The following is a 230,686-nucleotide window of genomic DNA, read 5'->3' as shown; positions in this document are numbered from 1 at the left end:
GAATCCCTGAAAAAATAATGGCAAAATCAATTCAGATATTATCTACTAAAATATTATCTCCTCTTCAGAAAGAAGAGTTGATAAAAGTTGGCATAGAAGTAATCCAAGCTGATTTTATCAAAACTGAAAACAAACCTTTCGAACTTAAAAACCTCAACGAAAGTTTAATTTTCACAAGTCAAAATGCCGTTCATAGCGTTTTATCGAATCCAAAATCGGAAGAACTTAAAAGCAAAAACGTGTATTGCGTTGGCTTAAAAACAAAAAATCTTTTATCGGATAACGGATTCAATGTTGTGGCTTATACGGGCTACGCTTCAGATCTTGCAGAAATTATTACTTTAATTTATGGAAGTGAAAGCTTCACTTTTTTCAGCGGAAATCTTAGACGAGATACTTTACCAAACGCTTTGAAAGAAGCCGAAATAAAATTCAATGAAATTCAGGTTTATGATACTTCTTTACAACCTCAAAAAATAAAAACTCCTGTTGATGCCATTTTATTTTTTAGTCCGTCTGGCGTTGAGAGTTATTTAAAAGAAAATACAATCAAAAAAGAAATCTGTTTCTGCATTGGAGAAACCACCGCCGAAGCTTTATCAAAAATCACAAAAAACATCATCATTGCAGATCAGCCAACAGTTGAAGACGTGATCGAAGATGTAATTCAAGAATACAAATAAATTAAAGCAATAAGCTTTAGGCAGTAAGCCGTAAGCAAAAAAATCATAGTTAAAAACAAGCTTAAAGCCTAAAGCTTAAAGCCTAAAGCAAGAAAAAATGTTAAAAAACGACCTATTTTTAAGAGCATTAAAAGGAGAAACAGTACAGCGTCCGCCAGTATGGATGATGCGTCAGGCAGGAAGATATTTACCTGAATTTAGAGAACTTCGTGATAAATATGATTTTTTCACACGTTGTGAAACTCCAGAATTAGCTGCTGAAATTACCGTACAGCCAATTCGCAGAATTGCTCCAGATGCGGCAATTTTATTCTCAGATATTTTGGTCGTTCCTCGCGCTATGGGAATTCACGTAGAATTGAAAGATAATTTGGGACCTATAATTCCAAATCCGATTCGTTCTTTGGCAGATGTTCACAAAGTATACGTTCCAGATGTAAATGAAACTTTAGGTTATGTTTTTGATGCTGTAAAATTGACTAAGGAAATGTTGAACGACGAAGTACCATTAATTGGTTTCGCGGGTTCGCCTTGGACAATTTTCTGTTATGCTGTTGAAGGAAAAGGTTCTAAAAGTTTTGATACTGCAAAAGGTTTCTGTTTTTCAAATCCTGCTGCAGCTCATACATTATTGCAAAAAATCACTGATACGACTATTTTATACTTAAAAGAAAAAGTGAAATCTGGTGTTAATGCCGTTCAGATTTTTGATTCTTGGGGAGGAATGCTTTCTCCTGTTGATTATCAAGAATTTTCATGGAAATACATTAACCAGATCGTAGATGCTTTAGCAGATATTACACCAGTTATTGTTTTCGGAAAAGGATGCTGGTTTGCTCTTGGCGAAATGGGTAAAAGTAAAGCTTCTGCATTAGGAGTTGACTGGACTTGTTCGGCTAGAAATGCTCGTTATTTGTCTGGCGGTAACATTACTTTACAAGGAAATTTTGATCCATCAAGATTACTTTCTCCAATTCCTACTATCAAGAAAATGGTTCACGAAATGATCGACGAGTTCGGAAAAGACAAATATATCGTAAATTTAGGTCACGGAATTTTACCAAATATTCCTGTAGATCACGCAAAAGCTTTTATTGACGCTGTGAAGGAATACGGGCAATAATAGTTGATAGTTTTTGGTTGATGGTTGTTGGAAATAGAACTATCAACCAAAAACCATCAACCATCAACTTAAAAAAAATGCTAAACAAAGGTTTAAGAGACGAAGAAAAAATTAGGATTGATAACGTTCTCAAAACGTTACGAACCCTTATTTTTGTGCCTTATCCTTTAAGTCATTTACAAAAATCAGATATCGAAAATCAATTAAAAGAATTTGGACTAAATATTCAAACATTAATCGATTACTCCAACGAAGAATTAATTACCTTATTAGCTCGTCTTCATTTTGACTGGGAACAATTAGAACAATTTGGTGATATTTTAATAGAATTCTCAAAAGAAGAAAATCATAATTTTACAGCTAAAGCTTTGGCAGTTTATCAATATATCCAGCAGGAAAGCAAGGTTTTTTCTTTTGGAATAAACAATAAAATCGCTTTGTTAAAATTTAAATGAGTTATTTAGAAAAAATTTTAAACGATATTGCTGATTTTAATTTTGAAAAATTGAATCCATTATACCAAGGTTTTTTTGTAATGGTGTTTTTTGCGGTATTTGTTAGTACTTGTTCTTATTTTTCAAATGAAGCCAAAATTAGTAAAGAAGCATATAAGGAAATGTTTCATGAAAATTTTTCTGGGATAATTGTGAAAAAATTTCTAGATAAACATAACCATATGTCTCAAAAATTTATTCTAAAAGATTCGACTCCAATATATGTTTATCCTGTTCTTTGGGAAAAAGCTGAAATAGGAGATTCGCTATTTAAAAAAGTAAATTCAAGATTTGTAAAAATCTTTAAAAAAGATACTACAATAGTAATTGATATGAATGTTGCATTCAAGTATCATGATACTATACCAGAAAATGAAAATTAAGACATGAAAGATAAATTTTACGCCTACATACAACAATTACAAGATCAAATCTGCACTGGATTAGAAACTGTTGACGGAACAGCAAAATTCCGTGAAGATTTATGGAAACGTCCAGAAGGCGGTGGCGGAAGAACTCGCGTTATTGAAAACGGAACTGTTTTCGAAAAAGGCGGTGTAAACATTTCTGCTGTTCACGGAAAACTTCCGGAAACGATGCAAAAAATGTTTGGTGTTGGCGAAGCCGATTTTTTTGCCTGCGGATTAAGTTTGGTCATTCATCCGAAAAACCCAATGGTTCCAACTGTTCATGCCAATTGGCGTTATTTTGAAATGTATGATGAAGCTGGAAATGTCATTCAGCAATGGTTCGGCGGCGGACAGGATTTAACGCCTTATTATTTGTTTGAAGAAGATGCAAAACACTTTCATCAAACTTGTAAAACAGCTTGCGATAAACACAATCCAGAGTTTTATCCGAAATATAAAAAACAATGTGATTCGTATTTTTGGAACGCACATCGTAATGAAGCCCGCGGACTTGGCGGTTTATTCTTTGATTATTGCAAAGCAAATGATGAAATGTCAATGGAAAATTGGTATGACTTTGTAACCGAAGTTGGCAATAGTTTTTTGCAAGCCTATGTTCCGATTGTGGAAAGAAGAAAAAATTTAGATTATACTCCAGAACAAAGAACATGGCAGGAAATTCGTCGTGGTCGCTATGTTGAATTTAATTTGGTTCATGATAAAGGAACTTTATTCGGCTTAAAAACCAATGGAAGAATCGAGAGTATTTTAATGAGTTTGCCTCCGCATGTGCAATGGGTTTATGATCATCACCCAGAAGCAGGAAGTGAAGAAGAGAAATTGGTAAAAGCATTGCAGAACCCGATTGATTGGGTTTAGTTTATTCTAAATTGTTTTCCATATAATATTATATGTTGCTCCGCTGGAGCTTTTGAACATATTATAAATATTCAGCTTCTTCGAAGCTGTTTTTTTTATCTTGAAATTTCCTAAAATAATCTCATTAGATAAGGAAACAAACAAAACCGAATTTTAATATCCTATTTCGCTCCGCTGGAGCTTCGAAACCTCAATATAATTTTTTGCTATAAATATTTGGCTTCTCCGAAGCCATTTTTTTTAATCTACATTGGCTTCGGAGAAGCCAAATATTTATAGCATGATTTAACACCAACCAAGATAGAGCCCCAGAGGGGCGGCATATTTATCTCACATAAAAAAGAAATATTTATCTTACAATTTAAATTTATTAACTAGATTTACTTTTTAATAATTTTAATTAAAAATATGGCTGATACTTATTCTCAATTGTACATTCAAATCGTTTTTGCTGTAAAAGGAAGACAAAACCTAATTTCTAAAATATGGAAAGATGAAATTTACAAATACATTACTGGAATTATTACCAATCAAAAACAAAAATTGATTGCAATTAACGGAATGCCAGATCATATTCATATCTTAGTTGGAATAAAACCTAATATTTCACTATCTGATTTAGTAAGAGATATTAAATCAAGTTCATCTAAATTCATAAATGAACAAAAATGGATAAATGGAAAATTTGAATGGCAGACAGGTTTTGGTGCTTTTTCCTATAGTCATTCACAATTAACCAACGTTATCAAATATATTGAAAATCAGGAACAACATCATAAAACAAAAACGTTCAAAGAAGAGTATATCACATTTTTAAAATTATTCAATATTGATTTCAAAAATGAATATCTTTTTGAAGAAGTTTAAATTTGTGCCGCTCCGCTGGAGCTTTAATCTTATTCGGTCATTTAATTGCTATAAATATTTTGCTTCTCCGAAGCATTTTTTAAATAAAACATGGCTTTAAAACTCATTTATATCACATTCTTCATCAGCATTTTTGGGTGTTTCGCCCAAAATGATTCCTTGCAAAATACTTATTTTAAATCCTACAGCGATAAAATTACGGCAAGCGTTTATTATTTAGACACTTCCAATAGTTTTCAGATTGCTTCGGATAATCCGGAAAACGAAATGTATTTTAACCTAATTCCGAATCGAAGAGAACAGATTGGTTTCAACTTAAATTATAAAATCATTGATGTGGGTATTGGTTTTGCTCCCAAATTTCTGAGTCAGAATAAAGGCGATTCGCATTCCAAACATTTTAATTTTAATACCCGTTTTTATTTCAAAAAATGGATGCAGTCGTTCACTTTCATCAATCAAAAGGGCTTTTATATAAGCGAAGATAATTTTACGGCACAGCTGCCAGATATGCGGACTATGAAAATCGGCGGATCTACAGCTTACGTTTTCAATGATAAATTTTCTTTTAAAACATTGGTAAGTCAAAACGAATGGCAGACCAAAAGTTCTGGAAGTTTTATTCCGACCTTCTCATTTTATTACACGAATTTGGATGTAAACACAAAAGATTCATCGCCTGGAGACATTTATGTATTCACACTCGCTCCCTCCTATTTTTATAATTTCGTTATCAGTGATCGGGTTTTGATTGGAGCAGGACTTGCTTTAGGCGCCGGATTAAATGTGATTGATAAAGAAACTTCAGCTTTGTATCAGGCAGATTTCAATTTAAAATTAGCTTATAATAAAGACCGATTCTTTGCTTTTGCAACGCTAAATACCATAAGTTTTGCGCAAGATGACAAAGTTGATCCCAGATTAAATGATCATATTGCAACCTTAAAACTTTCTGCTGGCTATAGATTTGATCCTCCCAAAAAAGTAAAAGAAGTCTACGATAAAGTAAATGAGAAAATTGGACTATAAGAAATCTACAGACTCATAATCAATAAGTTGTGAAAATTGCTTAAATTAGATGGATTTACAAAAACTAAAATTCATTATTATGGCAAATGTGAACAAAGAGCAATTAGATCGAATGCATTTTGGAAAAGGATTTATCGCAGCATTGGATCAAAGTGGCGGAAGTACACCAAAAGCATTATCACAATACGGCGTTGAAGAAAACAGCTATTCTAACGATGAAGAAATGTACACGCTTGTGCATGAAATGAGAACCAGAATTATTAAAAGTCCAGCTTTTGACCCCGAATATATTCTTGGCGCTATTTTGTTTGAAAACACAATGGACCGCAAAATTGACAATCAATGGACTGCTGATTATTTATGGGAAAAGAAAAATATTGTTCCTTTCTTAAAAGTAGACAAAGGATTAGCTGATGTCGCCAGCGGCGTTCAATTGATGAAACCTATTCCAAATTTAGACGAATTACTAAACAGAGCCGTAGAAAGAAATGTTTTTGGAACTAAAATGCGTTCTGTAATTAAAGAAGCCAATCCTGACGGAATTCGTGATATTGTAGAACAGCAATTTAGGGTCGGTCTGCAAATTTTCGAAAAAGGATTGATTCCGATTATTGAACCTGAAGTTGATATTTATAGTGCTGATAAAGAAAAATCAGAACAAATTCTCAAAGAAGAAATCATAAAACAACTCCATTCTCTAGACAAAGATGTCAGAGTAATGCTGAAATTGTCTATTCCGACTGTCAATAATTTTTACAGCCAATTAATCACAGATCCGCATGTGGTTCGGGTTGTGGCATTGTCTGGCGGATATTCTCGAGAAGAAGCAAACATCAAATTGGCTCAGAACAACGGCTTAATTGCTAGTTTTTCTAGAGCACTTTCAGAAGGTCTTAGCGCTGGTCAATCTGATAGCGATTTTAATGCTGTCCTTGGCGAAACTATTAAAGATATTTATAAAGCTTCGATTACTTAAAAAATGCTTTCTTACTGCATAAAAAAATCCCCAAAATGTAGATTTCGGGGATTTTGCCTTTTAAATTTCTTTATTTTGAATTCATCATTTCGTCTGCTAAATCTAATGTTTGTAAAATAATATTTTTATCAGACTTTAAAGAGTTTAACTTCAAGACAAATTTAAATTTATTGTCAATTAACTTTTTAGGCGCTTCCATTGCTATGTCTGAAAACTGAGTTGAAATTCTATTGAATCGTTTCAAATCTTCTTCTTTTGCATTCTGACCAAACGCTTTTACCGTTTGTGCAATACTGAGTTTTCCGTATAAGCTGTTTTTGCTCAAATCTTTTTTCGTTTCACTTACAAAAGAGCCATTTCCAGATTTAAAATAATCTTTTGTATTCGATACCACTACAACATCTTTTTCTTTTAGAATAAAAAGATCGCCATATTCTTTTGGTCCAATAATCTGATAATAGTTTCCATTTTGAACTAATACTTTTTTGCGAACGCCCAATTGCAAAAGTTTATCTCCGAATGTCGGATGAGTTGAAGTGAAAATTACAGAAAATAACGGAATTGATTTTTTTACTTTCTCCTCAGTTACTTTTTCTTCGTAATTTTCATCATAACCGTACTTTTTGGTCATAACCTCAACATCTTTCACATCATATAAAAAAGCGCTTAAATCACCATCAAAAAGTTTTGCAGTTGCTTCTTCATCAACTATAGTAGAAATTAAATCGGTAATTACTGTTACATCTTCTTTTCCGAAACTGGGATTCTGAAACATTTCGCTCATTAATGACGGAATGTTTTCAAGAGCTGCTTTTGTATTAATGTGATAAGACATATATCCCAATGGTTTTTCTGATGGAAAATAATTGAAAATGTTTTTGTTGATTTTTCTATTCCCAATTTTGCTTACTACGTCTGCAATCTCTTTAGAATATTCAACCACTTCTTCAATTCTGGCATTATCATTATCAAAATAAAAATCTAGATTTATTCCTTTTACAAAATTCCCGAAATTCTTCTGCATCGGAAGAAATTTATTATACCCGCCGAATATCGAAAAAGGATAATTATACATGGAATACAAACTTGAAATTGCACCGCCATAATCTACCCAAATCGAAATATCTGCCTGCTCATTTATTTTTGCAGAATTTGGTGCAGTAAAACCATTTTCAAATAAGCTTTTAATAATTTCACTTTGTTGCTGAGCTAATTTTCTATCAAATTCTATCTGCTCTGCTGTATGTTCCGCAAAAGGGTTTCCATCATACAAATAGTCCTCCTCACCAGCATCTATTGGCACTGCAGGCACATCAGCCATTATTGGTTCATTGTGCTTGGCAGATGGCTCTGTTATTTTTGGCGAATTTGGTACTTCTGGAACTCCATACACCTGTGGAGCTTCTACTACAACTGCTTCTTCATAAGTACTTTCAACTGGAAGTGTATCATTATCTACCGAATAATCTGCAAGATCATACGATTTGTGAGGAAGTCTTTTTGTTAATTCAAAGACCACTAAATAACCATCATTCCAGGCAAAAGTTTTTTTAACATCTTTTGGAGTAAAAACAGCATATTTTCCAAAATCCTTAATTAACCCCGTTTCAATCGAATCTGCCTTTTCTTTTGCGCCAAGTTTTTCAACCAAATATTGTCTAACGGCTTCTTTATTTTTTATCGGAATGGTAACTTGATAATAGGGAACACTGTCTAAGAAATTTCCACTAATGGTAATTTTCTGGTCTAATTTTATAATTGAATTGTATTTACGAAGATCAAAATCTGGTTTTTTACTAATGTATTTCGTAATAATTGGATGATTTAAAACGGCATCAATGCCGACTTTTTTTGAAAGCTGACTTCCGTTAAACTGCACAAAGTAATCGTATTTGTTTGGACTTGCCTGACCAAAACTCAAGAAGAAAGCAAGTAATAAAAAAAGAGTATAAAATTGTTTCATAATTAAGGCGTTAATTGGATGGTATTATTCATTAAAGCCGATTTTTTAAAAACACTATACATGCTTTGTTTTAAAAAAACGGTCTTCTTATTTTTTGAAATTTTACTGTTTACATTATCAACAGCCAAAATATCTTTATCGAAAGTGTAAATAGAAATAATATTGGCTTCTTCCAGATCTTTCTTTTTCTTTGGGTCATTTACAACTTTTTCTGGAATAGGATAAGAAGCGATTCGTTGAAAATTTTTATCGCTTCCGCTAAAGTGAATCTGATCGCGCTGATTGTTGATGGTGTTTACAACCGCGTTTAATGCTTTCAGGTTCGCATAATTAAGTTTGATAATGAAAACATAATTGCTAAAATCGGTTTTGGTTGTCACGTTTGAAATACCGTCAATTTTTAAAGCTTTACTTTTAAAATCTTCCAATTTTTGAGTAATTTCCTGTTCGTTCGGAATTTTAACGCCATCGACTTCTTCTAAAAAAATAGCTGATTTAGTCTTAAACCAAGACTTCGAAAAATCGACCATCAAAGTATATTCACCACTTTGGTCGTCGTGATGTTTGATTCTTTCTGTAATCTCAAAACAACTCGTTAAGATCAGAGAGCAAAATAAAGCGAGAATTTTCTTCATTTCACAAATTTAGATGGAAATATTTTAAAAACCATATTTTGATTAAACTCAATAAATAAAATAAATTTTTAGATAATATTAACGGATTCTCTGCTAAGCTAAACGCCTTATTCTGTTCGTTTTTCTTTAACTTTGCAGCACTTATCAAAAAAGTAGAAAAAACAAAATACAACTTCATTTTTAGATACAAAGATCAATCAATCTAAAATCTAAAATCTAAAATCTAAATCTATATGTTTCCATTACAAAGAAATCGCCGTTTAAGAACCAATGAATCTATCCGTTCTTTAGTTCGCGAAACCAGTTTAAGTCCACAAGATTTTATGCTTCCTATGTTTGTTGCAGAAGGAAAAGATGTAAAATCGGCTATTCCATCAATGCCTGGAATTTATCGCCATTCTTTAGACAACACGATTAAAGAAGTAAAAGAAGCTTGGGATTTAGGAATTAGAGCGGTAAATATTTACGTAAAAGTTTCTGATCATTTAAAAGATAATAAAGGAACAGAAGCTTGGAACAAAGACGGTTTGATGCAGCAGACAATTCGAGCGATTAAAGATGCAGTTCCGGAAATGATTGTGATGCCAGATGTAGCTTTAGATCCGTATTCGATTTATGGCCACGACGGAATCATCGAAAAAGGTCAATTATTAAACGACCCAACTGTTGATGCTCTTACAAGAATGAGTTTAAGCCATGCAGAAGCTGGAGCCGATTTTGTAGCACCAAGCGATATGATGGATGGACGTGTTTTGGCAATAAGAAAAGCATTAGAAGAAAACGGACACCATAATGTTGGAATTATGAGTTATAGTGCTAAATATGCTTCGGCATTTTACGGTCCTTTCCGAGATGCATTAGATTCTGCTCCAGTGGACTCTAAAGATATTCCGAAGGATAAAAAAACATATCAAATGGATTATGCTAACCGAATCGAAGGAATTCGTGAAGCATTATTAGATGTCGAAGAAGGTGCAGATATTGTAATGGTAAAACCAGGAATTGCGTATTTGGATATTGTTCGTGAAATAAAAGATAAAGTGAATGTTCCTGTATCTGTTTACCAAGTTTCTGGCGAATATGCAATGGTAAAAGCGGCTGCAGAACGCGGATGGTTAGATCACGACAAAATCATGATAGAGCAGTTATACTGCATCAAACGTGCTGGTGCTAGCATCATAACCACTTATTTTGCAAAAGAAGCCGCAATATTTTTAAATAAGTAATTAATTACAAAAAAAACATATATTTTAGCGCAACAAATCTAAACTATAATATATGAAAAATCTATTACTTTCTTTAATGATGGTTACTGGCTTAACCTCAGTGGCACAAGACATTAAATTTAAAAAAGACAAAATTAGCATTGATGGAACCGAGGTTGCCATTCTGGACAAAGTAAAAGTAAATTACAAAATCTTGTCTTTAGACAGCAGACCTATCTTTTCAATTGAAAGAAAAAGTGCTTTAATGCTTGACGGGTCTACTCTTTACTGGTCTGTACTTACTGATTTAAGCAACAGTAAAACAAATGAAGTAATTGACTATGGTAAAGATCAAGGTTTAAGTTTTCAAAAAACAATTGTTGCCAGTGTTTGTAACGACAAATATAAATTTATCAGTTCTGCAGGAATTGATGAAAAAGGCGTTTTAGAATTTATAAACGGAACACCAACTGATATTCAAAAAGTAATTGCAGATGCCAATCAAAAAACGGTTGATCAGTTAAAAATTGAAGCGGATGCTATGGCAGCTTTAAAAATAAAAGTAACAGACGGAGTTATTTACCAAAAACAGGAAGTTTTAAAAGAAAACGGAATGGCTGAAGATTATGTAAGAATTGGAAATGTAGTAAAACAAAATATTACATTTATGCCTAACTGGCCGCCAAGTTTAGTTTACATGGTAAATTCAGTATTTACAACTATAGATAATAACAATAGAGAACAAGTAAAAACAAGAGAAGTTGGCGGATGGTATGCTACTAAAACAGGTTATGCTAATCCTAAAACGGGTAAAAACATTAAAGACGAAATAATTACAGCAGATAATAAATATTTCCCTTTAAAAGGAACTCTTACTGACACTGAAAAAATTAATCTTTCATTTTCTAAAGGAGATAAAGATTTACTAGAAAAACAAATTGTAGCAAAATTACTATTCAATGGCTACAAATTTGAAGCCATGAAATAATAAATAAAATATGAATAAAGCAGTATTTTTAGCTGCTGTTTTAGCTTTTGCCTCTTGTAAAAAAGAGGGTTCTGAAAAAACAGATCAGACAAACGAAACATATTCTGAAGGAGAATCGGCGAAAGCCAAAACACCAGAAGAATTAGGAAAACAACTTTTTGAAGGAACAGGAAATTGCTTTGCATGCCATCAGCCAGATCAAAAAGTGATTGGGCCAAGCATTAAAGAAATTGCCAAAATCTATAAAGATAAAAATGGTAATATGGTTAATTTCTTAAAAGGAAATGCCGAACCAATTGTAGATCCGAGTCAATTTGCAGTAATGCAGACCAATTTTGCCATTACAAAAGAAATGTCTGATGAAGAATTGAAAGCTATTGAAACTTACATTTATAGTCACTTAAAATAATTGGCTTTTACAATATAAAAGGGCTGTCTCAGTTTGAGACAGCCCTTTTTGCTGTGTATTATTTATTGTTTCGCATTTGATTTTCAGTCCGTAGGAATGTTTCGTGGGTAGGTAAAAATAATATCCAGCAGATTTACGTTCCGTAGGAACGTTTGAGGCAAATTAGATTATAAAAAAAAATATCAAAATCAAACGTTACTACAGAACGTAAACGGGAAACAAATATGATTTTATGCTACCGACGAAATGTTCCTTCGGAACAAAAAATGTATTAAATAAAAAAGGCTGTCTCAACTTTGTGAAACAGCCTTTTTTTATAATTCATTAAAAATTACCAGATTTTAACCCTTTTTTCAGGTTCTAAATACATCGGATCTCCTTTTTTGATTCCGAAAGCTTGGTAAAAAGAATCTAAGTTTTTAATTGGCACAACCGCTCTGTACATTCCTGGAGAGTGCGGATCTGTTTTAACTTGACTTTTAATAGCTTCGTCACGAGATTTTGTTCTCCAAACCGTTGCCCAAGAAATAAAGAAACGCTGTTCTGGAGTAAATCCGTCAATTAGACCTGGATTTCCGTGTTTTTTCAAATACAATTGTAAACCATCGTAAGCAGCATTAGTACCACCTAAATCTCCGATGTTTTCACCTAATGTAAATTTACCGTCTACAAAGATCCCTGGAAGCGGTTCTAAAGCGCTGTATTGCGCAGCCAACTGTCCTCCAAGAGCTGTAAATTGTTTTAAGTCTTCTGGTGTCCACCAATCAACTAAATTTCCGTCAGCATTGTAACGCGCTCCAGAATCATCAAAACCGTGAGAGATTTCGTGTCCGATTACAGCTCCAATTCCACCATAATTTACCGCTTCGTCAGCTTGATAATTGTAGAAAGGCGGTTGCAAAATCGCTGCAGGGAATACAATTTCGTTGTAAGAAGGATTGAAATAAGCATTAACCGTTTGCGGTGACATTCCCCACTCTGTTTTATCAACTGGTTTACCTAATTTAGCCAAGTTTTCTGCATACGCCCATTTTGATAGATTTTTCATATTATCAAAATAAGTACCGCCTTCATTTACATTTTTAAGTTCTAATTTAGAATAATCTTTCCATTTATCCGGATAACCAATCTTAACGGTCAATTTGTTTAGTTTCTCAATAGCTTTCGTTTTTGTCTCTTTAGACATCCAAGGTAAAGCATTGATTCTGTTTTCATAAGCTAGCATTACATTCGCAATCATGTCTTTTGCCTTTGCTTTTGCTTCAGCAGGAAATAATTTTTCTACATATAATTTTCCTAAAGCTTCTCCTGTTGCTCCGTTGATTACTTGTAAAGCTACTTCTTCACGAGGACGCTGTTTTAAAGCTCCTGTTAATGTTTTTCCGTAAAAATCGAAGTTTGCATTTTCAATATCTGTCGTTAAAGTTGAAGCCGTTTTATTTAAAAGCGACCATTTCAAATATTCTTTCCAAGCTTCTACTTTCTTTTCTGTAAAAGTCTTTTCTAAAGCAATCATATAACGAGGCTGTGCAACGTTTACAGTATCTAATTTTGCCATTCCAATTCCTGTGAAATATTTTTCCCATTGAATAGAAGGTGTGTTTTTTTTCAAATCAGCAACAGCTGTTGGATTGTATTGTTTTCTTCTGTCTCTTCTCTCCACACGGTCTAATCTTGGTGCAGACATTTCAACTTCTAAAGCTAAGATCTGTTTCGCACTTTCTTTTGCTTTTGCAGGCGATTCTCCAATGTATTGTAACATTCTTGCAACGTGTTCTTCATATTTTTCACGTTTTTCTTTAGAATCTTTGTCGTCTGAGTTGTAATAATCTTTATCCGATAATCCTAAACCACCTGGACTTAATGTTACCGAATTTTTATTACTGTTTTTAGCATCAGCTCCTACATATACTCCAAAGAAACCAGAACCACCAGCAAGCTGCATTTCAGTAATATAATTCTGAAGATCTGCAACATTTTTAATAGCATCGATTTTCTTCAAATAAGGCTGAAGCGGTGCAACTCCTCTTTTATTTCTTCCAACAGTATCTAAAATAGTATTGAATAAAGCAATTGCTTTACCCTGATCTGTATTTGATTTATACTTCGGATCTTTTGAAGCGGCTTTTAAAATAGCAAGCGCATCATTATCGGTCTTTTGACGAAGTTCATTAAAACTTCCCCAAGAATTACGGTCACTTGGAATTTCTGTTTTATCTAACCAAGAACCGTTTACATAACGGAAAAAATCCTGATTTGCACTAACTTTAGGATCCATGTTAGAAACATTAATTCCCGGTTCCTTTGGCTTTGCATTTTGTGCTTGTACTGCTGTTAACGAAAACATTGCAGAAACCACACAAAACATAGGTTTAGAAAGCTTTTTAATCATTTTTATTTAGTGTTTTAGTATATTTACAAACATATTGTTATTATTTCTAACTCTATGTTAAAATTTTCGAATAATTAATCTAAAAAAATATTAGACATTTTTTATCGAATTGCCAGAAATCAAAAAACGACGCTAAATAAGCGCCGTTTTTATATTTTATATTTTGATTACCAGATTTTAACTCGTTTTTCTGGTTCAACATACATTTTATCACCTTTCTTAATATTGAAAGCATTGTAGAAAGCATCGACATTCTGAATTGGCACATAAGCTCTGTACATTCCAGGAGAGTGCGGATCTGTTTTTACTTGATTTTTGATAGCTTCATCTCTAGTTTTTGTTCTCCAAACCGTCGCCCACGAAATAAAGAAACGCTGTTCAGGTGTAAATCCATCAATTAAACCTGGATTTCCTTTTTCTTTTAAGTACAATTGCAGACCATCGTAAGCTGCATTAATTCCACCTAAATCTCCAATGTTTTCACCTAAAGTAAAATTACCGTCAACGTGTACTCCTGGCAATGGCTCAAGTGCACTGTATTGATTTGCTAAAGCAGTTCCTAAAGCTGTAAATTGTTTTAAGTCCTCTTCTGTCCACCAGTCAACTAAATTTCCATCAGCATTGTAACGAGCTCCAGAATCGTCAAAACCGTGAGAGATTTCGTGTCCGATTACGGCTCCGATTCCACCATAATTAACCGCTTCGTCAGCTTGATAATTGTAGAAAGGCGGTTGTAAGATTGCAGCTGGAAATACAATTTCGTTGTAAGACGGATTGTAATAAGCATTTACCGTTTGAGGAGACATATGCCATTCTGTTTTATCAACTGGTTTAGGCAATTTATCCACGCTTTTCTTAAAGTTCCATTTGGCTAAGTTTTTAGTGTTTTCAAAATAGCTTCCACCTTCTGCAACACTTTTAATCTCAAGAGCCGAGTAGTCTTTCCATTTATCAGGATATCCCACTTTAATCGTAATCTTGTTCAGCTTTTCAATTGCTTTTGCCTTAGTATCTTTAGACATCCAGCTTAAATTGTTAATACGGTTTTGGTACGCCGTAATCACATTATGAATCATGTCAACAGCCTTAGTTTTAGCTTCAGCAGGAAAAACTTTTTCAACATACAGTTTTCCAAGAGCCTCACCAACTGTTCCGTTAACCACATTTAATGCTCTTTCTTCAGCAGGAAGCTGTTTAATTGCGCCTCTTAATGTTTTGCTATAAAAATCGAAATTAGCTTGATCAAGATCTGTTGTTAATTGGCTAGCAGCACCATTAAGCAAATCCCACTTTAAATATTCTTTCCATTGTTCTACTTTGTTTTCTGAGAAAACAGTTTGTAGCGCTGTCATATATTTAGGTTCAGAAACAATCACTTCATTTACTTTAGCGATTCCTAAACCTGCAAAATATTCGTTCCATTTAATTGCCGGAGTCAATTTCTGAATTTCAGCAATTGTCATCGGATTGTATTGCAAACGGCTGTCTCTTCTTTCAACTCTGTTCAATCTTGGTTTAGATAATTCTGTTTCTAAAGCTAAAATTGAAGCCGCACTTTGTTTTGCTTTTTCTGGAGATTCTCCAATAAATTGAAGCATTCTTGCTACGTGCAATTCATATTTAGCACGTTTTTCTTTAGAATCCTTATCATCAGAAATGTAATAATCTTTATCTGAAAGTCCAAGACTGCTTGGAGCAAGGTTTATAGAATTTTTAGAACTGTTTTTGTCGTCAGCGCCAATGTAAATTCCGAAAAATCCACCACCACCTTCTTTTTCCATTTCTACTAAATATTTCTGAACATCAGCAATATTTTTAATAGCATCGATTTTTTTCAAGTACGGTTTTAAAGGCTCAATTCCTCTTTTATTTCTTCCAACAGAATCTAAATAAGTATTGAATAAATTAACCGCTTTTCCCTGATCTGTATTCGATTTGTATTTCGGGTTTTTAGAAGCTTCTTTTAAAACTGCCATTACATCTTTGTCCGTTCTTTTGATCAGTTCATTAAAACTTCCCCAAGTTGTTCTATCGCTAGGAATTTCAGTTTTATCCAACCAAGTTCCGTTTACATATTTAAAAAAGTCCTCACTTGGTTTTACTTTTGTATCCATGTAAGATACATTGATACCTGGTTCTTTAGGAGCGTTTTGTGCCTGAGCTACTGTCAACGAAAACATTGCAGATAAAACACCAAACACAGGTTTAGCAAATTGTTTTTTCATAAAAATTTAGTGTTTAAGGGAAAATACAAACATATTGTTATTATCTTGAAATTATGTTAAAATTCTAACTGTAAAGTCAAAAAGACGTACAAATTTCACAATTCGAAATTTAAAATTAAATCATTAGACAACTATTCGATGTAAATGTTACAAAAGGCTGTTAAAAAAATATTCCAGTAAAGTTTTTAAAATCTGCTTTTTGTATTTTTGCGCCAAATTATTTTTATGAAATCGCTTTTATACAAGTACCGTAAATTCTTTATTGTTTTAATAGTATTTTCGGTTGTTACGATATCTCTGTTTTATTCTGCATTAAAACCTAAAAAGACACTTCCTATTTACAATCCAGCCGATGTAAATCCTGAATTAGTGGATAGTACCGTTCAATATAAAAGCAAATACCACACAATTGCAGATTTTTCATTTGTTAACCAAAATGGCGATACCATTACACAGAAAAATTACGAAGGGAAGATCTATGTTGCAGATTTCTTCTTTACAACCTGCGGATCGATCTGCCCAAAAATGTCAACCAATTTAGTTGATGTTCAGAAGGCAGTTTTAAATAATCCTAAAGTAATGCTGCTTTCTCATACCGTTTTTCCTGAAGTAGACAGTGTTTCCGTTTTAAAAGCATATGCCATTAAATATGGCGTTGTAGATAGTAAATGGAATTTGGTTACGGGAGATAAAAAAGAAATCTATTCAATGGCTAGAAAATCGTATTTGGCTGTTAAATTAGGAAGACCAGATCAGCTTTATGATATGGTACATACGGAGAATTTTGTTTTAGTCGATCAAAAACGCCGTGTTCGAGGTTTTTACGACGGAACAAATAAAGAAGATATAAAACGTCTTTTAGAAGATATTGATTTCCTTTCTCAAGAGTAAAATCCCTTTCCTATCTCATTTAAAACATAGTAAGGATAAATTAAAAACAATTCTTAATGTTTTTTTGTATAATTGTGCGATTTTTTTTATAATTTTAAATTTTGATTTATAATGTAAAACGGCAACGTAGCATTACTAACTAAAACATTAAAATTATGAAATCGCTATTTCTAACCATTTTATTTTCCTGTTTATTTATTAGTTGTGATCGCGACGAAAATTCCATTAAAAATACTTCGATTATAGGCACTTGGAGATTAACTCAAGCCAAAATCAGTGATGGCGGACTTGATACAAAATGGAAATTAGTAAAAAACGGCGAACAATACACTTTTAATGCCGATAGTACTTTTACCTCAACGCAATTTTCAGAATGCTCTACAGGCCACTTTACAACAGATGGAAATATATTAGAGCTGGACTATGATTGCGACAATTTTAACACAGGCCTTGAAAATTCTGCAGGCAAACTGACAAGATATTTTCGAGTAGAAAACAATACTCTTTTTCTCAATCCGAGTAATTGTATTGAAGAATGCACTTATAAATTAAAAAAAATCAAATAGTTTTTAAAGCATTATTTATTAGAAATCTATTTTTGAAATCTTTAACACGGATAGCTTATTTTCTAAATTAAGATTTTAAAACTGCCTTTTCTTTGGTTAATCCCTTATTTTTAGAAACATTTAGCATTTGTGTAAGCATTAAATGCCCATAAATATATAATAATTACCTATTTTTGCAATCTAAATTCAATCTAAATAAGCTTGCAAAATACAATACACACTCTGAAAAAAGGCGAAAAAGCCATTATCAAAGATTTTGATATCGATCTTATTCCACTTAAATTATTAGAAATGGGTTGTCTGCCGGGTAGCTTAGTTGAATTGCTGCAGGTTGCTCCTTTTGGCGATCCTTTATATTTAGACATAAACGGTTCGCATGTTGCAATTCGTATTGAAACGGCTCGTGAAATTGAAGTTGAACTTATCCAAAACAATTTATAATGAGCGTTCAGAATATTAATGTTGCCCTTATCGGAAACCCAAATACCGGAAAAACTTCTGTTTTTAATCAATTAACGGGTCTTAATCAGCAAGTTGGAAATTATCCTGGAATTACGGTTGAAAAGAAAATGGGTTTCTGTAAATTACCCAATAACGTAAAAGCAAATATTCTTGATTTACCTGGAACGTATAGTTTGAATGCAAGTTCGATGGACGAAAGCGTTGTTATTGAACTTTTATTAAATAAAAACGATAAATTATATCCGGATGTAGCAGTTGTAGTAACAGATGTTGAAAATCTGAAAAGAAACTTACTGATTTACACCCAAATAAAAGATCTTGAAATTCCGACGATTTTAGTGATTAATATGTCGGATCGTATGGAAAGAAAAGGAATTACCCTTGACATTCCGTACTTAGAAGAAAAATTAAAAACTAAAATTGCTTTAGTAAGTTCAAGAAAAGGTTTAGGAATTGATCAATTAAAAGAACTTATTGTTTCTTATAAAACCATTCCGCACGAACCATGTCTAAATGCTTCTGTAATTGATCCTGAATATTTTCAGAAGTTACAGCACGCTTTTCCAAATCAATTAATGTACAAATTGTGGCTTGTTATTACGCAAGATGTCAATTTTTCTAATTTGGATCGAAATGAAGTTCGAAGCACATTTACCAAATCACATTCAGAATTAAAGCGCTTACAGCAAAAAGAAACCATCAAAAGATATCAATTTATAAATGATGTTTTAAAAGAAGGTTTAAAGATTGATGCCTCAATGGCAAAAGACATTCGTGCTAAACTAGATCGCGTTTTAACTCATAAAGTTTTTGGTTACCTTATTTTCTTTGCGATTTTATTTTTAATATTCCAATCGATTTTTAGCTGGTCAACGATTCCAATGGATTTCATCGACAGTACTTTTGCTTCATTAAGCAGCTGGGTTGCAGAAGAATTGCCGAGTGGAATTTTGACTGATTTACTTTCGCAGGGAATTATTCCAGGAATTGGCGGAGTTGTTATTTTCATTCCACAAATTGCCGTGTTGTTCTTGTTTATTTCGATTTTGGAAGAAAGTGGTTATATGAGTCGCGTGGTCTTTTTAATGGATAAAATCATGCGCCGATTTGGGCTTTCAGGAAAAAGCGTCGTGCCATTAATTTCAGGAACTGCATGTGCAATTCCTGCAATCATGGCAACAAGAAATATAGAAAACTGGAAAGAACGTCTGATTACTATTTTAGTAACGCCGTTCACCACTTGTTCTGCAAGATTACCCGTTTATGCTATTATAATTTCTCTTGTTGTTCCTAGCAAACGCATTTTTGGATTTCTGAATGTTCAAGGTTTGACCTTAATGGCTTTGTATGTTTTAGGCTTTTTTGCAGCAATTTTATCTGCTTATATTTTAAATAAAGTTCTAAAATTGGAATCTAAGACCTATTTTGTGGTTGAAATGCCAAGTTATAAAATGCCGCTTTTTAAAAATGTCGGAATCAATGTAGTAGAAAAAACGAAAGCATTTATTGCTGGAGCTGGAAAGATCATTCTTGCAATTTCCATTATTCTTTGGTTTTTAGCTTCTTACGGTCCTGGAAAAGAATTTAATGATGCCGAAAATATCGTAAAAGAGAGATTTGCAAATACAACTTTAGATGAAACTCAGTTTGAAAATGAAGTCAATTCTCAAAAACTAGAAAATTCATATATAGGATTAATGGGGCACGCCATAGAACCAGTTATTGAGCCTCTCGGTTACGATTGGAAAATTGGTATTGCGCTAATTAGTTCGTTTGCAGCACGTGAAGTTTTTGTTGGAACTTTGGCAACTATTTATAGTGTCGGAGATTCTGATAATGAATCAACCATAAAAAGTAAAATGCAGGCAGAAGTTCACCCAGAAACAGGAAAGAAAGTCTTTGATTTTCCAACAGGAATTTCTCTTTTGTTATTTTATGCTTTTGCGATGCAATGTGCAAGTACATTAGCAATTACTAAAAAAGAAACCAATTCATGGAAATGGCCAGCAATGCAGTTAGTTTTCATGAGCGGATTGGCTTATTTTGCTGCATTAATTGCGTATCAACTTTTAAAATAAAAAGTTATGTTTCAAGAAATTATAGCCTTTATAATATTAGGACTAGCCGTTGCTTTTTTGATTAAAAAGTTTTTCTTTAAATCGAAAAAGAAAAAAGACTGCGGTAATGGAACTGATTGTGGATGTTCTTAGTTGCAAGGTTCTAAGGTGCTGAGATTCTGAGGTATTAAGGTTTAAAAATACCAATAAAAAAGCTTCACATGAATTTTAAATTCGTGTGAAGCTTTTTTATTCTTCAAAAAATGTCTTTTTATGTTATTTTTTAAACCTAGATAGATTATTTGTATATTTTTTGAAAGCTACTTTTGATGCCTAAAATTAATTGAAATGGCCAATAGAAATAAAACAGAAATAATTCGAGACAATAGAGTTGCCCGATTATTATGGTTTACATTAGGTTTTACAAGTGCTTCCTTACTGGTTTACTTTATGATGAAATACCATTAAGATTATTCCACCCCTTCCCATTCTGCATAAAACTGAGCTAGAAAAGATTCCATAAAACGGTGTCTTTCGGCAGCGATTTCTTTTCCTTTTTCGGTATTCATTTTATCTTTTAAAAGTAAGAGCTTTTCATAGAAATGATTAATCGTTGGTGCATTGTTCTTTTTATACTCTTCTTTTGTCATATTGGTAACCGGCGCAATTTCTGGATTATATAAAGCCCTGTTTTTAAATCCGCCATAATTAAACGCTCTTGCGACTCCAATTGCTCCAATTGCATCCAAACGATCCGCATCTTGTACAATATCCAATTCGACAGAAGAGAACTTCTTTTCGAAATTTCCGCCTTTATAAGAGATATTTTCAATGATATTGACCACATGAGCTATTATATCCTCACAAACATTTTGAGCTTCTAAAAAAGCTCTTGCTGTTTTTGGCCCAATAGTTTCATCACCGTTATGAAATTTACTGTCTGCAATATCATGCAGTAAAGCGCCCAATTGCACAACTGTAGTGTCGCAGTCCGTATCTTTTGCAATCAAAAGTGCGTTTTTATAAACACGTTCGATATGAAACCAATCGTGTCCGCCTTCGGCATCGTTTAGTTTTTCTTTTACGAAAACAATTGTTTTAATAATTAATTCTGAAGCACTCATCCAATTATTTTTAATTACATTTTATAAAAAAATGTTGATTATCAAAGACTTAAAGCCTTCAACAATCAACAAATATATTTTAATTTATACTAAAGCAACATTGTTGCTTTTAATGAAAAATCTAAAATTTCAAATTCTCGTTTTTATGTCTTCCTGAGCGAAGTCGAAGGACATATAGTATTGATTTAGCATGAGATCCTTCGACTTCGCTCAGGAGGACAAGCTTCACAAATCACATACCTAAACTCTAAAATCAGAAATCTAAAATCTACAATCTAGCTGGTTCAACCCATTTAAAGATGTGCGATTCTTGCGGAATTACAATTCTTTCTGAGATTTTAGCCATACGAGCTGGTAATTTCATTAAGTAATCACGTGCTTTTTCTGCTTCATCAGTCAAATTGGTGATTTTATCAACTTCCCATTTAGTGATTAATTTCTGCATAATATCAACATAATCATTAGCTGTATAAACTCCGATACGTTGCGCTGAATCTGAGAATTGCTCAAAAGCAGTGCTTATTTTTTGTCCAGATTCTCTCAAGAAGTGCGCTGGCATCACGATTTTCTGCTTCATCATATATTGAAAAGCCAACATCATTTCGCTTGGATCAACTTGGAAAATTCTAGTAACAAATTCGCTGTATGCGTGGTGATGACGCATTTCATCACCTGCAATCATTTTACACATTTTAGACAACTTGTTATCGCCAAATTTCTTTGCGATCTGCGAAACTCTATTGTGAGAAACGTAAGTTGCTAATTCCTGAAAACTAGTGTATACAAAGTTTTTGTATGGGTCAGATCCAGTTCCAATATCAAAACCGTCGTTGATTAAGTGCTGTGTTGTCATTTCGATTTCACGCATATTCACACGACCAGACAAATACAAGTATTTATTCAAAAGATCTCCGTGGCGGTTTTCTTCTCCGGTCCATTGACGGATCCATTTAGACCAACCGTTTCCACCATTTTCTACTTGGTTTACGCCTTCGACATCCATTAACCAAGATTCATATGTAGGTAAAGCCTCTTCAGTGATTGTATCACCAACAAGTGTAACCCAGAAATCATATGGAAGTTCTTTAGCAATTTCGCGTAATTCTTTTACCTCTTCAAAGAAATTTTCTCCTTCAGAATTAGGTAGAAAATCCGACGGCTGCCAAATTTTTTCCACTGGAATTAAATACTGTTCAACGAAGCTATCCACGTTTTTCTCCAAAAACTGCATTACTTCTAATCTAATGTTTTTTATAGACATTACTTATTATAGATTTGGGTTGTACGTTTTAGCTCGCACCAAAACTTAAACCTGTTTATACTCATTTATTCCTTCTTTAACTGCTTTTTCAGTAATCTCCATCAGCTCATCAAATTTATAATCTTTGACAGCCAAGGCTTTATGCGCTGTAAATTTCAGGTGATTTCCTAAACCAACAGGAAAAAAACCAAATTTTACCATTTTCCAAGAATTATTAATACTTACCGGTACAACATATGCAGATGGCGCATATTTGCATAGAATTTTTAAGCCGCTTTGAGCGAATTCTTTTGGTTTTCCTGTCTTACTTCTTGTTCCTTCTGGAAAAATAACGGCAGATCTTGTGTTTTTTTCGATATATTCAGACAAGCCTTTGATAACTGGTATCGCTTGTTTAGGGTCTTTTCGGTCAATTAAGACAGATCCGCCGTATTTCAAATTAAAAGAAACACTCGGAATTCCGCTGCCTAATTCCTTCTTACTTACAAATTTACAATGAAAACGTCTAAAGTACCAAATCATTGCCACGATATCGTACATACTTTGATGATTTGCCACGAAAATGATTGGAACTCCTTGCGGAATAGTCTCTCGATTTTCAATTGTATACCTTGTTCCAACAAGATTTGTACATTTTAATAGGCAGAAGTTTAAATAATCAACACTTTTTTTGTGAGCCTGGTAACCAAAAACATTTAAACAAATCCATTGAATGGGATGAAAAACAGCCAAACACAAACCAAATAATAAATAGTAAATTACCGATATTGGATAAGATATAATTTTTTCCATGCTTCAAAAATTAATGCGCAAAAGTAATAAATATATTTTTAGACTTATTAAAATTAAAAACAATAACCGTTTTTCTGGTTTAATTGTACCTTTGTAGCAAAATTTGCAAATTTTTTCTGAATTAAATGAACTTCAATTACCCTAAAAACGAGCGTTTAAAAAGCAAAACCATTATTGGATTATTATTTTCTGATGGTAAATCGGTATCTAAATATCCGCTTCGTTTGGTTTACCGTCAAGCGGAAGAAAATTCAGAAGAAGGAACCAAGATTGGCGTTTCGGTTTCGAAGAAATATTTCAAGAAAGCAGTTGATCGAAATTACTTCAAAAGGGTTTTGAGAGAAACCTATCGTTTAAACAAACATTTACTTTTGGATAATCTCGATCAAAACTATTCGATAATGCTTTTTTATCAGACCAAAGACCGATTATCTTACGAAGAAATCAATACCAAAATGATTCAATTGTTTGAGAAATTTTCACTTCAAATCAATAAAACTCCCGATTCTGAACAGAAAATAGAATCGTAAAACTCAAAACGTAAGATTAATAATCAAATTAGACAAAAAAATCGTAGTTTTAGATTTAAATTGAAATTTTATGCGATCTATTTTCTTCTTGTCCATTTTCTTTTTATTTATTTCAGCTTGCACTAAAAGTGAAGCTTCCGCTGAAGCAAAAGCTGAAAATCTGGGTATCACGATGGCACAAATAACTCCTGCTAATAAAAGCGCAGGTTTAGATCTGCCAAACGTACCGAAGAAAATAATTAAAAATGCTTCTATTAAATTTGAAACGGATGATCTCGAAAAGACTTTTGAACAAATCCAAAACGCAATTAAAGCAAATCAAGGCAGTATCTTAAATGATTCTGAAGGAAAAGATTATAATACTTTATACAGAAATATTACGGTTAAAGTTCCAAGTCAAAATTTCGATCTATTTATAAATGCCATTTCGAAAGGAGTTTCGTTTTTTGAACGTAAAGACATTTCTGCTACCGATGTTACGGCGCAATATATTGATCTCACCTCCAGATTAAAAACAAAGAAAAAACTAGAAGATCGTTATATTGAAATTTTACAAAAAGCCAGTAAAGTCAGTGAGATTTTAGAGATTGAAAAACAGATTTCAGCGATTCGAGAAGAAATTGAAGCCAAAGAAGGGGAATTAAAATATTTAGAAAATCAAGTTTCTTTGAGCACCGTTACCATTGAATTTTATAAAACAATTGCCCAAAAAGAAGGCGTTAAAATATCATATGGTTCCAAACTTTGGACCGCCATTAAATCTGGATTTTTCAGTTTATCCGATTTATTTATTTCATTATTAAGCGTTTGGCCATTTGTCATCCTGTTTTTTGTATTCGCCTATTTTATTAGAAAAAGATTAAAAAGAAAAAAAGAATAATCATGTATCCGTATTTCAAAAAGAAATTTATTATACCTGTGGCTGCTGCGGGAATGTTGTTTGTTGGAACCAGTTTTAAAGAAGATTTTTTTGAAATTGCCAAACAGATCGAAATTTTTACGACTTTGTTTAAAGCTGTAAACACTAATTATGTAGATGAAACCAATCCGGGCGATTTGATGGATAAAGCCATCAAAAGCATGCTGGGAAGTTTAGATCCGTACACGGTTTACTTTAACGAGCAGGATGTTGTTAACTTCAAAATCAATAATACTGGAGAATATACCGGAATTGGCGCTTTAATTTCTAGAAAAAAAGACCGTTTAATTGTTCGTGAACCTTATAAAAATTATCCAGCCGATAAAGCGGGATTAAAAGCGGGTGATGAAATTATTCAAATTGGCGACATTTTAATTGCCGATTTTAAAGACGATGCTTCTCAATTACTAAAAGGAACAAAAAACACTAAAATCAATATCAAATATCTTCGTCAAGGAAAACCATTTACGACGGTTTTGGTTTTGGATGAAGTGGATATCAAGTCGGTTCCTTTCTACGGAAAAATCGATGAAAAAACGGGATATATTGTTTTGGCACATTTTAGCAGAAAAGCTTCATACGAAGTAAAAGAAGCACTTGAAAAACTAAAAGCTGACGGCGCAACGCAAATCGTTTTAGATTTACGAGGAAATCCTGGAGGTTTATTAAACGAAGCGATTGACATTTGTAATTTGTTTGTACCTAAAAACGAAGTTATTGTAACAACTAAATCTCGCATCGAAAAACACAATAATACTTATAAAACTCAGAAAGAACCAGTTGATACTCAAATTCCATTGGCTATTTTAGTAAACGGAAGAAGTGCTTCGGCATCTGAAATTGTTTCGGGCGCTTTACAAGATTTGGATCGTGCCGTTGTTCTTGGAAGCAGAAGTTTCGGAAAAGGTTTGGTGCAACGTTCTGTAGATTTGACTTATGGAACTCAATTAAAAGTAACAATTTCAAGATATTATACACCTTCTGGAAGATGTATCCAAGCTTTGGACTATGCGCATAAAGACAAAAATGGAATTGCTCAAAAGACCGATGCGAAGAATTTCAATGCTTTTAAAACTAGAAAAGGAAGAACGGTTTATGATGGCGGAGGTGTTTTACCAGATATTGAACTAGAAGAAACGAAAACTAGTCCGATTGCTACGGCTTTAATTAAAAACGATGGTGTTTTTGATTATGCAACGACTTATTATTACAAAAACCCGAATTTGGGAGATAAGATTCCCACTATTTCAGATGCAGATTATACTGCTTTCAAACAATTTTTGAAAACCAATAAAATCTCTTTTGATACCGAAACTGAAGTGGCGCTGAGAAATACTTTAGCGGCAGCAAAAAATGAAAAAATTGATGAAACTATTGCTCCAGAATATCAGCAATTATTGGCAGCTTTAGAAAAAAGTGAAACTACTTTATTGGATAAAAACCAAAAAGAAATCAAAAACATGATTCAGGAAGAATTGATTAAAAGATATCAATATCAAGAAGGTTTGTATCAGTTTTACATCAAAAACAATTCGGAAATCAAAAGAGCAGTTAGTGTATTAAATAACCAAACAGAATATAAAACGATTTTAAAAATGTAGTGAATGAAGTTAAATCTTGCCATACTTCTTTTCTCATTTTATACAGTATCGGCGCAACAAAAACCTGTTGAAACCATTTATTTTGAATTTGACAGGTATGATTTAACAGACAAACAGATAAATGTTGTTTCGGACTTTATAAAAAACATAGACACCTCTCAGGTACAGTCTATACAGATTTATGGCTATTGCGATGACCGAGGAACAGATCAGTACAATTTTAGATTATCGAATAAACGAGCCAATAAAATCCAGAATCTTTTAGTTGGTTATGGATTCAAAAAAAGTAAAATCCTAATTCTCGAGGGAAGAGGACGAATTGTTTTACAGCATGATACGGTAGCAAATCTTAACGAAACCCGTTTACTTAATCGGCGGGTCGATTTAATAGTTGTTAAGAAAGATCCATTAGGAAAAGGAGTTGTTGCGTCCTTTAAAGACCAATTAAAAGTTGGAGATCGAGTTTATCTGGAATCCATTCTTTTTAATATTGGAAGTGCCAAACTAACTCAAATTGCAAAGAAAGAACTGGACAAAGTTGCCGTAACACTTCAAAAATATCAAAATCTAAAGTTTGAAATTCGTGGACATGTCTGCTGTACCCCAGAAATTTACAGCGATGGCATCGACCGAGATACAAAAGAAAGAAGACTTTCTTGGAATCGAGCCAAAACGGTTTTTCATTATTTAATTTCCAAAAAAATCTCCAAAAGCCGTATGACCTATATTGGATGTGGGAATAAATATCCGCTGAAAAAAGGTAATAAGTATGATCGGCGGGTAGAATTTCTGATTACTGCTATCTAGAACTTTTTTAGCCTCGTATCATCTCAATGTGTTCAATATCATCCTCTAAATACATTTCGCTCGTCTGCACAAAACCGTGGCTTTCGTAGAATTTCTTTAAATACAATTGCGCTCCAATTGTTATTTTATCTTTTCCAAAATTGGATTTAATTTCAGCAATTGCGACTTGCATTAATTCATGTCCCCATTTTTTGTCTCTGTAATTCGCGTCGACAACCACCCTTCCGATTGAAGCGTTATCAAAACTAATTCCTGCATCGAATAAACGCGAATACGCAACAATTTTGCCTTCATATTCTCCCATTAGGTGTAAAGCTTTTTTGTCTTTGCCATCAAGATCCAAATAAACACAGTTTTGCTCCACTACAAAGATTTCACTTCTAAGTTTGAGCAAATCATATAGCTCATTTACATTTAATGCCTCAAACGGCTTTATTTTCCATTCTAATTCCATTCTTCCTTGTTTTTTGCCACAAAGGCACGAAGATACTAAGTTATATTATTTTTTAGCTGTGATAAAGTTTTTTACATAAATCGAAAAGACACAAATCTATATCTCTTAGAAATAAGCCTTTGTGCCTTTGCAACTTTGTTTCTTTGTTTCTTTGTTTCTTTGTTTCTAAATAGAAAACTATTTTTTTGTCATTACAATTTCCATGCTTTTATATTCTGAGCCATTTTTGACATCGTACATTTCCATTTTTCTTGTTTTTGGATCAACAATCGTATACACTTCTCGGTAAGGTGTTTTTTTACCATTAACGGGATTTACCATTTCTCCTTTGAATTCCATACTCTTTTTACTTTCATCGTATTTTCCCATGGCAACCATCATTCCAGTTCCCATATTGTCTATAAAAGTTGTGGTATATTCTTCGCTGGCATTGTTGTAGGCTAAAGTACTTTTTCCTTCAAAAGGCTGTCCCATCATGGTTCCTTTATAATCTGATTCTTGATAACGACCTCCTAAAATCATTCTGATAACGGCTACAGAATTTGCTTTTTCTGGTTTTCCATTTGGTTCATACCAGAAAGTCATATCGCAGTTCCAAGTCCCAACTTCGTCTGCCATCATTTTATGCGGATTTCCAGGCGTTGCGTATTCTTGCCAAGCTTTCATTTGTGCTGCAGAATCTACCGGTTCTTCAATAAGTGGTTCTTCCGTTTTAACGGCAACAGAATCTGCAACGGTTGTAACTTCGGTCTTTACTTCTTTTTTACAGGAAATAAAACACAACGTTATCATTGCTAATGCGGTGGTTACTTTTTTCATAACTAATTGTTTTTATGTTTGTTACGAATAAAGTTACGGATTTTTTTGTTTCAAGTTTCAGGTTTTATATACTTTGCTATTTAACCGCAAAGTTCACAAAGGATTACGAGAAGAACGCTATTATCTTATAGATCAACTTGAAACTTCAAACTCGAAACAAGATTTCTTATCGTTTATCGATTTTGACTGTTTTGATGATTGCTTCAAGCTGCAACATTAAGTCACGTTCTTGATGTGAAGGAGAATAGCAGAATCCTTCGATTACTAAAACTCGATTGAAGGTTTCGTCTAAGATGGCATAATTAATAAAAGGTCCTGTCATAAAATCATTTTTTAATTCCCAAGTTCCTTTTGTTTCATACGCTTCTTTGTTGTCTAATTCTACTTTTGAAAAATACGGTGCATACGCTTCACTGGTGATCATTTGTGTATTTTGTTCGCGCCCTTGAATGTATTTTCCAACCGAATCGCGCATTTTTACAATAGCATTTATGACATCTTTTTTCTTTTTAAAGTTGTTAAGAGGAATCTGATACAGCAATAAACTAGTGTTTCCACTAATGATTTCTTTTTTCAGCCAAATAAATTTCTTTTTGTGAAGCATATATTCGTAACCCGTCGGTATTTGAATATTAATATGAAATTTATTCTTTATGATGGCTTTATTCAGTAACGAAGTACTATTGTCTTCTTGAATTTTTTGGATTTCTGCGTCGTGAATTTCTTTTATAATTTGAGCAGAATTTAATTCGATACTACAGATAAGATCATCTACAGATTTTCCGTAAATGCGAAAAGTATTGTGCGGCAAAGCTTTGTTTCGAATGATTTCGAATTTATCGACTGGTGCTTTTTTTACCACAATAATGCTTCGGCTATCGGTAACAAAGCCTTCTAATAGCCTAGCAGGATATTGATTGATGGTAAAAAGTGGTTCTTCCTGTGTAAGTCCAAGAACTGGCGAAGCAAATTTATTTCGAATACTATCACCCACTTCACCATACCACAACTGATCATCAATTATGACCGAAATAGTATTTGTTTTTCCTGAAACCGTTTCGTTTTGTTTTTCGCCTTTAAAGCACGAAATCAGAAAAAATGGAAGCAATAGCAATAAAAAATGGGTTTTATTCATTTTCTTAATTTATGAAATAAAACCCAAATTTAAATAAGATTTTGTATTTATCCGTTTATTTTAAGTTTCATTCCCGGTTTAATATCTTCATCTTTAATACCATTCCATTTTTTAATATCTGAAATTGTTACTCCAGGATATTTTTTAGAAATACTGTATAAAGAGTCTCCTTTTTTAACGTAATAATCTTCTCCAACGTTTTTAGAAACTGCTTTTTTCTTAAATGAATCAACCGAGTTTGATGCAATTGCTGTTGTTACTGTAGCAGGTTCTTCAATAATTATCGCTGCTTTCGAAATAATAAGAGTTTTTCCTAAACCAATATTATTTGAAGTTAGATTATTAAGTTCTTTTAACTCCGCAATAGTCGTACCGAATTTCTTTGCGATGCTACCTAAATTATCTCCAGCTGTCACAACGTAATCCATATCAACAGCTCCTGGCTTTGATTTTTCATCTGCTGCTGCAATAGCTTCTTCTCTTTTATCAATGATTGAAGTAGATTTAACATGAGTTTCTTCGTCAGTTTTAATTTTCAGATTTCTTCCAATCGCAACAGAATTTGTTTTTAAATTATTCCATTTTTTTAGTTCTGCCGTGCTTACATTGTATTTAGAAGCAATTGCTCCTAAATTATCTCCTTTTCTAACTTTATAAAATTCGAAATCACTGTTCTCGATAGCTGCAGGTTTTGCTGTTGCAGGTTTTGCTTTTGGAGCATATTTTACTGCTAATCTTGATGAAGTAGATTTCATTTCAGAATCGTGCTTAACATAAGCATAAATCTGAGGTTCATTAGAAACAAATGTTGCTACTTTATCTTTTGGAAGACGAATGAAATGCTGTTCTCCTTGATAAAACGGAACAACTCCCATTTTATAAGAAGGATTTAAAAGCTGAATTTGAGATTGTGGCATATCTAATAAATCGGCAATCTGTTTGAAAGACATTTGATTTTTTACACAAACCGTATCCGTTTCGAAGTTTTTGACAACCGCTCTTTCCGGATTGATTCCGTGTTCTTTGTGGTATTCGAAAAGGTACATTGTTGCCAAGAAAGCCGGCACATAACCTTGAGTTTCTTTTGGAAGATAATTACGAATATCCCAGTATTTTGTTTTTCCGCCAGAGCGACGAATTGCTTTGGTAACATTTCCTGGTCCTGAATTGTAAGAAGCTAAAACCAGTTCCCAGTCGCCAAAAATATTGTACATTTTGGTCATGTATTCAGAACATGCAGCTGTAGCTTTAAGAGGATCGCTTCTTTCATCGATATATGAATCGATTTTTAAAGCGTATTGTTTTCCGGTTCCGTACATAAATTGCCAAAGTCCCGTGGCGCCCATTCTAGAAACTGCTTTAGGATTTAAAGCAGATTCTACAACAGCTAAATATTTTATTTCCAAAGGAACATTTTGTTTGGCAAAAGCTTCCTCAAAGATTGGGAAATAATATTCTGATAAAGCCATTAATCGAGAAAACGATTTTTTACGGTTCTTAAGAAATGACTTTATTATATTTTCTAAACCTTGATTGTATTCAATCTCAAAAGGTGATTTCTCATTCATTGCTGCCAAACGCTGTTTTAGTAATTCTGTTGGCAATTCTTCATCAACCGTAACGTCTTTGTTGATAGTTTGAATGTCTTTGGTCAGGTCTTCATATATATCTAGACTTACTAATTCGTTCATCCATAAACTATCTACTTTTGAAGCTAGTTCATTTTTTTTGAATGTACTTTTTATAGAGTCTAAATATGTTACCTTAACTTCGGGCTTACTTTCAAAATTCGATGCTGTTTCTTGTGAAAAGGCAGCCATCGTAAAGAAAGCAGAAACCACTAATGATAATTTCCTTACAATCATATAACATTTTTTTAAAATTCTGTAATTCAAATAATTACAAGAAGTGTACTTTTGCAAAAATAAGTTCTTTATCGAAGAAAACTAATTAAAAAAATGTTAATTGTGATATTTTAGTCTAAAATCGCTTGAATTCCAGGTAAAATTCTTCCCTCTAACATTTCTAGCATTGCCCCACCACCAGTAGAAACATAGCTCATTTTATCTTCAAATCCGAACTGTTTTACAGCCGCAACAGAATCTCCACCTCCAACTAATGAAAATGCTCCATTTTCTGTCGCTTCTGCAATATAATCTCCTAAAGCGATTGTTCCTTTAGAGAAAGTTTCCATTTCAAAGACACCTAATGGACCATTCCAAAGAATTGTTTTTGACTCTAAAATTACTTTTTTGAAGTTTTCTAAAGATTTTGGACCTGCATCTAAACCTTGCCATCCGTCAGGAATTGCAGTTACATCAACAACCTGAGTATTTGCAGTGTTTGAGAAATCGTCAGCAGCAATAACATCAACTGGAATATGAACTTGTACTCCTTTTTCTTTTGCTAATCTTAAGATTTCTAAAGCTAAATCTAATTTGTCATCTTCACAGATAGACTCACCGATTTTTCCACCTTGCGCTTTAATGAAAGTAAATGTCATTCCTCCACCAATAATCATGTGATCTACTTTATCTAAGATATTTTCGATAACCGTAATTTTTGAAGAAACTTTAGAACCACCAAGAACCGCAGTTACAGGTTTTTCGCTGTTTTTTAGTACTTTATTTAAACTTTCAATTTCTTTAGCTAATAATGTTCCAAAAGTTTTATCGTTTGGAAAAAATTGTGCGATAATTGTAGTCGAAGCGTGCGCTCTGTGAGCAGTACCAAATGCATCGTTTACATAAATATCTCCAAGAGAAGCTAATTCTTTAGCGAAAGCTACATCTCCAGCTTCTTCTTCAGCATGAAAACGTAAATTTTCTAATAATAAAACTTCACCTGGTTTTAAATCTTTTGCTGCTGCTTGAGCTGCTTCTCCAACGCAGTTTTCAGCAAATTTTACTGGAACTCCTAAAATATCAGAAGCTGTACTTAAAATATGTTTTAGAGAATATTTCTCTTCTGCTCCTTTTGGTCTTCCTAAATGCGACATTAAAATTACGCTTCCGCCTTGTGCTAAGATAGCATCAATTGTAGGTTTAGCTGCTTCAATACGTGTCGTATCAGTTACATTAAAATTCTCATCCAACGGCACATTAAAGTCTACACGGATAATTGCTTTTTTATTTTTAAAATCGAAATCGTTTAAAGTTTTCATCTTTGATATTTTTTAGTTTTTTTAGAAAGAAAAACAAATATAAGACTTTTAGACTTCTAATAAATTCGGATAAACTAAAAAAGAAGCCATAAAAAGAACGAAAACGTTATAAATTTACAAAAAAATTGATTTATTTAAGATTAAAAGCAATTTTTGGATAGAGATTCTATATTCTCTTACATAAAAAAACCTTTTCTGTCAACAGAAAAACAGAAAAGGTAAAAAATGAAATAGATTATTTTTTGTTTTTGGAGGTTCAATTACTATTCTGTCTGAATATAACAGATAGATAAATTATGCTGAACGGGAAACATAAGAGTTTCATATTCGTTTTTGTTTTCAATGTTTTTAGAAACCAAATAGTTTCCTTCGATAATTCCGAAATAATGTAATAAAGGCGAATAAAAAGTGATGCCGATTTTATGTTTTGACGAATCTGTTATGTCTGTGTTTATGATATCTAACTGATAGTTGACAAATGGGAAATAGTTGTTTCCCAACACGTCTGCAACGCGATGAAAGTTGCCTTTTAACTGCTCTACATAACCGCTTGCGGCAATTCCGGTTAAGAAATGCAGTTGATTGGCTTTTTCGTTTTCGCTCAGTAATTCTCTAAAAGTATTCTTCGAATTTGCAGCTGAATTGAACTGCTGACTCTGCATTTGATATTCTTTAAAAGTATCTTCAAAGACATATTTATCCCATAGAAATGAAGACGATTTATCGATTACAATGCGATATGCTAGCTTTATTTTAGTAATCTTCATGAATTAAGTGCTTTTAATGGAACTTCAATCATCATTAGAATTGCATTTTCTGAAAGAGCTTCCCATTCGATTTTTTCTGTTTCTTTTAAAGCTAATCCATCTTTGGCTTCTAAGAGTCTGTTTTCTATTTCAAAAGCTCCATTGAGCACAAATACGAAAAGTCCGTTTTTGGAATTTCTCAACGTAAATGTTCCTTCTTTTCTTCCATCATAAAATCCGATAAATCCTAAAGCTCTTTCGACTTCAAATAAAGAATGAAGTTTATTATGTGAGCTAAAATCGAATTTATATTGTTGAAAATAGTTTTTGAAATATTGTCTTCCCATATCAAATTCAATTTCCAAATAACTCACGTTTTCATTTTCGTACGGATTAAAAATTTCAACTGTGAGGTCATCATCCGCTGCGAGAACACGAATTTGATCTATACACAGAAACTCATCATTACCAATGCTATCTTTGTATTCTATTGCGCCAAACAAAGGCAGAATAATCACATTTGTATTCGATTTTATCCATCTAGTAATACGCTGCTGCGGAGCAAGTATGACTTCGTTCAAAATCTTTAATGATCCAAATGCATTTCTTGATAAATCTTGATATTGTTCAAAATTAAAAGTGGCAAAACAATTGTGCTTTTCTGAATTGAAAATGCCTCTTGAATCTGACTTATAAATTTGTGCTGGAATCTGCGCTATCATGGTAAAATAATTTTTAAGAGAACTAACTTGATACGTTGATGGTATGCGTTAAAACATAACCTTCACTCAAACTTCCGGTAACGGCTCCTAATTCGTTAGCCACTGAATCTGAAAACACATTATCTGAAGCATTATAAGTATAACCAGACAATCCTTTTGTGTAACCATTTGCAGTTGATGCGTTTACTGTTGCAACGGCACTATTTGTTCCTTCTGGGAACGCAATTTGTGTTACCAATAATGAAGTTCCGCTCGCGTTATAAATATGAACGTGAATATGAGTTGCGCGACCAGAATACCATCCTGGAAAAATAGACGTGAAAGTAACTAATCCGTTTTCGTCTGTAGTTTGTCTTCCTCTCAAAAAGTGATAAGACGTGTAATTTACAGATTGCATCGAGGTTCCACCGTATTCTGAATAATAACCATCTTTGTCGCAATGCCAGATATCTACAATAGCATCTTTTAGCGCAGCACAACTTGCTTTGGTGTTTTTAATTGTGATTTTAATAGTAAAAGCCACGCCTGTTCTATCCATCACTATATTTGATTTTACTAAAGATGATGGTGTAATAGTTGGAAACGGTCCTGCTGTTTCTGATGGTGTAACGGAACAGCTTCCTGAAGATGACCCTGAACCAGAACTTGAACCTGTGTCAGAACCAGAATTGGTTCCTACTGAAGAATCTGATGTATCATCATCTTTGCTGCATGAGTTTATGATTGGAATTGCCAAAGTACCAATGCCTACTAAACCCAAACCTCTTAAAAATTCTTTTCTTTCCATTTTTTTGCTTTTTTAAATGTTATTCAATTAAATGATTAACAGCTATTTTGAAGTAAAATTATTGGAAATTGAGGCGATGTAAAAAGTTTGAGGTAAACGATATTATTTATGCGGTAAACTGGTAAAATTTATTTTTTTGTAATAAAATTCAGTTAAAAAATATTTTCGTTTTTTCTTTGTATTGTTGGTAATATGCTTCGGAGAAGCGAAATATTTACAGCAATTAAATTGTTTTAATGTAAAAGAGCTCCAGAGGAGCGAAATCTACAATAATTGTAAAAAAAGATGTCGCTCCGCTGGAGCTTTAATATTGATAATCAAACGATTTCTATAAATATTTAGCTTCTCAGAAGCTTAACAAAAAGAAATAAAACAAAAAAGATTGTTTAATATTGAAAAGCTAGATTAAATATATAATCGATATTATATCACTTTCCATCCAAAAGAGCAAAGAAAGCTTCTTCGTAACTGGCACTTATTGGAATTTCTGTCTGATCTATAAAAATGATTTTGTTTCTAATTTTCGAAACTTTTGAAACCGGAATTATAAATGAACGATGCACACGCACAAATTCTGTTTCTGGCAGCTTTTGAAGAATTGCCTTCAATGTCATGCGGGCCACAACCGTTTTTTGGTTTTGGATGTGAATTTTTAGATAATCGTCTAATCCTTCTATAAACAGTATATCTGAAAATAGAATTTTAATAAGACTGTAATCGGCACGGATAAAAAGATACTGCTGTTCTATGTTTTGATTTTGTAGTTTCCATTGCGAATAGGCTTTTTCAGTCGCTTGTTGGAATCTTGAAAGTGAAATGGGTTTGAGCAAATAATCTGTTGCGCTTAATGTAAAACCTTCAACAGCAAATTCGGAATAAGCGGTTGTAAAAATCACCATTGTTTTGTGAGGCAGTTTTTTATAAAAATCCAATCCTGAAATTGATGGCATATTGATATCCAAAAACAATAAGTCTACTGGGTATTTTTTTAAATATTTGAATGCTTCATCAGACTTTGTAAACGTTTTCTCCAGTTGTATGTATTCAATCGTATCACATAAACTTTGAAGAATTTCTAATGCCAATGGCTCGTCATCTAATGCTATCGCTTTTATCATCGTATTTTAATACTCAAATTTACAATATATTTTTCTGCAGAATCTTCAATCATTAAAGCATGTTTATTAGGATAAACCAGCTTCAGTCTTTCAATTGTATTTTGAAGTCCAATTCCGGAATCTGACTGAACAGAAAATGTCTTTTTATTAGAAACGTATAAAGTTAGTATTTCTTCTTCAATATCAATTTTAATATAAATTTCTGAAGTCTGATCAGGATTGACTCCGTATTTAAATGCATTTTCGATAAAAGAAATCAGGATAAGAGGTGTTATGGCTTTACCAGAAGTATGTCCAATTACAGAATAAATAATGTTTACCGTATTTCCTAAACGTGTTTTCTGCAATGAAATATAATTATTAATGTAATTCATTTCTTTGCTTAATTCGATAACCTCATCATTGGAATTCGTCATAATGTAACGCATTAACTCAGACAACTGAACCACTGCATCTGGAGTTTTATCGTCTTTTTTTAACGCCAATGCGTAAATACTGTTTAGCGTATTAAACAAAAAATGCGGATTGATTTGTGCTTTAAGAAAAGCCAGTTCTGATTTTACTTTTTCTTTTTCTACACTTTGCAATCTTCCTGTAATAGCAAAGAGTAAACTAGATATTACGCCTATTAAATATACTAAAGTTGTATGTCCGTATTGTGTTGGTGGTCCGCCGTTAAATTCAAAAGCCATTGGATGATCTCCGTGCGGAGGCGGAGGAAATCTTGCATCAAATGGTTTTGGATGAACTGGAAACTTTCCAGAATGGTATTCAAAATCTAAAAAATTGCGGCTTGGGTGATCTAAAACAGTTGAAATCCAGAGAAAGAATAATAGAAAAACAATGATAATTAAGTAATATAAAAACTTTTTATCTGAGAAGTACAGTTTTGGAATTAAATAATAATAATTGAAATAAAAGAAAGAAAGCAGTGTGAAATAAATGAACAAGTAAATTCGATCATGTGCGTTTGTATACAAATCCGGTAATGAAAAAACGTTATTTGTTGACGTAAATGCATACGGCAAAAATAAAAAAGCGAGGCACAAAACTATGTGTTTCGCATAAAGTGAAAATTTTGCTTTCATGAATCAAATTTGATTTATACTCTTTTGAAAAACAAAAGGATATCTTTTCAAATTTAATATTATTAGAAGTTTATTTCAAATTATTGCGGTAAAAACACCTAATGTTGCGGCTCGCTTTAAAAATAGTGCTCTTTCGAGCGTTATATTAATCGTGAACTGGACTCTGCGTACAAGGACAGTTACTGATAGATTGTAAGAAATCGAATCCAATGGTGATGGAATGTGTTCCTGAATTGTAACTTCCAAGTCCGTTAAACATCATCTGGTAAGAATAAGCAAAATAGAATTTTGATTTCATGAAACCAGCCATCGGTCCTGCTGCTAATGGTTTTGGAAATTGATCGTTTAAGAAACGATATGAAACTCCAATCCAATAATAATCTTCGTAACGGTTGTAACGTCTGTATTTAAAGTTGAAATCGGTTGTAGAACGTGAGTCACTCGCAAAATACTGCAAGAAAACCGATGGTTCGTATTCTATACGTCTGTTTTCGCCGTCTTTGAAAGTAAATCCAGAATAAACCTGAAAGTTTGAAAGTAAATCTGGTTCGTTGGTTCTTTCCTTAGTCAAGTTTTTCTTTAAAACGTTGTTCGCATTAAAACTCAAATAAAAACCTTTATAACGGTACAATGCACTAATATCAAAGTTGTTGTTTGATGTTTGTCTGTTGTCTGTTACCGTTGGATCTATCGGTCCGCCGGGAGCATTTACATCTCCAATAAAATTACCCGTTTCTAAACGAAAGCTATTGAAGTTATACGAAATACCAAATGATAAATATTGCTCTGAATAATAATCTAAAATAAGGTGATGCGCAAACGAAACCTTTGCTCCAGTTTGTCTTGTATTTCCGTTGCTATCATTGTACAATGACAAACCAACACCTGAACGGTCTAAAACACGAAAATCGGCATACAATGATTGGTTATCTGGTGCATCTTTAATTCCGACCCACTGCGTAAGACCGTTGGCTCTAATACGAAGATTATCTCCAATACCGGCATAAGCAGGCGAAAGAATAAAAGGGTTATCAGCTAAATACTGAGTAAACACTGGTAGGTTTAACTCTTGGCTGTAACTTGTTGTTACAGCCATGAGTACTAGGGATAGAATAAACTTTTTCATTGTATTAATTTTTTTAGATAACATCATTGGGGCTATAATTTTGTTATCTGTATAAAGTAAAGTGTCCAACAAACTCTCTTGGATCTTTCGGGTCATTTAACTTAAGAACGTACCAGTAATCACCTGTTGGCAATTCATTACCATTGTATTTACCATCCCATTTCTGACCAACGCGGTATTTCGCTACTACTCTACCGTATCTGTCGAAAATATCGAATGTTAATTGTTTGTATGCTAATGCACCACAGTCAGGACCAATTGATGTATTTGAACCCGTTCCGTTTGGTGTGAAATAGTTCGGCATACAGAAGTCATAGAAAATACCATGAACAATTATTGTTGCCTCACAACCATTTTTATCTCTTACTGTTACTGGATAATCACCAGTTTTATAGATTCTATAAGTATTAGATGATGAGAATGGCTCTCCGTTGAAACTGTACTGATAAGGAGCAATTCCTCCAAAAGCTTTCACTTCTAGAACATTGATGTCTTTACTTGCACTTGTTACATCTACTAAACCAACTTCTGCAACAGCATCAATAGTAAACGGTACTGTTTGTTTTCTACAATCGTTAGTATGTCTTGCAACGATGAAGTGAGGTCCAGGAGACACATTTGTAAAGATGTTGCTAGGCTGGAATGTTCCGTTATCATCTAAAGAGTAATCAACATCTGCAGGGTTTGTATTAGAAGCATCAATCGTTACGACAACCATATTGGCTTGAGCGTTATTAACACAGTCATACGTTACCTCAGCAGTTGGATTAAGAATTACGGCTTTATCCATAATTACTCCAACACTAATAAGACATGTCGCATCTTTAATAAATACATTATGCTCACCTCCTTTTAGGTTAGTGAAAGTATACTGATTCGCAGCATCAACTGGTAAATATGTACCATTTTCGTTATCAAGGCTAACAGTGTATGGCGGTCTACCTCCTGATACTTGAATAGTGAATGATCCATCATTATCTCCATCACAAATTTCTTGCGTGATAGGACCAACCACTTTACCTTCTAAAACAGCCGGTTCATTAACTGTAAGAGTTAAATGCTCAAAACAAGAATTTTCATCTTGAACCAATACTTCGTATACACCTGGTGTTAAACGATCGAAAACAAATTTATCATCAAACAAAGCTAAGTTTGGTGAAATTGCATATTTAATAACACCTGTACCTCCAGTTGCAGTGATTTCTATTTTACCATCATTAGCACCAAAACAAGTTGCATCTGTTACTGTAGGTATTACAGATAATGACGTACTTGGTTCATCAATTGTGATGGTAGCAGAATCATATTGACAATCACCGCTATCAACACGAACTACATAAACTCCTTTAGGAAGCAGATCAAAATATCCTTCTGGTTGTGCTGGTCTAAAAATAATTCCAGCATCGTTCAATAATGTATATGAATAGTTTCCTAAACCTCCTGTTGCTGTCGCATCAATTATTGCTGTTGCACTTCCTTTACAATATACCTCAGCATTAGATAAATCAATTTTTAAATCTAATGGTGTAATTGGGTAAACTGTTATGTTATTAGAAACAATACCAACACATCCTTTAGAATCTCTAACATAATATTGGTGATCTCCTAAACCTACAGGGAATGTCACAGATGTTCCGAATGAACCAGCAATAGTTGTGAAATTTTGATCTACGCTATATTCATATGGTCCGCCGTCTCCGCCCTCTGCACTTAGTGTTAATGTTGCATCTGTTTTACAAGTTACTCTTGTTGCAAGAACTAATGCTGCTGTCACTTTTGATGGCTCAGATATTTCTATTTCCGCGCTAGGCTGAGAAACACAATTAATTCCATCAATTACTGTCACAGAGTATCTACCTGCTGGCAGACCAGAGAAAACAGGACTAGTTTGCGCATCAGTAGAAACAATTGGGTCACTAGTTAAGTAGTTCAAAATATATGAATAATTACTTTCCTGACCTCCGGTTGGAAGATCTACAGTAATTTCTCCCGTGGCCTCTCCATTACATTGTAAAACACCTACTGTTGCATTAGCCGTAAATACAATTGGATCTGGAACTTTAAGTGTTACAGTAGTTGTTTCTACGCAACCATTCACATCCATTACATTTATAGTATAAACACCCGCAGTTAGGTTTTCAAAGTATGATTGAGTCGAATATGGCATACTTATCGGTCCTACCAATTCATATTGATAGTCGCCGTTTGTCCATCCGCCATGAGCGCTTGCCGTAATTGTTCCATCGTTAGCAGGATCACAAGAAATTGGCGTATGTGCCTCAGCAATCTGTAATGCTGATAATGGCTGTTCTATTGTGAAACCTGTTTCAACTTGACAAGTTGGCGTTCCTACTAAAGTAGCAGTAACTTGATAAACTCCCTCAGGTAAATTTGGAATATTAATTGTCGTACCAGATGATCTTCCACTTAGGTTAACTGGTCCTGTAATTGTATAATCAAAAATTCCCGCGTCATCTGTTGGATCAACCTTATTATCAACAAAAGTCAAATCAACACTTCCTGTCGCTGTTCCATAACAAGAAACATTTTTAGTATTTTGTGCTACAATATCAAATGTGTTTGGTTCGTCTACGTAATGAATTGTTTTTAATATACATCCAGTAACAGTGTTTGTTACAGTAATTGTATAAGTTCCAACCGTTAAATCTGTAAACTGACCGTTAGCATTTGTTACTGAAGGATAAGCCACAGCATTACTAGTTGCAGCTACTATTGTATACTGAAGAGGTACAGCTGGACCACCAGTAAATGTAACATTAACCTGAATATCTTCTCTATTGATACAAGTAATTGGTCTTGTAATTGTTATAGCAGGATTAGCAAAATCAATAGCAATAAACGGATTGATTGTTGCTGTTGTAGTTCCTACGCATCCTTTGTCGTCATATACATTAATTACGTAGCTTCCTCCTAATAAATCTGATTCAGTGAAAACAGGGCTATCTCCTCTTTGAACTGCTACAGGGTTTCCATTTCTCAAGAATTCATACACGGTATAATTTCCAGAACCACCTGTTGGCATGTTTACTGTAATTGTCGCATTATTCTCTTTGTTACCAGCTGTACATCCGTAATCTGCTACAACTACATCTGATACTATTATAATTGGCGGCTCGGTTACTATTGTAGTTTGATCAACCGGACATCCTTTTCCAGAAGTTACTGTAACTGTATAAGTACCTTGAGGAAGGTTTGTAAATACGTTACCAACTAATACCATTCCCATTGGAGATGGATTAATCGAATAAGTATAAACTGGATTGTTATTTACTGTCGCTGTTGAAGGTGCCAATCTTACTGTAATTGATCCTGTACTTCCTCCATTACAAACTACTGGAGTTGGTTCTAGAGTTAAATCAATCGCAGTATTCGGTATATCAATAGTGACATCAACAGTTTTTGTACATCCTGTTCCTGTATCTCTAACTGTAAAGATATAGTTACCAGGAGTTAAATTGTTAAACACTGCAGATGGACCAAAATTAGTACCATCTTGGCTAAACTCATAACTAGGTGTTACTGTACCTCCCGAAGGCAATAATGTAACTACTCCTTGGTTTCCATTACAAATTGGAGATGTAGTTAATTCATATTGCAATTGTAACGGTGTTAAGATAGTAACCGGAGCTTCTACCACACATAGATTAGCATCTCTAACATATACTGTGTAATCGCCTGGTGAAGTAACTACTAAAACATTGTTATTAAGCTGCCAAGTATTTTTGTCTAAACTATATTCTAAGTCTGAAGTAAATCCAGAAGCTGTTACAGTAATTTCATAACCTGTTGCTGTAGCACAATGTGTTGGTGTCACCGCAGTTATAGCAGGTAAGGAATCTACAATGATATTGATTGGAGAAGAAGCCTCACAACCATGTGAATCTTTAGCCCATAATACCCATGTAAATGCTGGATCTAGAACTGCTGTATCAAATACATCGTAAACTACTGGATCACCCGCTTTAACGAAAGCATACATGTAATCAGGAGTTCCATCATGAGCAGTTGCTTTGATTTTGAATCCTTCTGTACAGTTTGCATTTTTAAGTGGTATGTAATCTACTGTTAATGTTTCAGGTTCAGGAACATTTACTGTAACTGTAGCCGTACAATTTGTTACGTTATCTGTTACATTAATAGTATAATCACCTGTCGCTAAATTAGTCAACACAAAAGTATCTGTTCCTACTGGCGTTACAACTCCTGGTGCGTTAACTCCAGTAATTGTATGGCTAAATCCTGTATTGAATCCAGAAACTTTAAATGTTACTTTTCCGTTTTCTTCGCCTTTACAAGCTACTCCATTATCTAGATTTCCATCAACAGCAATATTTACAAGTTCTTTTACTGTGTAAACATCTTGGAATGTACAACCGTTGGCATCTTTCACTTGGAAAGTATAATTACCTGGAATTAATCCTGGGAAACTTGCTGGAACTGCAGAACTTGGAGTTGTTATCGGTCCAAATAATGCTGGAGAAGTTGCTGTATTCGTTGCAATAATGCTAAATTCTAGCGCACCAACACCATTTCTTGCTGTAACCTCAACTGTACTAACATTTTCACCTGGATTACAAGTTATTAATGTAGCATTAAAATCTAATTTATTTGGCTTGTTTAATGGATTAACATCAATTGATTGAGGCGCCGTTGTACAACCATTTGCATCTTTAACAGAATACCAGATTGTTTGTACAGATCCATTATCATCAATTGAAATTGTATTTCCTGCATCATAAGACACACCATTATCAAAACTAAATAAGTAACCTAAAGCATTTCCTGTAATTGGTGTACCTCCGCCTCCTAAAACTGTAATTACTGTAGTATTGCTACATGTAGTATTTACAGGGAAATCAGCACTAGCTGTTAATATTGATGGCTCATTAATTTCAATTGGAGGTGTAACTCCAGATGTACAGCCGTAGCTATCTGTAACCACAATTGTGTAAGAACCCGCAGCTAAGCCAGTATATAATCCTGAAGCATCTCCAGTATTATTTGCAGGTGTAGCTCCGCTTAAAGCGAAAGTATAAGGACCAACACCTCCTGAAGGCGTTACTTTGATTGTTCCTGTGCTACCTCCATTACATTTTACGTCAGCTTTAAATGTTGTAAATGCAGGATTTACAGGAGGGTTTATAGTAATTACGTCGCTTTCAACCTGGCAATTATTACTATCAGTAACTCTGAATACATAAGTTCCAATCACGCTAGTTGTATAAGGAGAAGTAATATTGTTAAATACTCCGTTGTTGATATTCACTGCAAAAGTGTAACCTGGATTTCCATCTGCAGCAGTCAATGTAAATTGAGCAGCTGTAGTTGTAGTTGAAGTTGTAGGAAGAGGAACACAAGTAATATCTTTATCTTGAACTACACTGAAAGTTAACGGTTTATAAACTGTTGTTGAAGTTGTACTTGTCGAAGTACAACCATTTGCATCTTTAACAGTAACCGTATAAGCTTGTGAAGCTACTATAGGAGCTGGTACTGTAAATTCGTACGTTGTTCCTGTGCTTTCAAAATAATCTGTACCATCAATACTGAAACTCAATGGTCCAACACCAGTACCTGTAGCTGTGAAAGTATAATTTCCAACAGCTGTACATTGGTTACTTGCCAAAGTTGGAGCTGTAACTGTAGGTAAATCTTGTTTAGTAATTGTTACTGTTGTCATTGCAGTACAATTATTTGAATCGATGATGTGAACATCTACTGACCAAGTCATTCCTAAACCATTTGGAGTTGCTACACCATTTGTCAATGTAGTAGTATCAATAGAAGTTTTTGTAGAATAAGCTCCAACTCCTTGACCACTTTGTACAATAGAATATCTATATGTTGGCGTTCCTCCTACTGGACTCATTGTAAGTTGAGAAATAGGTTCATTACAATGTACATCACTTGCTGTAGCAGTTATTGATAAAGCCGTTGCTGGCTGAGAAATATCTACTGATTTAGTTACCGTACAAAGTGTTGTATTATCTGTAAATGTTACTTCATAGTGTCCACTTACCATATCAGTTAAAGTAACAACATCTCCTGTTTTACTATGATTGAAAGCTAATGATGCTGGAGTTGTTACTATATTATAAGTAAATGCTCCTCCAGAAGCCGTGAAATCACTTGCTGTAAATGTTGCGCTACCTGTTGCATTTCCGATACAATCTACATTTGCAGTAACTTGTTCTTGCATTTGTAAAGTTGGCAATGCTGGTACAGTAAATAAATCTTCATCTGTACAGTTATTAGCATCTGTAACTCTAAATACATAATCTCCAGCAGGTAATCCTGTATAAATACCTGTTGCATCTCCTGTATGGTTAGTCGTTACGGGACCTGAAACAATCATAAATGTTTTGGTACCAATACCATTTGAAGTAGTAATTGTTACATCACTTACTAATCCTGGACAAGTCATTTGAGAATTAGTAATAACAGTGATAACTGGTGGATCTAATGCATCGATAACTGCTGGTATTGCTACAGTACAACCATTAGCATCTTTAACTACAACATTGTAGGTATCCGCAGTTGTTGTTTCTAAAAAGTTATCAGCTCTGAATGTACTTCCATTATCGAAACTATACTCAAATCCTCCTGCACCACCAGTAGCATTTACGGTAATTCTAGCCGTTGTTGGAAGATTTCCGCCACCGCAAAGCATTTGTATTCTATCAATACTTGTAACTACTAAAGGTGTTGGATCTGTAACTATAACATCGATTGTTTCAACACAGTCGTTGCTGTCTTTAACATAATACGTTACTGTTCCTTCTGCAGCTGTCTGCGTGAAAATATTATTCGTTTGTGTAGGCAATGTAGGAACAGCACCTTTTCCGTAAGTATAAGCGCCTTTTCCGCCTGTTGCGGTAATCTCCACGTTTGCAGCCTCGCCAACACATAAAGGTGTACCAACAATTCTACTTGGAATAATTGGAGTTAAAGCATCAATTGTAGCTGTTGTTGTTGCAGTACAAGTTCCGTCGCTAACTTGGAAAGTATAAGTACCGGCAGCTAAATCTGTAAATTTACCATCGCTTGCACCAGTAGTATTTACTGTTGGTCCTGCTGTGATTGTGTATGTGTAACTACCAGGAGTTGTAATTCCACCATCAGCTTGCACTGTTACACCTCCGTTTGGAGCTGGTGACTTACAATCCAATTCTTTTTTATCTGTTACAGAAAGGCTTAATACCTCTCTTACCACATAAGGCGCAGTTGATGTACATCCATTAGCATCTCTTACACCAATTGTATATGTTTTAGCCGCTGATATAGTGGCCGTTGAAGTAGTTAAATCTACTCCGTCTAATGTATAAATTGGAGTACCAACAGTTACATCAAAATATTGGCTTAAGTCTACTGTAAATGCAATTCCTGTAAAACATGGTACTGCTGGACCAACTTTTAAAGTTGGGGCCAAATCTTTGTCAATAGTCACATCAACTTTAGCAGTACATCCATTAGCATCTTTTACCCAAATATCCCAATCTGCACCAGCTTCGTAATTAATAACTAACGGATTTGTTGAAGAATAACCAGTAGTTGGTTCTGGATCTCCATCAGCAACGAATGTATATTGATAAGTTCCTGTTCCTCCAGTTCCTTTCACGGTTACACGAGCATCTGCGTTACAATTATCTTTGGTTTGACTTACAACACTTACACTTACTGGCTGTACTGGTTGTTTTATTTCAAATGTCGTTGAAGTAGAACATTCCGTACCTCCAATTTCTTTAACCACTAAAGTATAAGAACCTACTGGTAAACTAGCAAAACCATAGCTTACTGGGTTAGGATAGTTAGTAGGTACATTAAATGCAATTGGTGGTACAAAAGATGTATTTGAAAATTGATCTACAACTTCAAAACGTAAATGTGTCGCCCCAGAACTATAATTAGAAGCAGTAGCATTTACAGTACCGTTTGAAAGTGCTGGCGTACTGTTACAAGTAACATTCGTTGTAGAAATAGCCGTAATATCAATACTTGACAATTTAGGAATTGCAACCTCTAAAACAGATACACACGCATTATTATCTTGAACTTGGAAAAAGTAGGTTTGACCAAAATTCAATCCTGTAAACTGATATGTTGTATTTGAAGTTGGAAGAGAAACAGAACTCGGATCCCCAACTATTGAATAGATATAATTTGGAGCACTTGGGAAAGTTGGATCCAAGAATAAATCTACAGTAGCACCAGCAGAGCAAGTACCTGTTATAACAACTGGTAAAAACTTAAGACGCGGTTCTGTCGATATTCTTAATTTTGGACTTACTGTTTGACATCCATTAATATCTACAATCGATACGGTATAATCTCCAAATACTAAATTATTTGGAAACAAATATGTTCTATTATTAGTCGCTGTACTTGTGTGAATTGCTGCACCTGTTTTATCGTATAAAGAATAAATAAATGGAGCTACACCATTTGCTACAGCAGTAACTTCTATAGATCCTGGCACATTCGCATCACATTTAATATCAAGCGGAAGATATGTCCCTACAATTGCACTTGGCTCATTGATTGTTATTGTATTAACATCTTGGCAACCTCTAGCGTCTTCAATAGTATAACTGTAAGTTCCAGCCGCTAAACCTCCAAAAGAAGTATTATAATCCAATGGACTTCCATCAAAACTAATTCTATAAGGCGCTTTACCACCACTTGGATTAAATGTTACTGAACCATCACTGCTATTATTACAGTTTGCATCAATAATAGACGCATTTGCAAGAACAGTACCTGTTGCTGTTAACAATACTCCATTTGTTCTCACAGGACATCCATTAGCATCTGTAACTACAAAATTATAATTTCCTGGAGTTGTAAAAGTTTCCGTAAAAGTATTCGTTGCTATACCTGTAACTAATGAACCAACTGTTGTCGTTCCATCATAGGCTTGGTAACTAAATGGCGCTGTTCCATTTATGATAGTTACTGTAATTACAGAACCCATAGGTGTAGAACAAGTAAGATCTTTATCTGGAAGCGCACTAGCAAATATTTGTTTCTCTACAACATAATCTTTAAAATTAGTACAGCCGTTAGCATCTCTTACACCTAATTTGTAAGTTCCAGCAGCTCTAATTGTAAAAGGGCTAGTTGCAACTGCACCATTTACTGTATACGTTAAAGTTCCTGTCCCTGTTCCAGAAAGAACTATATCAAATGGTGTTCCTGTAAAACATTGCTGTGCAGGAAGATTTACAACTGCATCTGGATCTTTAGCAATCGTAATTTGCAATGATTGCTCACAACCATTTGCATCTTTTACCCAAGCATACCAAGTTGTAATTGCTGGATCTAAATCTGCTGTATTTGCATTTAAAACATAATCACCTGTTGCAGGATTTCCTGTTGTGCTTCTGAAAGCATAGCTGTAAGGTAATTTTCCTCCTCCAGCTGTAACTGAAACTTTCGATAAAGGTTGATCACAATTCGCATTTTTATTTGATCCTAATGTCAATGTTACAACCGTTGGTTGAGTAATCGTAAAGTTTACATCTTTGAAACAATCTGTAACATCATCTGTTACTGTTAAAGTATAAGATCCCGCTACTAAACCTGTTACATTTACAGTGCTTCCAGTTATATTTACTGTTCCTGTTCCTGCCGTTAATACCGCAGTATAAGTAGTTGAATATGCAGAAACTGTGATAGATGCAGAACCTGTAGCCCCAGCATTACAAGCAACATTATTTTGAGATGCCAATGTAGCTGCAATACTTACTAATGGTTTAACTTCATAATGTTCTACATCGCTACAACCATTTGTATCTGTCACTTTGAAAACATAATTTCCAGCAGGTAATCCTTTGAATTTTCCGTCTGTAGCTCCAGTTGTATTCGTTGTTGTTGGACCAGAAACAATTACATAAGCTAAAGATCCAACTCCGTTACTTACTGTTATGTCTACATTACTAGTAGATTCTCCTGTTTTACATGTAATAAGAGAACCATTTACATTTGTAATTGTTGGACCGTTTAAAGCATCAAAAGTTTGTGTCCCTAAAGACTGAGTACACTTATTGCTATCTCTCATTACTACAGTTACCGATAATGCCGTAGTACTGTAAGTATTTGTAGCAGCAAAAGCTCCTCCGTTAAAACTATATTCATAACCACCAGATCCTCCATCTGGATTCGTCACAGTAATCGTTGCTTGTTTTGTTGTATTATCTGTATTACATGCTAAAGGTGTAGATTGTACTGTAGCACTTAACGCAACTGGATCACTCAATGTAATTGAAGTTGAGAAAGTACAACCTTTTGCATCTGTTAAAAGAACAGTATAAACTCCAGCTTGCAAATTATTAGCAGTTGCTGTTGTCGAAACTGTTGTCGCTCCGTTTCTAATTAAATAAGTAAACGGTTGTAATCCTGTTGGATTCGTAATATTAATTTCACCATCAGCAGCGCCAATACAAGTTGGCTGTTTTTCATTATGTGAAAATGACGGTGTAGTTTTTGGCGTAATTGTAATTATGTTTGATAACCCTTGACAACCTGCATTATCCGTAACTCTAAATTGGTACGTACCAGAATTTGCCGTAGTAAATGGTGATGTTACCGGATTCCAAGCTCCAGCACCATTAAATTGTACTTCGTAAGTAGAATAAGTGTTTGAACCGCCATTAGCAGTAAAAGTAATTTCTGCATCATTATCACAAGTTAAATCTTTTACTCTCGTTGCTAAAATCGTCAATTCTGGATTAACGATATACGTTGCTGTTGCAGTACATCCATTAGCATCTCTTACAACAATAGTATAAGTACCGCTTGCTGTAATGTTATAAGCCGCTGGATTAGTAACTGCTACTGTATTTACAGTATAAGTATGTGTACCTGTTCCAAGATTAAAGAATGTTCTAAGATCTTTTGTTGTTGTCGAAGGTGCTTTGAAACAGAATGTTGCTGGAGCCGGAGATTTTACAGATGGAGAAGCCTCTCTCAGAATATCTAAATTAAATGGCCCTGCTGTACAATCATTTTGATCCATTACATACACATCCCACAATAAATTAGATTGTGTTGCACCTGTATTAATTGTTGTATTTGTATCTGAGAAAGCAGAAGCCGCTGGCATTCCTGCACCTCTCAATACGTAAGCATATTTATAGTTTGGTACACCGCCAGTAGCAGTAACCACAATGTTTGAAATAGAATTTCCACAATTTACATTAGAAGCCGTTGCAGCTGTAATTGTAATTGCTATTGCTTGATTTATCGTAACTGATGTTTCATTAGAAAGACAGTTTGTAGATCTATCTCTAACCTGTAATTTATATGTTCCTACGCCTAAGCCAGTAACTCTAACTTCATCATTTACTACAGTAACTGTACCAGAAGCTGGAGTTAGTACATACGTAAAATTACCAACTGAACTTGCTCCTGTAACAGTAAAAGTTGCTGTACCGTTTGTTTGTCCAACACACTTAATATCTGTCTTTTTACCTGATACTGCAATAGTCGGTGCACCGTCAATAGTAATACCTCCTGTTGTTTTACAACCATTTGCATCTGTAAGTTCGAAAGTGTAAGCTCCTGCAGTTAATCCAGAGAAAACTCCAGTAGTATTAGAAGCTCCCGATCCAGTTCCAGAAGTCATTAAATAAGTAAATGGCGCAACTCCTCCAACTGTTGGAGTTAAAGTTACGCTAGTTGTTGTTTTACCAGTTTCGCATGTAATTGCTGCTGGAGTACTGAATGTGATTCCTGCTGGTGGATTATATGCTGGTACTGTTATTGTTTTTGTAACGGTACAATCATTTGCATCTTTTACTGAATATGTAATAACTTGAGTTGAAGAGGTAAGATTTACCGTTAACGTATTTACTCCTGTATAAGTTGTACTTCCGTTAAAACTATATCCTAAAGTACCTGTTCCGCCACCGCCTGTAACGGTAACAACAACAGATGAACTACAATTAGTGTTTGCTGGGAAATTAGCTGTAGCTGTAACTGCTGGCGGATTTGTCAACGTTACATTGATACTTTGTACACACTTATTCTTGTCTTTTACATAAAAAGTATAAGCTCCTGCAGCCAATCCATTGATAACTGAATTACCATTAAATGTAATATTATCTCTACTATAAGTAAATTCTCCCGCACCTCCAGATGGCAATAATTCTACACTTCCTGTAGCTGCTCCCACACATTTTGGGTTTTTATTATCTGAATTTAAAACAATCGCAGTTAAAGGAGCGACTGTAGCTTTAACACTAGTCACAGAACAATTTCCTGAATCTGTAACTCTAAAAGTATAATCTCCTGCTACTGCAGTTGCATAAGTAAATGTATTTCCTGTTGCAGTAGGTTGTACTAAAGTACCAGTAGTATTTCCTGAAGCCAATGTAACAACAAAAGGTCCTTTTCCACCAGAAACAGTACCTGTAATTACTGCTCTGTTGTTTGGAGCAACATTACAGCTTAGACCTGTTGTAACAGGAACCTCAACAGTTAATTTCTCATTTATAACTTGAGTCTTAGGATCTGACTCACAACCATAACTATCTTTAACCTTAAAAATGTAAGAACCAGATGAATTAGCTACATAAGTAAAAGTTGGACCGTCAAAAGGTGCACTAGGAGCACTTTCAGTACCACCATTAAATTGTGTTGTATAAGTATATTTCCCAACTCCACCAGTAATTCTCACTATTATTTCAGCCGAACTATTAAAGCATAAGTTTGAAGTATCAAATGCAATCTGAGGAGGAACTGCAGCAACAACATCTACAGATGCCAGAACAGCTGTCTGACATGAATTTAAATCTCTCGCTATAACTTTGTAGTTGCCAACTTTTTTGATATCTAAAAATTCTCCTGACGACTGAAAAGGTTTTACAACTGTTACACCATCACTCTCTCTTAATTCGTATTCATAACCTGGGGTTCCATCACTTGCCTCTGCTTTTATAGTAGCTCCTATTTCGCATGTAGCAACTTGATCTACCCAAGCTCTAACCTTTAACTCTTTAGGCATTTTGATTTCCTGAGCTAATGGAAAAGTACAGCTATTAGCAGAATTATCGTAGCGAATCTGAATATTATAAGTACCCGCTTGTAGATTATTTAAAGTTATACTTCCACTAGAAGCTGCAGGAACTGGAATGTAAGTTCTCCAACCTGCTGGATCTCCGGCCACAAAATATTGAAATCCTTTTGCCGGATCAAAATTTTTGGCAGATAATGTAATTTCTCCATTTTGTTGTCCACTACATTGTATATTTTTAAATCCAGTTATACCAGCAGAGAAAGCTTTACTTCCATCAACATAAATAGGAAAATCAGCAACTGTATTACATGATTTTGGAATTTGACGTACCCAAATATCATCGATAAGTACATCATTACCATTGAACTGGTTACTATAAGAACGAATAACAAAACTCAGGTTTTTGTATGCTCCTGGATTTAACATCAACTCTTTATATTCCCACTTTTCTGATTTAGGAACAACCCAAGGATTTGCAGTATCAGTTGTTGCAACGATTGTTTCAGTACCGCCAACTCCATTTAAGTTATTAACTAACTGAATCGTTAATTTTGGATCATCATGTGTAGTTGATGTCTTAACAATTAAATTTTCAGCCCATAATGAAATTATTACATCTTGGTTTTCAATAACATCTTTAATCGGTTTGCTATATAAAATACCACCGATACCTGCAGTTCCACCTACGTTTACCACAAGAAACCTTCCAAGTGCATCTGTTGGAGTAGTATGGTCTTTTGCAACTATCCAAGAATTATTAAATCTTGTTCTAATCTTACTTGCAACTGCATATTCTCCATCATTAATCCATTCATCTCTATTACATGCATATCCTGGCAAAAGATGCGTAAATGCTTCATCTTCGTAGCAATATGCAGGATTAATTCCTGGAGTTGTAGTAAAACCACCTTTTCCAAAATCTTCCTGCAATAAGTTACTGTAAGTAGAAACTTTTAATACGTTATATTTTACTGTTACGGTATGATCACCTTGCGTTACGTTCCTGAAAACGTTTGTTGGAATAGATGTATTTAAAACACCATCCATATAATAATCATAAGCGTATTTTGGATCTCCAGAACCGCTATTTGTAACTGTTACTGTAGTTGTAGCCGATCCGTCGCAATTAAAAACAGGATCTAAGACTTTTATCGTTGGAGGATCTGGTTTTTTATCAATAGTAATTCCACCCATGGCATATTCACATCCGGCAGCATCTTTTATATAAACCGTGTAAGGTCCACCATAATTCATGTATTGAGAATTATTATTTGTCCATGATGCTTTACCATCGAAACTATATTGATAAGGAGATGCTCCTGGAAAAGGAGTTCCCCCTTGAGGATTTATAATTCTTACCAATCCATAAAGTTCTTTTCCAACAGGACCACAACCAGATAATTCACCAACACCAGCTGAAGCTGTCAAAGCCACAGATGGACCGACAGTTATTATGCTTGCAGGTTCAGTACAGAAAGAACCATTACCACCAACATTTTTTCTATATCGTACAACTACTCGGTAACTACCTTCATTTGGAATATCGAATACTGTTGTACTAGGTGAAAAATTAGCTCCATTATCAATACTATACTCTATAAGATTGTATGTGTTACTGTTAGTTACGTTAAGTGAAATTTTACCTACATTTCCTAAACAATCCCCATCTATCTTATTAATCTGATAAATTGGCTTGGTAACCGCAGGGACATTAACTGTAACATTATTAGCAGCGCTACAACCGTTAGCATCTTCTACACGAATCACATAACTTCCTGGTTGTGTTACTACAATAATATTTGTTGGGTTTTCTGCAAAACCAGCACCGTTAGTATTTACAAAATATTTATAAGGAGCTGTTCCTCCACTTCTAGTAATTGTGATTTGACCTGAACTACATGCTTGTAATGCTGTAGTTATACTTGCTCCTGACGTTATTGGATTAGGCGCCGTAGCAATAGTAATGGTATTTTTTTCAGGTGCACAAGAAGAACCTCTTACAGAAGTTAATATTGTATAAGTTCCAGAAGATAACCCATTAAAAGTTACAGTTGGATTTTCTGTCGGACCCACCTGATTCAAATATGCCCCGTTTGTATTTGTTCCACTATATATTGTATAAGTATACTCCTGATTAATATCATTTGTAATTACTTGTACACTACCTGTAGCTCCACTACATTTTGGAGAAGCAATAGAAGTGGTTACCGCAAAACTTACATTTTTTATTTCAAGGTTAATAACTTTAAACTCACATGAACCTACAACTCCTTTTATTCTTATATAAGCAGTATAATTGCCAGGAGTACTTGTTGTAAAAACATTACTGTCTTGCCATGAACCTGAAGAACCTGTTGTTGTAAAACTATATTCGTATCCAGGTGCAAAACCACCAACGGTAATTTTACCATTAAGTTGACAAGTTCCTGCGCTATTTCTTATAATATCGCTTTTTGTGGTGGCTGTGGGTATTAAAGTATTTTGATAAACATTAAAATAGAAAATATACGGAGTTCCAGTTGCGTCAATTATTCTAACACGGAATTGTCCTGCTGAATTTGCAAGATAATCTTTTCCAGTACCTACTTGATTCCAGCATGTAGATGCCGCAGTTTCATTTGCACAATCGCTATTTGAAACCGTTACACAACTTCCTCCAGAAACAAATCTTTCCCAAATGATAGATTGCGCATCTGTTATTTTTGTATCAATCAGTCGTGAATCATTTCCACCACACAAAAATAATTTTGGAAGTAATTTACCATCGTTCGGACATTGCGACACTTGTCCAGCGTAAGGCAATTGTGCATATGGAATCACTGGGTTCGTTAAAGGTGCAACTGTTTTTTTTGCTACATCATCACGAGTAGTTAAATTAAATTGATTCTCAAACTGACTATTTGTTTTTAAGAATAAATTCTCATTTGAACTCAGATTAGGCTTAGAATTAAATGCAATTCCATTTTGTGCATAAGTGACAAAATTGAATAGCAAAGCTAAAGCAAAAATCAGCGTTCTTAAAGTAGTAGGTTTTTTCATAATCATTTTTTTGTTACTTCTATCTTATAGCTAAGGGGCATTAGTCTATAAAAGCATTTGTTTTTGATAACATTTATTTCAACGTCTCTCTCCGAATTGAAGAGAGACTATTTATTCTTTCTTTCTAATTCTCCACTTTTACGATGGCCATTCTTCCGTTGTAAGGCTTATTACCTTTGGCTTCCAATGCTTTTGTAGCTTCCTGTAAACCATCATATTTCTCGTAGTAGATATAATACTTACTTGTTGTCACATTATAAAAGAAATTAATATCTGTACGTCCGGCAGCCACAGCTTTAGTTAAGAACTCATCACGTTTTTGAACACTATTGTGAACCGCAAGAATTAAATAATAACCACTATCAGAATTTTTAATATTCTTAATAATCTGCATGTTTGACTGCTCTTCACCAAAATCAAAATCATTTGCTGTCAATGGCGTATTACTAACTTTAGTTGTCTCTTTTATGCGTTTAAGAGCCGCAACGTCCTGTGCATATCTTCCTTGATCATTCTCATAAGCTGCACGTTTAATTCTACGTTTACGCTCAATTTCAGTTTCTGCTTTAATACGCTCCAAATCTGCTATTAAAGCCGCACCTTGTTGTTCCATTCTCAACTGAGCAGCTTTCAGCTCGTTTATCTTCTCTAAATAAGCCTTGTTTAAAGGATCATTTTTAGGGAATTTTTTAAGTCTGTCATTGTATAGATTAGTCAACTTAGCGATTTCATTTTTCATGCTGGTATTTGCATCAGCAATCTGCAATTTCAATGCTTCGATTTGGCTATTCTCTGCCGCTACACTTTTGAAAGGTTTTGGCTCTCTATAAATTCCTTTTTCACTTAAATCATTCTCCTCTTTCAAGTCATTTAAGTCTTTTTGTTTATTAGCAACTGTCGCTGTAAATTGTGCCAATAACTCATTTTGCATTTTACTTGTATTAGCAATCGAAGCTGTTAATTCTTCAATAGCTTTTGCTGTTGCGTCTTTGTTTGCTGCTTCTGCTGCCAATCTTGCTTTTTCTGCTTCGGCATCTGCTTTTGCTTTAGCTTCAGCTGCTAATCTTTCTTGACGAGCTTGCTCTTCCAATCTTGCTTTTTCCTCCGCAGCTTGTTGTAATTTCAACGCTTCAGCATCTGCTTTGGCTTTCGCTTCTGCTGCTAATCTTGTTTTTTCTGCTTCAGCATCTGCTTTTACTTTTGCGTCTGCAGCCAATTTAGCCTGACGAGCCTCTTCTGCCAATCTTACTTTTTCTTCAGCAGCTTGTTTTACTTTCAATGCGTCTGCATCTGCTTTTGCTTTAGCTTCCGCTGCCAATCTCGCTTTCTCTGCTTCGGCATCCGCTTTGGCTTTTGCATCTGCTGCTAATTTAGCCTGACGTGCTTCTTCTGCCAATCTTGCTTTCTCATCTGCAGCTTGTTTTACTTTCAATGCTTCAGCATCTGCTTTCGCTTTTGCATCTGCAGCCAATTTAGCCTGACGTGCATTTTCCTCTTCTTGTAATCTTTTCGTTTCTGCGTCAGCTTTTGCTTTTGCAGTCGCCTCAGCATCTGCTTTAACTTTCGCGTCTGCTAATAATTTTGCTTGTAAAGCCGCCATGTCTGCTTTTGCTTTTGCGTCAGCTACTAATTTTGCTTCTAAAGCTTCTGCATCTGCCTTAGCTTTAGCATCAGCAGCCAATTTAGCCTGACGAGCCTCTTCTGCTTGTTTCGCTTTCAACGCCTCAGCATCAGCTTTCGCTTTTGCATCAGCAGTCAATTTAGCCTGACGAGCCTCTTCTGCCAATCTAGCTTTTTCATCTGCAGCTTGTTTCACTTTCAAAGCTTCTGCATCTGCTTTCGCTTTTGCGTCTGCCGCTAATTTTGCTTGAAGTGCCTCTGCATCTACCTTAGCTTTTGCATCTGCTGCCAATTTAGCCTGACGAGCCTCTTCTGCCAATCTAGCTTTTTCATCTGCAGCTTGTTTCGCTCTCAAAGCTTCTGCATCTGCTTTTGCTTTTGCATCCGCCGCTAATTTTGCCTGAAGTGCTTCTGCATCTGCCTTAGCTTTTGCATCTGCTGCCAATTTAACCTGACGTGCTTCTTCTGCTTCTTGTAATTTTTTAGCTTCTGCATCCGCTTTTGCTTTTGCAGTAGCTTCAGCATCTGCTTTAACTCTTGCGTCTGCTATTAGTTTAGCTTGTAAAGCTTCCATATCTGCTTTCGCTTTTGCATCTGCTGCCAATCTTGCTTTCTCTGCTTCGGCATCTGCTTTTGCTTTTGTTTCAGCAGCCAATCTTGCTTTTTCGGCTTCCGCATCTGCTGCTAATTTTGCTTTTGCAGCAGTTTCAGCATCTGCTTTAGCTTTTGCATCTGCAACCAATTTCGCTTGAAGCGCTTCTGCATCTGCCTTCGCTTTTGCGTCTGCAGCTAATTTAGCCTGACGTGCTTCTTCTGCTTGTTTTATTTTTAACGCTTCTGCGTCCGCTTTTGCTTTTGCTTCAGCTGCGATTAGAGCTTGTCTAGCTTCTTCGTCTGCTTTTGCTTTCGCTTCGGCTGCTAATCTTTCTTTTTGCGCTGCTTCTTCAGCTGCTTTTGCTTTCGCATCCGCAGCAAGTTTTGCTTTATTTGCTGCATCAATAGATACTTTAGTTTTTGCTTCTGCCGCTGCTTTCGCTTTCGCTTCAGCTGCTAATCTTGCTTGTAAAGCATCAGAATCTGCTTTCGCTTTTGCATCTGCAGCCAAAATAGACTGCATATCCGCTTCTGCTGCTTTTGCTTTTGCATCGGCTTTACGTTTCGCTTCTGCAGCATCAGCTTTTGCTTTATTATCTGCGATAAGTTTAATTCTTGCAGCTTCAGCATCTGCTTTGGCTTTTTCTGCAGCTGCCAATCTCGCTTGTCTTGCGGCTTCGGCATCAGCTTTTGCTTTATCAGCTGCTAATTGTGCAGCTGTTTTTTGCGGCGCCGGAGCTGGAGCTGGTTTTGGAACTTCAGCTTTCGCTTTTGCAGCGGCTTCAGCATCGGCTTTTGCTTTAGCATCTGCAGCTAATTTCAATTTCATAGCTTCTGCATCTGCTTTCGCTTTGTCAGCTGCTAATTGTGCTTGTGTTTTTGGTGCAGTTGAAGCAACAACTGGTTTATTTGCTACTGGCTTATTCGCTGCTGCTTGTGCTCTTGCGGCTGCGGCTGCATCTACCCTTGCTTTATTGTCTGCAGCCAATTTAATTCTGCGTTCTTCTGCATCAGCTCTAGCTTTGTCTGCTGCCAATTGCGCTTGTGTTTTTTGAGTTGTAGCAACAGCTCTATTTGCGGTTGCAGTCTGTGCTCTTGCTGCAGCTGCTGCATCTGCTTTGGCTTTAGCATCGGCTGCTAGTTTTATTTTAACAGCTTCAGCATCTGCTTTAGCTTTATTATCTGCATCTAATTTTGCTTTTGCCGCAGCTTCTGCATCGGCCTTAACTTTTTCTGAAGCGGCAAGTCTTGCTTGTCTTGCTTCTGCATCGGCTTTCGCTTTCGCTTCAGCGGCCAATCTAGCTTTTTCAGCTCCATCTTCTCTGGTTACTTTTGCAGCTGTAGAAGGTTTGGCCATTACTGCTTTTGGTTTTGCTGGATCTATTAATGATCCTTCATCTTCATCTGCGTAATAGTAATTTCTGTTTTTGAATTTGTAGGCAATGGCAAATTCATGTGAACCGCCTAGATTAGAGAAATTGCCCATTCCTCTTTCGTAATTATATTCAATAGCAATACTGGGAGAAATATTTACCCCAAGTCCTGCTGAAACTCCGTATAAAGTATTGTAACCCGCTTGCGCCCAAATTCCTTGCTGTAATGTCAGCATACCAAGACCAGAAATAACTGTTTTATCTTTTTTAATTTCTGTTCTAACAATACCTGAAAATCTACTTCTGTCAAAGAATCCGTAACTGTCAATATATCCAGTATACATGGCGTGTAGTTGAATTGCTCTTTCAGGATCTTCTTTTACCATACCTGCACCAAAATTGTACAATACTAAATTATTGATCGACAATCCGAAATCTAAAAAAGCAGTACCATAATTAATTCCAGGATTAACGGTAAGCAAAGTGCTTGAAGGATATTCGCCAATTAAGATATCAGAATCATCAGAAATAATTTTTCCTTTGTTTAAACCACTTTGATAAGCACCTACGTTTAAACCAAAAGTCAAATTGCTGTCTTGATCCAAAACGATATTGTGAGCAAAATTGGCAATTCCACCAAAGACAGTCATCAACCCATAATTCTGTTGAAACAAGCCAATTGCAAAAGCATCATTTTCTCTAATACGTCCAGAATAATTGGCTAAATAAGTTTGTGGGGCATCATCAAATTGAACCCATTGTCTTTTGTTATAAAAACTTACATACGGATTTGCTTCTCGAACAAAACTGAATGTTGGGTTAATTAAGTATCTATTAAATTTTAAAGAATTTCTAATAGGTAATGAAAACGAAACAACTCCATCCTCAGAAGCATTTTGAGAATAGAGTACATTTGAAAAGCCGTAAAATAAAGTGATGAATAGTAGGATTTTCTTCATATTATTTTATAACAGTTATTGATCCTTTTTTTTCACCGGTGTCTGATTGAATGACATAGTAATAAACGGGATTTACATTTTTAAAATCTATATTGCTTTGGGGCCAATCGCCTTGATAGTTTACCACATCAAGGACTTTATCTCCGTTTGAACTAATGATTATAACCTTAGTCGTCGCGTTTTTATATTCGTCTGGAATATTCCAGTATGGATTCATTCCGCTCAATTTTATAATATTCGGAATAACACTTGCTGGACCAGAATCACCATTAATTTTAAATGAAAACTCTTTAGTCGCTACACAACCCGATGCCTGAGAAATTTTTACTTTATAATTACCTTTCACAGAAACAGTGTATGAACTTCCAGTTTCTCCAGAAATTAAATTATTATTTAAATACCACTCAAAAGTCGGAGCCGCAGCATCTGTTGTAACATTTACACTTAAGGTTTCACCTTCACTCAGCTTATATCCATCTTGAACATCAATACTGGCATCAAAGCCATTACTTTGAAGATTGATTGTTCCTGTAGCACTACATCCACCAAAATCAACTTCTACAGAATATAAGCCAGATTCATTGGTAGAATAAGTTCTATTTGTTGCGCCATTAATCACTGCGCCATCTTTTTTCCATTGGTATTTGTTTCCAGAAGTTGCTGTTAAAACAGTTCCTGTACCACTAGCACAAAATGGGTTTCCTAAACTTGAACTAATTGTAACAGCCCCGCTTGAAGATGAATTTCCAACCGTAACATGATTAGAACTAAAATTGGCATCTGTACATGATCCATAATCAATAGTTGCGAAATAATCTCCCGCTGCATTTACCGTTAACGTTTTACCACTTTGTCCTGCAATAACAACATTGTCTTTATACCAGATATATTTAAGATTTGGGTAGTTTACTGGCGAAGAAGCAGGAACACCTGTTGTGCCGCTGTCTACCGATAAAGTAATGTTTCCTCCCGCACAAATTGTAGCGTTAGTATCTTTGTTGTTGATTGAAAATGTAGTTTCGTAAACTTTAAAATAAGCTGGGAAAGAAGTGTTCCCAGCAGAATTTCTAAATCTAGTACTCGTAGTAGTTCCCGAACTTTTGACTCTTAAGCCATATGTTTCAGAGCCTACCAAGGTAGTCGGAACAGCAAATTTAATAGTCTTTTGTGTTGCTGATACGTCTATAGTTTGAAGCAAAGTCGTACCAATTGGATTGTTTGAACTATCTAAAAGTTCAATTGTAAAGGTTGTTCCTTCAGGAAAATTAACATAACTAAAGGTTGCAAAAAATTCATTAAAAGAGCTACCTGCACACAATTTATCTAAGCCATCTAATTGCGCTGGCACGATAGTTTGGGCATGCAGGTTTCCTTTAGCAAAAAACATAATGCTAATTAAAAAGAAAACTTTAAAGAAAGATAAAGTAGTTTTTTGAATCATATAGTGCGTGTTCTTGCTAGGTCGATACGCTCAAAAAACAAAATATCAATGAATGTTTCTGAGAAGTCATACTTATAGTTTTCGATGATGTCTTTAGCAAGAATCGAAGTTGCTGTAAGCGATGTATTCTCTTTACAATCGTTAGATACTGTATGGGTTTCAGCAACTATAGTAAGGCTGTCCTTGGGGTTGGACATCCCTACTATAAACTGATTAAATTTGTCTGAATTGCTGTTTTCTATCACAGCATTAGTACTTTTTTGGTTAGCATTACCCAAAGTTAAACTGCACGCAGAATCAGCAGCCTGTGTAGGTTTTCCTGCTGTATTCTGTGCATATAGAGTTAACGAAATAGGCGAAACCAAAAATATAATATATAAAAAATATTTTTTCGTAGATACCATTATGTCTTGATCTTTATTTGGGGTCCTTTAACGATACATAAATTGTGTCTGGGGACTTTATTAATAAAATTTACGCGAGGAATAAAAATCGAAACTATTTATCTATTTACCGCTTGAAGCTGTGATTTTTCCTAATTGTAATCTGAAATCTGGTTTCTTAGGATTGAAGATATCAATAAACGTTTCTTTGTTGTCACTTTGAGAGTAAACATTAAAGAAAATACTATTTCCATACCAGCTTTCTAAATCTTCATTATTCGAATTGTATTCAGTAAAGATGTTTCCATTACATAAATTGAAATACATTTCTTCAAACTTAATTTTTTTAAGGTTGGCGTCATTGATTTCTGTTTTGCTGTCTAATAATACCGCTGGGTTAAATCCAGAGATTACACTTCTTTTCATTTCAAGAGAAGCATTTTCTGCAACGTAAACAGCTTCTTTTACTAAACCTGCTTGAATATCAGCTTTAATATTTTCACTGTCATTAACCATTGTAATATTACTTGCAACAACTAAAGTTTGTTTTTTAGTAAAATCTGTTTCACTTTTCTTTTCAAAAGATCTAACCTCCATACAACGAGATCCGTCTTTAGTACTAGAGAAATAAGAAGATCTTACTGCTAAAGAATTAAAGAAACGACATTGTACACCTTGAGAAAATTTGAAATCGTCATTAACCGATTTATAAGAAACAAATTTTGTAGCGCTTAAGTCACCGCCTAAGATTCCGAAAGAATCTCCGCCAGCATAGCTAACCATGATGTTTTCTAGAACTGTTTTGTTTCCAACACCAGCAAGAGTTAAACCATTGAAAGTATCTACACCTTTAACTTTTTTACCAGCAAATTCAATTCTTACGAATCTTAAAATACCAGAATTTGAAGCTACATTATCTCCACCGTAGGTAGTAAGAGTTGGATCAAGATCAAGGTTATAAGAACCTACATTTCCAAATTTGTTAATTGGAGCATCTCCAAGAACTACGATTCCACCCCAATCTCCAGCTTTTTTCATGCTGCGGTTTGAAGTAAATACAATTGGATCTGTTTCTAAACCATCTGCAACTAATTGAGCACCTTTTGTAACTACCAACGTTCCTTTAGTTTCAAAGTCACCAATAATTACTGTACCTGGTTCAATAGTCAAAACAGCATTGTTTGTAACGTATACGTTTCCTTGTAAAACGTAGATGTTTCTTTTCAGCAATTTAGTATTAACAGAAATATTTCCTGCTAAAATTTGGTTTGCTTCTCCATAGTCTACTTTGTTAGGCTTAAATTCGGTCCAGTTGTTTAACCAATTAGTGTAGCCCATAATTCCTTTCTCTTGTTGAGCACTCATACTCGTAACTGTCAAAAGAACGCAGATTAATTGAGTAATTTTTTTCATGATAAGGGGGTATTACGGTTAATAATAAATTTGGGTATGCGTAAACGAAAAAACTCCTCTCGAATTTTCCGAAATTTCAGAACCTTCGAGAATGAGTTTTTTTTTATTTTGTTTTTCGAAAGCATTCCACTTAGATCTTTTCCATCTACGTAAACACTTCGAAAAAGGTTTTAAAAAAAATTAATCATTTATTACATTTCATTCAAATCGTTGAACTCGTGTAATGATTTCAATGTACTTTCGTAAAATAAAATTGCAGCGATAAGATTCCCTTTATCAGAATAAGGCATCATTTTTCTTTGAAACTCTACAGTAGTATCCAAAAAAGTTGAAGTACCAACTGCCTGAGCATCTAAGATTTTTTTGTGATCACCATCGTCTGGAATACCTAAGTCTGCCATTGTAACACCTGGTTTAGTAACCAAAGCAATGTAAGGGAGAGTTTTTACTAAAACTTTAATACGCTCAATGTATAATTCTAGAAGCTCACCTTTTTGCATACCACTCAATTCTTTTTGATCATGGTATTTACGGATAAGAGCCGTTGTACTGATAATACTTCTAGGAGCATTCTTTGCCTGTGCCGAAACAGCAGCAGTAGTTAAGATAAAAAAAGCACTTAATAGAGTAATTTTCCCTTTCATAGATTCTTATTTTATAATTGGTTGTTGATAAAAACAAAAATATAGAAATTAACTTAATTAACAACTCTAAAGGATTTTTTTTTCAAAATATTTTCTTAAAAAAAGCTTAAAAACCAGCGTTATGTCGAGAAAATGTGCGTTTTAACGCTCTTTTTGTTAAAAATGTTAAGACTCAAAAAGTAAGGTATTCGCCATAAAATATAAAAATTACAATCTTTAAATAATCAAAAAAACCTTACGTTTAGCGTTTTTTGAAAAAAAATATTAACAAAAACATCTTGATAAACGCTCAGTTTGAGATGTTTATTAACAAAATAGAATTAAAAACAAGATAAAAATTAGATGTTTTAAGCCTGCAATTTGAAAATCATGATTAAGTAAGAAAGTTTATCCCTAAAATTTTTGACTACATCATTTTCTGCTATCTTTGCTCCATGCAATTTTCTCAAATTTTAGGTCAAGATCACATCAAAAGCCACTTGACAAAAAGTGCTGCATCTGGTAGAATTCCACATGCACAATTATTTGTTGGTCCAGAAGGAAGCGGAACATTAATTACTGCAATTGCTTACGCCCAATACATTTTATGCGGTAATAGCGGCAACGAAAACTCGAACGGAAATGATTCCTGCAATCTTAAATTCGATAACATTTCTCACCCGGATTTGCATTTTATTTATCCGACTGTTACAACCGAAGACGTTAAAACAAAACCAAAAAGTTTAGATTTTATTCAAGACTGGCGAAGTTTCATTCAAGAAATGCCTTATGGCGGTTTATTCGATTGGTACAAAATTCTTGGCGTGCAGAATAAACAGGGAGAAATTCGAGTAGAAGATGCTCAGGAAGTTCTAAAATCGCTTGCGCTGAAATCTTACGAAGGTGGCTACAAGATTATGATTATCTGGATGGCCGATAAAATGAATATTGCGGCTTCAAATAAATTGCTGAAACTTCTGGAAGAACCCTCAGACAAAACCATGTTTATTCTGATTTCTGAAAATGAAGAAGATATTATTCAGACCATACGTTCTCGTTGTCAGGTAATTCACTTTAATGCACTTCCAGAAAAAGTTATTGCAGAAGCTTTGGTTTCACAAGAAAATGTAGATTCGAATTTAGCCAAAAAAATTGCACATCAGGCTCAGGGTAATTTTAGTAAAGCATTGCATTTGCTTAAAGAAGATGACGATGAATTTCCTTTTGAGCAATGGTTTGTCAATTGGGTTCGCGCTGCTTTTAGAGCAAAAGGAAATGCAGCAGCCATTCAAGATTTAATTACCTGGAGTGAGCAAATTGCTGCCCTAGGACGCGAAAGCCAGAAAAAATTTATTCAATATTGTATCGAAATGTTCCGACAAGCACTGATGCTAAATTATCAAACACCGAGTTTAGTTTATATCGAACCTAAGGTTGATAAATTTAAACTAGAAAATTTTGCTCCTTTCGTCAATGGAAATAATATTCATGAAATTTTCAAAGAGCTTTCAGATGCGATGTATCACATTGAAAGAAACGGAAATGCAAAAATAATTTTAACCGACTTATCCATCAAATTAACTCGTTTAATTCATAAAAAATAGATTTCAATGAATAACGTTGCTTCCATTCTGCTTTTAGCATTTTTAGCTTTAACCTTCTTACAATCAGGTTACGAAAAAATTTTTTATTGGAAAGATAATGTGGCTTGGCTAAAAGAGCATTTTGCCAAAACACCTCTAAAAAACCAAGTGCCGCTTGCACTTTTGCATTTATTAATTTTAGAATTAATTTCAGGAATTTTATGTGTTGTCGGAGGCATTCAGCTTTTAACAAATAACGGAAGAGAATTTGGCTTTTACGGAGCAATCTTTTCTTGCATTTGTTTGTTAATGATGCTTTTCGGACAAAGATTAGCCAAAGATTACGATGGTGCGAGAACCATAGTTATATATTTTATTCCAGCTGTAATGGCTGTTTATTGGTTGAATTAATTCAACCGCAATTTTAAATAAAGTTAGCCACAGATTTCAAAGATTTTCACAGATTTATTTAATCATTTTAATCTGTGGCAAAAAATAAAAACTGTTCGCTTTTGCGAAGCGCAAATAAAATTTATCATTAAAAAAATGAATCCAAAACATCCTTCAGAATCCCTAACTATTTTAACTGATTTAGTTTTACCGAGCGAGACAAATCCTTTAAACAATCTTTTTGGTGGCGAATTATTAGCCAGAATGGATCGCGCTGCCAGTATCGCTGCTCGCAGACATTCACGCCGAATTGTAGTAACAGCTTCTGTAAATCACGTTGCTTTTAACAGAGCCATTTCGCTTGGAAGCGTTGTAACGGTAGAAGCAAAAGTCTCAAGATCATTCAAAAGTTCAATGGAAGTTTTTATTGATGTTTGGGTAGAAGACCGCGAATCTGGAAATAGAACAAAAGCAAACGAAGCAATCTACACTTTTGTTGCCGTTGATGATACAGGACGACCTGTCGAAGTTCCAGCTATTGTACCAGAAACAGAACTTGAAATTCAGCGATTCGACGCGGCATTACGTCGTAAACAGCTGAGTTTACTGCTTGCAGGAAAAATAAAACCGTCTGACGCAACAGAATTAAAAGCTTTATTTTTATAGTGAAATTTGTGACAATTTGGAACAATTTGTCGCAATCAAACTCGAGAAAAAAGAACTAATTTTACAATCTCTAAAGTAGCTTTAAATTAATAAAGAAGTTTTTTCTTACATTTGTTTGAATGGCTAAAAAAATAACAATTAAGATAATTAATATAAAAGATGAGTTCAGAAAAAGAAGCCAAATTAAAAGCGTTACAATTAACGCTTGATAAACTTGACAAAACCTACGGAAAAGGAACCGTAATGAAAATGGGCGACAAAGCCATTGTAGAAGTAGAAACGATTTCTTCTGGCTCACTTGGCGTTGATTTAGCACTTGGTGTAAACGGATATCCAAAAGGAAGAATTATCGAAATATATGGTCCAGAATCTTCTGGAAAAACTACTTTGACACTTCACGCTATTGCTGAAGCTCAAAAAGCAGGTGGTATTGCTGCCTTTATCGATGCGGAACACGCATTTGATAGAAACTATGCAGAAAAATTAAATGTTGACATTGAGAATTTAATTATTTCTCAACCAGACAATGGAGAACAAGCTTTAGAAATTGCTGAAAACTTAATTCGTTCTGGGGCCATCGATATTGTAGTAATTGACTCGGTTGCTGCCTTAACTCCAAAAAGTGAAATTGAAGGTGAAATGGGAGATTCTAAAATGGGTCTTCATGCACGTTTAATGTCTCAAGCTTTAAGAAAACTTACTGGAACTATCAGTAAGACAAATTGTACTGTTTTCTTTATCAACCAGCTACGTGAAAAAATTGGTGTAATGTTCGGAAATCCAGAAACTACAACCGGAGGTAATGCACTTAAATTTTACGCTTCTGTACGTTTAGATATTCGTCGTTCTGCTCAAATTAAAGATGGTGAAAATGTAATCGGTAACAGAACTAAAGTTAAAATTGTTAAAAACAAAGTGGCGCCGCCTTTTAGAACTGCCGAATTCGACATTATGTACGGAGAAGGAGTTTCTAAAACTGGTGAAATTCTAGATTTAGCTGTAGAATTTGATATCGTGAAAAAAGCAGGATCTTGGTTCAGCTATGGCGATACTAAATTAGGGCAAGGTCGTGATGCAGTTAAAACTTTAATTAAAGACAATCCAGAACTTGCTGATGAACTGGAAGTTAAAATTAAAGAACACATCAAAGAATTAGCAAACGCTTAACTTAATAAAGTCAAAAAAGACTTATTCAAAGCCCTGACGATTGTCAGGGCTTTTTATTTTCAAAAAAAAATATTTTAGACGCAACCTTTTCAACAATTCATCATCTATACAAAAAAGCACTCTGCTATATTGATACTGCCATATATCAATTTGCAGGTTTTTTTAGAATTTACATTGGTTGGTTATTTGAGTTAAAATCCGTTAGTTGTTTGGTGCTAACGGATTTTTATTCCATCATTTATTTTTTTTTCGCTTTAGACGCAACCTTTTTTATTTTTCTTCATCTATAATAATGTGACGTTAACTTGAGTTATAACTTTAAACTCTTTATTATCAACCATTAATATTTTTAACCATGAAAGAAAAAATAGAATTGTTGTACAATAAAAACCGAAGAAAAACCAAATTGAAATTTAAAAAAGTATTGCGTTTTATCTCCGAAAAGATAATTCATAGATAAATTTTGAATAAAAATGGGGGTTTTTAATTCAAAATAAAAGCCGGTAGATTTAAGTAGATCTACCGGCTTTTCTGTTTTTTTTCATTCAAATTACTTTTTATCAAAAGCAATTAAGGCATTGTATATAATGTTTCTAACGCGATCCTTCAGTTCTTTTCTGTGATCAATTGTTAAGCCTTCAGTTTCTATAAATGGCAAAATTCGAGCGCGCATTTTACCTGGACTTCCACTTAAAAATGTATAGGAAAAACGTTCTTTATTATCTGGAAAAACAATAGGCACAATTGGAATCTGATGATCAATAGCCAATCTAAAAGCGCCGTCTTTAAACTCATCAAGCAAAACACTTTCGTCATCAGGAACACCGCCTTCGGGAAAAATACAAATACTTAATCCTTGGTTTAAACGGCTTTGGGCTCTTTTAAAAACTTCATTTTTACTTCTTGATGAATTTCTATCAACTAAAATGCAGGTTCTTTTGTAGAAGAATCCAAATAGCGGAATCTTGACTAATTCTTTCTTACCAACAAAAACAAACGGATTTTTAATTAAAGCCAGCATAAGCATGATATCAGTCATTGAGGTATGATTGGCTACAATCATATAACTTTTGCCTTTAATAAGCTTCTGTTCGCGTTTTACGATATAATAGAAACCCATTCCGAAAAGGATAAATTTAGCCCATACACGAGCCATTTTGAAAAAATAAGGATAACCTTTCTCTGAAATAATAGAAATCAGTAAAAATGGTAACATAATTATAATGGGGATTGCCATTACAACGTAAAACCAAACACGCCAAATAATCCAAAAAGCAATTTTTAATATTTTCATAGTTTCAAATGTAATAAAACAGATGGTAATTCTCGAAAAAAGAAATAATTGGCTTTAAAAGTTTTTTTATAACGCAGAGCCCAAAGAGTTTTTCGCAGAGATTGGGAAGTTTTTTTTTTGAGATAAATCCTAGGCAAGAAGTTCTCAAAGCTTACTTATAAAAAAATGCATTTTGTAAACTTAATTAAATAATTCTATATTTATACGAAAATATGTATTAAAAAATTACACAATGACTGAAAATGAAATTTCAACAATTATAATTGGCCTTGCAATTGATATTCATAGAAAACTTGGACCAGGATTACTAAAAAATGTTTATAAAGAATGTTTGTTTTATAAAATAAAACAGCGTGGTCTTATTGTAGAAAAAGAAAAACCAATGCCTTTAGTTTTTGAAGAAATAAAATTAGACTGTGGGTACCGTATTGATTTATTAGTCGAAAACAAATTCATAGTTGAAATAAAAGCAGTTGAGTGTCTAACAATAAATCATTTAGCACAAACTTTAACTTATTTGAAACTAGGAAAACATAAACTTGGTTTACTTATAAATTTTAATGAAAGTCTGTTAAAAAATGGAATTAGAAGAGTAATAAACGATTTCTAAAAAAACATAAAAACGATGCGAACTTAAAAAAGCTCAAAAAACTTCCCAATCTCTGCGAAAAACTCTGTGAACTCTGCGCTAAAAAAACGAACTTTGCATTTAAAGAATAAGAAAAATCTAGAATGGCAAAAATACTTACTGGTGTTCAAAGTACAGGAACACCGCATTTAGGAAATTTATTAGGGGCAATTATTCCAGCAATCGAATTATCAAACAATCCGGCAAACGAGTCCTATTTGTTTATTGCTGATTTGCATTCAATCACTCAAATTAAAGATGGAAAAACTTTAAGAGAAAACACCTATAGTACTGCAGCAGCTTGGCTTGCATGTGGTTTAAATCCTGAAAAAGTTACGTTTTACAGACAATCTGATGTAGTGCAAACTACAGAATTGACTTGGTACTTAAGCTGTTTTTTTCCGTTTCAAAGATTGACTTTGGCACATTCTTTCAAAGATAAAGCAGATCGTTTAGACGACGTTAATGCTGGACTTTTTACTTATCCGATGTTAATGGCGGCGGATATTTTATTGTATGATGCTGAATTTGTTCCTGTTGGAAAAGATCAGTTACAGCATTTAGAAATTACTCGCGATGTAGCAGCACGTTTCAATCATCAAATGGGTGAAACATTTGTTCTTCCAGAAGCAAAAATAGAAGAGAACATCATGCTGATTCCGGGAACAAACGGCGGAAAAATGAGTAAATCTGCAAACAACATCATCAATATTTTCTTAGATGACAAAACGTTACGCAAGCAGGTAATGAGCATTGAAACAGACAGTACTCCACTAGAAGATCCAAAAAATCCTGATACTTGTAATGCTTTTGCTATTTATTCTTTGTTAGCAAATGAGGAACAAACTGCGCAAATGAGAGCCAATTATTTAGGTGGAAATTACGGTTACGGTCATGCTAAACAAGCTTTGTTTGAATTGATTACAGAAAAATTTAAAACGGAAAGAGAAAAATATAATTATTACATCAACAATCTAGAAGAAGTTGATGCTTTATTAAAAAAAGGTGCAGCAAAAGCTTCAGTAATTGCTGACGGAGTCTTAGCAAAAGTTAGAGAAGTACTTGGATTCGGGAAATAGAATTCAAACTTTATAATTTAAAACGTTGTTCAGTTTCACAATTGAGCAACGTTTTTTTTATCATTTATATTTATTTTTTTTTTGTAACTTGATCTTTATTAATCTTTTAAAAATAGAAAGATGGATAAATATATAGAAGATTACGATGTACCGCCTTACTTATTTCAAATTCTGAACATCCTTTTTGGGTTATTGCTCATTTTTATTCTTTACAAAATATACAAACATTTTAGAAAAAAATAATAACAAGATTTTCTGCGTTAAATTACTTCAAAAAGTTTTCCCGGAAGTGGTCTTATAACACCTTTTAATTCCATATTTACCAGAATTCCAGACATTCTAAAAACAGGAAATTCGCATTGAACTGCAATAATGTCCAATAATTCCTTTCCATTCTTTTGCAGAAAATCATACACTTTCTGTTCATTCGGATCGAGTTCAATAAAAAGCTGTTTCTGAATATTTTTTGGTTTTTCCTTAATATCCCAATTCAGCATATAAATTAAATCAGCCGCATTAGTCAATACATTTGCTTTCTGTGTTTTAATCAAATTATTACAGCCTTGACTATATTTATCCGTAACTCTTCCAGGCACGGCAAACACATCACGATTGTATTCATTGGCCATATTTGCCGTAATCAACGAACCTCCTTTATCAGCAGATTCAATCACAATTGTGGCTTCAGTCATTCCAGCAACAATTCGGTTTCGGCGAACAAATTTTTCTTTATCTGGATTGGAGTCGCTCCAAAATTCAGTAATAAAGCCACCGTTCTCTTCCATTTTTGCCATATACTTTTTATGCGTTCTCGGATAAATCTGGCTCAATCCATGAGCCAAAACCCCAATTGTCTGAAGGTTATAATCCATTGCAGCTTGATGTGCAACGATATCAACTCCGTAGGCAAAACCGCTTACAATTAGGGGATCGAGCGGTGCAAGGTCTTCAATTAATTTTCGGCAGAAATCTGTACCATACGAAGTGATCTGACGTGTACCAACAATACTGATCATTTTCTTTTTTTCAAAATCTATATTTCCAACAGTAAAAATTAAAATAGGCGAATCAAAACAATGCTTAAGTCTTTCGGGATAATTTTGATCCTGAAAAAAAGAAACATTTACATTGTTTTTCTTAATGTAATCTAACTCTTTTTCAGCCTTTTGAAAGATGGTTTTATCTTTTAATTTTTTTAATAATACCGATCCAATTCCATCAACTAAAGCTAATTGAGTGTTTTTTGCTTTAAAAATAGCCGATGCATTTCCAAAAGAATGAAGTAATTTTTTACCCACTACATCTCCAACCCCATCAACTTTAAGCAGAGCTAATAAATTAAACAAATTTTGATCGTCCATATTTTTTTACATTATGTAAAATAGAAAGTCATGATTCTATTTTTAAAAGCGCAAATATCAGTAAAAAAGAAGTAATTTCTTAATAATTTTTTTAATGAAAAATAAGTCAATCATAAAAACATGGAGATCGTGAGAGATAAAATATTGATATTGAATTGTATAAAAATATATCTGAATTGTTAATAAAAATTGTGAATAAAATTTTGATAACTATAAGTGTTGCATAACTTTGTTACTATGAAAATCGAAGTATATATCTCACAGTTATTGTATCGTTATCAGTGTGTAACGGTTCCAGGATTTGGTGCATTTTTAACCGAAACTCATTCTGCTCAGCTTAATGAAAGCACTAATTCGTTTTTTCCTCCAAAAAAGACTATCTCTTTCAACAGTCGTATAAAAAATAATGACGGTTTGTTAGCCAATCATATTGCTCAAGCAGAAAAAACATCTTACGGATTTGCTGTTAGTGCGATTGCTTTTGAAATTACAAATTGGAAAAAATCTTTGGAAGAAGACGGAGTAATCTCTTTAAAAAACATTGGTGAATTGCGTTTGAATTCTGAAAGCAATATCATTTTTACTCCAAACGATCAAACAAATTATTTAGCTACTTCTTTTGGATTAAGTCCGTTTGTTTCTCCAATGGTGAAAAAAGAAATTTTCGAGAAAAAAATCGAGAAGATTGCAGCAAAAGAAAAAGAAGTTGTTTTATTGCATGATAATGAAGAACAAACCAAATCTTCAAATCCGTTCTTAAGATATGCTGCTATTTTGGTTTTAGGACTTGGAATTTCTGGAAGTATTGGATATCCTTTATATCAGAATCAAATTGAAAATCAAACCCTTTTAGTGGAACAAGCTGTTCAGAAAAAAGTACAGAATAAAATTCAGGAGGCAACATTTTTAATAAAAAATCCACTTCCGGCTGTAACACTTACTGTCGATTCTGCCAATGTAGAAATTGCTGAACCAACAATGCCTTACCACATTATGGCGGGCGCATTTAGAAGCGAACAAAATGCAAAGAAAGCTTACAATCAATTAATTAAAGATGGTTTTAAAGCTAGAATGCTAAAAGAAAACAAACACGGTTTATTTCCTGTTCTTTACGGAAGTTACGCTACAATGAGAGAAGCAGAACAAGCCCAAAAAGAAATACAAAAAGGCGAAAATCCGCAAGCTTGGATTCTGGTCGAAAACTTATAAATATTTGAAAATCCCGTTCTTTAGAATGGGATTTTTTTTGTCTTATTCTATTGTTTTAAAAAATTCGTCGGGTAATGTTTGAAAATTTCTTCGAATAAATTCGTTATAAAAATTTAAAACTATGATGAACAAAATCTTCACAACACTAGTATTCTTATTATTGCTGAACTCACAGTCATTTTTTGCACAACAAATTTCTAACACGTCAAAAGAATTAGAACGCCAAAAAATAGAAGCTGAAACACAAAAAACGCTAAAAGAAAATCATAAATTTCTTGATGATAAAATTGATCAGCTGAAGAAAGAGCAAAAGGTGCTGGAAAGTAAAAAGAAGAGTCTTTCAAAATCTGAAAACGATTTAAAATCAACTAAAGATAAAATTACTAAACTTGAACTTGCCAATCAGAAAATTGAAAACAAAATAACAACCTCTTCCATTTCTGATGAAGAAATTCAAAAGCAAAGAATTAAGACGAAAGAAAATGAAGTCAATATTCAGAAGCTCAAACTGACACAGATATCTCAGGAAAAAGAACTTGAAAAAGTGATGTCAAACATTTAAAGAACAGGTCGTAACAAAAAGAAATCTCTTTTTTTCTAGCTTCGGAGAAGCGAAATTTTTATAGCCAAAATAATCATTTCCAATATAAATCTCCAGCGGAGCGACATAAAGAATATGTCGCTCCGCTGGAGATTTTTTTCATTTATCTTATTAAAATTCTATAAATATTTTACCCGCTAGGGTTTTAAATGTTCATCGTGAAACAATTTTAGCGTCTTGCGAAAGAATTTTTTTGCTAGATTGATAGACAATCAACGCCGCAGGCGGCGAATTTTTTTCGCCCAAAACGATAAAATGGCATTCATATCTAAAATCACCCTTCTTAAATTCGTAATGATGATTTCCGCCTGTACCATCTGCAGAAAAAATTCCGTTTTCCATTATCAAATCTGGTTTATCAGTCATTTTGTTTTTGATAGACCAAGAAGCGTAACGGTATTTATTATTTCCTAAATCATCAATTCTGATTCTAAATTTTGAAGTTTCTAAAATGGCAACAGGCTCTTTAAAATTTGAAATAGAACTGTTTACATTTTTCTTTTGAGAAGCAATCAGAGAATTTTTTAGTTTTTCTTCTGCTTTAGATTGATAATTTACAGCGGTAATTTTTCCATCAGTATCGATCCACAAATCGCCTTGATTGAGCATAATACCTCTCCAACCCATTTCTGACCAATCTTTTGCCGGATTGGATTTTGTTATTTTTTCAATCAAAACATTATCAAAAATTTGATTGTATCTTTTCAAAAAATCGGCTTTATTTTTTACCGAAGGAATTGGATTCTCCCTTTTTAACGGAAATTTTATTCGTTTTGAAATGGCCTCTTTATCCCCATTTTTCACTTCTGAAATAAATTCCGAAATGAATTTTTGGTACTCAGGTTTCAGATCTTGAGCGTTCACAACGTGCGAACAAAAAATCAGACCAACTAAAAATGATTTAAATATTTTCATGTCAAAAATGCTTTAATACGTTATAAATTAATTTGTTGAAAAACGAAAAGCATTGTTTCACGTGGGACGTTCAAAGAATTAATTAATGCTCGCCTTAAACATCTTCAGTTCATCCCAAGTAAATTCGTCGCCATGTTTTTCTTTCAAACCACTCAAAGATTCTTCTTGATAAAACTGAAATGCATCGCGCAAAGCCAAAATCTTGTCATAAGGCAAAACGTCTGTTATTTCGATTTTTTTGGCTTGAATAAGTCTTATCAAATGTCCTTCGATAGTTTGAACATTCAATTTACGCATTCTTGCAATATCTTCGACAGAATTTTTTTCTAACCACAAATCGTACGTTTCTTCAACCGTAGTTTTTTTAGCCGTTTTAAGCTCGTTTTTCTCTGCTTTAGTTGACTTATATCGAACAACGGGTTCTTCTGTTCTAAAAATGTCTGTATTGGTTGTTTTAAGCTCTTCTCGAATTCGTTCCACTTTACTGATTTTATAATTTCTAATTACGGGCGAGGTTAACTTTTCTTTGGAAATGGCTTCACCAGAAACCATAACATCAATCAGTAATTTGGCTTTCATCAATCTCAAAACCGCTTTTGTCTGAAGATCTTCTAAAAAATTAAGTTCTTCATAAAACTCTTTTACTTTTTTAAATTTTTGAATTTCAGCTATTTTATAAATCAAATCATCCACCAATTTGTCCATTGGTTTAAAAAAATAATCGTAGGCTGCTTCTACCCTTTCTTTCACAAAAAACAAATCGACAGTTTCCTTAACGAAAATTTTGTTCAATTGTGTGATGAATTTCTGCGAAGGATCTAAAAGCTGTTCCATCGTGTCCATACGTTTATGCGCCCAAACCGAATGTTTTGATTTTTCGGAACCAGCCGCATTTTCGTTGTAACTAAAGCGATGGTTTCGCCATTCTTGCGCTAATTCTGTCCAATTAAAACTGTTTATCAAATAGTTATGAATAAAATTTTTGGTTTCAAAATGAAGTGATTTTTCTAAAACTTCTTCTGTTGCTTTATTCAAAGCATAATCCATTACATCTTGATCGTTAGAAATACCATTCATTTGCATCGGAGAAAGCAAAATAAGCCCGTTTAACGAACGCAAACGCGAAAGTGCAACATAGGCTTGTCCAGGCAGAAAAACTTGCGATACATCGAGCGCAGCTTTGTCAAACGTTAAACCTTGGCTTTTGTGAACGGTAATCGCCCAAGCCAGCTTTATCGGATAATGCGCAAAAGTTCCTAAAACTTCTTCCTCGATGTCTTTCGTTTGTTCGTTGACTTTGTATCGGATATTTTTCCATTCGTACTTTTCAACTTCCAGTGTCATGTTCTCTTCTGGAAAATGCACAAATATCTCTTCGTCAGAAAGTGATTTGATTACGCCCATTTTTCCGTTGAAATATCGCTTTTCAAAAGATAAATCGTTTTTAACAAACATAATCTGCGCGCCGACTTTTAATTTTAATTCTTCTTCGACGGGAAAAATCTTTTCAGGAAAGTCACCCACTACAAATGGCGTATAAACATACTCTTTTTCATCTAAATCATTGATTGCTTGTGAGTTAATAGAATCAGCCTTAGCATTATGCGTTGTCAGGGTGATATAACCTTTGTTTTCTTTAAAGTCAAAATCTGGCTTAACATATTGATTTAGAATGGAAATGTCTTCTGGAGTAATCTGATTATTTCTCAAATTATTTAAAACCGAGATAAAAGCATCGTCGGTTTGGCGGTAGATTTTTGATAATTCAATATAAATCGGCGGATACGTTTGTAAAACGTGAGAATGAAAAAAGAATTTTCCGCGATAATAATTTTTCAGCGTTCGCCATTCTTCATCACGAATAACAGGCGGCAATTGCAGTAAATCTCCAATAAACAAAACCTGAACTCCACCAAACGGTTGCGTATTTCTGCGAACAGTCTGCATCATAAAATCGACAGCGTCCAAAAGATCTCCGCGCAACATACTGACTTCGTCAATAACCAGAAGTTCCATGTTCTTAATCACATTTCGCTTCACATTATTCATTTTGAAATGACGGCGCAACGTTTCTTTATTTTCAAATTTCACTGTTTCTGTAAACTGTGCATTCGCATCGTAAGACGGTATAAAAGCAGAAAACGGCAATTGAAACATCGAGTGAATGGTTACACCGCCAGCATTCAAAGCAGCAATTCCGGTTGGCGCAACAACAACTGTATTTTTATGTGTCGTCGCAATAATTTCGCGTAAAAGCGTAGTCTTTCCCGTTCCCGCTTTTCCAGTTAGAAAAATAGATTTTTGAGTTTGATTAATGAATTGTAAAGTGTAAGCTGCCGCTTCTGAAACGTTTTGCATTAGGGTTGTATTAAAGAATAAAATTACCGCATTTTTATAAAAAGAAAAAACCTAAATCTTTGTGGATTTAGGTTTTCAGTAATTTAGTTAGTTTGGGTAGTTTTTATTTTTTTGCTTCACCTTCTTTAGTTTCAGCTGCTGGTTTTGCATCTGCTTTTGGAGAAGCTTTGTATTTATCATTTAATTCTTTAATGATATCTTTTGTGATATCGAATTTATCTTCAGCATACAAAATAGATGCTGCATCTCCAGTTCCGTAGATATAAGCGTAACCGTTTTTCTTTCCGTAATCTTTAATGAATTTTTTAACACCACTAACAAGAGAATCCATTTCTACTCCGCTTTCTTGTTGTAGTTGCTGTGCCAACGCTTGTTGTGCGTAGCCTAATTGCTGCTCTCTTTTTTGCAATTCAGCACCTCTTTGCTGTGCCCAAGCCTGACCATTTGCCTGTGCTTGACTTTGAAAATTAGCAGCGTCTTGTTTAAAACGTGAAATTTCAGCTTGTAATTGTCTTCCTTTTTCTTCCGCTTGAGCTTTGTACTTTGCCTCTAAATCTTTTGCCTCAGTGTATTCTTTCATCAAAACCGAAGTATCCACGTAAGCTGTTTTTACTTCCTTTACCTCTGCTGTTTTGTTACAAGAAACTGCGAAAACTGAAAGTGCGATAATAACTAATGCTTTTTTCATTTTTTTAAATTCTATTTTTTTAAGTATGAAAGACAAAAATATAAAAAAATCAATAGGATTAACATAAAGTTTATAAAATGCGTAAATTTTATGATATTGTTTTTATTTATAGAAAAAATAATAGCAATAACCTCTCTTTATTACTCTGAAATCTAGATCTTTCTAGTTTTTTCCAATAAAAAAAGCTACTTTATCATACTCTGACAAAGTAGCTTAATATGCTCTATTTAACCTTTTATTTATTTTTCAAAACATAAATATGCGAAGAATATTCTTTTGAGCTTTTTGCTTTCCAATTTGATTTCAAACCAACAAAAAAAGCTTTAATATAGTTCATTTTCCCCGTTTTGTATTTTTCAGACAAAAGACTCACGTAAAATGAATCGAACTTCATTGGAAGCACTTTTTCTAATTTCATATCGACTCTCTCAAAAAGCACTTGAATCGATTTTTTAGAAAAATGCCAAAAATGAATTGGTACATCAAATGCAGCCCAAAATGCCTGATAATGATTTGCATCAAATGATTTATAATTTGGAACCGCAACAATTAATGTTCCAGTTGGTTTTAGTAAACGCTTCAATTCTTGGATTTGATGCTCTAAATCTGGCACGTGTTCTAAAACGTGCCACATTGTAATCACGTCTAAAGAATGATTTTCTAAAGTACTAATTTCTTCTACAAAAGAAATTCCTTTTTGCTTTGCAATATTTTTTGCTTTGTCGCTTGGTTCTACTCCAATTGTTTCCCAGCCGTTATTTTTTGCTGTTAATAGAAAATCTCCAGTTCCAGCTCCAATATCCAAAAGTTTCCCTTTTTGAGGTTGTTCTGTATTTATTAAATTCAATTTATTTTGAAGCGCTATATTTTTTACAAAATGATACGCTTTTTCGAATAAGGAACGTTTGTTGTCTGTATGCGAAATATAATCTTCACTTTCGTAATATTTTCCCAGATTTTGAAGTTCTGGTTGTGGAGAAGTAATCAGCATATCTAATTCTTCATCATAGTACAAATCAAAAATTTCTTTTGAAACAGAATGGTCTTTTACAGTAAGAAAGTGTCTTTTATTTAAAACGTCCATTTTTTAATTCTAGATATTTGGTTTAATTTATAGCAAATCCTAAAAACGAAAATTTCATTCTTAGGATTTTTAATCTTTTTTATTTGTTATTTTTCCAGTTTATCTTCACTGCTGATATCTTTTCATTTTCTAATCTAATATCTTTCAAAACAGAAAAACCATTGGAAATATAAAATTTCAATGGCGATTTATATTTTTCTTTATTTGATTTGATATCATTTTCATGATCAATTACCCAACCGTTCAAGTTCTGATTATTCTTTTTTATTTCTTCTAATAAAATCTTTCCGTAGCCTTTTCCTTGAATTTGATAATTCAACATTATTGCAAACCAAATTTCGTTATCGCGAAAAAAGGTATAGGCCCAACCTTGAATCTCTTTTTTAGCATCAATCAAAAGATAATTTTTCATTTCTAAAATTGCATTCACATACGCTTCAAATTCATGAAATGTTTCATGACCAAATTGAATTGGATATTCATTATTTCGAAGTTGCATTAATGCCTTTTTCTCTTCTAATGAAAAATTTTCTTTTTTAACAACTTTCATCAAAATTTAATTCAATGTTTCACGTGGAACAATAATTTTAGATTTCAGACTTAAGATTTCATATTCTTTAAAAGTAGAAACAAACAATCTAAAATCTAAAATATTTTTATCTTCCCATATAAATCAAAAGCACGGAAATATCACTTGGTGATACCCCACTTATTCTTGAAGCCTGTGAAATAGTTACAGGACGAATCTTGCCTAATTTCTGTTTTGCTTCAATCGACATTGATTTAATTTTATTATAATCGAAATTCTCTGGAATCTTTACTTCTTCTAAACGATTCAGTTTATCAGCATTGTTTCTTTCTTTTTCGATATAACCAGAATATTTTACTTGAATTACTGCTTGTTCAACAATTTCTTCATCTAATTCATTTTCCTCAATATAAGCTGAAACTTTTTCAAATTTCACCATATCTTCTAATTCCACTTGCGGACGCGAAAAAATCTTAAACATTTTATCTCCTTGAGTAATCGGTGCAGATTCTTTTGCTTCCAAAATCGGATTCGTTTCTGCAACACTTACACTTGTTTCTTTGAAGAATGAAACCATCTTTTCAGATTCGTTTAGTTTTCTTTCCATTCTTCTCAAACGAGCTTCAGAAGCTAAACCAATTTCATATGACATTGGCGTCAATCTGAAATCGGCATTATCTTGACGCAACAAAGTTCTATATTCTGCTCTTGATGTAAACATACGATATGGCTCTTCTGTTCCTTTCGTAATCAAGTCATCAATTAAAACTCCGATATAGGCTTCATCACGTTTTAAAATCAATGGCTCTTTTTCATGTACTTTTAAATGCGCATTTATTCCTGCCATCAATCCTTGTGATGCTGCTTCTTCATATCCAGTTGTTCCGTTTATTTGTCCAGCAAAATATAAACCTTCAATTAACTTTGTCTCCAAAGTATGTTTTAATTGTGTCGGCGGGAAATAATCATATTCTATTGCATAGCCTGGACGAAAGAATTTCACTTTCTCAAAACCTGCAACAGAACTCAACGCTTTAAATTGAATATCTTCTGGAAGTGAAGTCGAAAATCCGTTTACATAAACTTCACAAGTATTCCAACCTTCCGGTTCAACAAAAAGCTGATGACGTTCTTTATCTGCAAAACGATTTATTTTATCTTCAATCGACGGACAATATCTTGGTCCCAAACTTTTGATTCTTCCGTTGAACATTGGAGAACGATCAAAACCTTCTCTCAAAATATCATGCACATCTAATGAAGTATATGTCATATGACAAGAACGCTGATGCGTTAACGGAGAAGTCACATCTGAATAAGAAAATTTATCTGGCTTCGCATCTCCTTTTTCTTCATTCATTTTAGAATAATCTAAAGAACGTCCATCTACTCGAGGTGGCGTTCCTGTTTTCATTCTTCCAGCTTCAAAACCAAATTTTATCAAATCTTCGGTAATTCCAGTCGCAGCACTTTCTCCTGCTCTACCTCCACCGAATTGTTTTTCTCCGATATGAATCAAACCATTCAAAAAAGTTCCGTTTGTCAAAACAACAGATTTGGAACGAATTTCCACACCAAGCGAAGTTCTAATTCCTTTTATCTTTCCATCTTCGATTATCAACCCTTTTACCATCTCTTGATAAAAATCAAGATTTGGAGTTCCCTCCAGCATCATTCTCCATTCTTCAGCAAAACGCATTCTATCACTTTGAACTCTCGGAGACCACATTGCAGGTCCTTTCGATTTATTCAACATCTTGAATTGAATCGCAGTTCTATCCGAAACGATTCCCGAATATCCACCAAGCGCATCAATCTCTCGAACGATCTGTCCTTTTGCAATTCCGCCCATCGCGGGATTACATGACATCTGTGCTATGTTTTGCAAACTCATTGTAACCAACAAAGTTTTTGATCCCAAATTTGCAGCCGCAGCCGCAGCTTCAGAACCAGCATGGCCTGCACCAACCACAATAACATCGTATTCTTCTAAAAACATTTTGTTTTATTATTCTCCAAAAACCGCTAACGCGGTTTTCAGAATTACATTTATTTTTTTCTTGTTCCACGTGGAACGCAATTCTAAAATTTCAATTTTACAAATTCCAAACTCCAAAAACTCAACGTTCCACGTGAAACACTTTTATATTCTTTAAATAGATCTTTCAAAATCTTGTTCCACGTGAAACATTTTTAATTTCTTTTCATATTCAAAAAAAAAGATAAATTGTTCCACGTGGAACAATTTATTGTGTTTGTTTTTTTTTTAATCTTTGTTTCACGTGGAACATATTTTGATAGTCTTTATAAAAACGTTTCACGTGGAACATATATTTTAAAAAGACTAAGAAATTTAATTACTGTTTCACGTGAAACATCTTCATCTTTTCCTCTTCCTTTGTTCTCATTAATTTAGCATCTTCATCTGTTTTATCCTTGTATCCACAATAATGAAGTATACCGTGAGAAAGTACTCTTTTCAATTCTTCCGCAAATAAAACATTGTAGTCTTTTGCATTATCTGCAACACGTTCTACAGAAACAAAAATATCGCCATTTAACTCGTTACCAACAGTATAATCAAAACTAATAATATCGGTTAGAGTATCATGATCTAGGTACTCAACATTAATCTTGTGAAGATATTCATCGTCACAAAATATATAATTGATTTCACCTTCATTTTTATTTTCAGAAACAATTACAGCACTAAGCCAGTCAGTAAAAGCCTGCTCGTCTCCTAAAGTAAAATCAGTTTCGTAATTAAAATTTATCATTTTGTATTAAAGTATTCTTGAACTTTTTGATTAAAATTCGAGCGCAAAGGTAGTGATTGTCTGTTTAATATCTCTACACTGTTTAAATATTCCAACAAGGAGCTTGGTAAAGCATTTGAACGATTTGTAAAATCAGCTTTATTTGTTTCAGATTGTCTTTTTGTATCTTGTCCTTGCTGCTGAACTGCATTATTTAGTTTCCATAATTCTTGCTGGATATTTAGTATACGTTGCAGGTTCTCATTCTTAAAACCCTTATTCAAAATCTGCTTTTCAGATTGTTTCATTTGGTCTATTACAGATTTACCTTGAGAGTCCAAACCTTTCTTTGCTAACTCTTTTTGAAGTGCTTCTCTCAGCTTAACTTGCTCTTTGTATATCTCCATAATAGCTTCTGCATCTCCTTCTCCACCTTCACCTTCATTGCCATTTTTTTCTCCTTTTCCGCTCTTACCATCTTTACCAGAAGAACCTTTATCACCACTGTTGTTACCTTGTCCATCCTTGCCTTGACCATCTTTACCTTGCCCGCTTTGTCCTTGTCCAGACTTTCCATCTTTTCCTTCTCCAGGTTTGTCTCCAGGCTTTTGTCCAGATTGCATTCCCTCCTTCATCTTATCAGCAAGACCTTTTTGTTTTTGAATAATATCTGGCAATTGCATTCCTTGTCCGTCACCTGGTTTAGGTTTTCCATCTCCTGGTTTAGAGATAGACATCTGCATGTTGTTCAATAAATCACTTAAGAAATCTGCTAACTTATTGGCAGAAGAAACGGCATATTGTTGGTGTGAAACTCCTCTTGGAATCTGTACATCAGTTAAGGTTTCTATAGCCTTGTCCATGCTGTATTGTACATTTCCAATTTCTTTAGTTACGTCTTCTGCTACCTTTGGGTTACGTAATGAAAGCGCAAACAAACTATCATCAACATGTCTAAACTGTTGTTTCAAATTCTGCTGAATCTTGATATTCTTCGTGAATGCAGAAGAACCCAATTTCATAGATTTAAACTGTTTCATTACATCTTCCTGAGATAAAGAATAAGCCAAAAGGTTGTCCAAAATCTGACGAAGCATTGCTACATCTTCTTCTAATTGTTCCTGTTCGCCACCTTCCATTTCACTCTGCATTTCCTGAGCCATAGACTTCATTTTCTTTGCAGCACTTTTCTGTTTCGGTTTAGCCGAAGAAGTATTCTTTTTACTTAATTCTTCCGATGCTTTTTTTAGATCATTATCAACATCTTTTTCTTTTGAAGCATCAGACGGAATGTCTAAAGGTTTCTTCAAAGTCTTATTTTCCTCTTTTAAATCTTTTAAATCTCCTTGAATCTTATCAAAAGATTTATTGATTTCGTCCTGCTTTTCTTTAGTGTTTTCTTTCTCTTTGTTTGATAACTGTTCCTCTTGTTCTGACAGTTTATTTAGTTTCTCAGCAACTTGTTCTGCTTTCTTTGAAACATAAAAACGCTTGGTCAACTCAACCAATTGCTCTAAATTACGAGATTGGTTTTTACTGATTTGTTTGAACTTTTCCATCTTATCAAACAGTTCTTCGCTGTTTAATTTATCGTTTAAGTTCTTCAATTCGTCTAATAATTTCTGATTCTTTTCTAAATCTTTCTGAGCATTATCTAAACGCTTTTGTAAATCATCGGCAGTTTGATCTTTCTTTTCAGACTTGAACTTGTCTAAGTTTTGATTCATTTTCTCAGAAAACTGTTTCATCATTTCGTCTTGCTGCTTCTGACGTTTGATAAAATCATTGATCTTCTGTTGATCTTTAAACTCTAAATTATCTTTTTCTTTTCCTGTATTTTGAAGCTTATCCATTTCTGAAATTTGCTTGGTTTGGTTCTTCAAAGACTTAGATAAACTATTAATATTTTGATTTTGCTGTTGCAATTCTTGATCCTGAATTTCATCTATTGTAGCAACACGATCTGAAAACGTAGAAGACTTTGTACTCTTAAATCCATGTGGTGCATCGTTATCAAAAACTTCAAAATAGTATTCGTATGAAACTCCTTCTTCTACTGGAAGGTTACTTGGAAAATTAAAAACAAACTGATCAAATACTCCAGACTTTACAGGAATGTTTCCACGCTTGGCAGACTGTGGTTTGTTTCGTTGGTAGTATACAATTTGTAATTTAGAAAGTCCGTAATCATCACCCAATCTTCCTAAAATATAGTTCTTATCCAGTTTCAAACTATCAGGTGCAGGACCCACATTGATCGTTGGAAACTGATCTCTGATTACAGACAGCTGATAATCTAGTTTTTCGTAGTTTTTAACCTTATCATTTGACGTAATAATTTGATATTCTGTGTTTTGACTAATATTTTTAGCCAATTTAAACTCATTTTCTGCCTTATTGAACTTAAATACTTCCTTATCTCTTTTCCAAACTACTTCTTGTGTAGACTTAGTATTCATTCTCCACGTTACCGTTGTTCCTTCTGGTACAATTGCATTTCCAGTTCCTTGAATTATCTCTGATTTTTTCTTTAGATAAGAAGGAAAATTCAAAACCATTTCGAAGTTTGCGATCGATGGAACCGTGATTACTTTTAATTCATAATCCTCTGAAACAACTGAATTTCCTTCGAAAGAAAATTGAATATCTTCAGAAGGTTTTTCAATTTTAAATTCAAACTTTCCAGGTTGTGAAGATTCCATAAAATAGCTTTCATCACCAATGTGAATCATCACATTTTCTGGAACCACGTTTCCAACAGATTCCATTTTAATCACAAAATCTTTGTTTTGTTCTGCTTGCAAATTAGAATTCAAAACCACAAATTTGAAAGGAGCTGGCGGTAAAAATGCCGAATTGAAATGTACTACTCTATTCAAACTTTGAGAAATAATATTGCTATTTCCAGAAATATAAAATACAGCAAAAAGCAAAATTGGAACTAATGCTAATGGCAGATATTTTTTATTCGCTTTAAAATTAACAGCATTTCCAAAAGGAATTGGTTGTAAAGAATCTGCTTTTTGTTCAATCGAAGCCAAAACCAATTCAGAACTTTCACTATTATTTTCAGAAGACAATTGCAAAAAGTTTGTCAGCTTGTCACTTACTTCTGTGAAATGATTTCCAATAATTTTAGAAGCTTGAGTATAATCAATTCCTTTTTTAAGTTTGAATAATTTAAACAATGGAAAAACAATTAAACGAACCAAAAGGAAAACTTCAACACCGACAAATAACCAAAATAGAAAAGTTCTTCCCGTTGGTTTCAACCAAAGAAAGTACTCTACAAAAAGCGTAAACAAAAAATACAACAAACCAAAACCAGTAAAAAGTAATATCCCTTTTATCAATTCATTGGTATAATATTTTTTAATAAAAGCCTCTAACTTTTGATATATTGCAGATGTTGTTTTCAAAATAAAATCTCTTATGATTATAACCTATAAAAGTAATAATTATTAATTAGATAATGATCAATTAGAAAATTAGTCAACTAAGCTTAACACGACGAATTTTCTAATTTTCTCATTATCTGATTTTCTAATTCAGAGTCGTATCTTTGCAACAAAATTTTAAACAAATGTCAAAGCAAGTTCGTGTGCGTTTTGCACCAAGTCCGACTGGACCATTACATATTGGCGGAGTTCGTACTGCCCTATTTAATTATTTATTTGCAAAGAAACATAACGGTGTTTTTTATCTGAGAATTGAAGATACAGATCAGACACGTTTTGTTCCTGGTGCAGAGGCTTACATTATGGAAGCGCTGGAATGGTTAGGAATTGCTCCTGAAGAAACAGTTGGAAAAAATGAAAAATTTGGTCCGTACAGACAAAGCGAACGTAAACATTTATACCAGCAATATGCTGATCAGCTGATCAATTCTGGTTGGGCATATTATGCTTTTGATACTCCAGAATCTTTGGATGCTTTGAGAAAAGAACAAGAAGCTGAAGGAAAAACATTTATTTACAATCATACTAATCGTGAAAAGTTAGATACATCATTGGTAACTTCTGCTGATGAAGTTTCGAAAAGAATTGAAAATGGAGAACATTATGTGATTCGTTTTAAAACTCCGGTTGATGAAACTTTGCATTTGAAAGATATCATTCGTGGAGATGTCAAGTTTGAAACTAATCTTTTGGATGATAAAGTTTTATTTAAAAGTGACGGAATGCCGACTTACCATTTAGCAAATATTGTCGATGATCATTTGATGGAAACTTCACATGTAATTCGTGGAGAAGAATGGTTGCCTTCTATGCCACTTCACGTTTTATTATACAAAGCATTTGGTTGGGAAGCTCCAGAATTTGCTCATTTACCTTTGATTTTAAAACCAGTTGGAAATGGAAAATTATCAAAAAGAGATGGAGACAAATTGGGATTTCCTGTATTTCCTTTAGAATGGAAAACTGCAGAAGGCGTTTCATCAGGATATAGAGAAAATGGATTTTTTCCAGAAGCCGTTGTAAACTTTTTAGCTTTACTTGGATGGAATGATGGAACTGAAAAAGAAATATTTTCTTTAGAAGAATTAGCAGCATCTTTTGACTTAAATCGAGTGCATAAAGCAGGAGCTAAATTTGATCCAGAAAAAAACAAATGGTTCAATCACCAATATTTAATCAAACAAAATGATGTGGATTTAGCGAAAAGCTTCTCTCCTATTTTAGAAGAAAAAGGCATTGATGTTTCTAAATATGATTTAACAAGAATTGTTTCTTTGATTAAAGAAAGAGCAAACTTTGTTTCTGAATTTTGGGATTTAACTGATTTCTTTTTCCAAGCTCCAACATCTTATGATGAAAAAGCAAGTAAAAACTGGAAGGAAGAAACTCCAGCTTTAATGCAAGAATTGATTTCGACTCTTGAATATATTGATGGTTTTGATTCTGCAAATATCGAAGCAATCGTAAAAGATTGGTTAACCAAAAACGAAATCGGAATGGGGAAAGTTATGCAACCTTTCCGCTTGAGTTTGGTTGGAGCTTTAAAAGGTCCTCACCTATTTGACATTGTTGAAATCATTGGAAAAGAAGAAACTATTGCTAGAATTCAAAAAGCAATTTCAACTTTATAAATAAAATTTAATTCTAAATACAAACGCTAAGCAACATCTTCAAAATGTTCTTAGCGTTTTTTTAATGTCTAATAATTTTATTTTAGAAGAATTTTCGTAATTTACCAGATCATAAATATAAATCATATAACCATGAACACAGCATTTATTATCTTTTTAGTATTGGCATTCTTCATTTTCATGTCGTCTTTCTTTACAGTAAAACAGCAATCCTCTGTAATTATCGAGAGATTTGGAAAATTTCAGAGTGTTAGAAATTCAGGATTACAACTTAAAATTCCGTTGGTTGATAGATTGGCCGGACGTGTAAATCTTAAAATCCAGCAGTTAGATGTTATCATCGAAACCAAAACCAGAGACAACGTTTTTATCAAAATGAAAGTTTCGGTTCAGTTTAAAGTAATTCAAGAAAAAGTATACGAAGCATTTTACAAACTAGAATATCCACACGATCAGATCACTTCTTACGTATTTGACGTTGTTCGTGCCGAAGTTCCTAAACTAAAATTGGATGATGTTTTTGAAAGAAAAGATGATATTGCTGTTGCAGTAAAACGAGAATTGAACGAAGCAATGTCTACTTACGGATACGATATTATCAATACTTTGGTTACCGATATTGATCCAGATATCCAGGTAAAAAATGCAATGAACAGAATTAATGCTGCTGACAGAGAAAAAACGGCTGCTGAATTTGAAGCAGAAAGTTCAAGAATTAGAATCGTTGCTAAAGCAAAAGCCGAAGCAGAAAGTAAACGTTTACAAGGTCAAGGTATTGCAGATCAACGTCGTGAAATTGCAAGAGGTTTGGTTGAAAGTGTTGAAGTTTTAAACAATGTTGGAATTAATTCTCAAGAAGCTTCTGCCTTAATCGTGGTTACTCAGCATTATGATACTTTACAAGCAATTGGTGCCGATGCCAATTCTAATTTGATACTATTACCAAACTCTCCACAAGCTGGAAGTGATATGTTGAATAATATGGTGGCATCATTTACAGCTTCAAACCAAGTTGGTGAAATGATGAAAAAACACAATAAAAAAGTGGAAAAACCAAAACAAGCTCCAAAACAATCGGGTTATGAAGATGACATTCAACCAGATGTTCAACAATAATTACAAAATAAAAAGAGGCTTAATTGCCTCTTTTTTTATTTATAAACCAATTGATAACAAATGGTGCAATAGATTGTAAAATCTGCGGAAACGATTCTTTTACATAACCGGTATAAGATGAAACAAATCCGTTTACAATATTTTGTGGTGTTATACTTTCTTTAGTTTTCTGAAAACTCAAAATCAATTTCTGATGATTGATCTCTTTTTCTAGTTTTAAGATTTCTAAATCTCTATCAATTTCTGCATAAGAAGAGTATTTTTTCTTTTCCATAATACTTAGTCGTTAAAAAATATTTCTGAAAATTTCTCCAAAATTGGACCTTCAACCATTTTATCTTTAATAAAGAAAAGCAAAATAGTAAAGAAAAGATAGATTGCTCCTACTGCTAAAAATCCAAGTGCGTTACTTTCAAATAATGCACCAAAAGCGTATGCTGCTGCAAAAGATCCAAATATTAAAACCATTGTAAAACAAACCAAAATCAAGGTAAACTTAAAAATTAAAGTAGTCGATTTCATTGCTACTTTAAAACCCCAAAGCTTATAATAAGCTAAATGACTGTCTATATAAATTTTAGTTTGCTCTTGAATTTTTTCGGTATTTTCTTTTAATTCTTCGAAGGCCATAATCGGAATTTTAAAAAATAAAAAAGCACAAACTTCCTTATAAAATAAGCAAGTATGTGCTCTTTAAAAATGTTTATTATTTTTGAAGTTTAGCGTTTTGCGCTTTTAATTCAGCTAATTTAGATTCTAAAAAAGTGATTACTTCTTCCGTTTTATGACTTACGTTTGAAAGCAAATCATTCAAAGTTCCATCAAGATTATGAGTAGCACTTGTAAATTTTTCACGAAGAACTTCAGAGCTGGCATCAAAAGAATCTTTTAGATTATGTTTAGCATCATCTATACCTTCTTTAAGTTTTGCTCGAGTTTTTGATCCTTTATCTGGAGCAAATAAAATTCCGATAGCTGCTCCCGCTGCTGCCGCTGCTAAAATGGCTGCAGCTGTATTTAAATTCTTAGACATGATGTTACAATTTTTAAATTATTAATAAAGATACTCATTTTTAAAATGATAAAACTTTGATTAATTGTTATTTATAAAAAATTAATACTATAATTAATACACATAAGTGACTGCTTCATATTTACCATCGCCTTTTTCAACAATGCTCACAAAAGGAGAACCATTTGAAGCTGACTTGGTTTTAATTCTCATAGCAGTTTGTTTCTGGTTTGCAATTGGCGGTTCACCTTTTGTCCTTGTCGAGACACCAGTAAAACTAGCTGCTTGCTTCAGTCCTATTGTCTTCTCTTGAGGCAGAACAGTTACCATTTTGTAATCGTCTTTTGAATCTACTACTATTTTATCAGAAACTTTTTGTGTTGTTTTTGTTTGTTTGTTTGTAATAGAAGAAACAGCATGTTTGCTAATTTTAACTTCTTCAGAACTTCCGTTTAAAGAATAGTAAATTAAACCATTTTCGTTTTTTATGAAATTAACATCAAGTTGTTCACCATTGTGTTTTGTAATTTGATGTGTTTGTGAAATTGCAACATTTGCAAGTAACATCGCTAATGTAAAATATAAAATTTTCATGATAATTAGATTTAAAATTAAAAATTGTCAGATTTTGAAATTTAAAAACTAAACTTTCACTCAAATTCAACATTATGGAATTTTGTATATTATGATACAATTTGAAAAATATCTTTTTACGGTAAATATTATCAAAAAATACATCACAATAAAAATGAGAACATAAAATTGTCTTTTTGGGAAATCAGTTTTGAAAATCTATTGTCATAAAAATTACGAGTTTCTAATAACAATAAATTTCAATTTAGATTCTTTATGGCAAATTTTAATTTTTTACAAAAATCATCTCTGACTTTTTGTACTGAGTTAAAAATAGCAGTTTTATAAACAATTGTGTGTTAAAAAGCCGTTAAACTGACTAAAATAACAGCTAAAACTAAAATAAAGACTTTAATTAAACAATAATTTAAAAAATCAGTTATGTGTCATGTTGTTTTAAAAATTGCTTTAAAATTCATTTATTACAGTCAATTTTAATATATAAAAACTATAAAATTTAAAATTTTAATCGATTAAATTAATTATCAATATAAATTATAATTTTAAAAATTCAATAAGATAAATTTATTTAAATAAAAAACAAAATTTGCAAGTGTAGATATGAAAACAGTGTCTAAAAAGATCAAAATCAGAATAAAAAAAGATAAAACTTAAAATTAGCGGAAATTTTAAATGATTTTAAGAAATAGGATTACTTAGATGGAAGATTTAAAAAAATGCTTTAAAAGTAATTTATGAAAGTCATTTTTAATTATTAAAATTTATAATTTTTTAAGTATTAATCAATTTTATAAATAATTAATACAAACTATATAATTATAAATTACAATAAACATTTGGTATAATAAATTTTTTAGAAGAGAAAAATGAAGGAAGATTTCGTTTTAAATCTTTCAAACGAAAAATCTAACTTAAAATGGAAGTAAAAAACTAAAAACTTAAAATAAAAGCAGCTAATAGAAGATATTTTAAAATAAGATTAATGAGTTAAAATAAATTTAAAAATGCTTTAAAATCAATTTATGAAAGCTGTTTTTAATCTATAAAAATTATAAAAAAATACATTTTAATAAATTTAATATATAATAAAAAAGCGCTTTTAAAAAGCGCTTTTCCATAGATTTTAATTATTTTATTTCTTTACCATTTCGGCAAGAATTTCATTTTCTCTCTCCGAAGCATTTTTTGGAGGATTTGAATATAATTTTAAAATTTCATCATCATATTGATTTTTGAAACTTTCACTTTCAATATCTCTTAAATTTAAAAGCGCTTTTGATCGAACATAAGTTGATTCACTTTTCAAAGACATTGAATATAATTTCTTCACATCATCTTCCTCAAAATCTGTAGATTTCCAAGTTGAATATTTCAAAATAAATTGAGAAAACAATAGCGAAGCCTTATTATTGTTGATATTTTTCTTTAATGAATTTTGTAATAAAGAAAAACTAGAAACATTTTTGATGTTCTCCCCTATTGCACTTTCAATTGCAATACGTTCTGGTTTTGTTTCAACTTTAAAATATTTGTTGATTTCTTTTAAAGAATTATTAATGCTGTTTTCCTCTTTTTTACCTTTTTCTTCCCAAGCATCTTTCAATCCAACCGTTTTGTTAAATACTAATTTTGAAGCAGTTGAATCTTTATCAACAGTAAAATAACCTAAACGTTGAAACTGAAATTTGTCTTCATTTTGAGCTGTTGATAAACTTGGTTCAACAAATCCGGTTACAATTTCTAACGAATTTGGATTCACAAAATCTAGGAAATTTTTGTCTTTATAACTGTCCGGAGCTTCATCTGTAAACAAACGATCGTACAAACGAACTTCTGCTTCTAATGCATGCTGAATAGAAACCCAATGCAATGTTCCAGATACTTTTCTTTGACTTGCTTCTGTCCCGCTTCCGCTTAAAGAATCCGTATCATAAGTTACGTGAATTTCAGTAATATTTCCTTCAGCATCTTTTACAACAGATTCACCTTTGATAATATAAGCATTTTTAAGACGAACTTCTTTACCTAAAGTCAAACGGAAAAATTTAGCTGGAGCTTCTTCTAAAAAATCTTCTCTTTCGATGTATAATTCACGAGAAAAAGGTACTTTTCTGAATCCTGCAGTTTCATCTTCCTGATTATTTTCAGCTTCTAACCATTCTTCTTTTCCTTCAGGATAATTTGTAATTACCAATTTTACAGGATCTAAAACAGCCATTACACGAGGTGCAATTTTGTTCAAATCTTCACGAATACAGAATTCTAAAACTGATACATTGATTAAATTATCACGTTTTGCAATACCAATTGTATTGGCGAAATTACGTAAAGATGCAGCGGTATAACCACGTCTTCTTAATCCAGAAATCGTTGACATTCTTGGATCATCCCAACCGTTAACATGCTTTTCTTTAACTAGTTGCTGTAATTTTCTTTTACTAACAACGGTATGTGATAAGTTACGTCTTGCAAATTCTCTTTGCTTTGGACGCAGTTTATTTTCGTCTAAAATTTGATCTAAAAACCAATCGTATAATTCACGGTGAGGCAAGAATTCAAGTGTACAAAATGAGTGCGAAATTTGCTCTAAATAATCACTTTGTCCGTGTGCCCAATCGTACATTGGATAGATTTTCCAGGCATCTCCAGTTCTATGATGATGTTTATGTAAAATTCTGTACATGATAGGATCACGCATTAACATGTTTGTTGATTTCATGTCAATTTTTGCACGAAGAATATGTGTACCAGCCTCAAATTCACCATTTTTCATTCTTTCGAATAAATCTAAATTTTCTTCAACAGAACGATTTCTATACGGAGAATCGGTTCCCGTTGTAGATGGAGTTCCTTTTTGAATCGCCATATCTTCAGAAGATTGACTATCAACATACGCTTTATCTTTTTTAATTAATAAAACTGCCCAATCATACAATTGCTGAAAATAATCTGATGCATAACGTTCTTCAGACCAAGTGTAACCCAGCCATTCTACATCTTTTTTAATAGCATCAACAAATTCCTGTTCTTCTTTTTCAGGGTTTGTATCATCAAAACGTAAATTCACAGGAGATTGATAATCAATTCCTAAACCAAAATTTAATGCAATAGAACTCGCATGTCCAATGTGTAAATATCCATTTGGTTCTGGTGGAAAACGAAAGCGAAGTTTAGTATTTGAAAGACCTGATTTTACATCTTCCTCTATGATTTGTTCAATAAAATTGAGTGATTTCTCTTCTGATGCCATTATTTTATAGTAATTTTAGCAAAGATAAAAAAAAGGTTTAAGGTTTAAGGTTTAAAGTTATTTAAGTGGCAGAAAACCTGAAACTTTAAACATGAAACAATATAAAAATGGGAGTTATTAAACTAAAAAACATTCGTACTTTTTCTTACCATGGATGTTTAATTGAAGAAGGAAAAATAGGATCTGATTATACTGTCGATCTAAAAATTAAAACAAATCTTCAGAAATCGGCAGAAACAGATCACCTTTTAGACACCGTTGACTATGTTCATTTGAACAAAATTGTTGCTGAAGAAATGGCAATTCGTTCGCATTTATTAGAACATGTGGCTAAAAGAATCAATATTCGTGTACTTGCAGAGATAGAAACGGTAGAAAAAACAACAGTTTGGGTTTCTAAAATAAATCCACCTATTGGCGGTGATGTTGAATCAGTTACCATTAAAATGACGGAAATTAGAAAGTAATTTTTCTATTTAAAAACTTAAAATTTTAAAATAGTTCATTCGAAACTTTTGAAATTTAAAGATTTTAGTTACTTTTGCCATCCGTTCAAGCAATGGCGTCGTGGCCGAGCGGCTAGGCTGGGCTCTGCAAAAGCTCCTACTCCGGTTCGAATCCGGACGATGCCTCTAAAAGAGATACAGAAATGTGTCTCTTTTTTTTTTTGCTTAAATTTTTAGAAAAAATTAGATAAAGATTTACGTTCGAATCTGGACGATGCCTCTAAAACCTTCAAAGCAATTTGGAGTTTTTTTTATGTTTGATTTTTCCACAATTTGTCATTTCGACCGAAGGGAGAAATCGCACAAGTAATTCCGTTACTATCATTACTAATCTTTGTCACATTCTAGTGTGATTTCTCCCTTCGGTCGAAATGACAAAACTTTGTTTGAATAACTTCGTAAGATTGCTTCGTTCCTCTCAATGACTTATAAACACAAAAAAACCTCTGAAATTCAGAGGTTTAATTTTATATTTTTGAGTTATTAACAACTACTTATTCTCAATTTTTTCGAAAGCATTTTTAACCATTTCTTTCTCTTTTGGAAACCAGCCTTGAACCATTAAAGCAACTCCAAAAACCATTAAAACAATACTGATACCTTTTTTTATTTTAAGAATATTAGTCGGTGTCATTTTAGACTTTAATTGTTTGGCTAATATTATTTTAAGGCAGTCAACCAGTAAATAAGTTATAATTACTGCCGCAAAAAAAGTGATCATTCTAGAGTTTTGCATTTCTAATTTTGGTCCAATTGAAATAATTACAGCTAACCAAAAACCAAGAACTCCGATGTTAATAACGTTGAGTAAAAAGCCTTTTATGAATAAACTTCCGTAATTTCTTTTAATAATATCGCGGTCGATTTCTTCATCATCGATTTTTTCTTCATTTTTTAATCTTACAAAAGAGATTATACCATAAGCCAACATTATAATCCCTCCGAAAATAAAGAGTGCTGGTTTATCTTTTAAACTAGAAATTAGTCTGTAACTTCCTAAATAAGCGATAGCTATAAAAAAAATATCACCTAATACTACACCAAAATCAAAAACAATTGCTGCTCTGAATCCTTTTGTAATACTGGTTTCAAGTAATATAAAAAATACTGGACCTACCATAAAGCTTAGAAAAAGTCCCCATGGCAGTCCAGCCAGAATATCATTTATCATCAAGTACCAATTATTATTTTACTTCTTCGATTTTACCACCAAAGACTGTTTTCTGGTTGATTTGTTTTGGTTTTCCATAAATGTAAATAGAGCCTCCTGCGCTTACTTTTGCATCGACAAGGGTCGAAGCATTAACATCGGCTTTTCCGCCCGCAGAAACGCTTACTTTGGTCTGAGAAGTGGCTAATTTACTTCCAAGGAAATATCCGCCGGCTCCTAAACTTGCATCTAGATTATCTGCTTTACCAGTTGCAGTGATTTCTCCACCAGAAACTGAGCTTACTTTTAGCTTATCAACATTTAAATCTACATTAATTTTTCCACCTTCTTGTGCACTAACTTTAAATGAAGTGGCTTTTAAGGTTTCTTTGCTTGTTACTTCTGCTCCTTCATTAACATCAATCAGTTCGATATGTTTATAATACAAAGTAACTTCAAGATCATTTCCAGACAGTAATTTAGGAAATGGCATTCTTAATTTTAAAACACCATTTTTATTAACAGCTTCTAATTCTTTTTCTCTTGCACCTTTTATAACAACCTTATTTTCTGAAGATTGAACTAGTTTTACACTTAATTTGTCGTAAACTTTTACGGTATCAAATTCACCTAATTCTTTGGTAACTTGACCAAAAGACATTTGTACAAATAAAATTGCTGCTCCAATAATTAGCTTTTTCATACTTTTATTTTTTTAATTAATACTTTACTCTGCTCTTCGCAAAAAATGAAAATCCAGTTGTTTTTTAACCAAATCTGCATTTTTTACCTTAACGTATATTTCATCTCCCAATTGCAATAAACTGTTTGAAGTAGCTCCAACCAAGGCATATTGTTTTTCATCGAAAGTATAATAATCATCTTTTATTTCTCTGATTCTTACCATTCCTTCGCATTTATTAGAAACGATTTCAACATAAATTCCCCATTCTGTAACACCGGAAATAACACCAAGGAATTCTTCATCCTGATGATCCTGCATGTATTTAACCTGCATGTATTTGATACTATCTCGTTCAGCGTTAGTTGCTAAACTTTCCATGTTTGAACAATGCAGACATTTTGTTTCGTATGTTTCTTCATCTACAGAAGCTCCACCATCCAAGTAAAACTGTAACAAACGATGTACCATAACGTCTGGATAACGACGAATTGGCGATGTAAAATGGCTGTAATAATCAAAAGCTAAACCATAATGTCCAATATTATCTGTCGAATATTTGGCTTTACTCATACTTCTAATCGCAAGAGTATCAATTAAATTTTGCTCTTTTTTACCATTTACTTCTTCCATCAATGCATTCAATGATTTCGAAATATCTCCTTTGTTACGGAAATCAATTTTATAACCAAATTTAGCAATTACGGTTTGCATCGCAATTAATTTGTCTTCGTTTGGTTCGTCGTGAATACGGTAAACAAAGGTTTTCTTCTGTTTTCCAATATATTCAGCTACTTTTCTATTCGCTAAAAGCATGAATTCTTCAATCAAATGATTGGCATCTTTTGATACTTTGAAGTAAACGCCTTCAGGTTCTCCTGCTTCATCTAGATTGAATTTTACTTCTACTTTATCAAAAGAAATAGCACCATTCTGCATTCTTTTCTTTCTTAAAATCTTAGCTAATTCATCTAATTTTAAAGTCGCTTCAACAATTTCATCTGAAACTACATAAGATTCTCCAGTAATAGAAATATCTACAGGAATGGTATTATCTTTTGTTTCAATGATATATTGCGCTTCTTCATAAGCAAAACGCTGATCTGAATAAATTACTGTTCTTCCAAACCATTGGTTGATAACTTGCGAAGTTGGCGAAACTTCAAATACAGCTGAGAATGTATATTTCTCTTCATTTGGACGAAGTGAACAAGCAAAATTTGACAACACTTCAGGAAGCATTGGCACTACTCTATCCACTAAATAAACTGAAGTTGCACGTTGATACGCTTCATCATCTAGAATTGTTCCTTCTTCCAGATAATACGAAACATCGGCAATATGAATTCCAATTTCGAAGTTCCCATTTTCTAACTTTTTGAAAGACAAAGCATCATCAAAATCTTTTGCATCTTTTGGATCTATCGTAAATGTAAGCGTATCACGCATATCACGACGTTTTGCAATTTCTGATTCCTGAATTGAAGTATCTAATTTTTGTGCAAAAACCTCTACTTCTACTGGGAAATCTGCTGGCAATCCATATTCTGCTAAAATAGCGTGAATCTCTGTATTGTGTTCTCCAGGTTTTCCTAAAACTTTAATTACAGATCCAAACGGACTATCAGCTCTTTTTGGCCAGTCTTCAATCTTAACTAAAACAACATCACCATTTTCTGCTTCACCAATTTTATCTTTTGGAATAAAAATATCGGTATACATTTTAGGATTTGCAGTAGAAACAAAAGCAAAGTTTGGCTGCATATCAATTACACCAACAAATTCTGTTTTATCTCTTTCTAAAACTTCAATTACTTCACCTTCAGGTCTTTTTCCTTTTCTACGGTTATAAACGTAAACTTTTACTTTGTCTTTGTCTAAGGCACGATTCAAATTATTGGTCGGAATAAAAACATCTTCTGCAAAATCTGGACAAATAAAATAAGCCGTTTTTCTGCTCGTCATATCTATCGTTCCTTCGTAATATTCCTGGCTTTCAGCTTTTACTAAATATTTTCCAGGTTCAGACTCTATAATTTTCTTTTGCGAAGCTAGAATTTTTAATTCTTTTATAATCTGATTTCTACTATTGGTATCATCAAGTTCAAGCTTTGCTCCTATCTGTTTATAATTGAATGGTTTATTAGCATTTTGCGATAAAATCTTTATTATTTTTCCAGAGAAATCTTTCTCTTTTTTTATCGGCTTTCTAATTTTCTTACTCATATATCTTTTCTTATAAGGTTTAAAATTACAAATAAGAAATCAGATAATACTTTTTAACAAATAGAATTATTAAAAATATAACTTTTCGTACATTTACAAAAACACCTCATATGGAAAGCTTTAAGACGATCGCCGTATTCAATTATCAGCACGAAACAGTGGTTCTCAAACACTTACTGGAACAAGAAGAAATACCTTATTTTTTCGAGAACGAAATAACACTTTCGGTCGCACCAATGTATTCTGCAGCACTTGGCGGAATCAAACTTAAAGTTCATCCAAACGATTTCGAAGAAGTACAGCAAATTTTAGACAATCTCAATAATCCTCTCAAAATCGTTTAAACAGATTCTTTTTTCAAAATAAATTCAATTTTTTTCTTTTAAAACTTTTTTAGTTTTCAACATATATTAAATACAACAAAAAAGATTTTTAAAAATTTAAAAAAATTTGTTGGTTATTATAGTGTGTTAATATGTCGAATAAATTTATTTTTAAAACTATTGAAATGAAGTTTCTCTTAGTTATTGCGAGTTATTAACATACTTATTTTTAGCTAAAAGATTAGTTTATAAGACTTTTTGTAATTTAATTAACAACGGTTGACAACCAAAATTGAATTCATTTTGTAGATAAGTTCATATGTTGATTTCTGTTGAAAATGATGTTTTTGATATTGATAACTTTTCCAAAAATTCATGAAACTTTATTAGGATTTTTAATTCCAGTTTTGGATTAGGTTTTTTTTCGACACAACCAAAAAAAACTTCTAATTTTCTATCCGAACTTATTAACATTTTCTGTTAATTTAAAGTTAACTGAATATCAACGAATTACGAAGTCCTATTAACACTTCAAAATTTTAACAAATATTCTGATTATTATTTATTGATTACTAGATACTTATGAAGTTATCAAAATTGTTAATAACTGATAAGGTTTTGACAGTAAGACAGTTGTAAAATAAAGTTTTTTCAGAATGCATTATGCAAATGTATAGTAATGTTTAGATTGTGTTTATAAAGAAAATAATTTGTGAAAATTGATGTAATTCGTGGCCAACATTTATTAATTGAGTAAATTTGTATTGCACAACTTAATAGTATAGAAAAAATGAAAATTTCGATAGGAAACGACCACGCAGGCCCTGAATATAAAAAAGCAATTGTTGAAATGCTGCAAGCAAGAGGATATGAAGTAACAAATTATGGAACAGATACAGATGCGTCTGTAGATTATCCTGATTTTGGGCATCCGGTTGCGAATGATGTATCTGAAGGAAAAGCTGATTTTGGAATCGTAATCTGCGGAAGCGGTAACGGAATTGCAATGACTGTTAATAAACATCCAAAAGTAAGAGCTGGCTTATGTTGGACTAAAGAAATTGCTTATTTAACTCGTTTACACAATGATGCAAATATTGTGAGTATTCCAGCGAGGTTTACGTCTATTCATCAAGCTGTTGAAATTGTTGAAACGTTTTTAGATACTGCTTTTGAAGGTGGAAGACACAAAAATAGAGTAAATAAGATTGCTTGCTCTTAATAGAAAAAAAATTCGGTGCAAAGCACCATTTATTTAATAAACACACCGGAGGGATTTTTATAATTCATCCGGTTTTTTATGTTTTTAAGTAGTTGATTTTAAAATAATTATATTTAAAATTTAGACTTATTAACATTATTAATATCTAAATATGATGATTTAGTTTTAGATAAATTACCACAATTTGAACTATAATAACATAAGAGAACTTCATAATAAATGTGATTTTGCTCGTTTTATGTCTAAAGAAAAGCATTGCCGTAAGTAAACCAATTGTTCCTCCAACAAAAGCGAGTACAAATAGTATAAATTCTGGAATTCGCCTTTTATGCCTTCTAGCTTGAAATTTATCATAGCCAGTAAGGAGAAACGTGAAGCAGTTTAAGAGTAAAAAATAGAGTAATAAAATTTTCATAGGGCAAAAATTACAAACAAAGATATTATTTTAGCAAAATTATTGATCTATATACTTCGTTTTTTAACAAGTAAAATATATCATTTTAAATTTAAGAATTTATTTCATTAAAAATATGACTAATATTCAATTCATTGCCAAGTCAGTTCAAGCGCCGGCAGTAAGCATTCAAAACACAGTAAAATTATTAGAAGAAGATTGTACGATTCCGTTTATTTCCCGTTACCGAAAAGATGCGACTGGTAATCTGGATGAAACTGTTATTGAACAGATTGCAAAACTTCAGAAAGATTATGATACACTGATAAAACGTAAAGAAGCAGTTTTAAAATCGATTGAAGAACAAAAAGCGCTTACGCCAGAATTGAAGAAAAAAATTGAAGAAAGTTTTGATCTGCAAGAAATTGAAGATTTTTACCTTCCATACAAAAAGAAGAAAAAAACAAAGGCCGATGTAGCGCGCGAATTTGGTTTAGAGCCTTTGGCAAAAATTATTATGTCTGAAAGTGATGTTGATGTAGATTTCCTTTCGACACAATATCTGAATGAAAATGTTGTGAATGAAGAGGCGGCAATGCAAGGCGCGCGAGATATTGTTGCAGAGTGGATAAACGAAAACATTTATGTTCGTAAACAGCTTCGAAGACTGTATCAGCGAAAAGCCACGATCGGAACGAAAGTAGTAAAAAAGAAAGCGGAAGAGGAAGGAGCACAAAAATTCAATCAGTATTTTGATTGGGAAGAACCTTTGACAAAAGCGCCAGCGCACCGTTTATTAGCAATGCTTCGTGCAGAAAATGAAGGTTTTATCAAATTGAAAATTGATGTTGATATCGATGAAGCTTACGATGTGATTGACGAAATCATCATTAAAAAACAAAATAATACAACGGCTCATCTTCAGTTAGCAATTGAGGATAGTTATAAACGTTTATTAAATCCTGCAATTGGAAATGAAACTTTGCAAGAAGCAAAGGCAAAAGCCGATGCCAATTCTATTCAGGTTTTTGCAAACAATCTAGGGCAGTTATTATTGGCTCCGCCTTTGGGAGAGAAACGAATTCTGGCAATCGATCCTGGATTTAGAAGTGGCTGTAAAGTAGTTTGCCTGGACGAAAAAGGCGATTTATTATATAATGAAACCATTTATCCGCACGCGCCTCAAAAAGAGGAAACAATGGCGATAAAAAAAATCCGTTCTATGGTTAATGCGTATCAAATTGATGCCATTTCTATCGGAAACGGAACAGCTTCAAGAGAAACAGAGTTTTTTATCAAAAAAATCGCGTTTGACAAACCAGTGCAGGTATTTATTGTTTCTGAGGCTGGAGCTTCAGTATATTCGGCTTCAAAAATTGCTAGAGAAGAATTTCCAAATTATGATGTCACGGTTCGTGGTTCGGTTTCTATCGGGAGACGACTTTCAGATCCGTTGGCCGAATTGGTAAAAATTGATCCGAAAGCAATTGGAGTTGGACAATATCAACACGATGTTGACCAGACGAAACTTAAAGAAGAATTGGACAGTACGGTAATTCGTTGCGTAAACTCGGTTGGAATTAATATCAACACGGCGAGTAAACATTTACTAAGCTATGTGAGTGGAATAGGAGAGAAGCTGGCTGAAAATATTGTACAATATCGTTCTGAAAACGGACCTTTTGAAGATAGAAAGCAGTTGAAAAAAGTACCGCGTTTGGGAGATAAAGCGTATCAGCAAGGTGCGGCCTTTATTAGAATCACAAATGCTAAGAATCCGCTTGATAATTCGGCGGTGCATCCAGAAGCTTATCCAGTTGTTGAAAAGATGGCGAAAGATTTGAAAATTTCGGTAAACGACTTAATTGCAAATAAAGAGAAAACAGCGCTTATTAAGCCTGAAAAGTATGTAACACCAGAAATTGGTTTACTAACCCTAAAAGACATCATAAAAGAGCTTGAAAAGCCTGGATTAGATCCAAGAAAGTTGGCGAAGGTTTTTGAGTTTGATGCCAATGTGAAATCAATCAAAGATTTGAAAACAGGAATGATTCTTCCAGGAATTGTGAATAACATTACCAACTTTGGCTGTTTTGTTGATATTGGAATCAAAGAAAGCGGATTGGTTCATATTTCGCAATTGAAAGCTGGTTTTGTGAGTGATGTAAACGAAGTGGTCAAATTGCATCAGCATGTTGATGTGAAAGTTACTGAGGTTGATGAAGATAGAAAGAGAATTCAGTTGACGATGGTTTTGTAGAAGAAATTCAAATATCCATAATCTTGTCATTTCGAGGAACGAGAAATCACACTAGAAACTATACAAAGATTTTGCGATTCTGTTTTCGGAGATACTAGTGCGATTTCTCCCTTTAGTCGAAATTGACAGAATTTTATAAAAACAAAAAAATCCCAGACTACAATTGTAATCTGGGATTTTTTTAAATAAGATTTTCGAATTATTATTTCGTTTCTTCTTCTTGTTTTTTAGAAGCAGCAGGTTGATCGTCTTTAGCAGCGTTTTTAAATTCCTTAATTCCGCTTCCTAAACCTTTCATTAATTCTGGAATTTTTTTACCTCCAAAAAGTAATATCACAATACCTACGATAACAAGGATTTCTGTAAGACCTAATCTTCCCATGACTATTATATTTAATGCCGAAGCAAATTGTTTTCTAAATTATCCCGCAAAGGTATATAGAAATATACGAAATAGAAGTATTTTTAGTTTAAAATATTTGTCTGCAACCGCGTTAAATATTTTATAAAATCGTAAATTATAGCATTTCATAGCATTTTTCAGATCATTATCATAACGATTAATTACTATATTTGCTAGCATAATGAAGTACAATGGCTAAAAAAAAGAAAAAGAATTTAAGAAAAAAATTATTCATTAAAAACAGATTGGTAATCTTAAATGAAGACACTTTTGAAGAAATCTTTTCCTTTAGGCTTACTTTAATGAATGTCTTTGTAACGTTTACTTTAGGAGGTATTTTTTTAATTTTGGTCACTACTTTCATTATTGCCTTTACGCCTCTTCGCGAATTTATTCCAGGATATTCTTCAACAGAATTGAAGAAAAATGCAACGCGATTGGCTATAAAATCAGATTCTTTAGAAACAGCTTTACGTCAAAATGAAGTGTATATAAAAGGAATTCAAAAAGTTTTAAAAGGAGAATTAGAATATTCAAAATTTAATAAAGATTCTATTTTATCAGAAACAGCCGAAAATCCTTCAGATTTAAATATGAAAGCTTCTGACGCTGAAATAAAATTAAGAGAAGAAGTCGCAAAAACTGAAAAAGAATTGCAGACAAAACCCCAGGACAAAAAGAAAAGGGACAAAAAATAATACCATAAAAAATGTCAATTAAAGCTTTAGCAGCAAAAATATTTGCCAGAAAAATATATAGTAAAACACAGGCTTGGGTTCAAAAACCAATCGAAACGCAAGAAAAGGTCTTTCAGAAATTAATTAAGAGCGCAACGCAAACCAGTTTTGGAAAAGACCATTATTTTGATCAAATAAAAACGGTCGAAGATTTTCAAAAAAACGTTCCTGTAAGAGATTACGAAGATTTGAAACCTTATATTGAAAAGGTGGTTAAAGGCGAAGAAAATATTCTTTGGAAAGGAAAACCACTTTATTTTGCAAAAACTTCTGGAACAACTTCTGGGGCAAAATTTATTCCATTGACCAAAGAATCAATGCCGTTTCATATTGAAGCTGCTAGAAATGCGATTTTGCATTATGTTCACGAAACAGGAAATGCGGAGTTTGTTGACGGAAAAATGATTTTTTTGCAAGGAAGTCCCATTCTAACCGAAAAATACGGAATCAAATTTGGACGACTTTCCGGAATCGTCGCCCATTTTGTTCCTAAATATCTCCAGAAAAACAGAATGCCGTCTTGGGAAACCAATTGTATTGAAGATTGGGAAACTAAAGTAGACGCAATTGTAGACGAAACCATAAAAGAAGATATGGCTGTTATATCTGGAATTCCATCTTGGGTTCAGATGTATTTTGAGCGTTTACAGCAAAAAAGTGGCGGAAAAAAGATTGGCGACATATTCAAAAACTTCAATTTGTTTATTTACGGTGGTGTTAATTACGAACCGTATCGCGCCAAGTTCGAAAAAATGATTGGCAGAAAAGTAGATAGTATCGAGTTATTTCCTGCCTCAGAAGGCTTTTTTGCATATCAGGATTCTCAGAAAGAAAAAGGAATGCTTTTATTGTTGAATTCGGGAATTTTCTATGAGTTTATAAAAGCAGATGAATTTTTTGAAGAAAACCCAAAAGCGTTAACAATTGCCGAAGTTGAAATTGGTGTAAACTACGTTTTAATCATTTCTACAAATGCGGGACTTTGGCGTTATAATATTGGCGATACGGTTCAGTTTACTTCTGTTTTTCCACATCGTCTGATAGTTTCCGGACGTATCAAACATTATATTTCGGCTTTTGGCGAACACGTAATTGCCAACGAAGTAGAAAATGCGATGAAAGAAGCTGTTGCGTCTACTAATATTGTAATTAACGAATTTACGGTCGCGCCACAAATTAATCCGTCAAGCGGATTGCCTTATCACGAATGGTTTGTAGAATTTGAAAATGAACCTGAAAATATGGATCTTTTTGCAGAAACAATCGACAATTCTATGCGAAAGCAAAATATTTATTACGACGATCTGATTACTGGAAATGTGCTGCAGAAAGTGGTGGTAACTAAAGTTTCTAAAAACGGATTTCAAGATTATATGAAATCGCAAGGCAAATTAGGCGGACAGAATAAGATTCCGAGATTGTCGAATGATAGAAATATTGCGGATAATCTTACAAAAGTTATATAATATTTCCAACATTAAGAAGTTATTTATCCAATGAATTTAGATGGATACGTAAATGAAAATTAATGAGTCAAGGAAAATTTAAAAATAAATAGCGTATTTCTTCAATAAGAGCGCAATGGTGGGATTATTGTTGGAATGGAGCCTATTTTATAACAATTTGTACACAAAACAGAAAACATTATTTTGGAGAAATTCAAAATAATAAAATGATTTTATCGCATGTCGGAATTATTGCCGATTTATTGTGGCATCAAATTCCAACGCACCACAAAAATGTTGAATTGGGCGATTTTGTGGTGATGCCAAATCATATTCACGGCATTTTGATTATTAATAAACCATTGAATAACGCAAATGACGTGGGAATGGATCACGTACAGACAGGGCATGCCCTGTCTCCACGATTTCAAAACATTGGAAAAAATACAATTTCGTCAATTGTTGGATCCTATAAATCTGCGGTAACAAAACACGCTAATAGATTGGAATATCCGCATCAATGGCAAAAATTATTTTATGATAATATCATTAAAGACAATAATCAATATCAAAGAATTTCTGATTACATTGTTTCAAATCCAGAAAATTGAGTAAAGGATAAATTTAAAACAGAAAATAAATCAAAATAAAAAGGATTTTTTTAAAAATAATGTTGTAGATACACGGTATGCCGTGTATTTAACTAAATTTGATTTTCAAAATAAAAAAAAGCATGAAAGAAACCAAACATATATCAAGATCTAGAGCGCAGGAATCGTCTGCGGCTATAGAAAAAATGTACATTACAATGCGCCATTTGTTTAACCGTGGTTTTTACAAACCGATGGGAGTTTCTGGCGACAGCTTACGCGAATCATTATTGGCTTTACGTCCTGAAATCTACGGAAATATTGCCGAAGAAAAAGTAGAACTTAACGGACTTTTATACGTTATAGAGCGTCTTCCAATCGGAATTGAACAATGTCGTTTTATCAATTTGACTTCGGACGAAGGATATTCTAAATCACATTTTCAAGCAATTGTTCCTCCAAAAAGAAGAAGAAATTGCTACCGAATTGACGAAGAACAAATGAACGTAGAAATCACGCGTGGACGTTCAGATATTTATGATATTCTAACGCATTTGACTTTCATTTTCATCGAATCTCATAAAATTAAAAATAGAGTTTTAATTGATGACGGAGGCGAAGTTTCTCGCGATTGGCAGAAATTGGAACAAGCAGTAATGCAAACCAAAAAGCTGACACAGATTGAAAAGGAAAAAGCAATCTCGCACGTTGCCAATATTTTAGCCAGAACTTTTGAAGAAGTTTTAGATATTTATGACGCTTTTGGTTCAGAAAATGCACCAGATCGTTTCTTGCACGTTATTTATTGGTTAGGAAAATTAGCGATCGAAGAAATTGTTGAAAACAATAAAAGAACCATTACTTTTAGTCCAGTTTTACGAGAACGTTTAGGGCATCACATTCATGGAGAAATCTGGGCGACAAATATAAAAGAAGTTCTAAAAGCAAACGATTTATTGAAAAGACCGATTCACGTTATTAGTGCAAACATGCATAGCGTAATGAATTCGATTTTTGCAACGCCATTGCTTAAAACTAAATTTAAAGGAAAAACAGATTTCTTTATTTATGAAGAATTAAGCAGTTCGGGTTCAAAAGAAATTAGAAGTCAGGTAGAAGAATTAGCATTTAAAAACGGAATGATTTCTTTACCAGATACTTCAGGAACAAACATTGATGTTCAGATTTTTGATACCGCACAAATTGACTGGTCAAAAACAGCATTTTCACATGCGAATGTGGGCGAAGAAAAACCAGTAATTATTGTAATGGATTATGCATTTGGTGAACAGGCTTACGAAACAATTGATGAGCTTTTGAAACCATTCAAAAAAGAAACTTTACTAAACGTAAAATCGGTTTCGATTATGGGTAAAGCCGGAATTTTGGAAGGCGGAAAAGGTGATATTATGATTCCATCGGCACATATCAATGAAGGAACAGCGGATAATTATTTTTTCGAAAATGAATTGACAGGCGCTATGTTTGAAGGAAATGATATTGATATTTACGAAGGTGCAATGGTTACGGTTCTTGGAACTTCATTACAAAACAGAGATTTGTTGAAATTTTTCCACGAATCGACTTGGGGTGTAATTGGTCTGGAAATGGAAGGATCTTATTATCAGAAAGCGATTCAATCGGCATCTAAAATTAGAAAAAGTGTACCGCACGATATTAAAGTTCGTTATGCTTATTATGCTTCAGATAATCCGTTGGAAACAGGAAGTACTTTGGCTTCAGGCGGATTAGGAACAACAGGTGTAAAACCAACTTATTTGATTACGATTAAAATTTTAGAACAGATTTTTAATATAAAAGCACCAGTATAAATGAGTACAAAAGTACCACAAAACCAAGAAGATCAGGAAATTGATTTGGTTCAGATTTCTAAAAAGATTAGTAATTTTTTTGAGAGATTGAATCGTTCTATTTTTGGCAGCATTCAATTCTTTCTGAGAAACTGGATTATAGTTTTAGTATTGATTGTGACTGGTTTTGCAATAGGCTGGTATTTAGACACTGTCAGAAAATCATACAGTAATCAGATTATTGTAGAGCCAAATTTTGAAAGTGTTGATTATTTGTATTCAAAAATTGATTTGCTGCAGTCAAAAGTAATTTCAAATGATACTATTTTTCTAAAAAATGTTGTGGGAATTAAAAAGCCAAAACTGATAAAAAGAATTCAAATCAGACCAATTGTTGAAGCTTATAAGTTTGTCGAAAACAAGGAGCGAAATTTTCAATTGTTGGAGCTTATGGCTGAAAACGGAGATATCAACAAAATTTTGGTAGATACTATAACAAGCAAAAATTACAGATATCATACGATTTCATTCACAACAAGTGAAGTAGGAATTGATAAAGAATTTGCTGCACCGATTTTAAGTTTTTTAAATGACTCGAAATATTTTAATACTGTTCAGAAAATTGAATTAAAAAATTTACAGTCAAAGATTGTTCAAAACGACTCCATCATAAAACAGATCAATACAGTTTTAAGTAATTTTTCTAGTGTAACAAAAGGGGCTCAAAAGAATGATAAACTGGTTTATTATAATGAAAATACGCAGTTAAATGACCTTATAAAAACCAAACAGTATTTGATTGAAGATCAAGGAAGAAACAGGCTTAAATTGATCAGTTTCGATAAAACAATCAAAGAAATTAGCAGTACAATCAATGTAGAAAGTAAAAAATCGATTAATAGTAAACTCAAATTCTATCTGCCGCTTTTCTTTATTTTGTTTTTTGTGTTATTAAATTCATTTAAAGCATTTTACAAAAAGCAGCTTTTACTAGAAGAAAAAGAAAAGAACAACTAATATAATTTTTTTAAAATGAAATTAAAAGTCATTTCAACATGCTTTCTAATTGCTTTATTGATCTCATCTTGCGGAAAAAAGGAAGAAAACCAAACCAAGAAAAAAGATCTTTTTACAGTTACTATAGAAGGCATCTTTGCTAAAAATGATAAACTGCAGGTTTTTTATTTAGTTGAAGGCGGAGAATGGAAAGATGAAAACTCTGTTTTTAGATCAGTTTATGCCTCAAGCGAAATGCAAAAAATTGTAATCAATTTTCCAGAAAAAGTTTTTCCTGAAAATATTAGAGTAGATTTAGGTTATAATACGACACAGCAAAATGTTACGATTAAAAATATCTCTATACAACATAATTCAAAAGTAATAAACGGCGATTTTGATGCTTACAAAAAGTACTTTTATACTAATGAATTTGTGACTTGGGATCCCAATTATTACGGTTATAAATTAAGTGTCATCAACAATCAGTACGATCCTTTTTTAATGGGTAGCAATGAACTAAAGGATGAACTTCAAAGACTTAAATATTAAATAATTACCAAGAAAAAAGAATATAAGAAAGATGCGTTTTAATTTTAAACTTATTTTGAATAACGAAAAAATTAGAGAGTATCTTTTTTTTATTGGACTGCTATTTTTGGTTTATCTGCCAAAAGGAGGATTCAAAATAGCAGGAATACCTTTTACTTGGGGCTATCTCTATTTAGGATTTCTTTTTCTGCTTTTAATTACCATAATACTCCAAAAAAAGACCTTTTTTGTACAGTCCAAACATCTTATTTGTTATTTAGCAACGCTGCCGTTTGTTTTGTATTTTTCTATAAATCTGATTTTTAGAGGATATTCGGGTTCACTTGGAAATCTTGTGGCTTTCTATGTCAGTTTTGCATTTTTACCGCTATTTTTTTACTTGTTTCTAAGTCCTTTTTTAAAGAAAATAGAATATGGATTTATCGAAAAAAAGATAGTTCAAGCAGTATTTCTGGTTTCTTTATACGGCGTTTTACTTTTTATTTTCAAACAAGTTACAGGGCATTATATTGAAATTCCTTATGTTACAGTAAACGCAGACGATTTGGGAACATTAGAAGGAAAATACAATATGAGAGGTTCGCTTTATAAGCTGATTTCTACCTATAATAACGGAAATATTTTTGGAGTCTGTATTTTAATGCTGTTTCCAATCTTTCATCAAAAAAACACTTCTAAGATAAAATTGATGATTGTAATTTTGGCATTAATACTCACATTGTCAAGAACTGTTTGGCTTGGTTTACTATTTTATTTTATACTGATTTACAAAGACAGCATTTTCAGACTGATTAGAATTTACGCTTTGCTGGGATTAATTTTGATTGTTATCGGGACATTTTTCATGAATCGCTATTTTCAATACGGATCATTATCTGGATTTATTTTAGATTCAAAACTAGGAGGAAGAATCGAGCAAATCAGACAATTGAGCGGTTTAAGTTTTTTCGGGAGCCAAACTTTTAAATTTATTGAAGAAATTGTGTATTTGTCTATCTTTAAACAACTTGGCTTTGTTGGGATACTATTGTTTTGTCTTTCTTTTTTTATGCCGGTTTATATTGCCATAACAACCAAAAACAACAATTACTTGTATTTAATTGGCTGTATGCTTTATTTGTTTGTTTGCTGCAGCGATGGCTGTATGTTGTATATACCAACATTAGTATTTTTCTACTTCGTTTCCACTATGATTTTTATTTCCAAGAATAGAGCCGAGAAACAAAACGTCACATAAAAAATAACTGTACATTCCGTATTGTCTTACCAGAATATTTTCTGTTATAAACGAAATTACAAATAAGATAGTTAGCGATAAATAGAGATAATTATGGTTTCTAAGGGCGTACTTTATTTTTATAAATAAGGTCGATACAAAAGCCAGAAGCATTAAAATTCCGCCTTTTAGCAAGAAATCAAGATATTGATTGTGGGAGTTAATTTTAAATTTTGTTAATTCCAAACTATGAAAAGGAACATAACATTCGTTTAATTTTTCCTGAATCAGATTAAAATCCATTCCTAAAAAATTAGAATCGTAAATTAATTGTGCGCTGCAAGACCAAGCGGCATAACGAGTCGAGTTTTTAAACGAATTTTCGAATAAAAAACCAATATCGTCTACATAACGTCTCGATAACAAAATAACGGCTATAACGGCAAATAAGATTAGGAAAAGTACCTTTTTTGAAATCTTTTTGTTCTGTTTTTTCAATAAGAAATATCTAATTCCAGAAATTATAATAAGTCCAACAATAATATTTCTAGAATTGTAAATAATTAAGCCTGAAAATAAAAGGGCGAACATTACACCAAACAAAGCCTTTTTAGACCAAGAAAAAAGTTTAAATTCTGAGGTAAGATCTGCAAGAAATAAAATAGCAATTGCAATCCATAAACAGATATACGTGCCATGTATTTTATTGTAAAATTCTAAATTATAGCGCGCAAAATACCAATCGAAATGATGATTTGGAATATCATAAATATAGAATCCCACAAAATACAAACACAACAAACTCAAAGAAATACTGTAAGCAAATTGTATTTGTTTTAAGTCTTTTGCAAACGTTTTATCTTGATATAAATAAACGCTTAGTAGCGGAATAACAAACAACAGCAAACTTTCGGCAATAAGCTTGATACTTTTAGAACTAAAAAACAGCGTGTAGTAAAAAGCTAAAATGACAAAAGAAAATAGAAAAGGAGCATTTTTATTTGAAATTTTGAAATCTCCCAATTTAGCAAAACTTAATAATAGCAAAGCCGTAGCAATCATCATAATAGATTGAAAAGCTTCAACAAAATAGATTAGAGTAGAAGCTACGAACAAATAAAATACGGGCTTAATAAGCTCTTTGTAAAAATTCATTTTAGACAATTTTATTCTTGAAAAAGTTTAACTCATCGCTTTTAACTATGGCAGAATTTAGATACGCGGTTATAAATATTTCCGTTAAAACTAAAGAAATTATAACACCATAGACTTTCAGAAAATAACACAATACAAAAGAAAGAACGATATTAATAATAAGTCCGTAAAGATGCGCATTAAAATAGATGCTTTTTTTATGATGAAGCAACAACGACATATACGCCGATTGGCTTAAAGCGCCAATAAGCGGAATTGGAGCAAGGTAAATCAAATAAAGAGACGAATTTGAGGTATACTCAGAACTTAATAAATTAATAATCAGATTTGGAAAAATGACTAATAAAAGACCTCCAAAACCATACATTAAAAAATAAACCCAAAATACAGATTTTAAAAAATGGTTGAGCTGTTTGATTTTTTCAGTGCCAATTTCGCAAGCCTTAAAGTAAACCCCTTGAAATAAAACGCTAATGGATTGTTTGCAAAGCATGATGATTTTTTCTGCCACATTGTAGATTCCTACAATAGTATTGTCAAAAAACACACTTAGAATTATGGTGCTCGAATTCATCAGCGCACATATCGTGAGGTTGGTTAAAAACAATTTATGACCAAAAACAAGTTCCTCCCAAATTTCTGAAAATGAAGTTATTTTATATTTAAAACCATTTTTTTGGATTAAATATAAAGTTGAAAAAATGAAAATTAAAATATCAGATATTCCCAGATAGTAAAAAACAAACTGATAATCACTTTTTTCAACTAAAGTTATAAAAATCAAGGCAATACATCCAATTTTTACAATTGAATTAATGATGAAATAAGGAAACACTTTATCTAATCCGATAAAAAAACAGAGGTTGTTCTGAGATCTGGAAAATAGAAAAACCAACAGAGATAAAGAAAAAATCAGATTGTATCTTATTTCAGAACATAAGACAAAAACGAGCAATAGAAGCAGAGAAGGCAAAAAGACCACAATCTTGCAGTTGATAATTTTCGAAATATACTGATTGATTAAACTCGAGTCGTTTTTTACTTTTTGAATCTCTATTGGCGCAAAAGCATACCAGGAATAATCATATAAAACAGAAACAATATTGATAAATGCCATTGATACCGCAATCAAACCGTAAGTATCAATTCCGTATGTTTTGATGAAAAATGGAATTAATAACAATGGAAATAATAAATTAATAAAATTTATTCCAAAGCTCAATGATATGTTTTTAAGCACTATATAGTTTGTTGTTAAATTTAAAACACAAAGTTGATTTTTTATTTCAAGCAAATACAAATTAAAATTATATTTTTGATAAAATCAGAAAATGTAAGGTTTTTTAATATAAAAATGACACAAGGATATAGTATCGCAATTCCCGCTTACGGCAGACCAAATGAGTTTGAAGATTTATTAAAATCTATTAATGAGATGGATATGCTTCCAAATGAAGTTATAATTTGCGAAGATTTCTCGAAAGAAAGAACTGAAATACGTGCTGTTACAGAAAAGTATCAGGTCATTTTTAATGCTAAAAACGTAGTTGTTTCTTATATAGAAAATGAAAAAAACTTAGGCTACGATGCCAATATCCGTAAATTGATTGATTTAGCCCTTTATAAATGGGTGATACTGATTGGTAACGACGATTTGTTTTTGAAAAACGGTTTAAATGAAATTGACGATTTTTGTAAAAGAAATGAATCTATTGCCATGATTTCAAGACCTTTTATTCGGTTTGAAAAAGACATAAATAAACCACTCGGCGTTTCTAGAATTTTGCCAAATGAAGCTATTATTGGGAAAAATGATTCGGCGAAACTCATTTTCAGAATGTGCGGTTTTGTTGGAGGATTAGTTATTAATAAAGAATGGGCAAAAAACCTAGCCAAAGATAAATACGACGGAACTTTGTTTTATCAAATTTACTTGGCAGCAAATGCTTTTTGTACAACAGGAATTGGTTATTTAGGAAATCCTTCGGTAGGAGGAAGAGCTGGAAACCCGCCTTTATTTGGAAATTCTGAAAAGGATGGAAACCTTCACATTCCTGGATCTTATTCAGCAAAAGGAAGAGCTTCAATGTGGAAAGGAGTTCTAGATATTGGGAAAGATGTTGGTAATGAATATAATATAGAAATTCGGGAAGAATTGCGACAAGAATTAATGATCAGACAATCTTTCCATGTTTTTGAAATGAATGTAGGAGTTTCTAAAGAAACTTTAAAAGAGCTCAAATCTGAATTAAAAAAATTAGATTTGTTCCATCATTGGATTCCTAAAACTTTATACTTTTTAAATATTACTTTTGGTAAAAACGCCTATTACGTTTATTATCTCACAAGAAAAATAATGCAATAAAAATGAAAAAAGCCCTAATCAGCGATTGGTATTATGTAAATGGAGGAGCCGAAAAAGTGATTCATTCTATAAATTCTATCTGGAATGATTTCGATCATTTTGCACTTATTGATTTTTTGAATGATGACGATCGCAAATTTATTTTAAATGGAAAAAAAGCAAAAACAAGCTTTATCCAAAAACTACCTACAGTAAAGAAAAATCACCGTAAATTTTTGCAGTTATTTCCAATTGCAATTGAACAATTTGATTTAAGAGATTTTGATTTAATAATAAGTTCTTCTTCTGCCGTTGCAAAAGGAATCAGAACAACCGAAAATCAGCTTCATATTTGTTATTGCCACTCTCCAATGCGTTACGCTTGGGATTTGCGAGAACAATATTTAAAAGACGCTGGCTTAACCAAAGGTCTAAAAGGTTTGTATGCGAAATCGGTTTTAGATAAAATGCAAAAATGGGATCTTTCCAATTCGGAAAATGTCGATTATTTTATTGCCAATTCTAACCACATTGCGCAGAGAATTAAAAAAACGTACAATAAAGAATCTGTTGTAATTTATCCGCCAGTCGATGTTGATTTTTTTAGTTTAGAAGAAACAAAAGAAGAGTATTATTTGACCGCTTCCAGAATGGTTCCGTACAAAAAAACGCAATTAATTGTAGAAGCTTTCAACGAATTGCCGCACCTAAAATTAATTGTTGCCGGAGAAGGACCAGAACTGGAAAAACTTCAAAAAATAGCCAAAAAGAATGTTGAATTTGTTGGTTTCGTCGAGAATAAAAAACTGCGCAGTTTAATGCAGAAAGCTAGAGGTTTTGTCTTTGCAGCCGAAGAAGATTTTGGAATCATTCCTGTCGAAGCACAAGCTTGTGGAACTCCTGTTATTGCTTTAAAGAAGGGCGGAACACTTGAAACAGTTATAGAAAATGAAACCGGAATTTTCTTTGAAGAACAATCTGCTGAAAAAATAAGAGAGGCTATACTTTATTTCCAAACCAAAACTTTCGATCCAAAAGTTATTCGTGCACATGCGGTTAAATTTTCAAAAGATCGATTTGAAAAAGAAATTAAGGAATTTGTCGAAACTAAGTTTAAAGCGCATCAGCAAACATTAGAAGAAAGATAAGAATATAAGAAAAAATAGTTTTCAAATCAACTACATTTGCGTTGAATAAACAATCATCATGAAAAGAATACTTATCACCGGAGCAGCAGGATTTTTAGGATCACATTTATGTGACAGATTTATCAAAGAAGGTTATTTCGTAATTGGAATGGATAATTTGATTACAGGAGATCTTAAAAATATCGAACATTTATTCAAACTAGAAAACTTCGAGTTTTATCACCATGATATTACCAAGTTTGTTCATGTTCCAGGTGATTTAGATTATATCTTGCATTTCGCTTCTCCTGCAAGTCCGATCGATTATTTGAAAATTCCAATTCAGACTTTAAAAGTTGGGTCTTTAGGAACTCATAATTTATTAGGATTAGCGAGAGTTAAAAAAGCCAGAATTTTGATTGCTTCAACTTCAGAAGTTTATGGAGATCCGTTAGTACATCCGCAAACCGAAGAATATTATGGAAACGTAAATACGATTGGACCACGCGGTGTTTATGATGAAGCCAAACGTTTTCAAGAATCTATAACAATGGCATATCATACTTTTCACGGTGTAGAAACCAGAATCGTGCGTATTTTTAATACCTACGGACCAAGAATGCGATTAAACGACGGAAGAGTAATTCCGGCATTTATTGGACAAGCACTTCGTGGAGAAGATTTAACGATTTTTGGAGACGGAATGCAAACACGTTCTTTCTGTTATGTAGACGATCAGGTTGAAGGTATTTTTAGATTATTGCATTCTGATTATGTTTATCCAGTAAATATTGGAAATCCTGACGAAATCACAATTAAAGATTTTGCAGAAGAAATCATTAAATTGACAGGAACAAACCAAAAGGTAGTATATCATCCTTTACCAGTAAATGATCCTTTACAGCGCCAACCAGACACGACAAAAGCAAAAGAATTGTTAGGTTGGGAAGCCAAAGTAAATCGAGCAGAAGGAATGAAAATTACGTATGAGTATTTTAAATCATTGTCTCCAGAAGAATTAGCGAAAGAAGAACACAAAGATTTTTCAAGTTATATCAAATAATAAAAAAGGGAAAATATTCTAGAATATTTTCCCTTTCTTTTTTAACGAAAACAATTTAAAAAGCATCATTTTCAATTAAATCCTTCATTTGTTTATCAAGATTAAAATTTTGTTTTGCATGAATAAAAATTGTTTTTTTCATGGCTTGAATTTCATTTTTATCTATTTCTGAAATCTGTTTTAAAGCAGCATTTAAACCATTAAAATCTTCAACAGGAACAACCCAACCCAGATTATTTTCTTCCACAATATTTTCTCCTTCACCTCCGCCAAAATACAAAACAGGAAATCCTAAAGCGCTGTATTCGAATATTTTTGAAGGAACAGAACCGTAAATTCTTGTTTTTAAAGGAACTAATGCAATATCTAAATTTTGTAAAGTTTGGTGAAGTACATTTCGTTCTAGCATTCCGTGAAAAATAATTTTCTGCATCGGATTTTGATTCATATAATCGACAATTTGTGCTTTTTCTGCACCATCGCCAAAAATATGTAATTCGACATTTAAATGTTCTAAATCTAACTTTTGAATAAGTTCGAAAACTCCTTGTGCAACGCCTAATAATCCAGCGTAAAACAATTTTATTGGTTCGTTAGAATTTTCATTTTCATGGATATTATTTTCCACAAAATGATCAGGATAATTACGATATAAAAAGCATTTTTTTTCTGGAAAAATAGAATGAATGTGATCTATAATTTCATTGGATTGACCAAAAATATGCGTTGCTTTTTTGTAAATGAAACGTTCTATAAAAAGCAGCATTTTATGCGAAATACTGTTTTTCTTTAAAACGCCAAGTTCAATTGCTGCAGTAGGCCAAAGATCTGAAACGTTCAAAATTATTGCCTTTCTTTTGATCCAAAGAGCAAAAACAGCTGTAAAAGACAATAATAAAGGAGGAGATTGTACAATTACTTTCTTTGGTGTTTTGGCAAACAGCAAATAGAAAAATAAAATAGTGGAGAAAGAGAATGTAGAAACAATTCTTTTGAAAATGTTAGGACTGTTGCTAGGATAAATCCAAAGCCGTTTTAAAGTAATATTTTGAATTTTTTCTGTCACCGAGAATTTACCTTTGTATTCAGGAAAAAGTTCTCCTTTCGGATAATTTGGCAACGGAGAAATGACCGAAACATTATATCCGTTTTGATCTAATTTTAAGGCCAATTGCTCAATTCGATTGGCAGCGGCACCTTTTTCTGGCGGATAATAATTAGATATAATTAAAATGTCTTTCATTATTTACCCAATAAAATTGAAACAATTCTTTCCGATGCTTTTCCGTCCCATAATTCTGGAATACCGCTTTTTCTAGCGCCATTTTGTAAAAACGAACCAAAAACTTTTTTCAGATTTTCAAAAGAAGTTCCCACAATTGTGTTTGTTCCAATAGTTTCTGTTTCAGGTCTTTCTGTGTTATCACGCATCGTAAAACATGGAATTCCAAGAACAGTTGTTTCTTCAGAAATTCCGCCGCTGTCTGTAATAACCGCAAAACTATTTTTGATTAAATACATGAAATTTAAATAACCTTGAGGAGAAACAAAAAGGATGTTTTTAAATTCGATTTTGCTTTCGCTTAAAATTGCCTGTGTTCTTGGGTGAATGGGGAAAATTATTTTTTTGTCATTTACTAAAGAATCAATTCCGTGAAGTAAATTGATGAGAGATGAAACTTCGTCAACATTTGCCGGACGATGTAAAGTCAGAATGATATAATTTTTTTCTTTTAATTGGTGTTCATTCCAAAAATCTGGTGCAGAACTTCTATCGATATTCTGGTGTAAAGTATCGATCATGACATTCCCCACAAAATGAACATTTTCTGGATTTGAGCCTAATTTCAGTAAATTTTCTGAAGCTGATGTTGAGGTTGTAAAAAAGTAATCGGTAATGCTGTCTGTCAACATTCGGTTGATTTCTTCGGGCATTGTTAAATCTCCAGAGCGAATTCCGGCTTCAACATGCGCCACTTTTGTATGGCATTTTTTGGCGACAATAGAGCATGCCATTGTTGAATTAACATCGCCAACAACCAAAACCAAATCGCACGGATTTTGAAGTAATTCTTTTTCAAAGGCAATCATAATTGCAGCAGTTTGTTCTGCCTGAGAACCACTTTTTACTTCCAAATTTACATCTGGTTGCGGAATATTTAATTCCTCAAAAAAAGTATCGCTTAAGTTTTTATCATAATGCTGACCGGTGTGCACCAAACGAAATGAAATATCGAAACCTTCATTTTGCTTGCTTTTGATAGCATTAATAATAGGCGCTATTTTTATAAAGTTTGGTCTTGCACCTGCAATTATGGTAATTTTCATAAATTCTTTCTAAAAACTTTCTTTGGCAAAAGTAAAGTTTAAATTGTAATCTCCATAAATTGGAAGATTTAGTTATGTTTAAAATTCAAATTTTGAAAAGGATTATAAAAGCTTGAAGATTGGAGATCACAATTTGTGATCTCCAATCTTTAAGGTCGCAATTTGCGACCTTGAAGAATTGCATCATTTTCAATAAGTTGAAATATAAACTTGATGTCACAAATTGTGACATCAAGTTTTCAAGGTCGCAAATTACGACCTTGAGGATTTAGAAAGTTATTTTTTATAACCAATTTTCACTCTTTCAGATTCGTTTTCTTTTTTCTCTGTCAGTTCATCCAAATAAGAAAAAACCAACTCAATGTTTTTATCGTGATTTTCTAACTTCTTTTGAATCTGGAGTATATCAACTTTAATTTCAGTTGTGTCCAAAAGCATTTGTCTCACTTTCGTGAAAATCCTCATAATTTGAATATTGGTTTGAATGGCTTTGTCGCTTTTTAAGACACTTGAAAGCATTAGTACACCATGTTCTGTAAAAACAGAAGGTAGTTTTCGAATTCCTCCCCAACTTGATATCACAAATTGTGATTTCAAGTTTGCAAATTCACTTTGGGATAATTTAAACATGAAATCTTCAGGAAATCTTGAAATGTTTCTTTTTACTGCCTGTTTTAAAACTCGTGTTTCAATTTCATAGAGGTCTGCTAAATCAATGTCAAGCATCACTTTTTGACCACGTATGTAATATATTTTATTAGAAATTGTTTCTTCAGAAAGTAAAGATTGATCGTTCATAAGTTTTAATTAAAAAAAACAAATGTAAGATTTTATTTATATTTATAAATAAGATTGAAACTGTTTTAATTTCCCTCGATTGGTTCTTTCTAAAACAATTTTTCTAGTAAAAGTGAAGTTTAAATTGGGTTCTAAATACAAATCTATAGCTTCTTTTATTTTTTGAATTTGTTCTGAAACTAATTCTTTTTCAGAGATATATTCAATTTCAAAAGTGTCTATTTTGTTTTGTTTGATGATAAATTCTTTTACATTTCCATCATCTTCAATAATACTTTTGGTTACATAATAAAAAGTCAATCCAGGCGATTTTTTGCCACTTGGTAAAATAGCAACGTCATTGGTTCTGCCGATTAATTTTTTGAGAATAGGTTTTTGCGGTGTACTTTTTTCATCGAGAATTCCGATGTCGCCAATTTCGTATCGAATAAATGGATTGGCTTTATTAAATAAGGAAGTAATCACAATTTTTCCTTCTGTTCCATGTGGAACAGGATTATTATTCTCGTCTAAAATTTCAACAAACAGCGTTTCTGAGTTTACTTGCCATTTACCTTCAGGATTTTCAAAAGCAATCAAATCCAATTCAGATGCACCATATTCTCGTATAATTGGAATTCCAAATTGTTTTTCGAGTAGTTTTTTATCCGATTCAAAAAGCATTTCAGAAGTAACAAAACACGCTTTTAAGGTTGGACAAACTTCGTTCAAAATTATATTTTTCTGTTGTAAAAATTTAGCAAATAAAACGATAGAACTTGTATAACCATTGATGTATTCGAATTTTTTGGTTTTGAATTTCTGTAGAAATTTTTCTAAAACTGCATCAGATAAATCAAAAACAGGAAAACGAAAGCGATTCGTTAGAAAATCTTTGAAACGTTCTTTTTGATATCCAATAAAATCTAATGGAATTCCGTAAAATCGCGCTTGATACGATTTGTTAAAATCAATTCCAAACCATCCAAACCGCATTATAATCGAAGTCCAAGTTAAGGCATGAGAATATTTATCTTTTGCAAAAACAAACGGAGTTCCGCTAGATCCAGAAGTTTTGTTGAGATAAATGTTTTTCTTGGAATAACCTTTTGAAAGTCTTTCTTCAAGAGGTTTTTGTAAATTTTGTTTGTTTAGTATTGGAAGATTTTCCCAGTTTTCATCAGTTTTATCTCCAACTAAATCTTTGTAAAAGAAATTATGATTAAGATGAAAATCGACGATTTCTTTCTTTTTGTTTTCAAGAAAAGTGATAAATTCTTCTTCAGATAAATGAATAATTTTCTCCAATTCAGATTTGGCTTTCTTTAACGGAAAACCATTTAATTGTAGAGAAAAATCAAAGAGACGAATCATTAAACTGCTTCTTTTAAATCGTAACGTTTTATTGATTTTAATTCCTGACCTTTATTTGACTCTTCTTCTTCAATGTCAAAATCGTCCTGAAGTCCAAGCCAAAATTTTGCTGAATTTCCAAAATAATGACTCAATCGTAAAGCGGTATCGGCAGTAATTCTTCTATTTCCTTTAATAATTTCAGAAATTCTGGTTTGTGGAATTTTCAAATCTTTCGATAAACGATAAGGCGTAATGTTTAGAGGAATTAAAAATTCTTCCGATAAAATTTCTCCAGGATGTATATTTTTTAATTTTTCCATTTTTAATTCTTTTTTAATGATAATCAACAATTTCAACATTTGAGGCATTTCCATTTTCCCAAATAAAAATGATACGCCATTGATTATTGATCCTAATGCTATAAAATTCCTTTAGATTACCACTTAATTTTTCAAGACGATTTGAAGGCGGAATTCTTAAATCGGTTAAATTTTGAGAATTATGAAGCATTCTGAGTTTTCTCCTGCCAATTTGCTGTATTTCAATTGATGGTTTTTTGACAGCGATACCATTCCAAATTTTTTCAGTTTCTTTCGACCCAAATGAGATTATCATACCTTTCGCATTACTAACGTCAAAAGTAAGTAAAAAAAATTATTATTTAAGCTCAAAAGCGACTATTTTTGCACCACAACTAAAATACAACAACACCATGACAATTTTATTATTGGGATCAGGCGGAAGAGAGCATGCATTTGCATGGAAAATGACTCAGAGTCCGCTTTGCGAAAAACTTTTTGTAGTACCTGGAAATGCGGGAACAGCTGCAATTGCTGAAAATGTGGCAATATCTGCGACAGATTTTGAAGCCGTAAAAGCTTTAGTACTTAAAGAAAATATAAGTTTAGTAGTTGTAGGACCTGAAGATCCATTGGTAAAAGGTATTTACGATTATTTTAAAAACGACGAAAGTTTAAAACATATTCCAGTCATTGGACCATCTAAATTAGGTGCTCAATTAGAAGGAAGCAAAGAATTTGCAAAAGAATTCTTGATGAAACATAATATTCCAACAGCTGCTTACGATAGTTTTACTGCCGAAACAGTAGAGAAAGGATGTGATTTCTTAGAAACTTTACAACCACCTTACGTTTTAAAAGCAGACGGTTTAGCTGCAGGAAAAGGAGTTTTGATTATTCAAGATCTTGAAGAAGCAAAAACAGAATTAAGAAACATGTTGGTTCACGAGAAATTTGGAGCAGCAAGTTCTAAAGTTGTTATTGAAGAATTTTTAGACGGAATCGAATTAAGCTGTTTCGTTTTAACTGACGGAAAAAACTATAAAATTCTGCCAACGGCAAAAGATTACAAAAGAATTGGTGAAGGAGATACAGGTTTAAACACAGGTGGAATGGGAGCAGTTTCTCCAGTTCCTTATGTGGATGCTGTTTTAATGGAAAAAATTGAAACTCGTATCGTAAAACCAACAATCGAAGGTTTCCAAAAAGACGGAATCGAATATAAAGGTTTTGTTTTTATTGGTTTAATCAACGTTAAAAACGAACCAATCGTTATTGAATACAACGTGAGAATGGGAGATCCTGAAACTGAAGTTGTGGTTCCGAGATTAAAATCTGATTTAGTTGAATTGTTTTTGTCTGTTGCAGATCAGAAATTAGGAGATTTTAATTTAGAAGTTGATCCAAGAAGCGCTACAACTGTTATGGTTGTTTCTGGTGGATATCCTGAAGATTTTGAAAAAGGAAAATTAATTTCTGGATTAGAAAATATTGAAGAATCTATCGTTTTTCATGCAGGAACAAAATTAGATAACGGAAATGTCGTTACTAATGGAGGACGTGTAATTGCAGTAACATCTTACGGAGATAATTTCCAAGAGGCCATAAAAAAATCTTACCAAAACATAGATAAACTAAGCTTTGATAAGATGTATTTTAGAAAAGATATCGGTTTCGATTTAATTTAAAAATAAAAATGACCAACCCTTTTAATTAAGGGTTTGGTTTTTATTTTAAAAATGAATGAGCTGTTGTATCTTGGTTTTCTGTTCCAGCATCATCAAAAATACGTAATTGTTTGATCCAATAAACGATTGCAGCAGAGCAGATGATCATGAAAATCCAGTTAATAGTGTTTGCACCAAACCATGTAATTAATTCCAAACGACGTAAAAAGTCAAGAGGAGCAAACAAAATGTTAACGAATAAGTATTGAATTCCTTCGAAAAAAGCTTTCATAATTTAAAAAATTATATGTTATTTATTGTTGTGTAATGCTTTGAAGATAAAATTCGGCAAACCAAATCTTTTTTCTACTTGTTAGGTTTTTCCTTTTAAACAAGTATTATCTTTACAATCACAAAAGTATAAAATATCCTTATGATAACAAGTGTTTTTAAAAAATCTACGCCATTAAATTATTCATTGGTTGTAATTTTAATACTGGTTTTCTTTTTTATGTTCCAAATTAAAGACCCAACTTGGGTTAGTTCTTATTTTTTGGCATTTCAAAAAGTGAGTTTATTATGCTTTATTTTGGCTTCATTTTTTATGATCAATTTTATCGTAAAAAAGAACGGACTCAGTAAAGACAATGGTTACGCGATACTTTTCTACTTGTTATTTCTTTTGTTTTTTCCAACCATATTTAATAATGCAAATGTTGTTTATGCCAACTTCTTTATTTTATTGTCACTTCGAAGATTGGTTTCTTTACAATCTCTAAAAGCTTCAAAAGAAAAAATATTTGATGCCGCATTTTGGATTTTTGTAGCTTCTTTATTTCAATTTTGGAGTATTTTGTTTCTTTTATTGGTCTACATATCTATTATTTTTCACGTTTCACGCGATTATAGAAACTGGGTTTTGCCATTTATTGCTTTTTTGGCGGTGGCCATTTTATTCTATATGATTTCATTAATTTTTAATATCGATGCATTGGCCTTTATTCAGGAACGTGCTGTCCTTGATTTTAAAATTGATTATTTTAAGAATAATTATGAAAATGCTGCGCTTTCAATATATACTGCAGTGACCTTATTCTTTGTTACCTCGATGTTAATGACTTTGTCAAATAGACCTCAGATTGTTCATTCATCATACAAAAAAATTGTAGCCTACTTTTTCATTGCTGTTTTGGTTTTCCTTATTTCTCCAAATAAAAGCAATGATTTACTATTATTCAGTATTGCTCCATTAACCATTATGGCGGCAAGTCATGTAGAATATATGCAGCAAAAGCTCAATAACGAAATTGTATATTATGTGCTGATCGTATGTAGTTTATTTACCTTTTTCTCACAATTATAATTTACTTCCGTAAGCAAGATCTCCAGCGTCACCAAGGCCAGGAACAATATAGTTTTTCTCATTTAGTTTTTCATCCAAAGAAGCAACCCATAAATGGCAATTTTCTGGAAGATTTTCTTCAAGATGAGCAATTCCTTCTGGAGCAGCAATAACCACAACAATATGAAATTCTGTTGGAGTAGCATTTTCCATTAACTTTTTATGAACAGCAACAATAGATTGTCCAGTTGCCAGCATTGGATCTAGAAGTAAAACAGTTTTATTGTTTAAGTTTGAAATCGCTTGATATTCAACTAAAATTTCAAATTCATCATCATTGTTTGGATGGTATCTGCAAGCCGAAACAAAGCTATTTTCGGCATGATCAAAATAATTCAGAAAACCGTTATGAAGTGGCAACCCAGCTCTTAGAATGGGACATAAAACCAAATCGGTTTCAATTTGTGTTGTTTTTTTTATGCCTAGCGGTGTTTGAATTTCAACATCTTTATAAGGTAAAATTTTGCTTAATTCGTAAGCCATGATTTCTCCAATACGTTCAATATTTCGTCTGAACCGCATGCTATCATTCTGAACATCAACATTTCTAATTTGTCCTAAAAAATGATTTAAAACACTGTTTTTTTCAGATATATAATGAATTTTCATGATGAAATAGTAATTTATTAACGATTAAAGATAAGAAAAGGAAAAATAATTGGTTTTTTTCGCAGCATAAAAGTATAAAAAGTATCTTTGTAACTCTAAAAAAATAAATACATGTTTTCAAAATTAGCATATTCTGTTTTCGAGCAAAGTATCAAAGATTATCATCAATTTGATAATGTTGATCAGCCGATTAATAATCCTTATCCGAAAGATAAGTTCGAGCATTTGTTATATCTAAAAAATTGGATTGATACCGTTCAATGGCATTTTGAAGATATTATCCGTGATCCGCAAATTGATCCTGTTGCCGCTTTAACTTTAAAAAGAAGAATCGATGCATCAAATCAAGAACGTACAGACATGGTAGAATACATCGATAGCTATTTTTTGCAGAAATATAGCAATATACAAGCTAAAGATGGAGCAAAAATCAATTCTGAAAGTCCAGCTTGGGCATTTGATAGATTGTCAATTTTGGCATTAAAAATTTATCACATGCACGAAGAGGCAACTCGTCCAGAAGCTTCTCAAGAACATAGAGATAAATGTCAGGAAAAATTAAATATACTTTTAGAACAAAGAACAGATTTATCTACAGCAATCGAAGAATTATTGACAGATATTGAAAATGGAGATAAATTCATGAAAGTGTACAAGCAAATGAAAATGTACAACGACGACGAATTGAACCCAGTATTGTATCAAAATAAAAAATAATTTGGCAGACTTGTCTAGCAAAATTAAGCATATAGCCGTCATGAGACTATCCGCAATGGGAGATGTCGCCATGACGGTTCCTGTTTTACGAGCTTTTGTAAAACAGTATCCAACGGTAAAATTGACCGTTATTTCACGCCCATTTTTCAAACCATTTTTTGATGGAATTCCAAATCTTGAATTTTTTGCTTTTGATGAAAAAGAAAGACATAAAGGATTTCTAGGACTTTTACGTTTATATAAAGATGTAAAAAAACATAAAATCGATGCTTTTGCTGATCTTCATAATGTTTTAAGATCTAAGATTGTGAGTTTGCTTTTCGCTTTAAGCGGAAAAAAAAGAGCTACAGTAGATAAAGGCCGTGAAGGAAAAAAAGAATTAACTCGTGCTGAAAATAAAGTTTTTGCGCCATTGCCAACGATGTTCGAAAGACACTCAAAAGTATTTGAACAACTTGGTTTTCCTTTAGACTTGTCATCCCGAAGCGTCGGGACTACATTTCCGGAAAAAGCAGTTTTAAGTGCTGAAATTCTTGAAATTATAGGAAATGAAAATTCAAAATTAATTGGAATTGCGCCTTTTGCACAATACGATTCTAAGGTTTATCCTTTAGATTTAATGCAAGAAGTGATTGCAAAATTAGCTGAGAATTCTTCATACAAAATTTTGCTTTTTGGCGGAGGAAAAAAAGAAATCGAAATTTTAAATTCGATTTCAGAGCCATTTGAAAACGTGATTAATATGGCTGGGAAAATTAAATTTCAGCAGGAATTACAATTAATTAGCAATCTCGACGTAATGCTTTCTATGGATTCTGGAAATGCGCATATCGCTGCTATGTTGGGCGTTAAAGTAGTTACACTTTGGGGCGCAACGCATCCGTACGCAGGATTTTTACCTTTCAATCAAACGTTAGAAAATGCTTTGACTTCAGACAGAAATCAATATCCAAAACTGCCAACATCGGTTTATGGAAATAAAGAGGTTGAAGGTTATGAAGATGCGATGAGAACGATTTTGCCGCAACAGGTTTTTGACAAAGTTGTAGAACAGCTTTCATAAAAGATTAAAAAGCTAAAAAGAATAGTTTTTCTAAGCTTCGGAGAAGCGAAATATTTATAGCAAAAATATTTATAGCAAAGAATATCATCTACAATATTAAAGCTCAAGCGGAGTGGCATATTTTTTATAATATATGCCACTCCGCTGGAGCTTTTATTCTTTTGTTTTATTGTGATTCTATAAATATTTTACCCCGTTGGGATTATTTCCCAATAATAAACTTTAGGCAATATTGCTTCTCAATTCATATTTTTCATCAGAATCAAGAATAGAATATCCTATTGTTTTTTTTCTTTTTTTGTTAACTATAATCGTAACAAAGTTGTTTTTGTCTTCGGTTGATAGTAGAATATGTTCAAACTTTTCTGTTGAATCTCTGTAAATCTTGTAGACTAAATCATTGTCTTTTACTTTTTTAGATAAAACTTTAGCCGATTTAAGTTTACTTACATAAGGCCAAATATTAAAGATATTAGAATCGGTATCTTTTACTTCTACCATTTTTTCGGTCATAGTCGCATTGTATTTTTCCCTTTCAAGCAACTTAGGACCTTTTCTATTTTTCATTTTTATAATAACTGCAAGAACACATAGCGAAGCAGTTACAAGAAGCATAATAAATAGATATAGATGAAAGTGTTGTACGTGAGCTGTCATGATATTTAATGTTTAAATGTATTGACAAATTTGATTTAGCTCTACAAATCGAAGATTTTGCGATTGCCATAATTTCACCTCTAATATAATAAAAAATAAGCAAATTTTTGGCTTAATTTTGTTTTTATTGCAATGACAACTTTAACAAAAAGTTTCGCTTAATGAAAAAAAAATTCCAAATCCCAATGGAAAGCTTGGAATTTGGAATTTTTAATATTGGAATTTAAAAGACTATACGTCGTCGTAATCAACATAAATAGTTTCAGAAGTTGGATGTGCTTGACAAGTCAAGATTAATCCTTCTGCGATTTCGCTGTCTGTTAAAATAGAATTTTTTGTCATTTCTGCGCTTCCTTTTGTAACACGCCCTAAACAGCTGCTGCAGATTCCGCCTTGGCAAGAATAAGGAGCATCAACTCCTTGTTTTAAAGCAGCATCAAGAATAGTTTGTTTTTTAGACATTTCAAAAGTAGTCTCTTCATCATCAACCAAAACCGTAATTTTTGTATGGCCTTCTTGAGAACCTTGAATTACGTTTTCTTCAGTAGAAGAGGTAAAAAGCTCAAACTTAATGGCTGATTCTTTTACATTTTTCTCTTTTAAAACATTAGAAACAGTGTTGATCATTTCTTCTGGTCCGCACAAGAAGAATTTATCAAATTGCAGTTCTTTGTGTTTGTTATTCAATACAAAATTAACTGCCGATTTTTCAATTCTTCCAAACAAAGCATTTTCAGCTTTTGCCTGGCTGAATACATAATGCACAAAAAATCTTCCTACGTATTGCAATTGCAGATCGTGAAGTTCTTGATGAAAAATAGTATTTTCTGGAGTTTTATTTCCGTAAACCAATACAAATGAACTCTTTGGTTCGTTTTTTAAAACCGATTTTATAATAGAAAGAACAGGTGTAATTCCGCTTCCTGCTACAAAAGCTGCGTAGTTTTTTTGTCTCTCAGCATCTGGCTCAAAAGTAAATTTACCTTCTGGCTGACCTACTTCAAGAACATCACCCGCTTTTAATCTTGTATTGGCAAATTGAGAAAAAAGACCATTCTTTACTCCTTTAACAGCGATTCTTAATTCGCCACTATCTGGAGCAGAACAAATAGAATATGCACGTCTAATTTCTTGATTGTCAAGTGTTAATTTTAAATTTATATATTGACCAGCTATAAATTTGTAGTCTGGTTTAAGTTCTTCGGGAACATTAAAAAGTACAGAAACAGCATCTGCAGTTTCGCGTTTAACCTCTTTAATTATAAGTTTTAAGAATGAAGGCATGATAGAATTTTTATGCAAAAGTAGCAAACCACTATTAAAAGATTAGCACGAAATTATTTTTTTTAACTTTTTTTGTAACGTTTTCCTACATTTGATCTCTTACTACAAAAATACTAAAACCATAAACCATGATTAAGAAGTTTATTTACCTCGAATGGAAAGCTTTTATTCGATCGGCATCATTTGGTAAAAACCTGGCAATGAAAATTCTAATAGGTTTTTTTATGATCTATTTTTCGGTAATTTTTATCGGAATGGGAGTTGGAGCATTTTATGTTCTAAAGGATATGAAATTAGAACCTTTGATAACAATCAACAAATTTCTAGTTTATTATTTTCTTTTCGATCTGGTAATCCGATTGCTGCTGCAATCCATACCGGTTTTAAATATTAAACCATTATTAGTACTGCCTTTTAAAAAACCGACTATTGTTCATTTCTCATTAGGAAAAACAATGTTGTCTTTTTTTAATTGGGTTCACGCTTTATTTTTTATTCCGTTTTCAGTCGTGTTAATTTTAAACGGATATGATGTTGTTGGGATTGTTTTCTGGCATTTAGGAATAATGGCATTCATTTATATCAATAATTTCTTGAATATTATTTTAAGCAATATTGACAAATTGTTTGCCGTATTTGTTGTTCTGATTATTGCTTTTGCGGGAGCACAATATTATAAATTGTTTGATATCACGCTGTTTACGACTCCGTTTTTCCAAAACTTTTACGATATAGAAGGTGTATTTTTAATACCAATATTAGTATTAATCGGACTTCATATTTATACTTTTAAATATTTTAAAAAGAATTTATATTTAGATGCAGGGCTTTCTGTAAAACAAGATGAGGCATCAACAGAAAATCTTGCTTGGCTGAATCAGTTCGGAACTTTGGGAACATTCCTTAAAAACGACATTAAACTTATTAAAAGAAATAAAAGATCGAAAACGACAATTATCATGAGTGTTCTCTTTTTATTCTACGGATTGATTTTCTTTGGAAACTCTCATCAGCCAGCTATGATGCATATTTTTGCCGGAATATTTGTTTCAGGCGGATTTTTATTTGTTTTTGGTCAATTTGTTCCGAGTTGGGATAGTTCTTATTACCAATTAATGATGACGCAAAATATTCCGTATAGAAATTATATCACTTCAAAATGGTGGCTTATTGTTATTGCAACATTTATTTCTACCATTTTAGCATCCTTTTATCTTTTTTACGGATGGCAAGTTTATCTAACAGTTGTAGTTGGTGCGATTTACAATATAGGAGTCAATTCTCATTTGGTTCTTTTAGGTGGTGCTTTCACTAAAACACCAATTGATTTGAGTAATGCAGGTGGTGCTTTTGGAGATAAAAAAGCGTTTAATGTAAATGCTATGCTACTGTCTTTACCTAAAATTTTACTGCCAGTTGGCTTATATGCTTTAGGAATTTATTTTGGAGACAAAATGATTGGTTTAGCTTTAGTTGCCGGCGCAGGTATTCTCGGATTTATATTTAAAGAAAAGGTATTTTCTTTAATTGAAAAGAGATACAAAATTGAAAAATACAGTACGATAAGTGCCTACAAACAAAAGAACTAATTAGAGAATGTGCCAATTTGAGAATGAGATAATTTCATTCTTTGGAAATCTAAAATCTAAAATCAACAATCTAAAATCAACAATTACCATGATACAAGTAAATCAACTTTCAAAAACATATAACGGAACAACAGTTTTAAACATTAGCAATCTTGATATTCCAAAAGGACAAAGCTTTGGATTGGTTGGAAATAACGGAGCAGGAAAAACGACATTTTTTAGTTTGCTTTTAGATCTTATTCAGCCTTCAACTGGATATATAAAAAGTAATGACATTCAGGTAAATAATAGTGAAAATTGGAAATCTTTCACGGGTTCATTTTTAGATGAAAATTTCCTTATCGGATATTTAACACCAGAAGAATATTTCTATTTTATTGGAGATTTACGTAATCAGAACAAAGCGGATGTAGATGCTTTATTGGCAAAACATGAAGAGTTTTTTAACGGAGAGATTTTAAAAAATAAAAAATACCTTCGTGATTTATCAAAAGGAAACCAGAAAAAAGTTGGAATTATTGCGACACTTATTGGAAATCCAGAAGTTGTAATATTAGATGAGCCTTTTGCAAATTTAGATCCGACAACTGTTAGCAGATTGAAAAAAATTATAAAAGAGCTGGCAGAAAATCCAAATGTAACGGTTTTAGTTTCAAGTCATGATTTGCAGCACACTGTTGAGGTTTGCGATCGAATTGTAGCACTAAATAAAGGAGAAATTGTAAAAGATATTCAAACTTCAAAAGAGACCTTGCAGGAACTAGAATTGTTTTTTGCGGTATAGCATTTCTATATTTCAAAAAGAAGCGTATTTTTACAAATGAATATACTAAAACTGATTTTTAGTAGTTATCTGTTTTAAACTCTTTTCTATTGAAAAAGAATACTCTTAAATATAGTTTTACTCTTGTTTTTTTCTTGTTTTTGATAGCTTGTTCTACCAAAAAAAATACATTTTTGGCTAGAAGTTCACACTCTATTGGAACCAAATATAATATTTTGTATAATGGAGGAATTGGTCTCGAAAAAGGCCTTCAGTCTATTCACGCCAATAATGAAGATAATTTTTGGAAAATTCTGCCAATAGAGAAAATGCAGTTTGATGAAAATTTTTCTGAAGGAGAAAAAGCTAAAAATCCTGATTTTGAGCGAGCAGAAACAAAAGCTACAAAAGCCATTCAGAAACACTCCATGAATATTGGAGGAAGAGAGAGAAACTGGCAGATTGACGAGGCATATCTTATGTTGGGGAAGGCCAGGTATTATGATCAGCGTTTTATTCCCGCAATTGAGGCATTCAATTATATTCTGTACAAATATCCCGAAAGCAATAATATTTATACTGCAAAAATTTGGAGAGAAAAGACCAATATGCGTTTAGGCAACGATGCAATTGCTCTTAAAAACATTAAAATTTTACTTAAAAAAACAGATTTAGACAAACAGACTTTTGCTGATGCAAATGCGCTTATGGCTGAAGCATTTCTGAATTTGGAAGAAAAAGACAGTGTTGTTGCCAAACTTAGAATTGCAGAACAGTTTACAAGAAAAAATGAGGAACGCGCTAGATATCGTTTTATTTTGGGACAGATGTACCAAGCAGAAGGAAAAAGAGACAGCGCTATTTATTTTTATGATGCCGTTATTGATTTAAACAGGAAAGCAGATCGTAAATATATGATGCATGCTTATGCAAAAAAAGCACAAATGTTTGATTATGAAAATGGAAATCAGGAATTGTTTCTCAAAATGTACAACGAATTGGTGCAAGACAGAGAAAATCGTCCCTATTATGATATTCTTTTTTATGAGATGGGCGTATTTTTCGACAAAAATAAAGACCAAACAAATGCTTTAAGTTTCTATAATAAATCTTTGAGAAGAAAATCGAAAGATCCGTATTTAATGGCTTCTGCCTATAGAAATATTGGAAACATGTATTTTAAGAATACAGATTATATAATGGCGGCAAAGTATTACGACAGTACTTTAGTTAAGCTGGATCCTAAAACTAGAGAATACGCCTATATAGAAAAAAACAGAAAAAACCTTGATGAAGTAATAAAATACGAAGCAATCGCAAAACGAAATGATAGTATCATTAAGGTTTATAATTTGCCTGCAGCAGAAAAGAAAATTTATTTTGAAAATTATATTGCAGAGCTAAAAAAGAAAGACGAAGCTAAAAAACTTATAGAAGAAAAGGAAAGAGAGAGATTAGCCAATATTGATTTAAATTCTCAGGCCGAAATTTCTGGAAACGGAGCTGTTAATCCGCAGTCTTTAGGTCAGCCTTCAGTACCAGAAATAGTTGGCGTGCCTAGCGATAATATAAGTACATTCTATTTCTATAATCCAACAACAGTTGCTTACGGAAAACTGCAATTCAAAAAAATGTGGGGAACCAGAACTTTGGGTGGTAACTGGAGATTAGCTGGAGTAAAATCTGCTAATGATGCGGCATTAAACGATACGATTAAAAATCAAGAAATTGCAAATGCAATTGTAGATACCGTTGTTGTAGAAAAATACACTGTAGCTTATTATGTCAAACAGCTTCCAACCACGCAGCTTGCAATTGATAGTATAGGTAAAGAACGTAATTTTTCTTATTACCAACTAGGACTTATATATAAGGAGAAGTTTAAAGAAAACAAATTGGCCAGCGATAAACTGGAGCAGTTATTAAAGAACAGTCCCGAAGAAAAGTTAGTCTTGCCTTCGATGTATAATTTGTATAAAATCTATCAAATTACAAATCGCGCAAAAGCAGAAGCGATAAAAGCAGAAATATCATCCAAATATCCGGATTCGAGATATGCTCAGATTTTAAACAATAAAACAGACGATTCAAATTCGAGTCCTGATAAAGAGTATTATAAATGGTATAAACTTTTTGAAGAAGAAAAATTTGATGAAGTCTTAGCCAATATTGACAATTTAATCAATCAATATTCAGGAGATGAAATTGTTTCTAAATACGAATTGTTAAAAGCCAATACTTTAGGAAAAGTAAATGGTTTGGAGGCCTATAAAAAAGGTCTAGAAAACGTTGCCGATAATTATCCGAATAGTGAAGAAGGTAAAAGTGCCAGAGAAAATTTAGAAAAACAAGTTCCGGTTTTAGAAAAATTAGCTTTTACAGATGTTGACAACAAAAATTGGAAGATTTTATATAAAGTTGCTAATACGGATACAAAAACGGTTAAAAAAATCGAAGAAGCAATTAGAGTCTTTTTATTAGTAGAAAATTACGAGAGACTAACAACATCTTTAGACAAATACAATAAAACGGAAAGTTTCGTAGTTATTCATGGTTTAAAGTCAGAAGCTTACGCTAAAGATATTGCAGGCGTTTTTAGAGATGATAAAAAATATAAAATTGCAGATCCGGCTATAATTATATCAACAGATAACTATAAAATTGTACAGATCAAAAAGAATTTAGACGCATACTTGACCCCAAAAGCCCCTTAAATCTTAACCGCCATGTTTGAAAAAGTAAAAAAAAACGGAACTGAACAATTAGGAAAAACGAATAGAATAGTAGAAGGAACATCAATAATAGGAGACATAGTTTCTAAAGCCGATTTTAGACTAGACGGCGAATTGATTGGAAATTTTACTTCGCAAGGCAAAATCGTGATTGGAGCCAAGGGATCTGTAAAAGGAGAAATAATCTGTAACAATGCCGATATAGAAGGAGAGTTTCACGGAAAAATAAAAGTTCTCGAAATTCTTAATATTAAATCGACTGCTCAAATTCATGGAGAAGTGGCAGTTGGAAAATTATCAATAGAACCAGGGGCAGACTTCACAGCAACCTGCACGATGCTTGCCCATTTAAACCAAGTTATAATGTTAGAAGATGGAAAAGGAACCGAATAAAAGTAGAAGAAATAAATGGCTGGCATTTATAAATATTCCTTTTCAGATGGGAGTAATTATTTTTCTGTTTTCTTATTTCGGAACTTGGCTTGATGAAAATCATCCAAGTCCTAAAGTTTACTACAATACTATTTTTGTAATGCTTGGTGTCGGATTGGCATTATATAATGTAATCCGACAGGTAAACGACATTAATAAAACAAAGTAGATTTTAAGTAAAAAGACCTTGAGATAAAAGTTGCATCTTTGCAGCAAAATTATTTCAAATGCTTTCAAAAAATTACAAACCAGTATTTTATTTATTTTGTTTTGCTTTAGTTGCGTATGTGCTTCATAAAGCAATTTTCTATTTTTTAGAAATCAATACTCAAAACTTCCATTACAGTTTAGAAATACCCTATTTATTCTTCTTTGGAATTTCTGCTCTATTATACCTTATATTATTAATAATAAAGAAGAAGAATTTTGAAATCGTTGGAATGGCATTTTTATTTGGAACTTTTACACAAATGTTATTTGCGTATTTAGTTTTACAACCAATCTTAAAAAGCAAAACAGGAGAAAGTAGTGTTGAGAAAATTAGTTTTTTTATAACATTTGTGTTGTTTTTGTTATTTCAGACGCTTTTAACTGCCCGATTATTAAATGAAAAGCGTTAAAATAACAATTCTTTAAAACAAGGTTTAAAAATAATTTTTCATATCCTTTTGAATATTAATAAAAAATGTACCTTTGCACCAAATTTTAGAAACGTAAAAAAATAAGATTTTCCACGATATGGTGATTTCAAACAAACCACTCAGCTTTATTCTTGCCGCTTTTGTAGCTTCTCTACCAATTATGGGTTTTGCAAACTCAGAGAATGACTCAACGCATGTTCAAACTGAAACAGCTCATGAAGAGAAAGTAATTTCACACAATGCTCCATCGGAAGGAGAGCACGTCGCTCTTGATCCAAAAGCAAAAGTGGATGCTTTTATTGATCACCACTTACAAGATTCTCACGACTTTGTTTTCTTTCAAGATGAGAAAGAACATAAAAGCTATGGTTTTTCATTACCAGTTATATTAATTGATGGAGGATTGAAAATTTTCTCTTCTTCAAAATTACACCACGGTGAAGCTGTTGCAGAGGTTGACGGAAACTTCTACAAATTAGTTCACGGTAAAATTTACAAAACAGATGCAGCCGGAACAATTAACTTTAATGAGCACGGACATCCTGAAAACGAAAAACCTCTAGATTTTTCTATTACAAAAAATGTTGTTTCAATGCTTTTTGTTTCAGTATTATTATTCTTAATGTTTACTGGTTTAGCAAAATCATATAAAAAAGGACCAATCCCAACAGGATTTGGTAGAGTTTTAGAACCACTTATTATTTTCATCAGAGACGAAATTGCGGTTCCAAATATTGGAGAAAAGAAATACCGTAAATATATGGGGTATCTTTTAACTGTATTTTTCTTTGTTTGGTTGTTAAACTTATTAGGAATGACTCCTCTAGGAATTAACGTTACAGGAAATATTGCTATTACGGTTTGTTTAGCAGCATTCACTTTCTTAATTACACAATTTAGTGCTAACAAAGATTATTGGGGACACATTTTCTGGATGCCAGGAGTTCCAGTTCCAATGAAAATTATATTAGCTCCAATTGAAATTTTAGGAACACTAACAAAACCATTTGCATTATTAATTCGTTTGTATGCAAATATTACTGCAGGTCACGTAGTAATTATGAGTTTGATTGCGATGATTTTTGTGGGTAAAAATTTAGCAGCAGATTTACCAATATCATTAGGATTGACATTATTTATCTCTGTTATTGAAGTTTTAGTTGCATTCTTACAAGCATTTATCTTTACAATGTTATCATCATTGTTTATTGGTATGGCAGTTCAAGATCATCACCACGATGATCACGGACACGAAGAGAATGTAATTATCTAATTAGAAGTTTAATTTTATATATATAAATACTTATGGGAACAATTCCAACTTTAGTAGGTGCTGGTTTAGTAGTAATCGGTGCAGGTTTAGGTTTAGGTAAAATCGGTGGATCTGCTATGGACGCTATTGCTCGTCAGCCAGAAGCTGCTGGTAAAATCCAAACTGCGATGATTATTATCGCTGCTTTATTAGAAGGTTTAGCATTCGCTGCTTTAATCTTAGGAAAATAATAAAGAAAGAAATAACAACATCTTTAACGGTTGGTTAAAGGTGTTGTTACTTTAAAAAAAGAAATTAAATATTTAATATAGTTATATAAAATGGATAAGTTAATTAACGATTTTTCATTCGGTTTATTCTTTTGGCAAGCTTTAATCTTGTTAGTATTAATTTTGCTTTTGGTGAAATTTGCATGGAAACCAATTATGGAATCTATTACTGCAAGAGAAGAGGGTATCAAAAATGCATTGCTTTCTGCTGAAAATGCAAAAAGAGAAATGGAAAATTTACAAGCGGATAATCAAAGAATTTTGAATGAAGCTCGTGCAGAACGTGATGCGATGTTGAAAGAAGCTCGCGAAATGAAAGAGAAAATGATTGCTGATTCTAAAAACGAAGCACAAGAGGCAGGTCAAAAAATGATCGAGCAAGCGAAAGCTGCTATCGAAAGTGAAAAAAATGCTGCAATGGCTGAAGTAAAAGCTCAAGTTTCGACTTTATCATTGACTATTGCTGAAAAATTATTGAAAGAAGAATTATCTAATAAAGAATCTCAAACTAAATTAGTTGAGAAAATGTTAGGTGACGTAAAGTTAAACTAAGATTATGGCAAGTACAAGAGCAGCAATTCGTTATGCAAAAGCAATTCTAGACTTAGCAAACTCTAAAGGTGTTGCCGAAGCTGTAAATAACGATATGAAATCAATTGCTTCTGCAATTGAAACAAATTCAGAATTGAGTACCTTTATTGAAAACCCAACTACAAAAGTTGAAGTTAAAGAAAGTGCTCTTTTAGAAGTTTTCTCGGATGCAAATGGAGTAACTATAGGTTTATTTCATTTATTATTCGAGAACAAAAGATTTGAAATTCTAGATGCAATTGCTTTAGAATACAATAAATTATTTGATGAAAGTAATGGTGTGGAAGTAGCAAAAGTTACTACAGCTATTCCTATGGATGCTACTTTAGAGGCTAAAGTTCTAGAAAAAGTGACAACCTTATCTGATAAAAAAATTACAATAGAAAATATAGTAGATCCTTCAATCATTGGTGGATTTATTTTAAGAATAGGTGACAAGCAATACAACGCTTCTGTTGCAAACAGATTACAAGTATTAAAAAGAGAGTTAAGTAATTAGTTTTTATAACACAAAAAAGTGTCTAAATTATAAATTAAGATGGCGGAAATCAAACCTGCTGAAATTTCAGCAATATTAAGAAAGCAAGTAGAAGGTTTTGAATCTGGTGCTACGCTAGAGGAAGTAGGAACAATACTTCAAGTTGGAGACGGTATTGCTCGTGTTTACGGGCTATCTAATGTACAATATGGAGAGTTAGTAGAATTTGATAACGGTATGGAAGGTATCGTATTGAATCTTGAAGAGGATAATGTTGGGGTTGTACTTTTAGGACCATCAACAGGACTTAAAGAAGGATCTACTGCAAAAAGAACTCAACGTATTGCTTCTCTTAAAGTAGGTGAACAAATGGTAGGACGTGTTGTTAACACACTTGGTTTTCCAATTGATGGAAAAGGACCAATCGGTGGTGACTTATACGAAATGCCTTTGGAAAGAAAAGCACCTGGTGTTATCTTCCGTCAGCCAGTAACTGAGCCATTACAAACAGGTATTAAAGCGGTTGATGCTATGATTCCAGTTGGTCGTGGACAACGTGAGCTTGTTATTGGTGACCGTCAAACAGGTAAATCAACTGTTTGTATCGATACAATCTTAAATCAAAAAGAATTTTACGATGCAGGAAAACCTGTATTCTGTATATATGTTGCAATTGGGCAAAAAGCTTCAACTGTAGCAGGAATCGCTAAAATGTTAGAAGAAAAAGGTGCAATGGCTTATACAGTTATTGTTGCAGCTAATGCTTCTGATCCAGCTCCAATGCAAGTTTACGCTCCATTCGCTGGTGCTGCAATTGGAGAGTACTTTAGAGATTCAGGTCGTCCTGCACTTATTGTGTATGATGATTTATCTAAACAAGCTGTTGCTTACCGTGAGGTTTCTCTTTTATTGAGAAGACCACCGGGACGTGAGGCTTACCCTGGAGACGTTTTCTACTTACACTCTCGTTTATTAGAGCGTGCTTGTAAAGTAATTGCTGATGATGGTATCGCTAAAAACATGAACGATTTACCAGATTCTATCAAATCTATCGTAAAAGGTGGTGGTTCATTGACTGCTTTACCAATTATCGAAACTCAAGCTGGTGACGTTTCTGCATATATTCCAACAAACGTAATCTCGATTACAGATGGTCAGATTTTCCTTGACGGAGATTTGTTCAACTCTGGGGTTCGTCCTGCTATCAACGTAGGTATCTCTGTATCTCGTGTTGGAGGTAATGCTCAAATTAAATCTATGAAGAAAGTTTCGGGAACTTTAAAATTAGACCAAGCTCAATTCCGTGAATTAGAAGCTTTTGCTAAATTTGGTTCTGACTTAGATTCTGTTACTTTAAACGTAATTGAAAAAGGTAAAAGAAACGTTGAGATCTTGAAACAAGGTTTAAATGATCCTTATACAGTTGAAAACCAAGTAGCTATTATCTACGCTGGTTCTAAAAACTTATTAAGAAACGTTCCTGTAGAAAAAGTAAAAGAATTTGAAGCTGATTTCTTAGCTTACTTAAACAGTAAACATAGAGATACGCTTAACGCGTTGAAAGCTGGTAAATTAGATGACACTATTACAGATGTTATCGAAAAAGCAGCAAAAGAAATCTCAGCAAAATATAACTAATTAGATAATTCGTTAATTAGATAATTAGAAAATGTAAAACATTATTCTAATTATCTAATTTTCAAATTGTCACATTTTCTAATTAATAGATGGCAAATTTAAAGGAAATCCGTAATAGAATTACTTCCGTTTCATCGACGATGCAGATTACATCGGCTATGAAAATGGTTTCTGCTGCAAAGCTTAAGAAAGCACAAGATGCAATCACTGCAATGCGTCCTTATGCCGAGAAATTAACGGAGTTATTGCAAGATCTTTCTTCTACACTTGAAGGTGAAGTTGGAGGAGATTACACTACACAACGTGAAGTAAAAAAAGTATTGTTAGTAGCTATAACTTCGAACAGAGGTTTATGCGGTGCTTTCAATTCAAATATTATTAAAGAGATTAAAAACCGTACACAGTTTTACGCTGGAAAGCAAGTTGATATTTTTGCTATTGGTAAAAAAGGAAATGACGCTTTAAGCAAAACTCATAAAGTTCACGGTCATCATAATGCAATTTTTGATCATTTAACTTTTGAAAATGTTGCTGGAATTGCAGATAATTTGACTGAGAAATTTTTATCTGGAGAATACGATAGAATTGAGTTAATTTACAATCAATTTAAAAATGCTGCTACGCAAATTGTTCAAACAGAACAGTTTTTACCGTTGGCTCCAATTAAATCTGAGGTAAAAGCTTCTGCTGGAGATTATATTTTTGAACCTTCAAAAGAAGAAATTATTTTAACTTTAATTCCTAAGTCTTTAAAAACGCAATTGTATAAAGGTATCCGCGATTCATTTGCTTCTGAGCATGGAGCGCGTATGACTGCAATGCACAAAGCAACAGATAACGCAACTGAATTAAGAAACCAATTGAAATTGACTTACAACAAAGCTCGTCAGGCTGCGATTACAAGTGAGATTTTGGAAATTGTTGGTGGAGCAGAAGCTTTAAATGGGTAATTTACTCCATAATATATAAAATAAAAAGCCAGCATTTGCTGGCTTTTTATTTATTGGAAGTTTTTCTTTTTTAAAAATAACTTTATAAAATGGTGATTCTCAAATTATTCAAAAGTTGAGAATCACTACCATTTTATAAAAATAGACAGATAACTCTGTGTGCTTTGTCTTTCATGGGAACAAACTAGCTTTATTAATCCCAATGCTCTGTTTTTTTGAGGGTTACATTTCAGCAGAATCAATCCCTTTTGCTTTGTCTTTTATGGGAACAAACAAGCTTTATTAGTCCCAGTGCTCTGTTTTTTTAGGGTTACTACAGCTGAATCAATCCCTTATGCTTTGTCTTTTATGGGAACAAACAAGCTTTATCAGTCCCAGTGCTTCCTTTTTTATAAGGGTTGTATCTAGCTTTCTCAATCCCTGTGAAACAAATTTAGGAAAAGACTGTCTAAAAAAAGTTACATAATTTTCATGTCTAATTTATATATTTCACATGTCTTTGATTTTTAATTATATAACTATTAACTAATAAATTAATTATTTTTGATTATATTATACTAAAATACTATGGAACAGCTACTTATAAAAGAACTCACTACAATTTCAGAAATGTTATCGCATATAGAAACAATCAAGTTTCTCTACCCTAATTTGAGTAAAGAAAAATATGAATCGTATCTTTTGGAGATGATACCGCATAACTATACACAAATTGCTGTTTTTGAAAAGGAAGTTTGTTTGGGACTTACTGGCTGTTGGTCTGCAACAAAATTATGGACAGGAAAATATTTGGAAATTGATAATTTCGTAGTAAATCCTGATTATCGTTCTAGGGGAATTGGAAAATTACTTACCGATTATGTTGAGAAAAAAGCACTAGATCTAAATTGCAGCAGTATTGTTTTAGATGCTTTTACCGGAAATTTTGGAGCACATAGATTTTACTACAATCAAGGTTACGCACCAAAAGGATTTCATTTCGTAAAAATCTTAGACGAAAAGAAACTGACTGTTTAAAAACTGTCAGAACTTTTCTTTATTGCGTCTACAAAAGCAGTATTAAACAAAAGAAATAGTTATTTTTGTCTTACAAACATTATTAGAATTATATTTTGGGATTATATAAAAATCTATTTAAGCAAACGGCAATTTATGGACTGGCAACAGTTTTACCTAGAATGCTGAGTTTTTTATTAGTGAGATTGTACACAGGAATTTTGCCTACTGCAGAGTACGGAGAAGTTTCGATTGTTTTGTCTTGGATGGTTTTCTTCAACGTAGTTCTTTCTTACGGAATGGAAACTGCTTTTTTTAGATTTTACAGTGCCGAAGATGATAAGAAAAATGTAATTGCAACTTCTACAATTTCAATATTTTGGACTTCAATTATTTTTCTTTTTGTTGCTTTAATTTTTAGAAACACACTTGCAAATTTAGCCGAAGTCGATGTCCAATATATTACATACACGGTTTGGATTTTAGTTTTAGATGCATTGGTTTTAATTCCGTTTTCTAAACTAAGAGCCAATCAAAGACCAATGGTTTATGCTGCTATTAAGATTGGAAATGTAGTTATAAATCTTTTGCTAAATATCTTTTTCTTAATGTATCTGCCTACATTGGCGGAGTCGCATCCAGGTTCTGTTTGGGACAATTTATATGTCGAAAACTTTCAAATAGCCTATATTTTCATTGCCAATCTTTTGGCGAGCTTAGCAACGTTTATAGTTCTTTCACCAAACTATCTTTCGCTTGGACGAAAATTCGATCCAGAACTTTGGAGAAGAATGATGAAGTATGGCCTTCCTATTTTAGTTGCCGGATTAGCTTTTGCTGTAAATGAACATTTTGATAAAATTTTATTAGGCTATTTGCTTCCTGAAAATTTAGCAAAGTCGGAAGTTGGAGCATATTCAGCCTGTTATAAGTTAGGATTGTTTATGGTTCTTTTCGCAACAGCTTTTAGATTAGGAATTGAGCCATTCTTTTTTAGTCATGCAAAAAATGAAAATGCACCTCAAACGTATGCAGTAATTACGAAATATTTTGTGATACTTGGATCGTTGATTTTACTAGGTGTTATCGTTTTTGCAGATGTTTTAAAATATCTTTTATTAGACAATAAATCATATTGGGAAGCTATGAAAGTGGTGCCGCTTATTATTTTAGCGAATTTCTTTCTTGGTATTTATAACAACTTATCGGTATGGTATAAACTAACAGATAAAACAAAAATTGGAGCTTATATTTCTATAGTAGGCGCTATTGTAACTTTGGTATTAAATTATCTTTTAATTCCAAAATATAGTTATTATGGTTCTGCAATTGCAACCATTTCGGCTTACGGAAGCATGATGCTTATTTCTTATGTTTTGGGAAATAAATATTATCCAATTCCATACGACATGAACAAAATTGGTGCTTATTTAGGTGTTTCTATATTGTTTTCAATTATTTCTTTTTACGGATTTAGAGAAAAATATTATGTTGGAATTCCCCTTCTTTTAATCTTTATGTATATGGTTTACCATTTCGAAAAAGATACTATAAAAGGAATATTAAAAAGAAAATAAGCGTTTAAAAAAATTATACTTACAAAATGAAAATACAAATAATCAATAAATCGCAACACGAATTACCAAATTACGAAACTATTGCTTCTGCAGGAATGGATTTACGTGCCAATATTTCGGAGACAATTACGTTAAAACCTTTAGAAAGAGCTATTGTAAAAACAGGACTTTTTATAGAATTGCCAATTGGCTATGAAGCTCAAGTAAGACCAAGAAGCGGTCTGGCAGCAAAAAAAGGTGTTACCGTTTTAAACTCACCAGGAACTATTGATGCAGATTATAGAGGAGAAATAGGAGTAATTTTAGTAAATTTATCTAATGACGATTTTGTAATTGAAAATGGCGAGAGAATTGCACAGTTGATTATTGCAAAACACGAAAGAGCAGAATGGATCGAAGTTGAAACGCTTTCTGAAACATCAAGAGGCGAAGGAGGATTCGGAAGCACTGGAGTAAAATAAATTTCTGAAGTAAACAGAAATAAGAAAAAGAAAAGACCAAACCCCATGAAGATTTTTTCAAATCTTCTATAAAATCAAATAAAGAATGAAAATAATTGTGCCAATGGCAGGCCGCGGATCAAGATTGAGGCCTCATACATTAACTGTTCCAAAACCATTAATTCCTGTTGCAGGCAAATCTATAGTGCATCGTTTAGTTGAAGATATTGCAAAAATATTAAAAGAACCTATCGAAGAGGTAGCTTTTATTTTAGGAGATGAAGCTTTTTTTGGAGATGATGTTGTAAAAAGTTTAGAAGATTTAGCGCAAGGCTTAGGTGCTAAAGCTTCAATTTATCGTCAAGATCAGCCTTTGGGAACTGGGCATGCTATCATGTGTGCTAAAGATTCTCTTTCTGGACCAGCGGTAATTGCTTATGCAGATACTTTGATTAGAGCAGATTTTGAGTTGGATCCAGAAGCAGATGCTGTAATTTGGGTAAAACAAGTTGAACAGCCAGAAGCTTTTGGTGTTGTAAAACTAAATCAAAATAATGAAATTGTAGAATTGGTTGAAAAGCCAAAAGAATTCGTAAGTGACTTAGCGGTTATCGGAATTTACTATTTTAAAGAAGTTGGAGTTTTAAGAAATGAACTTCAAAGTGTTTTAGATAATAATATTCAAAATGGCGGTGAATACCAGATTAACGACGGTATCAAAGCGATGATGTCAAACGGAAAAGTTTTCAAAACTGGAAGTGTTGACGAATGGATGGATTGCGGTAACAAAGATGTTACAGTTGAAACCAACACTAGAATGTTAGGTTTTCTGCACAATGACGGAGAACATTTAGTAGATTATGGAGTGAAATTAGAGAATGCTACCATTATTCCACCATGTTATATTGGCGAAAATGTTATTTTAAAAAACACGACAGTTGGACCAAATGTTTCGATTGGAAACGGATGCCATGTAACAGACAGTACAATTAAAAACAGTTTGATTCAAACGTATTCTCAAATTAAAAATGCTAACTTAGATAACGCGATGATTGGAAATCACGTTAGTTACGATGGTAAATTTACTAGCGTAAGTATCGGCGATTATTCAGTTTTAGAATAAAAAAATAAAAGGTTTTGTTTTTGTTTAAAATGCAATTTTTGATATGATCAAAAAAAGAGTTTTTACGGTTTTGTTTCTTGCTTTATTTAGCACTTCGTTTTCGGCTTTTGCACAGACAGAGCCCGAGGACATTGCTATGGCAACAGACGAATATCAGGACTCATTTTATGAATCATTAAAACAAAAAGGAATCGAAAATTACGATAAAGCAATTGTGTCATTGGAAAAATGTATCAAACTAAAACCCAATGATGCAGTCGCTTATTTTGAATTAGGGAAGAATTATCTAGCGCTTAAACAGTATCAAAATGCGCAAAATGCTTTTGAAAAAGCAACCCAGCTTGACCCAAAAAATAAATGGTTTTGGCTCGGAATTTACGATGTAAGTTATGAGACAAAAAATTATGCGTTAGCGATTGAAATCATTCAAAAAATTATTGTTTTTGATGAAGAATACAAAGACGATTTGATTTCGTTGTATATGATTACAAATCAGTATGACAAAGCATTGACAGCAATAAACGAAATGAATGATAAGTTTGGAAAATCTTCAGATCGTGAAATCTATAAGGCGCAGATTCTATCTCAAGGGAAATATCAAAATGCCGAAATTGACAACCTGATTCAACAGATTAAAAAAGATCCGAAAGAAGAATCCAATTATTTGAATCTTATACTATTGTATTCAAAAAATAATGAAAACGAGAAGTCTTTAGAGGTAGCCAAACAATTAGCAAAAGAAATTCCAACTTCAGAATGGGCTCAAGTGAGTTTATTCAAAACCTATTTGGATGCCAATCAGGCAGAGAAAGCTATAAAATCGATGAATGTAATTTTAGCAAGCTCAAAAATTGATTCAAAAATAAAACATAGAACTTTGAATGAATTTTTGATTTTTGTAAATAAAAATCCGCAATATTCAGCAGATTTAGAAAAAGCAATTTCTTATTTTGATAATGATAAAGAAGTAGATGTTGCTAAAGAAATTGGAAAATTCTACCATAGTAAAGGCCAGTTTGAAAACGCAATTAAATATTATGAAAAAGATTTAAAGGCACATTCAGACACCGATCTAGAAACCAATATGTTGTTGCTAGAAGCTTATTCTCAGGTTAAACAATACGATCCTATGACTAAAAGAGCCATGATGCTGATTGAAGTATATCCGAGTCAGGCACAGTTTTATTATTATGCTGGTTTAGGAAGCAATCAGATAAAACAGTTTAAAAATGCTAAAACCGTTTTAGAAATGGGTCTTGATTATGTTGTAGATGATATAAAATTGGAAGCAAATTTTAATATTCAATTAGGAGAAGCGTATAATGGATTGGGAGATGCAAAGAAAAAAGAGGAATACTTTTTGAAGGCAAATGAATTATTAAAAAAGAAAAAATAAAAGTAGAATTCAGATGAAAAAATATATATCGGTACTATTGCTGTGTATTGCTGTAATTTCATGTAAATCGAAAGCAGTTGCAGTACAAGGAAATAATACAAGCCAGACAGTTGCAGTAAAAGAAGACAAGAAAGTTGTAGAAAAGCACTATGAGAACAAGTTGGATTTTTCTACTTTATATATAAAAGCCAGTGCAAAATATGCTGATGAAAAACAAAGCCAGAATGTTACTGCCGAAATTAGAATTGAAAAAGACAAACAGATTTTAGTAAGCGTGCGTTTCTTAGGAATTACAATGGCAAAAGCTTTGATAACACCTTCTGCAGTAAGTTACTACGAAAAAATAAATGGTACTTATTATGAAGGAGATTTTACAAGTTTAAGTAAATGGCTAGGTACGGATTTAGATTACAGCAAAGTTCAGAACTTACTTGTTGGAGAAGCATTTGATGATTTAAGAAAGGGAAAATATACACAAACTATTGTAGATAATCTTTTTAGATTAGATGAAGAAAAAAATTCTAATTTGAAGAAGACCTTTTTCTTAGACAGCGAAAAATATTTGATTCAAAAGGAAGAGATTTCGCAACCGTCTGAAAATAGAAATTTACAGATTAATTATTCAGATAGTAAAGTTTTTAACCAAGGAACCTTGCCAACGAGTATCGAAATAAATGCCGTTCAGCCAAAAGGTAAGACGAGTATTAATTTAAATTATAACAACATTTCATTTAATGAAGAACTTTCTTTTCCATATAGTGTTCCAAGTGGCTATAAAAAAGTTACAATTCAGTAAATTTGCAAAATAAAAATAGAAACATGCCAAAATTTCTCCTAAGTCTAGTTTTAATATGTGCCACTACATTCGTATGGGCGCAGGATTCACAGCAAGAAAAACTGGAACAGCGTAAAGCTCAAATTCAACAGGAAATCAGAGACAATGAAAAAATGCTTCAGTCTGTTAGAAAAAAAGAGAAATCTGCTGTAAACGAATATTTAATTCAGGCAAACAAGATAAAACTTAAAGAGAAATTAATCAACACTACGGCTAAGCAAGAAAAGCTGATTAGTAATGATATGTATATCAATCAGGTTAAGGTTAATAAGCTTAAAAAAGAATTGAAAGTTCTAAAAGAAGATTATGCAGAAATGATTTTAAAATCATACAAAAGCCGTTCTGAACAAAGCCGAGCAATGTTTATTTTATCTTCTGAAAGTTTTTTACAAGCATACAAAAGAGCGCAATATTTGAAACAATACACAGCTTTTAGAAAAAATCAAGGACTTGAAATCCAAAGCAAAACAGCTCAATTAGTTGATTTTAATGCTAAACTAGATGGACAAAGGCAAGTGAAAAAGAAAATTATTGCTGAGAATCAAAAGGAGAAAGTAACCCTTGAAGTAGAGAAAAAAGAACAGCAAAAATTGGTTAATTCACTTAAAAAAGATAAAAATAAAATTGCGGCAGATATTCGATCTAAACAAAGTGAATCTAAAAGAATTGATAGACAAATTGATCGTTTAATTCGTGAAGCCATTGCTGAAGCCAATAGAAAAGCAGCGGCAGAAAGAGCAAAAGCAAATCCTGGTTCAAGCGAAGCTAAGGCTCCAGTTTCTTCTTCTAAAATTGCATTGACACCAGAAGATAAAGTTTTGGCAGCTGATTTTAAAGCGAACAGAGGAAGATTACCTTGGCCTGTAGAAAAAGGATTTATTTCTCTTGGTTACGGAGATCAGCCACACCCTTTGCATCCTTCAATTACGGTCCATAATTCGGGAGTTGAGATTACGACTGAAGATGGCGCGAGCGCAAGAGCTGTATTTGCAGGAGAAGTTTCTAAAGTTATCGTTTTATCTCCAGTAAATAAGGCAGTCGTAATTCAGCATGGAGATTATTTTACCGTATATCAAAACTTGAGTTCCGTTTCGGTTAGTCAAGGTGACAAAGTGACAATTAAACAAAACATTGGAAGAGTTAGAACAAGTGGAGATACAGGAAAGACCATCATAAAATTCCTGATTATGCAAAACACTTCAAATAATAATCCAGAAGGATGGCTGCAAAGCAGATAAAAAACTTAAGGGAGCAATTTAGCTCCCTTTTTTATTAATCATATTGTTCCAAAAGATATTTGACAACATCTGTTATGGTAACAATCCCTTTAAGTTCATCTTTCTCGTTTGCAGTTAATACTGTTTTGGTCATTATATGACTAATTCGTTCTCTTTTTTTCATGATAGATTAGTTTATATTTAGATCAAATATGTAGAATAATTCTCTCAATTACTATCATTTTTATCAGTTTCGAAACAAATAAAAGTAGCTTAGAAACCAGTAAAATTTAGTATTTTTGCACTATGGAAACAAATAGACAGAAAAAAATAGGTGGAGTTATTCAGAAAGATCTGGTTGATATTCTGCAAGGTGAAGTGAGAAAAAACGGGGTTACAAATTTGGTAATTTCAGTATCCAAAGTAAGTGTGACTACAGATTTATCTGTAGCAACAGTATATTTAAGTATTTTTCCACAAGAAAAAGCTAAAGAAACTTTAGAAGGAATCAAATCAAATACAACTTTAATCAAACATGATTTATCGCAACGCGTTCGTTTGCAACTACGCCGTGTTCCGAATTTAGTTTTCTTTATAGATGACTCTCTAGATTATATTGAGAAAATTGACAATGCGCTTGCAGGAAAAGAAAACCCAATAGAAAATCGTGATCTTTTAGAAAAAAGAAGAAAATCATAAATTGAATTTCCCCTTATACATAGCCAAACGTTATATTTTTAGCAGCAGTAAAAACAATGCTATCAATATCATTAATCGTATTGCCAGCATGGGAATCATTGTTGGTACGATGGCTTTGTTTGTGGTCTTATCCGTATTTAGCGGATTAAAAGTTTTTAGTCTTTCATTTACAAATGAAATAGATCCTGATTTAAAATTGACAAGCACATACGGAAAGTCATTTTTTATTACACCCAATCAGGAAAACGAGATTAAGAAAATAAATGGTGTCGCTTCGTACACTAAAATTATAGAAGAACGTGTTTTGTTTTTGTTTAAAGATAAACAGCAGGTTACGTTTCTTAAAGGAGTTGATAGTTCGTACACTGCTGTTAATGATATTAGAAAAAAACTTTTTAATGGTCAATGGCTTAAACCGGATACTTTTCAGGTTGTTATAGGTTATGGTTTAGCTCAGAATTTTTCGTTGGGAATTATGGATTTCGAAAATCCACTTCAGATTTTCGCTCCGAAACCAGGAAAAGGAGCAATTGAAAATCCAGAAGAAGCATTCAATAAAACAGATGTTTTACCAGTTGGAATTTATTCCATAAGTGAAGATTTAGATTCTAAATATGTATTCGCAGATTTAGGTTTAACGCAGGAATTGCTGATGTATAAACACAATCAGATTTCTGGAATTGAATTTAAACTAAACCCAAATGCTAATGAAAACGCAGTAAAGTCACAGCTAAATTCAATCTTTAAAAATAAAATCACATTAAAAAATAGAGCGCAGTTAAATGAGTCTTTATATAAAATGCTCAACACAGAAAATATTGCCGTTTATCTGATTTTTACTTTAGTGATTATAGTAGCACTTTTCAACTTAATTGGAGCCTTGATTATGATGATTTTAGAGAAGAAAGGAAATCTAAAAACCCTTTTTAATCTCGGAACAGACATCAGTCATCTTCGCAAAATATTTTTACTTCAAGGTACTTTGTTAAGTGTATTTGGCGGATTAATCGGACTTGTTCTAGGTGTAATACTGGTAGTTTTGCAGCAACAATTTGAGCTGATTTTGATAACGCCAACACTTGCGTATCCAGTTGTTTTTACAATGGAAAATGTACTGATTGTAATGACAACTATTGTTTGTTTAGGTTTTGTTGCGTCTTTAATAGCAAGCAGCCGAGTTAGTAAAAAGTTGCTGGATTAATTTTTGCTAAAAAATATTACTTATATTTACCGCCTTAAATAACTACAGCATATGATTGTTTCTGCCTAATCCTATTTTATTTTTTAGAATAATTAGGATACTTACGTTTACTTTTTTAGTTCAGATCATAGTGCATCTGGACCAATATTATTATTTATCCTAAAAATATCATGACAGAAACATCTATAAAGAAAAGTTTATTTTCTAAAATTTTCACCACTCTAAAACAAGCCTTAAATGGCGACGAATCATTTGATTATACTTCTGGAAGTATAAAGAAAGCCGTAATTCTATTAGCCATTCCGATGGTTTTAGAAATGATGATGGAATCGGTTTTTGCCTTAGTCGATTTGTATTTTGTTGGACATTTAGAACATAGTAGTTTTGCTATTCAAACCGTTGGCTTAACAGAATCTGTATTAACCGTAATATATTCTCTTGCAATCGGAATGAGTATGGCAGCAACAGCAGTTGTAGCAAGAAGAATTGGTGAGAAAGATCCCGTGGCCGCTGCAAAAGCAGGAATGCAAGCTATTATTATTGCAGTTGCAGTAAATGCTTTTATGAGCATTTTCGGAATTATCTATGCAAAAGATATTTTGATTTTGATGGGTTCGTCTTTAGAATCAGCCGAGCATGGTTACAGATTTACGCAAATTATGATTGGTTCGAGTTTGTGCATTATGCTTTTGTCTTTAATAAACGGAATTTTCCGCGGCGCTGGAAATGCAGCAATTGCAATGAAAAGTCTTTGGATTGCCAATATCTGTAATATTATTTTATGCCCAATTTTAATTAATGGTTTCGGACCAGTTCCAGCCTTTGGCTTAATTGGAGCAGCTTTAGCAACCACTATTGGTAGAAGTATTGGAGTTTTATATCAAGTTTATCATCTGTTTTTTGGAAATGGAATTTTGAAAATTAAGATTTCTTATTTCGCTCCAGATTTCCCGCAGATTAAAGCTTTGATAAAAATTGCAGCTCCTGGAATTTTACAATTCGTAATTGCATCCTGCAGCTGGATTTTTCTTGCACAATTAGTGGCAACAACTGGTGGAGATCACGGCTCTGCAGGATACCAAACCGCACTAAGAATTATGATGTTTTTCATACTTCCAGCTTGGGGATTGAGTAATGCAGCTGCCACTTTGGTTGGACAGAATTTAGGCGCAAAACAAATCGAGCGAGCAGAAAAATCGGTTTATACAACAGCCAGATACAATGTAATTTTCATGGCTTCGATTATGATTATTACTTTGGTTTTTGGACAATATATTATCTCATTTTTCACGAATGATGAACAAGTAAAAGCCGTTGCGATTGAAGCTTTGCAAATCATGAGCGTCGGATTTATTTTCTACGGAATCGGAATGGTTTTAATCAATACTTTCAATGGAGCAGGAGATACTTGGACACCAACTGGAATTAATTTCTTTGGTTTTTGGCTTTTTCAAATTCCATTAGCTTATGTATTGGCAAAACATTTTAATATGGGACCAACGGGAGTTTTCATCGCTATTCCTGTTGCTGAGACTGCCATAACTTTAGCCGGAATCTTTTTCTACAAAAGAGGAAAGTGGAAACGAGTTCAAGTGTAATAAAACGAAAAAAGACCTTCAAATATTTGAAGGTCTTTTTTGTTTCATCATTTTTATCATTTCGACGAAGGAGAAATCTCCGCGAGAAGCTCGACAAAGATTGGAATTTCGTTATGGAGTTACTTGTGGAGATTTCTCCTTCGTCGAAATTGACAATGAATGTGGTTAATTTTTGTTTAAAACTAAAGATTTATATTTTAAACAAACTCATATCCAGCATAAACCTGTTCAATTTCTTTCATGATCGCGAATAAATCTTCAGGCGCATCTGTTGTAACTAATTTTTGTTTGAATTCTTTGAAAGAATGAATTCCTTTGAAATAGTTGGTATAATGACGACGCATTTCTACAATTCCCAAACGTTCCCCTTTCCAATCCATTGACCATTGCAAATGATTTCTAGCAGCTTCAACACGATCAATAACTGTTGGAGCAGGTAAGTGTTCACCTGTTTTAAAGAAATGTTTTATTTCGTTAAAAATCCACGGATAACCAATCGCAGCACGACCAATCATAATTCCGTCAATTCCGTATTCGTTTTTATAATGTAATGCTTTTTCTGGACTGTCGATATCGCCGTTTCCGAAAATTGGCATTGTAATTCTTGGGTTGTTTTTTACACGAGCAATATGCGACCAATCAGAATGACCTTTATACATTTGCGCACGAGTTCTAGCGTGGATTGTTAGAGCTTGAACTCCAATATCTTGAAGTCTTTCTGCAACTTCATCAATATTAATCGAGTTTTCGTCCCAGCCCAAACGCGTTTTTACTGTGACCGGCAAATTAGTTCCTTTGATAACCGCTTGTGTCAGACGAACCATCAAATCGACATCTTTCAAAACTCCAGCACCAGCACCTTTGCAGACTACTTTTTTTACTGGACATCCAAAATTGATATCCACTAAATCTGGTTTTACGGTAGAAACAATTTTAGACGACATTTCCATTGCCTCTTCATCACCACCAAAAATCTGAATTCCGACTGGACGTTCATAATCAAAAATATCCAGCTTCATACGGCTTTTTATAGCGTCACGAATTAATCCTTCCGACGAAATAAATTCAGAATACATCATGTCAGCTCCATGCGTTTTGCATAATCTGCGAAACGGCGGATCACTAACATCTTCCATCGGAGCTAATAGTAAAGGAAATTCAGGTAATTCTATGTTGCCAATCTTGACCATCTTCGTAATTTTTTGCAAAATTACAACATTTAGTTCAATTCACAGCAAAACATTTAAGAAGCTGAAATTAAACCATATAAGTGATATAAGTTCATTTAATTAAAGTATTGTTATACGCAATCTTTTTTAAATGAACTTATATCACTTATATGGTGGAAAAATTTTATATGTTTCTGTAATCAAAAAATCGAATTGGTTTTCGACTCATTGGATTGAAAACGAGTGGATTTAAAACTTCTTTTGAGGCAAATTCTATTTTTGGAGTTACTCTCAGTTTCGCTCTAAAATGATCTTTTATTTCTTGTAGAAATTCAGGAGTTTGATTTTTGGAAGCAATTTTTATTAAGATTTCGTCTGTACCTAAATCGTTGGTTGAGATTTCAATCAAATGATTTTCGATAGTATCAAAACTGCTCAAAACATCGTTCATGGCAGGCGGATAAAGCGTTGTTCCTTTGTATTTTATCATTTGTTTTTTACGGCCGACAACTGGACCAACACGAAGTGTATTTCTTCCACAAGCGCAAGGTTCGTTATGAAGCTGTACAATATCGCCAGTTTTAAAACGTAATAAAGGCATTGCTTCAATTCCTAAAGTAGTGAAAGTCAGTTCGCCCGTTTCTCCATTTTTAACAGGCTGATTATTTTCGTCCAAAACTTCAATAATAATCAATTCTGGATGATGATGTCCGCCTTTTCCATGTTCGCATTCTGTAAAAGCAGTGCTCATTTCTGTCGAAGCGTAAGTCGAAAACAACTTAATATTCCATTTATCCGTGATTTTTTTGAATAGAATATTCATGGAGAAATCCTGTTCTCTCAGAGATTCTCCAATACAGATTGCACCTTTTATACTAGAATTATTATAATCGATTCCGTGAATTTCGGCATATTCAATTAATTTCAAAAGGAAAGAAGGAACCGTAATTAAATAACTCGGATTGTATTTTAAAATAGAATCCCATTGCATTTCTGGAATTCCAGCGCCAACACGAATTACGCCGACTTTCAATTTTCGAAGACCTAAAAAATAAGCCAAACCAGCCATAAATTTTCGATCAATTGTCGTCATTAATTGAACTACGTCACCTTCTGCAATTCCGGCACAGGCAAAAGAAATCGCTTCATTATATGCCAATCGATCTAAGTCAGAATCGGTTAAACCAAAAGTCACAGGATCTCCTAAAGTTCCCGATGTTGAAGCGTAGTCGATAATTTTATGTTGCGGAACACACAAAAAATCATCGTTGTATTGTTGTAAATCTTCTTTAGTGGTAACAGGTAAAAATTGTAGATCTTCAAGAGTTTTCACTTTCGAAATATCAATATTCTGTCCAGCAAAAAGTCTTTTGTAAAAAGGAGAATTTTGACTGATATAATCTAGAAGTTCAACTAATTTTTTTTCTTGAAAAATTTTAATTTCTTCTAAAGAACCTTTTTCTATTGCTGGAATCATTGTAATTTTCTTTTGACTTTTTTTAAATATTTTTCAATCTTTTCTTTATCAGGAACAGTAGTAATTTCAAGGTTTAAAGCTTTTTCAAAATTAAGCTTTGCCTGCGAGAATTCCTTTTTTTGGTAAAAGTACAATCCTGCCTTATAATATACAACCCAATAATCAGGGTTTAACGATTGATAAATTTTTATGAATTCTGGAGAAATGCTTTCTTTCTTTTCCAGAAACGCATCTATTTTATGATCTTCAATTTTAAACTTTTTAAAATTCTGAAAAGCAGTGGTTTCCAAAAAAGGATCTTTTGCAATATTTAGATTTTCTTTTTGAAATGATTTCGGATTATTTTTGCTTTCGCCGAAAATTAAATTCAAATCATAGCAAACAAATTCGCCCAATTGAAATGGATTTGCAGAAACCCAAACCAATTTTTCTTTTGGTTTAAAAATAATGCCATGATGCGCCATTAATTGATTCAGCGCTTTCTCATTTCCATAGCCTAAAGAAATGTTTTTTAAACCTTCTTTATTTCGAAGAATTTCAGAGGCAATTTCAGGATTTACTTTTGGATTTTCATTCAGCAACTCTTGCATTCTTTCCAATCGATATTCGGAATGACTGTTTGCAATTTGTTCTAGATTTCGTTTATCATCCTTAAAAGAATCTCCTTGAAAATGATTTGAACAAATTAATTGATTGTTGTTTGCAACATCATAAACATCCATTTTGTTTGGCGAAACTTCAATTAAAATGGCTTTGTTATCATTCGCGCTTCCAACCATAATAGATTCAGAAACAAACACTTTTCTATTTTTTGCAATGGAAATCGCTTCTTCTAGATTTTTGGCATGCTGTAAAATTTCACGAGTTAAAATCGAAATCGGCGTTTTCGCGCTAAGCGGAATTTTAGATTTTGATGCATTTATGGTTACCGTTAATCCTTCGTAATTCATTCCAGAAACAGCGCCGATCATTCCAGGCCAAGTGACCATCATAAATTTATAACCTTCTTTCGGATTTATAAAAGCGATAATTTTATTTTCCGCGAAAGCGTCATTCACATAAAAATCAAAATTTCGAGCCAAAATTAAATTTCCATCTTCCGATTTTTCGTTCCAAGCGGCAAAAGAAGAGCAGCCCACTAAAGCTAAATCTTGTAAAGCGTGCCCGATATCGTGCGCCGCATGCAAATATAAACTGCGTTGATACTGAGGCGCGATATTATCAAATTCGTTCGAAGTATATTGAGAAACGCCGTAAATTTCAGTCTGATATTCGTTTGGAACATTCAGATACAATTTACGATTGAACCATTTTAAAAACTGACGCAGTATTTTCTGCTGCAATTTTGAAGGAACAAAATCGGTTATTTTAGAGAAAAAAATACGCTGTTGGTTTTGTAAAAGTGAGTCTGTCAGAGCGCCAGTTGTTAAGCCAATTTCTAGCGGATCGCCTTCGACATATAATTCCCAAAGACCTTGTTTGTTTTTTAAAAATGAATTTTTTCCAGAGATAAAAACACTATCGGAAACTTTAGTAACTACAGGTTTTGAATTGTTAAAAGCAGTGAGATCTGGCTTGTGATGTTTTGATTTTGACGTACCGCAGGAAGTCAGCAAACTGAAAAAACCGATAAGGATGCAATAAATAACTCGGCTTTTCATGATTCAACTATTCAGATGCTTTTTTAATTTTTTCCAGCAGATATTCTCTTCCTACAATTTCAGAGCAGGTTACAACCGCTCCAACCGTAACACCCAAGACTCCGTGCATGTTAATACTTTGGCCTGTAAGATAAAGATTTTCTATCTTAGTTTTAGAAGGAATTAAAGTTTTCATCGGATTATTAGAATCTTTAACATATCCGTACATATTTCCGCCGTCGCCGCCAATATAATCGCGGTAAGAAAGTGGAGTAGAAGTATGAACTGACTTTATACAATCTCTAATTCCTGGAAATTTCTTTTCTACTTCGTTTAAAAATTTCGCTGCTTTTCTGGCTTTGAAATCCTCATAACTTTCGCCTCGATCATTTTCGTCAAAAGTGGTATTAAAAGTATTTTCCCAATCTTTAACTTCCTCATATTTCATATACGTCAAAAACGTCATTCCGTCTGCCCATTCTTCGTCTTTTTTTGACGGACTCATAGAAGCCATAAAAGTTTTTGGCCACGAATTTTCATCGTATTCATAAGAGCTCCAAACATCATTACTACTTTTAAAATGGTAAAAATTGTGATTGATGTATTTGAAAGTTTTAGGTTTAAAAACGATATAAAGGCTAAAAGCTGAAAGTACACTTTCGAGATTTTGAATTCTGCTGAAAAAGGGTTTTCTAAAATTTTCCTGACCAGCCAATTTCAAAGTCGTTTTGGGCTCGATATTAGAAATGAAATACGTTCCAGAAACTTCAGTTCCGTCTTTCATTTTTACGGAATTCACTTTATGATTTTCAACTTCAATTTTGGTAACTTCTTTATGTTTGAAGAATTCGCCACCAAATTTTTTAAGTTGTTTTAAAAGCTGTTTGGTAATCTGACTTCCGCCATTGATGCAGCGCCAAGAACTTTCGATATAAGAATTTACAATTAAGGCATGAACATAAAAAGGCGATTTATCTGCAATTCCGGCGTAGAGAAAATTGGAACCCGCCAAAACCGCTTTTAATTTTTCGTTTTTTGTAAAAGAATCGATTGTTTCTTTCGCGTTAAGCGTTAAAACTTCATCGTTATATCTGCCTTGCGATTCGAGATTATATAGTGGAAAAGCTTTGCAGACCTCTTTTATTTTTTGGCAATATTTGTCTAGATTTTCTTTTTCTTCAGGAAAAAAATGAGTCAGTTTTTCAATGAAATTTTCAAAACCTTGCGCATGCGGATATTCGATTTTATCATCATCAAAAGAAATAATATCAAAACCATTTTCGTCTAATTGTTTCAGATTCAAATGATCCATTATTCCAATGTATTTGAAATATTGATGAAGATTCTGGCCTTCGCCCAAACCTCCTATATAATGAATTCCGGTATCAAAAATGGTTTTATCTCTAACAAAAGTTTGTAGATTTCCGCCGTATTGATTGTTTTTTTCGAGCACACAAACGCTGTAGCCTTCTTTTGCCAGAATAACGGCAGAAACCAATCCGCCTAAACCGCTGCCAATAATGACTACATCGTACTCTTTTTTCATTATTTTTTCTTTAAAAGAAGCAAAGCATTTTCTTCAGCAATAATTTCAAAACTAGGATCAAATTTATTTTTCAAATTCGAACAATTCACTAAAATTACAAAAGAAAAATTTGAAGTGATTTTTTCTAAATCGTTTTGATAACTTTCATCAGAAATTAACAGAATATCAAACTCATTTTCAAAAGCCAATTCTAATTTGTCAACGTAAATAATTTTTCTCTTTTTAAGGAAATAATTCGTTTTGGCAACCAGCATTTTTTCTTCCTCATTTATAAAAGAAACTATTTTTCGCTGTGGTTCTTGCAACGCTAATAAAACATCCAATTGCCCATAATCATTGCCTAAATGCAGAATTTTTGCTTTTGGCTGAATGTGTTTGTTTAAGTTATAATAGACTTCCAGATTTTGTTTCAGATCTTTTTTGACGCTATTTCCGATTTCAATTTCTTTGTAATCATAACTGTTGATCAACATTGACTTAAAATAATCCGGTCCTTCGAGTTGTTCACGAATTTTATGATATTGGGCTTTAAAGAATGAACTGATTTGCTTGGTTCTTTCGGCGTAATTATTTCCGTACGAAAGATTTTCAGGTGAAATTCTTTCTAAAATAGTAACCGTTAGTGAGCTTTTATGAATGACAAAATCGCCTTTCGGAATTGCTTCTGAAGCACCGTGAATGACAACAGGAAGAATATCCAATTTAAATTCTTCTGCCAAAAAGAAAGCTCCTTTATGAAATCTTTTAATCACATTATTTTCTGAACGAGTTCCTTCAGGAAAAACCATTAGTGAATATCCTTCGTTTACTTTTTTACGCAAATGTTCAACGCCGCCTTCAATTCCTTCTGAAACAGGATAAAAACCTGCTTTTCTAACAATTCCACCAAAAATAGGAGAATTGTAAACCCAGTTACTTACCAGAAAAATAATTTTTGGATTCAGGCTTCCGATTGCCAAAATATCTATAAACGAAGAATGATTAGCAATAATTACGGCTGGTTTTTCGAAAGTTTCATTGTAATTATTGATGATTTTTTTACTTATAAAAGGATTTGAATACAAGACAGATTTCATCAATTTTGAAACTACATATCGAAAACCTTTCATTTTAGTTTTCGCGCTAAGCGGAATAATTGGCATTAATGTAAAACTGAAAATAGACATTACAATACCGCTCAAACCATAATAAGCAAATGAAATAACACCATGAATAAAAGTGCGCAATTGAAACGGCGGATTTCCTTTTTTAGATCGATTGGACAAAAATAATTTGAACAAAATCGGATAGAAAATAAAAGTAATAATCAACGCGGCAAAAACTCCGATCAACGAAACGGCTGATATAGATGTCAACGCTGGATGTTTGGCAAATATCATAGCGCCAATTCCTAAAATAGTGGTGATAACGGCTAGAATAATGGAAGTTCTATAAACTGCAATTTCATTAACTCCGGTCGAATATTCTTTTTGCAATGCGCTTGTCATGAAAATACTAAAATCGACTCCGTGACCAAAAATCAAAGTGCAGACAATCATGCTGAAAATATTCATTTGAATGCCAAAAATGCCCATAATTCCTGCCGTTACAATTCCTGTCAACGCGATTGGAATACAGCTGATAATAACCAATTCGATTCTTCGGAAAAAGAAAAATAGAATCAGAATTACGGCAACAAAAGAATAATTGACAAGCGAATTAAAATCGGTTTTTAAAGTGCTGAAAAACGTTTCGTTCATTTGCTGACGATCGATTGCAATTACATTTTCTTTTGCTGAGGCCGATTTTATAAAAGCATCACGTTGTTCCGGAGCCACTTTTACCAAAGTCGAGACGGTGTAAAAACCATTTTTCTCTGTGATGAATTCTTGTAATTGTAATGCTTTTATTTTTAAATAATCATCGGCAGAAATAGGTTTGAAGTCAAAATCTAAATGATCAAAAAACAAATTGTAAGTTGTCGGTTTAAAACCAAGTTGTGAACCTTCTGAAATCAATTCAGATTTTACAAATTGTTTTTTCTGCGAAGTCCAAAATGAATTCCACTTTTCAATTTTTTGTTGTTGTGCTGCCTGAGAAAGAACAATTCCGCCAACCGAACTGAAATTCAGAATTTTATCTTGATTTTTTTCTTTTGATAAATCAGAAAAAAGCTGGCTATTATGTTGCAAAGCTTCTTCCATGGTTTTTCCATAAGAAGCGACATAAATCGTTTTGGAAGTTAAACTCGTACTTTCTTCCAATTGTTTTTCGGCCGCTTTAATGTCTTTCGGAATAAAATTTAGCTGTGACAAATCGTTATTGAAACCAACATCATTATAAGTAAAACAACAGATAATCGTAATGATAACACAAAGTCCGATTAAGATTTTATTGTTGTGAAAAGAAAAATGAGCCATCTTATCAATGACATTTTTCTTGTGTTCTGTTGGGTTTTCTTTTGGTTTAAATAAATGCGGAACAATCAAAAGCGAGAAAACTCCAGTGGCCATAACAATAACGGCAGCGAAAATTCCAAGATCATTGAGTGCATCCGATTTTACAAAAAGCAGACATAAAAAGGCAACTGCCGTTGTAGAACTGCTCATGATTACGGGCATTGTAATGTCTTTGTACAAGGTTTTTACATCGCTATTATGTTTGTAATGCGTGAGAATATGAATCGAATAATCAATTGTAATTCCCAATAAAATAGAACCGATTCCTAATGAGATTGCTGAAATCTGTTCTCTAACAAAATATAAAAATGCTACAGCAAACAAACCTCCAAATACCGTTGGAAGAAAAATAATCAGCGGAATTAAAATTTTACGATAAAATAAAATCAGAATCAGCATTAAAGTAAACATCGCAATAGATGTTGTCAAGATAATATCGCCTTTAATTTGATTGGCATTTGCAACCGCAATTAAAGCAGAACCAAAATAACTAATGGAAGTTTTCCCTTTAAATTTCTGATTTAGATTTTCTTGAATAGATTTTAGTTTTTCGGCAAAAATGGTATTCTTCTCGGTTTCGCTCGAAGGAATGTTTGAAGTAATAAAAAGCAATAATTTCTTTTTGTCCTTCGTCATTACAAAACCATTTTCTAGCGTAAAATCATCGCCAATATTTAATTGTTGTAATTTTTTTAAAGCGATGAAAGAAATCCCAAAAGGATCTTGCAGAATAAAATCTTTCGTAACAAATCCAGATGGAGAAATGATCGATTTGTAATTTCCCTGAACAGTTTCGGCAATGCTATCTTTTTGCAGTTTTTGTTCGATGTTTTTATAATCTTGATCATCTAGAAAAAGAGGCAGATTATTGTAAACAAAATCGATAGTTTCCTGAATGTTTTCTTCGTCTATTTTTCCTTGAATTCCAGTTATATAAGGTTTGCAAGATTTAGAAACGCTGTCTGAAAAAAGGGTTGCCATTTCTTTTAAATCTTCAGCAGATCCATTTTTTTCTAGTTTGAAAATGACAGTAGTTTTATCGGCAAAGTTAAGTTGTTTGAGAACTTTGGCCGTAACATCGGTTTTATCGTTTGTTGGAATAAGTTTGGTAATGTCTTCTTCAAATTTTAATCTTGAAGCAAAAAATCCAAACACAATAAGCATCAAAACAGCCAAAAAAACCGATAAAGATTTTCTTCGATTTACAAATAAATGAATGGCGTAGAAGTATTGATGCATGATTTAGGTTTAAAATTTTTTTGCCACAGATTAAAAGATTAGCTTTAGTTTGTCACCCTGAGCGAAGTCGAAGGGCATTCCAATTGGACGTGGGCTTCGACTTCGCTCAGCCTGACAAATTGGATGTAAAAATCATTTTAATCCCTTTAATCTGTGGCAGACATAACTTAAATATTCGTTTTGTTTTTAGAACTAAAAGTCGTTAAAAGTAAATAACTTATAAGGCCAACTGATAGCGCTGAAACGGTTGCTAAAATAAGACTTCCGACGATATATTGAGCAGCATTTTTTTGAATATCCTCAAACGTCATCGAACTGCCTAAAATTAGCGGCGCGTCTGAAGTGACAAAATAACTTCCTATTTTTAAAGATCCATAAATTATAAACGGAATAAAAGGCGGGAAACTCACATTAGAAGTCAAATAAGCAATTACTTTATTCAATCGAAAAATAGCAGCAAAAGTAAAAAGTAGAATAGTTTGAAATCCCCAGAAAGGAGAAAGGCCAATAAAAATTCCCAAGGAAATTGCAGCAGATTTTTTAAAATTCGAATCGGAACTTTCTAAAATATCTTCTAGAAAGAATTTTTTAAAACCTTTTTTTTTTGCCCGGCGAAAGAAATCCCGAGGTTTTATATACAATAAAGCATTGGTTACCAAAACCGTATTTAAAATACTAATTCTGGTAAAATCTTGAAACGGACGAAAATGAGAAACTCTTTCAGCAGGATCATACAAAACCTGAATCGGAATGTTTTTTACCACAATTCCTTTCCATGCTGCGCGAACAATGACTTCGATTTCAAATTCAAATTTATTGGTATAAAAACGCTTTGGTAATAAGCGTAAAGGGTACAATCTAAATCCAGATTGTGTGTCGTAGAGTTTGATTCCGGTTTCGAACTTAAACCAGAAATTGGAGAATTTGTTTCCGAAACTGCTTTTCTTCGGCACATTTTCCTGAGTCATGTTTCGGCTTCCGATTAAAAGCGAATTTGGATTATTTTGAATTTCTTCCAAAAAAACCGGAATATCAGAAGCAAAATGCTGTCCGTCAGAATCGATGGTTATGGCGTATTCAAAATTCAATTCTAAAGCTTTTCTAAAACCATTTCGAAGCGCACGTCCTTTTCCTAAATTTTTAGGATGATGAATTTGTGTAAGCTGCGAATATTGTTTTAAAATTTCCGGAGTAGAATCGGTTGAACCGTCATTAATAATAATAATATCGGAAGTGAAATCTAAAATAGAATCCAATACTTTTTTCAGTGTTTTCGGGTTATTGTAAGTGGGTACAATAACGCAAAAGCTGATCGAATTAAGTAATTCCTGATGTGATTTCATGAGGTGTTTTTTGGGCTTACTTCAGGAATTGTTTCTCTTTTTCAGAGAAACTTTTTGATTGTAAAACGAAGTCTTTAAGATATTCTTTCAAAGCCGCACCTTGTCCTGCATAGTACGTTGTGATGAACTTTTTGTCTTCTTTAATGTTTTTTTTGTATCCCGTAATGGCAGGAACATCTTCTTGAACGCTTAAACGGATCATTCTCATTTCAATATTACTTGGATCACTTTTAATGGTTGCTTCAAGAAGCTTCGCACCTTCTTTAAAACGCTCAATTTTTTCGCCTAACTTTTTTTCAAATTTAGAATCTACTAAAATTGAAGCCGCTTTGTAAGCCACTAAAATTTTATCATCATTATGAGAAACGCTGGCAAGTTTAGCTACAAAATCTTTCGCATTTGTTTCTGATTTTGCAACATCAGAATACATTTTGCGGATAGAAGCCAAATCTGGCGTTCCGACAAAACTAATCCATAAAACTAATGTCATTAATACTTTCATAATTATATTTTTTTGAACACCGTGCTCAATTTAAGAGCAGTAGTGTCGTTAAAGTAAGTCGTGTTTTTCACTTTTACCAAATTATCTTCGGTAATTACTATATCTAATTCTAATCGTAATTCTGGCGTTGCCTCAGGATTAATGAGCGCCATGAATTTTACATTCGTCAATGTTTGAATCAACAAAGATTCGTTTGTAAATTTTTCTGTCAATTCTTTGATAATCTGAATCATGCAAACTCCTGGCATAATCGGATTTCCTGGAAAATGACCTTTAAAAACGTCATGTTTTTCATTAACCAAAATTGTAACATTGTATTTTGAATCGGAAACTTTTTCCTCCGATAGGACTTTGTAAAAATCTTTTAAAATCATATTTTTTATTTTCCGAATGAATAGGAAACTCCCAGCTGAAAATTGATATTGGTATTGTAATCTCCGAATAAATAATAATTATTCGAGTTGTTTTGATAATAATCACTGCTCAAAATATCAAGCAAACCTTTCTTAAATCTTGCTTCAAATGTTAGACCCGAAGGCAAAGCATAAGCAACTCCTAAAACTAAACCCAGATCATTCTGCGCTTTTCTAACGGCTAGATTATCATTCAATAAAATATCTAATGTAGGCCCAGCTTGAAATTGAATTCCCTGCGGTAAAGTAAATTTATTCATTACCGAAAGAGACAAATAATTTATTTCAAGATCCAGATGTTCAATTCGATCACTTTGCATGTTTTCATCATAATAATTACGGGCAACATTATTAGAACCTTGTCTAGTATAATTAAGTTCTGGCTGTAGCGCATAAATTTTTGTAATCTTAATTTCAGAAAAACCACCAACATAAAAATCAGTTTTATAATCGGCATGCATTTCAGAAATGGTCGAAAAACTAAAACCTCCTCTTAAACCTGGTTTAACACTTATTTGAGCTTGTAGATTTAAAACTGTAAAAACAGCAATAAAGAAAAGTACTCTTTTTGTCATGTGTTATTTTGTTTTAAAAGTATAACTGACTCCAATTTGAAAAACCTGATTTAAAATGGCATCATTTGTATAATATCCGTCGTTATCGTAATAATCGTAGCCATAAATATCTACCAATCCTTGTTTAATTCTCGCTTCAAATGTCAAACCATTTGGCAATGTATAACCAATACCTCCAACTATTGCCAAGTCAAAATCTTCAGGATTTGAATTGATATAATTATCACCAACTTTTAAATCTAAAGAAGGTCCTGCCAATAGGTGAAAACCGCCACCATTAAAGTTAAATTTAGCAACCGCTCCAAGTGTTATATAATTTAGTTCATATTTTACATAACGATAATTATTGCCGTTTCCAAAATACTCTCTTCCTTCATCACCTTGTCTTGAGTATGTTATCTCCGGCTGCAACGAAAAGAATTTATTAAATTTAATGTTTACTAATCCACCAACATAAAAATCTGTTTTTGAATTATTGTCGTCTATATTCGTTAATGTTGATACATTCAAACCGCCTCGAAGTCCTGGACTAACTCTTACTTGTGATTGAGAAGACTGAATTCCGATAAATAAAACGAATGCAATTAAGGTTATTTTTTTCATCTTGGGATTAGTTTAGTTTTATGGTTAGTTTAATTTTCTATTCTGATTTAAAATAATTCAGCTCGATTTTAAGCTTAATATTTTGATGAATAATCTGAATATTTTCAGCAAAAATATTGTTTTCTGAATTGAAAAACAGCGTAAATTTTTCTTTTGTTTGAGAAGAATGAACGATCTTTTCTAATTTATGATCTTTTTTGGAGATAAAAATATAATTATCACGCTTGCCGTCTGCCGATTTATAAATGTCAGCTGATTCGTTTTCAAACTGTTCTTGAAGCTGATATTCCTTTTTTAAAAGCAGTCTAAAATCTTCTTTTAAAGTATTGATCAAGATTTTTCGATCTAATTCTGAAACAATCGAATTGACTTTAAAGTCATTTTCAGAGATTTCAAAATCCATTAATTTATTTCCAAATTCTGTTGTAAAAACAATCCGGTGCGTTGTATCGTTTATTTTTTTGGCAATGAAAATTCCAGACAATTCATTTCCGTAAACTGAAATATTAGTTTTATAAACATAATCGGTTTTTGAATCTGAAAAATAAGGAACGGTATAAGACGTTTTGTCTAATTTTTTAGGCTTATAGTTTTTTGAAACCGAGCCGCAAGAAACCAAAACAATCGCCAAAAAGCAATTAATTAGTAAAAACTGAATCGTCGATTTTTGCATTGATCACTTTATTTTTAAGTACAATTCTGGTATAATCTTCAGATGATTCTAATAATTTTACCTGAACCACAGTTGCTTCTTCTTTATCAAAAGTCAGTTCAATTTGTTTGATGTATTTTTTCAGCGTCGCATCTTTCGGAACAAATTTCGCTAAGTTTAGACCTTTTAATTTGAAATACGAAATCGTAAATTCCTTATCGTCAAACATATTTCCGCTTACGCTTCCCACAATCAACTTATTGATTCGGGCAAAAATTTTGCTGTTGCCAATATCAACGGCGCTTTTCTTTCCTTCGTCATTAATCAGGATTTTGCCATTTTTGAAAGTAATGCTGTAATTGTATGGTTTTTTGTATTGCCATTGAAGCAAAGCAGGTTCTTTAAAAATCATTTTACCAGACGTTTCAATATCTTTCGATAAAAAATCTAAATGTTTATACTGAACAAAATCAGTCGTCAACGTCTTGATTTTTTTAGCCACCACATTTACATCTTGTTTGAAAGATGCAATTTCGGCATCGGTCATTTTTTGTTCTTGCGCCGATAAACTCAAACCGATTATTAAAAAAAAGAATAGATATATTTTAGTTTGCATAAGCTTTAAGATTCAAAAGTTCTTCGATTGAAACGACTTCATAATTATTTTGCTTTAAAAATTGCAAAAATTGTTCCAAGACAAAAACAGAATGTTTTCCCGTATCATGCAAAAGTACAATTCCGCCGGGAGAAACACGTTTAATAATTCGACTGAAAATTAATTCCTGATTTTTAGTTCCTCCATCAAGAGAACGAATATTCCAACCAATTGTTTTATGTCTGGTAATTTTTAAAGCTCTTCGAATCGAAGGAGTTGTCACTCCGTAAGGTGGACGAAAAAAGTTTATTTTTCTAGAAGTGAATTTTTCCAGAAGAGCGTCTGTTCTCTCAAGTTCTTCGGTTATTTTTTTAGCATTATAAAAATCAAAAAACTTAGAATGCGAATACGAATGATTTCCAACCAAATGACCTTCATCAATCACTTTTTGGAGAATTTCGGGATTCGTTTCAATGTTTTTTCCAATACAGAAAAAAGTCGCTTTGGCGTTGTATTTTTTCAAAAGTTCCAAAACTTCCAAAGTGTAAATACTTGGACCATCATCAAAAGTAAGCGCAATTTTTTTTTCTTTTTCTAAAGGATTATGGCAGAACGCTTTTACATGATAATTGGATGAAATTCTAGAGGAACCATAAGCGTTTATTCCAATCCAAAGAAAAATAACAGCAAGATAAAACCCTATATTTATTGGCATAATAAAGTTTACAAGAAACATTAAAAGCAATAAGAAGATAAAAAATATCGAGATGTTTTTATGCGTTATCATTTTGACAGCAACGTAAAACTATGGTTTTTTCCGTTTAATTGATTGTATAATAAAATCGTTTTGTATTCTGATTTTTCGACAGCATTTACTTTTGTAATTTCAGGAATTTCCTGAGTTTTCAAAATTTTAGCAGCCATCCAGAAAGCAAAAGCCGAAGCCGTATCATATTCACCGCTTAAATGTTTGTAATACAAAATAGGTGTTTGAGCAAAAGCATTTTCAGCCAAATTTCTATAATAATTTTCAAAATCGGCATTTCCGTCAAAACCTAAAACCAATGCATCAATATCTGAAATCGCTAAATTATTAGATTTCAAAAATGATTGAATTTCAGATTCAACTTCGTTTTCTTCTAAAGTATTTACAATAGAAATATCCACAAGTTCTGCGTAGGTAGTGTCTTTTCTTTCATTTTCTAAAACAAAAAAACTAGCACCTTCTCCATACACCGCTCCGCTTGTTGTAGAAGTTAAAACATCGTAAGGAGCAGAATTGTCTTTTTTGATTCGTCCGTTTAATTTAAAAAGGGCAGTGGTATATTCTCCGTTTTCATCAACGCCGCCTACTAAAATCGAATTAGCTTCGTCCTCTTCAATCTGCATTTTCGCATCCAAAAGCGCCGATTCAAAAGAAACCGCACCGTTTACGTATGTGAAATTATAACCTTTACATTGCTGTAAAAGAGCAATTTGCGCACCAACTGTATTGTGAGTAGATTGGATAAAAGAAGTCGGCGTTAAAAACTCTTCTTTATTATCTAAAATGCTTTTTAGGAATTTTTCAGAATCTTCGATACAGCCTAAACCAGTTCCAGTAATAATGGCATCTACCATTTCTACATTAGCATCTTTCATTGCCAAAGCCGAAGCAACAATTCCGTTTTTTACTCCTTTTGCCATTCTGCGGCTTGCAGCTGGCGAAATATACTCTTTGTACGCTGGCGGAACAATTGCCAGTACATTTTCATCGTGATTTACATTGGCTTCTTCCAAAAAAACAGTATCAAATGTTTTTTGAGTCGAAATACAGCCTACTCCATTTATATATGTTTTTTTCATTAGCTTTTTGAAAATATAAGGGTTGAACAATTTCCTCCAAACCCAAAAGAGTTAGATAAAACATGTTCGATGTTTTTATTTTTAATAGAAGTCTGCGGAGTCAAATCGAATTCTTCCATTTGTGTTTCAAAATTCAGATTCGGATAAACCACATTATTCTGAATGGCCAAAACACTGTAAACGGCTTCAATCGCCGCTGCTGCTGCTAAAGTGTGACCTGTAAATGGTTTTGTTGAACTAAAATCGGGAACTTTTTCCTCTTCGTAAATTCGTCTTAAAGCTCTTCCTTCCGATAAATCGTTATTTGGAGTTGCAGTTCCGTGAACGTTGATATAGTCAATTTCAGAAGGTTTTAAACCTGAAACTTCAAATGCTTTTTTCATGGCTAGATAAGCGCCGTCTCCGTTTTCAGAAGAAGCCGTTTGGTGAAAAGCGTCATTTGCATTTCCGTAACCTGAAACTCTTGCCAACACTTTTTTGTTTTGTTTGGCCACAATTTCATCCGATTCTAAAACTAAAAAAGCCGCAGCTTCTCCCAGATTCAATCCTTTTCTGTTATTGTCGAAAGGTTTGTTATAATCGTCAGATAGAATCATCAAAGTCTTAAATCCGTTGATGGTAAATTTTGCCAAAGCATCAGCTCCGCCCACAATTACACGATCTAATTTTCCGGTTTTAATTAATCTTGCGCCCAGCATAATCGAATTGGCAGCAGAAGAACAAGCTGTAGAAATAGTAGTTACCATTCCTTTTAAACCTAATTCTTCGGCAATTTTTTCAGCAACATCGCCGCCATCATGGCAGGTAATATATTTAACCAATTCTGGTTTTTCGAAATAATCGTAATAATGTTTCTCTGTCATGTCCATTCCGCCCACGCTAGTAGCCGCAATAAGTCCCGTTCTAAATTCATTGATTTCGGTAATGCCGGCGTTTTCAACAGCTTGTTTGGCTGCCAAAGTACCAATCATAGCGGTTCTGGAGAAATTATTATTCTCGTTTAATTTCAGTTCACTAACAAGAGCATAATTGTTTTTTTTGATTTCTCCAACTTTGATTATGTCCGCATGAACTGTCGAAATATTTTGAATGCGAGAAATGCCTATTTTATTTTCGATTAACGACTGATAGTTTTCCTCAACCGAATTACCGATTGCGGATATAATTCCCATTCCCGTTATTGCAACACCTTTTGCCATTTTAGATTTTAGAGTTTTGATTTTAGATTCTAGAACTTTGTCAAAGTTTTAAGCTTTGACAAAGTTGACGGATTTTAAAACATTTCAGATTTTAGATTAGAATAGGAAATCTATCCCGATAGCTATCGGGACTAAAGTCTAAAATCTGAAATCTATTTTGTTCTGTTAGCGCTTATATACGCTGCCATAGTTTCGATAGATTGGAAAATTGTTTTTCCTTCTTTCGGATCTACTAATTTAATTCCGTAATCTTTATCTAAAATCACGATCAATTCAAGTGCATCAATCGAGTCTAAACCTAAACCGTCTCCAAACAAAGGATCGTTATCAGCAATATCTTCAATTGCAATATCTTCAAGGTTTAAAGTAGTTATGATTTTATTTTTTAATTCTTCTTTTAATGCTTCCATGATTATTTATTGTATAATGTATTGATTGTTTCGTTTTTAAATTCGGTATTTTCTGCTGTACCAATTGTACAAAGAAAAGCTTTATAATTGTCATTAAAAAATTCTACCCATCCGCATAAAACTAGATCCGCCTTATTCGTATTCAGAAGAATGTTAGAATAATTGGACATAAATTCTGCGTTAAAGGATTCAAATATAAAGAAAGAATTCTCACTTTTGAGCTGATGACGAATACTTATCTCGCCCAAACAAATATTTGGCAGTGTATAGACAAAAACCGCAGGACTCGGAAAATAGTTTTCTTTGTCTGAAATAGATTCCTGATATTTTACATCGGTATCTAAACTTGAAGATTTATTGGCTAAAACCAAAGCGATATTGTTTTCCTGTTCAGAGGATGTTATCGGACTCAAAAGCAATTCTGAACCTAAAAAAGCCAGTTTGCTCAAAGCATCCATTTTGAAAAACTTCGGATATTGCATTTCAAAACTACGATACGCTTGTTTGGCAAAATCTGCAAAATCGGTTGGTTCGATTTTGAATACAGAATTTCCGTTGAGAACAATTTCGTTGTTTTCAATCGTACAATAATTTTGTATGTAAGTTTTATTTTGAGTCATCAGAACTACTGTTATTTGTTCGACGGAACAAAATTTAAATCGTTTTTCAGTTTATTTAATTTTTTTGCAGCTTCGTAAACTTCCTTTTCTGCAGTATTGCTTTTAGCAACTGGATCAGGAGAAAGGCGTGCGTTTAAGATTAAAAACTTAAATGTAATATCGCTTCCTGCTTTATTTTGATAAGAATCTGCATATTCTGGTTTGTCAATTTGGTTAATAGTTCTTGAAACCTCATTTCCTAAAACAGAATTTATCGGAGTGCCATAATTTTTATTCGTTTTCAGATCATTCAAATATAGCGTGTCTTTTCCTAAATATCTTAGTGTATAACTGCTCTTTGCATCTTGATAATTAAAGACGAAAGTGGGAGTTTTAATTTTTTCTACTTTTTTGACACAGCTCAATGAAGATATTGCCAAAAATAAAATGATTAAATTTTTCATTTAATGTTTTTATAAGTTGTTTTATGAAGTCCAAGTATGAATAATTTTATGGATTTTCCATTTACCAGTTTTGTTTTCAATTATTACAATGAAACCTCTTCCACATTTTCCACCGCCACATGAAGCACCAGCAGATAAAATTCCTGATTTTTTTGTTTTATCAAATTGAATTCTGGACATAAAAATAGTTCCAACAGGAATCACAGAATTACTTTTATCGTTTAAGTTCCATTCTTTTTCATGAAGATATTTGGAAGCTTTTTCAAAATGAAATTTTTTGTTGTTTTTAAAAGGTTTCAAATCAAAAGTATATTCTTCTGCTTCTTTTAAAGTATCATATTTATAGTCTAAAATATTAATTTCTTTTTGAATCATTTCTATTTCAAGAGAACTCATTTTTGTTATTTTATCATAAACACCAAGTAATATTCTTGTTTTATCTTTTTTGATGCTATCTTGATAACGCCAGTATTCTTTTAATTTTTTATGAAATCCTAAAGTATCTTCTTTATTGGTTTTAAAATCTCTTTCGGGCATTGGTGGAGGAGTAACGATTCTCCTATCCATATAAATAGAATCCACAATTTCTAAAAAAACGCTATTTAAAACGTCTTTTTCAAAATTAGATTCAGGTACTTCTTTCTTTTTGCATCCAAAAAAGGAAAGAAGAACGAGAATTATAAATATGGATTTTGATAATTTCATTTTTTCTTTCCGATTTGCTTAATTTCTTTGTCAAAATCTGAAATTATTTTTTGAGTTTTATTGAACTCATCATATTCTTTAATCGCTTTTTTATCCGCTTGGATTTTCGATATATTTCCTTTTCCCTCTAGAATTTTGTATTCATTGAAAGAAAGAAATTTATTTACACTTGTAGCCAATTGTTCCATAGTAAAAGTATTTTCTCTCTCAATTAAACCTTCTATGTAATCGAAATAACCAGTAACAGTTCTTTCTAATTGACTAATTTCTTTCTCCTGTAAATAGTTTTTAGCAATGATCACATCTGACTTTATAATTCTTCCTTCTGGAGCATTTTTCCAAGATGTAAGTCCCATATTATCTTTAGTTTTATCTGCATTTTTATGGATAATTTCTGCAGCGGTATTTCCAGTTATAGCAAAATGGAATTTATTTTGAACCATAGCATAGAAACTTTTAGTTATCTCCGAATTTTTATCATAATCAATACTACATTCAGCAAAAATATCACTTACTTGTTGGTAAATTCGACGTTCACTTGTACGAATAGAACGTACTCTGCGCAATAATTCTTTAAAGTAATCTTTGCCAAAAACGGTCTGTCCTTGTTTTAGACGTTCATCATCTAAAACAAAACCTTTAATTATATATTCTTTTAAAGTTTGAGTCGCCCAGATTCTAAATTGTGTAGCTTTTGTTGAATTTACTCTGTAACCGACAGATATTATTGCGTCAAGATTATAGAATTTTTGATTCCTAGAAACTTGACGATTGCCTTCAAGTTGAACTTGTAAAATTTCTTTACAAGTTGAATTTTCCTCTAATTCACCTGATCCAAAAATGTTTTTTAAATGCGTTGTAATATTTTGTGTTGTCGTATCAAACAATTCACTCATACCTTTTTGTGTGAGCCAAACTGTTTCATCTTGTACAAAGACATCAACCCGAACATTTCCGCTTGGGTGATTATAAATTATAAATTTAGTTTCGTTATTTTCCATTTCATTTTATTTTCTCAAAAACAACAGCCGTATTACAACCTCCAAATCCAGAAGCCGTTTTTAAAAAATAATCAATAGTTGCCTCTTCATTTTTCTCAATCACATTTATTGATTCGCTAACACCACTTTCATCAAACCCTCTCGATTCAAAAAGCATATTTCTATTCGCAGATTCAATCGCAATTACGGTTTCTAATAATCCTGAAGCGCCTAATGTATGACCGTAAAATCCTTTTAAACTATTAATAGGAACATTTTTTAAACACAAACGATTTAAAGCAATCGCTTCCATTTCATCGTTATAAAGAGTTGCAGTTCCGTGCGCTGAAATATAATCTAATTTATCCGCTTCAATTTGTGCTTCTTTCAAAGCATTTTGAATACTTCTAAACAAACCTTCACCTGTTCTTGACGGACCAGAAATATGATTCGCATCGTTTATAGAACTGTCGCCGATCACTTTTATTTTGGCGTTTTTGGCTTCCGCCGAAACTAAAACGGCAGCTGTTGCTTCGCCTAAACTTACTCCGGTTCTGTTTTTAGAATACGGTTTACAAGGCAGATCGCTCATGGCTTGAAAAGCATTAAAACCAGACAAAACAAATTCTGAAACTTCGTCGCCAGCCACCACAAAAACATTTTCGTAAAGTTCAGATTGAATCATTCTTTTGGCAATAGAAACGGCTAAAATTCCAGAAACACAGGCATTTGAAACTACAATTGGTTTTGTTTGAAATTTGAAAAAATCGGCAACGTTTTTGGCTAAAACATCTAAATGTGCGTTATTAAAACTTTCTTCAGAATCATTTGCTAGAGCTGTGACATTCCCTTTTGTGGTAGAAAGTATAAAAGCGGTTTTTGAATTTAATTCAACTCCTGAATTTTTGATAATCGGCTCTAAAGCCAAAATCATCATTCTCTCTAAGCGGGAATATTTTGTTTCAGTGCTGATTTTTGCAAAAGCACTGTTTATTTTTTCATTTGAAATAATGGAAGCATAAAATGAATTTGGCATTAAAGAAATGTCATTGTGAAGCTGAATGCCAGAATCTCCACGAAGAATCGCTTCAACATTTGATTCAACATCAAATCCTAAAGGCGTGATACAATTCGTTTTTGTTATGTATATTTCTTTTAACATTGTATGATTCTCGATTTCTCCTGCAAGGTTTTCAAAACCTTGTAGGTATGTTTTATTTTAAGCTTTGTCTGAAAAAAGGTTTCACGTAGATTCTGCAGATTTAAGCAGATTATACAGATTTTATTATTTTTAATTCGTGCAAATTCGTGAAATCCGTGTTTTATTTTAATAACCCAACTTTCCTTTTCCATTCTTCATAAAAAGGTGGATTCGTCAGCATTAAATTTCCTTCTTTATCTAAAAAAACCTGAGTTGTTTCTCCCGTGCAGGCAACTTCTCCTTTTTCATCAATAATTTTAAAACGATAAATCATTTTGGCTGCGGGTGTGTCTACAACCGTTGTTTCAATGGTCACAACATCGCCATAACGTAAAGACAATTTATGTTCGCAGGTCGATTTTACAATTGGCGTTGTGTAGCCTGTTGCCGCAATATCCAAATACGTAAGTCCGTGCTGACGTCCAAAAGCTTCACGTCCATCTTCGAAATAGGTAATATAATTGCCATGCCAAACAATTCCAAGCGGATCTGTTTCGTTAAAACGAATTCTGATTTCGTGTGAAACGGTCAAGTCTGTAGCCTCGTTAAACTGCTCTTTTCTTTTTATCATAAAATAATGCGATCGAAGTTGTAATAATGAAAAACAAAAATAATAAACTTATTTCTGGAATGATTTCTAGGAAAGAAACACTGCGCAATAAAACATCGTAAAAAGCTTCCAATCCCCAATTCATTGGAGAAGATTTTGCGATAAACTGCATGATTTTCGGCATCGCAAAAACAGGAACCCAAACACCTCCAACGGCAGCTAAAATGATAACACTTGTTGCGCCAAAAGGAGCAGATTGTTCTTGTGTGCTTGCAACAGTTCCTAATAGGATTCCGAAACCAATAGCGGCAAAACCTGAAAATAAAGCGACAACACTCATCATCAATAAATGTCCTTCAATATTTAAAGAAGGCAATCCGATAGATGGAAATAAGAATACCGCAACGGCAACCATCATATAAAACTGAATCATACAAATGATAGAGTAGGTGATGGTTTTTCCAATAATTACAACCAAATTAGAAACCGGATTGGTTCTTAATCGAACAAAAGTTCCTTGTGATTTTTCTTTTACAATATTGATCGATAACGGAATTACAATAAAAAAGATCGCAAAAAGCGTCCACGCCGGAACGTTGTGTTGCGTCGAGTTTGGCCGAACTTCTTTGTTATTAATCTTCGGAATTATTTCTTTAAAACTGATGAAATTTTTCTGTTCAAAATCGATTGTTTCTTCTCCCAATTGCTTTTGAAAAGTACTGTAAATCGATTTGGTTTCAATTTGCGAAATCATTTTGTCAATCGAACTCATGACCGCATTTTTAAAACTCATCTGAACCGCTGGATCAAAATACAGTTTTACTTCTTTTTCTTTTATAATGCGTTGAGGTTCTGCTGTTGCAGTGCTATCTGTCAAACCTAAATTGCTCACAATCTTTTCTACATTCTGATCTACTTTTGCCTGTAAATCGGAACTTAGGTTTTCTGGAATTACAATTGCCAATTGAAATTTTCCTTTGTAAACATTTTCTTTGGCAATTTCTTCTGTAACTGGCTTATTGTCAATTTTAGTTACAACAGTAAACAGATTACTTTTTTCTAAATTTTCAAAAACCGTTTTTGCAACAGAACCTTTGTCGTTATCCACAATAAGAATCTGAATTTTAGAATCGGTTACAGCTTTAAAAGTGCTGTCCTGAATTAAAGTCACGGTAATTACCAAAACCAAAGGCATGATAAATAATATAATCAATCCGCCTAAATCTCTTTTTAGCAAAAGAAATTCTTTTACCACCGACATCCAAATTTTATATATCATCTCTCAACGCTTTTCCGGTTAATGAAATAAAAACATCTTCGAGATTTCGAGCATCTTTTGTAGCTTCAATTAATGCCGATGGAGTATCTTGTGCATAAATCTGCCCCTGATCTAAAATAGCGATTTGTGTACAGAAATCTTCGGCTTCAGCCAAATGATGTGAGGTGTAAATAATGGTTGTTCCGTTTTGGTTTAAAACTTTCAGATAATCGATAATCGCAGCTTTAGAATGCACATCGACGCCAACCGTTGGTTCATCTAAAAATAACACTTTTGGTTGGTGCAGAATTCCAGCGATAAGATTAACACGGCGTTTCATTCCGCCAGAAAAAGTCTGAACTTGTTTATCGGCAAATTTCAATAAACCCAAAAGATCCAAAGCTTCAATTACTTTCTCTTTTAAATCAGAACCTTTCAAACCATACATGCTTCCAAAATAATGCAGATTTTCTCTTGCGGTCAAAGTCGGATATAACGCATATTCCTGAGGAACAACGCCTATTATTTTTTTAATTTTTGAAGCCTGATGCTGATAATCTAAACCATCAATTGAAAAATGTCCAGAAGTTGGCTTTACCAATCCGCAAAGCATGGAAATTAAAGTTGTTTTTCCAGCGCCGTTTGGACCTAATAAACCAAAAATCTGACCTTCATTTATGTTTAGCGAAACGTTGTTCAAAGAATACATTTCTGCATTTTTGTACTTTTTCGAAAGGGATTCTATTTGAATGATAGACTGCAAAATATAGTTTAGCTAATCGCTTTTTTTAGTTTTTTGAAAAAGATTTCTTCTCTATTGGCAATGTCCAAAAGTTCATCGGCAATAGTGTTGTAAGCATCTTCTTTGGCACTTCTATTTTTGTAAATTCGTGAAGCTTCAACAGCAAAATCACGCCATGAATCGCCAATTTTTGTCATTTCTTTAGAAAGTTCTTTCAGTTCTTCATTACCTAAAATAACCGAAGCTTCTTGTAAAAATGCCGCATAAATAAAGCGGAAACCACCGCCTCCAGTTCCAATTTCTTCCTGCATACGAACCATTTGCGCCAAATAATGATTGGCTTTTTTAGTTCCGTGTTTTATCGGCCATTTTCTAATTTGTTTCGAAACAAATTTGATTCCGCGAACGCCAACAATCGGCATTGGCGCCAACATATCACGACACGTATTTTTTATTCCTTTAATAATGGCACTTTTCAAATCGACATTTGAAGGAACCTGAATTGGATAATACATTTGTCCGCGCGGCGCAAAAGCACCTTTGGCAAAACGAACTTTGTCTAATTCTTCGTGCATTAAAGTTGTAACGGTTTCCATAACTGGATCGCTCACTAAATAATCAGTTTCAGTTTTTCCGTAAACCACTAAATTGTGTGCGTTGAAATGAAAACGATATTCATCTGGAAAATAACTTAAATTGTAAACCCCAACTTGTAATCCTGTTGGAATATTATTTTTTAAATTTTCGTCTAATGCTTTAGTTGCATTTGAAACAGAAGAAAATTTTTGTCTTTTTATTTTTAAATTTAAACGAGTGGCAACCTTATTAAAAATCTGTCCAGGCAAAGTTCTGTAACTAATTGCTGGAGCATAATTGACTTTTATAAAAGGCAGATATACAAAAAATAATCCTGAGCCAATACCAAAAACCATCGGTTCGCTGATGTTTAGTCCACTATTTTTTAGCAGATTCGACGCTACTCCATTCTCGCAATGAGCAGACTGATGATGTGTGAAAGTTAATTCCATTATTTGGTAATGCTATTTTTTAATTCTTCAATTGAAATTTCAAAAGTATTGGCGTATTTCTGTAAAATTTTGTCGCTTAATGTCGCAAAAACACTAGGTTTAAAATGTCTTTTTACACGCCATTTCCAAAATCCTACATAACTTGCTAAAATGGTAAGATCCATTTTATTGACTTCCATAAAATACACAATCGGACTTACTTCGCCATTTAAGACTTGTTGTTTGGCTTCGGCAATACGTTCGTTTATTTCGTCTATAGAATTAGAAAGCGCGATTGTTTTTGGTTCCCAGCCGGTGCTTAAGGTTGTGGTGTAATTGCCATTTTCATCTGTAGCGTACAAAAGCTCTTTAACGTTGTTTTTAGTTAAGTTGCTTTTATCCTGAGGTACATTATCTTTTTCCATTACCTAGTTATATTTTCAAGTGGAATTATTACGAAACCGAAACTGTTTTTTGAATGAACAAATTAATTTCGCATTCTAAGAGTATTTGGTCTTCAACAGAACTGTTACAGCTCATCGTGCATAAAGTGTAATCGTCACCAGCAAATTTTGAAACTAAATTTGCTTTGGTAATTATGGTATCGCCAACTTTTGGCAACGAGTGAATTTTTACATTTTTTAAGGCACTGATAAATCCAATTACATTTACGTTCTCATTTTCTGTTCCGTCTTCGTCAAAAAAATATTTTTTTCCAACAATAGACGAACAAGTCTGCGCCGTGTTTTCAATTAAACCTGCTTCAATAAAAACATTATTTTGTACAAAAATATTGTCTTCTTTTATCAAAAAAATGGTTTCTACAAAGTTGGCATCGATATCCAAAATTAAATCAACCATAAGCATTGGTGCTCGGTGCGGCAAATAATTTTGTATGTCAACTCCCTTATTCAAAATCATATATTATTTGGCTAAAACGGTTTTCATTTGTCCGTTTGCAATTTCTTCGTTATTTAATGTTGTTACGATATTCACTAAAGTGATTCCAGCAAATTCCTGTAAAATAGTTACTTCAGACTGAATATTGTCATTTAATTTCGGCAAATTTTTAATTTCAATTTCTTTAATAGAACCAATATAACCCGTTGGAGCAGTTTCGTTTCTTAAAAAATATTGATATCCCGTATGCAACGCGACAGACTGTGCCATGTGTTCGATTAAACCTGCTTCTAGAAAAATATCGTTTTTTAAGAAAATATTATCCTGCTGAATTTTTAATCCAGAAACCAAAGAAGTTTCGGTATAAGAATGCATAGCATCGACCATCACAAAAGGAAACTTTTGAGGCAGTAAATTTTCGACCATTTCTTTTTCTAAAAGCGCCATTGTTTCCATTAGCAAACTGTTAAATACGCATACGCGAAAGAAAACCTTCCGCTTTCTGGAACTGATAAAAGAATTTTATCTCCTTTTTTCAAATTTCCTGAATTCATTAATTCTTCTAAAGCTAAATAAATTGATGCAGAACCAACATTTCCAACTCGAGAAAGATTCATGAACCATTTATCATCAGACATTCCGATTCCTTTTTCGGTTAATCCTTTTTTCAGTCCTTCCACAAAAAAGTTAGAAGAAACGTGAGGAATAAAATAGGTAATATCGTCAGATTTGACATTGTTTTTTTCCATCGCATCTCTCATGCTTTCGGCACCTTTTGACAAAATAAATTCATCTAAAAGTTTAACGTCTTGTTTAATGGAGAAAACAGATTCGTTCAACCATTGTTCTGGCGCATAATCACTCCATGATTTTATTTCTCCGTTTTCCAATTTATCACCTCCAGCATACATGCAGGTTTCTAATTCGTACGCATATGAAAAAGCTTCCATCCATTCTATTTTTAGAGAAATTGGGCCTCTTGGTTTGTTTTCTAATAAGAAAGCACCAGCGCCGTCAGATAACATCCAGCGTAAAAAATCTTTTTTGAAAGCAATAATGGGTTGTTCTTCCAGACTTTTTAAATTATCTGCTTCGTGATTGTATTTTTGAGCGTTCAGCCAGGTTGAAACTTTTTCTGATCCTGTACAGATTGCATTTTTTGAATTTCCAGAACGTACCGAAAGAAAACCAAATTTAAGAGAATTCATTCCAGCGCAGCAAACTCCAGTTGAAGAGTTTAATTCTACCGATTTGTTTTTTAGCAAACCATGAACCATCGCGGCATGCGAAGGCAGAAAAATATCTGGAGTTGAAGTTCCGCATGAAAGCACTTCTAAATCTTGCGGCGTAAAATCGTTGTCGAATAACGGTAAAATAGCATTTTTTGTTAATTCGGCATTGCTGTGTGTGCTTTTTCCATCTTTATCAACAGCGTAATATCGGCTTGTAATTTTATTGTTGCGCAAAATAATACGTCTTGCTTTTGAAGCGGTATCGTTGATAAGACCTAAATAGGCTTCCATTTCATCGTTAGAAACAGCTTCGTTTGGCAAATATTTTGCAGCTTTTGTAATATATACTTCAAACATAATTTAAATTTCGTCTTCTAAACTCCCTGATAATATTGAGTTTCCTTTTTTATAGATTTTAACTTAAGCGGATAGGTAATAAGGTGCAATATATACACTATTGGTGAAATTAACCATATCGCAAGGAATAAATAAACATTAAATACTTTAAGCAACTGTTTTCGGTTTTTTTGATTTTTAGAAATGATGTTCGACCATTTGGTAAAAATTTTATTGGCCGTTTTGTCAACAGTTACTAAATATGAACTTATTTTTACTGCGCCAGCGTTTACTAATTTTGGCTGTAATTCGGTAAAATTATTTTTTTGCAAAGAATCCAACATGATTTCTCCAAATCGATCTGATTCTTGTATGTCTTTTTCTGAAACTCCTGGAAGCGGAAAAATACCTAAATACTTTTTCTTAACCCCAGAAAACATCCATTCTACAATGGTGATAACGCTGATTAAATTTCCAACGCGGTCTACCAAAGCTACATTTCCAACCAAATCTGCGTTTGCTTCTTTAAGTAAAACTTTGATTTTTTCCTGAGCCATGATCCACATGTTTCTAGAACCGCTGATCGTAATTACAGGTGTATTATTTAATATCTTATTAGCTTCGTCGCTTTTCAAAAATGAATTAATCGGAATTGAAGGAGACAAATACCATACTTGATAATGAAAAAGTACCAAATCAAATTTTGTATTTAAAATTTCTTCAGGAACTGGTTTTAATGCAGTTGGAATCTGTAAAAAAGATTCTGGAAAAGCATCAAAGAATGAATCTTTATTCCATGGAAAAGGAAATGGTTTTTCTAATTGTATTTCGTGAAAAGTGAGATTTATATCCTCTGAGTTTAGAAATGGTTTTGCAATATTTCGTGCAATAGATTCCAGCTGTCCCGACTGAGAATAATAAATTATGAGAACATTTTTCATTTTAGGTTTTCTGGCTTTGGTGGTTAGCAAAAATAGGTAAATTTATTTAAACGAATTTTCTTATTTCGACCAACGTTTTTTAATTAGCCACGAATTCACGAATTATTCGAAATACGGTGACGATGACTGATTTTGTTTAAATTATAACTACAAATAATTTCACAAATTATCATTCGTGCAAAAGTTATGATTTTACAAAAAACAGATTAATGAAATTGGTGAAATTCACAGCTAAAATTTAGTTCCAAATGATTAGTGAAAATTCGTGAATTGCTTCACCTGTTCACTATTGGTCGGGTTGTGGCGAAAAAATTATCACAGTAAAAAAACTATGATTTTATATCGTTCCAAAAATCAAAATAATTGAACCATTGTAATGGATAGCGATTCAAGATGCTTTCGACACTTTTTATATATTCTTTCAAAAGTGCTTTTTCATCGCGATGTTTTACTTCAGCTTCTCTTGCGTACAAATGATAATGCAGGTTTGGTTCTTTCATTACATAAACAAAAACCACAGGAACTTTTAATCTTGAAGCAATTAAAAATGGACCAGCTGGAAAGTTAGCTTCTTTTCCTAAAAGATTTTCAGATAAAGATTTTGTGCCTTCAAAATAACGATCGCCTGTAAAACACACTAATTCGTTATTGGCTAAAGCCGCATTGATCTCAAAAATATGCGATAAATCTTCTCTGATGATGATAAATTTTACGGTAGGTTTTTTAGAAACGCTTTCCAGATAATTCTTTATTGCAGAATGTTCTAAATCGGTAGTCACTAAATTGATTTGAAAATCCAGATCAATTTCTCCGAAAAAATGTTCGGCGATTTCAAAATTTCCAACATGCGCACTGATTAAAACACCACCTTTTTTTTCGGCAAGCAGTTTTTTGAGTGTTTCGATTCCGTCAAATTCATAAGTGAATTTATTTCGCAGACCAGCAGAAATCGAAATTTTATCAATAATAGTTTGTCCAAAAGTGTAGTAACTTTTGAAAACCATTTTTTTGGATTTGAAATAGGAGTATTGCAGCCTTTCTTTAAAGTAATAGAAAATAGCTCTGTTGCTTTTTCTTAGAAATAAAAAATAATAAGAAGCAACAAAATAAAGTAAACCATAAGCAGCTTTGACACCCGCTTTCTGAATCAAAAAAACGAATATTCTATATCCTAAAACAGTTCCTTTGGATTTACCATCCCATTGACTCATTTAAGCTGATTTGGCTTTTATTTTGGTTTCGATAAGATCGTAGAAACTTTGAAAATCAGAAATTCCAACAAAATCTGCTTCAACCAGTTTTACACCAAAGTTTGCTTCAATTGAAACAACCAAGTCTACATAATCCAGACTATCTAACCCAAGTGTATCTTTTAAATTAGCATTTGGTTCAATGTCGTCATTATCAACTTCAAATTCATCAACTAAAAAACCATTTATTCTTGCTATAATCTCTTCTTTATTCATCGTTTAATTTAAACTTTTTAACCACCAACGCAGAGTTGGTTCCTCCGAACCCGAAAGAATTGGACAAAAATATGTCAAATTTTTTGTTTAACGTAGTTTTAACTAAATTTAATTTTGAAGCATCTTCATCAGGATTTTCCAAATTGATGTTTGGCGCAATGAAATCGTTCTGCATCATTAAGATAGAGTAAATAATTTCGCTTGCTCCAGCCATCCAGCATTCGTGGCCTGTCATCGATTTTGTTGAACTTATGTAAGGATTTCTTTCACCAAAAACTTCAAAAATGGCTTTGGCTTCGTTAGCATCGCCCACTGGAGTTGAGGTTGCATGAGCATTTATGTATTCAATATCTGAAGCGTTTAGATTTGCGTCATCCAATGCGCGTTTCATAGCTGTGGCCGGTCCTTCAACGTTTGGAGTAGAAATATGTCCGCCGTTTGAAGAAAATCCATAACCGGCTACTTCTGCAATAATAGTTGCGCCTCTAGCAATGGCAGATTCGTAACTTTCTAAAATTAATGTTGCACCGCCGCCACTCGGAATTAATCCGTCACGACCAGCATCAAAAGGTCTCGAAGCTTTTTCAGGATCACTTTCTCTGTTAGAAAAAACACCTAATCCGTCAAAACTGCTCATTGCATATTTATTAATTTCCTGAGCACCGCCAGTAATTACGATATCTTGAAAACCGCTTTTTATTAAAAAATAAGCCAATCCAATAGAGTGTGAACCGCTAGCACAAGCCGCACTTACAGTAAGATTGATTCCTCGTAATTTAAAAATCGTTGAAAGATTCATGGTTACCGTAGAATTCATCGATTTAAAAATCGCGCCAGAACCAATAAGGGCAGTGTCTTTTTTCTCGCGTACAATATCTGTAGCGTCAATGATAGCTTTAGAAACGCTGTCATTTCCGTACATAATTCCAACTTCGTGTTCATCAAAAAATGCATCATCGATGTTGGCATTTTTCAATGCTTCGATAGTTGCCAAATAAGCATACTCGGTCTCTTCGCCGATGCTCATACGTTGTCTTCGCGTCAATAAATTTTTAAGATCGGCTTTCGGAACCATTCCTGTTAAGGCTGATTGAAAACCAAATTCTTTACGTTCAGAATCAAACTGAATACCAGATTTTCCTTCGTATAACGAATCTTTTACTTCGTCTAAAGAAGTTCCGATACAAGAATAAATTCCCATTCCAGTAATTACAACTCTTCTATTCATCGTCTTTCAAAGTAATTTTTTATCCTTAAAGTGTTTTTTTAAACACATAGAGACATAGTTTTTGTAAACTTAAAAAAGGCGTTTCACTTATTTTAAATAAACATAGCTCTCTATGTGAAAGAAATGTATTTCTCTTACGTATTCTTTATTGACACATAGAAATCTATGTTTATATGTGTTTAAAAAATTTTAAGAATATATTCCGCCGTTAATATTGATAATTTCTCCTGTAATATAACTTGCTTTTTTAGAAATCAAAAAGCTTACCAAATCTGCTACTTCTTCCGCTTCGCCAAAACGATTTACAGGAATAAGCTTTAATAATTCTTTTTCATCCAATTCGCTTGTCATATCAGTTCTGATGAAACCTGGAGCGACAGCATTTACAGTAATATTTCGTTTTGCCACTTCTTGTGCCAATGCTTTTGTAGCGGCAACAATTGCTCCTTTTGCAGCCGAATAGTTAGTTTGTCCTGCAGTTCCTTTTACTCCAGAAACCGAAACTATATTTACAATTCGGCCATATTTATTGCGAAGCATTTTTTGAATAAAAAATTGTGTAACATTAAAGAAACCGTTTGCACTAGTATTCATTACGCTATTCCAGTCTTGCGGTGTCATCCACATAAAAAGGCCGTCTTTTGTGATTCCGGCATTGTTTACAATTGCTTCAACCAATTTTTCAGGATTAGCTTCCTGCCATTGCGTAAGAACGTTTTGTACTTGTTCAAAATTGGCAACATCAAAACCTAAAATTTCTCCTGTTGCACCTAATTTTTGTATTTCTTGTAATGTTTCTTCGGCAGATGTTTGATTCGAATGATAATTAATCAGAATATGATAATCAGATTCTACGGCTAATTTTTTACAAATTGCACTTCCAATTCCTCTAGAACCGCCTGTTACTAATACACACTTCATAAGTGAAATTTATTTCTTTTTCTTAGCTGCTGGTTTCGGTGTTGATTTCGCAGCTGGTTTGGTTGTTTTTGTTTCTTGTTTTGGAGCTTCTGCAGGAGCTGCAACTGGTTGAGGTTTTTCTGATTTTGAAAATAATTCAGCATTTTCAAACCATTGGTTTGCCAAAACGGTTCCATCTGGTTTTAGAAATCCCCATTTTCCTTCGTTTTTTACTCGGGCAACGCCATCAATAAATCCTTTATCTTGTTGTACAAACATCGCGATAATGGCATTTGTAGTGATTCCGTATTGCGTTGGAATTACCAGTTTTCCAGATTCGTTGATGAAACCCCAATTGCTTTCTTTTACTGGAGCTAGACCGTTTGTACTGAAAACTTCGGCATCGCTGTAAGTTGGTTCAATTACAAATTTTCCTTCTGGATTAATGAATCCCCATTTTTTTCCAACTAAAACTGGCGCTAGATTTTTGGAGAATGCTTTTCCTTTATCATAAATAGGAAGAATTGCCCAATTTCCTTTTAAATCGATATAACCGATTTTTCCGTTTTTCTTAGCAAAGGTCAAATCTTGAGTTTCAAAATCCCAGATTTTTTCAGCTCCGTCAACTGGAGTAAATTTTCCACCAATTACTAATCCGAAAGTTTTATCTTTTCGTGCCCAAGTTGTGTTTTTGAAATAATTTCCAATTTCCGAGTAAGAAGGTTCAACTAATTCTTTTCCGTTAGTATCAATAATTCCCCAGTTTTTGTTCAGTTCAACTCTGGCGTAGCCATTTTCAAAAGGTTTAATCTGATCGTATTTTGGTTCTAAAACAACAGTCATTTTGTTGTTGATTAAACCCACTTTATTGTTTTGTCTGAAGAAAGCAACACCGTCATTAAAATCAAATACTTTGTCAGTAGTTGGCCCTTTTTGGATTTCTCCCTTTGTATTAATGTAAACCCATTCCTTATCTTTTTGTACAACCGCAATTCCGTTGTTAAAGTCTTTTGCATCTTTAAAATCGGCTGGAATTACCCAAGTTCCTTTAGCATCAATAAATCCCCATTTTCCGCCATTTTCTACAGCAGCTAATCCTTCAGAAAAACTTCTGGCAGATTTGTATTGCGGTTCGATTTTAAAAGATCCGTCTTTAGTAATATATCCAATTTTGGAATTCTTTTTTACTAATGCTAATTCTTGACTATTAACAAATTGAATACTTGCCAGCAGCAAAAAAATAAGTGTCTTTTTCATGATTTTAAAATTCAATGTTTAAGGATTAAAAAACTAAAACTCTTTGGGACAAATTTGTATATCAATTTTTAACTGTTGATCAAATAATCTTTAACTTTTTGAACAAAAGGATACATTACCTGATCTTCTTTGAATGTTGGAATTATATTTCGAACGTCGTCATACCATTTTCTAGTAACAGATGAAATTTTATCTTTTTGATCTAAATAATCAATTGCCTGAACGATTGTAATTAATTCGATTGCCAAAACCTCAAAAGAATTCTCGATTACTTTTGATGTAATTACTGCCGCATTTGTTCCCATACTTACAATGTCTTGATTGTCATTGTTGTTTGGAATACTGTGCACGTACATTGGGTTAGACAACATTTGGTTTTCGGCAGTTGTTGAAGTCGCAACAAATTGAACGCCTTGCATTCCGAAATTAAATCCTAATGTTCCTAAGTTTACAAACGGAGGAAGAAGTTCATTAATTTTTGAATTCAATAAATAATTCAATTGACGTTCTGCCAGCATCGTTAATTTGGTAATAACGATTTTCAGTTTATCCATTTCTAGCGAAATATAATCTCCGTGGAAATTTCCTCCGTGATAAACGTGTTTGTTTTTTACGTCGATAATTGGGTTATCGTTTGCCGAGTTAAATTCGTCTTCCAAAATAGAAGCGACATTATTTATAGTTTCTAAAACGGGTCCTAAAATTTGAGGAACACATCTTAGTGAATAATATTCTTGAACTTTTTCTTTGAAGATTTCTTCGGTGTTTTCACCAGAATATAAATGGTCTTCTCTTTTACGGATTAAAGTACTGTCAGAAAGATTTTTTCGCATTCTTTCAGCAACTTCCTGCTGTCCTTTATGACGTTTGGTTTGATTTAATTCTGCAGAAAAATGATCATCATACGCTTGAACCAATTCGTTGATTGCACAAGAAGCTTTTAACGACCAGTCTAATAATTTTCGAGCATAATGCACATTTACAACTCCAATTCCTGTCATTACAGAAGTTCCGTTGATTAACGCTAAACCTTCTCTAATTTCTACCTGAATTGGTTTTAAACCTTCGATTTCAAAAACTTCTGGAGTTGCACGTCTTTCACCTTTATAAAAAACTTCGCCTTCGCCAATTAAAACCAAAGCTAAATGAGATAATTGAACTAAGTCACCGCTAGCACCAACACCACCGTGCTCGAAAATTAAAGGCGTAATATCTCTATTGATTAATTCTGCCATTAAATGAATTACAGAAGAATGAACTCCCGAATTTCCTAAAGACAATGTATTTAATCGCGCTAAAATTGCTGCTTTTGCACACTCTGCATTTAAAGGTTTTCCTGTTCCAGAAGAGTGGCTTCTAATTAAATTATATTGCAGTTGAATTTGATCAGACTCTTTAATTCTATATTGAGCCATTGGACCAAACCCAGTATTTACTCCGTAGATTACTTTGTTTCCTGAGAATTCTTTCAAGAAATTAAAACTTTCGTTTACTCGATCTAAAACCACATCGCTTATGGCAACTTTGTTTTTTCCAAAAATTATGGCTTCAAATTCTGCTAAACTTAAATATTCATTAATTGTATTCATTAAAACGATTTTGGTTGCGCTAATTTAATTTTATTTATCAAAATAAATGTAGTTATTTTGATGTAGGCAAATGTAGGTTAATTAATGATAATAATTCTAATATGATAAAGGAGTTTGTTGATGTTTTAGTGATTGGTGCAGGACCTTCTGGATGTGTATCTGCGTCGTATCTTTATAAAAACAACGTTAAAGTAAAAGTTGTAGAAAAAACAAAGTTTCCGAGACTGGTTGTTGGCGAAAGTCTTATTCCGCGTGTGATGGATCATTTTGCTGAGGCTGAATTGTTTGAAGCACTTGATGCAATGAACTTCGAAAAAAAATTAGGAGCTCGTTTTATCAGAGGCGAAGAAATCTGCACTTTTGATTTTAGTAAAAAATTTGGAGAAGGCTGGGATTGGACCTGGCAAGTTCCTCGTGCTGATTTTGACAATACAATGGCGCAGGAAATTGTGCGAAAAGGAATTGATCTAGAATTTGAAAGTGAAGTTTTGGAAGTTTCTTTTGAAGGAAAAAAATCAAAAACGATCGTAAAAGACAAAGACGGAAATCTAAAAGAAATTCACGCCAACTTTATAATTGATTCAAGTGGATATGGTCGCGTTTTACCGAGACTTTTAGATTTGGATACGCCTTCAAAACTAGATCCACATTCTTCTATTTTTACGCATGTAAAAGATATTAACAGACCAGAAGGTGAAGAAGGAACTCAGATTTCTTTTGACATTTTGGAAACTGAAGTGTGGCTTTGGGTGATTCCATTTTCGAACGGAAATACAAGTTTGGGAGTTGTTGGTCCAACAGATTTTATAAATTCACTTTCTGAAAATAAAGACAATGCAGAGGCTTTAAAAAATGCCATTCAGAAATCGGATTATTATATCAAAAGATTTGCCGGAACAGAATTTTTATTCGAACCCGTTAAATTAGAAAACTATTCAAGAGCAGTAAAAAGAATGTATGGCGACGGTTTTGCTTTGACAGGAAATAGCTCTGAATTTTTAGATCCAGTTTTCTCTTCGGGAGTAGCTTTTGCAACTGAATCTGGAATGCTCGCAGCAAAATTATATTTGAAAGAATCACAAGGAATTCCTGTTGATTGGGAAGTGGAGTTTACCCAATATATGAAACGCGGAATCGCTGTTTTCACGACTTATGTTCAAGAATGGTATACCGGAAATTTGCAGACTTTATTTTTCCATCAGCCAGAAAATCCAGATGTGAAAGAAAAAATATGTGCTGTTTTAGCAGGCTATGTTTGGAACGAGGAAAATTCGTTTGTCAAAAAACATGATCACGTAATAGCCAATATGGCGTATTTATTAAATATGCAGAAAGAACAAAGCCCCGAATAATCAGGCCTTTTTTATTGAGATTGTTGCTCCAGCGGAGCAAAATATTTATAGGAAATAAAATTTAAAAACGAAAGAAAGCTCCAGCGGAGTGATATATTTCAAAGCGTCGGGATATATGATTATGATTCGTATTCCCGTGGTTGAAACCACGGGCTATGTTTAGAATAGTAACGCAATAAAAAAGAGGGTTTTTGAAAATCCTCTTTTTTATTTTTTGAAATAAGAATAGAATTTTACAATTCAAAAATCTTATCCATTAAAATCCATTTTTGTCCTGGTTTTGCCCATGGTAAAGCTTGCTGGAATTTCCACATTAAGGTTTCCCATTCCTGAACTTTTTCATTTGCCGCATCAGCTTGATCTTTCTTTTCGAAAGTAAAATCAGCATCTGCTTCGATAATCATGAACAATCTGTTTCCAGTGCAATAAATATCCAAAACTTCAATTCCAGAATCTTGAATGCTTTTTTTAATTTCTGGCCAGACATTTTCATGCAGTTCTTTGTATTCTGCAATCAAATTGGCGTCGTCTTTTAAGTCTAACGCCAGATAGAATTTTTGAGTTGCCATAATTTTAGTTTTGTTGGTACGCTACAGCAGTTTGTTTACTTGTGCCTAAACCTTCAATTCCTAATTCGATTACGTCACCCGCTTTAATGTAAATTGGATCTGGTTTAATTCCTAATCCAACTCCTGGAGGCGTTCCAGTACTGATAACATCGCCAGGAAGCAAGGTCATAAACTGGCTTAAATAATGCACTAAAAACGGAATTTTAAAAATCAAGTTTGAAGTATTACTGTTTTGGAAAGTTTTTCCGTTTACAGTAAGCCACATTTTTAAGTTATTCACATCGCCAATTTCGTCTGGAGTTGCCATAATTGGTCCAAGAGGAGCGAAGGTATCAGAACCTTTTCCTTTTGCCCATTGTCCGCCGCGTTCGATTTGGAATGCTCTTTCGCTGTAATCATTCAAAAGGCAATATCCAGCAATATAATTTGGCGCATCTTCTTCAGAAACATAGCTTGCTTTTTTACCTACAACAAATGCCAATTCTACTTCCCAGTCTGTTTTTTCGCTGTTTTTTGGGATAATCAAATTGTCATTTGGTCCGCATAAAGAAGTGGTTGATTTAAAGAAAATAATTGGCTCTTCTGGAATTGCAGCGCCAGTTTCTTCACAGTGATCTACATAATTTAATCCGATGCAGATAATTTTTGAAGGACGCGCAACTGGCGAACCTAAACGTGCTGAATCGCTTACTTCTGGTAAAGATGGTTTATTTTTTAGAGCTTCTTCTAATTTTGCTAAACCGTCGTTTTCAAAAAAAGCTTCATTGTAATCTGTTACAATAGAAGAAACATCGTATCTTTTTTCATTTAGTAAAACTCCTGGTTTTTCCTTTCCTTCTTCTCCGAATCTAATAAGTTTCATATTTTAATTTTTTTAGTAATGTGTATTTTTTTTAGCCACAGATTAAAAGGATTAGAATGATTTATTTAGATTGTCACCCTGAGCGAAGTCGAAGGGCGTTCCAATTGGACGTGGGCTTCTCCCGAAGTCTCGGGACGCTCAGTCTGACAAAAACAAAATATAAAATTTGCTTAATCCTTTAATATGTTGCTTAATTTTTTTTGCCACGAATTGCACAAATTTTCTCGAATTAAAATTTGTGGAAATTCGTGAAATTCGTGGCTTATTTTTTTTGCACGCAGATTTTGCAGATCAAGCAGATTTTTTTAAATTTTTTAATCTTTTTAATCTGTGGCTAAATCAATATTTTAGTTGTTTAATTTGATAAATCCACCATCAATTGGGTAATCTGAACCTGTGATGAAAGACGATTCGTCACTGCATAAAAATAATGCCAATGTTGCGATTTCTTCTGGTTTTCCCATACGGCCGATTGGTTGCGATTGAGATAGTTTTTCGAAGATTTCTTCTTCTTTTCCAGGATAATTTTTAGCGATAAACCCGTCTACGAAAGGTGTGTGAACTCTCGCTGGAGAAATAGAATTACATCTAATTTTATCATTCAAATAATCTTTTGCAACCGATAAAGTCATTGCCATAACTGCTCCTTTTGCTGTAGAATAAGCAAAACGATCAGGAATTCCAACCCAGCAAGCGATTGAAGCCAAATTCAAAATGACACCTCCGCCAGAATTTCTTAGCGCTGGAATCGAAGCATGAAGACAGTTGTAAACTCCTTTTACGTTTACATTCATGATACGGTCAAAATCAGATTCGGAAGTTGTGTCTACTTTTCCAACGTGTGCAATTCCGGCGTTGTTTACCAGAATATTGATATTTCCAATTTTTTGGAAAGTTGAGTTTACTTGTTCGTGGTTCGAAACATCGCAAGCGTGAGCAAAAACATTTCCTCCAGCTGATTTTATTTCTTCAACCGTTTCTTTTGCGCTTTCTTCCGTCAATTCTAAAATATGAACTTCAGCTCCTTGTTTAGCAAATAAAACTGAAATCGCTCTTCCAATTCCGCTTCCTCCGCCAGTGATTATTGCTTTTTTGTTTTGTAATGAAAACATTTGATATAAATTTTTATGAGTTGTTTTTTAATAGTCTTTTACAAAGATACGCCACGTTTCCACGGAATAAAATCATCTTGGTTTAATTGAACTGCTTTCGGAATAATTTCGCCGCTTGCCGCTTTGATGCAGTATTCTAAAATTTCTTCGCCCATTTCTTCAATAGATTTTTCACCACTGATAATTGGTCCGCAGTCAATATCGATAATATCTTTCATTCTGGTTGCCAAAACAGAGTTTGTTGCCACTTTAATTACAGGGCAAACTGGGTTTCCTGTCGGAGTTCCCAATCCAGTTGTAAACAAAATTAAAGTTGCTCCAGAAGCCGCTTTTCCAGTTGTTGCTTCAACGTCATTTCCTGGCGTACAAACCAAACTTAAACCCGGTTTTGTAACCAATTCGGTATAATCTAAAACATCCACTACAGGAGAAGTACCGCCTTTTTTGGCCGCTCCAGCACTTTTGATCGCGTCGGTAATTAATCCGTCTTTGATATTTCCAGGAGACGGATTCATATGAAAACCTGAACCCACTTTATGTGCCAGTTCATCATAAGATTCCATTAAATTGATGAATTTTTTAGCCTTATCTTCCGTAATGCATCTGTCAATTAAATTCTGTTCGGCACCACATAATTCTGGAAATTCAGCCAAAAGAATTTTTCCGCCTAAAGCTACGACTAAATCTGAAGTATAACCCACAGCAGGATTTGCAGAAACACCGCTGAAACCATCGCTTCCTCCACATTTTACACCAATACATAAATCGCTTAAAGGTGCATCGGTTCTTTCATATTTGTTGATTTCGATTAAACCTTCAAATGTTTTTTTGATGGCATTGGTAATCAAAACTTCTTCGCTTTCGGTCTGCTGTTGTTCAAAAATAAACAACGGTTTGTCAAATTCTGGATTTTGTCTTTTTACATCGTTTACAAAATCTTGAACTTGTAAATGCTGGCATCCTAAACTCAAAAGTGTAATTCCGCCCACGTTTGGATGATTCGCATAAGAAGCCAATAAAGCGCTCAAAGTAGAAGCATCCTGACGTGTTCCGCCACAACCGCCTTGATGATTTAAGAATTTAATTCCGTCTACATTTTCAAAAACACGTTTGTTTTTTGGAGTCGGATTTAATTCAATATTGATATCGTTAATGTCATTTCCGTTCAAATAACCTTCCAATAATTCGTGCGTAAATTGGTTGTATTTGTCCGTTACTGCGTAACCCAATTGTTTGTGCAACGCTTCTTTGATAACATCTAAATTTCTGTTTTCACAAAAAACAGTCGGAACAAAAAGCCAGTAATTAGCTGTTCCAACGCGTCCGTCTTTTCTTTTGTAACCTTTGAAAGTTCTGTTTTTAAACTTAGAAACATCAGGCGCATTCCATTCGTATGAAGCGTTTCTGTACGCATAAGGATCCGCTGCATGTTTAAGATTTTCGGTCGTCATTAGACTTCCTTTTGCCAAATCGTTTTGCACTTTTCCAACCAAAACGCCGTACATATTTACTTCTTCTCCCTGCTTCATGTCCTGCATGTAGAATTTATGTTTGGCTTTGATGAGGTCTTGTAAAACGTAAGTTTCGTTTTCAAAAAGAATAGTTTCTCCTTTTTGTAAGTCGGTTAAAGCAACCAAGACATTATCGTCAGGATGTAATTTTACAACCAGTTTTTTTGTGTTATTCTCAGACATTGTGTTGTTTGTTTTTTCTTTTTTTTTTGATGTCACTGCTTTGGTTTTATAACAATTTAATCCTTTGATTTTGTATAGAATTCGGGCAGTTAACGAAAAATAAAATTAGTTTTTTTATAAATTCATTAATAGCCTAATATTATCCGTGTATAATCTTTAATTATCTTTGCAAGATGAAATTGGAACAAACTAAAATAGCTTCGTATCTCAACACCAAAGTTTCGGTGCTCAATCGTATTGAACCTTTTTTTCAGGCGCCTTTTCATTCGCATCCGGAATTGGAATTGGTATATGTAAAAGAGAGTTTTGGCAAGCGAATTATCGGAAATTCGGTTATGCCGTTTGAACCGGGGGATATGGTTTTTTTAGGTTCTGATATTCCTCATGTTTGGCTGAATGATGAAAAATATTATCACGGAATTGAGGATTTAAAAGCCAATTCGATTGTCGTATATTTTCATAAAGACATTTTCGGACCGACCTTTTATGAATTAAAAGAAACCCAAAAAATCAACGAACTTTTTTTTCAAGCCGGAAAAGGAATTTCGATTATCGGAAAAACAAATAAACAGATTGCTAAAAAACTGGAAAAATTAGTTTCTAAAAAAGACTTCGAAGTTATTGTAGGACTTTTTGAGATTTTGTCTATTCTTTCCGAAAGTCAGGATACGATTTATATCAATGACGAAATTTATTCTTTGATGCAGAAGGATTCAAATGTAGATCGTCTTTCGGAGGTTTTTCAATATGTCAATAAGAATTATAAAAAGAATATTTCATTAGAAGAAATTGCCGCTGTCGCGAATATGACTCGGACTTCTTTCTGCAGAATGTTCAGAGTTAAAACGAAGAAGAATTTTGTAGATTATCTGCACGAGATCAGAATTTCGAATGCTTGTAAGCTGTTATTGGAAACGGATAAAAGTATGTCTGAGATTGCGTATGAATGCGGTTATAAAACGGCTTCAAACTTTAATAAACTTTTCAAAAAAGTTAAGGGAATTACGCCTTCTGATTTTAAAAATAATGTGAAGGTTAGTTTTGCCATAGATTATAAAGATTAGAAGGATTTTTACTCTTTGGTATTAATTTTTAAACACATAGAATCATAGTTTTTCTTTGTCTAAAAGGCACTTCACTTATCTAAATTCACATAGCTCTATGTGTTCAAATCTATATTTTAAAAATAATGCGAAAGTTAGTTTTGCCACAGATTATAAAGATTAAAAAGGATTTTTTCGTCAAGTTTTGTCAGGCTGAGCGAAGTCGAAGCCCTCGTCCAATTGGAACGCCCTTCTCCCGAAGTCTCGGGACGCTCAGGGTGACAAACTAAACCGAATCATTTTAATCCTTTTAATCTGTGGCTAAAAAAAATTAAATAGAACGATCTAAATGTGTATAACCACCATCAACATAAATAATCTGTCCTGTTGTATGGCTTGATTTTTCAGACAATAAGAAAACAACCATATTCGCAATTTCTTCTGCGGTTGTCATTCTGTTTTCTAGCGGAATATTTTTAGTAATTGTAGCTAGTTTTTCTTCTTTGTTTTCAAAAGTATTGATCCACGTTTCATAAAGTGGCGTGTAACATTCAGCTACAATTACAGCGTTTACACGAATGCTATATTTTAATAATTCAACCGCCCATTCTCTGGTTAAAGCATTTCTTCCGCCGTTTGAAGCGGCATATGCTGAGGTGCCACCTTGACCTGTTTCGGCAGTTTTAGAACCGATGTTTACAATTGCTCCTTTTGATTCTTTCAAATATGGAAGCGCGTGCTGTGCCATTAGATAATAATGCACTAAATTTTTGTGAAGCGAAGCAGCGAAATCTTCATAATTTCCGTTTTCCAATCCAACTCCGTCGTTAACACCGGCATTGTTTACCAATCCGTCAATTCTGCCGAATTTTGTGATTACGGCTTCAACGGCTTTTTTGCAGTCTTCAGGTTTTGTCAAATCGGCAGCAACTTGATGCGCTTCTTTTCCAAGGGCTTTTAATTCTTCTACGGCTTTGATGTTGTCATTTTCGTTACGTCCAACGATAAACGGAATGGCATTTTCTTCAGCCAGAACCTTAACGATTCCTAAACCGATTCCTTTTGCGCCTCCCGTAACGATAATGATTTTTTGGGTTAATGATAACTGCATGGTATTTATATATTATAATTTAAAATTCTTGTTTTATGAATTAGATTGTCAGGCTGAGCGTCCCGAGACTTCGGGAGAAGCCCACGTCCAATTGGAGCGCCCTTCTCCCGAAGTCTCGGGACGCTCAGGCTGACAAAATAAAGCGAATCATTTTAATTCGTGGCTTTTATTTCTATTTTAAAACTTTTTTTAAAAATTTACAGCTGTTGTTCATGACAAACAACAGCTGTAAAGATAGAGAGAATAGAACTGATAATTTATTACCAGAACTTAACATAAAGAGCCACGATAATCAGTAATGTAATTACGATTAAGACCGTAGTCTGCGGCTTTACTTTGAACATTCCAGGTTCTGTCTCGAATGCTTTTGGGTTTACTTTTGGACCAGCAAAACTTATCAAAATCATCGCAATCATTGTGAATAAGAATGATAATCCCATACAAATGTGGAACGGAATTTCGAAAGCTCCTTTCCCGTTAGGATAAGCTGTGTATAAAAATGTGTCGGGTCCAAATAAAGCTGGAGCGTATTCGTTGAATAAAACAGATAATAAGAATCCTAAGATTACCCCAACGATTGCAGCTGTTCCAGTAGTTCTTTTCCAGAACATACCTAAGAAGAACATAGCAAAAACTCCAGGGCTGATAAATCCAGTGTATTTTTGGATGTATGTAAATCCTCCAACACCACCAATTCCTAAAACGTCATTCCAAGTAAATAAAACAGCTAAAAGCATTGCAGCAAAAACGGCAAGTCTACCAATATTTACTTGTTGTTTTTCGCCCGCTTCTTTTTGAATGTATTTTTTATGAATATCTAATGTGTAAATTGTAGAAATACTGTTTACTTTTCCAGCTAAAGACGCAACGATTGCAGCAGTTAAAGCAGCAACAGAAAGTCCTTTTAATCCTGTTGGAAGGAAAGTTAATACAGCAGAATAAGCACCATCTTTTCCTCCAACTAATTGAGGTAAATGTCCATTTGTATATAAAACGTAAGCAGCAATTCCAGGAAGCATTACGATAAGCGGCATTAATAATTTTAGCATACCAGCAAATAAAATACCTGTACGAGCGGTTTGTAAATCTGCTCCAAGTGCTCTCTGCGTAATGTATTGGTTACATCCCCAGTAGTTTAAGTTGATAATCCAGATACCAGCAGCATAAGATAACAATCCAGGGAAAGTTAAATATTTATCGATTTCAAGCTGAGAAGATGTTGCAGTTGGTTTTGGGATAATCATTTTGAAATGCTCTGGAGCTTCTCTCATTAAAACTTTGAAACCAGCAATTGCATTTTCGCCAACACCAAAATATTGTCCAACAGTTGTTAGAGCGATGTAAGAAGTTACCAAACCTCCAATAATTAATACAGCAACCTGAATAACGTCTGTGTAAGCCACAACTTTCATTCCTCCAAGAGAAATAAATAGAGCAAAAACAGCTAAACCAATCATAATTGCGTGAAGATATTCTCCTCCAGCAAGACCGTTAATAGCAACAGCTCCCAAATAAAGAATAGAAGTTAAGTTTACAAAAACATATAAAAACAACCAGAAAACCGCCATAATCAAAGCAGTAGATTCGTTGTAACGTGTTTTTAAGAACTGAGGCATGGTGTAAATCTTATTTTTGAGATATACAGGAATAAACCATACAGCCACAATAATAAGTGCAATAGCGGCAAGCCATTCGTAAGCAGCAACAGCGATTCCTAAAAAGAAACCTTCACCACTCATTCCGATGAATTGTTCTGCAGAGATGTTTGAAGCAATAAGAGAAGCTCCAATCGCCCACCATGTTAAATTTCCTTCAGCCAAAAAGTAAGCTTTAGCATCTTGTTCGTCTTGTTTACGTTTGCGGTAAACCGTGTAACCGTAGACAGAGACTACGATAAAATAGATAATAAAAACCGCATAATCTGCGAAAGCGAGGTTTTGGTTCATTGTTAGTAGTATTTTAAATAATTATTATAGGATTAAATTTGTTTATTTGGTTTGTAAATCAGCATTTATGTTTTATAATCTTGTAAAAAATGCAAGATGTGTTTTATTTTCGTTATTTTTTTATGAAAATAAAAGTGGAAGCCAAATGTAAAATAAAAATTTATAAATCAACCATCAGCAAATGTGTTTTTTACATTTATTTGAAGGTGATTCTGTTAAATTTTCATGTTTTTGACTTCATTCACGTTATAATCACTAAGCTTTAACCAGACTTTTATAATGCACTTCTGATAATTGTCTCAAAATTTCAGCACTTTTTTCAGGCGTAATATCACGCTGCGATTCGCCTAACATTTCGTACCCGACCATAAATTTCTTTACTGTTGCCGATCTTAATAAAGGCGGATAAAAATGCATATGGAAATGCCATTCTGGATGCTCTAAACCATCTGTTGGCGATTGATGAATTCCTGAAGAATATGGAAAAGAAGTATTGAATAAATTGTCGTACTTCGTAGTCAATTGTTTTAGAATTTTAGCAAAAGCAGCACTTTCTTCAGCAGTAAAATTCGTGATTTTGTTTACCGCTCTTTTGCTTACAATCATGGTTTCGTAAGGCCAAATTGCCCAAAAAGGAACAAGTGCAACAAAATGATCATTTTCAATTACGATTCTTTCTCCGGCTTTTAATTCAGCTTCAACATAATCTTCTAAAAGCGTTTTTTTGTTTTTATCGTAATACGATTTTAAGCTAATTTGTGTTTTTTCAACTTGAGTTGGAAGCGAAGACTGTGCCCAGATTTGTCCGTGCGGATGCGGATTGCTGCAGCCCATTACACTTCCTTTATTTTCAAAAATCTGAACGTGATTAATGTATTTTATATTTCCTAAATCAGTGTATTCTTTTTGCCAAGTTTTAATGATATTTTCGATATCGGCAATTTCCATTTCTGGCAAAGTCAAATCGTGACGTGGAGAAAAACAAACCACTCTCGAAATTCCTTGTTCTGGTTTAGCTTTAAAAAAAGTATGTTTGATATCGTCTTCAAAAATAATTTCATCCTGTTTCATGGCTGCAAAATCATTTTCAAAAACAAAACTGTTTTCGTATTCTGGGTTGTTTAATCCGTTGGCGCGAACATTTCCTGGACACAAATAACAAGTTGGGTCGTATTTTGGAAGTTCTTCTGTTGAAATAGTTTCATTTTGCCCTTGCCAAGGACGTTTTGCACGATGTGGCGAAACTAATACCCATTCGTTAATTAAGGGGTTGAAGCGTCTGTGCGGATCTTCGTTAATGTCAAAATTTTTCATTGTAGTGTGTTGTGGTGTTAAAGTAGTGTTGTTCCGTTTGAGATTTTTACATCATAGAATTTTAATTCAATTCCAAATGTATCTAAATAAAGTTTCGAAAACTTACTTTTTACCTCATTTTCATTTCCTTTTTTAACTAAGTTGATGGTGCAACCGCCGAATCCGCCACCCATTAGCCTCGAGCCAATAATTGCTTCATCTTCTTTTGCCGTATCAACCAGCATATCTAATTCTTCACAGCTTACCTCATATTCTTTAGATAAACCATAATGTGTTTCAAAAAGCAATTCGCCTAACAGTTCAATATTTCCTTGATCTAAAGCCTCGCACGCTTTTATTACGCGATTAATTTCTTTTACAACAAAATGAACTCGGTCAAAAACTTTCTCGCTCATTTTATCTTTTAAACTTAAAACCTGTTCTACAGAAGAGTCTCTGAAACTTTTTACTTCTGGAAAATGATTTTTTATGATAGATAAACCTTCTTCGCATTCAATTCTTCTTGTATTATATTCTGAAGTAAAAAGCGAGTGTTTTACATTCGAATCAAATAAAATCAGAGAATAATCTTTGAAATCGGCGTTGTGATATTCAAAGTCTAAAGTGTTGCAATCCAGTTTTATTACTTTGTTTTCAAGTCCATGAACGCTTGAAAACTGATCCATAATTCCGCAATTGATTCCAACCCAATGTTCTGCTTTTTGTCCTAATAAAGAAATGTCTACTTTCTCTAATTTTAAATCAAAAAGCGATTTGATTCCGAAAATCGTTCCGCATTCTAAAGCTGCAGAAGAAGATAATCCAGAACCAACCGGAATATTACTGCTGAAAACACAGTTGAAACCTTCAAAAGAAAAACCGTTATCTTGCAATTGTTTGATTACGCCACGAATGTAATTGGTCCAAACGACATCACTCAATTTTACTTCTTGAGTCAAATCGATTTCAAATTCTTCATTCAAATCGATAGCGATTATTTTAGAAGTTTTAGTGTTGTTTTTTGAAAAAGCAAAACAAATTACTTTGTCAATTGCTGCAGGTAAAACATAACCATCATTGTAGTCAATATGTTCTCCGATAATATTGATTCTACCTGGAGAAAGTACCGTTTTTTCTGGAGAAGAGCCGAAAGATTTCTCGAAAAAAGCAACGGTGTTTTGTATTAAAATATCATTCATTATATAGTTAGTTGTATTGTGGTTTTTGAATTTTATTAACTTAAATTTAAATCAGCGTATATCTGCTTTAATCTGTATAAATCTGCGTGAAAAAATCTTGATAAAAGTATTTCACGCAGATTTTAAAAGATTTCAGCAGATTCAAATAGATTTTATTTTATCTCATCCAACAATTATTATATTAATTTAAACTTTCAAATTTGTAAAGCGTTTTTTGCGTGTATTCTTCGCCTTTTTTCAAAACGGCATTCGGAAAATGAGCGTGATTTGGCGCGTCTGGAAAATTTTGTGTTTCAAAACAAATTCCGCTTTGTGCATTATAATCTACATTTTCTTTTCCTTTTAGTTTTCCGAAACAGTTTCCGCCCACATATATATGTACACTTGGCTGATCGGTGTAAACACTCATTCTTAAATTATTTTTTAAACTGATTAACTGCGCCACAATTTCAGTATTAGAATTTACTACGAAAGAATTGTCAATTGGAAACGGACAATTTTTTGGAGTTCTGAAATCAAAATCGTGATTCGTCAAGTCGGTATAATTTCCCGTTGGAATATTATCTGAATTGGTTTCCAGTATTTTATCCGATTTAATGAACATCTGCTGTTTCAAAACATTTGTATCATGTCCGTCAAGGTTAAAATAACTGTGATGAGTCAAATTGATAACAGTATCTTCTATTGATGTAGCTTTATATTCTAATTTTAATTCGTTTTCTTCTGTTAATGTATAAGTCAGATAAACCGTCATTTCTCCGGGAAAACCTTCGTCCAGATGTTCGCTTAAAAGACTAAAAGTAACAGATGGATTTTCTCCAGAAATTACGCTTGCTACATTCCAGATTTTTCTTCCAAACCCCATATCACCGCCGTGAAGCGCATTGCCATTATTATTTTCATCAAGTTTAAATTCGATGTCATCTAAACTAAAAGATGCTTTATGAATACGGCCGGCATAACGCCCAACAGTTGTACCAAAGTAAGGAGCGCTCGGCAAATTATAAGATTCTAAATACGCTTCTAAATTATCAAACCCCAATACAATATCGGTTAATTTTCCATTTACCGGAATTTGGATGGAAGTTATAGTTGCACCATAATTAATGATTTGCACTTTCATTCCGTTTTTATTTGCTAATTCAAAAGAATAAATTTCTTCTTTATTAGGCATTAAACCGAATAATTTGCAATTATGCATCTCATTTAAATGCGATATCTGTTTTATTTCCATATAATTTTTACCAAAAATGAAATCCAAAAGTAGAAACATTCTTTATATTTGCATACCAGTACCTACCAGTTTTTAATATTAATAGTCAAAATGACTTTAATTATGAACATCATTTCCATTCAAAATAATATTGGTCTTCCAAAATATAAGCAGATAATTCTTTCAATAGAAAAAGCGATTGAAGTAGGAAAATTAATAAAAGGCGATCGGCTTCCGTCGGTAAATAAAGTCTGTTTGGCGTTTTCTCTGTCTCGAGACACAGTATTATTAGCGTATGACGAACTGAAGAAAAGGGGTATTATTTATGCCATTCCTGGAAAAGGATATTATGTTAAAAGCATTGAAATTACTATAACTCAGAAGGTTTTCTTGCTTTTTGATGAGCTGAATATTTTCAAAGAAGATATTTATAATTCGTTTTTGCAAAATATTGGAAAAAATGTTCAGGTCGATATTTTTTTCCATCATTTTAATGTTCAAGTTTTTAAAAAACTGATCGACGACAGCAATGGAAATTATACGAAGTATATTATTATGCCAACGAACTTAAACGATATCGTTGATTCTATAAAAACCCTACCAGTAGGTGATGTAATTATTTTGGATCAGACCAATTCGGACTTAAAAATGTTTCCAGCCATTTACCAAAATCACCAGAGAGACATTTATGAAGGTTTAATAAAAGGGAAATCCAGATTATCAAAATACAAAAAACTGATTCTTATTTTTCCTGGTTTTAGAGAACCACCGGGAATGAAAATTGGTTTTGAATCTTTCTGTAAAGAATACAAATATGATTATGAAATTATTTCCGATTTCAGTAATCAGTCTATTGCTTTAGGAGATTTGTACATAATTCCGCACGATCGCGATTTGCTTTCGGTAATAGAAAATGCGATGGGAAGAAATTTGAAATTAGGAGAAGATTTTGGTATTATTTCTTATAATGAAACGCCGTTAAAAAAAATTGCGGCAAACGGAATTACAACCATTTCGACCAATTTTGAATTAATGGGAAAAATTTTAGCCGATATGGTTTTAAATGGAAAAAAAGAGCAGATCGAAAATAGATCTGCTCTTATATTAAGGAACTCTTTATAAATTTCTCCCACAGATTTAGCGGATTTTTTTTGATAATTGATCAGTCAAATCTAAATCTTCTAGAGAATAAACGAATTTTTATAAATTGAGTACAAAATTGTTTAATAATTTTTCTTCGTATTTCTCTTTGTTAAAGGTGTACAAATAAGAACCTTTTCGAGAAGACTGCATGTCTTTTTCGTCTAGTTTATTTAAGATTTCCAGAGAATTAATTTTACTTATGAAATTTCTTTTATCCAATTCTTTGCTTAAAATAGCTTCATATAATTCTAAAAGCTGGCGCATAGTGAATTTTTCAGGAAGCAATTCAAAACCAATTGGTTTGATAGAAGTTTTATATCGAAGTCGTTTAATAGCATTTTGAACCATTTCGTTATGGTCAAAAATCAGATTAGGCGCTTCATTAATTGGGAACCATTCTGCATGATAATTTTGAATTAATTCTTCATTATGGTTTTCGATATTAATCAAAGCAAAGTAAGAAACCGAAATGGTTCTTTCAACAGGGTCACGATCGATTTCACTGTACGCATACAATTGCTCCATATAAATATCATTCAGACCAGTATAGGTATTCAAAATTCTTGTTGCCGCAGCATCTAGCACTTCATCACGTTTTAGAAAACCTCCGATCAAAGACCATTTTCCTTTCTCAGGTTCAAAATCTCTTTGAATTAAAAGTATTTTCAGACCTTCGTGATCGAATCCGAAAATGATGCAGTCAACCGCCAATAAGACTTTATCAGCAGAGCTATAACTATTTAGCATATATAATTAATTTGGATGGTAAATATATAAACTTCTTAAAACGTATCATAATTTATTAATGTTGATTTTACACTTATGTTAAAATTGAAACAAATAAGAAGTTATCAATTGATTTATCTATTAAAATCAGGATATTTCTGTCGAAAATCTTTTCAATTTCAGATCAAAAATACGAGTCAAAGTTAGAAACATTTTCAAAAGCGCATTCTTCGGTTGCGTATAATTTCAAATTCAGTGTTTAAAAGTTACATTTTTTGTTACAAAGAGATGCTATATCTTATTTTTTTGTCAGTTTTTTGAGATATCAAATTTCCGTAAATTAAATAAAATTCCTTTGCTACTACTGCTTTTCAAATTTTTTGATTGCCAAATCCATTTTTTGCAACCAGTTGTTTTAAGATTTTAATTTTTTTATGAGACTTTTTTTTGTTTATATTTACAAATGTTAAACGTACACTTATAAAATCTAAAAATCACAAACCGTTATAAAATATGTAAACCACCGTATTTTTTAACAACCAAAAACCACAAAAAAACTTATGAAAAAACCATTTTTATTACTGGTGATGGCGCTTTGCATGCAAACCATAACCGCACAAAAAGAAACGGTACTTATTGCTGTCAAAAATGATGCTTCGGCACCAACTATCAATAAAAATATCTATGGGCATTTTGCAGAACATTTAGGACACTGTATTTATGGAGGATTTTTTGTTGGAGACACTTCCAAAATTCCAAATACAAACGGAGTTCGAAATGATATTGTCAAAGCCTTAAAAGAATTGAAAATTCCGAATCTAAGATGGCCTGGCGGATGTTTCGCAGATACTTACCATTGGAAAGATGGAATTGGCCCAAAAGAACAGCGTCCGACAATCGTAAACCAATGGTGGGGAGGAGTTACAGAAGACAATAGTTTTGGTACACACGATTTTTTAAATATGTGCGAATTGCTTGGAGCAGAACCGTATCTCTCTGGAAATGTTGGCAGCGGAACCGTTCAGGAACTAGCAGACTGGGTTCAGTACGCGAATTTCTCAGGAAAAAGCCCGATGAGTGATCTTAGAAAGAAAAACGGAAGAATAGAACCTTGGAAAGTAAAATATTGGGGAATTGGAAATGAAGCATGGGGCTGCGGGGGAAATATGACGGCAGATTATTATGCAAACGAATATAAAAAGTTTGCCACTTTTATGTCAGACTGGGGAAATACAGGAGGAATTACCAGAATTGCTTCTGGAGCTAATAGCTCAGATTACAATTGGACAGAAGTTTTAATGAAGAACATTCCTTTAGGTATGCTAGGCGGTGTTGGTGTTCATCATTATGCTGTAATCAACTGGAATAAGAAAGGTTCTGATGTTAATTTTACAGAAAAAGAATATTTCCTGACGATGCAGTCTGCTTTAAAAATGGAGGAATTGGTTACAAAACATGCCGCTGTTATGGATAAATACGATCCAGAGAAAAAAGTTGCTATGATTGTAGACGAATGGGGCGGTTGGTACGAGGTTCAGAAAGGAACAAATCCAGGATTTTTGTATCAGCAAAATACCATGAGAGATGCGGTTTTGGCTGGTGCAACTCTAAATATTTTCAATAATCATGCAGACCGAGTTCGTATGGCAAATTTGGCTCAATGTGTAAATGTGCTTCAAGCTGTTATTTTGACTGACAAAGCAAAAATGATTACTACACCGACTTACAGCGTAATGAAAATGTACAGCGTACATCAAGACGCAAAATTAATTCCAGTAGATTTCAAATCGCCTTCTTATACTTATGAAGGTCAAACGATTCCGGCAGTTTCGGCTTCTGTTTCGAAAGATAAAAGCGGATCTGTTCATATTTCATTGGTAAACATTGATGCTGTAAATAAAAACAAAATTGAAATTGACACAAAAGATTTGGAAGTTAAAAACTTTACAGGAAGTATCATCACCTCTCAAAAATTACAAGATTATAATTCTTTCGAAAATCCGAATAAAATTGTTCCTGTTGCTTTCAAAGGTTTTGAAAACAAAAATGGAAAGTTAACAATAACACTTCCGCCTTTTTCTGTATTGGTTTTAGAAGGAAAATAATTCAATAAAATGAAAAAGTATAGCTTTTATTTATTGATTTTTTGCATGCTAATTTTGATTTCCTGTAAAGAAACCAAAAACAATCTCATGCAATCTGATGAAAAAACTTCGGCATTAAAAGCTGGATATCAAATAGAACCAGTTAACATTCAAAATGTAAAACTGACTGATTCTTTTTGGCTTCCAATTATAAAAAGAGTTCAAGAAATCACAATTGCATATGCGATTAAAAAATGTGATGAAGAAGGTCGTTTTGAGAACTTTTTAATTGCAGGAAAACAAAAAACAGGAACAACAAGAGGCGAAATGCCTTTTGATGATACTGATGTTTATAAGATTATTGAAGGAGCATCGAATACATTGATCAGTGCGCCAAATCCGAAATTAGAAAGAGTTTTGGATTCGATGATTGGGATTGTAAAAATTGGTCAGGAAGCTGACGGATATATTACTACATGGAGAACGATAAATCCAGCGAAACCGCCTGCAAGCTGGGTTCCTGTGATTGAAGGAAAGCGCTGGGAATCGTTACAGATTAGTCACGAATTATATAATCCAGGACATTTAATCGAAGCGGCGATTGTGCATTATGAAGCTACTGGAAAAACTAATTTTCTAGAAATTGCTATAAAAGCAGCCGATATGCTGGTTCGAACTTTTGGCGATAATCCCGGTCAGGTAAAAGGTGTTCCGGGGCATCAAATTGTAGAAACAGGATTGTTGAAATTGTATCAAATTACAGGAAAAAAAGAATATCTGAATCTGGCAAAATACTATTTGGATAATCGAGGAAATCCGAACAATCATAAATTGTATGGCGAATACGCTCAAGATCATATACCAATTTTAGAACAAAAAGAAGCAGTTGGTCATGCGGTACGAGCGGTTTATATGTACGCGGGAATGACAGATATTGCGGCTTTAATGAAAGATAAAGGTTATGAAAGTGCCGTAAATAATCTGTGGGAAAACATGATAAACAAAAAAATGTATATCACAGGCGGCATCGGATCAAGACACGACGGCGAAGCTTTTGGGGCAAATTACGAACTGCCAAATTTAACCGCTTATAACGAAACTTGCGCCGCAATTGGCGATGTATATTGGAATCACAGATTGCATAATTTATACGGAGCTTCTAAATATTTTGATGTTATCGAAAGAACGATGTACAACGGATTAATATCGGGTATTTCGCTTGACGGAAAACAATTTTTCTACCCAAATGCGTTGGAAGCAGATGGCGTTTACAAATCAAATCGCGGTTCTTGCACGAGACAAGGATGGTTTGACTGTTCTTGCTGTCCAACCAATTTAATTCGTTTTATTCCATCAATTCCGGGATTGATTTATTCTAAAACTAATGATGTTTTGTATGTTAATTTATATGCTTCAAACAATGCTTCTTTTCAATTAGGAAAAACAGATTTACAGATTTCACAGCAGACTTCTTATCCTTGGAACGGAAAAATTGCGATTTCGGTAAATCCTAAAAAAGAAAGTCAGTTTACCATTAAACTTCGTGTTCCAGGATGGTCTAGAAATGAAGTTTTACCTGGAGATTTGTACAGTTATAAAAAGGCTTCAACTCAAAAGGCAACAGTTATTTTAAATGGAGAAACTTTAGTCATTCAGCCAGAAAATGGTTATTTCGTCATTAATAGAAAGTGGAAAAAAGGAGATAAAATTAATCTCAATCTCCCAATGGAAGTTCAGGAAGTGGTTACGAATCCAAAAGCTGGAATTAATACGAATAAGGTTTCTTTGGAATATGGGCCAATAGTTTATGCTGTTGAAGAAATTGATAATAAAACCAATTTTGATAAAATAAATGTAAAATCTTCGGATACTTTCAAAGTAAAAAAAGAAGCCAATTTATTGCAGGGCGTTAATGTGATTGAGAATTCAAAATGGAAAGCAATTCCATATTACTCTTGGTCAAACCGAGGAGTTGGAAAAATGAAAGTTTGGTTAGATTATAAGAATCAGTAAAAGTTCAAGAGCCACAGATTTCGCAGATTAAAAGGATTAAAAAATCATTTAAATTCTTTTAATCTGTGGCAAAAAAATAAGAATCAGTACGATTTTAAAGCGGGATTCAATAACGATTTGAGGATTAAGCTGAAATAATCGCAATGTTATAAATGTATTGTTAACATTTATTTTTTGATTGAAAGCTAAAATGCTGTTTTAATGCATTTATAGCAAAAATGAATTGTGTAATTTCAATTAAGTGTTTTTTGTACACTTATGAATTATTTATATCTATATTTGTCAATATTTTAAAATTAAAGTAGAATGAAAAATTATGTAATAGGATTGGACTACGGAACAGATTCTGTTCGCGCGGTGCTGATAGACGCTGAAAATGGACAAGAGTTGGCATCCAATGTTTCTCATTACAAAAGATGGAAGAACAAACAGTATTGTGATGCGGCTGCAAACCAATTTCGCCAGCATCCTTTGGACCATATCGAAGGATTGGAAACAACCATTCAAAATGTAGTTAAAGAAAGTAAAGTTGATCCTTCTTTAGTTAAAGGAATTTGTATTGATACAACGGGATCGTCTCCAGTTCCAGTTACAAAAGATGGAACGCCATTGGCATTGACAAAAGGTTTTGAAGAAAATCCAAATGCGATGATGGTTTTATGGAAAGATCATACTTCGATAAATGAAGCAAACGAAATCAATGAACTGGCAGTAAGCTGGGGCGGAGAAGACGTGACAAAATACGTTGGAGGAATTTATTCTTCAGAATGGTTTTGGGCAAAAATTCTTCACATTGCAAGAGAAGACGAAGCTGTTAGAAATGCAGCGTATACTTGGATGGAACATTGCGATTTAATGACGTATTTGCTAATCGAAGATAAAGATTTAAAAACGTTCAAAAGAAGCCGTTGCGCAGCAGGACACAAAGCCATGTGGCACGAAGACTGGAACGGATTGCCGCCAGTTGAATTCTTAGAAAAATTACATCCTTATTTGGCTCAACTTCGCGGAAACTTATATGATGAAACGTATACTTCAGATTTAGTTGCCGGAAATTTAAGCCAAGAATGGGCTAATCGTTTGGGACTTTCAACAGAAACCGTTGTGGCTGTTGGAACTTTCGATGCGCATTCTGGTGCAGTTGGAGCTAAAATCGAAGAGAATACTTTGGTTCGTGTTATGGGAACTTCAACTTGCGATATTCTAGTTGGTTCTTATGATGAGGTTGGAACAAAAACAGTTCGCGGAATCTGCGGACAAGTTGACGGATCTGTTATTCCAGGATTTATTGGTTTAGAAGCGGGACAATCTGCTTTTGGAGATTTATTGGCTTGGTACAAAGAATTATTAATGTGGCCGACAGAACATTTACTAGGTTCTTCGTCACTTTTAAATGATGCTCAAAAAGAACAGTTAAGAGAAGAATTCAGCGATAAATTAATTGTAGAATTAACAAAAGAAGCAGCCAAAATTCCAGTTTCAGAAAGTCTTCCCATTGCTTTAGACTGGATTAACGGACGTAGAACTCCAGATGCTAATCAGGAAGTAAAAAGTGCTATTTCGAACCTTTCTTTAGGAACAAAAGCACCGCATATTTTCAAAGCTTTGGTAAACGCAATCTGTTTTGGAGCAAAGAAAATTGTAGATCGTTTTGAAGAAGAAGGTGTAAAAATTGACAGCGTTATCGGAATTGGTGGTGTTGCTCGTAAATCTCCTTTCATCATGCAAACTTTGGCGAATGTTTTAAACAAGCCAATTAAAATTGCAGCTTCAGACCAAACACCTGCTTTGGGTGCGGCAATCTACGCAGCCGTTGCAGCCGGAATTTATCCAAACGTAATCGAAGCAAGCCAGAAAATCGGAAGTGATTTTGATGGAGAATATTTCCCTCAGACAGACAAAGTAGAAGCTTATCATAAACTGCTTTTAGCATATGAACAATTGAGTGCTTTTGCAGATCCAACTATTAAAATTTCTCAAAATGAGTTCTCTTTATAAAGATTTAAAACAAGAATGTTACGAAGCCAACATGCAATTAAATGCATTGAATTTGGTGGTATATACTTTTGGAAACGTTAGTGCCGTGGACAGAAAAAATGGTGTTTTTGCTATTAAACCAAGCGGTGTTCCTTACGAAGATTTAAAACCTGAAGATATCGTAATTGTCGATTTTGACAATAATGTAATCGAAGGAACAATGCGTCCGTCATCTGACACTAAAACGCATGCTTATTTATATAAAAACTGGCCAAATATTGGAGGAGTGGCACATACACACGCTACGTATTCGGTGGCTTGGGCGCAATCTCAGCAAGATATTCCAATTTTCGGAACCACGCATGCCGATCATTTAACAGCAGATATTCCGTGCGCGCCACCAATGGCAGATCATTTAATTGAAGGAAACTACGAACACAATACCGGAATTCAGATTCTAGATTGTTTCGAAGAAAAAAATCTTTCTTATGAAGAAGTAGAAATGATTTTAATTGGAAATCACGGTCCGTTTGCATGGGGAAAAAATGCAGCAAAAGCAGTTTATAATAGTAAAGTTTTAGAAGTAGTTGCCGAAATGGCGTACTTGACTTTACAAATAAACCCAAACGCACCAAGATTAAAAGATTCATTAATTAAGAAACATTACAATCGTAAACACGGAAAAGATTCGTATTACGGGCAGTAAAGGCTTTGTTTCAGGTTTCAGGTTTTTTTAGTTTCAAGTTGTTGGGACGTAAAATTTGGAATGTGAAACAAACAAAACAGAAACAATAATATAACAAATCGAGTTTTCAGATTCCAATAACGTGAAACCTGAAACTTGAAACAAAAAATAACAAAATGATAGACATTTCTCAAAAAGAAGTATGGTTTGTAGTAGGAAGCCAGGAATTATATGGTGAAGAAACGCTAAGAAAAGTAGCAGAACATTCACAAATTATTGCAAAAGGATTAGACGCTTCGTCTTCAATTCCAGTAAAAGTGGTTTATAAAGATGTGGTGAAATCTCCTTCGCAGATTTTAGATGTTTGTTTGGCAGCAAATTCTGCTAAAAACTGTATCGGAATTATTGCTTGGATGCATACTTTCTCTCCAGCAAAAATGTGGATTGGTGGATTGAATATCCTTAAAAAACCATTGTGTCATTTACATACACAATACAATGCTGAAATTCCATGGGGAAGCATCGATATGGATTTCATGAACTTAAACCAATCTGCTCACGGAGATCGTGAATTTGGTTTCATTATGTCTAGATTACGTAAAAAACGTAAAGTTGTAGTTGGACATTGGGAAGATCAAAGAGTTCAAAAACAATTAGGAATCTGGTCAAGAGTTGTCTTAGGATGGGACGAACTTCAAAACTTAAAAGTGGCTCGTATTGGAGACAATATGCGTGAAGTTGCTGTTACAGAAGGAGACAAAGTGGAAGCTCAAATTCGTTTCGGAATGTCTGTAAACGGATATGATTCTTCAGATGTTACGAAACATATCGAAAAAGTAACTGACAAGGAATTAAACGATTTATTAGCAGTTTACGAGCAATCATATACTTTAACCGATTCTTTAAAAGAAGGTGGAGCGCAAAGAAGTTCTTTAGTTGAAGCGGCAAAAATTGAATTAGGATTAAGAGCTTTCCTTGAAGAAGGAGGATTTGGAGCTTTTACAGATACGTTTGAAAACCTTGGAGTTTGGAAACAATTACCAGGAATTGCAACACAAAGATTAATGGCCGATGGTTATGGTTTTGGTGGAGAAGGAGACTGGAAAACAGCTGCAATGGTAAGAGCTTTAAAAGTAATGTGTATTGGTTTGGAAGGCGGAACTTCTTTCATGGAAGATTATACGTATCACTTTACACCACAAAAATCATATGTTTTAGGTTCTCACATGTTAGAAATTTGTCCTTCTATTGCTGATGGAAAACCTTCTTGCGAAGTGCATCCATTAGGAATTGGAGGAAAAGAAGATCCAGCTCGTTTGGTATTTAATTCGCCTGCAGGAGATGCGATCAATGTTTCTTTGGTTGATATGGGAACCCGTTTCCGTTTAATTGTAAACGAAGTTGAAGCAGTAAAACCAATGGCAGAATTACCAAAATTACCAGTTGCAAGAGTTTTATGGGATTGTAAACCAAATTTAGAGGTAGCAGCTACAGCTTGGATTTTAGCTGGAGGAGCGCACCACACGGTTTACAGCCAATCTATTACAACAGAATATATGGAAGATTTCGCTGATATTGCAGGAATCGAATTATTGGTTATTGATGAAAAAACTACGGTAAGAGATTTCAAAGATAAAATCAATGCCAACGAAGCGTATTTCCATTTGTTTCAACACGGATTGTAATTTTAGATACTAAATACTAAGTGGCTAAGGTTCTAAGTTTTTTTGCTACTTTTAGCTTTTAACATCTAACATTTTACTTTTTACAAACCAAAAAAAAAATATTTATGAATGTATTAAAACGTTGTGTTTTCGGATTAAGCCTTTTAAGTGTGGCTGCAGTTTCGGTTCAATGCAAAAACGATAAAAAAATGGATACAGAAAAAGTTGCGGCTGATCAAAAAGCTTTAGTTACAATTGATAAATCAGAATACGGAACAACTGCCAAAGGCGAAAAAGTTGAAAGTTATAAGCTGAAAAACCAAAATGGGATGGAAGTCGATATCATCACTTTTGGCGGAAGAATTACAGATTTAAAAGTACCAAATAAAGAAGGTGTTTCTGAAAATGTAGTAATCGGATTCAATTCGTTAGCGCAATACGAAAAACCGAATCCGTTTTTTGGAGCTTTAATCGGAAGATATGGAAACCGAATTGCAAAGGGCAAATTTTCATTAGATGGAAAAGAATATCAATTAGCAATTAATAATGCACCAAACGCTTTACACGGCGGGCCACAAGGATATTTCAATGTGGTTTGGAAAGCAGATGAGGTTAAATCTGGAGAAACCGCTACTTTAAAATTATCTTATGTAAGTAAAGATATGGAAGAAGGTTATCCAGGAACTTTGAAAGTTTTTGTGACGTATACATTGACGAACGACAATCAGTTGGAAGTGCTTTATGAAGCTACAACTGACAAGAAAACAGTAGTGAATTTGACACAACATTCATATTTCAATTTATCTGGAGATTTTACAAAAACAATCTTAGATCACGAATTGACATTAAATGCAGATAAATTAGTTCCAGTTGATGCAACTTTAATTCCAACAGGAAAATTAGATGATGTTGCTGGTACACCATTCGATTTTAGAACGCCAAAATTAATTGGAAAAGATATTGCAGTTAAAAATGAGCAGTTAGAAAGAGGAAAAGGTTACGACCACTGCTGGGTATTGAATAATCCTGAGAAAGGAAAAACAATCATTGCAAAAGTATATCATGCGGCAAGCGGAAGAGTGATGGAAATGACAACAGACGAACCTGGAGTTCAGTTCTATTCTGGAAATTTCCTTGACGGCACTTTACCAACGCCTAAAGGAGGAACTTTTGCTCACAGAACTGGATTGTGCCTTGAAACGGAACATTATCCAGATTCTCCAAATCAGAAAAATTTCCCAACAACGGTTTTAAATCCTGGAGAAAATTATAAAACGAAAACAACTTTTAAGTTTTCAGTGAAGAAATAATTTTTTAGAATTTGTTAATTAGTTTAGTTCTTTAAAAAACCTCGAAAGCATTACTTTCGAGGTTTTTTGTTTCGTAGAAGCGCCGGTTAAAACAAAGATTGAACTTAATCGGTGCGACTCTGTGACTTTGCGAAATTAATTTATTAGCAGTTTATAAAATCTTAACTTAGCATCAGTAAAAGCAAGAAAAATGAAACATCTATTCAAAGCGACACTAAATTGGACTTCAAACAAAAATCAAGATGATCCATCTTCAAGATTCTACAGTAAAACCCATCAAATTAAAATTGAAGGAAAAGCAGTTTTAGACGTTTCAGCAGCAAAAGCTTTCAAAGGCGATCCGTTATTATATAATCCAGAAGATTTGTTGTTGAGCAGTTTAGTTTCCTGTCATATGATGTCCTACTTATACATCTGTTCTCAAAACGGAATAGAAGTTTTGGAATATTCAGACAACGCGGAAGCAACACTTGAAGTAAATCCAGATGGAAGCGGTCGTTTTGTTGAGGCAAGATTATATCCGAAAGTGAAAATCTCAAAAATAGATAAAATAGAATTAGCTTTAGAATTGCATAAAAAAGCAAATCAATTGTGTTTTATTGCTAATTCGTGTAATTTTCCTGTTTTACATGAGGCGAGTTGTGAGGTTTTCACCATATAAGTTATATGTTCATTTAATATAGATTGATTTATCACACGGTTATATTTTCTTAAATCACTTATATGGTTTAAAAAAGACATAAAAAAACCTCTTCCGTTAAGAAGAGGTTTTTTATGTACCCGGAGCCGGAGTCGAACCGGCACGGTTTCCCACAGGTGTTTGAGACCAGCGCGTCTACCAATTCCGCCATCCGGGCTTAGCAGACGAAAAAACAATCAAAGAGATTATTTTAACGCAATAGAATGAAGTCATAAATGGCGTCATTCCTTTAACACGGTGCAAATGTAAAAAATAAAATTAAATCAACTACTAAAAATACTTAAATTTTTCCTTTCAGTGTCCAATAAATTTTATAAATTTGCACCTCGTTAAAACGAAGCACACACAACTAACTACATTCGAGGCATTTATAAGGTTTTTTATTTATCTGAAAAAATAAAGTTAAAATCACATTAGAAGCAACGGAGCAAAAACAACAATATAATGTCGCACCTAGAACCAGAAGCTAAAATTTTTGCTTGTTCACAAAGTGTTTATCTTGCAGAAAAAATTGCAAAAGAGTACGGAATTCCGTTAGGAAAAGTAACGATGTCAACGTATAGCGATGGAGAATTTCAGCCATCTTACGAAGAGTCAATTAGAGGTTTACGAGTATTCATCGTATGTTCAACTTTTCCAAGTGCAGATAATCTGATGGAATTGTTGTTAATGATTGATGCAGCAAAACGTGCATCAGCAAGACATATTACAGCTGTTATGCCTTATTTTGGTTGGGCAAGACAAGATAGAAAAGACAAACCAAGAGTGCCGATTGGGGCTAAGCTAGTAGCAAATTTACTAACAGCTGCAGGAGCAACAAGAATCATGACAATGGATTTGCACGCAGATCAAATTCAAGGATTCTTTGAAAAACCAGTAGATCATTTATTTGCCTCTACTATCTTTTTACCATATGTAGAAAGTTTAAAATTAGAAAATCTGACAATTGCATCTCCAGATATGGGAGGTTCAAAAAGAGCATATGCTTACTCTAAGTTTTTAGAATCAGATGTAGTAATCTGTTACAAACAAAGAAAAGCGGCCAACGTTATCGATACTATGGAGCTAATTGGTGAAGTAAAAGGACGTAACGTAATCTTAGTAGACGACATGATCGATACAGGAGGAACTTTAGCGAAAGCGGCAGACCTTATGATCGAAAAAGGAGCGCTAAGTGTAAGAGCAATTTGTACACACGCTATTTTATCTGGTGGGGCGTATGAAAAAATCGAAAACTCAAAATTAACTGAGTTAATCGTAACCGATTCTATTCCTTTAAAGAAAGAATCAAAGAAAATAAAAGTGGTAAGCTGTGCGCCTCTATTTGCTGAGGTTATGCAGATGGTTCATCACAACAATTCCATCAGTGGAAAATTCATTATGTAAAAGCAGTAAGCTGTAGGCTTTAAGCCTTAAGCTTATTCACTTTGCATAAAAAAAGCCTAAAGCATATTGCTTAAAGCTTACAGCAAATTAGAATATTTATATTAATAACTATATTTTTTTACAATGAAATCGATTACAATTAAAGGATCAGAAAGAGAAAGCGTGGGCAAAGTGTCAACTAAAGCCTTACGTAATGCTGGAGCGGTTCCTTGCGTGTTATACGGAGGAAATCAGGCAGTACACTTCTCAGCAGACGCTGCAGCGTTCAAAAACTTGGTTTACACTCCAAACGCACACACAGTTGTGATTGAGCTTGGAAAAGGAAAATCATTCAATGCAATTTTGCAAGATATCCAAGTTCACCCAGTATCAGACAAAATTTTACACATTGACTTCTTCCAATTATTTGATGATAAAGAAATCACAATGGAAGTTCCTGTGAAAATCGTTGGTACATCTAAAGGTGTTCTTGCAGGTGGTGTTTTACGTTTGAACCAACGTAAATTAAAAGTTAAAGCTTTACCAGCAAATCTTCCTGATTTTGTTGAAGCTGATATTACTCCACTTGAAATGGGTAACAAATTATATGTTACTAAAGTTGGTGCTCCAGAATACAAAATTATGCACCCAGACAACACTGTTGTTGCTCAAGTAAGAATTTCTCGTGCTGCTATGAAAGCTGCTCAAGAAGCTGCAAAAGCTGCAAAAGCTCCTGCAAAAGGAAAGAAAAAATAATTTTTTTCAGCTCAAAAAAAAAGCCTCAATCTTACGATTGGGGTTTTTTTTTTGAGGTTCTAAGATGCTGAGGTACTAAGGTTCTAAGTTTTTATTACTGGAGAGCTTCGACTACGCTTAGCCTAACAATAAAAAATCCGCTAAATCTGCGAGAGACATTTTCGTAGCGACCTTTGCGAACTTTGCGGTTAAATCTCGACCAGTAAATAATTATCTAATTGACACATTTTCTAATTGCCAAATTAACTCTATTTTTGCAAACATGATAAAATGGATAACAAAACTGTTTTCATCAACACAAAAAGAAGAGAACATAGATAATATGAAGAAATACTTAATAGTCGGTTTAGGGAATATCGGAGCCGAATACGTAAACACAAGACATAATATTGGGTTTAAAGTGCTTGATTTTTTGGCAAGAAAAGAAAGCCTTTCGTTTGAAACCGTAAAATTAGGATCGTTAGCAGAATATAAGTTTAAAGGAAGAACATTTTTTCTTTTAAAACCAAATACTTATATGAATTTAAGCGGTAAAGCAGTAAAATACTGGATGGACAAAGAAAATATTCCATTAGAAAATATTTTGGTCATTACAGACGATTTAAACCTGTCATTTGGAACAATAAGAATCAAACCAAAAGGAAGTGACGGTGGGCATAATGGACTTAAAAACATTAATCTTATTTTGAATACTCAAAATTATACCCGTTATAGATTTGGTATAAGTGATCAATTCAAAAAAGGGCAACAGATAGATTATGTTTTAGGAGAGTGGAATGCAGAAGAAGAAGCAAAACTAACAGAGCGCTTAGAAATTTCAGCAGAAATTATTAGAACTTTTGGAACCGCTGGTTTAGAAAATACAATGACAACTTTTAATGGAAAATAAAGATTTACAGTCGTTTATCTAATAAAAAAATAAATTATCAGTTAATTTAATCGAATTATAACGAAATAGTATTTTCAATTCCAAAGTTAAATGTCTAAATTTGGGATAAATTATTATAAACCATAAAAATTAGAAATATCATGGCTTTTGAATTACCACAATTACCTTATGCATACGATGCATTAGAACCACATATTGATGCGCGTACAATGGAAATCCATCATACAAAGCACCACAATGCATATACTACAAATCTAAATGCAGCAATTGCTGGAACAGATTTAGAAGGAAAAACAATCGAAAATATCTTAATCAACTTAGATAAATCTAACGCAGCTGTTCGTAACAATGGTGGAGGTTTTTACAACCACAATTTATTCTGGACTGTAATGTCTCCAAACGGAGGAGGATTGCCAACAGGTGATTTATTAGCAGCAATTGAATCTTCTTTCGGATCATTTGAAGAATTTAAAGCAAAATTTGCTAAAGCTGGAGCTACACAATTTGGTTCAGGATGGGCTTGGTTAACAGTTCAAAAAGGAGGAAGATTAGAAGTTGTAGGTACTCCAAATCAAGATAATCCATTAATGCCAGAAGTTGCTGGTAACGGTGGAACTCCAATCTTAGGAATGGATGTTTGGGAGCACGCTTACTACTTAAACTACCAAAACAGAAGACCAGATTATATTGAAGCTTTCTTCAGTGTAATTAACTGGACTGAAGTTGCTAGAAGATTTGCTTTAGACAAATAAGAAGATAAAGTAAAGAATAAAGAGAAAAGACGAGAACCTTTCGGTTACTCGTCTTTTTTTTTGTTTGTATATTTCGTCTATAATCTTTTTTCTATTTTCTTTCGTCTTTTCTCCAAAAAAAAGAAAATAAAAAAGGTGGAATCTCTTCCACCTTTTTTGCCCCAAATCTACCATAAACTTAACCTACTAATGTTATGGTTTAGTAAAGATAGTGATGGATGTTTCGGGTAAAAAACTTTTCAGATGAAGTGTATTAATATCCGATAAATGGATTATAATTGATTGTCTTGTCCTTTTGAAGGAAAAACGGGAATAAAATAGCCTTTTAGAGAATTGAATGAAGTGTTAAGTAAAAGAATAGGATAATAACAATAGGGAAGGATTGTTGTTTCAGACTTATTGGAATAAAATAAAAAAGGTGGAATCTCTTCCACCTTTTTTGCCCCAAATCTACCATAAACTTAACCTACTAATGTTATGGTTTAGTAAAAGTAGTGAAGGATATTTCGAATTGAAAAAAATTCAGATGAAATGTACTAATATCCGATAAATGGAATATAATTTATTGTCTCGTCCTGTTAAAGGAAAAATGGGAATAAAATAGCCTGTAGAGGGTAGAATAAGATATGTAAAATTAAGATATAAAAGGTCGTTGTCTTTTGTATTTATAAAAAAAGCTAAAATAAAAAAGGTGGAATCTCTTCCACCTTTTTTGCCCCAAATCTACCATAAACTTAACCTACTAATGTTATGGTTTAGTAAAAGTAATGAAGGATATTTCGATTTAAAAAAAATTCAGATGAATGGTAAGTATATCCGATTAAAAGAATATAATTTGTTGCTTATGAAATACTTGAGTTTATTCCAATAAAAAAGGTGGTATTTCTACCACCCTTTTTGCCCCAAATCTACCATAAACTTAACCTACTAATGTTATGGTATCTCAAAAGTATCATTGCTTTTCAATTTTACCAAACAAACAGGATGAACGGCAAAAAAAACCGATGAAATGCACAAATTAACCTTTTATTAATACTTTTTTAATAAGCTCTAGCGTCTTTTCCTTCGTAAAAATTCATAAAAGCACGATTTACAACGCGATTTCCACCTGGAGTAGGGTAGTCTCCAGTGAAATACCAATCACCTAAATTTTTAGGACATGCGATATGAAGATCTTCTACCGTTTGGAAAATGATTTTTACTTCAGCATTGATTTCTGGTGAGCTTAACATTTCTGCTATTTTATCTGATATTTCCTCATTTGTAAATTGATCGTAAATTTCTGTTACATAATTTACAACATCAGTATCTGAGAAATTTTCTTGTGCTTTACATTTTGCATAAACTTCATCTACAATATGATAAAGGTTTCTTTCTTTTAATAAAGCAAGTGCAGCTCTAAAAGCAACTAAACCTTCTAATTTCGCCATATCAATTCCGTAACAATCCGGGTAACGAATTTGCGGTGCAGATGAAACAATTACAATACGTTTTGGTTTTAGACGATCCATCATCTTAATGATGCTCATTTTCAGTGTAGTTCCACGAACAATACTATCGTCAATAATAACCAAATTGTCTTCTGGTTTAATTACGCCATATGTAACATCGTAAACGTGTGCAACTAAATCGTCACGGCTACTATCTTCAGTAATAAAGGTTCTAAGTTTAGCGTCTTTAATTGCCACTTTTTCTGTACGTATTTTTACAGCTAAAAGTTCCTGAAGTGTATCAGCAGTTAATATATTTCTGTTTTCTAAGATATAATTGTTTTTTCTTTGGTTTAAGAAATCCTGAGCAGCTTCAACCAAACCATAAAATGATGTTTCTGCTGTATTCGGAATATAAGAGAAAACAGTATTGTCTGTATCGCTGTCAATAGCTTTAAGAACAGCAGGTAAAATCAATTTACCTAAGTTTTTACGCTCTTGGTAAATTTCAGCATCACTTCCTCTTGAGAAATAAATTCTTTCAAACGAACACGCTTTTTTAACGGTTGGTTCCAAGATTTGTTTCATAGAAACATTTCCATTCTTTTTGATAATCAACGCATTTCCTGGATCGATTTCCTGAACACTTTCAAAAGGCACATTAAATACAGTCTGGATCACAGGTCTTTCTGAAGCTACAACAACTACTTCATCATCTTGATAAAAATAAGCTGGACGAATTCCTGCTGGATCTCTAAATACAAAAGCATCACCATGACCTAATAAACCAGCCATTGCGTAACCACCGTCTAAGTTTTTAGCCGAACGGCCTAATATTTTTGCAATATCCAAACGTTCTGCAATTACTGGAGAAGCTTCTCTTTTTGAGTAACCTTCAGCTTTACAGTCTTGGTACAATTGCATTACTTCTTTGTCTAAGAAGTGGCCAATTTTTTCCATTACTGTAACAGTATCGGCCATTTCTTTTGGGTGCTGTCCTAATTCAACTAAGTTTTCGAAAAGTTCTTTAACGTTTGTCATGTTAAAGTTTCCAGCTAAAATCAAATTACGGTGCATCCAGTTACTTTGACGTAAAAATGGGTGAACGCTTTCGATGCTGTTTTTTCCAAATGTTCCGTAACGAACGTGTCCTAAAAACAATTCGCCTACGTACGGAATTTGAGATTTTATTTTATTGATATCGTCACCAATCTCTGGATTCTCCTTCAATTCTTCGCTGATACGTTCGTTTATTTGTTTAAAAACATCTTGTATCGGTTGCGAGTGATTAGAACGAACTCTGCTAATATAGCGCTGTCCAGGTTCTACATCTAATTTAATGCTTGCAAAACCAGCACCGTCTTGTCCTCGGTTGTGCTGTTTTTCCATCATTAAATACATTTTCTGGATTCCGTAAAATGCAGTTCCGTATTTTTCTTTATAATATTCAAGCGGTTTTAGAAGTCTAACTAAGGCTATACCACATTCGTGTTTTAAAGCATCGCTCATTTTTTTGTTTTTTTGTGTGTTGTAAGTTGTGTGTATTAACGTAATAAAAAAGCCCCGTTTTATCGAGGCTTTTGCGCATTATATTTCTATGTCAAACTGAGTTAACGACTTAAATTGCTGTAATCGAATCGCCACCTCGGCTTTGCTTAATGTTTCCATTCGTTCTGTTCCAAATTTTTCTACGCAGAACGAAGCTAAATTTGAACCATAAATAATTGCATTTTTCATGTTGCTAAACGAGATATTTTCGCTTTGCGCAATAAATCCAGAGAAACCACCTGCGAAAGTGTCTCCTGCTCCAGTTGGATCAAAAACATCTTCTAATGGTAAAGCTGGTGCAAAGAATACTTCTCTGTTGTGGAATAAAAGTGCGCCGTGTTCTCCTTTTTTGATTACCACATATTTTGGTCCCATATCTTGGATTTTAGCTGCCGCTTTTACTAATGAATATTCTCCAGAAAGTTGTCTTGCTTCTTCGTCATTAATTGTAATAACATCTACACGTTTGATAACGTCCAATAATTCTGGAAGAGCGCAATCCATCCAAAAGTTCATAGTATCTAAAACTACTAATTTTGGTTTTTTCTCCATTTGATCTAAAACGCTGCTTTGTACTAAAGGATGTAAGTTTCCTAACATCACAACATCAGCATCTTTATAATTTTGAGGAACTTTTGGCTGAAAATCAGCTAAAACGTTCAACTCCGTTACAAGAGTGTCTCTAGAATTTAAATCGTTGTGGTATAAACCGCTCCAGAAAAAAGTTTTTCCTCCTTTTACAATTTCGATACCAGAGATATCGATATTTTTTGAAGTCAATAAATCTAAATGTTCTTGAGGAAAATCGTCTCCAACTACAGAAACAATAGCCGATTGCAAGTTAAAAAATGACGCTGATAATCCGATGTAAGTCGCAGCACCACCTAATATTTTATCTGTTTTTCCGAAAGGAGTTTCAATCGCGTCGAAAGCAACTGTTCCAACAATCAATAGTTTATTCATTTTATGAATTTCGAATTAGGGTGCAAAGATACTTCATAAGTTACAATCTTGCAATGGTTTGGGTTCTCAAAATTTTCTTAAAAAAAAGAGAACGATTGCGAAGTAAAACTATTGTAAATGAATTGGTTAAAATTGATTTTTTATAAAGCTTAAAATATGTTTTTCGGATTTAAGATGCAAGTTTTTTGAAAATAATTGCGAATATTTTACAACTGATACTTCTTATCAAAATAATTCTTCAAAACGCCAATCTGAATCAGAATCATAAAAGGAACAATTAAAATAGCGTACAATATCGTTTTTGAAATATGAATTCCAGAAATAATGGCTGAAATTTTATCGGTATATGACTTTCCTATTTCGAGATTGTTCTCAGTTCCAGCAAAAAACACATTGTAAACAATTAAAAGAGCCAGAGCAACTCCAATAAAAATCCATGTTGAAATAGAAATTAAAGGTTTATAAGGTTTGATTTTTGCTTTTTCAGCAACAAGAATTTGCGACATTAGGTTTGCAGTAAAGTCAGCAGATGGCGATTGCAAAGTGTTTTCGGTCATCATTTTCTCAATAAGATTTTCTATGTTTTTATCTTCCTCTTTCATAATACTCTACTATTTCAGGTTCTAACTGTTTTTTTAAAATGGTGGCTAATTTTTGTCGGCTTCTAAATAATTTTACCTTAACATTATTGGCATTTAGATTCATGATTTTTCCAATTTCCTCCAAATTCTGATCTTCAAAATAAAATAAAGTTAGAAGGAAATTGTCTTCTCTAGGTAACAAATTTAAACAATTTTGAATTGCCTGCTTTCGTTCTTGGTCTTCTAAAGCACTCAATGCGTTATCCATTGTTTTGACTAAATGCGATGAAAATTCATCTATAGAGATATTTAAATCTTCTTTTTTGTTTTTCTTTAAACGATCTAGACAAGTATTATAAGAGATTTTATAAATCCAAGTTGAGAATTTAGAATCTCCTTTAAACTTGCTTAAAGAATTAAATGCTTTAATAAAAGTGTCTTGCGCGGCTTCTTCGGCTTCTTCTCTATTTTTAACCATTTTGAGCGACAATGTAAAAATCATATCCTTATAACGATCAACCAGCACGGCAAACAAATTGGTCTCGCCATGCAGAATTCTATCGATATAATGTTGATCTGGTATTGTACTCATATTATATAGGACGACAGTTTGTTATTTTAGGTTACAACATTTTGAAAAAATAAATTCCATTTTTTTTAAATCCCAAATTCCAATTGTTGGATGGGGTAGAAATTTATCAAAGTTTAACCACAATATTGTTATCTCGACGCAGGAGAGACCACACTTGAAGCTCCGCAAAGCAAACCGCCAATCTTTGTCTATTTTCGCGTGTGATTTCTGCTCTGTCGAGATGACAAAAATGTCGGTACTGACTTAGCGTTTAAACTTTATTTACTTTTTTAAAAGAATTTTAAAATCAAATTTACTTGATTATCAGTGAGTTTTGGAATTTGGAATTTAAAAAATTGATTTTTTTTTCGAAATGTTGTAACCTCAAATTAAAAAGCCTCGTCCTATGGAGTATCAATCAATTATAAAAACATAAAAATTATGGGACCACAAGTTTTAGTACCAGTTAGTCTTTTCGCGATGATCTTTGGGATTGTCTATCTTTTTTACTCTACAAGAAATAGAGAGCGTTTGGCTCTTATAGAAAAAGGTGCAGATGCCAGTATATTTTTAAAAGGAAGAACTAAAGGAAATTCAGCATGGAAAATATTTGTTGTAAATCTGGCCTTCTTATTAATAGGAAGCGGTGTTGGAATTTTTCTTGCTTTGATTATCACAACTTATACCGCTCTTAATGATGGTGCGGTTTATCCTTCAATTATATTTATAATGGCAGGAATCGGACTTTTGGTTGGATTTAAAACAGCAAAAGATTTAGATAAAGAAGAATAGATTTTTTTTAAGTTAGAAATGAAAAACGCATCAAGTAATTGATGCGTTTTTTTTTATTCTTTAGAACCGATTTTTTCATAATATTCATCAACCGAAAGTTTCGGTTGCATGGATGCCATAACCGCGAGTTGATCGCAGCGTTCGTTTTGCGGATGATTGTTGTGGCCTTTTATCCACTTAAAATCTACTTGATGTTTTCGATACGCAATTAAAAAACGTTTCCATAAATCTGGATTTTTTCTTCCGGCAAATTTCTTTTTTTCCCAGCCCAATACCCATTTTTTTTCGACAGAATCAACCACGTATTTAGAATCTGAAATGACTAAAACCTTCATATTAGGATTCTTCAGTTTTTCTAAGCCTACAATTACAGCTAGAAGTTCCATTCTATTATTTGTTGTCAGGCGAAATCCTTCGTAGAATTCTTTTTTGTGAGGAGTTCCAACCAATTCCATAACCACGCCGTAACCACCATTTCCTGGATTTCCTTTTGCCGCGCCATCTGTATATATATGTACTTCGTGAGTCATTTGTTTATTTTTTCACCATATAAGTAATATGAGTTCATTTAAATAATGAGTTCTTATATTACTTTGTCAAATAGGATAATGATTATTTATTAGTAAACTTAAATTTTTGTCTTATATAAGTAATATGAGTTCATTTAAATAATGAGTTCTTATATTACTTTGTTAAATAGGATAATGATTATTTATTAGTAAACTTAAATTGTCTTATATGAGTAATGTGAGTTGATTTAAATAATGAGTTCTTATATTACTTTGTTAAATAGGATAATGATTATTTATTAGTAAACTTAAATTGTCTTATATAACTTATATGGTTTAAATTTTAGAATTTGAATCTTCTAATATTTTGTGAATTATTTCTGGAAAATGTTTTTGCTCCAATTCATGAATCTTTTCTGCAACTGTTTCGGGTGTGTCTTCTTCGGTTAAAGCAACATTTGCTTGGAAAATAATGCCGCCTTCATCATAATGTTCGTTTACATAATGAATAGAGATTCCTGTTTCTTTTTCCTTATTATTAACTATCGCTCTGTGTATATGCATTCCGTACATTCCTTTGCCTCCGTAATTAGGTAAAAGTGCTGGATGGATGTTTATAATTTTGTTAGGATACACCTCAATTATGTTCTCAGGAAATTTTAAAAGAAAACCAGCAAGAACTATCAAATCTGGGTCGATTTCTTGTATTTTTTGTAAGACATTACGCTCTAAAAGTTCGTTTTTTGAGAAGATTTCGACTGGAATTTGATGTTTTTTTGCTCTTTCGATCACTTTTGCTGAAGCATTATTTGTAAAAATAGAAACGACCTTTGCAATTTCGGTATTCGAAAAATATTTTATAATGTTCTCTGCGTTAGTTCCTGATCCTGAGGCAAAAACGATAATTTTTTTCATAAAGCTGTGTGTTTTGAGAGTGCAAAAAACGGAATAAAAATCGAAAATAAATAGCTTTGAAAGACCTTTCTTGAAATTAATTTTATAAATTAGTGTTACATTTATAAACTAAATAGTTGTTTTAAAATAAAGTTTTTTATTTTTGCCAACAAATTAAATTCTAAAATTAAAGATTATGTCAGACATTGCATCAAGAGTAAAAGCGATTATCGTAGACAAATTAGGTGTTGACGAAAACGAAGTTGTAACAGAAGCAAGCTTCACTAATGATTTGGGAGCTGACTCATTAGACACTGTTGAGCTTATTATGGAATTCGAAAAAGAATTTGATATTCAAATTCCAGACGATCAAGCAGAAAACATTGCTACTGTTGGTCAAGCTATTTCTTATATCGAGGAAGCTAAAAAATAATAATACCACACCCGATTTCTAAAAATCCCAATTTTTGAAATTCCAAATTCCAATTGGAATTTGATTTTTGAAATTTGAAATTTTTAAGAGTCGGGTGTTATTATTTTTTTAAAATTTAAATTTCGATTGATTTTCAATCAAAAAGATATATTTATATTGTAATGCCCATGGCTCTTAAGTAACAATACTGTTAAGAAAGCGTGGGTTTTATTTGTTTAAAGTACAAAATACATATTTATGGCATTAAGGCGAGTTGTTGTAACAGGATTAGGTGCACTTACTCCTATCGGGAATAATATCCAGGAATATTGGGATGCACTTGTGAATGGGGTTAGCGGAGCGGCTCCTATAACATATTATGATACAGAAAAGCATAAAACGAAATTTGCCTGCGAAGTGAAAAACTTCAATATTGAAGATTACATGGATCGCAAGGAATCTCGTCGATTAGATAAATTTGCACAATACGCTGTTGCTGCCAGTGATGAAGCTATTAAAGATGCTGGAATCACAAATGATAACGTAAACAAACAAAGAGTTGGTGTTATCTGGGGAGCTGGAATTGGAGGTTTAGAAACTTTTCAAGAAGAAGTTTTGTATTATGCAAAAGGTGATGGAACTCCAAAGTTCAATCCATTCTTTATTCCTAAAATGATTGCCGATATCGCTCCTGCGCATATTTCTATGCGTAACGGATATATGGGACCAAATTATACTACAGTTTCTGCATGTGCATCTTCTGCAAATGCATTAATTGATGCTTTCAATTACATTCGTTTAGGAATGTGCGATGTTATTGTTTCTGGTGGTTCTGAAGCTGCTGTAACAATTGCTGGTATGGGAGGATTTAGTTCTATGCACGCTTTATCTACAAGAAATGAAAGTCCAGAAACGGCTTCAAGACCTTTCGATGCAACCAGAGATGGTTTTGTTTTAGGAGAAGGAGCAGGAGCTTTAGTTCTTGAAGATTATGAGCATGCAAAAGCAAGAGGTGCTAAAATTTATTGTGAAGTTGGAGGTGGCGGAATGTCATCTGATGCTTACCACTTAACAGCACCGCATCCAGAAGGAATCGGAGTTATTGCCGTAATGGAAAATACTTTGAGAGACGCTGGAATGACTCCTGAACAAGTTGATCACATTAATACTCATGGAACTTCTACTCCGCTAGGAGATGTTGCTGAGTTAAAAGCGATTAGTAAAGTTTTTGGAGATCACGCTAAAAACATTAATATCAATTCAACAAAATCAATGACAGGACACTTACTTGGTGCTGCTGGTGCTATTGAAGCAATTGCTTCTATTTTGGCAATGAAGCACGGTATTGTTCCTCCAACGATTAATCATACAGTAGTTGACGAAAATATTGATCCATCTTTAAACCTTACTTTAAACAAACCTCAAAAAAGAGAGGTAAATGTTGCTATGAGTAATACATTTGGTTTTGGTGGACACAATGCTTGTGTATTGTTTAAAAAATTAGCTGACTAATTTCTGTATATGAATATTATCAAAAAAATATTTTCTAAATCCCGTTCTCTAGAAGACGGGATTTTTTTTGACACTATTCAGAAAATTCTTGGTTTTCAGCCAACAAATATTGATTTTTATAGAAGAGCATTTACACATCGCTCGTCTAATAAGTTAGATCAAAATGGCCAGCCTATCAATTACGAACGATTGGAATTTTTAGGAGACGCAATGTTAAGTGCCGTGATTGCAGCACATTTATTTAATAAAGCGCCAAATGGCGATGAAGGTTATTTAACCAAAATGCGTTCAAAAATTGTTAGCCGTGAGCATTTAAACGAACTAGGAAAGGATTTGAATTTAGTGCAGTTTGTAGAGAGTAAAGTGCCAATTCAACATTTTGGAGAAAACATACACGGAAACATCTTTGAATCTCTAATTGGGGCTATTTATTTAGATAAAGGATATTCTTTTTGCGAAAAATTTATTGAAAAAAGAGTTGTTACACCTTATGTCGATATAGCACGATTGGAAGGAAAAGTTATAAGTTATAAAAGTTTGGTTATCGAGTGGTGTCAGAAAGAAAAAAGAGTTTTTCATTATGATATTTTTGAAGATAACGGAATTGATGGACAACGCTTATTTGGCGTAAAGCTTAGTATTGATGATAAAGTTGTTGCAAGAGCGAGAGCAACTTCAAAAAAGAAAGCAGAAGAAAAAGCATCGCAAAGGGCTTATTTTGCATTTCAAGAAAAAATTGACAAGAAATAGCTGCAAAAATGTTGTAAGTATCACAAGGCTACATCGTTTTCGTTTATAATTTAACAAAACAACCATGTCATAACTGTTGATGCTCCGTTTAGAAATAGTATATTTACAACTTGATTTTTCAAGACATGGCTATTCATAAATTGGATTTAGACGAATTTGACGAAATTGATTATTATTTAATGGCAATTCATACTTCATTAGAAGATTACAGATTAGCCTATTTTATCAATAAAATCCTTCCGATAAACTTAAGTAAGAGCAAAAACGAGATCCATGCTCAAACTAAGGAAGGTGAAGCAAATTTTTCCAGATTCTATTATTATGATGAAGAAAAAGCTGTTTCCTGGAATTTAATTCAGAATAAAAACGAAATCATTTCTGTGAGTACAAATGATTTTCAGAATTTGTTTTCTAATGAAACAAGTGAGGTTTCTACAACAATTCATTTACTTCCTGAATTTAAAAAAGTCGATTTTTTCCTGAAAATTGATAATAGCGAAGAGGCGCTTAATTTTTCAGAAATTCAACAAAAATTAAAAACAATCGAAAGTATTGCAGCTATTTATGCTGTTGATACGGACAATATAAAATCAAAAAACAATCTAATTTTTTAAAAAAAATGCTAACAAACAAGAAAACCAAAATTGTTGCTACACTTGGTCCCGCATGTAGTACAAGAGAGATTATCAAAGATATGATCGATGCAGGGGTTAATGTGTTTAGAATCAATTTTTCGCATGCAGATTACGAAGGAGTAAAAGAAAAGATTAACATTATTAGAGGCCTAAACGAAGAGTTTGGTTACACTACAGCAATTTTAGGAGATTTGCAAGGACCAAAACTTAGAGTTGGTGTAATGGAAGAGGGTACTGTTGTAAACGATGGTGATGAAATCACTTTTACAACTGCAGAAGATATTGTTGGAAATGCTAAAAAAGCATTCATGAAATATCAAAATTTCCCAAATGATGTAAATGTTGGAGAGCGTATTTTGCTTGATGATGGTAAACTTATTTTTGAAATCGTTTCAACAGACAAAAAAACGGAAGTTGTTGCTAAAGTTATTCAAGGTGGAGAATTAAAATCTAAAAAAGGGGTTAATCTTCCAAATACAAAAATTTCTTTGCCAGCTTTAACTGAAAAAGATATTGCCGATGCGATTTTTGCAATCGAGCAAAAAGTAGACTGGATCGCACTTTCATTCGTGAAAACACCACGCGATTTACAAGATTTGCAAGAATTAATTGCGAAGCATTCAGACGTTAAAATTCCAATCGTTGCTAAAATTGAAATGCCAGAAGCTCTTGAGAATATGGATAAAATTGTAGCATATTGCGATGGTTTAATGGTGGCTCGTGGAGATCTTGGTGTTGAGCTTCCTGCTCATGAAGTACCATTAGTACAAAAAGATTTGATCCGCAGAGCAAAAACGGCTAGAATTCCTGTTATCGTTGCTACACAAATGATGGAAACGATGATTACAAGTCTAACTCCAACAAGAGCAGAGGTAAACGACGTTGCTAACTCAGTAATGGACGGTGCAGATGCGGTAATGTTGTCTGGAGAGACTGCTACAGGAAACTATCCAGTTCAAGTTATTCAAAGAATGACTCAAATTTGCGAAGCTGTAGAAAACTCTCCGCTTATTCAAGTTCCTCAAAATACACCACAAATCAAAACAAATCGTTTTGTAACTAAAACAGTTTGCCACCAAGCAGCTTTATTGGCTAACGAAATTGAAGCTAAAGCAATTTGTACTTTAACAAATAGTGGTTATACAGCTTTCCAAATTTCAGCTTGGAGACCATCAACAGCTCATATTTTAGTATTTACTTCAAACAGAAGAATCTTAACACAATTGAATTTATTATGGGGAGTTAAATCTTTCTACTATGATAATGACGAAAGTACAGATGATACAGTAACAGATGTAAATCAAATTGCATTTGAAAAAGGATATGCTCAAAAAGGTGATTATTTAATTAACCTTGCTGCAATGCCAATTAAAGATAAAGGAATGGTTAATACCATGAGAGTATCTCAAATAGAATAGTTTTCTTTTAAAAGTTCATCATATTTAAAAACCATCTGATTTATCAGATGGTTTTTTTTTGCTTATTACTTTTCTAGAAAAATCTCAATCTGTTTTTTTGAATAGAACAATTAAAATTCGTTTCAAATTTAAAAAAATGAAGATTGTGAATTGTAAAATGGAACCTTGTACAGCAATTTACATCATTTTTGATGTTGCAAATTATAATTTGCAACATCTTCATGGCATAAAAATAGGATAATTCGGGTTTTTACTCCTTAATTTTGAGATACTTAATAAAACGTTAAAACAATTTGTTGGAAGTTATCCCTGCCGTTTCAGCGTCAAAAGTTATAACACATTACTTTAATAAAGGTTGTATTCTTTTCGATTTTAAATAAAACCATAATAAAATGAATTATTACTAAATCTTATTACCATGAAACAAAGTAAAATTAGAAATGCCGTTATGCTTTTTGCATTAGTATGCTTCACAATTGTTCATGTGAAAGCTCAGAATAAAAAAGTCAACATCTTAGTATTATGGGGTGATGACATCGGAACCACGAATATAAGCGCTTACAGCGATGGACTTATGGGATATACAACCCCAAATATTGATCGTCTAGCCAATGAAGGATTGCGTTTTTTACATTATTATGGAGAACAGAGTTGTACTGCAGGACGTGCAGCTTTCTTAACTGGACAGCATGGTCTTAGAACCGGATTAACAAAAGTAGGTTTTCCAGGCGCGCCTATGGGAATGAGCCAATTGGATCCTTCTATTGGAGGAATCATGAAAAGTTTAGGCTATGTTACGGGACAATTTGGTAAAAATCACGTGGGTGACCGTAACGAAAGTTTACCAACAGTAAATGGTTTTGATGAGTTTTTCGGAAATCTGTATCATTTAAATGCGGAAGAGGAGCCAGAATTGCCAGATTATCCTAAAGATCCGGAATATTTGAAAAAATTTGGACCTAGAGGTGTTTTAAAATGTACAGCGACAAATGTTGATGATGCTACTACAGATCCTCGTTTTGGAAGAGTTGGAAAACAAAAAATAGAAGATACAGGAGCTCTTACTAAAAAAAGAATGGAAACAGTTGATGATGAAACTTCAGCTGCTGCTATTGATTTTATTAAAAGACAAAATGCAGCCGGCAAACCATTTTTCTGCTGGTTCAATGCTACTCGTATGCACTTGCGTACGCATGTTAGACCAGAACATAGAGGAAGATATACTCATGGAGACAGTGAATATATTGATGGTATGATAGAGCATGACGAAACGATTGGAAGCATTCTAAAAGCATTAGACGAGTTAGGAATTGCTGATAATACGATTGTTGTTTATTCTACAGATAACGGGCCACACATGAACACTTGGCCTGATGGAGCCATGACACCTTTCCGTTCAGAAAAAAATACGAATTGGGATGGAGCTTTCCGTGTACCATGTATTGTTCGTTGGCCTGGACACATTAAGCCAGGGGTAACTACTGAATTAATGAGCCATAACGACTGGATTCCAACTTTTGCTTCTATTGCAGGAGAAACAGACTTAACAAACAAACTTCTAAAAGGATACTCTGCAAACGGAAAAACCTATAAAGTGCATTTAGATGGCTTTGATCAGAGTAATTTTTTACTTGGAAAAACACAAAAAAGTGCCAGAGATAAATTCTTTTATACAGATGATGATGGTCTTTTAGTTGGTTTAAGAGAAGGAGATTATAAATATGTCTTCGCTGAACAACGTTTAGGAGGTACAATGGGTGTTTGGGCGGAGCCTTTTACAAAACTTCGTTTGCAAAAAATATTCAACCTTTATCAAGATCCTTTTGAAAGAGCCGATATAACTTCTAATTCATTTTGGGAATGGCAGTTAAATCATGTACAAATGATGTACGGTGCAATACAAGATGTAGTTGTATTTGCAGAAACATTCAAAGAGTATCCGCCAAGATCAATTCCGCCAAGCTTCTCTGCTTATACCATTATGGAAGAAGCTATGAGAGATATCAAAGCTCAAAAATATATAGAGAAAAATGTCATGCCGAAACTTAAAGAGGAAGAAACAGCTTCAAAAAAGAAAAAATAGAAAATAGTTAAAATAGAGCTTGGGTTCTTCATAATTCAAGCTTTATTAACTTAAAAAAATCAATATCATGTATAAAAAAATATATGTATTGTCTCTGTTTTTATTTTTGCTTGTTTCTTGTAAAAATAAATCAGAAGACACTACTACCATTAATTCTAAAGATAGTACGGCGGTAGTAGCAACAAACAGTGATCCGCTTCCAAGCTGGAATGATGGAACAGTTAAAAGTGACATTATTGCTTATGTAGAAAAAGTCACTAAAAAAGGAAGTCCGGATTTTATTCCGATAGAAGATAGAATAGCAACGTTTGATAATGATGGAACACTATGGGCCGAAAAACCTCTTGTTCAGGAATTATTTGCTTTTTATCGTGTCAAAAAAATGGTACAAGAAAAACCTGAATTAGCACAAAAACAACCTTTTAAAGCCGTAATCAAAAAAGACAAATCTTTTTTTGAAAAAGGAGGAGAGAAAGCAATTGTAGAATTGGTTGCCGCCACACACACAGGTATGACCGAAGATGAATTTGAAGCTGGAGCTAAAGAATTTTTTAACGTCGCGAAATATCCAGGTAAAAATGTTCCTTTAAAACAAATTAGATATCAGCCGCAACTAGAACTCCTAGATTATCTGCGTGCAAACGGATTTAAAACCTATATCGTATCAGGTGGAACTGTAGAGTTAATGCGCGCCATATCTCAGGATTTTTATGGAATTCCAAAAAATCAGGTGGTAGGAACTTCTTTCAAATATAAATTTGATGATGCAAAAGATGCCATTCAAAGGGAACCAGCTTTAGATCATTTTAACGACAAAGAAGGAAAACCTGCAGCAATACAATTACATATTGGGCAGCGACCTGTTTTTGCCTGCGGAAATGAGGGCGGAGCAGGAGATCTAGCAATGTTACGATATTCACAGGGAAGTAAATATCCTTCTTTTCAATTGATTGTAAATCATAATGATTCTATTAGAGAATACAGTTATCAGGAAAAAGATAATCTTTCACTGAGCACAGCTGCAAAAAATAAATACCACGTAATCAATATGAAAGAAGACTGGAAAAAAGTTTTTGCAGACTAAAAAGAGGATTATTTACCCATTACAGATTTGAGTTGTCTTTTAATTAATAAAACTAAGTCGTATGAAATATTCTTTTCTAATAATGATTCTGATGCTATCGGTTCATTTTACAATTTCAGCACAAGAAGACGCTCCAAAAACAGGAAACAGCGCGCAGGAATTAGCAGATAAACTAGCAAATCCTGTAGCAAGTTTAATCAGTGTGCCTTTACAGAACAATTTAAATTATGGAATTGGTCCCTTTAACGGATCAAAATATACTATAAATGTACAGCCGGTAATTCCGTTTAAATTAACAGACAATTTAAATTTAATTACCCGCTATATATTGCCAGTTGTTGACCAAAGAGATATTACTGGAGAGAACACACATCAATTTGGATTAAGCGACGCAACTGTTACTGCTTTTTTTGCTCCAAAAACCAAAGGAATTATTCTTGGAGTTGGACCTGCTTTTTTGGTGCCAACGGCTACAGATAAACTTTTAGGAACAGAAAAATTCGGTGTTGGACCAAGTGTCTTAGTAATGCATCAAGGAAAAGGACTTTCAGTAGGTTTCATCGCTAATCAAATTTGGTCTGTTGCGGGTAATGAAGACCGTACCGATTTTAATCAATTTTACACACAGATATTCCTGACACATAGTTACAAAAGTGGCGCGAGTTTAGGAGTCAGTTCAGAGATTACTCAAAACTGGGAAGGAAATACCACAATGATTTCGCTTGCTCCTAACATAGGAGCTGTTACCAAATTAGGAGATCAAGTGGTTCAATTTGCTATTATGCCATTGATCCCGATTGTTGGTCCGCGCGAGATAAAACCAGATTGGGGATTAAGAGCTGTTTTAGCTTTTGTATTTCCAGGTTCTTAAAACGTTTTTTAGGTATTCTTTTCATTAAAAAAATTAGATTATGAAATCAAAAATTTTACTTCTTGTAATAACAACCTTTTTGGTATCCTGCACAAAATCTACAACAAAAAATGAAACAACAGAAACTGCAGATTCAAAAACAGTTTCACAATCGGGGTCAGAAATAAAAATGGATGGTGATCTGCCATCAAAAGAATCGATTCCTTTATTATTTGACGAAATGGATTTTCAGCAGGCAACGCAATGTTATTTGTGGGCACTTCCAATCGTGGCTTTCGCCGAATGGCAGCAGCAACATTACAAAACGTTTAATGCTTCCAGTAATGATCTTGTATTGTATAACTCCTATCATGACAGATTAGGAATCTTAACGGCAAATGCCACAACTCCTTATGTCATGTCTTTTATAGATTTAAAGGCAAATGGTCCGACAGTTATAGAAATGCCTGCTGGAAGAACTGCTGGAGGACTAGCTGATTTCTGGCAGAGAGAGCAGGGTACAATTGGAGAAATGGGACCCGATAAAGGAAAAGGTGGAAAATATGTCTTGGTACCGCCCACTCTTAAAAACTTTAAAGCAGATGGTTATTTTATAATTCCTTGTAATACAGTAAATATGTTTTTTGGTTTTAGAACATTAGATCCAGATCCAAAAGTTACAGAAGAGCTTGTAAAAAAGGTAAAAATTTACCCTTATTCACAGAGGGCAAATCCAGTAGCAACAAAAATAGTCAGTCCGCCAGCAGATAAAAATTGGTACGGAATCCAGCCTTCAGGAATTAAATATTGGGAATGTCTTCACGCGATTTTACAAAATGAACCTGTAGAAGAACGTGATCGTTTTTTCATGGCGTGGCTTAAAAATTTGGGTATAGAAAAAGGAAAACCATTTGCTCCAGACGAACGTCAGAAGAAAATTTTAATTGCTGCTGTAGAGAAAGGACAGCAAATGGCAATGGCAAATTCTTTTGAGAAACGCTTTGCAGACGTCAAACATTGGCCAGATAAAAAATGGGATTATGTTCTGATTATGAAAAATGCATCGCAGCATGCGGATAATTATGATGAATTTTTTGAGA

At 33.2% G+C, this 230,686-nt stretch carries 202 protein-coding genes and 2 tRNA genes (2 of these 204 only partly in view); 95 read left to right on the top strand and 109 right to left on the bottom strand.

Going from position 1 to position 230,686, the window contains the following annotated elements:
* The 9 genes from hemC to LL966_RS12755 form a co-directional block, all read left to right on the top strand.
* A protein-coding gene (gene hemC / locus LL966_RS12795) for a hydroxymethylbilane synthase (RefSeq protein ID WP_229353717.1) crosses the window boundary here: on the top strand, positions 1-18 show its 3' end. The gene continues 906 nt to the left of window position 1, outside the view; 18 of the gene's 924 nt are visible here — the last part of the coding sequence; the start codon falls outside the window, past its left edge; the stop codon is at positions 16-18.
* On the top strand, positions 18-683 hold the full coding sequence (locus tag LL966_RS12790; protein ID WP_229353716.1) for a uroporphyrinogen-III synthase: 666 nt from the start codon (positions 18-20) through the stop codon (positions 681-683). Before hemC ends, LL966_RS12790 begins: the two co-directional genes overlap by 1 nt.
* Before the next feature lie 97 nt (positions 684-780).
* Entirely contained in the window at positions 781-1,806 is a 1,026-nt protein-coding gene (gene hemE / locus LL966_RS12785) for a uroporphyrinogen decarboxylase (RefSeq protein WP_229353715.1), read from the top strand.
* A 77-nt stretch (positions 1,807-1,883) separates the two neighbouring features.
* On the top strand, positions 1,884-2,261 hold the full coding sequence (locus LL966_RS12780) for a hypothetical protein (RefSeq protein ID WP_229353714.1): 378 nt from the start codon (positions 1,884-1,886) through the stop codon (positions 2,259-2,261).
* A complete protein-coding gene (locus tag LL966_RS12775; protein WP_229353713.1) occupies positions 2,258-2,683 on the top strand; it encodes a hypothetical protein in 426 nt (141 codons plus the stop codon). Before LL966_RS12780 ends, LL966_RS12775 begins: the two co-directional genes overlap by 4 nt.
* Before the next feature lie 3 nt (positions 2,684-2,686).
* Positions 2,687-3,589, top strand: coding sequence for an oxygen-dependent coproporphyrinogen oxidase (hemF, locus tag LL966_RS12770; protein WP_229353712.1), 903 nt, complete (start codon positions 2,687-2,689; stop codon positions 3,587-3,589).
* Between the two features lie 408 nt (positions 3,590-3,997).
* Complete coding sequence (gene tnpA, locus LL966_RS12765) at positions 3,998-4,456, top strand: IS200/IS605 family transposase (protein WP_229353711.1); 459 nt, start codon at positions 3,998-4,000, stop codon at positions 4,454-4,456.
* Positions 4,457-4,546: 90 nt separating this feature from the next.
* A complete protein-coding gene (locus LL966_RS12760) occupies positions 4,547-5,485 on the top strand; it encodes a DUF4421 family protein (protein WP_229353710.1) in 939 nt (312 codons plus the stop codon).
* 88 nt (positions 5,486-5,573) lie between these two features.
* On the top strand, positions 5,574-6,461 hold the full coding sequence (locus LL966_RS12755) for a fructose bisphosphate aldolase (RefSeq protein ID WP_229354107.1): 888 nt from the start codon (positions 5,574-5,576) through the stop codon (positions 6,459-6,461).
* Positions 6,462-6,531: 70 nt separating this feature from the next.
* Here LL966_RS12755 and LL966_RS12750 read toward each other — a convergent pair whose 3' ends face one another.
* Together LL966_RS12750 and LL966_RS12745 are read right to left on the bottom strand one after the other, a co-directional pair.
* On the bottom strand, positions 6,532-8,424 hold the full coding sequence (locus tag LL966_RS12750; RefSeq protein ID WP_229353709.1) for a hypothetical protein: 1,893 nt from the start codon (positions 8,422-8,424) through the stop codon (positions 6,532-6,534).
* Positions 8,425-8,426: 2 nt separating this feature from the next.
* Positions 8,427-9,059 (bottom strand): hypothetical protein, encoded by a 633-nt coding sequence (locus tag LL966_RS12745; RefSeq protein ID WP_229353708.1) that lies wholly within the window; start codon positions 9,057-9,059, stop codon positions 8,427-8,429.
* A gap of 233 nt (positions 9,060-9,292) precedes the next feature.
* Here LL966_RS12745 and hemB point away from each other — a divergent pair, with 233 nt between their 5' ends.
* From hemB to LL966_RS12730, 3 genes are read left to right on the top strand one after another with little or no spacing between them, the layout of a single operon-like run.
* Positions 9,293-10,285: a porphobilinogen synthase gene (gene hemB / locus LL966_RS12740; protein WP_229353706.1), complete on the top strand. Its 993-nt coding sequence runs from the start codon at positions 9,293-9,295 to the stop codon at positions 10,283-10,285.
* A gap of 52 nt (positions 10,286-10,337) precedes the next feature.
* The gene (locus tag LL966_RS12735) at positions 10,338-11,252 is read left to right on the top strand and encodes a hypothetical protein (RefSeq protein ID WP_229353705.1); all 915 of its coding nucleotides are present in this window, start codon (positions 10,338-10,340) and stop codon (positions 11,250-11,252) included.
* A gap of 10 nt (positions 11,253-11,262) precedes the next feature.
* Positions 11,263-11,661, top strand: coding sequence for a c-type cytochrome (locus tag LL966_RS12730; protein WP_229353704.1), 399 nt, complete (start codon positions 11,263-11,265; stop codon positions 11,659-11,661).
* 331 nt (positions 11,662-11,992) lie between these two features.
* On the opposite strand, the gene LL966_RS12725 is transcribed toward LL966_RS12730, so the two are convergent.
* Together LL966_RS12725 and LL966_RS12720 are read right to left on the bottom strand one after the other, a co-directional pair.
* Complete coding sequence (locus tag LL966_RS12725) at positions 11,993-14,053, bottom strand: M13 family metallopeptidase (protein WP_229353702.1); 2,061 nt, start codon at positions 14,051-14,053, stop codon at positions 11,993-11,995.
* Positions 14,054-14,220: 167 nt separating this feature from the next.
* On the bottom strand, positions 14,221-16,278 hold the full coding sequence (locus LL966_RS12720) for a M13 family metallopeptidase (RefSeq protein WP_229353700.1): 2,058 nt from the start codon (positions 16,276-16,278) through the stop codon (positions 14,221-14,223).
* Between the two features lie 225 nt (positions 16,279-16,503).
* Between LL966_RS12720 and LL966_RS12715 the strand changes: the two genes are divergently transcribed.
* The 4 genes from LL966_RS12715 to feoB all read left to right on the top strand — a co-directional run bounded on the left by LL966_RS12715 (position 16,504) and on the right by feoB (position 20,275).
* The gene (locus LL966_RS12715; protein WP_229353698.1) at positions 16,504-17,169 is read left to right on the top strand and encodes an SCO family protein; all 666 of its coding nucleotides are present in this window, start codon (positions 16,504-16,506) and stop codon (positions 17,167-17,169) included.
* Positions 17,170-17,324: 155 nt separating this feature from the next.
* Positions 17,325-17,735, top strand: coding sequence for a lipocalin family protein (locus tag LL966_RS12710; protein ID WP_229353697.1), 411 nt, complete (start codon positions 17,325-17,327; stop codon positions 17,733-17,735).
* Positions 17,736-17,936: 201 nt separating this feature from the next.
* A complete protein-coding gene (locus LL966_RS12705; RefSeq protein WP_144216515.1) occupies positions 17,937-18,176 on the top strand; it encodes a FeoA family protein in 240 nt (79 codons plus the stop codon).
* Complete coding sequence (gene feoB / locus LL966_RS12700) at positions 18,176-20,275, top strand: ferrous iron transport protein B (RefSeq protein ID WP_229353696.1); 2,100 nt, start codon at positions 18,176-18,178, stop codon at positions 20,273-20,275. Before LL966_RS12705 ends, feoB begins: the two co-directional genes overlap by 1 nt.
* 449 nt (positions 20,276-20,724) lie before the next feature.
* Here the strand turns inward: feoB and LL966_RS12690 are convergent, their stop codons facing one another.
* The 3 genes from LL966_RS12690 to LL966_RS12680 all read right to left on the bottom strand — a co-directional run bounded on the left by LL966_RS12690 (position 20,725) and on the right by LL966_RS12680 (position 23,431).
* Entirely contained in the window at positions 20,725-21,378 is a 654-nt protein-coding gene (locus tag LL966_RS12690) for an HD domain-containing protein (protein WP_229353694.1), read from the bottom strand.
* A 268-nt stretch (positions 21,379-21,646) separates the two neighbouring features.
* Positions 21,647-22,639, bottom strand: a complete 993-nt coding sequence (locus LL966_RS12685; protein WP_229353693.1) for an acyl-ACP desaturase — start codon at positions 22,637-22,639, stop codon at positions 21,647-21,649.
* A gap of 45 nt (positions 22,640-22,684) precedes the next feature.
* Entirely contained in the window at positions 22,685-23,431 is a 747-nt protein-coding gene (locus LL966_RS12680; protein ID WP_229353692.1) for a lysophospholipid acyltransferase family protein, read from the bottom strand.
* Between the two features lie 125 nt (positions 23,432-23,556).
* Between LL966_RS12680 and rnpA the strand changes: the two genes are divergently transcribed.
* From rnpA to LL966_RS12660, 4 genes are all read left to right on the top strand, one after another.
* Entirely contained in the window at positions 23,557-23,961 is a 405-nt protein-coding gene (gene rnpA / locus LL966_RS12675) for a ribonuclease P protein component (RefSeq protein WP_229353690.1), read from the top strand.
* A gap of 70 nt (positions 23,962-24,031) precedes the next feature.
* Positions 24,032-24,841 carry a DUF4349 domain-containing protein gene (locus LL966_RS12670; protein ID WP_229353689.1) on the top strand — a complete coding sequence of 270 codons (810 nt, stop codon included), beginning with the start codon at positions 24,032-24,034 and terminating at the stop codon, positions 24,839-24,841.
* Positions 24,842-24,843: 2 nt separating this feature from the next.
* On the top strand, positions 24,844-26,481 hold the full coding sequence (locus LL966_RS12665) for a S41 family peptidase (RefSeq protein ID WP_229353688.1): 1,638 nt from the start codon (positions 24,844-24,846) through the stop codon (positions 26,479-26,481).
* A 3-nt stretch (positions 26,482-26,484) separates the two neighbouring features.
* Positions 26,485-27,288 carry an OmpA family protein gene (locus LL966_RS12660; RefSeq protein ID WP_229353687.1) on the top strand — a complete coding sequence of 268 codons (804 nt, stop codon included), beginning with the start codon at positions 26,485-26,487 and terminating at the stop codon, positions 27,286-27,288.
* A gap of 7 nt (positions 27,289-27,295) precedes the next feature.
* Here the strand turns inward: LL966_RS12660 and LL966_RS12655 are convergent, their stop codons facing one another.
* The 17 genes from LL966_RS12655 to LL966_RS12575 all read right to left on the bottom strand — a co-directional run bounded on the left by LL966_RS12655 (position 27,296) and on the right by LL966_RS12575 (position 62,948).
* Positions 27,296-27,742: a GNAT family N-acetyltransferase gene (locus tag LL966_RS12655; protein WP_229353686.1), complete on the bottom strand. Its 447-nt coding sequence runs from the start codon at positions 27,740-27,742 to the stop codon at positions 27,296-27,298.
* Positions 27,743-27,919: 177 nt separating this feature from the next.
* On the bottom strand, positions 27,920-28,561 hold the full coding sequence (locus tag LL966_RS12650) for a DUF1579 domain-containing protein (RefSeq protein WP_229353685.1): 642 nt from the start codon (positions 28,559-28,561) through the stop codon (positions 27,920-27,922).
* A gap of 166 nt (positions 28,562-28,727) precedes the next feature.
* Entirely contained in the window at positions 28,728-29,696 is a 969-nt protein-coding gene (locus tag LL966_RS12645; protein ID WP_229353684.1) for a DUF4837 family protein, read from the bottom strand.
* 47 nt (positions 29,697-29,743) lie between these two features.
* Positions 29,744-31,561 (bottom strand): LysM peptidoglycan-binding domain-containing protein, encoded by a 1,818-nt coding sequence (locus tag LL966_RS12640; protein ID WP_229353683.1) that lies wholly within the window; start codon positions 31,559-31,561, stop codon positions 29,744-29,746.
* A gap of 110 nt (positions 31,562-31,671) precedes the next feature.
* Complete coding sequence (locus LL966_RS12635; protein ID WP_229353682.1) at positions 31,672-32,859, bottom strand: phosphoglycerate kinase; 1,188 nt, start codon at positions 32,857-32,859, stop codon at positions 31,672-31,674.
* Positions 32,860-33,122: 263 nt separating this feature from the next.
* Complete coding sequence (locus LL966_RS12630) at positions 33,123-33,626, bottom strand: hypothetical protein (protein ID WP_229353680.1); 504 nt, start codon at positions 33,624-33,626, stop codon at positions 33,123-33,125.
* Positions 33,623-34,327, bottom strand: a complete 705-nt coding sequence (locus LL966_RS12625; RefSeq protein WP_229353679.1) for a pirin family protein — start codon at positions 34,325-34,327, stop codon at positions 33,623-33,625. The genes LL966_RS12630 and LL966_RS12625 overlap by 4 nt, the downstream gene beginning before the upstream one ends.
* Before the next feature lie 22 nt (positions 34,328-34,349).
* Positions 34,350-35,114 carry a dioxygenase family protein gene (locus LL966_RS12620; protein ID WP_229353677.1) on the bottom strand — a complete coding sequence of 255 codons (765 nt, stop codon included), beginning with the start codon at positions 35,112-35,114 and terminating at the stop codon, positions 34,350-34,352.
* Between the two features lie 428 nt (positions 35,115-35,542).
* The gene (locus LL966_RS12615; protein ID WP_229353676.1) at positions 35,543-36,232 is read right to left on the bottom strand and encodes a LytR/AlgR family response regulator transcription factor; all 690 of its coding nucleotides are present in this window, start codon (positions 36,230-36,232) and stop codon (positions 35,543-35,545) included.
* Entirely contained in the window at positions 36,229-37,320 is a 1,092-nt protein-coding gene (locus tag LL966_RS12610; protein ID WP_229353675.1) for a sensor histidine kinase, read from the bottom strand. The genes LL966_RS12615 and LL966_RS12610 overlap by 4 nt, the downstream gene beginning before the upstream one ends.
* A 145-nt stretch (positions 37,321-37,465) precedes the next feature.
* Positions 37,466-38,446: a PorP/SprF family type IX secretion system membrane protein gene (locus LL966_RS12605; protein WP_229353673.1), complete on the bottom strand. Its 981-nt coding sequence runs from the start codon at positions 38,444-38,446 to the stop codon at positions 37,466-37,468.
* A gap of 43 nt (positions 38,447-38,489) precedes the next feature.
* Positions 38,490-54,521, bottom strand: coding sequence for a T9SS type B sorting domain-containing protein (locus LL966_RS12600; RefSeq protein WP_229353672.1), 16,032 nt, complete (start codon positions 54,519-54,521; stop codon positions 38,490-38,492).
* 124 nt (positions 54,522-54,645) lie between these two features.
* Entirely contained in the window at positions 54,646-59,067 is a 4,422-nt protein-coding gene (locus LL966_RS12595; protein WP_229353669.1) for a PorP/SprF family type IX secretion system membrane protein, read from the bottom strand.
* A 1-nt stretch (position 59,068) separates the two neighbouring features.
* Complete coding sequence (gene sprC, locus LL966_RS12590; RefSeq protein WP_229353668.1) at positions 59,069-60,508, bottom strand: gliding motility protein SprC; 1,440 nt, start codon at positions 60,506-60,508, stop codon at positions 59,069-59,071.
* Positions 60,505-60,912, bottom strand: a complete 408-nt coding sequence (locus tag LL966_RS12585) for a hypothetical protein (RefSeq protein WP_229353667.1) — start codon at positions 60,910-60,912, stop codon at positions 60,505-60,507. Before LL966_RS12585 ends, sprC begins: the two co-directional genes overlap by 4 nt.
* Before the next feature lie 102 nt (positions 60,913-61,014).
* Complete coding sequence (locus LL966_RS12580) at positions 61,015-62,304, bottom strand: hypothetical protein (protein WP_229353666.1); 1,290 nt, start codon at positions 62,302-62,304, stop codon at positions 61,015-61,017.
* A 191-nt stretch (positions 62,305-62,495) separates the two neighbouring features.
* Positions 62,496-62,948, bottom strand: a complete 453-nt coding sequence (locus tag LL966_RS12575; RefSeq protein WP_184158860.1) for a hypothetical protein — start codon at positions 62,946-62,948, stop codon at positions 62,496-62,498.
* Positions 62,949-63,382: 434 nt separating this feature from the next.
* Here LL966_RS12575 and LL966_RS12570 point away from each other — a divergent pair, with 434 nt between their 5' ends.
* From LL966_RS12570 to recA, 4 genes are all read left to right on the top strand, one after another.
* Positions 63,383-64,531, top strand: a complete 1,149-nt coding sequence (locus LL966_RS12570; protein WP_229353665.1) for a DNA polymerase III subunit — start codon at positions 63,383-63,385, stop codon at positions 64,529-64,531.
* A gap of 6 nt (positions 64,532-64,537) precedes the next feature.
* On the top strand, positions 64,538-64,921 hold the full coding sequence (locus LL966_RS12565; RefSeq protein WP_184158858.1) for a DoxX family protein: 384 nt from the start codon (positions 64,538-64,540) through the stop codon (positions 64,919-64,921).
* 135 nt (positions 64,922-65,056) lie between these two features.
* Positions 65,057-65,566 carry an acyl-CoA thioesterase gene (locus tag LL966_RS12560; protein ID WP_111284243.1) on the top strand — a complete coding sequence of 170 codons (510 nt, stop codon included), beginning with the start codon at positions 65,057-65,059 and terminating at the stop codon, positions 65,564-65,566.
* 159 nt (positions 65,567-65,725) lie between these two features.
* Positions 65,726-66,733, top strand: a complete 1,008-nt coding sequence (recA, locus tag LL966_RS12555) for a recombinase RecA (protein ID WP_229353664.1) — start codon at positions 65,726-65,728, stop codon at positions 66,731-66,733.
* A gap of 550 nt (positions 66,734-67,283) precedes the next feature.
* Here recA and LL966_RS12550 read toward each other — a convergent pair.
* Positions 67,284-68,027, bottom strand: coding sequence for a lysophospholipid acyltransferase family protein (locus LL966_RS12550; protein WP_229353663.1), 744 nt, complete (start codon positions 68,025-68,027; stop codon positions 67,284-67,286).
* 232 nt (positions 68,028-68,259) lie between these two features.
* Between LL966_RS12550 and LL966_RS12545 the strand changes: the two genes are divergently transcribed.
* Positions 68,260-68,637, top strand: a complete 378-nt coding sequence (locus tag LL966_RS12545) for a GxxExxY protein (RefSeq protein WP_229353662.1) — start codon at positions 68,260-68,262, stop codon at positions 68,635-68,637.
* Between the two features lie 122 nt (positions 68,638-68,759).
* Positions 68,760-69,734: a tryptophan--tRNA ligase gene (gene trpS, locus LL966_RS12540; RefSeq protein WP_229353660.1), complete on the top strand. Its 975-nt coding sequence runs from the start codon at positions 68,760-68,762 to the stop codon at positions 69,732-69,734.
* A gap of 260 nt (positions 69,735-69,994) precedes the next feature.
* Here the strand turns inward: trpS and dprA are convergent, their stop codons facing one another.
* The gene (dprA, locus tag LL966_RS12535) at positions 69,995-71,095 is read right to left on the bottom strand and encodes a DNA-processing protein DprA (RefSeq protein ID WP_229353659.1); all 1,101 of its coding nucleotides are present in this window, start codon (positions 71,093-71,095) and stop codon (positions 69,995-69,997) included.
* Positions 71,096-71,332: 237 nt separating this feature from the next.
* Between dprA and LL966_RS12530 the strand changes: the two genes are divergently transcribed.
* Both LL966_RS12530 and LL966_RS12525 read left to right on the top strand, forming a co-directional pair.
* On the top strand, positions 71,333-72,304 hold the full coding sequence (locus tag LL966_RS12530; RefSeq protein ID WP_229353658.1) for an HU domain-containing protein: 972 nt from the start codon (positions 71,333-71,335) through the stop codon (positions 72,302-72,304).
* Positions 72,305-72,425: 121 nt separating this feature from the next.
* Positions 72,426-72,866 carry a hypothetical protein gene (locus tag LL966_RS12525; RefSeq protein WP_229353657.1) on the top strand — a complete coding sequence of 147 codons (441 nt, stop codon included), beginning with the start codon at positions 72,426-72,428 and terminating at the stop codon, positions 72,864-72,866.
* Between the two features lie 192 nt (positions 72,867-73,058).
* Here LL966_RS12525 and LL966_RS12520 read toward each other — a convergent pair whose 3' ends face one another.
* The 8 genes from LL966_RS12520 to LL966_RS12485 all read right to left on the bottom strand — a co-directional run bounded on the left by LL966_RS12520 (position 73,059) and on the right by LL966_RS12485 (position 84,654).
* On the bottom strand, positions 73,059-73,820 hold the full coding sequence (locus tag LL966_RS12520; RefSeq protein ID WP_229353656.1) for a hypothetical protein: 762 nt from the start codon (positions 73,818-73,820) through the stop codon (positions 73,059-73,061).
* Between the two features lie 78 nt (positions 73,821-73,898).
* Positions 73,899-76,178: a helix-turn-helix domain-containing protein gene (locus tag LL966_RS12515; protein ID WP_229353655.1), complete on the bottom strand. Its 2,280-nt coding sequence runs from the start codon at positions 76,176-76,178 to the stop codon at positions 73,899-73,901.
* Between the two features lie 103 nt (positions 76,179-76,281).
* Positions 76,282-76,866 (bottom strand): OmpH family outer membrane protein, encoded by a 585-nt coding sequence (locus tag LL966_RS12510; protein ID WP_184158848.1) that lies wholly within the window; start codon positions 76,864-76,866, stop codon positions 76,282-76,284.
* Positions 76,867-77,101: 235 nt separating this feature from the next.
* Complete coding sequence (locus tag LL966_RS12505) at positions 77,102-77,950, bottom strand: class I SAM-dependent methyltransferase (protein WP_229353654.1); 849 nt, start codon at positions 77,948-77,950, stop codon at positions 77,102-77,104.
* A 79-nt stretch (positions 77,951-78,029) separates the two neighbouring features.
* The gene (locus tag LL966_RS12500; protein WP_229353653.1) at positions 78,030-78,500 is read right to left on the bottom strand and encodes a hypothetical protein; all 471 of its coding nucleotides are present in this window, start codon (positions 78,498-78,500) and stop codon (positions 78,030-78,032) included.
* A 106-nt stretch (positions 78,501-78,606) separates the two neighbouring features.
* Positions 78,607-80,478: a tRNA uridine-5-carboxymethylaminomethyl(34) synthesis enzyme MnmG gene (mnmG, locus tag LL966_RS12495; RefSeq protein ID WP_229353652.1), complete on the bottom strand. Its 1,872-nt coding sequence runs from the start codon at positions 80,476-80,478 to the stop codon at positions 78,607-78,609.
* Between the two features lie 358 nt (positions 80,479-80,836).
* On the bottom strand, positions 80,837-81,256 hold the full coding sequence (gene ybeY / locus LL966_RS12490) for an rRNA maturation RNase YbeY (protein ID WP_229353651.1): 420 nt from the start codon (positions 81,254-81,256) through the stop codon (positions 80,837-80,839).
* Positions 81,253-84,654, bottom strand: a complete 3,402-nt coding sequence (locus LL966_RS12485; RefSeq protein WP_229353645.1) for a DUF4175 family protein — start codon at positions 84,652-84,654, stop codon at positions 81,253-81,255. The genes ybeY and LL966_RS12485 overlap by 4 nt, the downstream gene beginning before the upstream one ends.
* Before the next feature lie 164 nt (positions 84,655-84,818).
* Between LL966_RS12485 and gltX the strand changes: the two genes are divergently transcribed.
* Positions 84,819-86,324, top strand: a complete 1,506-nt coding sequence (gene gltX, locus LL966_RS12480; protein ID WP_229353644.1) for a glutamate--tRNA ligase — start codon at positions 84,819-84,821, stop codon at positions 86,322-86,324.
* Between the two features lie 132 nt (positions 86,325-86,456).
* Positions 86,457-87,440: an SPFH domain-containing protein gene (locus LL966_RS12475; protein ID WP_229353643.1), complete on the top strand. Its 984-nt coding sequence runs from the start codon at positions 86,457-86,459 to the stop codon at positions 87,438-87,440.
* A 19-nt stretch (positions 87,441-87,459) separates the two neighbouring features.
* Here the strand turns inward: LL966_RS12475 and LL966_RS12470 are convergent, their stop codons facing one another.
* From LL966_RS12470 to LL966_RS12450, 5 genes are all read right to left on the bottom strand, one after another.
* On the bottom strand, positions 87,460-87,714 hold the full coding sequence (locus tag LL966_RS12470; RefSeq protein WP_229353642.1) for a DUF6327 family protein: 255 nt from the start codon (positions 87,712-87,714) through the stop codon (positions 87,460-87,462).
* 5 nt (positions 87,715-87,719) lie between these two features.
* On the bottom strand, positions 87,720-88,070 hold the full coding sequence (locus LL966_RS12465; protein ID WP_229353641.1) for a competence protein: 351 nt from the start codon (positions 88,068-88,070) through the stop codon (positions 87,720-87,722).
* Between the two features lie 76 nt (positions 88,071-88,146).
* Complete coding sequence (locus LL966_RS12460) at positions 88,147-88,473, bottom strand: YtxH domain-containing protein (protein ID WP_229353640.1); 327 nt, start codon at positions 88,471-88,473, stop codon at positions 88,147-88,149.
* Between the two features lie 93 nt (positions 88,474-88,566).
* Positions 88,567-89,046: a hypothetical protein gene (locus LL966_RS12455; protein WP_229353639.1), complete on the bottom strand. Its 480-nt coding sequence runs from the start codon at positions 89,044-89,046 to the stop codon at positions 88,567-88,569.
* A 1,132-nt stretch (positions 89,047-90,178) separates the two neighbouring features.
* Positions 90,179-92,296 (bottom strand): glutamine--tRNA ligase/YqeY domain fusion protein, encoded by a 2,118-nt coding sequence (locus LL966_RS12450; RefSeq protein ID WP_229353638.1) that lies wholly within the window; start codon positions 92,294-92,296, stop codon positions 90,179-90,181.
* Between the two features lie 107 nt (positions 92,297-92,403).
* On the opposite strand from LL966_RS12450, the gene folB reads away from it, so the two are divergent.
* Entirely contained in the window at positions 92,404-92,763 is a 360-nt protein-coding gene (gene folB / locus LL966_RS12445) for a dihydroneopterin aldolase (protein ID WP_095930566.1), read from the top strand.
* A gap of 94 nt (positions 92,764-92,857) precedes the next feature.
* A tRNA-Cys gene (locus LL966_RS12440) sits at positions 92,858-92,928 on the top strand.
* Positions 92,929-93,292: 364 nt separating this feature from the next.
* Here the strand turns inward: LL966_RS12440 and LL966_RS12435 are convergent.
* Genes LL966_RS12435 through rnr form a run of 3 tightly spaced genes read right to left on the bottom strand, consistent with a single transcriptional unit; the run spans position 93,293 to position 96,860 of the window.
* Positions 93,293-93,973, bottom strand: a complete 681-nt coding sequence (locus tag LL966_RS12435; protein ID WP_229353636.1) for a LysE family translocator — start codon at positions 93,971-93,973, stop codon at positions 93,293-93,295.
* Positions 93,974-93,986: 13 nt separating this feature from the next.
* The gene (locus LL966_RS12430; protein WP_229353634.1) at positions 93,987-94,655 is read right to left on the bottom strand and encodes a head GIN domain-containing protein; all 669 of its coding nucleotides are present in this window, start codon (positions 94,653-94,655) and stop codon (positions 93,987-93,989) included.
* A gap of 24 nt (positions 94,656-94,679) precedes the next feature.
* Positions 94,680-96,860, bottom strand: a complete 2,181-nt coding sequence (gene rnr, locus LL966_RS12425; protein WP_229353632.1) for a ribonuclease R — start codon at positions 96,858-96,860, stop codon at positions 94,680-94,682.
* 110 nt (positions 96,861-96,970) lie between these two features.
* Here rnr and LL966_RS12420 point away from each other — a divergent pair, with 110 nt between their 5' ends.
* Positions 96,971-97,204, top strand: coding sequence for a putative signal transducing protein (locus LL966_RS12420; RefSeq protein WP_099710123.1), 234 nt, complete (start codon positions 96,971-96,973; stop codon positions 97,202-97,204).
* Between the two features lie 769 nt (positions 97,205-97,973).
* Positions 97,974-98,405: a ribose 5-phosphate isomerase B gene (gene rpiB / locus LL966_RS12415; protein ID WP_229353630.1), complete on the top strand. Its 432-nt coding sequence runs from the start codon at positions 97,974-97,976 to the stop codon at positions 98,403-98,405.
* Positions 98,406-98,550: 145 nt separating this feature from the next.
* Here the strand turns inward: rpiB and LL966_RS12410 are convergent, their stop codons facing one another.
* A complete protein-coding gene (locus LL966_RS12410; RefSeq protein ID WP_229353629.1) occupies positions 98,551-98,820 on the bottom strand; it encodes a DUF1294 domain-containing protein in 270 nt (89 codons plus the stop codon).
* Between the two features lie 115 nt (positions 98,821-98,935).
* Here LL966_RS12410 and LL966_RS12405 point away from each other — a divergent pair, with 115 nt between their 5' ends.
* Entirely contained in the window at positions 98,936-101,059 is a 2,124-nt protein-coding gene (locus LL966_RS12405; RefSeq protein WP_229353627.1) for a Tex family protein, read from the top strand.
* Positions 101,060-101,261: 202 nt separating this feature from the next.
* Here the strand turns inward: LL966_RS12405 and LL966_RS12400 are convergent, their stop codons facing one another.
* Positions 101,262-101,441 carry a Sec-independent protein translocase subunit TatA/TatB gene (locus LL966_RS12400; RefSeq protein WP_008465789.1) on the bottom strand — a complete coding sequence of 60 codons (180 nt, stop codon included), beginning with the start codon at positions 101,439-101,441 and terminating at the stop codon, positions 101,262-101,264.
* Positions 101,442-101,653: 212 nt separating this feature from the next.
* Here LL966_RS12400 and LL966_RS12395 point away from each other — a divergent pair, with 212 nt between their 5' ends.
* The 7 genes from LL966_RS12395 to LL966_RS12365 all read left to right on the top strand — a co-directional run bounded on the left by LL966_RS12395 (position 101,654) and on the right by LL966_RS12365 (position 108,830).
* Positions 101,654-102,160 (top strand): peptidase, encoded by a 507-nt coding sequence (locus LL966_RS12395; RefSeq protein ID WP_229353625.1) that lies wholly within the window; start codon positions 101,654-101,656, stop codon positions 102,158-102,160.
* A gap of 11 nt (positions 102,161-102,171) precedes the next feature.
* Complete coding sequence (locus LL966_RS12390) at positions 102,172-103,665, top strand: GH3 auxin-responsive promoter family protein (RefSeq protein WP_229353624.1); 1,494 nt, start codon at positions 102,172-102,174, stop codon at positions 103,663-103,665.
* A 206-nt stretch (positions 103,666-103,871) separates the two neighbouring features.
* Positions 103,872-104,255: a transposase gene (locus LL966_RS12385; protein WP_229353623.1), complete on the top strand. Its 384-nt coding sequence runs from the start codon at positions 103,872-103,874 to the stop codon at positions 104,253-104,255.
* Positions 104,256-104,377: 122 nt separating this feature from the next.
* On the top strand, positions 104,378-106,066 hold the full coding sequence (locus LL966_RS12380) for a DUF6909 family protein (RefSeq protein ID WP_229353622.1): 1,689 nt from the start codon (positions 104,378-104,380) through the stop codon (positions 106,064-106,066).
* Positions 106,067-107,062: a hypothetical protein gene (locus LL966_RS12375; RefSeq protein WP_229353621.1), complete on the top strand. Its 996-nt coding sequence runs from the start codon at positions 106,067-106,069 to the stop codon at positions 107,060-107,062. It abuts the gene before it with no gap.
* 15 nt (positions 107,063-107,077) lie between these two features.
* Positions 107,078-107,593, top strand: a complete 516-nt coding sequence (locus tag LL966_RS12370) for a hypothetical protein (RefSeq protein WP_229353620.1) — start codon at positions 107,078-107,080, stop codon at positions 107,591-107,593.
* Between the two features lie 55 nt (positions 107,594-107,648).
* Positions 107,649-108,830, top strand: a complete 1,182-nt coding sequence (locus LL966_RS12365; protein WP_229353619.1) for an O-antigen ligase family protein — start codon at positions 107,649-107,651, stop codon at positions 108,828-108,830.
* Here the strand turns inward: LL966_RS12365 and LL966_RS12360 are convergent.
* A complete protein-coding gene (locus LL966_RS12360; protein ID WP_229353618.1) occupies positions 108,756-109,964 on the bottom strand; it encodes an O-antigen ligase family protein in 1,209 nt (402 codons plus the stop codon). The genes LL966_RS12365 and LL966_RS12360 overlap by 75 nt on opposite strands.
* A gap of 1 nt (position 109,965) precedes the next feature.
* Positions 109,966-111,204 (bottom strand): oligosaccharide flippase family protein, encoded by a 1,239-nt coding sequence (locus LL966_RS12355; protein WP_317207136.1) that lies wholly within the window; start codon positions 111,202-111,204, stop codon positions 109,966-109,968.
* Between the two features lie 114 nt (positions 111,205-111,318).
* Here LL966_RS12355 and LL966_RS12350 point away from each other — a divergent pair, with 114 nt between their 5' ends.
* Genes LL966_RS12350 through LL966_RS12340 form a run of 3 tightly spaced genes read left to right on the top strand, consistent with a single transcriptional unit; the run spans position 111,319 to position 114,498 of the window.
* Positions 111,319-112,329 (top strand): glycosyltransferase family 2 protein, encoded by a 1,011-nt coding sequence (locus LL966_RS12350; protein ID WP_229353616.1) that lies wholly within the window; start codon positions 111,319-111,321, stop codon positions 112,327-112,329.
* Between the two features lie 2 nt (positions 112,330-112,331).
* A complete protein-coding gene (locus tag LL966_RS12345) occupies positions 112,332-113,456 on the top strand; it encodes a glycosyltransferase (RefSeq protein WP_229353614.1) in 1,125 nt (374 codons plus the stop codon).
* 58 nt (positions 113,457-113,514) lie between these two features.
* A complete protein-coding gene (locus tag LL966_RS12340; RefSeq protein ID WP_229353612.1) occupies positions 113,515-114,498 on the top strand; it encodes a UDP-glucuronic acid decarboxylase family protein in 984 nt (327 codons plus the stop codon).
* Between the two features lie 55 nt (positions 114,499-114,553).
* On the opposite strand, the gene LL966_RS12335 is transcribed toward LL966_RS12340, so the two are convergent.
* The 6 genes from LL966_RS12335 to LL966_RS12310 all read right to left on the bottom strand — a co-directional run bounded on the left by LL966_RS12335 (position 114,554) and on the right by LL966_RS12310 (position 119,574).
* On the bottom strand, positions 114,554-115,741 hold the full coding sequence (locus tag LL966_RS12335) for a glycosyltransferase family 4 protein (RefSeq protein ID WP_229353611.1): 1,188 nt from the start codon (positions 115,739-115,741) through the stop codon (positions 114,554-114,556).
* Positions 115,741-116,826: a non-hydrolyzing UDP-N-acetylglucosamine 2-epimerase gene (gene wecB / locus LL966_RS12330; protein ID WP_229353609.1), complete on the bottom strand. Its 1,086-nt coding sequence runs from the start codon at positions 116,824-116,826 to the stop codon at positions 115,741-115,743. Before wecB ends, LL966_RS12335 begins: the two co-directional genes overlap by 1 nt.
* Before the next feature lie 276 nt (positions 116,827-117,102).
* Positions 117,103-117,624, bottom strand: coding sequence for an ORF6N domain-containing protein (locus tag LL966_RS12325; RefSeq protein WP_229353607.1), 522 nt, complete (start codon positions 117,622-117,624; stop codon positions 117,103-117,105).
* A 42-nt stretch (positions 117,625-117,666) separates the two neighbouring features.
* Positions 117,667-118,977 carry a phenylacetate--CoA ligase family protein gene (locus LL966_RS12320; RefSeq protein ID WP_229353606.1) on the bottom strand — a complete coding sequence of 437 codons (1,311 nt, stop codon included), beginning with the start codon at positions 118,975-118,977 and terminating at the stop codon, positions 117,667-117,669.
* Positions 118,977-119,279: a HigA family addiction module antitoxin gene (locus LL966_RS12315; protein WP_229353605.1), complete on the bottom strand. Its 303-nt coding sequence runs from the start codon at positions 119,277-119,279 to the stop codon at positions 118,977-118,979. The genes LL966_RS12320 and LL966_RS12315 overlap by 1 nt, the downstream gene beginning before the upstream one ends.
* Before the next feature lie 13 nt (positions 119,280-119,292).
* A complete protein-coding gene (locus LL966_RS12310; protein WP_229353604.1) occupies positions 119,293-119,574 on the bottom strand; it encodes a type II toxin-antitoxin system RelE/ParE family toxin in 282 nt (93 codons plus the stop codon).
* A gap of 97 nt (positions 119,575-119,671) precedes the next feature.
* Here LL966_RS12310 and purD point away from each other — a divergent pair, with 97 nt between their 5' ends.
* Positions 119,672-120,946, top strand: a complete 1,275-nt coding sequence (gene purD, locus LL966_RS12305) for a phosphoribosylamine--glycine ligase (protein WP_229353603.1) — start codon at positions 119,672-119,674, stop codon at positions 120,944-120,946.
* A gap of 40 nt (positions 120,947-120,986) precedes the next feature.
* On the opposite strand, the gene LL966_RS12300 is transcribed toward purD, so the two are convergent.
* Positions 120,987-121,217 carry a DUF6341 family protein gene (locus LL966_RS12300; RefSeq protein ID WP_229353602.1) on the bottom strand — a complete coding sequence of 77 codons (231 nt, stop codon included), beginning with the start codon at positions 121,215-121,217 and terminating at the stop codon, positions 120,987-120,989.
* Positions 121,218-121,358: 141 nt separating this feature from the next.
* Between LL966_RS12300 and LL966_RS12295 the strand changes: the two genes are divergently transcribed.
* Positions 121,359-122,288, top strand: a complete 930-nt coding sequence (locus tag LL966_RS12295; RefSeq protein ID WP_229353600.1) for a DUF6427 family protein — start codon at positions 121,359-121,361, stop codon at positions 122,286-122,288.
* On the opposite strand, the gene upp is transcribed toward LL966_RS12295, so the two are convergent.
* The gene (gene upp / locus LL966_RS12290) at positions 122,283-122,936 is read right to left on the bottom strand and encodes a uracil phosphoribosyltransferase (RefSeq protein WP_229353597.1); all 654 of its coding nucleotides are present in this window, start codon (positions 122,934-122,936) and stop codon (positions 122,283-122,285) included. The genes LL966_RS12295 and upp overlap by 6 nt on opposite strands.
* A gap of 111 nt (positions 122,937-123,047) precedes the next feature.
* Here upp and LL966_RS12285 point away from each other — a divergent pair, with 111 nt between their 5' ends.
* The gene (locus tag LL966_RS12285; RefSeq protein ID WP_229353595.1) at positions 123,048-123,653 is read left to right on the top strand and encodes a DUF4254 domain-containing protein; all 606 of its coding nucleotides are present in this window, start codon (positions 123,048-123,050) and stop codon (positions 123,651-123,653) included.
* A 40-nt stretch (positions 123,654-123,693) separates the two neighbouring features.
* Positions 123,694-124,716: a glycosyltransferase family 9 protein gene (locus LL966_RS12280; protein ID WP_229353592.1), complete on the top strand. Its 1,023-nt coding sequence runs from the start codon at positions 123,694-123,696 to the stop codon at positions 124,714-124,716.
* 222 nt (positions 124,717-124,938) lie between these two features.
* Here LL966_RS12280 and LL966_RS12275 read toward each other — a convergent pair whose 3' ends face one another.
* Positions 124,939-125,283: a hypothetical protein gene (locus LL966_RS12275; RefSeq protein WP_229353591.1), complete on the bottom strand. Its 345-nt coding sequence runs from the start codon at positions 125,281-125,283 to the stop codon at positions 124,939-124,941.
* 321 nt (positions 125,284-125,604) lie between these two features.
* Complete coding sequence (locus tag LL966_RS12270; protein WP_229353589.1) at positions 125,605-126,657, bottom strand: 2Fe-2S iron-sulfur cluster-binding protein; 1,053 nt, start codon at positions 126,655-126,657, stop codon at positions 125,605-125,607.
* Between the two features lie 128 nt (positions 126,658-126,785).
* On the opposite strand from LL966_RS12270, the gene LL966_RS12265 reads away from it, so the two are divergent.
* The 22 genes from LL966_RS12265 to LL966_RS12160 all read left to right on the top strand — a co-directional run bounded on the left by LL966_RS12265 (position 126,786) and on the right by LL966_RS12160 (position 149,095).
* Positions 126,786-128,246 carry a DUF5687 family protein gene (locus LL966_RS12265; RefSeq protein WP_229353586.1) on the top strand — a complete coding sequence of 487 codons (1,461 nt, stop codon included), beginning with the start codon at positions 126,786-126,788 and terminating at the stop codon, positions 128,244-128,246.
* A gap of 88 nt (positions 128,247-128,334) precedes the next feature.
* Positions 128,335-129,030 carry an ABC transporter ATP-binding protein gene (locus tag LL966_RS12260; protein ID WP_229353583.1) on the top strand — a complete coding sequence of 232 codons (696 nt, stop codon included), beginning with the start codon at positions 128,335-128,337 and terminating at the stop codon, positions 129,028-129,030.
* 89 nt (positions 129,031-129,119) lie between these two features.
* On the top strand, positions 129,120-131,723 hold the full coding sequence (porW, locus tag LL966_RS12255; protein ID WP_229353581.1) for a type IX secretion system periplasmic lipoprotein PorW/SprE: 2,604 nt from the start codon (positions 129,120-129,122) through the stop codon (positions 131,721-131,723).
* 12 nt (positions 131,724-131,735) lie between these two features.
* Positions 131,736-132,134 (top strand): bactofilin family protein, encoded by a 399-nt coding sequence (locus LL966_RS12250; protein WP_229353579.1) that lies wholly within the window; start codon positions 131,736-131,738, stop codon positions 132,132-132,134.
* Positions 132,115-132,342: an AtpZ/AtpI family protein gene (locus LL966_RS12245; RefSeq protein WP_229353576.1), complete on the top strand. Its 228-nt coding sequence runs from the start codon at positions 132,115-132,117 to the stop codon at positions 132,340-132,342. Before LL966_RS12250 ends, LL966_RS12245 begins: the two co-directional genes overlap by 20 nt.
* A 58-nt stretch (positions 132,343-132,400) precedes the next feature.
* Positions 132,401-132,793: a DUF6168 family protein gene (locus LL966_RS12240; RefSeq protein ID WP_229353574.1), complete on the top strand. Its 393-nt coding sequence runs from the start codon at positions 132,401-132,403 to the stop codon at positions 132,791-132,793.
* Positions 132,794-132,911: 118 nt separating this feature from the next.
* Positions 132,912-134,087: a F0F1 ATP synthase subunit A gene (atpB, locus tag LL966_RS12235; RefSeq protein ID WP_229353572.1), complete on the top strand. Its 1,176-nt coding sequence runs from the start codon at positions 132,912-132,914 to the stop codon at positions 134,085-134,087.
* Positions 134,088-134,119: 32 nt separating this feature from the next.
* Positions 134,120-134,317 carry an ATP synthase F0 subunit C gene (gene atpE, locus LL966_RS12230; protein WP_008465835.1) on the top strand — a complete coding sequence of 66 codons (198 nt, stop codon included), beginning with the start codon at positions 134,120-134,122 and terminating at the stop codon, positions 134,315-134,317.
* Positions 134,318-134,407: 90 nt separating this feature from the next.
* Positions 134,408-134,908: a F0F1 ATP synthase subunit B gene (locus LL966_RS12225; RefSeq protein WP_229353570.1), complete on the top strand. Its 501-nt coding sequence runs from the start codon at positions 134,408-134,410 to the stop codon at positions 134,906-134,908.
* A gap of 4 nt (positions 134,909-134,912) precedes the next feature.
* On the top strand, positions 134,913-135,446 hold the full coding sequence (gene atpH / locus LL966_RS12220) for an ATP synthase F1 subunit delta (RefSeq protein WP_229353568.1): 534 nt from the start codon (positions 134,913-134,915) through the stop codon (positions 135,444-135,446).
* 39 nt (positions 135,447-135,485) lie between these two features.
* Positions 135,486-137,063 carry a F0F1 ATP synthase subunit alpha gene (gene atpA, locus LL966_RS12215; protein WP_229353566.1) on the top strand — a complete coding sequence of 526 codons (1,578 nt, stop codon included), beginning with the start codon at positions 135,486-135,488 and terminating at the stop codon, positions 137,061-137,063.
* An 89-nt stretch (positions 137,064-137,152) separates the two neighbouring features.
* A complete protein-coding gene (gene atpG / locus LL966_RS12210) occupies positions 137,153-138,013 on the top strand; it encodes an ATP synthase F1 subunit gamma (RefSeq protein WP_229353563.1) in 861 nt (286 codons plus the stop codon).
* 567 nt (positions 138,014-138,580) lie between these two features.
* Positions 138,581-139,030, top strand: coding sequence for a GNAT family N-acetyltransferase (locus LL966_RS12205; RefSeq protein WP_229353562.1), 450 nt, complete (start codon positions 138,581-138,583; stop codon positions 139,028-139,030).
* A 95-nt stretch (positions 139,031-139,125) separates the two neighbouring features.
* Complete coding sequence (locus LL966_RS12200; RefSeq protein ID WP_229353560.1) at positions 139,126-140,586, top strand: lipopolysaccharide biosynthesis protein; 1,461 nt, start codon at positions 139,126-139,128, stop codon at positions 140,584-140,586.
* 26 nt (positions 140,587-140,612) lie between these two features.
* Positions 140,613-141,047, top strand: a complete 435-nt coding sequence (gene dut, locus LL966_RS12195) for a dUTP diphosphatase (protein WP_229353559.1) — start codon at positions 140,613-140,615, stop codon at positions 141,045-141,047.
* 85 nt (positions 141,048-141,132) lie between these two features.
* Complete coding sequence (locus tag LL966_RS12190; RefSeq protein WP_229353558.1) at positions 141,133-142,149, top strand: sugar phosphate nucleotidyltransferase; 1,017 nt, start codon at positions 141,133-141,135, stop codon at positions 142,147-142,149.
* Positions 142,150-142,192: 43 nt separating this feature from the next.
* Entirely contained in the window at positions 142,193-143,545 is a 1,353-nt protein-coding gene (locus LL966_RS12185) for a tetratricopeptide repeat protein (protein WP_229353556.1), read from the top strand.
* Positions 143,546-143,558: 13 nt separating this feature from the next.
* Positions 143,559-144,341: a DUF4292 domain-containing protein gene (locus LL966_RS12180; protein WP_229353553.1), complete on the top strand. Its 783-nt coding sequence runs from the start codon at positions 143,559-143,561 to the stop codon at positions 144,339-144,341.
* A 23-nt stretch (positions 144,342-144,364) separates the two neighbouring features.
* On the top strand, positions 144,365-145,618 hold the full coding sequence (locus tag LL966_RS12175) for a murein hydrolase activator EnvC family protein (protein WP_229353551.1): 1,254 nt from the start codon (positions 144,365-144,367) through the stop codon (positions 145,616-145,618).
* A 285-nt stretch (positions 145,619-145,903) separates the two neighbouring features.
* On the top strand, positions 145,904-146,296 hold the full coding sequence (gene rbfA / locus LL966_RS12170; RefSeq protein WP_229353550.1) for a 30S ribosome-binding factor RbfA: 393 nt from the start codon (positions 145,904-145,906) through the stop codon (positions 146,294-146,296).
* Between the two features lies 1 nt (position 146,297).
* On the top strand, positions 146,298-147,497 hold the full coding sequence (locus tag LL966_RS12165) for an ABC transporter permease (protein ID WP_229353549.1): 1,200 nt from the start codon (positions 146,298-146,300) through the stop codon (positions 147,495-147,497).
* A gap of 170 nt (positions 147,498-147,667) precedes the next feature.
* Complete coding sequence (locus LL966_RS12160; protein ID WP_229353547.1) at positions 147,668-149,095, top strand: MATE family efflux transporter; 1,428 nt, start codon at positions 147,668-147,670, stop codon at positions 149,093-149,095.
* A 197-nt stretch (positions 149,096-149,292) separates the two neighbouring features.
* On the opposite strand, the gene dusB is transcribed toward LL966_RS12160, so the two are convergent.
* From dusB to LL966_RS11980, 36 genes are all read right to left on the bottom strand, one after another.
* Positions 149,293-150,285 (bottom strand): tRNA dihydrouridine synthase DusB, encoded by a 993-nt coding sequence (dusB, locus tag LL966_RS12155; protein WP_229353546.1) that lies wholly within the window; start codon positions 150,283-150,285, stop codon positions 149,293-149,295.
* Positions 150,286-150,448: 163 nt separating this feature from the next.
* On the bottom strand, positions 150,449-151,741 hold the full coding sequence (locus tag LL966_RS12150) for a phenylacetate--CoA ligase family protein (RefSeq protein WP_229353544.1): 1,293 nt from the start codon (positions 151,739-151,741) through the stop codon (positions 150,449-150,451).
* The gene (locus LL966_RS12145; RefSeq protein ID WP_229353542.1) at positions 151,738-153,402 is read right to left on the bottom strand and encodes a C45 family autoproteolytic acyltransferase/hydolase; all 1,665 of its coding nucleotides are present in this window, start codon (positions 153,400-153,402) and stop codon (positions 151,738-151,740) included. Before LL966_RS12145 ends, LL966_RS12150 begins: the two co-directional genes overlap by 4 nt.
* Before the next feature lie 7 nt (positions 153,403-153,409).
* On the bottom strand, positions 153,410-154,927 hold the full coding sequence (locus LL966_RS12140) for a phytoene desaturase family protein (RefSeq protein WP_229353540.1): 1,518 nt from the start codon (positions 154,925-154,927) through the stop codon (positions 153,410-153,412).
* Positions 154,927-158,604, bottom strand: coding sequence for a 1-acyl-sn-glycerol-3-phosphate acyltransferase (locus tag LL966_RS12135; RefSeq protein ID WP_229353533.1), 3,678 nt, complete (start codon positions 158,602-158,604; stop codon positions 154,927-154,929). Before LL966_RS12135 ends, LL966_RS12140 begins: the two co-directional genes overlap by 1 nt.
* A gap of 167 nt (positions 158,605-158,771) precedes the next feature.
* Positions 158,772-159,947 (bottom strand): DUF2062 domain-containing protein, encoded by a 1,176-nt coding sequence (locus tag LL966_RS12130; protein ID WP_229353522.1) that lies wholly within the window; start codon positions 159,945-159,947, stop codon positions 158,772-158,774.
* Positions 159,948-159,963: 16 nt separating this feature from the next.
* Positions 159,964-160,449, bottom strand: coding sequence for a hypothetical protein (locus LL966_RS12125; RefSeq protein WP_229353519.1), 486 nt, complete (start codon positions 160,447-160,449; stop codon positions 159,964-159,966).
* A 2-nt stretch (positions 160,450-160,451) separates the two neighbouring features.
* Positions 160,452-160,823: a 3-hydroxyacyl-ACP dehydratase gene (locus LL966_RS12120; RefSeq protein WP_229353516.1), complete on the bottom strand. Its 372-nt coding sequence runs from the start codon at positions 160,821-160,823 to the stop codon at positions 160,452-160,454.
* Between the two features lie 5 nt (positions 160,824-160,828).
* Complete coding sequence (locus tag LL966_RS12115; RefSeq protein ID WP_229353513.1) at positions 160,829-161,437, bottom strand: porin family protein; 609 nt, start codon at positions 161,435-161,437, stop codon at positions 160,829-160,831.
* Between the two features lie 3 nt (positions 161,438-161,440).
* Positions 161,441-162,040, bottom strand: coding sequence for a porin family protein (locus LL966_RS12110; RefSeq protein ID WP_229353508.1), 600 nt, complete (start codon positions 162,038-162,040; stop codon positions 161,441-161,443).
* Positions 162,041-162,077: 37 nt separating this feature from the next.
* A complete protein-coding gene (locus tag LL966_RS12105) occupies positions 162,078-162,713 on the bottom strand; it encodes a hypothetical protein (protein WP_229353506.1) in 636 nt (211 codons plus the stop codon).
* Positions 162,679-163,308, bottom strand: a complete 630-nt coding sequence (locus tag LL966_RS12100) for an outer membrane lipoprotein carrier protein LolA (RefSeq protein WP_229353504.1) — start codon at positions 163,306-163,308, stop codon at positions 162,679-162,681. The genes LL966_RS12105 and LL966_RS12100 overlap by 35 nt, the downstream gene beginning before the upstream one ends.
* Complete coding sequence (locus LL966_RS12095) at positions 163,298-164,002, bottom strand: polysaccharide deacetylase family protein (RefSeq protein WP_229353501.1); 705 nt, start codon at positions 164,000-164,002, stop codon at positions 163,298-163,300. The genes LL966_RS12100 and LL966_RS12095 overlap by 11 nt, the downstream gene beginning before the upstream one ends.
* A 68-nt stretch (positions 164,003-164,070) precedes the next feature.
* Positions 164,071-165,132, bottom strand: coding sequence for a beta-ketoacyl synthase N-terminal-like domain-containing protein (locus tag LL966_RS12090; protein ID WP_229353500.1), 1,062 nt, complete (start codon positions 165,130-165,132; stop codon positions 164,071-164,073).
* Entirely contained in the window at positions 165,132-166,331 is a 1,200-nt protein-coding gene (locus LL966_RS12085) for a beta-ketoacyl-[acyl-carrier-protein] synthase family protein (RefSeq protein ID WP_229353498.1), read from the bottom strand. The genes LL966_RS12090 and LL966_RS12085 overlap by 1 nt, the downstream gene beginning before the upstream one ends.
* Before the next feature lie 152 nt (positions 166,332-166,483).
* The gene (locus LL966_RS12080; RefSeq protein WP_017496902.1) at positions 166,484-166,741 is read right to left on the bottom strand and encodes a phosphopantetheine-binding protein; all 258 of its coding nucleotides are present in this window, start codon (positions 166,739-166,741) and stop codon (positions 166,484-166,486) included.
* A gap of 2 nt (positions 166,742-166,743) precedes the next feature.
* Entirely contained in the window at positions 166,744-167,361 is a 618-nt protein-coding gene (locus LL966_RS12075) for a 3-oxoacyl-ACP synthase (RefSeq protein ID WP_229353495.1), read from the bottom strand.
* An 11-nt stretch (positions 167,362-167,372) separates the two neighbouring features.
* Positions 167,373-167,804 (bottom strand): hypothetical protein, encoded by a 432-nt coding sequence (locus LL966_RS12070; RefSeq protein WP_229353494.1) that lies wholly within the window; start codon positions 167,802-167,804, stop codon positions 167,373-167,375.
* A gap of 21 nt (positions 167,805-167,825) precedes the next feature.
* A complete protein-coding gene (locus LL966_RS12065; RefSeq protein WP_229353491.1) occupies positions 167,826-168,509 on the bottom strand; it encodes a hypothetical protein in 684 nt (227 codons plus the stop codon).
* The gene (locus LL966_RS12060) at positions 168,506-169,510 is read right to left on the bottom strand and encodes a virulence RhuM family protein (RefSeq protein WP_229353490.1); all 1,005 of its coding nucleotides are present in this window, start codon (positions 169,508-169,510) and stop codon (positions 168,506-168,508) included. Before LL966_RS12060 ends, LL966_RS12065 begins: the two co-directional genes overlap by 4 nt.
* Position 169,511: 1 nt before the next feature.
* Positions 169,512-170,651: a beta-ketoacyl synthase N-terminal-like domain-containing protein gene (locus LL966_RS12055; RefSeq protein ID WP_229353489.1), complete on the bottom strand. Its 1,140-nt coding sequence runs from the start codon at positions 170,649-170,651 to the stop codon at positions 169,512-169,514.
* Between the two features lie 160 nt (positions 170,652-170,811).
* A complete protein-coding gene (locus tag LL966_RS12050; protein ID WP_229353488.1) occupies positions 170,812-171,261 on the bottom strand; it encodes an acyl-CoA thioesterase in 450 nt (149 codons plus the stop codon).
* Entirely contained in the window at positions 171,236-172,519 is a 1,284-nt protein-coding gene (locus LL966_RS12045; RefSeq protein WP_229353486.1) for an ABC transporter permease, read from the bottom strand. The genes LL966_RS12050 and LL966_RS12045 overlap by 26 nt, the downstream gene beginning before the upstream one ends.
* Positions 172,509-173,207, bottom strand: coding sequence for an ABC transporter ATP-binding protein (locus LL966_RS12040; protein ID WP_229353484.1), 699 nt, complete (start codon positions 173,205-173,207; stop codon positions 172,509-172,511). Before LL966_RS12040 ends, LL966_RS12045 begins: the two co-directional genes overlap by 11 nt.
* A gap of 62 nt (positions 173,208-173,269) precedes the next feature.
* On the bottom strand, positions 173,270-174,268 hold the full coding sequence (locus LL966_RS12035; RefSeq protein WP_229353481.1) for a BtrH N-terminal domain-containing protein: 999 nt from the start codon (positions 174,266-174,268) through the stop codon (positions 173,270-173,272).
* On the bottom strand, positions 174,268-174,672 hold the full coding sequence (locus LL966_RS12030; protein ID WP_229353477.1) for a hypothetical protein: 405 nt from the start codon (positions 174,670-174,672) through the stop codon (positions 174,268-174,270). The genes LL966_RS12035 and LL966_RS12030 overlap by 1 nt, the downstream gene beginning before the upstream one ends.
* A 28-nt stretch (positions 174,673-174,700) precedes the next feature.
* Positions 174,701-175,168 (bottom strand): ABC transporter permease, encoded by a 468-nt coding sequence (locus LL966_RS12025; RefSeq protein WP_229353476.1) that lies wholly within the window; start codon positions 175,166-175,168, stop codon positions 174,701-174,703.
* 3 nt (positions 175,169-175,171) lie between these two features.
* Positions 175,172-175,603: a hypothetical protein gene (locus LL966_RS12020; protein WP_229353475.1), complete on the bottom strand. Its 432-nt coding sequence runs from the start codon at positions 175,601-175,603 to the stop codon at positions 175,172-175,174.
* Positions 175,603-176,736, bottom strand: a complete 1,134-nt coding sequence (locus LL966_RS12015) for a beta-ketoacyl-ACP synthase III (protein WP_229353474.1) — start codon at positions 176,734-176,736, stop codon at positions 175,603-175,605. The genes LL966_RS12020 and LL966_RS12015 overlap by 1 nt, the downstream gene beginning before the upstream one ends.
* 17 nt (positions 176,737-176,753) lie before the next feature.
* On the bottom strand, positions 176,754-177,656 hold the full coding sequence (locus LL966_RS12010; RefSeq protein ID WP_229353473.1) for an NADPH-dependent FMN reductase family protein: 903 nt from the start codon (positions 177,654-177,656) through the stop codon (positions 176,754-176,756).
* 329 nt (positions 177,657-177,985) lie between these two features.
* Positions 177,986-178,867: an LpxL/LpxP family acyltransferase gene (locus LL966_RS12005; RefSeq protein ID WP_229353471.1), complete on the bottom strand. Its 882-nt coding sequence runs from the start codon at positions 178,865-178,867 to the stop codon at positions 177,986-177,988.
* Positions 178,868-179,122 carry an acyl carrier protein gene (locus tag LL966_RS12000; protein WP_095952768.1) on the bottom strand — a complete coding sequence of 85 codons (255 nt, stop codon included), beginning with the start codon at positions 179,120-179,122 and terminating at the stop codon, positions 178,868-178,870.
* On the bottom strand, positions 179,115-180,350 hold the full coding sequence (locus LL966_RS11995; protein WP_229353469.1) for a beta-ketoacyl-[acyl-carrier-protein] synthase family protein: 1,236 nt from the start codon (positions 180,348-180,350) through the stop codon (positions 179,115-179,117). The genes LL966_RS12000 and LL966_RS11995 overlap by 8 nt, the downstream gene beginning before the upstream one ends.
* Positions 180,351-180,539: 189 nt before the next feature.
* The gene (gene fabG, locus LL966_RS11990) at positions 180,540-181,271 is read right to left on the bottom strand and encodes a 3-oxoacyl-ACP reductase FabG (RefSeq protein ID WP_229353467.1); all 732 of its coding nucleotides are present in this window, start codon (positions 181,269-181,271) and stop codon (positions 180,540-180,542) included.
* Between the two features lie 9 nt (positions 181,272-181,280).
* On the bottom strand, positions 181,281-182,507 hold the full coding sequence (locus tag LL966_RS11985; RefSeq protein ID WP_229353465.1) for a WG repeat-containing protein: 1,227 nt from the start codon (positions 182,505-182,507) through the stop codon (positions 181,281-181,283).
* Between the two features lie 68 nt (positions 182,508-182,575).
* Complete coding sequence (locus tag LL966_RS11980; RefSeq protein ID WP_229353463.1) at positions 182,576-184,096, bottom strand: HAL/PAL/TAL family ammonia-lyase; 1,521 nt, start codon at positions 184,094-184,096, stop codon at positions 182,576-182,578.
* A 101-nt stretch (positions 184,097-184,197) separates the two neighbouring features.
* Between LL966_RS11980 and LL966_RS11975 the strand changes: the two genes are divergently transcribed.
* On the top strand, positions 184,198-185,448 hold the full coding sequence (locus tag LL966_RS11975; RefSeq protein ID WP_229353460.1) for an NAD(P)/FAD-dependent oxidoreductase: 1,251 nt from the start codon (positions 184,198-184,200) through the stop codon (positions 185,446-185,448).
* A gap of 233 nt (positions 185,449-185,681) precedes the next feature.
* Here LL966_RS11975 and LL966_RS11970 read toward each other — a convergent pair whose 3' ends face one another.
* The 4 genes from LL966_RS11970 to LL966_RS11955 all read right to left on the bottom strand — a co-directional run bounded on the left by LL966_RS11970 (position 185,682) and on the right by LL966_RS11955 (position 189,685).
* Positions 185,682-186,017: an L-rhamnose mutarotase gene (locus tag LL966_RS11970; protein WP_229353459.1), complete on the bottom strand. Its 336-nt coding sequence runs from the start codon at positions 186,015-186,017 to the stop codon at positions 185,682-185,684.
* Between the two features lie 4 nt (positions 186,018-186,021).
* Positions 186,022-186,879: a fumarylacetoacetate hydrolase family protein gene (locus LL966_RS11965; protein ID WP_229353451.1), complete on the bottom strand. Its 858-nt coding sequence runs from the start codon at positions 186,877-186,879 to the stop codon at positions 186,022-186,024.
* Between the two features lie 347 nt (positions 186,880-187,226).
* The gene (locus LL966_RS11960) at positions 187,227-187,991 is read right to left on the bottom strand and encodes an SDR family NAD(P)-dependent oxidoreductase (RefSeq protein WP_095930657.1); all 765 of its coding nucleotides are present in this window, start codon (positions 187,989-187,991) and stop codon (positions 187,227-187,229) included.
* Between the two features lie 38 nt (positions 187,992-188,029).
* Positions 188,030-189,685, bottom strand: coding sequence for a UxaA family hydrolase (locus LL966_RS11955; RefSeq protein ID WP_229353448.1), 1,656 nt, complete (start codon positions 189,683-189,685; stop codon positions 188,030-188,032).
* A gap of 173 nt (positions 189,686-189,858) precedes the next feature.
* Between LL966_RS11955 and LL966_RS11950 the strand changes: the two genes are divergently transcribed.
* On the top strand, positions 189,859-190,749 hold the full coding sequence (locus LL966_RS11950) for an AraC family transcriptional regulator (protein WP_229353434.1): 891 nt from the start codon (positions 189,859-189,861) through the stop codon (positions 190,747-190,749).
* Positions 190,750-191,059: 310 nt separating this feature from the next.
* On the opposite strand, the gene LL966_RS11945 is transcribed toward LL966_RS11950, so the two are convergent.
* The 5 genes from LL966_RS11945 to LL966_RS11925 form a co-directional block, all read right to left on the bottom strand.
* Positions 191,060-191,839, bottom strand: coding sequence for an L-fucose dehydrogenase (locus LL966_RS11945; protein ID WP_229353431.1), 780 nt, complete (start codon positions 191,837-191,839; stop codon positions 191,060-191,062).
* A gap of 260 nt (positions 191,840-192,099) precedes the next feature.
* Complete coding sequence (locus LL966_RS11940; protein ID WP_229353430.1) at positions 192,100-193,785, bottom strand: sodium/sugar symporter; 1,686 nt, start codon at positions 193,783-193,785, stop codon at positions 192,100-192,102.
* Positions 193,786-194,040: 255 nt separating this feature from the next.
* A complete protein-coding gene (locus LL966_RS11935) occupies positions 194,041-195,099 on the bottom strand; it encodes a UDP-glucose--hexose-1-phosphate uridylyltransferase (protein ID WP_229353427.1) in 1,059 nt (352 codons plus the stop codon).
* 17 nt (positions 195,100-195,116) lie between these two features.
* Entirely contained in the window at positions 195,117-196,277 is a 1,161-nt protein-coding gene (gene galK / locus LL966_RS11930; protein WP_229353425.1) for a galactokinase, read from the bottom strand.
* 181 nt (positions 196,278-196,458) lie between these two features.
* Positions 196,459-197,511, bottom strand: coding sequence for an aldose epimerase family protein (locus LL966_RS11925; protein ID WP_229353424.1), 1,053 nt, complete (start codon positions 197,509-197,511; stop codon positions 196,459-196,461).
* Between the two features lie 102 nt (positions 197,512-197,613).
* Between LL966_RS11925 and LL966_RS11920 the strand changes: the two genes are divergently transcribed.
* A complete protein-coding gene (locus tag LL966_RS11920) occupies positions 197,614-198,612 on the top strand; it encodes a GntR family transcriptional regulator (RefSeq protein WP_229353423.1) in 999 nt (332 codons plus the stop codon).
* A gap of 78 nt (positions 198,613-198,690) precedes the next feature.
* Here the strand turns inward: LL966_RS11920 and LL966_RS11915 are convergent, their stop codons facing one another.
* On the bottom strand, positions 198,691-199,380 hold the full coding sequence (locus tag LL966_RS11915; protein ID WP_229353418.1) for an NUDIX hydrolase: 690 nt from the start codon (positions 199,378-199,380) through the stop codon (positions 198,691-198,693).
* A gap of 539 nt (positions 199,381-199,919) precedes the next feature.
* Here LL966_RS11915 and LL966_RS11910 point away from each other — a divergent pair.
* The 7 genes from LL966_RS11910 to LL966_RS11880 all read left to right on the top strand — a co-directional run bounded on the left by LL966_RS11910 (position 199,920) and on the right by LL966_RS11880 (position 209,753).
* Positions 199,920-201,464 carry an alpha-N-arabinofuranosidase gene (locus LL966_RS11910; RefSeq protein ID WP_317207134.1) on the top strand — a complete coding sequence of 515 codons (1,545 nt, stop codon included), beginning with the start codon at positions 199,920-199,922 and terminating at the stop codon, positions 201,462-201,464.
* A gap of 87 nt (positions 201,465-201,551) precedes the next feature.
* A complete protein-coding gene (locus tag LL966_RS11905) occupies positions 201,552-203,456 on the top strand; it encodes a glycoside hydrolase family 127 protein (protein ID WP_229353415.1) in 1,905 nt (634 codons plus the stop codon).
* Between the two features lie 306 nt (positions 203,457-203,762).
* The gene (locus tag LL966_RS11900; protein ID WP_229353413.1) at positions 203,763-205,454 is read left to right on the top strand and encodes a ribulokinase; all 1,692 of its coding nucleotides are present in this window, start codon (positions 203,763-203,765) and stop codon (positions 205,452-205,454) included.
* Entirely contained in the window at positions 205,438-206,139 is a 702-nt protein-coding gene (locus LL966_RS11895; protein ID WP_229353411.1) for an L-ribulose-5-phosphate 4-epimerase, read from the top strand. Before LL966_RS11900 ends, LL966_RS11895 begins: the two co-directional genes overlap by 17 nt.
* A 155-nt stretch (positions 206,140-206,294) precedes the next feature.
* The gene (araA, locus tag LL966_RS11890) at positions 206,295-207,803 is read left to right on the top strand and encodes an L-arabinose isomerase (protein ID WP_229353409.1); all 1,509 of its coding nucleotides are present in this window, start codon (positions 206,295-206,297) and stop codon (positions 207,801-207,803) included.
* 104 nt (positions 207,804-207,907) lie between these two features.
* Positions 207,908-209,092, top strand: a complete 1,185-nt coding sequence (locus LL966_RS11885) for an aldose epimerase family protein (RefSeq protein WP_229353407.1) — start codon at positions 207,908-207,910, stop codon at positions 209,090-209,092.
* A 190-nt stretch (positions 209,093-209,282) separates the two neighbouring features.
* The gene (locus tag LL966_RS11880) at positions 209,283-209,753 is read left to right on the top strand and encodes an OsmC family protein (RefSeq protein ID WP_229353405.1); all 471 of its coding nucleotides are present in this window, start codon (positions 209,283-209,285) and stop codon (positions 209,751-209,753) included.
* 116 nt (positions 209,754-209,869) lie between these two features.
* On the opposite strand, the gene LL966_RS11875 is transcribed toward LL966_RS11880, so the two are convergent.
* Positions 209,870-209,949 (bottom strand) — tRNA-Leu (locus tag LL966_RS11875).
* 287 nt (positions 209,950-210,236) lie between these two features.
* On the opposite strand from LL966_RS11875, the gene LL966_RS11870 reads away from it, so the two are divergent.
* From LL966_RS11870 to LL966_RS11855, 4 genes are all read left to right on the top strand, one after another.
* Complete coding sequence (locus LL966_RS11870) at positions 210,237-211,178, top strand: ribose-phosphate pyrophosphokinase (protein WP_229353403.1); 942 nt, start codon at positions 210,237-210,239, stop codon at positions 211,176-211,178.
* A 123-nt stretch (positions 211,179-211,301) separates the two neighbouring features.
* The gene (locus LL966_RS11865) at positions 211,302-211,913 is read left to right on the top strand and encodes a 50S ribosomal protein L25/general stress protein Ctc (protein ID WP_229353402.1); all 612 of its coding nucleotides are present in this window, start codon (positions 211,302-211,304) and stop codon (positions 211,911-211,913) included.
* A gap of 262 nt (positions 211,914-212,175) precedes the next feature.
* Positions 212,176-212,802 (top strand): aminoacyl-tRNA hydrolase, encoded by a 627-nt coding sequence (pth, locus tag LL966_RS11860; RefSeq protein ID WP_229353401.1) that lies wholly within the window; start codon positions 212,176-212,178, stop codon positions 212,800-212,802.
* Between the two features lie 140 nt (positions 212,803-212,942).
* Entirely contained in the window at positions 212,943-213,554 is a 612-nt protein-coding gene (locus tag LL966_RS11855) for a superoxide dismutase (protein ID WP_229353400.1), read from the top strand.
* Positions 213,555-214,594: 1,040 nt separating this feature from the next.
* Here LL966_RS11855 and LL966_RS11850 read toward each other — a convergent pair.
* The 4 genes from LL966_RS11850 to LL966_RS11835 form a co-directional block, all read right to left on the bottom strand.
* Positions 214,595-216,493, bottom strand: a complete 1,899-nt coding sequence (locus LL966_RS11850; protein ID WP_229353399.1) for an amidophosphoribosyltransferase — start codon at positions 216,491-216,493, stop codon at positions 214,595-214,597.
* Positions 216,494-216,571: 78 nt separating this feature from the next.
* Entirely contained in the window at positions 216,572-217,495 is a 924-nt protein-coding gene (locus LL966_RS11845; protein WP_229353398.1) for a PfkB family carbohydrate kinase, read from the bottom strand.
* A 206-nt stretch (positions 217,496-217,701) separates the two neighbouring features.
* Entirely contained in the window at positions 217,702-218,097 is a 396-nt protein-coding gene (locus LL966_RS11840) for a hypothetical protein (protein WP_229353397.1), read from the bottom strand.
* A complete protein-coding gene (locus tag LL966_RS11835) occupies positions 218,081-218,668 on the bottom strand; it encodes an RNA polymerase sigma factor (protein WP_229353394.1) in 588 nt (195 codons plus the stop codon). Before LL966_RS11835 ends, LL966_RS11840 begins: the two co-directional genes overlap by 17 nt.
* A 420-nt stretch (positions 218,669-219,088) precedes the next feature.
* Between LL966_RS11835 and LL966_RS11830 the strand changes: the two genes are divergently transcribed.
* Positions 219,089-219,439, top strand: a complete 351-nt coding sequence (locus LL966_RS11830; RefSeq protein ID WP_229353393.1) for a DUF6249 domain-containing protein — start codon at positions 219,089-219,091, stop codon at positions 219,437-219,439.
* A gap of 53 nt (positions 219,440-219,492) precedes the next feature.
* Here the strand turns inward: LL966_RS11830 and rnhA are convergent, their stop codons facing one another.
* Together rnhA and purN are read right to left on the bottom strand one after the other, a co-directional pair.
* The gene (gene rnhA, locus LL966_RS11825; RefSeq protein ID WP_229353391.1) at positions 219,493-219,969 is read right to left on the bottom strand and encodes a ribonuclease HI; all 477 of its coding nucleotides are present in this window, start codon (positions 219,967-219,969) and stop codon (positions 219,493-219,495) included.
* Between the two features lie 315 nt (positions 219,970-220,284).
* Positions 220,285-220,863 (bottom strand): phosphoribosylglycinamide formyltransferase, encoded by a 579-nt coding sequence (gene purN / locus LL966_RS11820; RefSeq protein WP_229353390.1) that lies wholly within the window; start codon positions 220,861-220,863, stop codon positions 220,285-220,287.
* A gap of 175 nt (positions 220,864-221,038) precedes the next feature.
* Here purN and LL966_RS11815 point away from each other — a divergent pair, with 175 nt between their 5' ends.
* The 9 genes from LL966_RS11815 to LL966_RS11775 all read left to right on the top strand — a co-directional run.
* On the top strand, positions 221,039-221,275 hold the full coding sequence (locus LL966_RS11815) for an acyl carrier protein (protein WP_007137004.1): 237 nt from the start codon (positions 221,039-221,041) through the stop codon (positions 221,273-221,275).
* A gap of 237 nt (positions 221,276-221,512) precedes the next feature.
* Positions 221,513-222,766, top strand: a complete 1,254-nt coding sequence (fabF, locus tag LL966_RS11810) for a beta-ketoacyl-ACP synthase II (RefSeq protein WP_229353389.1) — start codon at positions 221,513-221,515, stop codon at positions 222,764-222,766.
* A gap of 9 nt (positions 222,767-222,775) precedes the next feature.
* Positions 222,776-223,516, top strand: coding sequence for a ribonuclease III (gene rnc, locus LL966_RS11805; protein WP_229353387.1), 741 nt, complete (start codon positions 222,776-222,778; stop codon positions 223,514-223,516).
* Positions 223,517-223,641: 125 nt separating this feature from the next.
* Positions 223,642-224,130 carry an IPExxxVDY family protein gene (locus LL966_RS11800; RefSeq protein WP_109191320.1) on the top strand — a complete coding sequence of 163 codons (489 nt, stop codon included), beginning with the start codon at positions 223,642-223,644 and terminating at the stop codon, positions 224,128-224,130.
* 5 nt (positions 224,131-224,135) lie between these two features.
* On the top strand, positions 224,136-225,569 hold the full coding sequence (pyk, locus tag LL966_RS11795) for a pyruvate kinase (RefSeq protein WP_229353386.1): 1,434 nt from the start codon (positions 224,136-224,138) through the stop codon (positions 225,567-225,569).
* Positions 225,570-225,987: 418 nt separating this feature from the next.
* Positions 225,988-227,652, top strand: coding sequence for an arylsulfatase (locus tag LL966_RS11790; protein WP_229353385.1), 1,665 nt, complete (start codon positions 225,988-225,990; stop codon positions 227,650-227,652).
* A 67-nt stretch (positions 227,653-227,719) separates the two neighbouring features.
* The gene (locus LL966_RS11785) at positions 227,720-228,736 is read left to right on the top strand and encodes an HAD family hydrolase (protein WP_229353383.1); all 1,017 of its coding nucleotides are present in this window, start codon (positions 227,720-227,722) and stop codon (positions 228,734-228,736) included.
* Positions 228,737-228,797: 61 nt separating this feature from the next.
* Complete coding sequence (locus LL966_RS11780; RefSeq protein WP_229353381.1) at positions 228,798-229,607, top strand: hypothetical protein; 810 nt, start codon at positions 228,798-228,800, stop codon at positions 229,605-229,607.
* A gap of 40 nt (positions 229,608-229,647) precedes the next feature.
* On the top strand, positions 229,648-230,686 hold the 5' portion of the coding sequence (locus LL966_RS11775) for a DUF1254 domain-containing protein (protein ID WP_229353379.1). Its footprint extends 440 nt past the window's final position; only the first 1,039 of its 1,479 coding nucleotides appear in the window; the start codon lies at positions 229,648-229,650; the stop codon falls past the right edge of the window.

Source organism: Flavobacterium chungbukense, assembly GCF_020805785.1.
Classification (GTDB): Bacteria; Bacteroidota; Bacteroidia; order Flavobacteriales; family Flavobacteriaceae; genus Flavobacterium; species Flavobacterium chungbukense.
This window is presented reverse-complemented; position numbering and strand designations above follow the sequence as displayed.

Bases quoted from the DNA above. Each gene is read 5' to 3' on its own strand.
- LL966_RS12175 (WP_229353551.1), top strand. From the start codon at position 144,365: ATGCCAAAATTTCTCCTAAGTCTAGTTTTAATATGTGCCACTACATTC.
- LL966_RS12605 (WP_229353673.1), bottom strand. From the start codon at position 38,446: ATGAAAAAGTTTATTCTATCCCTAGTACTCATGGCTGTAACAACAAGT.
- LL966_RS11915 (WP_229353418.1), bottom strand. From the start codon at position 199,380: ATGCTAAATAGTTATAGCTCTGCTGATAAAGTCTTATTGGCGGTTGAC.
- purN (WP_229353390.1), bottom strand. From the start codon at position 220,863: ATGAAAAAAATTATCGTTTTTGCCTCAGGATCAGGAACTAACGCAGAG.
- LL966_RS12780 (WP_229353714.1), top strand. From the start codon at position 1,884: ATGCTAAACAAAGGTTTAAGAGACGAAGAAAAAATTAGGATTGATAAC.
- LL966_RS12595 (WP_229353669.1), bottom strand. From the start codon at position 59,067: ATGAAGAAAATCCTACTATTCATCACTTTATTTTACGGCTTTTCAAAT.
- LL966_RS11950 (WP_229353434.1), top strand. From the start codon at position 189,859: ATGAAATTGGAACAAACTAAAATAGCTTCGTATCTCAACACCAAAGTT.
- LL966_RS12500 (WP_229353653.1), bottom strand. From the start codon at position 78,500: ATGAAAGTTGTTAAAAAAGAAAATTTTTCATTAGAAGAGAAAAAGGCA.
- LL966_RS11965 (WP_229353451.1), bottom strand. From the start codon at position 186,879: ATGAAACTTATTAGATTCGGAGAAGAAGGAAAGGAAAAACCAGGAGTT.
- LL966_RS11785 (WP_229353383.1), top strand. From the start codon at position 227,720: ATGTATAAAAAAATATATGTATTGTCTCTGTTTTTATTTTTGCTTGTT.
- LL966_RS12020 (WP_229353475.1), bottom strand. From the start codon at position 175,603: ATGGAAACAATGGCGCTTTTAGAAAAAGAAATGGTCGAAAATTTACTG.
- LL966_RS12580 (WP_229353666.1), bottom strand. From the start codon at position 62,304: ATGAAAAAAATTACTCAATTAATCTGCGTTCTTTTGACAGTTACGAGT.
- LL966_RS12410 (WP_229353629.1), bottom strand. From the start codon at position 98,820: ATGAAAATTTTATTACTCTATTTTTTACTCTTAAACTGCTTCACGTTT.
- LL966_RS12400 (WP_008465789.1), bottom strand. From the start codon at position 101,441: ATGGGAAGATTAGGTCTTACAGAAATCCTTGTTATCGTAGGTATTGTG.
- LL966_RS12565 (WP_184158858.1), top strand. From the start codon at position 64,538: ATGAATAACGTTGCTTCCATTCTGCTTTTAGCATTTTTAGCTTTAACC.
- LL966_RS12350 (WP_229353616.1), top strand. From the start codon at position 111,319: ATGACACAAGGATATAGTATCGCAATTCCCGCTTACGGCAGACCAAAT.
- LL966_RS12745 (WP_229353708.1), bottom strand. From the start codon at position 9,059: ATGAAGAAAATTCTCGCTTTATTTTGCTCTCTGATCTTAACGAGTTGT.
- LL966_RS11940 (WP_229353430.1), bottom strand. From the start codon at position 193,785: ATGAACCAAAACCTCGCTTTCGCAGATTATGCGGTTTTTATTATCTAT.
- LL966_RS12385 (WP_229353623.1), top strand. From the start codon at position 103,872: ATGATTTTATCGCATGTCGGAATTATTGCCGATTTATTGTGGCATCAA.
- LL966_RS12750 (WP_229353709.1), bottom strand. From the start codon at position 8,424: ATGAAACAATTTTATACTCTTTTTTTATTACTTGCTTTCTTCTTGAGT.
- araA (WP_229353409.1), top strand. From the start codon at position 206,295: ATGATAGACATTTCTCAAAAAGAAGTATGGTTTGTAGTAGGAAGCCAG.
- LL966_RS11835 (WP_229353394.1), bottom strand. From the start codon at position 218,668: ATGAGTACAATACCAGATCAACATTATATCGATAGAATTCTGCATGGC.
- LL966_RS12005 (WP_229353471.1), bottom strand. From the start codon at position 178,867: ATGAGTCAATGGGATGGTAAATCCAAAGGAACTGTTTTAGGATATAGA.
- LL966_RS12140 (WP_229353540.1), bottom strand. From the start codon at position 154,927: ATGAAAAAAGAGTACGATGTAGTCATTATTGGCAGCGGTTTAGGCGGA.
- LL966_RS12335 (WP_229353611.1), bottom strand. From the start codon at position 115,741: ATGAAAGACATTTTAATTATATCTAATTATTATCCGCCAGAAAAAGGT.
- LL966_RS12635 (WP_229353682.1), bottom strand. From the start codon at position 32,859: ATGAAAACTTTAAACGATTTCGATTTTAAAAATAAAAAAGCAATTATC.
- LL966_RS12180 (WP_229353553.1), top strand. From the start codon at position 143,559: ATGAAAAAATATATATCGGTACTATTGCTGTGTATTGCTGTAATTTCA.
- LL966_RS12510 (WP_184158848.1), bottom strand. From the start codon at position 76,866: ATGAAAAAAGCATTAGTTATTATCGCACTTTCAGTTTTCGCAGTTTCT.
- LL966_RS11925 (WP_229353424.1), bottom strand. From the start codon at position 197,511: ATGGAAATAAAACAGATATCGCATTTAAATGAGATGCATAATTGCAAA.
- trpS (WP_229353660.1), top strand. From the start codon at position 68,760: ATGGCAAAAATACTTACTGGTGTTCAAAGTACAGGAACACCGCATTTA.
- atpE (WP_008465835.1), top strand. From the start codon at position 134,120: ATGGGAACAATTCCAACTTTAGTAGGTGCTGGTTTAGTAGTAATCGGT.
- LL966_RS11855 (WP_229353400.1), top strand. From the start codon at position 212,943: ATGGCTTTTGAATTACCACAATTACCTTATGCATACGATGCATTAGAA.
- LL966_RS12530 (WP_229353658.1), top strand. From the start codon at position 71,333: ATGAAAATCGAAGTATATATCTCACAGTTATTGTATCGTTATCAGTGT.
- sprC (WP_229353668.1), bottom strand. From the start codon at position 60,508: ATGATTCAAAAAACTACTTTATCTTTCTTTAAAGTTTTCTTTTTAATT.
- LL966_RS12325 (WP_229353607.1), bottom strand. From the start codon at position 117,624: ATGAACGATCAATCTTTACTTTCTGAAGAAACAATTTCTAATAAAATA.
- LL966_RS12660 (WP_229353687.1), top strand. From the start codon at position 26,485: ATGAAGTTAAATCTTGCCATACTTCTTTTCTCATTTTATACAGTATCG.
- rnpA (WP_229353690.1), top strand. From the start codon at position 23,557: ATGAACTTCAATTACCCTAAAAACGAGCGTTTAAAAAGCAAAACCATT.
- LL966_RS12150 (WP_229353544.1), bottom strand. From the start codon at position 151,741: ATGATTCCAGCAATAGAAAAAGGTTCTTTAGAAGAAATTAAAATTTTT.
- LL966_RS11995 (WP_229353469.1), bottom strand. From the start codon at position 180,350: ATGAATAGAAGAGTTGTAATTACTGGAATGGGAATTTATTCTTGTATC.
- gltX (WP_229353644.1), top strand. From the start codon at position 84,819: ATGTCAAAGCAAGTTCGTGTGCGTTTTGCACCAAGTCCGACTGGACCA.
- LL966_RS11905 (WP_229353415.1), top strand. From the start codon at position 201,552: ATGCAATCTGATGAAAAAACTTCGGCATTAAAAGCTGGATATCAAATA.
- LL966_RS12545 (WP_229353662.1), top strand. From the start codon at position 68,260: ATGACTGAAAATGAAATTTCAACAATTATAATTGGCCTTGCAATTGAT.
- LL966_RS11790 (WP_229353385.1), top strand. From the start codon at position 225,988: ATGAAACAAAGTAAAATTAGAAATGCCGTTATGCTTTTTGCATTAGTA.
- LL966_RS12380 (WP_229353622.1), top strand. From the start codon at position 104,378: ATGAAAGAAACCAAACATATATCAAGATCTAGAGCGCAGGAATCGTCT.
- rbfA (WP_229353550.1), top strand. From the start codon at position 145,904: ATGGAAACAAATAGACAGAAAAAAATAGGTGGAGTTATTCAGAAAGAT.
- LL966_RS12065 (WP_229353491.1), bottom strand. From the start codon at position 168,509: ATGAAATTATCAAAATCCATATTTATAATTCTCGTTCTTCTTTCCTTT.
- LL966_RS12050 (WP_229353488.1), bottom strand. From the start codon at position 171,261: ATGATAAAAAGAAAAGAGCAGTTTAACGAGGCTACAGACTTGACCGTT.
- LL966_RS11910 (WP_317207134.1), top strand. From the start codon at position 199,920: ATGAAAAAACCATTTTTATTACTGGTGATGGCGCTTTGCATGCAAACC.
- LL966_RS12320 (WP_229353606.1), bottom strand. From the start codon at position 118,977: ATGATTCGTCTCTTTGATTTTTCTCTACAATTAAATGGTTTTCCGTTA.
- LL966_RS12190 (WP_229353558.1), top strand. From the start codon at position 141,133: ATGAAAATAATTGTGCCAATGGCAGGCCGCGGATCAAGATTGAGGCCT.
- LL966_RS12040 (WP_229353484.1), bottom strand. From the start codon at position 173,207: ATGTATTCTTTGAACAACGTTTCGCTAAACATAAATGAAGGTCAGATT.
- LL966_RS12600 (WP_229353672.1), bottom strand. From the start codon at position 54,521: ATGAAAAAACCTACTACTTTAAGAACGCTGATTTTTGCTTTAGCTTTG.
- LL966_RS12340 (WP_229353612.1), top strand. From the start codon at position 113,515: ATGAAAAGAATACTTATCACCGGAGCAGCAGGATTTTTAGGATCACAT.
- upp (WP_229353597.1), bottom strand. From the start codon at position 122,936: ATGAAAATTCATTATATATCTGAAAAAAACAGTGTTTTAAATCATTTT.
- LL966_RS12240 (WP_229353574.1), top strand. From the start codon at position 132,401: ATGCTTTCAAAAAATTACAAACCAGTATTTTATTTATTTTGTTTTGCT.
- LL966_RS12395 (WP_229353625.1), top strand. From the start codon at position 101,654: ATGGCTAAAAAAAAGAAAAAGAATTTAAGAAAAAAATTATTCATTAAA.
- rpiB (WP_229353630.1), top strand. From the start codon at position 97,974: ATGAAAATTTCGATAGGAAACGACCACGCAGGCCCTGAATATAAAAAA.
- fabF (WP_229353389.1), top strand. From the start codon at position 221,513: ATGGCATTAAGGCGAGTTGTTGTAACAGGATTAGGTGCACTTACTCCT.
- ybeY (WP_229353651.1), bottom strand. From the start codon at position 81,256: ATGATAAATTTTAATTACGAAACTGATTTTACTTTAGGAGACGAGCAG.
- LL966_RS11845 (WP_229353398.1), bottom strand. From the start codon at position 217,495: ATGAATAAACTATTGATTGTTGGAACAGTTGCTTTCGACGCGATTGAA.
- LL966_RS12505 (WP_229353654.1), bottom strand. From the start codon at position 77,950: ATGGACGTTTTAAATAAAAGACACTTTCTTACTGTAAAAGACCATTCT.
- LL966_RS11830 (WP_229353393.1), top strand. From the start codon at position 219,089: ATGGGACCACAAGTTTTAGTACCAGTTAGTCTTTTCGCGATGATCTTT.
- LL966_RS12225 (WP_229353570.1), top strand. From the start codon at position 134,408: ATGGATAAGTTAATTAACGATTTTTCATTCGGTTTATTCTTTTGGCAA.
- LL966_RS12655 (WP_229353686.1), bottom strand. From the start codon at position 27,742: ATGGAATTAGAATGGAAAATAAAGCCGTTTGAGGCATTAAATGTAAAT.
- LL966_RS12685 (WP_229353693.1), bottom strand. From the start codon at position 22,639: ATGTCTATAAAAAACATTAGATTAGAAGTAATGCAGTTTTTGGAGAAA.
- LL966_RS12035 (WP_229353481.1), bottom strand. From the start codon at position 174,268: ATGGAATTAACTTTCACACATCATCAGTCTGCTCATTGCGAGAATGGA.
- LL966_RS12665 (WP_229353688.1), top strand. From the start codon at position 24,844: ATGTATCCGTATTTCAAAAAGAAATTTATTATACCTGTGGCTGCTGCG.
- LL966_RS12145 (WP_229353542.1), bottom strand. From the start codon at position 153,402: ATGAAAAGCCGAGTTATTTATTGCATCCTTATCGGTTTTTTCAGTTTG.
- LL966_RS12650 (WP_229353685.1), bottom strand. From the start codon at position 28,561: ATGAAAAAAGTAACCACCGCATTAGCAATGATAACGTTGTGTTTTATT.
- LL966_RS12720 (WP_229353700.1), bottom strand. From the start codon at position 16,278: ATGAAAAAACAATTTGCTAAACCTGTGTTTGGTGTTTTATCTGCAATG.
- LL966_RS12610 (WP_229353675.1), bottom strand. From the start codon at position 37,320: ATGAAAGCAAAATTTTCACTTTATGCGAAACACATAGTTTTGTGCCTC.
- LL966_RS12520 (WP_229353656.1), bottom strand. From the start codon at position 73,820: ATGAAAATATTTAAATCATTTTTAGTTGGTCTGATTTTTTGTTCGCAC.
- LL966_RS12090 (WP_229353500.1), bottom strand. From the start codon at position 165,132: ATGAAAAAAACATATATAAATGGAGTAGGCTGTATTTCGACTCAAAAA.
- LL966_RS12245 (WP_229353576.1), top strand. From the start codon at position 132,115: ATGGAAAAGGAACCGAATAAAAGTAGAAGAAATAAATGGCTGGCATTT.
- LL966_RS12360 (WP_229353618.1), bottom strand. From the start codon at position 109,964: ATGAATTTTTACAAAGAGCTTATTAAGCCCGTATTTTATTTGTTCGTA.
- LL966_RS12625 (WP_229353679.1), bottom strand. From the start codon at position 34,327: ATGATAGCGCAGATTCCAGCACAAATTTATAAGTCAGATTCAAGAGGC.
- LL966_RS12095 (WP_229353501.1), bottom strand. From the start codon at position 164,002: ATGCCAATAAATATAGGGTTTTATCTTGCTGTTATTTTTCTTTGGATT.
- LL966_RS11895 (WP_229353411.1), top strand. From the start codon at position 205,438: ATGAGTTCTCTTTATAAAGATTTAAAACAAGAATGTTACGAAGCCAAC.
- LL966_RS11815 (WP_007137004.1), top strand. From the start codon at position 221,039: ATGTCAGACATTGCATCAAGAGTAAAAGCGATTATCGTAGACAAATTA.
- LL966_RS12450 (WP_229353638.1), bottom strand. From the start codon at position 92,296: ATGGCATCAGAAGAGAAATCACTCAATTTTATTGAACAAATCATAGAG.
- LL966_RS12585 (WP_229353667.1), bottom strand. From the start codon at position 60,912: ATGGTATCTACGAAAAAATATTTTTTATATATTATATTTTTGGTTTCG.
- LL966_RS12680 (WP_229353692.1), bottom strand. From the start codon at position 23,431: ATGGAAAAAATTATATCTTATCCAATATCGGTAATTTACTATTTATTA.
- LL966_RS12615 (WP_229353676.1), bottom strand. From the start codon at position 36,232: ATGATAAAAGCGATAGCATTAGATGACGAGCCATTGGCATTAGAAATT.
- LL966_RS11975 (WP_229353460.1), top strand. From the start codon at position 184,198: ATGATAAAGGAGTTTGTTGATGTTTTAGTGATTGGTGCAGGACCTTCT.
- dprA (WP_229353659.1), bottom strand. From the start codon at position 71,095: ATGGACGATCAAAATTTGTTTAATTTATTAGCTCTGCTTAAAGTTGAT.
- LL966_RS12115 (WP_229353513.1), bottom strand. From the start codon at position 161,437: ATGACAAAAAGAGTACTTTTCTTTATTGCTGTTTTTACAGTTTTAAAT.
- LL966_RS11840 (WP_229353397.1), bottom strand. From the start codon at position 218,097: ATGAAAGAGGAAGATAAAAACATAGAAAATCTTATTGAGAAAATGATG.
- LL966_RS12285 (WP_229353595.1), top strand. From the start codon at position 123,048: ATGTTTTCAAAATTAGCATATTCTGTTTTCGAGCAAAGTATCAAAGAT.
- LL966_RS12690 (WP_229353694.1), bottom strand. From the start codon at position 21,378: ATGAGTGCTTCAGAATTAATTATTAAAACAATTGTTTTCGTAAAAGAA.
- LL966_RS12630 (WP_229353680.1), bottom strand. From the start codon at position 33,626: ATGAAGATTACTAAAATAAAGCTAGCATATCGCATTGTAATCGATAAA.
- pyk (WP_229353386.1), top strand. From the start codon at position 224,136: ATGCTAACAAACAAGAAAACCAAAATTGTTGCTACACTTGGTCCCGCA.
- LL966_RS12715 (WP_229353698.1), top strand. From the start codon at position 16,504: ATGAAATCGCTTTTATACAAGTACCGTAAATTCTTTATTGTTTTAATA.
- LL966_RS12640 (WP_229353683.1), bottom strand. From the start codon at position 31,561: ATGATTGTAAGGAAATTATCATTAGTGGTTTCTGCTTTCTTTACGATG.
- rnr (WP_229353632.1), bottom strand. From the start codon at position 96,860: ATGAGTAAGAAAATTAGAAAGCCGATAAAAAAAGAGAAAGATTTCTCT.
- rnhA (WP_229353391.1), bottom strand. From the start codon at position 219,969: ATGACTCACGAAGTACATATATATACAGATGGCGCGGCAAAAGGAAAT.
- LL966_RS12345 (WP_229353614.1), top strand. From the start codon at position 112,332: ATGAAAAAAGCCCTAATCAGCGATTGGTATTATGTAAATGGAGGAGCC.
- LL966_RS11960 (WP_095930657.1), bottom strand. From the start codon at position 187,991: ATGTTTTCATTACAAAACAAAAAAGCAATAATCACTGGCGGAGGAAGC.
- LL966_RS12160 (WP_229353547.1), top strand. From the start codon at position 147,668: ATGACAGAAACATCTATAAAGAAAAGTTTATTTTCTAAAATTTTCACC.
- LL966_RS12525 (WP_229353657.1), top strand. From the start codon at position 72,426: ATGATGAACAAAATCTTCACAACACTAGTATTCTTATTATTGCTGAAC.
- LL966_RS12260 (WP_229353583.1), top strand. From the start codon at position 128,335: ATGATACAAGTAAATCAACTTTCAAAAACATATAACGGAACAACAGTT.
- LL966_RS12375 (WP_229353621.1), top strand. From the start codon at position 106,067: ATGAGTACAAAAGTACCACAAAACCAAGAAGATCAGGAAATTGATTTG.
- LL966_RS12000 (WP_095952768.1), bottom strand. From the start codon at position 179,122: ATGAATAAAGAAGAGATTATAGCAAGAATAAATGGTTTTTTAGTTGAT.
- LL966_RS12100 (WP_229353504.1), bottom strand. From the start codon at position 163,308: ATGCAAACTAAAATATATCTATTCTTTTTTTTAATAATCGGTTTGAGT.
- LL966_RS11955 (WP_229353448.1), bottom strand. From the start codon at position 189,685: ATGTCTGAGAATAACACAAAAAAACTGGTTGTAAAATTACATCCTGAC.
- LL966_RS11780 (WP_229353381.1), top strand. From the start codon at position 228,798: ATGAAATATTCTTTTCTAATAATGATTCTGATGCTATCGGTTCATTTT.
- feoB (WP_229353696.1), top strand. From the start codon at position 18,176: ATGAGCGTTCAGAATATTAATGTTGCCCTTATCGGAAACCCAAATACC.
- tnpA (WP_229353711.1), top strand. From the start codon at position 3,998: ATGGCTGATACTTATTCTCAATTGTACATTCAAATCGTTTTTGCTGTA.
- atpG (WP_229353563.1), top strand. From the start codon at position 137,153: ATGGCAAATTTAAAGGAAATCCGTAATAGAATTACTTCCGTTTCATCG.
- LL966_RS12435 (WP_229353636.1), bottom strand. From the start codon at position 93,973: ATGATAAATGATATTCTGGCTGGACTGCCATGGGGACTTTTTCTAAGC.
- LL966_RS12270 (WP_229353589.1), bottom strand. From the start codon at position 126,657: ATGCCTTCATTCTTAAAACTTATAATTAAAGAGGTTAAACGCGAAACT.
- LL966_RS12735 (WP_229353705.1), top strand. From the start codon at position 10,338: ATGAAAAATCTATTACTTTCTTTAATGATGGTTACTGGCTTAACCTCA.
- LL966_RS12105 (WP_229353506.1), bottom strand. From the start codon at position 162,713: ATGCAAAAATCGACGATTCAGTTTTTACTAATTAATTGCTTTTTGGCG.
- LL966_RS12060 (WP_229353490.1), bottom strand. From the start codon at position 169,510: ATGGAAAATAACGAAACTAAATTTATAATTTATAATCACCCAAGCGGA.
- LL966_RS12470 (WP_229353642.1), bottom strand. From the start codon at position 87,714: ATGGAAAAGAAAAAATACTCTTCTTATGCAGAAATTGATAGAGATTTA.
- atpB (WP_229353572.1), top strand. From the start codon at position 132,912: ATGGTGATTTCAAACAAACCACTCAGCTTTATTCTTGCCGCTTTTGTA.
- LL966_RS12135 (WP_229353533.1), bottom strand. From the start codon at position 158,604: ATGCATCAATACTTCTACGCCATTCATTTATTTGTAAATCGAAGAAAA.
- LL966_RS12515 (WP_229353655.1), bottom strand. From the start codon at position 76,178: ATGCAAAACGTTTCAGAAGCGGCAGCTTACACTTTACAATTCATTAAT.
- LL966_RS12130 (WP_229353522.1), bottom strand. From the start codon at position 159,947: ATGAAATCACATCAGGAATTACTTAATTCGATCAGCTTTTGCGTTATT.
- LL966_RS12075 (WP_229353495.1), bottom strand. From the start codon at position 167,361: ATGACTCAAAATAAAACTTACATACAAAATTATTGTACGATTGAAAAC.
- LL966_RS12370 (WP_229353620.1), top strand. From the start codon at position 107,078: ATGAAATTAAAAGTCATTTCAACATGCTTTCTAATTGCTTTATTGATC.
- LL966_RS12280 (WP_229353592.1), top strand. From the start codon at position 123,694: ATGAGACTATCCGCAATGGGAGATGTCGCCATGACGGTTCCTGTTTTA.
- LL966_RS11970 (WP_229353459.1), bottom strand. From the start codon at position 186,017: ATGGCAACTCAAAAATTCTATCTGGCGTTAGACTTAAAAGACGACGCC.
- LL966_RS12550 (WP_229353663.1), bottom strand. From the start codon at position 68,027: ATGAAAATATTAAAAATTGCTTTTTGGATTATTTGGCGTGTTTGGTTT.
- LL966_RS11870 (WP_229353403.1), top strand. From the start codon at position 210,237: ATGTCGCACCTAGAACCAGAAGCTAAAATTTTTGCTTGTTCACAAAGT.
- folB (WP_095930566.1), top strand. From the start codon at position 92,404: ATGGGAGTTATTAAACTAAAAAACATTCGTACTTTTTCTTACCATGGA.
- LL966_RS12055 (WP_229353489.1), bottom strand. From the start codon at position 170,651: ATGTTAAAAGAAATATACATAACAAAAACGAATTGTATCACGCCTTTA.
- LL966_RS12390 (WP_229353624.1), top strand. From the start codon at position 102,172: ATGTCAATTAAAGCTTTAGCAGCAAAAATATTTGCCAGAAAAATATAT.
- LL966_RS12315 (WP_229353605.1), bottom strand. From the start codon at position 119,279: ATGGAAAAATTAAAAAATATACATCCTGGAGAAATTTTATCGGAAGAA.
- LL966_RS12070 (WP_229353494.1), bottom strand. From the start codon at position 167,804: ATGAAAAATTTAATCATTTTATTTTTGGCAATATCTTCATTGAGCTGT.
- LL966_RS12310 (WP_229353604.1), bottom strand. From the start codon at position 119,574: ATGATAATCTCATTTGGGTCGAAAGAAACTGAAAAAATTTGGAATGGT.
- LL966_RS12460 (WP_229353640.1), bottom strand. From the start codon at position 88,473: ATGTCTAAGAATTTAAATACAGCTGCAGCCATTTTAGCAGCGGCAGCA.
- hemF (WP_229353712.1), top strand. From the start codon at position 2,687: ATGAAAGATAAATTTTACGCCTACATACAACAATTACAAGATCAAATC.
- LL966_RS12265 (WP_229353586.1), top strand. From the start codon at position 126,786: ATGATTAAGAAGTTTATTTACCTCGAATGGAAAGCTTTTATTCGATCG.
- LL966_RS12120 (WP_229353516.1), bottom strand. From the start codon at position 160,823: ATGATTTTAAAAGATTTTTACAAAGTCCTATCGGAGGAAAAAGTTTCC.
- LL966_RS12080 (WP_017496902.1), bottom strand. From the start codon at position 166,741: ATGGAAGCATTAAAAGAAGAATTAAAAAATAAAATCATAACTACTTTA.
- LL966_RS12670 (WP_229353689.1), top strand. From the start codon at position 24,032: ATGCGATCTATTTTCTTCTTGTCCATTTTCTTTTTATTTATTTCAGCT.
- LL966_RS11980 (WP_229353463.1), bottom strand. From the start codon at position 184,096: ATGAATACAATTAATGAATATTTAAGTTTAGCAGAATTTGAAGCCATA.
- atpA (WP_229353566.1), top strand. From the start codon at position 135,486: ATGGCGGAAATCAAACCTGCTGAAATTTCAGCAATATTAAGAAAGCAA.
- LL966_RS12025 (WP_229353476.1), bottom strand. From the start codon at position 175,168: ATGATTTTGAATAAGGGAGTTGACATACAAAATTATTTGCCGCACCGA.
- recA (WP_229353664.1), top strand. From the start codon at position 65,726: ATGAGTTCAGAAAAAGAAGCCAAATTAAAAGCGTTACAATTAACGCTT.
- LL966_RS12185 (WP_229353556.1), top strand. From the start codon at position 142,193: ATGATCAAAAAAAGAGTTTTTACGGTTTTGTTTCTTGCTTTATTTAGC.
- LL966_RS12475 (WP_229353643.1), top strand. From the start codon at position 86,457: ATGAACACAGCATTTATTATCTTTTTAGTATTGGCATTCTTCATTTTC.
- LL966_RS11880 (WP_229353405.1), top strand. From the start codon at position 209,283: ATGAAACATCTATTCAAAGCGACACTAAATTGGACTTCAAACAAAAAT.
- LL966_RS12620 (WP_229353677.1), bottom strand. From the start codon at position 35,114: ATGGAAAGAAAAGAATTTTTAAGAGGTTTGGGTTTAGTAGGCATTGGT.
- LL966_RS11885 (WP_229353407.1), top strand. From the start codon at position 207,908: ATGAATGTATTAAAACGTTGTGTTTTCGGATTAAGCCTTTTAAGTGTG.
- pth (WP_229353401.1), top strand. From the start codon at position 212,176: ATGATAAAATGGATAACAAAACTGTTTTCATCAACACAAAAAGAAGAG.
- LL966_RS12250 (WP_229353579.1), top strand. From the start codon at position 131,736: ATGTTTGAAAAAGTAAAAAAAAACGGAACTGAACAATTAGGAAAAACG.
- hemB (WP_229353706.1), top strand. From the start codon at position 9,293: ATGTTTCCATTACAAAGAAATCGCCGTTTAAGAACCAATGAATCTATC.
- LL966_RS12465 (WP_229353641.1), bottom strand. From the start codon at position 88,070: ATGGCCTTCGAAGAATTAAAAGAAAATACCGAAAAAATTCAAGAGCAA.
- LL966_RS11945 (WP_229353431.1), bottom strand. From the start codon at position 191,839: ATGCAGTTATCATTAACCCAAAAAATCATTATCGTTACGGGAGGCGCA.
- LL966_RS11985 (WP_229353465.1), bottom strand. From the start codon at position 182,507: ATGAAAAAGACACTTATTTTTTTGCTGCTGGCAAGTATTCAATTTGTT.
- fabG (WP_229353467.1), bottom strand. From the start codon at position 181,271: ATGAAGTGTGTATTAGTAACAGGCGGTTCTAGAGGAATTGGAAGTGCA.
- LL966_RS12455 (WP_229353639.1), bottom strand. From the start codon at position 89,046: ATGAAAATTTTATATTTTACATTAGCGATGTTACTTGCAAATGTTGCA.
- rnc (WP_229353387.1), top strand. From the start codon at position 222,776: ATGAATATTATCAAAAAAATATTTTCTAAATCCCGTTCTCTAGAAGAC.
- dusB (WP_229353546.1), bottom strand. From the start codon at position 150,285: ATGGTCAAGATTGGCAACATAGAATTACCTGAATTTCCTTTACTATTA.
- LL966_RS12015 (WP_229353474.1), bottom strand. From the start codon at position 176,736: ATGTTTGAAGTATATATTACAAAAGCTGCAAAATATTTGCCAAACGAA.
- LL966_RS12775 (WP_229353713.1), top strand. From the start codon at position 2,258: ATGAGTTATTTAGAAAAAATTTTAAACGATATTGCTGATTTTAATTTT.
- LL966_RS12560 (WP_111284243.1), top strand. From the start codon at position 65,057: ATGAATCCAAAACATCCTTCAGAATCCCTAACTATTTTAACTGATTTA.
- LL966_RS12420 (WP_099710123.1), top strand. From the start codon at position 96,971: ATGGAAAGCTTTAAGACGATCGCCGTATTCAATTATCAGCACGAAACA.
- LL966_RS12730 (WP_229353704.1), top strand. From the start codon at position 11,263: ATGAATAAAGCAGTATTTTTAGCTGCTGTTTTAGCTTTTGCCTCTTGT.
- atpH (WP_229353568.1), top strand. From the start codon at position 134,913: ATGGCAAGTACAAGAGCAGCAATTCGTTATGCAAAAGCAATTCTAGAC.
- LL966_RS12300 (WP_229353602.1), bottom strand. From the start codon at position 121,217: ATGAAAGCTTTTTTCGAAGGAATTCAATACTTATTCGTTAACATTTTG.
- mnmG (WP_229353652.1), bottom strand. From the start codon at position 80,478: ATGTTTTTAGAAGAATACGATGTTATTGTGGTTGGTGCAGGCCATGCT.
- dut (WP_229353559.1), top strand. From the start codon at position 140,613: ATGAAAATACAAATAATCAATAAATCGCAACACGAATTACCAAATTAC.
- LL966_RS11865 (WP_229353402.1), top strand. From the start codon at position 211,302: ATGAAATCGATTACAATTAAAGGATCAGAAAGAGAAAGCGTGGGCAAA.
- LL966_RS12405 (WP_229353627.1), top strand. From the start codon at position 98,936: ATGACTAATATTCAATTCATTGCCAAGTCAGTTCAAGCGCCGGCAGTA.
- LL966_RS11935 (WP_229353427.1), bottom strand. From the start codon at position 195,099: ATGAAAAATTTTGACATTAACGAAGATCCGCACAGACGCTTCAACCCC.
- LL966_RS12575 (WP_184158860.1), bottom strand. From the start codon at position 62,948: ATGAAAGGGAAAATTACTCTATTAAGTGCTTTTTTTATCTTAACTACT.
- LL966_RS12710 (WP_229353697.1), top strand. From the start codon at position 17,325: ATGAAATCGCTATTTCTAACCATTTTATTTTCCTGTTTATTTATTAGT.
- LL966_RS12275 (WP_229353591.1), bottom strand. From the start codon at position 125,283: ATGAAAAATAGAAAAGGTCCTAAGTTGCTTGAAAGGGAAAAATACAAT.
- LL966_RS12125 (WP_229353519.1), bottom strand. From the start codon at position 160,449: ATGAAAGTATTAATGACATTAGTTTTATGGATTAGTTTTGTCGGAACG.
- galK (WP_229353425.1), bottom strand. From the start codon at position 196,277: ATGAATGATATTTTAATACAAAACACCGTTGCTTTTTTCGAGAAATCT.
- LL966_RS11920 (WP_229353423.1), top strand. From the start codon at position 197,614: ATGAACATCATTTCCATTCAAAATAATATTGGTCTTCCAAAATATAAG.
- LL966_RS12570 (WP_229353665.1), top strand. From the start codon at position 63,383: ATGCAATTTTCTCAAATTTTAGGTCAAGATCACATCAAAAGCCACTTG.
- LL966_RS12030 (WP_229353477.1), bottom strand. From the start codon at position 174,672: ATGGAAAAAGATAATGTACCTCAGGATAAAAGCAACTTAACTAAAAAC.
- LL966_RS12010 (WP_229353473.1), bottom strand. From the start codon at position 177,656: ATGAAAAATGTTCTCATAATTTATTATTCTCAGTCGGGACAGCTGGAA.
- LL966_RS12760 (WP_229353710.1), top strand. From the start codon at position 4,547: ATGGCTTTAAAACTCATTTATATCACATTCTTCATCAGCATTTTTGGG.
- LL966_RS12205 (WP_229353562.1), top strand. From the start codon at position 138,581: ATGGAACAGCTACTTATAAAAGAACTCACTACAATTTCAGAAATGTTA.
- LL966_RS12295 (WP_229353600.1), top strand. From the start codon at position 121,359: ATGATAACAAGTGTTTTTAAAAAATCTACGCCATTAAATTATTCATTG.
- LL966_RS11900 (WP_229353413.1), top strand. From the start codon at position 203,763: ATGAAAAATTATGTAATAGGATTGGACTACGGAACAGATTCTGTTCGC.
- LL966_RS12790 (WP_229353716.1), top strand. From the start codon at position 18: ATGGCAAAATCAATTCAGATATTATCTACTAAAATATTATCTCCTCTT.
- hemE (WP_229353715.1), top strand. From the start codon at position 781: ATGTTAAAAAACGACCTATTTTTAAGAGCATTAAAAGGAGAAACAGTA.
- LL966_RS12110 (WP_229353508.1), bottom strand. From the start codon at position 162,040: ATGAAAAAAATAACCTTAATTGCATTCGTTTTATTTATCGGAATTCAG.
- LL966_RS12645 (WP_229353684.1), bottom strand. From the start codon at position 29,696: ATGAATAAAACCCATTTTTTATTGCTATTGCTTCCATTTTTTCTGATT.
- wecB (WP_229353609.1), bottom strand. From the start codon at position 116,826: ATGAAAATTACCATAATTGCAGGTGCAAGACCAAACTTTATAAAAATA.
- LL966_RS12725 (WP_229353702.1), bottom strand. From the start codon at position 14,053: ATGATTAAAAAGCTTTCTAAACCTATGTTTTGTGTGGTTTCTGCAATG.
- LL966_RS12430 (WP_229353634.1), bottom strand. From the start codon at position 94,655: ATGAAAAAGCTAATTATTGGAGCAGCAATTTTATTTGTACAAATGTCT.
- LL966_RS12085 (WP_229353498.1), bottom strand. From the start codon at position 166,331: ATGGCAAAAGGTGTTGCAATAACGGGAATGGGAATTATATCCGCAATC.
- LL966_RS11800 (WP_109191320.1), top strand. From the start codon at position 223,642: ATGGCTATTCATAAATTGGATTTAGACGAATTTGACGAAATTGATTAT.
- LL966_RS12045 (WP_229353486.1), bottom strand. From the start codon at position 172,519: ATGATATATAAAATTTGGATGTCGGTGGTAAAAGAATTTCTTTTGCTA.
- LL966_RS11850 (WP_229353399.1), bottom strand. From the start codon at position 216,493: ATGAGCGATGCTTTAAAACACGAATGTGGTATAGCCTTAGTTAGACTT.
- purD (WP_229353603.1), top strand. From the start codon at position 119,672: ATGACAATTTTATTATTGGGATCAGGCGGAAGAGAGCATGCATTTGCA.